190 protein-coding genes, 4 tRNA genes and 1 pseudogene are annotated in these 230,686 nt (G+C 36.0%); 103 read left to right on the forward strand and 92 right to left on the reverse strand.

The features are described 5' to 3' along the window. The 11 genes from KEM10_RS08945 to katG all read left to right on the forward strand — a co-directional run. On the forward strand, positions 1-474 hold a 474-nt coding region (locus tag KEM10_RS08945), incomplete at its 5' end, for a T9SS type A sorting domain-containing protein (RefSeq protein ID WP_212215650.1). A 559-nt stretch (positions 475-1,033) separates the two neighbouring features. Next, positions 1,034-1,681 (forward strand): DUF6985 domain-containing protein, encoded by a 648-nt coding sequence (locus KEM10_RS08950; RefSeq protein ID WP_212215651.1) that lies wholly within the window; start codon positions 1,034-1,036, stop codon positions 1,679-1,681. Positions 1,682-1,920: 239 nt separating this feature from the next. After that, the gene (locus KEM10_RS08955) at positions 1,921-2,988 is read left to right on the forward strand and encodes a DUF4238 domain-containing protein (protein ID WP_212215652.1); all 1,068 of its coding nucleotides are present in this window, start codon (positions 1,921-1,923) and stop codon (positions 2,986-2,988) included. Between the two features lie 485 nt (positions 2,989-3,473). Beyond that, a complete protein-coding gene (locus tag KEM10_RS08960) occupies positions 3,474-3,959 on the forward strand; it encodes a hypothetical protein (RefSeq protein ID WP_212215653.1) in 486 nt (161 codons plus the stop codon). Positions 3,960-4,063: 104 nt separating this feature from the next. Continuing rightward, a complete protein-coding gene (locus tag KEM10_RS08965) occupies positions 4,064-4,420 on the forward strand; it encodes a VOC family protein (RefSeq protein WP_212215654.1) in 357 nt (118 codons plus the stop codon). A 60-nt stretch (positions 4,421-4,480) separates the two neighbouring features. Next, on the forward strand, positions 4,481-5,290 hold the full coding sequence (locus KEM10_RS08970) for an AraC family transcriptional regulator (RefSeq protein ID WP_212215655.1): 810 nt from the start codon (positions 4,481-4,483) through the stop codon (positions 5,288-5,290). 948 nt (positions 5,291-6,238) lie between these two features. Then, entirely contained in the window at positions 6,239-8,284 is a 2,046-nt protein-coding gene (locus tag KEM10_RS08975) for a beta-propeller fold lactonase family protein (protein WP_212215656.1), read from the forward strand. A gap of 485 nt (positions 8,285-8,769) precedes the next feature. Further along, positions 8,770-9,156, forward strand: a complete 387-nt coding sequence (locus KEM10_RS08980) for a hypothetical protein (RefSeq protein WP_212215657.1) — start codon at positions 8,770-8,772, stop codon at positions 9,154-9,156. A gap of 71 nt (positions 9,157-9,227) precedes the next feature. Beyond that, positions 9,228-10,442 carry a POT-type proton-dependent oligopeptide transporter gene (locus KEM10_RS08985; RefSeq protein WP_212215658.1) on the forward strand — a complete coding sequence of 405 codons (1,215 nt, stop codon included), beginning with the start codon at positions 9,228-9,230 and terminating at the stop codon, positions 10,440-10,442. A gap of 227 nt (positions 10,443-10,669) precedes the next feature. After that, positions 10,670-12,613, forward strand: coding sequence for a CocE/NonD family hydrolase (locus tag KEM10_RS08990; RefSeq protein WP_244825685.1), 1,944 nt, complete (start codon positions 10,670-10,672; stop codon positions 12,611-12,613). 241 nt (positions 12,614-12,854) lie between these two features. Then, positions 12,855-15,023 carry a catalase/peroxidase HPI gene (gene katG, locus KEM10_RS08995; protein ID WP_244825687.1) on the forward strand — a complete coding sequence of 723 codons (2,169 nt, stop codon included), beginning with the start codon at positions 12,855-12,857 and terminating at the stop codon, positions 15,021-15,023. A gap of 72 nt (positions 15,024-15,095) precedes the next feature. Here the strand turns inward: katG and KEM10_RS09000 are convergent, their stop codons facing one another. The 3 genes from KEM10_RS09000 to KEM10_RS09010 all read right to left on the reverse strand — a co-directional run bounded on the left by KEM10_RS09000 (position 15,096) and on the right by KEM10_RS09010 (position 21,830). Next, entirely contained in the window at positions 15,096-16,379 is a 1,284-nt protein-coding gene (locus KEM10_RS09000; protein WP_212215660.1) for a pectinesterase family protein, read from the reverse strand. 5 nt (positions 16,380-16,384) lie between these two features. Next, a complete protein-coding gene (locus tag KEM10_RS09005; RefSeq protein ID WP_244825689.1) occupies positions 16,385-17,161 on the reverse strand; it encodes a rhamnogalacturonan acetylesterase in 777 nt (258 codons plus the stop codon). A 283-nt stretch (positions 17,162-17,444) separates the two neighbouring features. Beyond that, complete coding sequence (locus tag KEM10_RS09010; protein ID WP_212215661.1) at positions 17,445-21,830, reverse strand: hybrid sensor histidine kinase/response regulator transcription factor; 4,386 nt, start codon at positions 21,828-21,830, stop codon at positions 17,445-17,447. Between the two features lie 260 nt (positions 21,831-22,090). On the opposite strand from KEM10_RS09010, the gene KEM10_RS09015 reads away from it, so the two are divergent. The 11 genes from KEM10_RS09015 (at position 22,091) to KEM10_RS09065 (ending at position 40,554) form a co-directional block, all read left to right on the forward strand. After that, entirely contained in the window at positions 22,091-23,662 is a 1,572-nt protein-coding gene (locus KEM10_RS09015) for a glycoside hydrolase family 28 protein (protein WP_212215662.1), read from the forward strand. A gap of 24 nt (positions 23,663-23,686) precedes the next feature. Then, positions 23,687-24,880, forward strand: coding sequence for a glycoside hydrolase family 88/105 protein (locus tag KEM10_RS09020; RefSeq protein ID WP_244825691.1), 1,194 nt, complete (start codon positions 23,687-23,689; stop codon positions 24,878-24,880). A gap of 15 nt (positions 24,881-24,895) precedes the next feature. Continuing rightward, positions 24,896-26,236 carry a pectate lyase gene (locus KEM10_RS09025; RefSeq protein WP_212215664.1) on the forward strand — a complete coding sequence of 447 codons (1,341 nt, stop codon included), beginning with the start codon at positions 24,896-24,898 and terminating at the stop codon, positions 26,234-26,236. Continuing rightward, complete coding sequence (locus tag KEM10_RS09030; protein WP_212215665.1) at positions 26,233-29,445, forward strand: SusC/RagA family TonB-linked outer membrane protein; 3,213 nt, start codon at positions 26,233-26,235, stop codon at positions 29,443-29,445. The genes KEM10_RS09025 and KEM10_RS09030 overlap by 4 nt, the downstream gene beginning before the upstream one ends. 18 nt (positions 29,446-29,463) lie before the next feature. After that, positions 29,464-31,263 carry a RagB/SusD family nutrient uptake outer membrane protein gene (locus KEM10_RS09035; protein WP_212215666.1) on the forward strand — a complete coding sequence of 600 codons (1,800 nt, stop codon included), beginning with the start codon at positions 29,464-29,466 and terminating at the stop codon, positions 31,261-31,263. A gap of 34 nt (positions 31,264-31,297) precedes the next feature. Beyond that, complete coding sequence (locus KEM10_RS09040) at positions 31,298-32,881, forward strand: DUF5123 domain-containing protein (RefSeq protein WP_212215667.1); 1,584 nt, start codon at positions 31,298-31,300, stop codon at positions 32,879-32,881. A gap of 85 nt (positions 32,882-32,966) precedes the next feature. Then, on the forward strand, positions 32,967-34,697 hold the full coding sequence (locus KEM10_RS09045) for a pectate lyase family protein (protein WP_212215668.1): 1,731 nt from the start codon (positions 32,967-32,969) through the stop codon (positions 34,695-34,697). A gap of 187 nt (positions 34,698-34,884) precedes the next feature. Continuing rightward, the gene (locus KEM10_RS09050) at positions 34,885-36,321 is read left to right on the forward strand and encodes a tagaturonate reductase (RefSeq protein WP_212215669.1); all 1,437 of its coding nucleotides are present in this window, start codon (positions 34,885-34,887) and stop codon (positions 36,319-36,321) included. 3 nt (positions 36,322-36,324) lie between these two features. Beyond that, positions 36,325-37,812 carry a UxaA family hydrolase gene (locus KEM10_RS09055; protein ID WP_212215670.1) on the forward strand — a complete coding sequence of 496 codons (1,488 nt, stop codon included), beginning with the start codon at positions 36,325-36,327 and terminating at the stop codon, positions 37,810-37,812. A 46-nt stretch (positions 37,813-37,858) separates the two neighbouring features. Further along, positions 37,859-39,376 (forward strand): right-handed parallel beta-helix repeat-containing protein, encoded by a 1,518-nt coding sequence (locus KEM10_RS09060; RefSeq protein WP_212215671.1) that lies wholly within the window; start codon positions 37,859-37,861, stop codon positions 39,374-39,376. 464 nt (positions 39,377-39,840) lie between these two features. Then, positions 39,841-40,554, forward strand: a complete 714-nt coding sequence (locus KEM10_RS09065; protein WP_212215672.1) for a hypothetical protein — start codon at positions 39,841-39,843, stop codon at positions 40,552-40,554. A gap of 113 nt (positions 40,555-40,667) precedes the next feature. Here KEM10_RS09065 and KEM10_RS09070 read toward each other — a convergent pair whose 3' ends face one another. The 10 genes from KEM10_RS09070 to uxaC all read right to left on the reverse strand — a co-directional run bounded on the left by KEM10_RS09070 (position 40,668) and on the right by uxaC (position 52,814). After that, positions 40,668-41,921 (reverse strand): tagaturonate epimerase family protein, encoded by a 1,254-nt coding sequence (locus KEM10_RS09070; RefSeq protein ID WP_212215673.1) that lies wholly within the window; start codon positions 41,919-41,921, stop codon positions 40,668-40,670. 100 nt (positions 41,922-42,021) lie between these two features. Further along, a complete protein-coding gene (locus tag KEM10_RS09075; protein WP_212215674.1) occupies positions 42,022-43,074 on the reverse strand; it encodes a LacI family DNA-binding transcriptional regulator in 1,053 nt (350 codons plus the stop codon). Positions 43,075-43,144: 70 nt separating this feature from the next. Next, complete coding sequence (locus KEM10_RS09080; protein WP_212215675.1) at positions 43,145-44,668, reverse strand: MFS transporter; 1,524 nt, start codon at positions 44,666-44,668, stop codon at positions 43,145-43,147. 17 nt (positions 44,669-44,685) lie between these two features. Further along, complete coding sequence (gene gnd / locus KEM10_RS09085) at positions 44,686-46,140, reverse strand: decarboxylating NADP(+)-dependent phosphogluconate dehydrogenase (RefSeq protein ID WP_212215676.1); 1,455 nt, start codon at positions 46,138-46,140, stop codon at positions 44,686-44,688. Between the two features lie 21 nt (positions 46,141-46,161). After that, positions 46,162-47,436: a lactate racemase domain-containing protein gene (locus KEM10_RS09090; RefSeq protein ID WP_212215677.1), complete on the reverse strand. Its 1,275-nt coding sequence runs from the start codon at positions 47,434-47,436 to the stop codon at positions 46,162-46,164. A 21-nt stretch (positions 47,437-47,457) separates the two neighbouring features. Further along, positions 47,458-48,537 carry a sugar kinase gene (locus KEM10_RS09095; protein ID WP_212215678.1) on the reverse strand — a complete coding sequence of 360 codons (1,080 nt, stop codon included), beginning with the start codon at positions 48,535-48,537 and terminating at the stop codon, positions 47,458-47,460. Positions 48,538-48,634: 97 nt separating this feature from the next. Next, positions 48,635-49,474, reverse strand: a complete 840-nt coding sequence (locus KEM10_RS09100) for an SDR family oxidoreductase (RefSeq protein WP_212215679.1) — start codon at positions 49,472-49,474, stop codon at positions 48,635-48,637. Positions 49,475-49,477: 3 nt separating this feature from the next. Continuing rightward, complete coding sequence (locus KEM10_RS09105) at positions 49,478-50,149, reverse strand: bifunctional 4-hydroxy-2-oxoglutarate aldolase/2-dehydro-3-deoxy-phosphogluconate aldolase (protein WP_212215680.1); 672 nt, start codon at positions 50,147-50,149, stop codon at positions 49,478-49,480. Between the two features lie 222 nt (positions 50,150-50,371). Beyond that, positions 50,372-51,409, reverse strand: a complete 1,038-nt coding sequence (locus KEM10_RS09110; RefSeq protein ID WP_212215681.1) for a sugar kinase — start codon at positions 51,407-51,409, stop codon at positions 50,372-50,374. Positions 51,410-51,413: 4 nt separating this feature from the next. Beyond that, positions 51,414-52,814, reverse strand: coding sequence for a glucuronate isomerase (gene uxaC / locus KEM10_RS09115; RefSeq protein WP_212215682.1), 1,401 nt, complete (start codon positions 52,812-52,814; stop codon positions 51,414-51,416). A gap of 310 nt (positions 52,815-53,124) precedes the next feature. Between uxaC and KEM10_RS09120 the strand changes: the two genes are divergently transcribed. The 9 genes from KEM10_RS09120 (at position 53,125) to xylE (ending at position 62,873) form a co-directional block, all read left to right on the forward strand. After that, on the forward strand, positions 53,125-54,135 hold the full coding sequence (locus tag KEM10_RS09120; protein WP_212215683.1) for a LacI family DNA-binding transcriptional regulator: 1,011 nt from the start codon (positions 53,125-53,127) through the stop codon (positions 54,133-54,135). A gap of 16 nt (positions 54,136-54,151) precedes the next feature. Further along, a complete protein-coding gene (gene kduI / locus KEM10_RS09125) occupies positions 54,152-54,988 on the forward strand; it encodes a 5-dehydro-4-deoxy-D-glucuronate isomerase (protein WP_212215684.1) in 837 nt (278 codons plus the stop codon). Positions 54,989-54,997: 9 nt separating this feature from the next. Next, on the forward strand, positions 54,998-55,336 hold the full coding sequence (locus KEM10_RS09130) for a cupin domain-containing protein (RefSeq protein ID WP_212215685.1): 339 nt from the start codon (positions 54,998-55,000) through the stop codon (positions 55,334-55,336). Between the two features lie 15 nt (positions 55,337-55,351). Next, positions 55,352-56,152, forward strand: coding sequence for a gluconate 5-dehydrogenase (locus KEM10_RS09135; RefSeq protein WP_212215686.1), 801 nt, complete (start codon positions 55,352-55,354; stop codon positions 56,150-56,152). A gap of 1 nt (position 56,153) precedes the next feature. Then, positions 56,154-57,314: a DUF4861 family protein gene (locus KEM10_RS09140; RefSeq protein WP_212215687.1), complete on the forward strand. Its 1,161-nt coding sequence runs from the start codon at positions 56,154-56,156 to the stop codon at positions 57,312-57,314. 169 nt (positions 57,315-57,483) lie between these two features. Beyond that, entirely contained in the window at positions 57,484-58,473 is a 990-nt protein-coding gene (locus KEM10_RS09145; protein WP_212215688.1) for a GntR family transcriptional regulator, read from the forward strand. A gap of 65 nt (positions 58,474-58,538) precedes the next feature. Further along, complete coding sequence (locus tag KEM10_RS09150; RefSeq protein ID WP_244825694.1) at positions 58,539-60,011, forward strand: xylulokinase; 1,473 nt, start codon at positions 58,539-58,541, stop codon at positions 60,009-60,011. 25 nt (positions 60,012-60,036) lie between these two features. After that, the gene (gene xylA, locus KEM10_RS09155; RefSeq protein ID WP_212215689.1) at positions 60,037-61,350 is read left to right on the forward strand and encodes a xylose isomerase; all 1,314 of its coding nucleotides are present in this window, start codon (positions 60,037-60,039) and stop codon (positions 61,348-61,350) included. Positions 61,351-61,484: 134 nt separating this feature from the next. Next, positions 61,485-62,873 carry a D-xylose transporter XylE gene (gene xylE / locus KEM10_RS09160; protein ID WP_212215690.1) on the forward strand — a complete coding sequence of 463 codons (1,389 nt, stop codon included), beginning with the start codon at positions 61,485-61,487 and terminating at the stop codon, positions 62,871-62,873. Between the two features lie 28 nt (positions 62,874-62,901). Here xylE and KEM10_RS09165 read toward each other — a convergent pair whose 3' ends face one another. The 4 genes from KEM10_RS09165 to KEM10_RS09180 form a co-directional block, all read right to left on the reverse strand. Further along, positions 62,902-66,249 carry a two-component regulator propeller domain-containing protein gene (locus KEM10_RS09165; RefSeq protein WP_212215691.1) on the reverse strand — a complete coding sequence of 1,116 codons (3,348 nt, stop codon included), beginning with the start codon at positions 66,247-66,249 and terminating at the stop codon, positions 62,902-62,904. A 132-nt stretch (positions 66,250-66,381) separates the two neighbouring features. After that, positions 66,382-67,095 (reverse strand): LytR/AlgR family response regulator transcription factor, encoded by a 714-nt coding sequence (locus KEM10_RS09170; RefSeq protein WP_212215692.1) that lies wholly within the window; start codon positions 67,093-67,095, stop codon positions 66,382-66,384. A 70-nt stretch (positions 67,096-67,165) separates the two neighbouring features. Beyond that, positions 67,166-67,846 (reverse strand): TrmH family RNA methyltransferase, encoded by a 681-nt coding sequence (locus tag KEM10_RS09175; protein ID WP_212215693.1) that lies wholly within the window; start codon positions 67,844-67,846, stop codon positions 67,166-67,168. Positions 67,847-67,933: 87 nt separating this feature from the next. Beyond that, positions 67,934-68,206 carry an HU family DNA-binding protein gene (locus tag KEM10_RS09180; RefSeq protein ID WP_212215694.1) on the reverse strand — a complete coding sequence of 91 codons (273 nt, stop codon included), beginning with the start codon at positions 68,204-68,206 and terminating at the stop codon, positions 67,934-67,936. 367 nt (positions 68,207-68,573) lie between these two features. On the opposite strand from KEM10_RS09180, the gene KEM10_RS09185 reads away from it, so the two are divergent. Together KEM10_RS09185 and KEM10_RS09190 are read left to right on the forward strand one after the other, a co-directional pair. Continuing rightward, positions 68,574-69,101, forward strand: coding sequence for a dihydrofolate reductase family protein (locus tag KEM10_RS09185; protein WP_212215695.1), 528 nt, complete (start codon positions 68,574-68,576; stop codon positions 69,099-69,101). Between the two features lie 8 nt (positions 69,102-69,109). Further along, the gene (locus KEM10_RS09190; RefSeq protein WP_212215696.1) at positions 69,110-69,661 is read left to right on the forward strand and encodes a WcaF family extracellular polysaccharide biosynthesis acetyltransferase; all 552 of its coding nucleotides are present in this window, start codon (positions 69,110-69,112) and stop codon (positions 69,659-69,661) included. 3 nt (positions 69,662-69,664) lie between these two features. Here the strand turns inward: KEM10_RS09190 and KEM10_RS09195 are convergent, their stop codons facing one another. Continuing rightward, complete coding sequence (locus tag KEM10_RS09195; RefSeq protein ID WP_212215697.1) at positions 69,665-70,279, reverse strand: IMPACT family protein; 615 nt, start codon at positions 70,277-70,279, stop codon at positions 69,665-69,667. Positions 70,280-70,595: 316 nt separating this feature from the next. On the opposite strand from KEM10_RS09195, the gene KEM10_RS09200 reads away from it, so the two are divergent. The 6 genes from KEM10_RS09200 to KEM10_RS09225 all read left to right on the forward strand — a co-directional run bounded on the left by KEM10_RS09200 (position 70,596) and on the right by KEM10_RS09225 (position 78,681). Then, positions 70,596-71,111 carry a KdsC family phosphatase gene (locus KEM10_RS09200; RefSeq protein ID WP_212215698.1) on the forward strand — a complete coding sequence of 172 codons (516 nt, stop codon included), beginning with the start codon at positions 70,596-70,598 and terminating at the stop codon, positions 71,109-71,111. Positions 71,112-71,155: 44 nt separating this feature from the next. Further along, positions 71,156-72,097 (forward strand): geranylgeranylglycerol-phosphate geranylgeranyltransferase, encoded by a 942-nt coding sequence (locus KEM10_RS09205; protein ID WP_212215699.1) that lies wholly within the window; start codon positions 71,156-71,158, stop codon positions 72,095-72,097. Between the two features lie 89 nt (positions 72,098-72,186). Further along, entirely contained in the window at positions 72,187-72,774 is a 588-nt protein-coding gene (locus tag KEM10_RS09210) for a Maf-like protein (RefSeq protein ID WP_212215700.1), read from the forward strand. 14 nt (positions 72,775-72,788) lie between these two features. Next, on the forward strand, positions 72,789-74,966 hold the full coding sequence (locus tag KEM10_RS09215) for a S46 family peptidase (protein WP_212215701.1): 2,178 nt from the start codon (positions 72,789-72,791) through the stop codon (positions 74,964-74,966). A 232-nt stretch (positions 74,967-75,198) separates the two neighbouring features. Continuing rightward, on the forward strand, positions 75,199-77,979 hold the full coding sequence (locus KEM10_RS09220; protein ID WP_212215702.1) for an RICIN domain-containing protein: 2,781 nt from the start codon (positions 75,199-75,201) through the stop codon (positions 77,977-77,979). Between the two features lie 159 nt (positions 77,980-78,138). Continuing rightward, positions 78,139-78,681, forward strand: a complete 543-nt coding sequence (locus tag KEM10_RS09225) for a DUF1697 domain-containing protein (RefSeq protein WP_212215703.1) — start codon at positions 78,139-78,141, stop codon at positions 78,679-78,681. Here KEM10_RS09225 and KEM10_RS09230 read toward each other — a convergent pair. Further along, positions 78,678-79,034 (reverse strand): DUF2116 family Zn-ribbon domain-containing protein, encoded by a 357-nt coding sequence (locus KEM10_RS09230; protein ID WP_212215704.1) that lies wholly within the window; start codon positions 79,032-79,034, stop codon positions 78,678-78,680. The genes KEM10_RS09225 and KEM10_RS09230 overlap by 4 nt on opposite strands. Positions 79,035-79,203: 169 nt before the next feature. Between KEM10_RS09230 and KEM10_RS09235 the strand changes: the two genes are divergently transcribed. Next, positions 79,204-79,545, forward strand: a complete 342-nt coding sequence (locus KEM10_RS09235; protein WP_212215705.1) for a single-stranded DNA-binding protein — start codon at positions 79,204-79,206, stop codon at positions 79,543-79,545. A 223-nt stretch (positions 79,546-79,768) separates the two neighbouring features. Further along, positions 79,769-81,304, forward strand: coding sequence for a SulP family inorganic anion transporter (locus KEM10_RS09240; RefSeq protein WP_212215706.1), 1,536 nt, complete (start codon positions 79,769-79,771; stop codon positions 81,302-81,304). Between the two features lie 123 nt (positions 81,305-81,427). On the opposite strand, the gene KEM10_RS09245 is transcribed toward KEM10_RS09240, so the two are convergent. From KEM10_RS09245 to purB, 3 genes are all read right to left on the reverse strand, one after another. Then, positions 81,428-82,069 (reverse strand): hypothetical protein, encoded by a 642-nt coding sequence (locus tag KEM10_RS09245; protein WP_212215707.1) that lies wholly within the window; start codon positions 82,067-82,069, stop codon positions 81,428-81,430. 93 nt (positions 82,070-82,162) lie between these two features. Then, complete coding sequence (locus KEM10_RS09250; RefSeq protein WP_212215708.1) at positions 82,163-83,986, reverse strand: ABC transporter ATP-binding protein; 1,824 nt, start codon at positions 83,984-83,986, stop codon at positions 82,163-82,165. Between the two features lie 208 nt (positions 83,987-84,194). Then, positions 84,195-85,550 (reverse strand): adenylosuccinate lyase, encoded by a 1,356-nt coding sequence (gene purB / locus KEM10_RS09255; RefSeq protein ID WP_212215709.1) that lies wholly within the window; start codon positions 85,548-85,550, stop codon positions 84,195-84,197. A gap of 96 nt (positions 85,551-85,646) precedes the next feature. On the opposite strand from purB, the gene KEM10_RS09260 reads away from it, so the two are divergent. Further along, on the forward strand, positions 85,647-86,435 hold the full coding sequence (locus tag KEM10_RS09260) for an EI24 domain-containing protein (protein WP_212215710.1): 789 nt from the start codon (positions 85,647-85,649) through the stop codon (positions 86,433-86,435). Here KEM10_RS09260 and KEM10_RS09265 read toward each other — a convergent pair. Further along, positions 86,420-90,391 (reverse strand): hybrid sensor histidine kinase/response regulator, encoded by a 3,972-nt coding sequence (locus KEM10_RS09265; protein ID WP_212215711.1) that lies wholly within the window; start codon positions 90,389-90,391, stop codon positions 86,420-86,422. The two genes, KEM10_RS09260 and KEM10_RS09265, sit on opposite strands and share 16 nt — an antisense overlap. A 368-nt stretch (positions 90,392-90,759) precedes the next feature. Between KEM10_RS09265 and KEM10_RS09270 the strand changes: the two genes are divergently transcribed. The 12 genes from KEM10_RS09270 to KEM10_RS09325 all read left to right on the forward strand — a co-directional run bounded on the left by KEM10_RS09270 (position 90,760) and on the right by KEM10_RS09325 (position 108,539). Beyond that, the gene (locus KEM10_RS09270) at positions 90,760-91,959 is read left to right on the forward strand and encodes a glycoside hydrolase family 53 protein (protein WP_212215712.1); all 1,200 of its coding nucleotides are present in this window, start codon (positions 90,760-90,762) and stop codon (positions 91,957-91,959) included. Between the two features lie 25 nt (positions 91,960-91,984). After that, positions 91,985-94,369, forward strand: coding sequence for a glycoside hydrolase family 2 TIM barrel-domain containing protein (locus KEM10_RS09275; RefSeq protein WP_212215713.1), 2,385 nt, complete (start codon positions 91,985-91,987; stop codon positions 94,367-94,369). Between the two features lie 236 nt (positions 94,370-94,605). Next, complete coding sequence (locus KEM10_RS09280; RefSeq protein WP_212215714.1) at positions 94,606-97,545, forward strand: SusC/RagA family TonB-linked outer membrane protein; 2,940 nt, start codon at positions 94,606-94,608, stop codon at positions 97,543-97,545. A gap of 49 nt (positions 97,546-97,594) precedes the next feature. Further along, positions 97,595-99,184 carry a RagB/SusD family nutrient uptake outer membrane protein gene (locus KEM10_RS09285; RefSeq protein ID WP_212215715.1) on the forward strand — a complete coding sequence of 530 codons (1,590 nt, stop codon included), beginning with the start codon at positions 97,595-97,597 and terminating at the stop codon, positions 99,182-99,184. A gap of 12 nt (positions 99,185-99,196) precedes the next feature. Beyond that, positions 99,197-101,161, forward strand: coding sequence for a DUF5114 domain-containing protein (locus KEM10_RS09290; protein ID WP_212215716.1), 1,965 nt, complete (start codon positions 99,197-99,199; stop codon positions 101,159-101,161). Positions 101,162-101,221: 60 nt separating this feature from the next. Further along, positions 101,222-102,259, forward strand: coding sequence for a glycoside hydrolase family 53 protein (locus KEM10_RS09295; RefSeq protein WP_212215717.1), 1,038 nt, complete (start codon positions 101,222-101,224; stop codon positions 102,257-102,259). 99 nt (positions 102,260-102,358) lie between these two features. Then, positions 102,359-102,733: a diacylglycerol kinase family protein gene (locus KEM10_RS09300; RefSeq protein ID WP_212215718.1), complete on the forward strand. Its 375-nt coding sequence runs from the start codon at positions 102,359-102,361 to the stop codon at positions 102,731-102,733. Between the two features lie 415 nt (positions 102,734-103,148). After that, complete coding sequence (locus tag KEM10_RS09305) at positions 103,149-104,705, forward strand: acyl-CoA carboxylase subunit beta (RefSeq protein ID WP_212215719.1); 1,557 nt, start codon at positions 103,149-103,151, stop codon at positions 104,703-104,705. Between the two features lie 12 nt (positions 104,706-104,717). Then, a complete protein-coding gene (locus KEM10_RS09310; protein WP_212215720.1) occupies positions 104,718-104,906 on the forward strand; it encodes a hypothetical protein in 189 nt (62 codons plus the stop codon). A 39-nt stretch (positions 104,907-104,945) separates the two neighbouring features. Next, positions 104,946-106,859, forward strand: a complete 1,914-nt coding sequence (locus KEM10_RS09315; protein ID WP_212215721.1) for a pyruvate carboxylase subunit B — start codon at positions 104,946-104,948, stop codon at positions 106,857-106,859. A 186-nt stretch (positions 106,860-107,045) separates the two neighbouring features. Next, positions 107,046-107,846 carry a metallophosphoesterase family protein gene (locus KEM10_RS09320; protein WP_212215722.1) on the forward strand — a complete coding sequence of 267 codons (801 nt, stop codon included), beginning with the start codon at positions 107,046-107,048 and terminating at the stop codon, positions 107,844-107,846. A 3-nt stretch (positions 107,847-107,849) separates the two neighbouring features. After that, entirely contained in the window at positions 107,850-108,539 is a 690-nt protein-coding gene (locus KEM10_RS09325; RefSeq protein ID WP_244825703.1) for a hypothetical protein, read from the forward strand. 30 nt (positions 108,540-108,569) lie between these two features. Here KEM10_RS09325 and KEM10_RS09330 read toward each other — a convergent pair whose 3' ends face one another. Then, positions 108,570-109,589 (reverse strand): glycoside hydrolase family 43 protein, encoded by a 1,020-nt coding sequence (locus KEM10_RS09330; protein WP_244825705.1) that lies wholly within the window; start codon positions 109,587-109,589, stop codon positions 108,570-108,572. A 249-nt stretch (positions 109,590-109,838) separates the two neighbouring features. Here KEM10_RS09330 and KEM10_RS09335 point away from each other — a divergent pair, with 249 nt between their 5' ends. Further along, complete coding sequence (locus KEM10_RS09335) at positions 109,839-111,251, forward strand: NfeD family protein (protein WP_212215723.1); 1,413 nt, start codon at positions 109,839-109,841, stop codon at positions 111,249-111,251. A gap of 136 nt (positions 111,252-111,387) precedes the next feature. Continuing rightward, the gene (locus KEM10_RS09340; RefSeq protein ID WP_212215724.1) at positions 111,388-111,957 is read left to right on the forward strand and encodes a DNA-3-methyladenine glycosylase I; all 570 of its coding nucleotides are present in this window, start codon (positions 111,388-111,390) and stop codon (positions 111,955-111,957) included. Positions 111,958-112,245: 288 nt separating this feature from the next. Here the strand turns inward: KEM10_RS09340 and KEM10_RS09345 are convergent. From KEM10_RS09345 to KEM10_RS09355, 3 genes and pseudogenes are all read right to left on the reverse strand, one after another. Then, positions 112,246-112,863, reverse strand: a pseudogene (locus tag KEM10_RS09345) (fumarylacetoacetate hydrolase family protein); the annotation flags it as partial. An 11-nt stretch (positions 112,864-112,874) separates the two neighbouring features. Continuing rightward, positions 112,875-113,645 carry a 3'-5' exonuclease gene (locus KEM10_RS09350; RefSeq protein ID WP_212215726.1) on the reverse strand — a complete coding sequence of 257 codons (771 nt, stop codon included), beginning with the start codon at positions 113,643-113,645 and terminating at the stop codon, positions 112,875-112,877. Between the two features lie 92 nt (positions 113,646-113,737). Beyond that, entirely contained in the window at positions 113,738-115,279 is a 1,542-nt protein-coding gene (locus KEM10_RS09355) for a tetratricopeptide repeat protein (protein ID WP_212215727.1), read from the reverse strand. A 207-nt stretch (positions 115,280-115,486) separates the two neighbouring features. On the opposite strand from KEM10_RS09355, the gene KEM10_RS09360 reads away from it, so the two are divergent. The 5 genes from KEM10_RS09360 to KEM10_RS09380 all read left to right on the forward strand — a co-directional run bounded on the left by KEM10_RS09360 (position 115,487) and on the right by KEM10_RS09380 (position 121,244). Beyond that, complete coding sequence (locus tag KEM10_RS09360) at positions 115,487-116,227, forward strand: superoxide dismutase (protein ID WP_212215728.1); 741 nt, start codon at positions 115,487-115,489, stop codon at positions 116,225-116,227. 86 nt (positions 116,228-116,313) lie between these two features. Continuing rightward, a complete protein-coding gene (gene kefF / locus KEM10_RS09365) occupies positions 116,314-116,904 on the forward strand; it encodes a glutathione-regulated potassium-efflux system oxidoreductase KefF (protein WP_212215729.1) in 591 nt (196 codons plus the stop codon). Between the two features lie 3 nt (positions 116,905-116,907). Continuing rightward, positions 116,908-118,794 (forward strand): monovalent cation:proton antiporter-2 (CPA2) family protein, encoded by a 1,887-nt coding sequence (locus KEM10_RS09370; protein ID WP_212215730.1) that lies wholly within the window; start codon positions 116,908-116,910, stop codon positions 118,792-118,794. 245 nt (positions 118,795-119,039) lie between these two features. Next, on the forward strand, positions 119,040-120,389 hold the full coding sequence (locus tag KEM10_RS09375; protein ID WP_212215731.1) for a sigma-54-dependent transcriptional regulator: 1,350 nt from the start codon (positions 119,040-119,042) through the stop codon (positions 120,387-120,389). A gap of 93 nt (positions 120,390-120,482) precedes the next feature. Next, positions 120,483-121,244 (forward strand): Rossmann-like and DUF2520 domain-containing protein, encoded by a 762-nt coding sequence (locus tag KEM10_RS09380; RefSeq protein WP_212215732.1) that lies wholly within the window; start codon positions 120,483-120,485, stop codon positions 121,242-121,244. Here KEM10_RS09380 and KEM10_RS09385 read toward each other — a convergent pair. Together KEM10_RS09385 and KEM10_RS09390 are read right to left on the reverse strand one after the other, a co-directional pair. Beyond that, complete coding sequence (locus tag KEM10_RS09385; RefSeq protein ID WP_212215733.1) at positions 121,237-121,746, reverse strand: GNAT family N-acetyltransferase; 510 nt, start codon at positions 121,744-121,746, stop codon at positions 121,237-121,239. The genes KEM10_RS09380 and KEM10_RS09385 overlap by 8 nt on opposite strands. A gap of 14 nt (positions 121,747-121,760) precedes the next feature. Next, entirely contained in the window at positions 121,761-122,471 is a 711-nt protein-coding gene (locus KEM10_RS09390) for a (Fe-S)-binding protein (RefSeq protein WP_244825708.1), read from the reverse strand. Between the two features lie 194 nt (positions 122,472-122,665). On the opposite strand from KEM10_RS09390, the gene KEM10_RS09395 reads away from it, so the two are divergent. Continuing rightward, a complete protein-coding gene (locus tag KEM10_RS09395) occupies positions 122,666-123,130 on the forward strand; it encodes a hypothetical protein (RefSeq protein WP_212215734.1) in 465 nt (154 codons plus the stop codon). Between the two features lie 17 nt (positions 123,131-123,147). Here KEM10_RS09395 and KEM10_RS09400 read toward each other — a convergent pair whose 3' ends face one another. Together KEM10_RS09400 and KEM10_RS09405 are read right to left on the reverse strand one after the other, a co-directional pair. Continuing rightward, a complete protein-coding gene (locus KEM10_RS09400; RefSeq protein WP_212215735.1) occupies positions 123,148-123,555 on the reverse strand; it encodes a tellurite resistance TerB family protein in 408 nt (135 codons plus the stop codon). A 72-nt stretch (positions 123,556-123,627) separates the two neighbouring features. Continuing rightward, the gene (locus tag KEM10_RS09405) at positions 123,628-124,083 is read right to left on the reverse strand and encodes a methionine-R-sulfoxide reductase (protein ID WP_244825710.1); all 456 of its coding nucleotides are present in this window, start codon (positions 124,081-124,083) and stop codon (positions 123,628-123,630) included. A 324-nt stretch (positions 124,084-124,407) separates the two neighbouring features. Here KEM10_RS09405 and KEM10_RS09410 point away from each other — a divergent pair, with 324 nt between their 5' ends. The 4 genes from KEM10_RS09410 (at position 124,408) to KEM10_RS09425 (ending at position 130,208) form a co-directional block, all read left to right on the forward strand. Beyond that, positions 124,408-125,280: an electron transfer flavoprotein subunit beta/FixA family protein gene (locus KEM10_RS09410; protein ID WP_212215736.1), complete on the forward strand. Its 873-nt coding sequence runs from the start codon at positions 124,408-124,410 to the stop codon at positions 125,278-125,280. Between the two features lie 21 nt (positions 125,281-125,301). Continuing rightward, the gene (locus KEM10_RS09415) at positions 125,302-126,321 is read left to right on the forward strand and encodes an electron transfer flavoprotein subunit alpha/FixB family protein (RefSeq protein ID WP_212215737.1); all 1,020 of its coding nucleotides are present in this window, start codon (positions 125,302-125,304) and stop codon (positions 126,319-126,321) included. 139 nt (positions 126,322-126,460) lie between these two features. Beyond that, positions 126,461-128,161: an acyl-CoA dehydrogenase family protein gene (locus KEM10_RS09420; RefSeq protein ID WP_212215738.1), complete on the forward strand. Its 1,701-nt coding sequence runs from the start codon at positions 126,461-126,463 to the stop codon at positions 128,159-128,161. Positions 128,162-128,915: 754 nt separating this feature from the next. Next, positions 128,916-130,208: a cysteate synthase gene (locus tag KEM10_RS09425; protein ID WP_212215739.1), complete on the forward strand. Its 1,293-nt coding sequence runs from the start codon at positions 128,916-128,918 to the stop codon at positions 130,206-130,208. Between the two features lie 303 nt (positions 130,209-130,511). Here KEM10_RS09425 and KEM10_RS09430 read toward each other — a convergent pair whose 3' ends face one another. Beyond that, complete coding sequence (locus tag KEM10_RS09430; RefSeq protein WP_212215740.1) at positions 130,512-130,703, reverse strand: hypothetical protein; 192 nt, start codon at positions 130,701-130,703, stop codon at positions 130,512-130,514. A gap of 510 nt (positions 130,704-131,213) precedes the next feature. Between KEM10_RS09430 and KEM10_RS09435 the strand changes: the two genes are divergently transcribed. Further along, the gene (locus KEM10_RS09435; RefSeq protein ID WP_212215741.1) at positions 131,214-131,783 is read left to right on the forward strand and encodes a PhnA domain-containing protein; all 570 of its coding nucleotides are present in this window, start codon (positions 131,214-131,216) and stop codon (positions 131,781-131,783) included. Between the two features lie 28 nt (positions 131,784-131,811). Further along, positions 131,812-132,294 carry an arsinothricin resistance N-acetyltransferase ArsN1 family B gene (locus tag KEM10_RS09440; protein ID WP_212215742.1) on the forward strand — a complete coding sequence of 161 codons (483 nt, stop codon included), beginning with the start codon at positions 131,812-131,814 and terminating at the stop codon, positions 132,292-132,294. An 81-nt stretch (positions 132,295-132,375) separates the two neighbouring features. Here KEM10_RS09440 and KEM10_RS09445 read toward each other — a convergent pair whose 3' ends face one another. Beyond that, positions 132,376-133,203 carry a CvfB family protein gene (locus KEM10_RS09445; protein ID WP_212215743.1) on the reverse strand — a complete coding sequence of 276 codons (828 nt, stop codon included), beginning with the start codon at positions 133,201-133,203 and terminating at the stop codon, positions 132,376-132,378. A 126-nt stretch (positions 133,204-133,329) separates the two neighbouring features. On the opposite strand from KEM10_RS09445, the gene KEM10_RS09450 reads away from it, so the two are divergent. From KEM10_RS09450 to KEM10_RS09475, 6 genes are all read left to right on the forward strand, one after another. Next, positions 133,330-134,088 carry an SOS response-associated peptidase gene (locus tag KEM10_RS09450; RefSeq protein WP_212215744.1) on the forward strand — a complete coding sequence of 253 codons (759 nt, stop codon included), beginning with the start codon at positions 133,330-133,332 and terminating at the stop codon, positions 134,086-134,088. Positions 134,089-134,206: 118 nt separating this feature from the next. Continuing rightward, positions 134,207-134,782 carry a DUF4136 domain-containing protein gene (locus KEM10_RS09455; protein WP_212215745.1) on the forward strand — a complete coding sequence of 192 codons (576 nt, stop codon included), beginning with the start codon at positions 134,207-134,209 and terminating at the stop codon, positions 134,780-134,782. A gap of 33 nt (positions 134,783-134,815) precedes the next feature. Further along, entirely contained in the window at positions 134,816-135,349 is a 534-nt protein-coding gene (locus KEM10_RS09460; RefSeq protein ID WP_212215746.1) for an outer membrane beta-barrel protein, read from the forward strand. A gap of 135 nt (positions 135,350-135,484) precedes the next feature. Next, positions 135,485-136,123 carry a PAQR family membrane homeostasis protein TrhA gene (gene trhA, locus KEM10_RS09465; RefSeq protein ID WP_212215747.1) on the forward strand — a complete coding sequence of 213 codons (639 nt, stop codon included), beginning with the start codon at positions 135,485-135,487 and terminating at the stop codon, positions 136,121-136,123. Positions 136,124-136,155: 32 nt separating this feature from the next. Beyond that, positions 136,156-137,046 (forward strand): patatin-like phospholipase family protein, encoded by an 891-nt coding sequence (locus tag KEM10_RS09470; protein ID WP_212215748.1) that lies wholly within the window; start codon positions 136,156-136,158, stop codon positions 137,044-137,046. 52 nt (positions 137,047-137,098) lie between these two features. Continuing rightward, entirely contained in the window at positions 137,099-137,497 is a 399-nt protein-coding gene (locus KEM10_RS09475; protein WP_212215749.1) for a VOC family protein, read from the forward strand. 10 nt (positions 137,498-137,507) lie between these two features. On the opposite strand, the gene KEM10_RS09480 is transcribed toward KEM10_RS09475, so the two are convergent. Both KEM10_RS09480 and KEM10_RS09485 read right to left on the reverse strand, forming a co-directional pair. After that, positions 137,508-138,794, reverse strand: coding sequence for a metallophosphoesterase (locus tag KEM10_RS09480; protein ID WP_212215750.1), 1,287 nt, complete (start codon positions 138,792-138,794; stop codon positions 137,508-137,510). A 127-nt stretch (positions 138,795-138,921) separates the two neighbouring features. Then, on the reverse strand, positions 138,922-141,903 hold the full coding sequence (locus tag KEM10_RS09485; protein WP_212215751.1) for a TolB family protein: 2,982 nt from the start codon (positions 141,901-141,903) through the stop codon (positions 138,922-138,924). A gap of 148 nt (positions 141,904-142,051) precedes the next feature. Here KEM10_RS09485 and KEM10_RS09490 point away from each other — a divergent pair, with 148 nt between their 5' ends. The 4 genes from KEM10_RS09490 to KEM10_RS09505 all read left to right on the forward strand — a co-directional run bounded on the left by KEM10_RS09490 (position 142,052) and on the right by KEM10_RS09505 (position 146,444). After that, complete coding sequence (locus KEM10_RS09490; protein ID WP_212215752.1) at positions 142,052-143,731, forward strand: alpha-amylase family protein; 1,680 nt, start codon at positions 142,052-142,054, stop codon at positions 143,729-143,731. A gap of 145 nt (positions 143,732-143,876) precedes the next feature. Beyond that, the gene (locus KEM10_RS09495) at positions 143,877-144,203 is read left to right on the forward strand and encodes a hypothetical protein (RefSeq protein WP_212215753.1); all 327 of its coding nucleotides are present in this window, start codon (positions 143,877-143,879) and stop codon (positions 144,201-144,203) included. A 205-nt stretch (positions 144,204-144,408) separates the two neighbouring features. After that, entirely contained in the window at positions 144,409-145,458 is a 1,050-nt protein-coding gene (locus KEM10_RS09500) for a nucleoid-associated protein (RefSeq protein ID WP_212215754.1), read from the forward strand. Positions 145,459-145,526: 68 nt separating this feature from the next. After that, a complete protein-coding gene (locus KEM10_RS09505) occupies positions 145,527-146,444 on the forward strand; it encodes an endonuclease/exonuclease/phosphatase family protein (protein WP_212215755.1) in 918 nt (305 codons plus the stop codon). Here the strand turns inward: KEM10_RS09505 and KEM10_RS09510 are convergent, their stop codons facing one another. From KEM10_RS09510 to KEM10_RS09520, 3 genes are all read right to left on the reverse strand, one after another. Then, positions 146,445-147,212, reverse strand: a complete 768-nt coding sequence (locus KEM10_RS09510; RefSeq protein WP_212215756.1) for a creatininase family protein — start codon at positions 147,210-147,212, stop codon at positions 146,445-146,447. It lies immediately after the preceding gene. 47 nt (positions 147,213-147,259) lie between these two features. Continuing rightward, positions 147,260-149,683: a S9 family peptidase gene (locus KEM10_RS09515; protein WP_212215757.1), complete on the reverse strand. Its 2,424-nt coding sequence runs from the start codon at positions 149,681-149,683 to the stop codon at positions 147,260-147,262. Between the two features lie 177 nt (positions 149,684-149,860). Then, positions 149,861-152,653, reverse strand: coding sequence for a SprB repeat-containing protein (locus KEM10_RS09520; RefSeq protein ID WP_212215758.1), 2,793 nt, complete (start codon positions 152,651-152,653; stop codon positions 149,861-149,863). 195 nt (positions 152,654-152,848) lie between these two features. Here KEM10_RS09520 and KEM10_RS09525 point away from each other — a divergent pair, with 195 nt between their 5' ends. The 3 genes from KEM10_RS09525 to menB are packed head-to-tail and all read left to right on the forward strand — an operon-like array spanning position 152,849 to position 156,463. After that, positions 152,849-153,961, forward strand: coding sequence for an isochorismate synthase (locus KEM10_RS09525; RefSeq protein ID WP_212215759.1), 1,113 nt, complete (start codon positions 152,849-152,851; stop codon positions 153,959-153,961). Then, the gene (gene menD, locus KEM10_RS09530; protein ID WP_212215760.1) at positions 153,954-155,645 is read left to right on the forward strand and encodes a 2-succinyl-5-enolpyruvyl-6-hydroxy-3-cyclohexene-1-carboxylic-acid synthase; all 1,692 of its coding nucleotides are present in this window, start codon (positions 153,954-153,956) and stop codon (positions 155,643-155,645) included. Before KEM10_RS09525 ends, menD begins: the two co-directional genes overlap by 8 nt. After that, positions 155,642-156,463, forward strand: coding sequence for a 1,4-dihydroxy-2-naphthoyl-CoA synthase (menB, locus tag KEM10_RS09535; protein ID WP_212215761.1), 822 nt, complete (start codon positions 155,642-155,644; stop codon positions 156,461-156,463). Before menD ends, menB begins: the two co-directional genes overlap by 4 nt. A 180-nt stretch (positions 156,464-156,643) precedes the next feature. Here menB and KEM10_RS09540 read toward each other — a convergent pair whose 3' ends face one another. After that, positions 156,644-157,327, reverse strand: a complete 684-nt coding sequence (locus KEM10_RS09540) for a DUF4377 domain-containing protein (protein WP_212215762.1) — start codon at positions 157,325-157,327, stop codon at positions 156,644-156,646. Between the two features lie 288 nt (positions 157,328-157,615). On the opposite strand from KEM10_RS09540, the gene KEM10_RS09545 reads away from it, so the two are divergent. Together KEM10_RS09545 and KEM10_RS09550 are read left to right on the forward strand one after the other, a co-directional pair. Continuing rightward, positions 157,616-158,011, forward strand: a complete 396-nt coding sequence (locus tag KEM10_RS09545; RefSeq protein WP_212215763.1) for a transposase — start codon at positions 157,616-157,618, stop codon at positions 158,009-158,011. Then, on the forward strand, positions 158,011-158,163 hold the full coding sequence (locus KEM10_RS09550) for a hypothetical protein (protein WP_212215764.1): 153 nt from the start codon (positions 158,011-158,013) through the stop codon (positions 158,161-158,163). Before KEM10_RS09545 ends, KEM10_RS09550 begins: the two co-directional genes overlap by 1 nt. Positions 158,164-158,301: 138 nt before the next feature. Here the strand turns inward: KEM10_RS09550 and KEM10_RS09555 are convergent, their stop codons facing one another. Next, positions 158,302-160,689 carry a GumC family protein gene (locus KEM10_RS09555; protein WP_317196653.1) on the reverse strand — a complete coding sequence of 796 codons (2,388 nt, stop codon included), beginning with the start codon at positions 160,687-160,689 and terminating at the stop codon, positions 158,302-158,304. A gap of 7 nt (positions 160,690-160,696) precedes the next feature. Beyond that, a complete protein-coding gene (locus KEM10_RS09560; RefSeq protein WP_244825712.1) occupies positions 160,697-161,503 on the reverse strand; it encodes a polysaccharide biosynthesis/export family protein in 807 nt (268 codons plus the stop codon). 168 nt (positions 161,504-161,671) lie between these two features. Between KEM10_RS09560 and KEM10_RS09565 the strand changes: the two genes are divergently transcribed. Next, positions 161,672-161,884 (forward strand): hypothetical protein, encoded by a 213-nt coding sequence (locus tag KEM10_RS09565; RefSeq protein ID WP_212215765.1) that lies wholly within the window; start codon positions 161,672-161,674, stop codon positions 161,882-161,884. Positions 161,885-162,346: 462 nt separating this feature from the next. Continuing rightward, the gene (locus KEM10_RS09570) at positions 162,347-163,471 is read left to right on the forward strand and encodes a glycosyltransferase family 4 protein (protein ID WP_212215766.1); all 1,125 of its coding nucleotides are present in this window, start codon (positions 162,347-162,349) and stop codon (positions 163,469-163,471) included. Between the two features lie 81 nt (positions 163,472-163,552). Here KEM10_RS09570 and KEM10_RS09575 read toward each other — a convergent pair whose 3' ends face one another. Continuing rightward, positions 163,553-164,647, reverse strand: a complete 1,095-nt coding sequence (locus KEM10_RS09575; protein ID WP_212215767.1) for a nucleotidyltransferase family protein — start codon at positions 164,645-164,647, stop codon at positions 163,553-163,555. Positions 164,648-164,812: 165 nt separating this feature from the next. Continuing rightward, positions 164,813-165,115 carry a GIY-YIG nuclease family protein gene (locus KEM10_RS09580; RefSeq protein ID WP_212215768.1) on the reverse strand — a complete coding sequence of 101 codons (303 nt, stop codon included), beginning with the start codon at positions 165,113-165,115 and terminating at the stop codon, positions 164,813-164,815. Positions 165,116-165,396: 281 nt separating this feature from the next. Between KEM10_RS09580 and KEM10_RS09585 the strand changes: the two genes are divergently transcribed. Continuing rightward, positions 165,397-166,608, forward strand: a complete 1,212-nt coding sequence (locus KEM10_RS09585; protein ID WP_212215769.1) for a glycosyltransferase — start codon at positions 165,397-165,399, stop codon at positions 166,606-166,608. Here the strand turns inward: KEM10_RS09585 and asnB are convergent. The 32 genes from asnB to KEM10_RS09745 form a co-directional block, all read right to left on the reverse strand. Then, positions 166,603-168,459: an asparagine synthase (glutamine-hydrolyzing) gene (asnB, locus tag KEM10_RS09590; protein WP_212215770.1), complete on the reverse strand. Its 1,857-nt coding sequence runs from the start codon at positions 168,457-168,459 to the stop codon at positions 166,603-166,605. The two genes, KEM10_RS09585 and asnB, sit on opposite strands and share 6 nt — an antisense overlap. 34 nt (positions 168,460-168,493) lie before the next feature. Continuing rightward, positions 168,494-169,489: a glycosyltransferase family 4 protein gene (locus KEM10_RS09595; protein WP_212215771.1), complete on the reverse strand. Its 996-nt coding sequence runs from the start codon at positions 169,487-169,489 to the stop codon at positions 168,494-168,496. A gap of 8 nt (positions 169,490-169,497) precedes the next feature. After that, the gene (locus tag KEM10_RS09600; RefSeq protein WP_212215772.1) at positions 169,498-170,937 is read right to left on the reverse strand and encodes a hypothetical protein; all 1,440 of its coding nucleotides are present in this window, start codon (positions 170,935-170,937) and stop codon (positions 169,498-169,500) included. Beyond that, complete coding sequence (locus KEM10_RS09605) at positions 170,910-172,055, reverse strand: glycosyltransferase family 4 protein (RefSeq protein WP_212215773.1); 1,146 nt, start codon at positions 172,053-172,055, stop codon at positions 170,910-170,912. Before KEM10_RS09605 ends, KEM10_RS09600 begins: the two co-directional genes overlap by 28 nt. Continuing rightward, positions 172,048-173,277: a glycosyltransferase family 4 protein gene (locus KEM10_RS09610; RefSeq protein ID WP_212215774.1), complete on the reverse strand. Its 1,230-nt coding sequence runs from the start codon at positions 173,275-173,277 to the stop codon at positions 172,048-172,050. The genes KEM10_RS09605 and KEM10_RS09610 overlap by 8 nt, the downstream gene beginning before the upstream one ends. After that, positions 173,274-174,548: a glycosyltransferase gene (locus KEM10_RS09615; protein WP_212215775.1), complete on the reverse strand. Its 1,275-nt coding sequence runs from the start codon at positions 174,546-174,548 to the stop codon at positions 173,274-173,276. Before KEM10_RS09615 ends, KEM10_RS09610 begins: the two co-directional genes overlap by 4 nt. Before the next feature lie 4 nt (positions 174,549-174,552). Then, positions 174,553-175,869 carry a glycosyltransferase family protein gene (locus tag KEM10_RS09620; protein WP_212215776.1) on the reverse strand — a complete coding sequence of 439 codons (1,317 nt, stop codon included), beginning with the start codon at positions 175,867-175,869 and terminating at the stop codon, positions 174,553-174,555. Beyond that, on the reverse strand, positions 175,869-176,843 hold the full coding sequence (locus KEM10_RS09625; RefSeq protein ID WP_212215777.1) for a glycosyltransferase family 2 protein: 975 nt from the start codon (positions 176,841-176,843) through the stop codon (positions 175,869-175,871). Before KEM10_RS09625 ends, KEM10_RS09620 begins: the two co-directional genes overlap by 1 nt. Continuing rightward, positions 176,830-177,519: a CatB-related O-acetyltransferase gene (locus KEM10_RS09630; protein ID WP_212215778.1), complete on the reverse strand. Its 690-nt coding sequence runs from the start codon at positions 177,517-177,519 to the stop codon at positions 176,830-176,832. The genes KEM10_RS09625 and KEM10_RS09630 overlap by 14 nt, the downstream gene beginning before the upstream one ends. After that, a complete protein-coding gene (locus KEM10_RS09635) occupies positions 177,503-178,276 on the reverse strand; it encodes an acyltransferase (protein ID WP_212215779.1) in 774 nt (257 codons plus the stop codon). The genes KEM10_RS09630 and KEM10_RS09635 overlap by 17 nt, the downstream gene beginning before the upstream one ends. After that, positions 178,260-179,132 carry a glycosyltransferase family 2 protein gene (locus KEM10_RS09640; protein ID WP_212215780.1) on the reverse strand — a complete coding sequence of 291 codons (873 nt, stop codon included), beginning with the start codon at positions 179,130-179,132 and terminating at the stop codon, positions 178,260-178,262. The genes KEM10_RS09635 and KEM10_RS09640 overlap by 17 nt, the downstream gene beginning before the upstream one ends. Positions 179,133-179,231: 99 nt before the next feature. Continuing rightward, positions 179,232-180,113, reverse strand: a complete 882-nt coding sequence (locus tag KEM10_RS09645) for a glycosyltransferase family 2 protein (RefSeq protein ID WP_212215781.1) — start codon at positions 180,111-180,113, stop codon at positions 179,232-179,234. Position 180,114: 1 nt separating this feature from the next. Continuing rightward, positions 180,115-181,263 (reverse strand): glycosyltransferase, encoded by a 1,149-nt coding sequence (locus KEM10_RS09650; RefSeq protein WP_212215782.1) that lies wholly within the window; start codon positions 181,261-181,263, stop codon positions 180,115-180,117. Beyond that, on the reverse strand, positions 181,242-182,138 hold the full coding sequence (locus KEM10_RS09655) for an NAD-dependent epimerase/dehydratase family protein (RefSeq protein ID WP_212215783.1): 897 nt from the start codon (positions 182,136-182,138) through the stop codon (positions 181,242-181,244). The genes KEM10_RS09650 and KEM10_RS09655 overlap by 22 nt, the downstream gene beginning before the upstream one ends. A gap of 6 nt (positions 182,139-182,144) precedes the next feature. Beyond that, positions 182,145-182,711 carry an acyltransferase gene (locus KEM10_RS24735; protein ID WP_212215784.1) on the reverse strand — a complete coding sequence of 189 codons (567 nt, stop codon included), beginning with the start codon at positions 182,709-182,711 and terminating at the stop codon, positions 182,145-182,147. A 68-nt stretch (positions 182,712-182,779) separates the two neighbouring features. Beyond that, a complete protein-coding gene (locus KEM10_RS09665) occupies positions 182,780-183,538 on the reverse strand; it encodes a sulfotransferase domain-containing protein (protein ID WP_212215785.1) in 759 nt (252 codons plus the stop codon). Further along, the gene (locus KEM10_RS09670; protein ID WP_212215786.1) at positions 183,495-184,376 is read right to left on the reverse strand and encodes a glycosyltransferase family protein; all 882 of its coding nucleotides are present in this window, start codon (positions 184,374-184,376) and stop codon (positions 183,495-183,497) included. The genes KEM10_RS09665 and KEM10_RS09670 overlap by 44 nt, the downstream gene beginning before the upstream one ends. Further along, positions 184,377-185,306 carry a glycosyltransferase family 2 protein gene (locus KEM10_RS09675; protein ID WP_212215787.1) on the reverse strand — a complete coding sequence of 310 codons (930 nt, stop codon included), beginning with the start codon at positions 185,304-185,306 and terminating at the stop codon, positions 184,377-184,379. It lies immediately after the preceding gene. Between the two features lie 7 nt (positions 185,307-185,313). Then, a complete protein-coding gene (locus KEM10_RS09680) occupies positions 185,314-186,273 on the reverse strand; it encodes a class I SAM-dependent methyltransferase (RefSeq protein WP_212215788.1) in 960 nt (319 codons plus the stop codon). A 2-nt stretch (positions 186,274-186,275) separates the two neighbouring features. After that, positions 186,276-187,472 (reverse strand): ABC transporter ATP-binding protein, encoded by a 1,197-nt coding sequence (locus KEM10_RS09685; protein ID WP_244825714.1) that lies wholly within the window; start codon positions 187,470-187,472, stop codon positions 186,276-186,278. A 197-nt stretch (positions 187,473-187,669) separates the two neighbouring features. Further along, positions 187,670-187,798: a GxxExxY protein gene (locus KEM10_RS24975; protein WP_212215790.1), complete on the reverse strand. Its 129-nt coding sequence runs from the start codon at positions 187,796-187,798 to the stop codon at positions 187,670-187,672. A 35-nt stretch (positions 187,799-187,833) separates the two neighbouring features. After that, entirely contained in the window at positions 187,834-188,052 is a 219-nt protein-coding gene (locus KEM10_RS09695; protein WP_212215791.1) for a GIY-YIG nuclease family protein, read from the reverse strand. Between the two features lie 13 nt (positions 188,053-188,065). Beyond that, complete coding sequence (locus KEM10_RS09700) at positions 188,066-188,377, reverse strand: GxxExxY protein (protein ID WP_212215792.1); 312 nt, start codon at positions 188,375-188,377, stop codon at positions 188,066-188,068. Positions 188,378-188,421: 44 nt separating this feature from the next. Then, a complete protein-coding gene (locus KEM10_RS09705; RefSeq protein WP_244825716.1) occupies positions 188,422-189,267 on the reverse strand; it encodes an ABC transporter permease in 846 nt (281 codons plus the stop codon). Positions 189,268-189,717: 450 nt separating this feature from the next. Then, on the reverse strand, positions 189,718-190,518 hold the full coding sequence (locus KEM10_RS09710; RefSeq protein WP_212215793.1) for a hypothetical protein: 801 nt from the start codon (positions 190,516-190,518) through the stop codon (positions 189,718-189,720). A 96-nt stretch (positions 190,519-190,614) separates the two neighbouring features. Further along, positions 190,615-190,962: a four helix bundle protein gene (locus KEM10_RS09715; protein ID WP_212215794.1), complete on the reverse strand. Its 348-nt coding sequence runs from the start codon at positions 190,960-190,962 to the stop codon at positions 190,615-190,617. Positions 190,963-191,092: 130 nt separating this feature from the next. Further along, on the reverse strand, positions 191,093-191,683 hold the full coding sequence (cysC, locus tag KEM10_RS09720; protein WP_244825718.1) for an adenylyl-sulfate kinase: 591 nt from the start codon (positions 191,681-191,683) through the stop codon (positions 191,093-191,095). A gap of 41 nt (positions 191,684-191,724) precedes the next feature. Then, positions 191,725-192,084, reverse strand: a complete 360-nt coding sequence (locus KEM10_RS09725) for a four helix bundle protein (RefSeq protein WP_212215795.1) — start codon at positions 192,082-192,084, stop codon at positions 191,725-191,727. A gap of 100 nt (positions 192,085-192,184) precedes the next feature. Further along, positions 192,185-193,165, reverse strand: a complete 981-nt coding sequence (locus tag KEM10_RS09730) for an NAD-dependent epimerase/dehydratase family protein (protein WP_212215796.1) — start codon at positions 193,163-193,165, stop codon at positions 192,185-192,187. A 34-nt stretch (positions 193,166-193,199) separates the two neighbouring features. After that, a complete protein-coding gene (locus KEM10_RS09735) occupies positions 193,200-193,559 on the reverse strand; it encodes a four helix bundle protein (protein ID WP_244825720.1) in 360 nt (119 codons plus the stop codon). 402 nt (positions 193,560-193,961) lie between these two features. After that, positions 193,962-195,932: a DUF3857 domain-containing protein gene (locus KEM10_RS09740; RefSeq protein ID WP_212215797.1), complete on the reverse strand. Its 1,971-nt coding sequence runs from the start codon at positions 195,930-195,932 to the stop codon at positions 193,962-193,964. 23 nt (positions 195,933-195,955) lie between these two features. After that, positions 195,956-197,746 (reverse strand): transglutaminase-like domain-containing protein, encoded by a 1,791-nt coding sequence (locus tag KEM10_RS09745; protein ID WP_212215798.1) that lies wholly within the window; start codon positions 197,744-197,746, stop codon positions 195,956-195,958. A gap of 235 nt (positions 197,747-197,981) precedes the next feature. On the opposite strand from KEM10_RS09745, the gene KEM10_RS09750 reads away from it, so the two are divergent. Beyond that, positions 197,982-198,749 (forward strand): DUF4382 domain-containing protein, encoded by a 768-nt coding sequence (locus tag KEM10_RS09750; protein WP_212215799.1) that lies wholly within the window; start codon positions 197,982-197,984, stop codon positions 198,747-198,749. A gap of 224 nt (positions 198,750-198,973) precedes the next feature. On the opposite strand, the gene KEM10_RS09755 is transcribed toward KEM10_RS09750, so the two are convergent. Next, positions 198,974-199,666, reverse strand: a complete 693-nt coding sequence (locus KEM10_RS09755) for a head GIN domain-containing protein (RefSeq protein WP_212215800.1) — start codon at positions 199,664-199,666, stop codon at positions 198,974-198,976. Between the two features lie 97 nt (positions 199,667-199,763). Beyond that, complete coding sequence (locus KEM10_RS09760; protein ID WP_212215801.1) at positions 199,764-201,125, reverse strand: alanine/glycine:cation symporter family protein; 1,362 nt, start codon at positions 201,123-201,125, stop codon at positions 199,764-199,766. Positions 201,126-201,244: 119 nt separating this feature from the next. Between KEM10_RS09760 and KEM10_RS09765 the strand changes: the two genes are divergently transcribed. After that, positions 201,245-202,849: a fumarate hydratase gene (locus KEM10_RS09765; RefSeq protein WP_212215802.1), complete on the forward strand. Its 1,605-nt coding sequence runs from the start codon at positions 201,245-201,247 to the stop codon at positions 202,847-202,849. A gap of 111 nt (positions 202,850-202,960) precedes the next feature. On the opposite strand, the gene KEM10_RS09770 is transcribed toward KEM10_RS09765, so the two are convergent. Next, positions 202,961-203,482 carry an outer membrane beta-barrel protein gene (locus tag KEM10_RS09770; RefSeq protein WP_212215803.1) on the reverse strand — a complete coding sequence of 174 codons (522 nt, stop codon included), beginning with the start codon at positions 203,480-203,482 and terminating at the stop codon, positions 202,961-202,963. A 335-nt stretch (positions 203,483-203,817) separates the two neighbouring features. On the opposite strand from KEM10_RS09770, the gene KEM10_RS09775 reads away from it, so the two are divergent. Next, positions 203,818-205,353, forward strand: a complete 1,536-nt coding sequence (locus KEM10_RS09775; protein WP_212215804.1) for a family 20 glycosylhydrolase — start codon at positions 203,818-203,820, stop codon at positions 205,351-205,353. A gap of 34 nt (positions 205,354-205,387) precedes the next feature. Here KEM10_RS09775 and KEM10_RS09780 read toward each other — a convergent pair whose 3' ends face one another. Then, the gene (locus tag KEM10_RS09780; RefSeq protein WP_212215805.1) at positions 205,388-205,864 is read right to left on the reverse strand and encodes a YhcH/YjgK/YiaL family protein; all 477 of its coding nucleotides are present in this window, start codon (positions 205,862-205,864) and stop codon (positions 205,388-205,390) included. Positions 205,865-206,225: 361 nt separating this feature from the next. Here KEM10_RS09780 and KEM10_RS09785 point away from each other — a divergent pair, with 361 nt between their 5' ends. The 7 genes from KEM10_RS09785 to KEM10_RS09815 all read left to right on the forward strand — a co-directional run bounded on the left by KEM10_RS09785 (position 206,226) and on the right by KEM10_RS09815 (position 215,452). Continuing rightward, positions 206,226-208,361: a 2-hydroxyacyl-CoA dehydratase gene (locus KEM10_RS09785; RefSeq protein ID WP_212215806.1), complete on the forward strand. Its 2,136-nt coding sequence runs from the start codon at positions 206,226-206,228 to the stop codon at positions 208,359-208,361. Between the two features lie 5 nt (positions 208,362-208,366). Continuing rightward, positions 208,367-209,494 (forward strand): methyl-accepting chemotaxis protein, encoded by a 1,128-nt coding sequence (locus KEM10_RS09790; protein WP_212215807.1) that lies wholly within the window; start codon positions 208,367-208,369, stop codon positions 209,492-209,494. Between the two features lie 251 nt (positions 209,495-209,745). Continuing rightward, positions 209,746-210,915 carry an adenylate kinase gene (locus tag KEM10_RS09795; protein WP_212215808.1) on the forward strand — a complete coding sequence of 390 codons (1,170 nt, stop codon included), beginning with the start codon at positions 209,746-209,748 and terminating at the stop codon, positions 210,913-210,915. Between the two features lie 61 nt (positions 210,916-210,976). Next, on the forward strand, positions 210,977-212,764 hold the full coding sequence (locus KEM10_RS09800; protein WP_212215809.1) for an ABC transporter ATP-binding protein: 1,788 nt from the start codon (positions 210,977-210,979) through the stop codon (positions 212,762-212,764). Between the two features lie 159 nt (positions 212,765-212,923). Further along, positions 212,924-213,772, forward strand: a complete 849-nt coding sequence (gene folP / locus KEM10_RS09805) for a dihydropteroate synthase (protein ID WP_244825723.1) — start codon at positions 212,924-212,926, stop codon at positions 213,770-213,772. A gap of 6 nt (positions 213,773-213,778) precedes the next feature. Further along, positions 213,779-214,546, forward strand: a complete 768-nt coding sequence (gene cdaA, locus KEM10_RS09810) for a diadenylate cyclase CdaA (RefSeq protein ID WP_212215810.1) — start codon at positions 213,779-213,781, stop codon at positions 214,544-214,546. A 39-nt stretch (positions 214,547-214,585) separates the two neighbouring features. After that, the gene (locus KEM10_RS09815) at positions 214,586-215,452 is read left to right on the forward strand and encodes a TIGR01777 family oxidoreductase (RefSeq protein ID WP_212215811.1); all 867 of its coding nucleotides are present in this window, start codon (positions 214,586-214,588) and stop codon (positions 215,450-215,452) included. 49 nt (positions 215,453-215,501) lie between these two features. On the opposite strand, the gene xerD is transcribed toward KEM10_RS09815, so the two are convergent. Then, a complete protein-coding gene (gene xerD, locus KEM10_RS09820; RefSeq protein ID WP_212215812.1) occupies positions 215,502-216,401 on the reverse strand; it encodes a site-specific tyrosine recombinase XerD in 900 nt (299 codons plus the stop codon). Between the two features lie 188 nt (positions 216,402-216,589). Between xerD and aroQ the strand changes: the two genes are divergently transcribed. From aroQ to KEM10_RS09850, 6 genes are all read left to right on the forward strand, one after another. After that, the gene (gene aroQ / locus KEM10_RS09825; RefSeq protein ID WP_212215813.1) at positions 216,590-217,021 is read left to right on the forward strand and encodes a type II 3-dehydroquinate dehydratase; all 432 of its coding nucleotides are present in this window, start codon (positions 216,590-216,592) and stop codon (positions 217,019-217,021) included. Positions 217,022-217,111: 90 nt separating this feature from the next. Further along, entirely contained in the window at positions 217,112-218,536 is a 1,425-nt protein-coding gene (gene pyk, locus KEM10_RS09830; RefSeq protein ID WP_212215814.1) for a pyruvate kinase, read from the forward strand. Positions 218,537-218,837: 301 nt separating this feature from the next. Beyond that, positions 218,838-218,911, forward strand: a tRNA-Asp gene (locus tag KEM10_RS09835). Between the two features lie 41 nt (positions 218,912-218,952). After that, positions 218,953-219,026, forward strand: a tRNA-Asp gene (locus tag KEM10_RS09840). Positions 219,027-219,050: 24 nt separating this feature from the next. Next, positions 219,051-219,124 (forward strand) — tRNA-Asp (locus tag KEM10_RS09845). A 22-nt stretch (positions 219,125-219,146) separates the two neighbouring features. Beyond that, a tRNA-Asp gene (locus KEM10_RS09850) sits at positions 219,147-219,220 on the forward strand. 54 nt (positions 219,221-219,274) lie between these two features. Here the strand turns inward: KEM10_RS09850 and KEM10_RS09855 are convergent. The 6 genes from KEM10_RS09855 to KEM10_RS09880 all read right to left on the reverse strand — a co-directional run bounded on the left by KEM10_RS09855 (position 219,275) and on the right by KEM10_RS09880 (position 222,473). Then, positions 219,275-219,691 carry an acyl-CoA thioesterase gene (locus KEM10_RS09855; RefSeq protein ID WP_212215815.1) on the reverse strand — a complete coding sequence of 139 codons (417 nt, stop codon included), beginning with the start codon at positions 219,689-219,691 and terminating at the stop codon, positions 219,275-219,277. Continuing rightward, a complete protein-coding gene (locus KEM10_RS09860; protein ID WP_212215816.1) occupies positions 219,679-220,056 on the reverse strand; it encodes a NifB/NifX family molybdenum-iron cluster-binding protein in 378 nt (125 codons plus the stop codon). The genes KEM10_RS09855 and KEM10_RS09860 overlap by 13 nt, the downstream gene beginning before the upstream one ends. Positions 220,057-220,072: 16 nt before the next feature. After that, positions 220,073-220,360 (reverse strand): DUF134 domain-containing protein, encoded by a 288-nt coding sequence (locus KEM10_RS09865; RefSeq protein ID WP_212215817.1) that lies wholly within the window; start codon positions 220,358-220,360, stop codon positions 220,073-220,075. 94 nt (positions 220,361-220,454) lie between these two features. Continuing rightward, a complete protein-coding gene (gene rsmD, locus KEM10_RS09870; protein WP_212215818.1) occupies positions 220,455-220,994 on the reverse strand; it encodes a 16S rRNA (guanine(966)-N(2))-methyltransferase RsmD in 540 nt (179 codons plus the stop codon). Continuing rightward, positions 220,985-221,839, reverse strand: a complete 855-nt coding sequence (locus KEM10_RS09875; RefSeq protein ID WP_212215819.1) for a DUF3822 family protein — start codon at positions 221,837-221,839, stop codon at positions 220,985-220,987. The genes rsmD and KEM10_RS09875 overlap by 10 nt, the downstream gene beginning before the upstream one ends. Positions 221,840-221,843: 4 nt before the next feature. Next, positions 221,844-222,473, reverse strand: coding sequence for a hypothetical protein (locus KEM10_RS09880; RefSeq protein WP_212215820.1), 630 nt, complete (start codon positions 222,471-222,473; stop codon positions 221,844-221,846). Positions 222,474-222,562: 89 nt separating this feature from the next. Here KEM10_RS09880 and KEM10_RS09885 point away from each other — a divergent pair, with 89 nt between their 5' ends. Next, positions 222,563-223,987 (forward strand): ATP-dependent DNA helicase, encoded by a 1,425-nt coding sequence (locus tag KEM10_RS09885; RefSeq protein WP_212215821.1) that lies wholly within the window; start codon positions 222,563-222,565, stop codon positions 223,985-223,987. Positions 223,988-224,041: 54 nt separating this feature from the next. Here KEM10_RS09885 and KEM10_RS09890 read toward each other — a convergent pair whose 3' ends face one another. The 6 genes from KEM10_RS09890 to KEM10_RS09915 all read right to left on the reverse strand — a co-directional run bounded on the left by KEM10_RS09890 (position 224,042) and on the right by KEM10_RS09915 (position 230,586). Continuing rightward, positions 224,042-225,787 (reverse strand): phospho-sugar mutase, encoded by a 1,746-nt coding sequence (locus KEM10_RS09890; protein ID WP_212215822.1) that lies wholly within the window; start codon positions 225,785-225,787, stop codon positions 224,042-224,044. 24 nt (positions 225,788-225,811) lie between these two features. Next, the gene (gene rfbD / locus KEM10_RS09895; RefSeq protein ID WP_212215823.1) at positions 225,812-226,684 is read right to left on the reverse strand and encodes a dTDP-4-dehydrorhamnose reductase; all 873 of its coding nucleotides are present in this window, start codon (positions 226,682-226,684) and stop codon (positions 225,812-225,814) included. Positions 226,685-226,687: 3 nt separating this feature from the next. Beyond that, positions 226,688-227,239, reverse strand: a complete 552-nt coding sequence (gene rfbC, locus KEM10_RS09900; protein ID WP_212215824.1) for a dTDP-4-dehydrorhamnose 3,5-epimerase — start codon at positions 227,237-227,239, stop codon at positions 226,688-226,690. A 69-nt stretch (positions 227,240-227,308) separates the two neighbouring features. Then, the gene (gene rfbA, locus KEM10_RS09905) at positions 227,309-228,181 is read right to left on the reverse strand and encodes a glucose-1-phosphate thymidylyltransferase RfbA (protein ID WP_212215825.1); all 873 of its coding nucleotides are present in this window, start codon (positions 228,179-228,181) and stop codon (positions 227,309-227,311) included. 23 nt (positions 228,182-228,204) lie between these two features. Continuing rightward, positions 228,205-229,164 carry a UDP-glucuronic acid decarboxylase family protein gene (locus tag KEM10_RS09910; RefSeq protein WP_212215826.1) on the reverse strand — a complete coding sequence of 320 codons (960 nt, stop codon included), beginning with the start codon at positions 229,162-229,164 and terminating at the stop codon, positions 228,205-228,207. 111 nt (positions 229,165-229,275) lie between these two features. Beyond that, complete coding sequence (locus KEM10_RS09915) at positions 229,276-230,586, reverse strand: UDP-glucose dehydrogenase family protein (RefSeq protein WP_212215827.1); 1,311 nt, start codon at positions 230,584-230,586, stop codon at positions 229,276-229,278. Positions 230,587-230,686: the final 100 nt, after the last annotated feature.

Below are 230,686 nucleotides of genomic sequence, written 5' to 3' on the forward strand. Positions count from 1 at the left end.
GCCTTTGATAATGTCACAACAGCGTTAACTGTAACAGCTCAGTATACCATCAATAGCTATGAAGTTAGTTTTGTAGATTGGGACGGAGAGGTGTTGAAGACAGAAAATGTTGATTATGGAAGTTCAGCCACAGCCCCATTAGATCCAACACGCACAGGTTATAGCTTTACAGGTTGGGATGTCTCATATGATAATGTAACCAGTGATTTGACTGTGACAGCACAATATGATGTTGTTAATAGTGTGGTTGATGTACAGAAGAAAACGATAAAAATTTATCCTAATCCTGCCATTACTCAGTTTATACTAGAGGGAGCAGAAGGGGCTGATGTAAGTATTTATGATGCTGCCGGTAAATTAGTTAGGCGAATGTCGGATATTGTTAATAAACAATTAGTGTTGGTTAACGATTTACCTAAGGGAATATATTTCCTGAAAATTGGAACTGAAGTACATAGAGTAATTGTTCAATAAAAACTAAAAAGAGGTAATAGAACCTAGTGACTTGAGTAAAGTCTTTAAATATAGAGTTGGCAAGGGTATTGTATTTACGATACCCTTGACTTTTTCTAGAGGTCAGTCATAAGTTAGAACCCAGCAGATTATATCAAGACGATTAAGCGCCATGTAAATCGCCAACAGCTATTGGCTAATAGCTAACAGCTTTTTATCTTCTGTTTTACTTCGTTCAACTAAAAGTGCAGTGGTTTATTAGCATAATACGCGTATTCTGCTATTTTTGTAAACGCTAATTATTTAACCAGACACAATGAACCTATATTTCTTACCTATATGCTTTTACTTCCAAAAAAGTGCGTCAATTCCTTAATCGTTTATAAACGTATTTTCTTAAATAAACGACTATAAGTAATTAAAACGCTTTTATAACAGCCAAACCGGTATTTACAAAAGATTAGGTAGAGATGGCGTGTATATAGTAGTTGTAAACCATTTGGGCACAGACCTTCGAGCAATACCTAACTGGAAAAATGAGAAAAATAATTATAAAAGAATAGAACTAATGGACACTAATATGATACCAGGACTTATAAAAGCTGAATTTGGTTATGAGGGGACAATTAAACTAGATTCATGGGCTGGATTTCAAAGTAGAAATGGAGGTTATGGCTCAATTAGTTCGTCAGAAGACTTTGATGGCAGTTGTAGACTTGCAACCGGAGGAGATATGGCAGATAATAATCCAGAAATTAAGGATTTTCATATAAAAGCCTATGAATTTACAATTAAAAATCAGGAATTGATTAAAAACATGATTCTAGAATATCTGCAAAAGGAATATAAAGGCTTGCAAGAAGAGTATGGATATGATGATGAGGAAAAGGAACAATACATGCCCGATGTTTTGGACATAAGCGGGTTTAGGAAACTGATTGGATTATCTAATGTTCACTTGTTAAATGTGGAGAAAGAAGGTATTGGATATGTCGGTTATGAGTTCGGGTGCACGTGGGATAATGAACATGGATTCGGAGTGATGACACACAAAGATAGGATAGTTAGTTTTGGTGGTGCAGATTCTTCTTTTTTAACTTGGATTGCAAGAAAAGATATTGAACCGATTGAAAAAGAAACGGATGATTCTAAATCAGAGGAAACTGACACCCAAAATAAAACAGAGATTATAGATAACAGAAAACCTTGGTGGAAATTCTGGAAGTAAAAAACGGTTTACAACAATGTATAAAAAACATAAGTGGTTCAGTAGGTTACGAAGCTTTCGTACATTTAATCAGCTCCGCCAAATCTGCGATTTGACGGGTTGTTTTAAGAATATTAATTTGTGTCAAAACGCAAATTTGGCTCTGTGCAACTTGACAAGTAAGAGCTTCAAAATCACTTACGTTTCTTATACTTAACGTTGGCGGCAAGCAAGGTACATACTATAAATAAAAACTAAAATTGAGAAAGAAAAAGCATCATTTCATTCCAAAATTCATTTTAAGAAATTTTTCAGTTGACAATGGAATATTTCAATATAGGCATGATAGTGGAAAAATATTTAAAAGTTCAATTGAAGATGCTTTTGCTAAGAAAGACTTAAATACAATTGTAGATAATAATAAAGAGGAACATACAAATTTAATTGAGGATACTTACGATAAATATTTTGAACACCCTGCTAGTTTGTCAATTCAAAAAATATTAAATGATATAGAAAAGATTCCTCCATCAGGAAAAGATTTCTCTGCTGATGATTTCTTAACTTTATTACGGTTCACTATTCTTAGTAATTTAAGAACACCATACACAATGGCTGCGACACATCATGCAACCAGAGTCAGTGCTTATGGAATAGTTTTACTAAAATATTTTATGGATTTTGGAACGGTAAATTTTCCAGAGGAAATGGATATTGATAAAGGGATGTTGTTTGGTCATTTGGAGGATTTTGACGAATCAACAAGATTACTAGCTGATTTGAAATTAACACTTTATTATCATCGCTTACCTGATTGTTATTTTATTATACCTGATCAATTTGCAGTTATTTCATCTCCTAATAATTGCAAATTTTCTGATCCAGATTTGAAAATATATTTACCTATGTCAAGTAATGTTGTTGTATGCTTTGAAAGAATAGAAAGAGCTTTCTCAAAAGGAACGTGCGAGATTGACAAAAACTTTATAGAAAAGATAAACCTCTATTTCTTGAACAACTCATACGATTCTGTAGGCTGTCAGAATAAAGCATATCTAACTGAATTTATAAGACGTTATAAGAACAAATTTACACCGCTTACAAAGTTTAATCCATATAAGGGTTTTTCAAAAATCAAACAACAAATTCAATTTGAAATTATATCTAAACTTGCATTAAATAATTCAAACATAGATATAGAAAAGGGATTTTATACACACCTTAACAATAAACATGAATTTAAAATCCTTAATGAATCTGAATTTCAAGCTGAAGTTCACAAATTGAAAAGTACCATTAATATTAATAAAAGGATAACTCTATTATAAATGCCAGCCGCTAACACGCTAGTATAAAGCATATGGCGGTGGTGGTTTATAAGAAGTTGAGTGAGGTAATCGAACACCGCCAAATCTTTGATTTGGCTTTAGAAATGAAAAGGTAAAAACAAATAAAAGATTTGGCTCAGTGGAGTTTTGGAAGGTATGATTCGTTAAATAGCCATACGCTTCATCTAGCCAACGTTATGCGGCAGCTAAAACATCACAATACCCAAATATTAAAATTGAATAAGACATTTTATTATATAACGTTAATAATATCAGTATTAGGTATACCTTTCTTCGGGTTCGGAATAATTAATACAATGGTAAGCTTAAAATATGAGACTGAGAATCCAACTGACTGTATATCTTCTATCACAGGACAAGATTTATGTTTGACAATTCAAGTACTAAAAATTCTTATCGTAGCTTGTGTTGTGACAATAGTCTTGTTGTTAGCATTTAGGAACCGTATTTTAAAGATTAAATAGATGACAAGTAAGAACTTAAATTCAAAAGACAAACAGGCAGAACTTGAGAAGTTTCGGGACTTGATTTTGGCGACGCTTGACTATTATATCGAAAATGAGGTAATGCAAATGAATATTGCTGACTTTGACTCAAATGAATATTACAAAAATCTTAAAATCCAAACCGAAGAAAACTATCAAAAAGGACGACTGACAAAACTCAAGCAATGGTTTCGTGATTTTACAGAAATGCAGGTAGAAACAAGAGACTTGAAATTTAACAAGTATCTGCAAGAGAAAACCAAGTATGATATTGACATTTTTAAAGACTATTTCCAGCGAGTTGACAAAATAATTGAGAAAGGAAAAATTACAACAGACAACCAATTTTATGACATAAGTATAATGGTTGACCAACTTTGCCATATTGAACCAATTGACAATGTGAAAATTGAAAAGTTTAATGGGCTTCTAAGAGATTATGAAGAAAGAAAATCAAGAAAATAAAAAGCCGACCGCATTTAAAGAAATGTCGCAATATTACAATTACAAGAAATGGCTCCAATATAATTTTGTATCGTTAAATTCTTACAAACTAAAATTTTAAAACGATGAGAAAAATAATTTCTTGGGTAGAAATACCTGCAACGGACATTGAAAGAGCTGCAAAATTTTATAGTAAAGTGTTGAATCTAGAAATCCAAGTGATGGATTTTGGAAAGGAAAAAATGGCATGTTTCCCCAATGGAGAGGGTGCAATCTCTCAAGCCCCGGATTTTAATCCGGCACCGAATGGTGTTTTAGTGAGTTTTGACACAGAAAAAGGGTTGAGTGCTGCGTTGGATATTGTAGTGGAAAATGGAGGAGAAATAGTTCAATCTAAAACGAAAATTGAAGCAGAAGGCAGAGGGTATTTTGCTTTAATTATTGATACTGAAGGAAACAAAATTGGACTATACGAAGATTAATACTTAAAAAAAATAGAGACTTAATAACTTTGAGTCTCTGTTCTTTCTAAATGAGTTAAAATGGAATATAATATTTCTAAACCTTCAATGTTCTTATCTCAATACATTAAATACTATTGGAGTATAGAAAATTGTATGCCTGCAGGCAAAGAGCACATCCAAAGAATTGTTCCAAATGGATTATTTGAAATGATTTTTTATTTTGGAAATAAGCCAAAAACTACAGACCCAAATAAAGCAATTAATGATAATATCATCCTTACCGGTCAGTTGAAAAACTATCATGATTTAAAAGTTACCGGTAACCTTTCACTATTTGCAATATATTTTCTTCCTAATGGCATATCAATGTTTCTTGACTTACCAATTAAAGAAACATTTAATTATAGTATTCCTCTCCGGTTGCTAATTAAGGATAAAGTAAACCAACTTGAAGATGATTTATCACTTGCAGAAACTTTTGAACAAAGAATTGCGATTTCAGAAAATTTCCTGATTACCCAAATTCAGAAGAATGAAAAAAAATATAAATACGATAGAATTAGAAACGTTATTAATCATATAAACCAAGCCAAAGGCATCATAGATATAGAGGATTTAGCATCGAAAACCTTTTTGAGCAGAAAACAATTTGAACGCACATTCTCTGATTTTATTGGTACTTCACCGAAACAGTTTTTAAAGGTTGTTCGATTTCAGAATGCAATTTATGAGAAGTCAAAAAACACAGAATTAAATTTAACAGAAATTGCTCACAAGTGCGGTTATTTCGATCAATCACATATGATTAATGAATTTAAAGCATTATCGGGAAGAACACCCACAGATTATTTTGAAAATGGAGATTATTTTTCTGACTATTTTGGGTAAAAAAATGAAAGAAAAACAAATAAAAGCTTTGGCTCACTTGCGTTTTGAAAAGTTGGTTGGTTCAATCTCCATACACTTCATCCAGCAACCGCTAACCCCTGAATATATATACCTTAAAAAAGATGATTATCCTGTCACAATAATTAGCTCCCCACTCACTAAAGCAGTAAAACGGTTCTGCTTTAAAGTATGTAGGTGGAGTTAATGTGCTTAAATCATAATTATATTATCTGCATCCAGGTGTTTGTAAATAGTTAGAATAAGAAAATCAAAAGAGCACTAAAAGTTTTGTCAGATAATTGTTTCAATCAGGCAATTCTTAAAAGTTAACCTGCCCCTTTTAATGGCGAATACTATACAGAGCTACTTTTTAGAGGTGTTACAGATTGCCAATACTTAGTTGATTACTTCAAAGTATTTCATCGGAACGAAATTTAAGATAGATCATAATATTATTTAACGAAAAACGTTATGTTTATCAAATTTGATTCGGAATAAAAGCATGTAAAGGCGAAAAACCGAAATGTAACATGGAAAAATCCAATTTCAAGTTGATAATGACCTTTTTAATATTCAAGAGGGCTCAATTATTAGGGTTGCTCCTAATGGAAAAAGAACATGGCGAAACAATTCTGATGACATAATGATACTAATGGTAATTCAGTCAAAAGTAGGAAAATTAGAGAATTATAATGTTCTTGATGGCTTTGGAGTAAGTGGAGAAATTTTAAAATGAATGCAAAGAAGTAAACAAATAACTTTTATCAATAGGCTGTATAGATAGTGTGATTATGTTCGTGTTGTACTTGGTATTTACATGGATACAAGATTATATATAATTGACTTTCTGATTGAAGAAGGAGGTAAGGATGAGGTGTTTTTATTCTTAATGTATCATATTTTATAAATTTTATAATTATATTAGTTGAACAATATAAAAAATGAAATATGAAAAACTTTATACTATTTCTCTTCTTCATAATGGTAAATAAGATGAGTTTTGGTCAAGTCAAGTACTCAAATTCATTTATTGATGTAAATATCGAAGCCTCATTGGAGCTCTTTGGTACTGGTGATATTTTTATCCCACAAAACGGAAAATACCTTTATGCATTTTCTGATTATAAAATTCTTAAATATAATATTGATAGCAATACAGGTTTAGCTACGTCGGTAACCACCTTTCCAGATAAGTTAGGGGATCCAGATTCCTCTATGGGAACAGCTAAAGTAATTGCCTATACCAGTGATGATAAATATCTATTCATAGCTGATAAGGTTAATAATATGATGAACGTATTTGCCATTGATGATAATACAGGAGGCTGTGTTTACATTGAGACGATTTCTAATAGTGGAGAGATAAGTATTAATAGTCCGGAAAGTTTAACCATCAGTAAGGATAATAAATACCTGTATTTAATGTCAAATGATGATGATCAAATTACCATTTTTGAAATAAGTGATACCGGTAATCTTGTGCATGTAGGAAATAACAACCACCATTTATTATCAGATGTTTCAAGAATTGATGTCACACCAGATAATAAATATATCTATGCAACATCAGCTTTTGGTGACAAAATTTATGTTTATTCATTAAATAACACTAATGGTGACTTGAATTATTATAGTCAAATTGCAAGAGATGAAGAATCTGGAATATTAATAGATGGAATCAGAGATATTGCTTTTGATAAAAAAGGATATGTATATATAATTACAAGTAATGATGGAACTCTTGTGACCTTTAAATCTAATACAGATTATGGCGACTTAATCCATTATAAAACATTTATAAATGGAGTTAATAATGTCATTGGATTAGAGCAACCGATGTCGATTACAATAGATTCAAATCAAGGGGATATTTATGTCAGCTCAGCAAATAATTCACCATATATTAACAGGTTTTATTGGGATAAAGTAGATAACCTTGTTTATTCAAGACAATATTCTGAGGATGTGTCTGAATATTACATTTCTGATATTAAAATATCAAATGATTCAAGGTTTTTATATGGAGGAATGTATAGTAATACAATATGCTCTTTTTTTGAACTCGGAGCCTTTTTAAATGTGGGTGAAGATATAGGGGCTTGCGATGGAGATACAGTTCGGGTTTCGCCTGATCTTATTTTTGACAATTATCACTGGTCTGATGGAAGCAAAGATTCTTCATTGCTTGTAACTGAATCAACTCAAGTATATCTTGATGTTACAGACGAATTTGGTAGAATGGGAACAGATACTATTACTGTAACCTTTCATGAAATACCAGAAATAGAACTTGGTAACGATACTATTCTTTATTATTCCGATACATTAAGCATAGAAATTGACGATATATATACTTCGTATTTGTGGAATACAAATGAAACGAGTTATCAAACAGATATTGCGGCTGACTTAACTAAAGAAGATACTATTGTTTCGGTGATTGTTACGAATGAATATGGTTGTTGGGCAAGTGATTCAATTAATATAGATTTTACTTATCCTGAAATTAATTTAGGCAGTGATACAACCATTTATGTGGGTGATACTATTGTTCTTAGTATTGAAGATATTTATGAAAGTTATTTATGGAGTACGGGAGAAACATCCAATCAAATATCAATTGTGGCTGACTCAATCCACACAGATACAACTGTATTTGTAAGTGTAGAAGGTGTGTTTAACTGGTATTCTACTGATACCATTGTTATTCAATACAATATTGATGACGCAATAAATACACTTTCGGAATTCAATAATATTGTATTGTTCCCAAATCCTTTTACCAGCATTCTTAATCTTAGAAATATTGATAATGCCAAGATAAGTAGAGTAATGCTGGTTGATGTTACTGGTAAAATCGTATATGTAGATAATAAAGAGATGCGTTCAGATGTGGAATATAACTTTTCCAATTTAGAGAAAGGTCTCTATTTTATGATAATACATTTACCAAATAAAGTATTGACGTATAGTGTGCTTAAAAAGAGTCAATAATTTTTATCTAACATATAATATTGATTGAGATATGACTGGTTTTACTAATTAGTAATTGCAATTTCTTTCATTCCACCACCTGAGACAATGGATTAATTAATTCTTAGCTGTGATTTTAATAATGGTTACAATACCAATTATTTATTCATTTAGATTGCATAAAAAAATCTTCAAGAAAATAAATTGATTGAGGTTCTACATCAATTTCAAACTTACATTATTTAAGAACTTCAATATACAAAACTAAAATATGTGTTAATACGCATAAGTTTTTTATATTTATATCCGTATTGCTATTATTCTCAATTCTTTTATTGCATTAAGTGCTTCAATATTATTACATATTCATAGTTGGTTTTTTAATTGCCACTTATTACCAGAATTGATTAGATATAATTGTAATTGTTTATGGATTAGTAACATAAACGCTATTTAAATAGCCATTAATTTTATCAGAAAACATTATAAATCTTTTAAAAAATCTAATGAATACAAATCAATCTTTTAACCTGAGTGCCGACATATTTGGAAGTTTACCAGCCATTTTTATGAAATTGGTTTTCGTTATTATAACTGTGTATGTTATTATGATGATTTTAAATTTTCTGCGCGACAAGTTTATACATAAAGAATCAACAAAAAAAGAAGATCATATCGATAACCTTTTAATTCTTCTCAGTAAGATATTTTTAATATCTGGCTTTGGGTTTATAATAGCTAATACAGTTAAATTATTTTTACAACAGGCAACCACCAGAGGAAATATTCAAAAAGGGGAGTGGAATGACCTGACCTTTGGTATTATTATAATTTTTATAAGTATTGCTCTTAATGCTGGTCGTAAAGTGTTGGTAAGGAAAAGGACGGAGTAAATGGTATTATTTCTTTCAAATAATAAACAATAATATTCATGCTTAAAAGGATTCAACCAACAGAATAACAAATGAGAAAGATAAGTCACCAAAAACACAACAAAGAAACTTTTTATTTCAGTATGTCAAGGATGCTTGAAAGAGTATCATTCTATGGCTTAAGAGCGCTGATAGTTTTGTACATGACTGGAGAAATTCTACGAATGGATAGCAACGAATCTACGGGGATTTATAGTTGGTTTATTGGTTCAATATTAATAAGTCAGGTTGTAGGTGCTTTATTAGGAGATTTATTGATAGGAAATAAGAAAGCCATTTATATAGGTGGAGTAATACAAGCCATAGGAGCACTTAGTTTATGCATTCCTTCAATAATCGGATTGTATCTTGGGTTATTTTTGATTGTTGTTGGAGGCGGATTATATACACCTAATATAATATCCAACTTTGGAAAGTCATATTTGAATAAACCCAAGTTGTTAGATGCCGGTTTTACACTCTTTTATTTAGTAGTGAATTTTGGCTCTATGCTGGGTTTAGCACTCATTCCATTAGTGGTAGGACAATGGGGCTATCAGATTGGGTTTGCACTTACAGGTATTTTAATGTTGTTATCATTAGTTCCTATACGCTATACCAATAAATATGATGTCAAAGATTTTCAAAGATCGATTTCTCCAATAGGGAGAAGAATTTTAAACATTGTTATTGCCTTACTGGCTGTTGGCTTGTTTTGGGGAACTTTTGAAATTTCCAATATAAGAATCTATCAGATACAAATACATTTAAGCGAAATACCAACCCTAAATATAACTAATCTTTGGTGGCAAACTATTAATTCAATGTCTGTTACGGTGTTTGCATTGATTGCCATTGTTTTATGGACTTATGTCTATAATTGTCAACTTTTTAAATTGGCCATAGGATTTATTTTAGGTTCCATAGCATTTGCCATTTTACTTCTTATTCCTGAAGTACCTACACAACAACATGCAATCATTTATTTAATATCTTTGTTATTATTAAGTGCCTCTGAAATTCATATAGCACCAATTATTCATTCAATTCTTACAAAATATTCCAATCCAAAATATTTAGCCACTTTTATTAGTTTGGCATTTTTACCAACAAAACTGTTTGCTATTCTTTTCGGTATGTTCAATCACAAATTTGTGGATCAATCCATATTGGGTTTAAAAATAGGAATGGGAGTTATGATTGGAATAGGTTTTGGATTAATTGTCTATTTGATCTATACCAGAAGAATAAATAGCAGTGAAGAATAGCTAAGGCTGAAACTAAATTACAAGGAATGAATTAAAGCCTCAGTTGCTTTAGTAATTATAAAATTTCGCCGTAAATAGTAATTTCTACATCTTTGGAAACAATACCAAGGTATGCTGTGTTTCTGTTATTTGTTTGATAACTACCGGTTACGTAATCGCGTAATCAAATTATAATAAAACAACAGACATACCTGTGTCTTTAACCCATTTAGAAAAAGATTATTACAATGACAAAAGTACTTAAGTTACTCATTAGTCTGTTACATTCAATTAAAACAACCCTGATGGGAAGTGTTAATCGTGTATCAACAAGATCAATAGTATTGGTAGGGTTGATTATATTGAGCTCATTAGCTAACGGAGCCAATCACGATACTGAATATTTGCTAGCAAATTACACCAAAACAGAAGTGGAAATTCCCATGCGCGATGGAGTAAAGCTGTTTGCTGTTATTTATGCTCCCAAAGACCAATCGGTTAGCTATCCTATTTTGTATAATAGAACACCGTACAATGTGGCCCCTTATGGTGATGAATATGGTTTTAACTTTCGAAGAGGCTTATTTCCGGAGTTTCTGCGCGAAGGATTTATATTCGTATTTCAGGATGTACGTGGTCGTTTTATGTCAGAAGGCAAATACCAGCACATGACTCCTTTTGTAGCCAATAAAACAAAAAGTACCGATGTAGATGAAAGTTCCGATGCTTATGATACGGTTGACTGGCTGATTAAGAATGTTGATAATAACAATGGACGAGTGGGAATGTGGGGTATTTCCTATCCGGGCTATTATACCTCATGCGCAGCTATTGATGCTCATCCTGCACTAAAATGTGTTTCTCCACAGGCTCCTATTTCCGATTGGTTTTATGATGATCCGCATCATCATGGTGCCTTTTTTCTATTAAATATGGGATTTTTTGGAGCTATGGATGTTCCAAGGAAACACCCTTACCAAGATTGGATTAAACCATACGACTGGAAAAATCCTGATTCTTATGATTTCTTTATGAAGTTGGGGCCTTTATCCAACGTAAAAAACAACTATTTTGGTGATAGTATTACTTTCTGGAATAAACTGGCAGAGCACCCTAATTACGACCAGTTCTGGCAAGACAGGAATATTCTTCCTCACCTGAAAAATATTAAACCGGCTGTTCTGGTTGTGGGTGGTTGGTATGATGCAGAAGATTTGTATGGAACTTTCAATACCTATGAAGCCATTCAAAAGAATTCACCCAAAGGTGATAAGCGAATAGTGATTGGCCCCTGGATTCATGGGGGATGGGCTCGTACCGATGGTGATTATCTGGGCAATGTATCGTTTGATCAGAAGACATCACTTTATTACCGTCACCAAATTGAATTGCCTTTTTTTAGATATTATCTGAAGGATCAGGGGACTATGGATCTGGCTCAGGCAACCCTGTTTATGACCGGCAAAAACGAATGGAGAAAGTTTGAGCAATGGCCACCCAAAGAACTGGAAGAAACAAAATTGTATTTGCACGACCAGAGTAAGCTGTCATTTGATGCTTTGTCTGGAGCTGAACAACCTTTTGATGAATTTGTAAGTGATCCGTCTAAACCCGTTCCTTACACCGAAGAGACAGCATTTGACATGACCAAAGAATATATGACCGACGATCAGCGTTTTGCAGGCCGTCGTCCTGATGTGTTGGTCTTCGAAACCGAAGTGTTGGAAGATGAAGTGATATTGGCCGGTCCGCTAATGGCTCATTTAAAGGTTTCAACCACCGGAACGGATGCTGATTGGGTTGTTAAATTAATTGATGTTTATCCATCGGATGCTGAAGATAATCCACATACCCGCGAAGGTTTAAAAATGGCAGGTTATCAGCAAATGGTGCGGAGCGAAGTCATACGCGGCCGTTTCCGTAATAGCTATGAATTTCCCGAACCTTTTACACCTGGTAAAGTGGAAGATGTCAATCTTGAACTTCAGGATGTATTGCACTGCTTTAAAAAAGGACATAAGATTATGATTCAAATACAAAGCACCTGGTTTCCCTTGGTTGACCGTAATCCTCAAAAATATGTGGATAATATTTTTGATGCCGGGCCTGAAGACTTTATTAAAGCTACACATAGGGTTTATCATTCAAAGAAAAATCAATCTTTTATAGAAGTTAGTCTGTTGAAGGAATAGCAATGTTGAAAAGTTATAGGTTAGGCAGAATAATGACTTCGTATGATTAATATTTGCATTATTTATATATTATTTTGGATCTGATTTTAATAATGTCGTAAATAAAATACAGTGTTAATCCTTGTTTCAGGATATCATAAATTTGAGTGATGTAAGTATCGATATTTTCTATTTTCTAAATGTATCGTCGTTCCGTATCTTTATTTAAAAGATTGAATATTAATTAATAAAACGAATGGTTATGCATAAAGAACACTCAAGTGGAGGAAAATGTCCGGTAATGCACGGAAGTAATACAGCTGCAGGTTCAACTGTAATGGATTGGTGGCCCAATGCCCTTAATCTGGATATTTTACATCAGCACGATACAAAGACTAACCCGCTCGGGAAGGATTTTAACTACAGAGAAGAATTAAAGAAACTAGATGTAGAGGCTTTGAAGAAAGATTTACATCAATTAATGACCGATAGTCAGGAGTGGTGGCCTGCCGATTGGGGCCATTATGGAGGTTTAATGATTCGAATGGCCTGGCATGCGGCCGGTTCGTACCGAATAGCAGATGGTAGAGGTGGAGGAGGTACCGGTAATCAGCGCTTCGCTCCCTTAAATTCATGGCCCGATAATGTTAGTCTGGATAAAGCAAGACGTTTGCTATGGCCCGTTAAGCAGAAATATGGTAACAAAGTAAGTTGGGCCGATTTGATTATACTGGCCGGTAACATCGCTTACGAAAGCATGGGGTTAAAAACCTTTGGTTTTGCTTTTGGTCGCGAAGATATCTGGCATCCTGAGAAAGATACTTATTGGGGAGCTGAGAAAGAATGGCTGGCTCCAAGTGATGAGCGCTATGATAGCGTAGATAAACCCGAGACCATGGAGAATCCTTTGGCGGCTGTTCAAATGGGATTAATCTATGTAAATCCGGAAGGAGTCAATGGTAAATCTGACCCGTTAAAGACAGCAAAGCAAATGCGAGAAACATTCCGCCGTATGGCAATGAATGACGAGGAAACTGTTGCTCTTACCGCCGGAGGACATACGGTTGGGAAAACACATGGAAATGGAGATGCTGATAAGTTAGGACCCGATCCTGAATCTGCAGGTGTAGAGGAGCAAGGTCTGGGCTGGTCTAATCCTCATAAATCAGGTAAAGGACGTTATACAGTTACCAGTGGTTTAGAAGGTGCCTGGACAACAAACCCAACTAAATGGGATAACGGTTTCTTTGAAATGTTATTTAAACATGATTGGGAGCTTCGCAAGAGTCCTGCCGGTGCTACACAATGGGAGCCTGTTAGTATAGCTGAGGAGGATAAACCTGCTGATGTAGAGGATTTCTCCATTAAAAATAATCCTATGATGACGGATGCCGATATGGCATTAAAAATAGATCCGGAATACCGGAAGATATCAGAGAAGTTTATGAATGACTTTGATGCTTTCTCTGATGCTTTTGCCCGAGCATGGTTCAAATTAACTCATCGCGATATGGGACCGAAAGCTCGATATTTTGGACCTGATGTACCCGAAGAAGATTTAATTTGGCAAGATCCTGTTCCGGTAGGGAAAAAGGAATATGACGTGGAGGCTGTAAAAGCTAAAATAGCATCATCAGGGTTAAGTAATTCCGATATGATATCAACAGCCTGGGATAGTGCACGTACGTTCCGTGGCTCCGATATGCGAGGAGGGGCTAATGGGGCCCGAATTCGATTAGCACCGCAAAAAGACTGGGAAGGTAATGAGCCGGAACGTTTGTCAAAAGTACTTTCGGTGTTGGAACCTATTGCCGCTGAATTTAAGATTAGCGTAGCCGATGTAATTGTGCTGGCAGGTAATGTAGGTTTAGAGAAAGCCGCTGAAAAAGCCGGATATTCAATCAGTGTTCCTTTTGCTCCGGGTAGAGGAGATGCAAACGATGAAATGACCGACGCTGATTCTTTTGCTCCTTTGGAACCGGTAGCTGATGGTTATAGAAACTGGATGAAGAAAGATTATGTGGTAAGTCCGGAAGAATTATTGCTCGACAGAACACAGTTGATGGGACTGACAGCCGTTGAAATGACCGTTTTATTGGGAGGCATGCGTGTGATGGATACTAATTATGGAGGAACCAAATTCGGTGTTTTAACTGACCAGGCTGGCGCCTTAAGCAATGACTTTTTTGTCAATCTTACCGATATGAGTTACTACTGGAAACCACTTTCGAATGGAACTTATGAAATATGCAGTCGACAAACTGGAAAGGCTCGCTGGACGGCAACCCGTGTTGATTTGGTATTTGGTTCCAATTCGGTACTACGTTCCTATGCTGAATTCTATGCCCAGGAAGATAACAAAGAAAGATTTCTGCAGGATTTTGTAAAAGCCTGGACTAAGGTTATGAATGCTGATAGATTTGATATATAAAACTTACATCAGAAGAAAAGCCCGGTTTTTTTCCGGGCTTTTGTTGTTTTATAGAGAATAAAGTTATGGCTTTTATTTCATTTTTACGATTTCCATGTATTTACTATTAGAAATCGAAATAGAGTCACTTTTACTATAGACCCTTTCGTTGGCGCTCGCAATATTTCCCCAAATTCTACCATTTACCAAAGTAAATGATTCTTTAAAGTCGTCTTTACTAAGAGCTTGATCAGATTTAAGCTCCAGTATATCTCTTCCTTTTCCTTGAATCAATGATAATGTTTTACCAGTAGCAGTTGCTATTTTAAGATCGGAGTTTACTCCAACTGATTCTTTGAAATAAATTAAGACGGTATGAAAATCTTCTTTTAATGTTATTTCTCTTATTTGTGGCAATTCCTTCATTTCAGGATCCCATTGTTCATTAAAAGTCCATCTGGCAGTCATATCATTAGCCGTAACTTTAAATATTCCAAATTGAAAATTATCATTAAACCAGTTATATTGAAAGCCATCTCCTTTGCAACCAGAGAAGTAATATCGGTCTTTCCAGAAATAGGGACGAGTTTTCTCAGGTCTGTCAGGGTAACTTACAAAATAGATAGGTTTCTTAGACATCCCTTTGCCAAAGGTGCAGTCAATTAAAAAAAAGGCTGCTTCGTAATGATGCCGTCCTAGTTGCCACCCCTCAACGCCGGTAAAGGAGCAATTCTTTAACACAAACTTTTTATTCTTATCATCTACTCCGGCATGCCATAGTGTAGCCGTTTTCTTTAACTGATGAAACTCAGAATTTTTGATGTAGCACCACCCTCGCGGACAAACAAAATCGACGCAACCCTCAAAATAACAGTTGGAATGATAATACTTTCCGTGCTTGTAATTCCATAACGAAACAGTATCTCCTCCTTTGCTTATAACATTGCAATTGGTAATAATGGTGCGTGTTCCTGTTCCCAGAATGGCAAAGGCATGAGGTCCCACCTCTGGTTGAGTGTTTCTAATAGTCAGATTGTCGAGAATGATATCATCGGCTTCGATATTAATAACAGCCGGACCAATAATATCAGGGTTTTCAATCCAATGTTCGCGCAGTTGCGCATATTCAATAATGGTACTATCGCGGCTTTCTCCCTGTATGGTAATATAATCCTGTTCAAGACGAATTTTCTCTGTGTAAACACCATTCTTTACAAATATTACCACGCGTTGATAGCTGTAATAGGGCAGTTGTTTGATGGCTTCAGTTAGAGTGGTATAATCTCCACTACCATCTGTAGCAACCACTATGTCCTTTTTTTTAGCCCAAAGTTGGATACTTAAGAGTGTTAAGAGGATGGTTAAAAGAAGTTTCATGTTTCTTACTTTTCAATAGTAATATCTTTTCGTATTGCTAAGTCAGACTCTTTAATGGCATATGCTGCCAGGCGTGCCATTTCAGTAGCTCCCTTATCATTAAAATGGGTGTTGTCATCCCTTCCGTTCGGGTAATTCTCCCAAACGCCCGGCTCGGCAATTAAGAACAGTTCTTTTGACTTTTCTTCACCGTATTCAATAATTAGCTCTTCCGATAATTGGTGCATATCAATTAATGTAGCTTCTTTGTCGCTCGCTGCTTTTCTTGTCATTTCAGGGTATTGTCCATGCGTATCGTAAAATTGTCCGTTTTCATCAAAGCGGCGGCGCATTACCGGAGTAAGTAAAACCGGAGTTGCTTCTTTAGAGCGGACATCATCAACAAAACCACACAGGTTCGTATAGAAGTCTTCAGGTGAAGAATATCGGTCTTCTCGTTTCACTTTTTCATCATTATGGCCAAACTGAATAAAAACATAATCACCCGGTTGTAATAGGCCCATTATCGAATCCCAGCGACCTTCTGTTACAAAGGATTTAGAGCTTCTTCCGTTTTTTGCATGATTGGCAACCGTAACTTTTTCAGAAAGAAAATCCTTTAGGTGTTCGCCCCATCCTGTCTCAGGTCGTTTATCCGCTTTTTTTTCAGCCATTGTTGAATCGCCGGCAAGATAGATAGTATAAGGCTTGCTTTGGGTGCAACTGAAAACTGTTGTTAATAGAATAAATGCAATAAAATAAAATAGTTTGTTAATGTTAGTTTGATTTGTGAATGGTATCATAGTATTTTGATTTATCGTTATTGAGAATTGCTAAAATAAATAATGTATGTTGGTTTATTAATTATTCTGGTGAATAAAATTGATTTTCAATAGTCAGTAATACAACGTATTGAGGATGCTTCGCCTTAATTATAACGATATATACCCTATTTAAATAAAGGTATTTATCAGTCTGATTTAATATTATAGTTTACCATCTGGAAGCAATATGAGCTTAACGAACTGTTTGATTTTGCGTATTAAGAATTAAAGTGCAGTTCTGTGTTTTGTCACATTTTGTCTCTTATTTATCTACTGGTTTTGGTGTTTTACTTGGTGGATAACCATATTGTTTTTTAAATAGTTTTGAGAAGTACTTGATGTCGTTATAACCCACTTTAAAGGCAACTTCCGAAACTGAGTATCCTTTTACCAATAACTGATTTGCAATTTTGAGTTTAATTTGTCGTACAAACTCCAATGGACTTAATCCGGTAAGGCCTTTTACTTTATTATAAAGCACTGTTCGGCTTACACAACAATGACTTGACAATACTTCAACACTCAAATCGCTGGAATAATTTTCTTCAATATATTCAACCAGTTTTTTTAGGAATTCTTCATCTTTAAAATTGATTTTTAATGTTTTGGGATCAATGGTTTTATTATTTCTGAATTTAGCAATAATCAACTGGCGTTGTTGGCTAAAGGTGTTAATAACAGCCTTCAGATATTTAATGTTTAAAGGCTTTGTAATATATGCTTCGGCGCCTGTTTCAATTCCTGTTATTTGATCCTGAACATCAGTTTTGGCAGTCATCATCACTATGGGAACATGGCAAGTTGAAAAATCTTCTTTCAGGAGCTTAGTCATTTCCAAACCATCCATTTGAGGCATCATAATATCCGTGACAATTACATCCGGATTTTCTTGTTTTGCCAGCCTTATACCTTCCACTCCATTAGCAGCTACCAAACAATTGAAAGTGCTATGTAATGATGATTTCAGGTAGTTGGCTATTTCAAGATTATCTTCAACAATCAATACCGTAGAGTTAGGCTGTGGATGGTTGTCACTGCCATTATTTTTATCTTCAATAATATCAAATTCCAGATGATGGTCAATCTGAGAATCGTTTGAATTAAGCTGCTTTTTTTGAACATGTAACAGGTTTAGTATTTTATCGGAATCGAGCGGTATGCTCACCCAAAATGAACTTCCCTGATTAACTACAGATGAAAGTTCAATGTTTCCTCCGTGCAGTTTAGCTAGTTCGTAAGCAAGTGATAAACCAATACCTGTTCCTGCCTGGTTATTACCACTTAAAATGGTATATCTCGAAAAAATATCTGATAAATCCTTATCTCGTATGCCGGGCCCTTGATCAATAACTTTGATTTGAGCCATGGAACTGGATGAATCAACAGATACGGTTACTACCACTTTTTTACCTTCAGGGGTAAATTTAATGGCATTGGAAATTAGGTTATATATTATGGAATCAAGTTTTGTTTTATCTGCCCAGATATCAATAGGTGTATCGTGCGACTTAAAAGTATAGAAGATGCCCTTGTGATTAGCCAAAGGAATAAAACTCTCATATATTCCCTGGGTAAAAGAGTTGAGTTCTATTGGCTCCACCTTTAAGGTCATCTTATTGTTTTGTACTTTTCTAAAGTCTAGCAATTGGTTTACCAACTGGAGCATTCGGTTGGCATTTTTTCTGATTATTTTTAGTTGTCGACTAACCTCATTATCCTGAATATCCTGATGTAATAGATCATCAATGGGGCCCAGTATAAGAGTCAGTGGTGTTCTGATCTCGTGTGAGATATTGGTGAAAAATTTAAGTTTAAGTGAGTTTACCGTTTTTTCTAAATCCAGTTCCTTGCGATATCGGTTAATGCGCCATACAATCTGTCGAATAACTAGGTAGGTTAAAACGGCTAAGATGATGTAACCAATTAAAGCCAAACGTGTCTGCCACCATGGTGGAGTAATGGTAATGGCTAAATTGCGTCCTGTTTCATACCACTTACCTGTACTACTGGTACATTTAACTTTAAATGTATAATCGCCCGGTTTAAGGTTGGTGTAGGTGGCTTTGGTTTGATGATTTACTAGTACCCAGTCTGGATCAAATCCCTCCAGCATATAGGCATATTGAATTTTATTGGGGTCGCGGAAGTCGAGAGCTGAGTATTCAATGCTAAAACTCGATTGGTGATGTAATAGTTTTATTTCGTTGGTATACGAGATATTCTTTTGTAGCGGTGATTTATTGGCTCCAACAATAACATCTTTGTTAAAGAGCTGAAAATTGGTTAATTCAATATTGTTCTGGTATTTAGGTGGTTGAATGAGTTGAGGGCTAATAACTTCAACCCCTTGGTAACCACCAAAGAATAGCTGTCCATTACTTAGTTTGATGGAGGTGCTTTCCGAAAAGTTATTGAATGATAAACCATTATATTCATTAAAAACTTCAATTGAATTCTGTATAGTGTTATATCGGCTTAAACCATTTTCTGATCCAAACCATATCATCCCTTCATTATCTTCTTCGATACTAAATACAACGTCGTTAGATAATCCTTGTCTTGATGATACGGTTTTAAATTGCAAAGTGTCAGATAGTGGTAACTGAAGGTAATTTACACCTCCACCAAAAGTACCAAACCATATTCGGTCTTTAGAATCTTCTCTGATTATAACAATGTCATTATAACTAATGCTGGATTTATCATTAGGACTGTGATAGTATGTGTTGAAGTTAATTCGATTGTTTTTCAGACTGTCGGCATGCAATAGATTTAAACCAAAAGAAGTGGCTACCCAAAGGTTGGAGTCATTATCAACCATCATATAACGCACCAAATCGTTGGATAAGTTGGTGTTAGTGGTATTGTAATTAGTAAACGACAGTTTATCAATATCATTAACGGTTACTTTTGATATCCCGTTTTCAAAGGTTCCAATCCATAGTGTATTGGCTGCACCTTTTGCAATGGAGTAAATTTTATTACTGCAAAGAGATGTGCTATCGTCATCTTGATTTTTGTATTGTTTAAAACGAAGGTTTTTATACTGATTAGGAGAATTGGGTAGTGGAGTGGTACTAACCAATAAACCTTCTCCTTTTGATCCTAGCCAGATGTGTTGATTTTCATCAATGTAGATGCTGTAAATGTTTATGTTGCCCGGATTATCTATTTTACCTTTAAAAGATTTGAAAGTATGAACGGCTGAATGATCTTTATTAATTACATGTAATTCACCACTTTTGGTGCCCATCCAAATGCAACCATTACGGTCCTGTGCTAATGATCTAACTACATTATCATTAATTTGCATCGGATTTTTCTGAACAGTTAAGTGTTTAAAAGCAGGATTGTATTTAATTACTTTTTCCATTCCTCCTTTGAACTGCCCGGTTCCCAGCCATAAAATTCCTGAAGCATCTTCAATAATGCTATGAACAATGTTACTTGATAGTGAATTAGGGTCTTCAATATTATTGGTATACCCGGTAAATTCATCTTTTATATGATTGTAAAGACGTAGTCCACTACCATGTAAACCAATCCATAAATTATCATCTTTGTCTTCGTAAAATACGTGACGTTCAAGGTCTGTAATTGATTGGTATGATTTTTCAGTAAGGTTATAAAAGTGTGATGAAAAGTCTTCCAGATCCAAACGTGTTAAGCCAAGTTCTTTAGCAGTAATCCAGGCATTGTTGTGTCTGTCAAAATAAACATCTAAAATACTGTTTCCATGTGTTTTAATAGTCTGCCATTTTTGGTTTTTAGGATTATAAACGAGTACACCTTCATTTTGTAAAGTAACAATTACGAGTCCATTATTAGAAAGATAGAGGTGATGAATCTCATTCTGAGGAAGTGATGGAATATTGGTTGTATCTAAAACAGTAAACGTACCTGATAATTTATTGTACTCTAAAATTCCGTAGTCACTACCAAACCAGAGGCGGTCTTTCAACTCAATAGCAGAATTAAAGGAAAGGTTAATGAAAAAATGTTGAAAATGGTAAGTTTTAGCTTTGATATCTTCCTTTGAGAGGAGGTTTAACCCTTTGTCGGTTCCAACCCAAACGGTTGAATCTGCAGAGGTATAAATAAATCTTACTTTTTGGTTTGAGATACTATATGGTCCTTTATCTGAGAAATGTTGCTGATCATAACCATCGACTTCGTCATCGTATTCTAAACGATAAATACCTCCGTTGGAAGTTCCTACCCATATAATATCATTATTAGCCTGTTGAAAACAAGTTGCATGATTATATTTACTATTGATATGAGCAGAATATTCGGGAAGTGTTTTGAATTGTTCTGTTCTGGGATTTAAATAATGATAATAGTTATCATAAGTTTGAAGCCATATAAATTCTTTTTTATCTTGCCAAAGTGATAAAATACGGTTATTAGTTAGTAGCGGATTGTCAATATTGTTTTTGTAAACTTTAAAATTGTAGCCATCATAACGGTTTAATCCATTCATGGTACCAATCCACAAATATCCTTTGTTGTCGCTTAGTAAACTGGTTACTGTATTTTGCGAAAGGCCGTTTGTAGAGTTGTAATGTTCAAATCGAAAAATATTCTGGCCCCACATAACGGAACAGAAACAGAGTATTGGTAAAACTAAAAATATGGATTTTCTCATATGATTTATATGTAATGCAAATATAACATTTAGTGTTGGTTTTTAACATTTGTTGGGTGTTAATTTAGCAGAGGGAGGTATTTGTGTAATATTCAGGTAAACAGTTGTTAAGTGTATGGTTGACGGTTGGTTTGTGATGATTCACCCCCTTTATTTCGAATAATTATAACCTACTTACAGGCAAAGGCATTAAGTATATTGCAGTTGTAATTTTTAACAAATTTGTACAGTTTAATCTGATCGCCAAAAAAGATCGTTTTATGTTGAAAAAATCTGAAAGGGTAGCACTAATAATTATAATGTTTTTGATGCCATTGATCGATGCATCTTCACAAATAGGTATTATTAACATACGGGAAGAAGGGGCAGATCATACCGGAAAAAAAGTATGTACCCATATAATTGAAGAAGCAATAACTAATTTGTCTAATCAAGGTGGTGGGGAAGTTTATTTTCCGGCTGGTCAATATCTGACGGGACCAATAGAGCTTAAAAGTAATATAACACTAAATGTAGGTGCCGGAGCTGTTTTGAAGTTTACTGACAACTTTGATGATTATTTACCTATGATAGATTCCCGCTGGGAAGGTGTAAGAGTTAAAACCTTTAAATCTAATATTTATGCTCACAATGCTACTAATATAACTTTAAAAGGTAGAGGTCTAATTGATGGTAGCGGCAAAAAGTGGTGGGATTTATGGTGGAGAATAAAAGGTGGTGAGCAAACGAATACTAAATGGGAGCAGATTTTTGCGGAAGAGAATGATAGCTTACTACAACATAACGAGTATATAAAAAAAATGGGGCGTTTCTTACGACCTACATTGTTTATGCCTTATGAGTGTTATAATGTAAGGGTTGAAGGATTAACTTTTCAAAATCCACCATTCTGGACATTGATGCCTGTGTTTTCAGAGAATATTACTATCGACGGAATAACCATACTTAATCCTGATAATTCTCCCAATACCGATGGAATTGATCCATCATCATGCAGAAACGTACGGATTAACAACTGTCATATTAGTGTAGGCGATGACTGTATTGTTATTAAGTCCGGACGCGATGAAGACGGAAGATCGGCTGCTCGTCCAACAGAAAATATTACCATTACTAATTGTACGATGTTGGATGGACATGGTGGAGTGGTTATCGGTAGTGAAATGTCAGGTAGTGTGCGCCGGGTTACCATTTCTAACTGTGTGTTCCAGGGAACAGATAGAGGTATTCGGATGAAGACAATGAGAGGAAGAGGAGGTGTAGTTGAAGATATTCGTATTTCAAATATTGTGATGTACGATATTGTAAAGGATGGTGTTATGATTAATATGCATTATCATGAAACTCCCGAAGAACCCGTTTCAGAACGAACTCCCGCCATTAAAAATGTTTTTATATCCAATATTAGAATTAAAAAAGCAAAACAGGCTGTGGCTATTTATGGGTTAAAGGAGAGAGATGCTAGTAATATTACTTTTAATGATGTATTTGTGAGTGCTGAAAAAGGAGTGTACGGAAATTATGCGAGCAACATTCAGTTTAATACTTTTCAAATTGAATCTAAAAAAACAGAGCCTTTCAAGTTTGAGAACTCAAATAATATTCAGTTCCGCAATGTAACCATTCTAAATCCTGATATAGATAGGTTTGGTTTTGCATTTACTAACTGTTCTGGTTTGTTAATCAAAGATTGTTTTCAGGTTGAGTCAATGAGTAATTATATCAAAGCAGAAAATACTGAATCCATATATATCCTGAATAATGCATTACCAGGTGTTAAAAACCTTATAGAGCATAAAAATTCAAAGGTGATTAGTCAGGATAATTATTAAAACAAAAGCATGAAAACCTATACTATGAAAGTAATCACAATACTATCACTATCTGTAATTTTATTGTTTAGTGGTTGTCAAACAAAGACAAAAACGGATAGTACAAATGTAGAATCAAGTGCTGAAAAATGGTCGCTTAAAATGGCTGATGCAGTTATGCGTGACAACGACAGCTTGGTTTATTACCTTAATCCTAAGAAAGTGAAATGGGAGTATGATTTTGCTTTTCTGGGACAAGCCATTGATCGTTTGGGTAATATCGACCCAAAGTACTCAAAGTACATGTCTGATTACATCGATTATTTTGTACAAGAAGACGGTTCGGTAAAAACATATAAGAAATCAATTTATAATATTGATCGCATTAATCCTGGAAAGAATGTAATAACGCTTTATAAGCGTACCGGTGAAGAAAAATATAAGAAAGTAATTGATCAACTGGTACAGCAAATGAAAGAACATCCGAAAACAAACTCGGGTGGATTCTGGCATAAAAAAGTGTATCCCTACCAAATGTGGTTAGATGGTATTTATATGGCATCTCCTTTTTTGGCACAATATGCAAAAGAGTTTAATGAGCCTGAATGGTTTGATGTAGTTACTTTTCAAATAAAATTAATCTACAATAAAACAAAGGACGAAGAAACAGGACTAATGTATCATGCCTGGGATGAGAGTAAAGAACAGAGTTGGTCCAATCCTGAAACAGGACAGTCCCCTCATTTTTGGAGTCGTGCAATGGGATGGTATACAATGGCCATTGTTGATGTGTTGGATTATTTGCCGGAAAACCATGCTGATAGAGATACTTTAATTCAAATACTCAATAACACGTGCGAAGCTCTATTGAAAGTAAGAGACAAAGAAACAGGCCTTTGGTACCAGGTTTTGGATCAGGGAAATAGAGAAGGGAATTATCTGGAAGGGTCTGGCTCGTCCATGTTTGCTTATGTTTTTGCTAAAGGTGCGAACAAAGGATATTTAGATAGTAAGTATCGAACTTATGCCGAAGAAACATTTGATGGAATTATAAACCATCTTATTACCGAATATCCTGATGGTAGAATTGAAATGAAAGATATATGCGGAGGTTGTGGTTTAGGAGGCAATCCATATCGCGATGGATCTTTTGAGTATTACATCACCGAAAAGAAAGTGATAAACGATACCAAAGGAGTGGCACCATTTATTCTTACAGCTTTAGAATTAGATCGATAATCTGAAATCATCAGAATGAAAAAATATTTTGTCATATCAACAGTTTTAATCGCCGTAGTGGGGTTGATGTCTTTTAACCTTATACAGGAAGAAAGAGTGCCAGCTTTTCCTGGTGCAGAAGGAGCTGGAAAATATACTACCGGTGGGAGAGGTGGATATGTTTATACGGTAACTAATCTGAATGATGAAGGGCCCGGAAGTCTGCGAAAAGGAATCAGAAAAAAAGGAGCCCGTACCATTGTGTTTGCCGTTAGTGGTTATATCGATTTACAATCGAGGTTGGATATAAATAACGGTGATCTTACAATTGCCGGACAAACTGCTCCGGGTGCAGGAATCTGCTTGCGTGGTGAAGGGTTGCGTATTAATGCTGATAATGTAATTATCCGGTACTTAAGAGTTAGGCCGGGTGACACAATGCAAAAAGAGTTAGATGCGATCACGGCTATTAGTCAAAAGGACATTATTGTAGATCATTGTAGTTTCAGTTGGGCTACGGATGAGGTTTGTTCTTTGTATGATATCGAAAACCTCACACTGCAATATTGCATCATCAGCGAAAGTCTTAATAATAGCTACCATCATAAAGGGTCACATGGTTATGGTGGAATATGGGGAGGTCAAAAAGCTACTTTTCATCATAATCTTTTAGCTCATCATAAAAGCCGCAATCCTCGTTTACAAGGAAGCAGGAAACATAAAGATCCGGATAGCGAGAAAGTTGAGATTGTTAATAACGTAGTGTATAACTGGAAATCGAAATGTATCTACGCTGGCGAAGAAGGGAACTACTCAATTCTGGCGAATTATTTTAAACCAGGACCAGCAACTGGCGATAAGGCCAGTAAGCAAATACTGGAACCCTATGCACCTTATAGTTATTTTAATTTCTGCAATAACGTAGTCGATCAGAATAATACAATCACTAAAAATAATCTGAAGGGCTTGCTTATGCCAGCTGATTCTGTTTCAAAATATTTTGTCTCTGAGCGCTTATTTAACTCAGGAATAAAGGTAGAAAAGGCTGCCAAAGCTTATGAAAAGGTCTTGGCAAATGCAGGTGCCAACCTATATCGCGATTTGGTTGACGAGAAAATTATTGCCGATGTTAAAAAAGGTTCTGCTGAAGGTGAATTCAATGGTATTATTAACTCACAGGAAGAAGTAGGTGGTTGGCCTGAAATAATATCAGAAGAAGCTCCGGTTGATACTGATGGTGATGGAATTCCCGATGAATGGGAAATCAAACACGAACTAAATCCCAATGATAAAGAAGATGGATCCCAATATAAATTAGAAAAGTATTACACAAATCTAGAAATGTATTTAAATAGTTTACTAAAGCAAGTCTTATGAAAAAAGAAAATCTTCAACTCAACAAGTTCTTGTTGCTGGGGCTTTTAATGCTCTTTTTATGCAGCAATACTAGTTGGGCGCAACAAGTAAGCGGTAAAATTACCGATACAAAAAACGAGCCTTTACCAGGAGTAACTGTATTAGTTAAAGGTACCTCAGACAAAGGTACAATCACTGATATGGAGGGTAAATACTCTTTGGAAATAAATGATGCCCAAACAGATGTGCTAGTAGTAACATTTATTGGTATGGTCACGCAAGAAATAGCTGTGCAAGGACGATCTACCATTGATGTTGTTATGGAAGATGAGTTTACCCAATTAGATGAGGTAGTTGCAGTAGGTTATGGTACTGTAAAAAAACGAGACATTACTGGTTCTGTAGCCTCAGTTAAAGGTAAAGATTTGGAAGCCATTCCGGTAACATCAGCTGTTGAAGCAATGACAGGTCAAATGGCCGGGGTTCAAGTAATCACAACTGAAGGTTCTCCTGATGCTGATGTTAACATCCGTATTCGTGGAGGAGGATCTATTACACAGGATAACTCACCAATGTATATTGTAGATGGCTTTCCGGTTAGCACAATAAACGATATACCAGCTTCAGAAATTCAATCTATTGACATCTTAAAAGATGCTTCATCAACAGCAATTTATGGTGCTCGTGGTGCTAATGGTGTTGTGATAATAACAACTAAAAGTGGTCAAGAAGGCAAAGTGTCGGTTAGCTATAATGCTTATACTGGTATAAAATCAGTTGCTAATACTTTAGATCGTTTAAGTGTTGAGGATTTTGTGCACTGGCAGTATGAGTTATCGTTACTAAAAGATGATTTAGAATCATATACAAGATATTTTGGAGAATATCAGGATATTGATTTGTACAATGGTCAACCCGGAAATGATTGGTTCGATCAGGTATATGGTCGTACGGGTACAACTTTTAACCATGATGTGAGTGTGCGTGGTGGATCAGAAAAGTTTGCCTATAACTTTAGCTATGCTCATATCAATAATAAGGAGATCATGTTGGGATCTGATTTTAAGCGTCATAATCTGGCTTTAAAACTTGATCATAGACCAACAGATAAGATTACTCTTTCATACTCAATGAGGTATTCAGATACAGATATTAATGGTGGTGGCGCTATTGAGCAAACAACGGCTACTCCAACTGACTCGAGAGTAAAGCATGCCATGATTTATTCACCTATTCCATTAAATGGATTGGATGATTATGAAGATGAGGAAATATCAAGTTATATGATTCCTCCTTTGACAGCCGTGGATGACAATGATTCAAAACAGAGAAGAACAACTTTAAATATGGGAGCCAGTTTCTCATGGGAGATTGTTAATAATCTGGAACTAAAGACTGAAGTGGGATTACAAACCTATAAGTATAAAAAAGATCAGTTTTATGGTACTTCTACTTATTATGTGCAAAATAATGTTGAAGCCTCTTATCAAGGATTACCAGCAGCACGTATGCGAGTAACCGATCGCGAAACCTTCAGAAATACAAACTCAATAAACTACGATTTTAAGAGTTTGATAGGTAATGCTGATCACTCAGTAAAATTATTACTTGGTCAGGAGTCAATCGTACGCGAGTCAAGTGAAAAAACTGATATTATTCAGGGATATCCTTCGTTCTTTTCTTCAAATGAAGTATTTCGTTTAACATCGCAGGGTACACCTTTAAGTGTAGATAATAAAATTAGTGCGGATGATAAGTTAATGTCGTTTTTCGGTCGTGCTAACTACGATTATAAAGGTAAGTATTTAGCTTCAGCAACATTTAGGGCTGATGGTTCAAGTAAATTTGCCGAAGGTAACCGATGGGGATATTTCCCTTCAGCTGCAGTTGCCTGGAGAATTTCTGAAGAAGGATTTATGGACGGTATATCTAATACTTTAAGTAATTTAAAACTGAGATTGAGTTACGGTACAGCAGGTAACAATAATATTCCTGCCGGACAATTGGTTCAGGCGTTTGAAACCGGTATTACTCCATATATCAATAATGTTACCTCCTACTGGGCGGTCGCTGATGAAATGGCTAACCCTGATTTAGTATGGGAAACCACTGTAACTCGTAATATTGGGTTGGATTACGGGTTCTTCAATAATAAATTGAACGGTTCTATTGAAGCTTATTTGAATACAACTACCGATTTGTTAATTAAATTCCCGGTGTCAGGTACAGGCTATACCTATCAATACCGAAATATGGGTGAGACCGAAAATAAAGGTCTAGAGATGTCAATTAACTGGGCAGCTGTTAATAAACCTAACTTCGGACTTAATCTAGGTTTCAATATTGCTATGAATCGTAATAATGTAAATTCATTAGGTATCATGAATGATTTCGGCGAAGCTTCAGGTTGGGCATCAACAGAAATAGGTACTGATTATTGGATTGCAGTTGGTTCACCTGTTGGACAGATTCGTGGTTATAAATCAGATGGACGTTATGAAGTGTCGGATTTTGAGAGGTATGACGAAACTTCAGGAGAATGGATATTAAAAGAAGGAGTTGCAGATAATTCTGGTATTATCGGTACGATAAGACCAGGATCAATGAAATTAAAGAATGTTGATGGCGATGAAGAAAATATTGTTGATGAAAATGATATTGATATTATTGGAGATGTTAACCCATTAAGTACTGGTGGTTTCACTATCAGTTCACGTTTTTATGGTTTTGATCTTTCTGCCGTTTTTAGTTATAGCTATGGTAACGATGTTTATAATGCTAACAAAATAGAGTATACATCTACAAGTAGATATCCATATCGTAATATGATTGATATGATGGCTGAAGGAAAGAGATGGAACAATATTGACGAGAATGGTCAATTGGTAAATGATCCGGCTACTCTTGCTGCTATGAATGAAAATACCACCATGTGGTCGCCATATATGAGCAGATATGTTCTTTCAGACTGGGCTATCGAAGACGGTTCTTTCCTTCGTTTGAACACATTAACGCTTGGTTATACATTACCAAAATCATTGATACAACAGGTAAATCTTCAAAATGTAAGGTTTTATGCAACTTGTAATAATGTATTTATCTTAACTAATTACAGTGGATTTGATCCTGAGGTTTCTACACGTAGAAAATCTCCATTGACACCTGGCGTAGATTACTCGCCTTACCCAAAGAGTCGTCAATTTATTTTTGGTTTAAATCTTAGTTTTTAATCGTAGCATTAGATGAACATGAAAAATATAACATATATATTAATTTTATTATTCGCCGGGGTGCTAGTATCCTGCGAAGATTATCTGGATGCTCCTACTCAATCGACTATGGATGAGTCGATCATATTCTCAAAGTATGAATTGGCAAAAGGAGCAGTTGATGGAATAAAAGAAGTGATGGGACAAACGAATTCTTACAGAGGACGTTTTCTGACTCATTACGGAACCAATACTGATATTGAATGGGTACATACAACAAGTTCAAGTGCTCGTTCTGATCTGTCGCGATACATAAATTCTGCTACTAATACAGATATGAACAGAACCAATGTGTATTGGGCAATGCTTTATACCGGAATTGAACGTGCCAATACTTGTATCAGAGGTTTAAGAGCCTATGGAGAGCCAGAACCGGGTACTGAAATGGGGCAATTATTAGGTGAAGCAATTACTTTGCGTGCTATTTACTATTCCGATTTATTAAAAGCTCACGGTGATATTGTTGCTCGTTTCGAACCTATAACATCTGAAACAATATATCTTCCTAAAAGTGATCGTGATGTTATTTACAAACAATTGATTGCTGATTTGGAAGAAGCGGCAATATTGGTGGCATGGCCAGGAGCATCGGAACTGACAGCCACTACCGAGCAGGTGAATAAAGCCTTTGTAAAAGCCTTACGTGCACGTCTTTGTTTATGGGCTTCCGGCTATTCGCAAAGAGGAGACATTGTTCGTCGTAGTAACGATCCTGAATTAGCAAGAGATGTTTTGTACCCAATTGCTTTGCAAGAATGTAATGATATAATTGCTCATGAAGGTAGTTTTGTTAATCTCGAATCTAGTTTTGAAACGGTTTGGAGAAAGAACTGTGAAGAAGTAATTACTGCCGGAAATGAATCGCTATGGGAAGTTCCTTTTGCTGAAGGACGTGGTCGTCATTTATTTACCTATGGAGTGCCTCATCAGGTAGCTGATCAATATACTGCACAGCCTAGAGGAGGAACTTACGGTCCATTACCTAATGTTTATTACGATTTTGATTCAAAAGATACTCGTCGTGATATTACTTGTGTACCTTATACATGGAGTCAGTCTAATCCTGCTTATCAGGAGTTGGAAGGTGTGGATACTTGGTATTTTGGTAAATGGCGCTATGAATGGATGACACGTCGAGTAACTTCAACAAACGATGATGGATTAAACAAAATTTATATGCGTTACGCCGAAGTGTTATTGATGGCTGCCGAAACTGAAAATTATCTGAATGGTCCGGCTGCGGCAGCTCCACATTTGAAAAAAATTCGTCGTCGTGCTTTTGAAGAAGCTGATTGGGCAGAGAAAGTTGATACTTATGTTGATGCTATTGGTTCAGAGGAAGATATGTTTGATGCCATAGTTGAAGAGCATGCTTTTGAGTTCTGTGGAGAGATGGAAAGAAAAATGGCTCTTATTCGTTGGGGTATGTTGAAATCAAAAATGGATGAAGCAAAAGGTAAAATGGATCAACTTCGTAATCAGGTTGGTGATTATGCAGATGTTCCTTCAATTCTTTACTATAGTTACCTGGATGATGGAGAAACACTTGATATTTATGGTTTAGAAAGAGGAGAGACTGATGATAAGTCAGGTGATTATACATATCAATTTAACACAGAGGATGATGGAGATGGATTATGGTTATCGCCAAGTAAAATAAACGATGAAAAAATCGAATTGCTTTATACCAATAATCCTGATCAGAATCAATTCTGGCCAATTTGGCAAGTGTTTATTGACTCAAGTAACGGAATGTTAACGAATGATCCTTTGGAATAAGATTGTTTTATTAGGAATTTAAAAAACGAAACAAATGAATAAATCATTTAAATATATAGGATTGCTAATAGGCATTGTTTCATTATTAGTATTTAATGCCTGCGATGATAATATTGATCCTGTGATTGAGGAGTTGGAATTTGATCGGGTGTTTACACCTCTGGAATTATCAACTCAAATTAGTAATCAAACTACAGTATCAATAAGTTGGGGATTCAATAAAGGAATTGATTCTTATGACCTAGAGATTAGCGATGATAGTTTGCAATACAACAATATTATTCATACGGCGAATGTGTCACCAGATGAAATACCATATGTGTATGAGTTACCTGCAGGAGATAGTCAATACTCTGTAAGAGTGAAAGGAATAAGTAGCACTGCCAATGAGTCTAAATGGGCAACTCTTGCATTCCGATCACTTCCGGAGAATTTGTTCAGTAATTATGATATTATTATGTCAGCTTTAGGTGAAATAACCATTAGCTGGACTCCGGGTAAGATGGTAACAAAGATGAAATTCATCTCAGAATCAGGCGAACTAACTGAGGATATTTCGGAAGATGAAATGGCTGCCGGAACTAAAACTTTTACTGATTTGCCTAATGACTTTTATACAATTCACTTATTAAATGGTGAAAAAGTAAGAGGATTTCAGGATTATGCCATGGAAGGCGACGTATTATTAAGTTCAGGTGCTGATATAACTGCTGCTATTACGGCTGCTGCACCAGGAGATGTAATAGTATTAGAAGCGGGTGGTGATTATCCTTTTATTGGCGAATATGAAATTGCAAAAAGTATAAAAGTTAAGGCCTTAGACGGAGAGAAACCAACTTTGTACCTAACTGAGGGTAACAGAATGTTTGTTATCGGTTCAGGCTTAACGCCAGCTGACTCAATTGTTCTAGAAAAACTACATTTTGACGGATATTACAACTTAGATGAAAATACAGGCCAGATACGCGGAATATTTGATCAGGAGGGAGAAAGTTGTAATATAGGTAAGATTAAATTCCAGAGCTGTCAAATGTATAATCTGGGTCGACAAGTTATACGTTTACGTGGTGGTGATGATCAAACCATTGGAGAATTTAGTATTGACGATTGTATTATAAATAATTTAGGAGGAAGTAGCGGTAGTTATGGAGTGTTCTGTGCAACAGAAACAAATACAAATGCAACAATTGTTAAAATTACTAATACAACACTTAGTGAGTTTGCCTGTCACTTTATTCGCTACGATGATGCCATTGCTTGTGAAAGTATTATTGTTGAAAACTGTACATTTAATAAAGTACCATATGCTTCAGGGCGATATCTAATGGATATACGAAATGCTGTAATAACAGAAGGTGTTGAGGTTACTAATTGTATTTTTGGTAATACTACATATGGTGACGATCCTTCAATAAGTGGTATCAGAGTTGCTGATGATGTAACATTGGCTATTTCTAATACTTATGTCACAACAGACTTTTTCAATTCCGGATATTCAATTGTAGAATTATGTATTGATCTGGGAGCAAGTTCAACTCAATTGTGGACAGATCCTGAAAACAATAATTACACATTCCTAATGGAAGGAATAGAAGCTGGTGATCCCCGCTGGTATTAAAATTAACCCATTTATTTTTGGGCACATTCTTTACGGAATGTGCCCAAATTTTTAGTATTGTGTAATACCATTTATCTTATTTGTTATGAAAAACAACCTGTTATTTTTGTTAATCTGTTTTCTTCCTTTTTATAGTTGTTCTGATAAAAGTAATGATACAGAAGAGCCATCAACCATTGAAATTACTTTTGATAATCCCAATCCACTCAGTGTTGATATAGCAACTTATAAACCTATCGTTTCGGGGCAGGTTACATCAGACAATATTTTAACCAACATCAAAGCCTATAGAGTTAACGGTAGCACTGAAACCGTAATTGAAGAAATATCCATTGCTGATGGAAGCTTTGTTTACGATTTCAGTTTTGCCGTTTCATATCAAACAGCAACCACAGGAGTTCGAATAGAAGCTATTGATGAATTGGGGCAACAAAAATCAGAGACATTAAGTGTCACAGTTGAGCGTTCAACTGCTGTTGATCCAGAGCCAATAGGAGATGTTGATGCTTTTCCGGGAGCAGAAGGGTATGGAAGATATACTACAGGTGGTCGAGGAGGTAGAATTTTCTTTGTTGATAATTTGCTTGATGACAGCCAACCAGGATGCTTGAGATATGCCCTTAGTCAGACAGGAGCAAGAACCATAATTTTTCGAGTCTCAGGAACCATTGAATTAAATTCACCTTTAGTTATCAGTCAGAACCATTTAACAATTGCAGGTCAGTCTGCACCTGGTGATGGAATATGCATAGCAGGAAATTATATGCAGATTAAAGACGGATTGGAAAATGTAATTATCCGCTACGTTCGTTTCAGAGCAGCTAAAGGGTATGGAGAATATGATGCTGCATGGGGACGTAATTGTAAAAATATCATTTTTGATCATTGTACTTTTAGTTGGGGGAATGATGAAGTTGCCAGTTTTTATGATAATACAAATTTTACAATGCAATGGTGCCTGATTAGTGAAAGTTTTTATCGATCTACTCATCCTAAAGGAGATCATAGTTATGGAGGTATATGGGGAGGTATGGGAGCTACTTTTCATCATAATTTATTAGTACATCATACCAGTCGTAATCCACGTTTTTGTGGAGCACGTTTCCATTGGAGTACACGTGAAACTGAATTAGTTGATTTTCGAAATAACGTATTGTATAACTGGGGTGATAATAGTGCTTATGGTGGCGAAGGTGGAAAAATCAACATGGTTAATAATTATTATAAGCCTGGACCGGCAACTGCCAGCAATAAAACGCATCGTATAGTTGAAATATATGGTGGCAGAAATGACTCTGATTACCCGGAAGACGGGCAATGGTTTATTGATGGGAATTACGTATTTAATAACAGCGAAGTAACTAGTAATAATTATCTCGGAATAGACATTAAAAATACCATTGGAAGTAAAGATGATCAACTGGTTTCTACCCCATTTGAAATAGGAGAAATACAAACAGAAACAGCTGAAGATGCTTATGAGTCTGTTTTGGCAGATGTAGGTTCCAGTATAAAACGCGATGTAGTTGATACGCGTATTATTCAGGAAGTGAAGGAAGGAACTGCTCTGTTTGGAGGAGCTTACGGTGCAGGAACAGGAATCATCGATTCTGAAAATGATACAGAAGGATATCCGATTTTGGAACAATACAACGAAATTAAAGATTTTGATAATGATGGTATGGATGATGATTGGGAATTAGCCAATGGATTGGATCCAACAGACTCATCTGATCACAAAGAAAAAATACTAGACAGCAACTTTACAAATTTGGAAGTTTATTTGAATTATTTACTAGATCAAGGCATAAATTAGATTTGTAATTGAGTAAATTTACCACGGATTTTTCAGTTACTTTATTCAAGGGGAAATAGCCACACACATAATAAAAGCATATGCGGCAGAATACAAATTATTCTGTACGCAATTCCATATTTTTTATCTGAAAAGGATTTTTATTTGCACACGGAAAATACACTAGTGAATAATAAACAAACTAGATATGCAGAATTTAAATAGCAAAACATTAAATCGTGAAGAGTATCCCGTAAAAATTTTACAATTCGGGGAGGGTAATTTTTTAAGAGCTTTTGTTGATTGGATGATCAATAAAGCAAACAAAGAGATTGATTTTAATAAAGGAGTAGTCATTGTTCAACCACTTGAGAATGGTTTAGTACCAATGTTGAAGGAGCAGGATTGTCTGTATCATGTGAAGTTGGAAGGAGTAAAAGATGGTAATCCCATTACTTCAACTGAAGTAATTGACTGTGTTCAGGACGCTATCAATCCTTACAGCGAATACGAAAAGTATCAACAGTATTTTTTAAGTCCTGATTTGGAACTGGTTGTGTCAAATACAACAGAAGCAGGTATTTCTCGCGTTGAGAATGAAGATATTTATGCCAAGCCACCAAAATCATTTCCTGGTAAAGTTTGTCAGTTACTGTATCAGCGATACGAACATTTTAACGGTGCTGCCGATAAAGGAGTAACTTTTTTCTGCTGCGAGCTAATTGAAAAAAATGCAGATGCATTAAAAGAGATTGTGTTTGAATTGGCTGAGCAAAATAACTTAGGCGAAGGATTTACTTCATGGTTGAACGAGAATTGTCATTTCTGCAGTACTTTGGTAGATCGTATCGTAACCGGATTTCCGAAAGATAACATCAAAGAAATTCAGTCAGAGCTAGGATATGAAGATAACCTGGTCGTTGTGGGTGAATATTTCCATTTGTGGGCCATTGAAGCACCTCAGGTGGTAAGAGAAAAATTTCCTTTTGATAAAGCCGGATTACATGTAGTATGGTTGGACGATATGACTCAGTTTCGTGATAAGAAAGTGCGAATCTTAAATGGTTCACACTCTGCCATGACACCTGTTGGATTGTTAAGCGGTCATCAAACCGTTATGGAATCATTTAACGATAAGCTGATTTCAGATTTTATTCAAAACATGGTGAGCGAAGAAGTAAGTCCTAACATTGCAGGTGATCCTGAAGCTTTAAAGCAATTTGCTGATGAAATTTTAGAAAGATTCTATAATCCTTACATCAAGCATTATTTGAAAGATATTTCATTGAATTCAACTTCAAAGTGGATTACCAGAGATCTTCCTTCTGTTATCGATTCGTTAAAAAGAACAGGAGAATTACCAAAGCGATTAACTTTTTCGATGGCTGCTTTATTGGTTTTTTATAAGGGAGAATACAATGGCTTAACTTTTAGTGTTACCGATACACCTGAGTATGTAGAGTTTATTCAAAATGAATGGCAAAGCGATAAAAGTACTGATGCCAAAGTGGAGGCCATTTTAAGTAACCAGCAAGTATGGGGTGTTGACTTAAAAGCGGTTGATGGGTTTGTTGAAAAAGTAACTGAATATGTGAATGCCATTTTAAATGATGGTATTAAAACAGTATTGGAAAAAGTAGCATAGTAAATGAAAAGTTGTATAAAAATTCATCCTGAGGATAGTGTTGTGGTTGCCCTGGAACCAATTAGTAAAGGGGATAAGATTGTGGCTGACGGATTTGAGATTAATGTGAATGATGATGTGCCTCAGGGACACAAAATTGCAATAAAACCAATTAAAAAAGGCGAGCATATTTTAAAGTATGCCGCCTCTATTGGTATTGCTCAAGCCGATGTTAATGTGGGAGATCATATTCATGTTCAAAACCTGCGCACTGGCTTGGGAGATAATTTATCGTATTGTTACAATCCTAACGGAAAGGCTATTGACTTGCCTGATGAAGGTTTAACTTTTGATGGATATCTAAGAACTAATGGTGAGGTTGGAATCCGAAATGAGCTTTGGATTGTGCCTACTGTTGGTTGCGTAAATGGACAGGCTCGTCTTATTGCTAATCAGTTGAAGCAAGAAGCCGATTTGTCGAATATAGATGATGTGGTTGTTATGGGGCATCAGTATGGATGTTCGCAATTAGGAGACGACCATAACAATACACAAAGGGCGCTTGCTCAGTTAATCAAGCATCCGAATGCTGGTGGAGTATTGGTTTTAGGCCTGGGTTGTGAAAATAACCAAATATCATCATTAAAAGAGGTGATGGGCGATTACGATCAGAATCGAATTCAGTTTTTGGTATCTCAGGATGTGGAAGATGAAGTGGAAGTTGGACTTGAGATAGTTAAAGAGCTTGCAAAAGTGATGAAACAAGATAAACGATCAGCTCAACCAGTATCAAAACTTCGCATTGGTTTAAAATGTGGTGGTAGCGATGGTTTCTCTGGTATTACGGCTAATCCTTTATTAGGTCGTTTCTCCGATTGGTTAGTAGGACAGGGCGGAACAACTGTGCTTACCGAAGTGCCAGAAATGTTTGGTGCAGAAACCTTATTGATGGATAGAGCTGATACGGAAAAGGTATTTGATAAAACAGTTTCGATGATAAACGGATTTAAGGATTATTTCCGTAGTCATGATCAACCTATTTACGAAAATCCTTCTCCGGGCAATAAAAACGGCGGCATTACCACTTTAGAAGAAAAATCATTAGGATGTGTGCAAAAAGGTGGTACAGCAATCGTTAATGATGTATTGAACTATGCCGATCCGATTGTCAAAAATGGATTGAACTTGTTATGGTCTCCTGGTAACGATTTAGTAGCTGCTTCAGCTTTAGGTTTCTCAGGTTGTCAAATGGTATTATTTACAACAGGTAGAGGTACACCTTTCGGAAGCTTTGTGCCAACAGTAAAGGTAGCAACTAATACGCAACTGTTCAGACATAAATCGAAGTGGATGGACTTTAATGCTGGTGTTTTGGTAGAAGGAGCCGACATGGATGAGGTACGTAAGAAGTTCACCCAATATCTGATTGATGTGGCCAGTGGTAAACGACTACATCACGAAATGACAGATTTTAAAGAGATTGCCATTTTTAAAAGTGGTGTCACACTATAATTCATTACAAATCCCTGCTTAAATTAAAAACTAAATCCTGTATTTTATGAAAAAGAATTACCTGATTATAATGTTGCTGATGATAGCCGCAATTTCGGCACATGCAACAGACTATTACGTGGCAACAACGGGAAGTGATTCCAATACCGGAACATCGTTGGATGAGCCGTTTGCTAAGGTAACTACCGCTATTAGTAAGGCGGTTGCCGGAGATGTTATTTATATTCGTGAAGGTGAGTATAAATATGCTGCTAAAATTAGTTTAAGCCGCAATGGAACAGCGGAAAGTCCTATTCAAATGATGGCTTATCAAAAAGAAAAGGTCATTATCGATTTCTCTGATATGGCATTAAGCAGCAGTAACCGTGGTTTTAGCTTAAGTGGCGATTATTGGATAATCAAGGATTTGGTAGTTCGCAGGGCCGGAGATAATGGTATGTTTATATCGGGTAGTTTCAATACCGTCGAAAATTGTATTTTTTACGAAAATCAGGACACCGGTTTGCAATTAGGAAACGGAGCTGCCGAAAACAATATTATTAATTGCGATAGTTATGGTAATGCTGATCCAACCGATTATGGCGATGCAGATGGTTTTGCCTGTAAGATGAATGTAGGAAATAACAATTATTTCTACGGATGCCGTTCATGGTTGAACGTTGACGATGGCTGGGACGGTTATTTAAGAGATACCGATGATGTTAGTACTGTATTAGAAAATTGCTGGACCTGGATGAATGGCTATTTCCTTGACGGATCTGATGGTGGTGCAAGTGCAAATGGTAACGGATTTAAAGTGGGTGGAAGTGATGATAAAACGCTTATGCACAACTTTACCCTTATTAATTGTGTGGCCTTTGATAATAAAGCCAAAGGATTTGATCAGAATAATAATAAAGGGGATATGTTCTTCTATAATAGTACATCATATCGAAACAAAGGATATAATTATTCTATACCCTATGCTGTAAACAGCGGAAAAGAAGCAGAGGTTATCAATTCAATTTCGGTGGATGGAAGTAGTAAGGTCAAATTAAATTATGCACTTCAACAAACCAACAGCTGGAGTAGTGGTTTTACCTGTACTGAAAATGATTTTGTTAGCCTTGATACAACTGGTGTTTCTGGGCCACGCAAGGCAGATGGTAGTTTGCCCGATCTGGATGTTTTTAAACTGGCTGAAGGAAGCGATTTGATTGATGGTGGTACCGATTTGGGATACGATTACTTTGGTGAGGCACCGGATTTAGGGGCTTTTGAAACAAATTATAATGGAACAGGTATTTTTAATCCAGAAACGGATGAAGATATTTACCAACCGGTTTTGCACGGTAACCCTGTTGCTTCAAAACTCCGTTTTAGTTACGAAGCTGGCGAATTACCATTAAAAGTTACAGTTACCATAGTTTCTGTAAACGGTACAGTTATGGATCAAAAAGAGTTGCCAGCCAAGGCATCCAGGTGCTATGGTGAAATGAATATAGCAGATTATTCCAAAGGGGTGTATGTACTGCAATTGAGCTCTTCAAAAGGAAATCAGGGGGTATTGTTTATAAAGCAATAGAATGCTTAATTCATAGAATCACAAGCCTGTAGTATACGTTTCTGCGGGCTTTTTTTATCTTTAAAAGCGTTGCCCGAACACCTCAAAGTACATTTCAACGGCATAAAAGTAACTTACTTGGGGGGGGAGCGCTTCTCTGGTCCTTAAAAGTGACTTACCAATGGGCATAAGTGGCTTCTTGCCCTGTAATTCCCTAAAATAGCTTGACAGATTTTACATTAATAGAGGGTGTTCAAATAACTGTATCAATAACAACTTTGAAAAGTGCTTTTCAGATTTATGTCTTTATAGAAATGAGTTTCGTATTTATAAATCATCTGTTTACTCGTATAATGAATACAATAACCTTAAAATAATCATTTGACCCCCTTGTTCTGATAGATTGTCACTCACTAAAAGCCCGGGTAATAGGTACATTGCAAAGAGTACAAACTTTTTTATTAATAACTAAAATCAGAATGATTATGAAAAAAATTTACGTAACCTTACTATGTGCTTTTTGCGCAATTTATTCTTATGGACAAGAGTGGAACTTTAGTGATGCCGAGTTTACAGGTTTAATTGCTGAAGGTTCAACAAGTGTTGATATAGTAGAAAATCAAACTATATCAGGACTTACTTTTCATTGTACTGCAGAAAAAGACATTACACTTCAGGAGAATAGCAAATCAATTGATGGATATGAATTTACTCATCGCCTTAAGTTTAATGGTTCAGGCACATGGGATGATGATAATGTAACTACTGTTGGACGTATATTATCTTTTAGTGTAGATGGACCTAAATTAATAACTGTTTATGGTATGACATCATCTTCATCTTCAGAACGCAATCTTTTGTTTACAGTTGATGGTAAACAAACAGAGATTGGTCGTTTTACTCATGTTGGTGGTGACATAGGTAAATACGAATTTAATTATACTGGTGAGGCTAACACTATCTATGTATTTTCAGAAAGTAGTGGTTTTAATATTTATGCTTTAAAAGTTGCAACTGCAACAGCCATTGATGATGTTAAGGTGCTTAAAGAAGTAATTAAAACGCAATATTATAGTATTAATGGAGTATTGGTTTCAACCAGCTATGATGTATTACCAAAAGGTATTTATATCAAACAGGATCTTTTCGAAGATGGAACCAGTAAAACAACCAAAGTAAGTAAAACAAGTGCTTGGTAAACTCTCATAGGATTTTTATCGGGGCGCTCCGAAGGGAGCGCCTTTTTTCATGCATAAAAAACGAGGCAGCTAGTTAGCTGCCTCGTTTTTATTGTATAATTATAAACTACTTCTTAATTAAGATTGAATAGACGTTTTAAATGGCGATCGTATATATTTTCAAATACACAATTACCAATAATGTCAGAATGTTTCTTTAACAAAGGTAGGTACACATCTGATTGCTGCGCTGCAAGTTTATAAGCAACATGTACTAACTGACGCATATTAGAATTGTACTGCGGATGATCTGGAATATGGCGAATGGCATTGGCCATGTCATCAGCGCTCCAGTCGGCAATGGTATCTTTATCGGGTAATTGATCTGTTTTAATATCTATTACATCGGCATAAGGAGCGCATAATTCGTCAATCTTATCCAGTGCTTTTCCATACAAATCCTTTATGAATTGAAGTGCTTCACCACCTGCCATTGATAAGCCAATTACTTCCTCAAGCCACGTTGTACCAGCTGTTTTAACATGTATTCCTTTATCCAGCTTTTTAATAATATTTCCAATATGGGGATAGATAGAGAATTTATCAGATCCGGAGTGAACGCTTAATTTAATTTCTGCAGGTAGCCCGAATTCAGCAACACATTGATCCAGTACCATCAAATCCTGTTCAAATTCCTTGGCAAAATCCAATGGATTACCCGTATAATCTACACCTTTATTAAAACGACCCGAGAACTTTGGTGCAATGGTTTGAACCGGTATGTTTTCGGCTGCTAACATCTTTAAGATGAAAAATAGCTCTATTGGAGTTTGAGGTTTGGGTACTTCGTCCATTGAAACCTCAGTTATAAAGTTTCCTTTACCTTTGTCGTTTTCAATGATTTTATATATCTCGCCAGCCTTTTTTGCAGCAAATAAATACTGTCTGGCTATTTTTTTTATGTCCTCACGAGAAACCTCAAAGGGTTCGGCAATACCATTAATGGTTACTTTGCCAATATAAATAGAACAGCTGTCAACAAATGCTTCCAGATCCGATTCATCAGATGGCTCGCCTATATATCCGGCTACATCAATGGTGAAAAAATCGGCTGATGGTAAAAAGCGATCTACGGTTTCCAGGTTAATATGGTCGGCATCTACAAAATATAGATTATCCCAACCTTGAGCTTTAACACTGGCATCAGCCTCTACTCTTACGTCATCAGGATGCGTACCAATGGTAATATGTTCGCGGTTAGATTTATTCCAAACCGGGCAAATGTCGTAACCCAGTTCATGTACCTTCATAACAGCTTTTAACTGTGCTTCGCCTTGATGGCCAAAACGGTCGCCAACGCCAAATGAGTACTTTGATAATTTTTTCATAACTGTTGATTTATTTAGTTTCACTAATATGCCTGTGGCATTAGGTTTTATTTTAGTTTGTTATAACCTTGTCTGGGGGTTATATCAATTACCCTTTTCCCTAAAATAATCCCATATTTTCAGCATTGATAATATCAATGGGCTGAAATTCCTTTTTTTCAGGAATTGTGTTAAATGTCAGATAATCAAACAGCTTTTTAAAAGCTTTTTCAGCTTGTTCAACCGGACGTTGACCAATTAAAAATTGAATCACTCGTCGTTGCAGGTAGGTTACATTTTTACCAAATAATTCATATCCTACCAAAAATATTTCTCTTAAACCTTTTTGATTAAGGTATTCGGCAACAGCATAGGTTCTGGAACTTGAAACCAAAATGGCACCTATATTGTTTGATTGGTTAAAAATTGGATCCAGTACATTACTAACAACATCAGCTTGTGCCGTAGGTATTTCAATACTTATTTTCTTTCCTATATTTATTCCAGCATCCATAAAATAGCTTAAGAAACCTTGGTTTCGACTATTCAAGTGTTCGGTATTTTCTAAATTTTTAGCCGTGTTAACAATTAAAATGTCTTTATCTCGACTAATGCCCATATCAATCAGACTTGCCGCTACTCTGCCGCTCTGAAAGGCATCTTCTCCTAAAAAGGCGAGACAATTGGTATTATTGATAAATGTATCAATAAATACGTATGGAATATTTGCATCATCGAGCTGATGGCAGAAGGTGTCTGATTCTTTTTTCATGATGGGGGCAAAAATCACACCTCTGGGATTCCATTCCCTAATTTCGTTTGTTTTTGCTTCAAAATCAGATGTGTTATACATCTCGTAACGATAAAAGCGTGTTTGTACAGTATAGGGTTGAACTGCTTCAACGGCTTTTTGTATTCCTACCGGGTGTTGATCCCAAAAAAGGTTATCACCATAACTTTGTGGTATTAGAATGGCAATCCGATAGGCAGTGGGTGATTTAAGAGCTTGTGCAGCAATATTGGGTTGATAATTCAGTTCTCTGGCAATTTTTAAGATGCGTTGTTTAGTGTCTGCTTTAACTTCGCCTCTGTTGTGTAAAACCCTGTCAACCGTACCAATGGAAACTCCCGCTTTTTCTGCTATATCCTTAATTCGGATTCTTCTGCCGTTCATAGATCTTTTATGGGAAACCGGGAGCTATAAGCTCCCGGTACATTATTTAATTTTTAGTTAGAATAATAAATTATTCTACAACAATTGGTTTGTATTGTGGTACTAAGCTCTTCATGATTACCCAACCTATTAAATAAGCTACAGCACAAATTGAGAAGATAATGAAATAACCAGAAGGTTTTCCTTCAAAACCCAAGAAATTCATTGGTTCTCTTACAAATTGAGCACCTTTCTCTAATAGTTCAGTAGTCATAGGAACCTCAATATTATCTACCAATGTAGATCCGGCTGAGTAGTCAAATAAAAGACCTGATCCTTTATTGATGAATGCTGAACCAATACCTCCAGCCATACCACCAATTCCTGTGATAGTTGCAATAGATGACTTTGGGAACATATCACCAATAGTTGAGAAGATATTAGCTGACCATGCCTGGTGAGCCGCTCCTGCAATACCAATTATAATGATAGGGAACCAGTACGAATAAGCACCCAATGGCTGAGCTAATAAAGCCAACAGTGGGAAGAAAGCAAAAATCAACATTGATTTCATACGTCCTGCATAAGGATTCATACCTTTCTTATCAACAAAGTAGGTTGGTAACCATCCTCCAATAATAGATAGCAATGTAATTGCATATAATACAAATAATAAAATTTGTGCCATTCCGGTATCCGATGTTAATCCGTAAACATCACTGATATAGGCAGGAGTCCAGAACAAATAGAACCACCAAACACCGTCGGTCATGAATTTACCAACAACGAATGCCCAGGTTTGCTTGTATTTGAAGCTGTCCCAGAAACCAATTTTACCTTCTGCTTTTTCTGTTTTTACATCAGAGCTTTTTACTTCAGCTTCATCCTGGTTAATGTATTCTAATTCTGCAGAATTTACCTTTGGGTGTTCATGAGGTTTTTTATACATAAAAACCCAGAATCCCATCCAGATGAATCCTAAAGCTCCAATTAGAATAAATGCCATTTCCCATCCGTAATAGTGAGCAATAACAGGAATTACTAATGGTGATGCTAAAGCTCCAACTGTTGCACCTGCGTTAAAGATACTGGTTGCATAAGCACGGTCTTTCTTTGGAAAGTATTCAGCGGTTGTTTTAATGGCAGCAGGGAAGTTACCTGCCTCACCAATTGCTAAAACAAAGCGTGCAAAAATGAACAAGGTTACACTAACGCTAACAATGAGTCCAACATCTTTTACTTTCTCAATTGCATGAAGGGCGCCTTCAAATCCAACAAACCATTCTCCTGCTACGATACCTGATGTAGCAATTCCGCAGAATGCATGTAGTATAGCACCTACAGACCATACTCCAATAGCCCAAAGAAATCCTTTCTTGGTATCCATCCAGTCAACGAATCGACCAGCTACTAATAGTCCAATAGCATAAAATATGGAAAACAAGGCTGTAATATTACCATAGTCCGAGTCGGTCCAATGAAATTCAGGAGCAATAAAATCCTTCCAGGTTAAAGACAGTACCTGCCTGTCCAGGTAATTAATTGTTGTTGCAAAGAACAGAAGTGAACAGATTGCCCATCTGTAGTTCGTCATTTTGTTTTGGTTACTAGCCATTTAGTCAGTATTTAAGTTTATACATTATAAGTCGTGGATGCGGTATCTCCTCCTCGTCCTGTCCAGTTGGTGTGGAAAAATTCCCCACGAGGTTTGTCAATACGTTCATATGTATGAGCTCCGAAATAATCGCGTTGAGCCTGTAGTAAATTGGCAGGCAAACGATCACAACGATATCCATCAAAATAATTTAAGGCAGTTGTCATTGCAGGAGCTGGAATTCCATTGGTTAAAGCTGCGGCAGCCACTCTTCTCCATCCGGCCTGAGCTTTTTCAACTTTATCTTTAAAATAAGGATCAAGTAATAAGTTGGCTAAACTATTATTGGCATCAAAAGCTTCTTTAATTTTACCTAAGAAAGCAGAGCGAATAATACAGCCGCCTCTCCACATTAAAGCTATTCCACCATAATTTAAATCCCAATTGTATTCCTTGGCAGCTTCTCGCATAAGAGCATAACCTTGTGCATACGATACAATTTTTGAAGCAAACAATGCATCGCGTAAATCATCAATTAATTGCTTTTTATCGCCAGTGAAAGTAGGGGTAGGGCCGCTTAATATTTTAGAGGCTTCAACACGTTCTTCTTTAACTGCCGATAGACAACGAGAGAAAACAGCTTCGCCAATTAGTGTTAAAGGAATACCTAAATCAAGAGCTGCTACTCCAGTCCATTTTCCGGTTCCTTTTTGTCCCGCTGTGTCTAAAATTTTATCAACCAGTGGTTCTCCGTCTTCATCTTTAAAGGCCAGGATGTCACGGGTAATTTCTATTAGGTAACTATCTAAGTCACCTGTATTCCATTCCTTGAATACTTCATGCATTTCGTCAGCCGACATGCCTAGCAGATCTTTCATAATCTGGTACGCTTCGGTAATCAATTGCATATCACCATATTCAATACCATTGTGTACCATTTTAACAAAATGACCGGCTCCGTCTTCACCAACCCAATCGCAGCAAGGCGATCCGTCTTCTACTTTGGCGGCAATTGATTGGAAAATTGGTTTTACCAATGGCCATGCTTCTTTTGATCCTCCCGGCATAATAGATGGACCTAATAAGGCTCCTTCTTCACCGCCGGAAACACCAGTTCCGATGTATAAAATTCCTTTTTCCTGTAAATATTTTGTACGTCGGTTAGTATCCGGGAAATGCGTATTACCACCATCAATTAAAACATCTCCTTTTTCAAGATAAGGAAGGATGGATTCAATGGTAGCATCAACTGCTGGTCCGGCTTTAATCATCAACATTATTTTGCGCGGACGTTCTAATGAAGCTACAAATTCTTCGAGATTATGTGCGCCTCTTATATTTTTATCTTTACCACGATTGGCTAAGAATTTATCTACTTTTTCGGTTGAGCGGTTAAAAACACTAACCGTAAAACCTTTGCTTTCCATATTAAGTACAAGGTTTTCGCCCATTACAGCCAAACCAACTAATCCTATGTCTGATAATGCTTTCATACTTCTTGAAGGTTATTTTTATTAATCTTTAAATCGATCGGGATGTGCCCAAAGACCCATTGCCGGATTGGAAATATAATAAATTTCTTCGCCATCGGGCAGTTTATTGTATCCATCAACTAATTTGTCAGGGTTATACCGATCCATCATCTCATTCAACGGAGCATACCTGAAGTTCACAGATTCAATTTCGTCTTTGGTTAAGTGGCCCGGACAATAAGTGATGGAGAAACGTCCTTCACTACTTCCATGCATCAGGTGAGCAGCAGCACCCAGATTGTTTTTTAGATCATCGTTTTCTTCAATGGCTTTAAGGGTTGCAGGTGTACCACAATAGCCATATTTTCGAATTAACTGATCGATGGTTGCATCTTCACCAAACTCTTTTAAAGCTGGAGCTAACACTATTAACTCAGCATTATCGGCCAGGGCCATTCGAGTTCGATAAATACTTTTATTTCCCAACCAGGTACTTTTAAACTCTGAAGGATCGAGATAAACAACTACTTTTTTTAGTGGTTTTTCAACCATCTTAAAATTAACTTTTAATGATAAAGCAGCTGCTTGTTCAAAAACTTCAACATCGTCGCCAACAAAAAGTCCGCGAGTTACTGATTGACCACTTTCGTCTTTTCCAATAACAGTAAGAACATACAAAATGGGCAAATGGTTTGTAAAATTATCGGATGCATAATTTAAAAGCTGACGCACAGGTGACTGTGTCCGGCCCATTATACGTTCCATACCATAAGCAGCGCCTACAAAATGACTTTTATTGATGCCCTCTGATCCGCCGGTACCCACAAAAATGTTTTTGTTGTAGTTGGCCATTCCAATTACTTCATGCGGTACTACCTGGCCAATGGACAAAATCAGATCGTGACCTCCGTTGAGAAGCATTTTGTTTACCTGAGCAGGCCAGGTGTAATTCACCAATCCTTCAGTTGCTTCAGAAACATAATCTGCAGGAATTTCGCCAACGGTAACCACATCATTTCGCCAGTCGTGAACTCTGAAAAGTGAAGAAGGTACACCTTTAAACATATGGTCAATCTCTTCAGCGGTCATTGCAGCATGTGTTCCTAATGCAGGAAGGACATCTGTGAGTCGTTCTTTGAAATACTCGTACGTAAAAGTGGTTAATTCACCGGCTTTTGAATGATAACGCGTATAATCGGGCGGTATAGCTAAAACTTTTTCTTTGGTTCCAATTTTATCAAGAGCTTCAAATAATCCCGATTGTAAATCAGCATCACTTAAAACCGTAGTTTCCGATCCTTTTTGATAATAAATCATTGCTGTTGTTTTACTTGATAATTATCGTTGAACACGCGCATTACCTTCCCAAATACTCCAAACCATTGCCTCGTCGGCAGGTTGAGCATAGTCAGTAAGAAATGTGGTTGCCAAAGCTCCGGATGCCCATCCAAATTGCATGGCTTTTTCTGATGGCATTTCTTTAAGAACACCATAGAGCAGTCCTCCAACAAATCCGTCGCCGCCTCCAATGCGATCTAATACGTTGATTTGGCGAGGTTCAATTACATGCCAGTTTGTATCTTCAAGCATAATAGCACCCCATAGGTGTTGGTTGGTATTAATTACTTCGCGTAATGTAGTTGCAAAAATTGATGCTCCCGGATAAGTTGCCTTTACACGGGTAATCATCTCTTTAAAACTATTTATTTTTGATTGCAGTCCTTCACCACCGGCTTCAGGACCTTCAATGCCCAGGCAAAGTTGGAAGTCTTCTTCATTTCCAACCAATATGTCAGAAACAGATGCAATCTCTGAGAAGATCTCTGCTAATTCTTTTTCGCGCCCCTTCCAGAAGGTAGCTCTGTAATTCAAGTCAAACGCTATTCGCGTTCCGTGTTTCTTTGCAGCTCTGGCTAGCTCTAGACAAAACTGACTGGTTTCTGGTGAAAGAGCAGCTATTAATCCTGAAAGATGAACAATCTGAACGCCTTCTTCACCAAATAGTTTCTCCAGATCAAAATCTTTGATGCTTAATGTGCGACCTACCTCACCGGCTCGATCGTTTTGAACACGGGGACCTCTTGATCCATATCCACTATCAGCAATATTAAACTGATGACGATATCCCCATGGACCGCCCTGTGGTACTTCCGGACCTTCGAAGTCCATATGACGGGCTTTAAGATTACTTTTGATGAACTCAGCAACCGGACTAGCCTGAACAAATTTGGTTAATACCTTAACGGGTAATCCCAGATATGAAGAAATGCTGGCCACATTGGTTTCGGCACTGGTTGCATACATGGTAAACTGATCGCTGCTATGTACTGGCTGACCATTGGGCGGAGTAATACGTACACCCATGCTGGTGGGGACTACTAAAGCGTATTTGCAATTGTTTTTTAATTGAATACTCATTGTTTTTTGATCTAAGGGTTTACTATTGTCCGGGAAGGTAGCAGCAAAAGGATTTAACCTAATGCTGCTATGGGTTCATGTTTAAATATGCATTTATTTATACGCCACTAAAGGCGCTAAAACCTCCATCAACAGGTACTACTACTCCGGTAACGAATTTTGACCAGTCGGAAACCAGATATAATAAAGTTCCCGCTAGTTCGTCGGCATCGCCATAACGTCCCATTGGAGTGTTGTTAATGATTTTCTGACCACGTGGAGTTGGTGCTTCTGTTTTTTCATCCACCAATAAAAAACGGTTTTGATTGGTTAAGAAGAAACCAGGTGCAATTGCATTCACTCTAATGCCTGTTTGAGCAAAGTGAACCGCCATCCATTGTGTGAAATTGTTAATAGCCGCTTTAGCTGCCGAATAAGCAGGTATTTTAGTAAGCGGGGTATAACTATTCATGGATGAGATATTAATTACCACCCCACTTTTTTTATCCAACATATCTTTTGTAAAAATCAAAGAGGGTAGGAGCGTACCTTTGAAATTCAGGTCGAAAACATTATCGAATCCTTCCATCTGCAAACCATAAAAGGTTTTTTCCAAATCAGAAATATTCTCATCTGTAATCATTTCAGCCTGGGTTGTTGCAGAGGCTGCATTACCTCCAGCTCCATTAATCAGAAAGTCTATCGTACCTAATTCCTGATGTATGATATCAAGAGCTTTTTCAAGAGACTCTTTGTTTAATACATCAGCCGATATACCAACTGATTTAGCTCCAAATGTACTTTCAATATCATTAGCAACTTTATCAGCTGACTCCTGATTACGATTTAAAATGGCCGTTTTAACACCTTTTGATGCTAAACCTCTGGCCATGGCAGAACAGAGTATTCCTGATCCACCGGTAATTACCGCTACTTTGTTTTTTACATTTAATTCCATGGATTACTTCTTTACTTCTTGGATATTAGCTATTAATTCTTTTGCCTTTTCAGCAAGTGCAGAATAGTTTTTAGCTTCCATAATATCCTTAGGGAAAAGATTAGATCCCATACCAACGCAAGTTACACCTGCATCAAACCATTTTTTCAGGTTTTCTTTTTCAGTGGTTACACCTCCGGTTGGCATAATGTCGGTCCAAGGCATTGGAGCTTTAACAGCCTTAACAAATGAAGGACCTCCGATTTCAGACGCTGGAAATACTTTTACTACTTCTGCACCCAACTCCTGGGCTTTATTTATTTCTGAGATTGTACCACATCCTGGAGACCACATTATTTTTCTGCGGTTACAGATGCGAGCCATATTTTCATTCAATAATGGAGCAACAATAAAATTGGCACCAGCCTGAATATACAAAGCAGTAGTTGCTTCTTCAACAATTGACCCTGCACCTAGTATCATGCCAGGTAATTCTTTTAAAGCATACTTGTTTAATTCGCTGAATAACTCATGAGCAAAATCGCCACGATTAACAAATTCAAATACACGAATGCCGCCTTCGTAACAGGCTTTCAATACATTTTTACAAACATCAATGTCAGCATTGAAAAATACAGGAACAACACCTGTTTCTTTCATTGCTGTAAATACTTCTATTCTTGAATATTTTGCCATTTTTCTGTGAAATAAAACAAGCCGGAGAAAGTATATGTTAACATGCTCCTCCAAGAAATGACTTAGCTCCGGCTTGTTATTATAAATTTATTGTTTCAGTCCGAAGTCCTATGTATCCATCCGCCATAAATGTCAAACTAAAGTTATAAATGAAAGTCTTGATACTTATGTCTTACATCTTGATACTAAGAAAATACTTCTACCTTAAAACTTCTGCTTTATTTATCGTGATACCCTACCAGAGGCGTCGCCACCCATTAATTTTTCAACTTCTTCAACAGTTACCTGGTTGAAATCACCGTGAATGGTGTGTTTCAAACAAGATGCAGCAGTTGCGAAATTAATGGCGCTTTGATCATCCCCTTCGTAAGCAATTAAACCATAGATTAATCCACCCATAAATGAATCACCACCGCCTACACGGTCAACAATGTGAGTGATTTGGTAAGTTGGTGCCTGGAAAAGGTTTTTACCATCGTAAATTACACCCGACCAGCTGTTGTGGTTGGCACTAACTGAACCACGAAGTGTAGTAATCACTTTGTTAACGCGTGGATATTGTTTCATGATTTGTTGAGATACACTTCTGTATGCCTCAGCTTCTACATGTCCACCTGTTACATCAACACCTTCTGGTTTAATGCCTAATACCATCTCGGCATCTTCTTCGTTACCCAAAACAATGTCGCAACCAGCTACTAATTCTGGCATCACTTCAGCCGCTGTTTTACCATATTTCCAAAGATTCTTGCGATAGTTTAAGTCACAAGTAACGGTAACGCCCATTTTGTTGGCAGTTTGAATAGCTTCTAAACAAACATCGGCAGCACCTTGCGAAATAGCAGGAGTAATTCCAGTCCAGTGGAAAAAGTCTGCATCCTTTAAGATCTCTTCCCAATTAAACATTCCTTTGGTTACCTCAGAAATGGCTGAGTTAGCACGGTCGTATACAACTTTACTGGCACGAGCTACAGCTCCAGTTTCCAGGAAATAAATTCCTAAACGATCTCCACCTTGAAGTATTTTATCGGTTTTAACACCATACTTCTGAAGCTCCATTTGACAAGCTCTGCCAATATCATTTTTAGGAAGACGTGTAACAAAAGAAGAATCAATGCCATAGTTGGCCAATGAAACGGCTACATTTGCTTCGCCACCACCGTAGGTAGCTTCAAATGATGTAGCTTGATTAAAACGCTCGTAACGTGGTGTGGCCAAGCGCAACATGATTTCTCCGAAAGAGACTACTTTCTTTGACATTTTATTAAAAATTAAAATATGATTTTGCGTTTTTGTAAGAAACCCCTTCTACCATTTGTTTTAGAATGGTTTCGTCATTTGGAATTAATCCTTTTTCTACTTCTTTACCAAGGTGGTTACACACAATACGGCGGAAATATTCGTGACGAGGATAGGATAAGAAACTACGGCTATCAGTTACCATTCCAACAAAACGGCTTAATAAACCTAATGCAGAAAGATCCTGAAGGTGTTTTTCCATACCTGTTTTTTGATCAAGGAACCACCAGGCTGCTCCGTATTGTACTTTGCCCACTGTTGATCCGTCGTTGAAGTTACCACACATGGTTACCATCATCTCATTATCTGCCGGATTCAGGTTATAAAGAATAGTTTTAGATAACTGATCAGTTGTATCTAATAAATTCAGGAACTGAGACATTTTTAATGCATTCTGAGAGTTGTTAATTGAATCCCAACCTGTATCAGCACCCATTATATTGAATTTGCGAGTATTATTATTACGTAGTGCACCCACATGGAATTGTTGTGTCCATCCACGTTTGTGGTTCAATTTGGCTAACTCGGCCATCACACAGCATCTGTATTTTTCAGTTTCTTCTTCGTCAATTGTATTTCCTGCCATCAACTTTAAGAAGATTTTATTTACTTCATCTTCGGTGTATGGTGCAAAAAAGAATCGATCTGGTCCACTGTCTGAAGCACGGCCTCCTAATTCATGAAAATAAGCATGACGACGATCTAAAGCTTCTATTAATTCAGTTAATGATGAAATAGCAATATCAGCTACCTCGCCTAATTTTTCGATATAAGCTTTAAATTGTACAGGGTCTTCGGTTTTAATTACATTATCAGCTCTGTAAGTAGGAACTACCTTAATGTGATATCCTTCGTCTTTTAGTTTTTTATGAAATTGAAGGTCGTCAGCAGGATCATCTGTAGTACCCACTACTTCAACATTCATCATCTCTAATAGCTTTCTTGTACTATAATCCGGAGATTGAATCATTTCCTTAGTTGATTCAAATATTTTCTCAGCAGTAGCCGGAGAAAGCAGCTCTGTTACATTAAAGTGGCGTGCTAATTCAAGGTGAGTCCAATGATAAAGAGGATTACCAGCAGTAAAAGGAACTGTTTCGGCATACTTCATAAATTTTTCCTTGTCTGAAGCTTTACCGTTACAATAATGTTCGTCAATTCCGTTAATTCTCATGGCACGCCATTTATAATGGTCGCCTTCTAACCAAATTTGCCCCAAATTGTCGAATTGTCTGTCTTCAGCAATAAACTGAGGATTTAAGTGACAATGGAAGTCAATGATTGGTTGATTCTCTGAATATTCGTGGTATAATTTCTTTGCTGTTTCTGTTTCCAGAATGAAATCTTTGTGTATAAATGATTGCATCTTTAAATGATTTGAATTGTCATTAGCCGTTAACGAACACGAAGATGCAACGCAAAAACATTTTTTGCAACATTTTCTCGATTAATTTTTTCTTATAAAATTATTAAAGTGCAATGAAACAAGAAAATAAGGTTGTTATTTATATTTAATATTTTTTAAAATATTTTTATTGAATAAAATTGTCAATTATTCGAATTGAAAAAAATATTGCAATAAAACTTGCATTGTGTGCAAACGATTGTATTTTTGTATATCATTAATGAAAATAACCATCATTTGATAAAAAATGATGATTGATTAATGCCAGGTAATGAAAAAAGTAACCATTAGCGATATAGCTAACAAATTAAATATGACCCCCTCAACCGTTTCAAGGGCTTTGGCTAATAACAAACGTATTAGTGAAAGTACTCGAAAAAAGGTTCAGGATACTTCCAAAGAAATGGGATATCAACCCAATGTTATGGCAGCATCGTTGCGTAAAGGTACCAGCGATACGATTGGTATGATAGTACCTCGTATTAATCGTCATTTTTTTAGTAATGTTATAAGTGGGGTTGAAGAAATTTTAAATCCAGCTGGTTTTAATTTGGTGGTTATTCAGAGTGGAGAGTTGTTAAGTCGGGAGGTGAAAGCTGTTGAGTCGTTATTGCAAAACCGGGTAGGAGGGATTATTCTTTCCTTATCGCTTCAGACAAATACATTTGAACATCTGCAAGATGTGGTGAAGCATAATACTCCGTTGGTGCAGTTTGATAGGGTGACCAAAAGTTTACCCGGATCGAAAATTACTAATGATAATTACACCGGAGGGTATTTAGCAACACGTCATTTAATCAAATGTGGTTTTAAGCATGTTGCGCATTTTAGTGGAAGTTATAAATTACGCGCTTATCGTGAGAGAAAGGCTGGTTATATAGCTGCTTTGGAAGAAGCAGGCATGAGGGTTGATGAAAAGCTTATAGTGGATGATGTTATTACCCGTGAGGCTGGATATTCACAAATACATAAGTTGGTGATGCGTACCAATGCTGATGCTGTTTTTTGTGCAGGAGATTACAGTGCTTTAGGTGCTATGGAAGGCTTAAAATCGTTGGGTTATCATATTCCTGATCAGTTTGGTATTGTTGGTTTTGCCAATGAGCCATTTTCAGAATTGATGGATCCATCATTGTCATCTGTTGAGCAAAATGCTTTGGAAATGGGAAATAAAGTTGCAGCTGCAATGATAAAAGCAATACAAAAAGAAGAAGTTCCTGAAGAGGAAGTAATTCCTGTTCGTTTTATTGGTAGAAGTTCTTCTTGGAAAGATTATAAATAACTGAAAATTTAATATTATGAGTTTAGAAGTTCGCTACGCAGTGCATCCAGAAGATGCAAAAAGTTATGGAACGGATCGTATCCGTAAAGAATTTTTGATTGAAAAAGTAATGGTTCCGGGTGAAATTAATCTGGTTTACTCAATGTACGATCGTTACATTGTGGGTGGAGTGGTTCCAACGGATAAACCTATTGAGTTAGGAACTTATGATGAGTTGAAAGCTGAATTTTTCTTGAATCGTCGTGAGATGGGAATCATCAATGTTGGAGGTGCAGGTACTGTAACTGCCGACGGAACAGAGTATAAGTTAGATTATAAAGAGGCTTTATACTTAGGAAGTGGTATTAAAGAAGTAACTTTTGCTTCGGCTGATGCTTCAAAGCCAGCTCACTTCTATGTTAACTCTGCACCAGCACATAAATCATTGCCAAGTAAGCATGTTACTTTAAAAGATGCGAATGTTTTACAATTAGGTTCGTTACAGACTTCAAACGAACGTCAGATTAACCAGTTGTTGGTAAAAGAAGTGGTTGAAACATGTCAATTGCAAATGGGAATGACTGAGCTGAAACCAGGTAGTGTTTGGAATACCATGCCAGCGCATACTCACAGTCGTCGTATGGAGGCTTATTTCTATTTTGAGGTTCCTGAAAATCAAGCTGTATGTCACTTTATGGGACAACCAGATGAAACACGTCATATCTGGATGCAGAATGAGCAAGCTGTTTTATCACCATCATGGAGTATTCATAGTGCAGCAGGTACATCAAACTATATCTTTATTTGGGGTATGGCTGGCGAAAACTTGGATTATGGTGATATGGATATTCGTCAACCAAACGAATTAAGATAATATTGAATTATGAAATATGTGGGTAAATACGATGAATTAAAGGTAACCAAAGTTGCTGAAGGTATTCAACGTCGTATTGTAAAAACAGATAACCTGATGATGGTGAATGTGGAATTTACTGATGGGCCAACAACAGAGCCGGATCCGTTTCATTCTCATCCACACGAGCAGGTGTCTTACATGATAGAAGGTGAGGTATATCTTTTTGTTGGTGATGAAGAGAAGGTTCATTTGAAGCCGGGCGATCATTTTGCCATCCCGTCAGATGTGCCTCATACCATTCAGCGATTAACGCCGGTTGTGAAACTGATTGATTGTTTTACCCCATTACGTGAAGATTTTTTATAAAACTTATTGAATAAAATGATACAAGAATTATTTGACTTATCAGGAAAAGTAGCCCTTGTTACTGGTGGTACCCATGGTATCGGTATGGCTATTGGTAAAGCACTTGGAAAAGCAGGTGCTAAAATTTGTGTGAATGATCTTTCGGCAGAAAAACTGGAAGAGTGTAAAGCTGAATATGCTAAAGATGGCATTGATGTATATACTTTGGTTTTCAATGTAACTAAAGAAGAAGAGGTTGATAAAGGAATCTCTCAAATCGAAAATGAAGTAGGTCCGGTTGATATTTTGGTAAACAATGCCGGTATCATCAAGCGTATTCCTATTTTAGACATGCCAATTGCTGATTTTCAACAAGTAATTGATGTTGACTTGGTGGCGCCTTTAATTGTTGCTAAACGCGTTGCTCCAGGTATGATCGAAAGAAGAGCAGGTAAAATCATCAATATGTGCTCAATGATGAGTGTTTATGGACGTAACTCTGTTTCTGCATATGCTGCTGCTAAAGGTGGTTTGAAATTGTTAACTGCTAATATGTGTTGTGAGTGGGCTAAGCATGGTTTGCAAATCAATGGAATTGGTCCTGGTTATATCGCTACTTCGCAAACAGCACCAATCCGCGAAAATGGTCACCCATTTAACGACTTAGTAATGACACGTACACCTGCCGCTCGCTGGGGTGAGCCTGAAGATGTAGGTAATGCTGCATTGTTCCTGGCTTCAAAGGCAAGTGAATTTGTAAATGGTCATGTGCTTTATGTTGATGGTGGTATCTTGGCCAACTTCGGATATGTTAAAGGTGAAAATGATCTTGACTAATATGAAGAATATTATTTCAATATTAACGGTTGCTGTAGTATTGGTGTTTACTCAATGTAGTGCACCAGCTACAATCGTAACTGTTACCAATCCGGCTGATTTTGATCGTTTGATTGAAACGGTTGAAGTGAAATTAGCTGATGCTAATATTGCTGGCAACAAAGCTATTGTTTTTGATCAGACTACTGGCAAGGAAGTATTAAGTCAGTTGATTGATAAAGATGGTGATGGCGCATCTGATATAATTTTATTTCAGGTGGAATTAAAGGCAAATGAATCTAAGACTTTTGCTATTAAAGAGGGTGAATCAACTATTGAGCCTTCAGAAGTAAAAACCTTTGCTCGTTTTGTGCCTGAGCGTACCGATGATTATACATGGGAAAACGACCGGGTGTCATTTAGAACATACGGACCAGAAGCTCAGCGTATGGTGGAAGAGAATATCCCGGGAGGAACACTTTCAAGTGGTATTGATTGCTGGTTAAAGAAAGTGGATTATTCAATCATTGATAAATGGTATGAGGGATATAAAAAAGATCCGATGTATTACCATAGTGATCATGGTGAAGGATTAGATAATTACCATGTGGGTCCAAGTCGTGGTTGTGGTGGAACAGGCGTTTTTATCGATGACGTATTGTATACCTCTAAAAACTTTGTTGCTCACAAAACTTTCTTTAATGGACCAATCTCAACAGAGTTTGAATTGGATTATGCACCATATAAGGCGGGTGATGCTTCGGTTAAAGAGCGTAAAGTAATCTCAATTGATTTGGGTAGTAACATGACTAAGTATGTTATTTACGTTGATGGAACTGATCAGCTTTCAGCCGGTGTTACCCTGCATGATAGAAAAGGAACCCTTTCCACTAATGATGAAAACGGTTGGATTAACTGGTATGCTCCTCATTTTGGTGAGGAAATAAGTACTAGTGTTGTAGCTGATCCTAAATACTATGCTGGTAATTTTAAAATTGAAACAGAAGTACCAGATCGTAGCAATGCCATTGTTCATTTAAATGTAATTGATGGAAAAGTTGAATTCTATTCAGGATTTTTCTGGACTGGCAGCAAGCAATTTGAAAGTAATGCAAAGTGGGAAGAGTATCTGAATACCTTTTCTCAATGTTTGAAAAAGCCATTGCAAGTTGAAGTGAAATAATTCAAAATTGAAATAGCTCAAAAAAAGCTCGGTTCTGTTAGTCAGAATCGGGCTTTTTGCTTTAGTTGAGGATTTATTGCAATTAGTTTTTCGTTAAGAGATGCAACTTTAAATCAGAAATACTATCTTTGACCCTACCGGAACAGAATACAATAGAAAGATTGATTGAATGATAGAGTTTACTATTAACCCCGCAAGTGATATTCCAAAATTTCAGCAATTAATTGATCAGGTAGTTAATGCGTTAGCCGAAAATAAATTGTTTGAAGGAGATCAATTACCTTCGGTTAATCAAATCTGCCAAAGCTACAAGTTATCAAGGGATACGGTTTTTAAGGCATATGGAATTTTAAAGGAGCAAGGTGTAATAGAGTCGGTTCCAAATAAAGGCTATTTTGTGGCCAAGGAAGGACGCAAAGTGTTCTTGTTTCTAGATACACTTAAGGCATACAAAGAAGTATTGTATGGCGAGTTTGTGAAAAAGCTTGATAAAGATACCATTGCAGATGTCCACTTTCATCATTATAATATTGAGGTGTTTAAAAAGTTGATTACTGAAAGTAGAGGGCGTTATAGTAAATATATCATCATGCCCTTTGCGCATGAAGGGGTTGAAGAAGTAATTGCTATGCTTTCCCCAGAAAAGACCTTGATTATTGATTGGGATACCAATATTAAGAAAATTACCAATAAGCTTTATCAGGATTTTGGTCAGGCTGTGATTGATGCGTTGTCTGAAGCTGAACATCTTTTAAGAAGATATAAGACTTTAATTATGGTTTATCCTGAGTTTACCAATCATCCCAGAATAACTGTAGATTGTTTTGAGGAATATTGTAAAGATCAGGGGTTTAATTATTCAATATTGGAGGATTCTAATCTTTTAAATGTTAAAGCTGGTGAAATGTATTTTAGTGTGAGTGATAGGATGTTGGGTGAAATTTTGGAGCAGTGCAGAGAGAAAAAATTGGAGCCAGGGGTAGATGTTGGAATTCTATCGTACAACGAAACACCCATGAAAAAATTTATTTATAAAGGTATCTCTGTTATTTCAACTGATTTTAAATTAATGGGACAGAAGGCAGCAGCCTTTGCTTCAGAGGATATCAAAATGGATTTTTGCGTGCCAACTAAAATATTTTTTAGAGAATCGTTGTAGTGATGATTCTTTTTTATAATTTTGAACCATACCACAACAGAACGGAACACTAATAAAAGCGTATTATGTATTCACTAGGTTTTGATATAGGAAGTTCATCAGTAAAAGTGGCTTTGCTTGATGTTAAAACAGGTAAGGCGATAGACTCAGCTTTCTATCCGAAAGAAGAAATGGCTATTTCTTCTCCACAGCCCGATTGGGCAGAGCAGCATCCAAAAGATTGGTGGGCTAATTTAAAATTAGCTTTAAAAGATGTACTAACCGATTCAAAAGTTGATGTTACTCAAATTAAGTCGATAGGTATTTCGTATCAAATGCATGGTTTAGTGGTGGTGGATAAAGAGGGTGAAGTGTTGCGACCAGCAATTATTTGGTGCGATAGTCGTGCAATTCCATATGGAAACGCAGCTTTTGAGAAGCTGGGAGAGGAGCATTGCTTATCTCATATGTTGAATTCACCCGGTAACTTCACTGCATCTAAATTAAAGTGGATTAAAGAAAACGAACCAGAGGTTTTTAATCAGGTTGATAAAATTATGCTTCCGGGCGATTATATAGCTTATCGCCTTACTGGTGATATGGTTACCACAAAAAGTGGTTTGTCAGAAGGAATCTTTTGGGATTTTCAAACCCAGAGTGTTTCAAAAGAGCTACTCGATTATTACGGTTTTAACGAGAGTGTGATACCTGCCATCAAAGATACATTTGAAATACAAGGAAGATTAACTGAAGAGGTTGCTAAAGAACTTAATCTTACAGCCGGGGTTGCAGTGTCGTATCGTGCAGGTGACCAACCTAATAATGCTTTAAGTTTAAATGTTCTGAATCCGGGTGAAGTTGCCGCTACGGCTGGAACTTCTGGTGTTGTATATGGAGTGAGCGATCAGTTAAAATACGATCCTAAAGGACGCGTAAATACTTTTGCCCATGTTAATCACAGTAATACAGATCCACGCTTGGGTGTGTTATTGTGTATCAACGGAACCGGTATTTTAAATTCCTGGTTGCGTAAAAATGTAGCAGCTGAGCTCGACTATGTTCAAATGAATGAAGAAGCTTCAGTGGTTGCACCCGGAAGTAATGGGCTTTTGTTCTTCCCTTTTGGAAACGGAGCAGAACGAGTTTTGCAAAACGAAAATCCAGGTTCAAGCTTAGTTAATCTGAATTTTAATCATCATACCAGAGCGCATGTAATTCGTGCGGCGCAAGAAGGTATTGCTTTTAGTTTTAAATTCGGTATGGATGTGATGGAGTTAACGGGTATCGAAACCAAAGTCATCAAGGCTGGAAAAGCAAATATGTTTTTAAGCCCGATTTTCCGTCAGACATTGGCTGATGTTACCGGATCGACCATTGAATTGTACGAAACAGATGGAGCTTTGGGAGCTGCTCGTGGAGCTGCTTATGGTGCAGGATTATATTCTTCATTAAGCGAGGCTTTTGATTCGCTAACCAAAGTTGGAGTTATCGAACCTAATAAAGAAAATGAGGCTACTTTAAAATCCACTTACGAAGAGTGGAAATCAAAATTGAAATAAACAAACAATCTAAATAGTTACAGTTATGGCAACAAACGAATATTTTTCAGGTATTGGAAAAATAGCTTACGAAGGAAGAGATTCAAAAAATCCATTAGCGTTTAAATGGTACAATCCAGAGCAAGTAATTGCTGGAAAAACAATGAAAGAGCACATGCGTTTCGCAGTGGCTTACTGGCACTCTTTCTGCGCAAAAGGAAGCGATCCTTTTGGTGGAGATACTATGACTTTCCCTTGGGATAAAGGTGCAAATGCATTGGATCAGGCTAAATACAAAATGGAAGCTGCTTTTGAATTTTTTACAAAAATTGGTGCACCTTTTTATTGCTTTCACGATACTGACGTTGTAGGTGACGGAACAGCATTTGAAATTGAAGAGCGTTTACAAAAGATTATTCCTATTGCTCAGCAATATCAAAAAGAAACGGGTGTAAACCTATTATGGGGTACTGCTAATGTATTTTCAAATCCTCGTTATATGAATGGTGCTTCAACCAACCCTGATTTTGGTGCTTTAACTCATGCTGCTACTCAGGTTAAAAATGCCATTGATACTACCATAGCTTTAGGCGGACAAAACTACGTGTTCTGGGGTGGTCGCGAAGGTTACATGTCATTATTAAATACTGATATGAAACGCGAAAAAGAGCATTTAGCTCAGTTCTTAACAATGGCTCGCGATTATGCTCGTAAGAATGGATTTAAAGGTAACTTCTTTATTGAGCCTAAGCCAATGGAACCAACTAAACATCAGTATGATGTAGATGCTGAAACGGTAATTGGATTCTTGCGTCACCATGGTTTGGATAAAGATTTCAAATTAAATATTGAAGTAAATCACGCTACTTTAGCTCAGCACACATTCGAACATGAATTACAATGTGCTGCTGATGCTGGTATGTTAGGTAGTATTGATGCCAACAAAGGTGATTATCAAAACGGATGGGATACAGATGAATTCCCAACTAATATTTATGAAACAGTAGAAGCAATGTTGGTTATTCTTCAGGCTGGTGGATTCCAGGGTGGAGGTATTAACTTCGATGCTAAAATTCGCCGTAACTCAACTGATGCTGAAGATTTATTTATCGCTCACGTTTCTGGTATGGATGTTTTTGCACGTGCATTGGTTATTGCTGACGATATCCTTAAAAATAGCGACTTCCTGAAGCAAAGAGCAGATCGTTATGCTTCATTCGATTCAGGAAAAGGTGCTGAATTTGAAGCTGGTAAATTAACCCTTGAAGATCTTCGTGCGATTGCTAAAGAAGCTGGTGAGCCAGCTCAAATTAGCGGTAAACAAGAGCGCTATGAGCAATTGATTAATATGTATATCTAAATCATACATTTCCCGAAAGATGTAAAGACTGTATTATCGCTGTGCTGATTTATCAGTGCAGCGAATTTAACAAGAAACAATAGTTGGTCGTCTTCAAACCCGGCATCTTTCGGGATTTTATTAAATCCTGTTTTATGAATAAAGAACAAAATATTGGCTATATCATTCTGTTAACATTGGTGGCAACCTTAGGAGGGTTGCTTTTTGGTTATGATACAGCTGTTATTTCAGGTGCTGAAAAATCCATTCAGGCCTTTTTAATTGATGGGCTCAATCTTAGCTCTTTTGCCCACGGAGCTACCGTTTCAAGTGCCTTAATCGGATGTATTATCGGAGGAGCTATTTCTGGTTATTTGTCATCACGTTTAGGACGGAAAAAATCATTAATGGTGGCGGCTATCTTATTCTTCATTTCTGCTATTGGATCGGGCCGACCTGAAATGTTATTCTTTGAAGAAGGTAGAGCTACCATGGGCTTACTTTATATGTTCAATTTCTATCGTGTAATAGGTGGTATAGGTGTAGGATTAGCTTCTGCTGTTAGTCCGATGTATATCAGCGAAATTGCCCCTGCTCATATCCGCGGACGACTAATCTCTTTTAACCAATTTGCTATCATATTTGGTATGTTGGTAGTGTACTTTGTAAACTGGTCGATTGCCAAGGGACAAACTATTGAATGGATTAATGCAACAGGATGGCGTTATATGTTTCTTTCAGAGGCAATACCGGCAGGACTGTTTGGTGTTTTATTGCTTTTTGTTCCTGAGACGCCTCGTTACCTATCAATGCAAAATGAGAATGATAAAGCACTCACTATACTTGAAAGAATCAATGGGGTTGAGGCTGCCAAAAAGATATTAAATGAAATTAAAGGAACCGTTGATAAAACATCGGCCAAGTTATCTACTTATGGCTCAAAAATTATAGTAATTGGAATTTTATTGTCTGTCTTTCAGCAATTTGTAGGGATAAATGTTGCCTTGTATTATGCACCTCGTATTTTTGAAAGTGTGGGTGCAGCCAAAGATGCTTCCATGTTACAAACCATTGTAATGGGATTGGTAAATGTTGTTTTTACTGTTGTTGCGATTGCTACTGTTGATCACTGGGGGCGTAAACCATTGTTAATTACCGGATCTATTGGTATGGCCATAGGTATGATTGCCATTGGTATGTTATCGTTTTTTAAGGTAATTGGAATTAGTACCCTAGTGTTTATTATTATATATACAGCTTCTTTTATGATGAGTTGGGGACCTATCTGTTGGGTGTTAATTGGTGAAATATTTCCTAATAAAATCAGGGGTAAAGCTATTGCTATTGCGGTTGCGGCACAATGGGCAGCCAATTATTTTATCTCATCTACCTATCCGGCTATGATGGAGTTTAGTGGTGGGGCTACTTATATGTTCTACGGAATTATGAGTATTCTATCAGCCCTTTTTGTGTGGAAGATGGTTCCAGAAACAAAAGGAAAGTCATTAGAAGAAATGGAAGATGTAATTAAGGATTTGAAGTAGAGATTAATAATAGAGATGTAAAAGGATGTTATCTGAATGATGACATCCTTTTTTTTGTGTATTCCAGTAGTTCGCTTTTAGGAATGAATAAAGAAAATTTTGAGCCTTTATTAATCTCTGAACTTACCTTTATTTCGTAACCCATTAATGCAGATAGTTGTTTGCTAATAGCCAATCCCAGTCCTACACCACGTTTTAGATTCTTTTCGTCCTTAGGGAGCTTGAAAAATGGGATGAAGATCATATCTTTTTCTTTCTTACTTAAACCAGGCCCGGTATCTTTAACCGAAATAATTAAGTTTTCATCATTTGTTTCTAATGATATAGTGATAATACCTTTTTCGGTAAATTTAATAGCATTGTTAAGAAAGTTGGCAATGATTTGATTAATGCGATACTGGTCAGCTTTAATAAATATTTCATTATGGTTGAGTGAGTTTTGAAGGATTAGTTGAATGTTTGGATTTTTTATTTGTACCAGAAATGTATTGAAAAGTGTTTCCAGACTTTCGTAGATGTTGTATTCACTTTTAGATATAGGAAGTTGGTTGGCTTCAATTTTAGAGATATCCAGTATGTCTTCAATTAAAACAAGTAGCGAATCGGTATTAGTCTTTATTAAGTCTGAGTAGGCCTTTCTCTCATTACTCGTCAAATCATTTTCAGAAATTAAGTCGGAGAAACCAACAATGGCATTCATTGGAGTTCTTATTTCGTGAGACATATTGGCTAGAAAAGCACTTTTCAATCGATTTCCTTCTTCAGCTTTTTCTTTGGCTAATTTTAATTCTTCAGTTCTTGTTTCAACTATCGTTTCCAGATTTTGTCTGTGAATCATAAGCTCTTCGTTCTGTGCAAGAAGTTCTTCCTTTTGATCCTCAATTATTTTGGTTCGAAGATTTACAGCTTCCCGTAGTTCTTTTCGATCTTTCATAAGCCTTCTTTCCCTTAAGAAGATATACAATCGAAAAAATGCAATTATAACTGCTATAATAATAGCGATAAACCATAGCCGTTGCCAAAAAGGTGGCTTAATAGAAATTTTTAGTGTGTTAATGTTTGTTGACCATATGCCGTCACTATTGGTTGAAAGTATTTCAAAGGTATACTCACCCGGATGTAAATTGGTAAACGTAGCAGTTCTGTTTCTTGCTGTTGTTTCTGTCCAGTTTGAACTAAATCCTTTTAGTCTGTATTTATATTTACACTTCTCAGGAGAATTAAATGTTATAGCATTAAATTTTAGATTCAGTATAGAGTGATTGAAAGGTAATTCCAAATGTTTGCAATACCTTGGATGTGTTTCTATTTCAGAATTCTGACCTTTAAAGGTTAAGAGTTCGTTATCAACCAGAATTGAATTAATTATTACGCGAGGGTTTTCTTTGTTTATTTTAATTTGTGATGGATTAAAAAAAGTAAAGCCATCTGTTCCTCCCAGATAGATTGTTCCATCAGATGATTGAAAAGTTGATTGTAAAAAAAACTGATTGCCTTGTAATCCATCAGGTTTGAAATATGACAGTAGTATGTTTTCGTTACCGTCATAACAATAAAGGCCATTTAAAGTAGCTATCCATATGTTTGTATCATTATTACTTATAATGCCTGATATACTATTGTCAAGAAGTTTGTTGTTGGTGTTAAAGTGTTTAATTTCTTCTAATTGCGAATTGAAAACCTTTACTCCATCATTGGATGTTCCCACCCAATACCTTTCAAAAGCATCGATTGCTAAAGTGGTTACTCCTTCAAGAATAATAAAATCGTCAATTTTTTTATTGGTCTGGTTAATTTTGTAAATACCACTACTATTTGATGTTAATACCTCACCTTTCTTAAATTCATAAAAATAAGGTAGGTCCATAACTTCTTTCGGATGGGTAAAGGTGAACTTATGCAGCGTTTTTGAATCAATATCATACCTTAATATTCTACCATCTTCAAAACTCATCCATAGATTATTTTTACTGTCGATAAAAAGAGACCAAATATTCTGAGGTATTTCATTTAGTAGTGAATCTTTTTTATTGGGCCAGGGAATGAATTTCTGTAATTTGTTATTGTATTTGCTAATTCCTGATTTCCAGGTGCCCAGCCAAATATGATCTTGCGAGTCGGAAACAATACTTCTAATTACATTCGAAGGAAGATAATTGTCATCTTCATTTCTGTTTCTAATATTTAAAAATTTATCGTTCTTAGGGTTGAAGATGCTTATCCCTTTACCATCTGTACCAATCCAAATTTTGCCAAGATTATCTTCATGAAAGCAGCCGATAATATTACCTGCCAGGTTATTAAAAGCTGGTTGGTTGGTAGCATGTTGAAAACGACTTTTTTTGTAGGAATGAAAAATGGGTGCATTGGGGTTATAATAAAAAACTCCTCCTCTGGATGTTCCTACCCATAATATTCCATTATTATCTTTATGAAAACTGTATATACCATTTGACGTAAGACCATTTTTCTGATCTTCAAGATATTTAAATGTGATAGTTTGCTGATCAAGTTTATTGATTCCGCCTTGATCAACAGCAAAGTATAGATTGTTTGAATCATCTTCATAAACATCCATAATTCTACTTCCATTTGTTCCCTTGCCATCATCTGAAATTGGTATATCAACAAAAGTTTGGGTGTCAGGGTTAAAGTAGCTTAAACCATTGAGGCGACTCAATATCCAAAGAAGATTGTTTTTGTCTAAGTGTAGGGTTTTAATTTCTTTTATATTACTTACATCACGATGCGGATAGTATTGTGTTGCGTGAGTATTTTTGTTGAAAATAAAAAGTCCGGAGATATAGGTTGAAATGAATAGCTTATCGTTATCAGCCTCTTCTATTGAAGTAATACCTTGACTTAATGAATTACCATGTTGCATTTTATAATGCGTGAATGTTTTTGATGATTCATTATAGCGTCTTAATCCATCGTCTGCTCCAATCCACAAGTTTTTTTCGCTATCCTCAAAAATACAGTTCACAGAAAAGGGATCATTGGAATTATTTTGGATGTTGTTGAATAAATATCTGGTAAATGATTCATTGCTTGGGTGGTATAAATTTAGGCCATTGTGGGTACAAATCCATAATCGGTTTTTAGAGTCAACAAATAACTGAAATATTTTATTGCTACTAATGGATGTGCTATCGTCAGGATTATTTAAAAAGCGTTCGATATTGTAGCCATCGTATCGCATTAAACCAGGTCCGTCATTTCCAATCCACAAAAAACCTTCACTATCTTTTGTGATTGATTTTATTAACGACATACCTTCTCCTGAATCAAGATGTTTAAAGGTCCAGGTTGAATCCGCCTTAGTAGATTGAGTTAAGTGGCATAAAAGTAAAATGACTAATAAACGATATTGCATTTTTTAGCACGGTTAATGCCTAAAAATTATAAAAAAAAATGCAAATAGCCAATCAATAAATTGAATATGGTTGATGATTGGAAATAGGGAAGGGTATTGCACAAAAAAAGCCGTCTGTCAGACGGCTTTAATTTATTTTGTTATTAGATTAATATCATCCATTAATTTGTCTTTATAAGACTTTCCAATCGGAATTATTTTAGATCCTCCTTCATGAAGGATGATAACTGAGTTATCTTCAATAACTTTTATCTTTGTGATGTTTACAATAAAAGAACGGTGAACGCGAACAAAACGATCGGTTGGCATTTTCTCCGATATTGCTTTCATTGTAAAGTGAATGGTGTACTTATCCTTAAAAGTGTTAAGGACAACATAATTTTCAAGTGCTTCAATCCACAATATATCATCATACTTTACTCTAACCAAAGAGCTGTTGTTTTTAATGAAGATTTCACTGCTTTCTCTAGATACCATGTCACTTTCCTCATAGCGTTCTTTGGCACGTGTAACAGCTTTAATGAAACGTCCGTATTGAACAGGTTTCAATAAATAATCAGTCACATCATATTCGTATGATTCAATAGCATATTTTTCTTGAGAAGAGTATACAATAACTTGTGGTAATTTGCTTAAAGATTTAAGAAAATCAATACCACTCATCTCAGGCATTTCAATATCAAGAAAAATAAGATCTATAGGATCAGCGTCTGGTTTAGATAGAAAATTAATTGCAGTCACAGCACTATCAAAGCTTCCAGCATGAGTTAGACCATCTGTTTTTTCGATGAACTCTTTAATGATTTTTGTTGAAAGCTTATCATCATCAATAATAATGCAATTCATAGATTCTGTTTTTTGTCAAATTTAAAAAAATATCACCACTATCAAACCGTACGTGTTAAAAAATGTTTGATTATTTCTTTTCACCAACGCGTTCATAAAACTCCTGAATTAACAAATCACTTTTCTTAATTGATTTTTTCATCCAGTCGATATATAAGTCATCACTTTCATTTTTCGGCAGTTGCCACTTTATATCACTTTTTCTGAGTTTATGAGTGAGATGATGTATTGTAACAGCTGCCGCTACCGATATGTTCAAGCTTTCGGCGAATCCATACATTGGTATTTTTAAAAAATCATCGGCTTCCTCTTTTACAACTTCAGATATGCCGGTTAATTCGGTACCAAAAACAAGAGCTGTTTTTCCTGCATTTAAATCCAGATCATCCAGGTTTACATCATTGTCATGAGGCGAGGTGGCCACAATTCTATATCCTTGTTTTTTCAAATGCTTAAGAGCGTCACGTGTGTTGTTTTCTTTTTCGTTGTATCTGTGTAAGTTAAGCCACTTAGTTGTTCCTACTACAACTTTAGGATTAATGTTAAATGTATTTCTGTTTTCGATAATATGAACATCCTGCACCCCAAATCCATCACAGGAACGTAAAACAGCACTGGCATTTTGTGTTTGAAATATGTCCTCCAAAACAACGGTTAGGTATCGGGTTCTTTGATGTAAAATATTAAGCATTAAATCTTTTCGATCTTCAGTCATAACATCTTGTAAAAACTCAATAAGCGCTTGCTTCATCAGGCAATTCTCCTTTTATATTAATATTTAGCAAAAAAAAGAGAGCACATTTGTGCTCTCTCAATATCTTTTGGTTGCCTTTCTAAATTAGTTGATAGAGTCGCTAAGCTCACTACCAGCTTTGAATTTAACAACTTTTTTAGCAGGGATTTCGATTTCTTTTCCTGTTTGAGGGTTTCTACCTGTGCGAGCACTTCTTTCAGAAACACCAAATGAACCAAATCCTACTAGTGCAACACGACCACCAGCTTTCAATGAATCACTAGTTACTTTAATAAAAGCATCTAAAGCTTTTTTAGCATCTGCCTTTGTAATTTCCGCTTCACCAGCGATTGCATCGATTAATTGAGCCTTGTTCATAATACTCCTTAATTATAGGGTTAAATACTAAATAATTCTTAAACTTTCCTCTACAAATATAGAGTATTTCCAGTGTTTACCAAATCTGTAGAAAAAAAATGCAAAAAAATGTATTAAAAAAGCATTTTCTGTTAATGTTTGAGTGTTTAGATTTTAATAAATATAAAGAACAGATAATCAGTAGTTAGTGATGGTTGGTTTAAATGTTTGATAAAAATTAACCAGATAGGCATAATTTTTTTAATAAAACAACTAAGTTTAGTTATTGCAAAATAATATTTTACGGTTTTATAGATGTTGAATTTATGTTTTTAATACTCTACAAAACTCTTAATGCAATTATGGTCTGATCCTTAAATAAGTTAATATGGGTAAAATAATACTGTACTCAGCCGTTTCATTAGATGGATTTATAGCTAAAAAGAATGGTAATGTTGACTGGCTAAAAGGATATGAAGATGAGGGAACCGATTATGGGTATTCTGAATTTTATAAATCTATCGAAAGCATTTTAATGGGTAAACATACATATGAGCAGATCCTGTCATTTGATATACCCTTTCCATATGGAAACAAAAGAAACTATGTTTTTAGTAAAACTTTAGAATCAGCATCATCGCCAAATACAAAAATAATAAAGGACAAACCGTTGGATTTCATAAATGAATTGAAGAAGGTATCAACTAAAAATATTTGGTTAGTAGGAGGAGGACAACTAAATGGATTGCTGTTAAAGAAAAAGTTAATTGATGAATTAATCTTATCTGTAATACCGGTTATTTTAGGAGAAGGCATACCTTTGTTTAAGAATGTGCAAGAGCTTATTCATTTTAACCTGAATAAAGTTGAAACGTACGAATCAGGTATTGTTCAGCAGTGCTATTCTTTAAAATAAATTTAAGAATGAAAGAAACAGATTTATCCCGATATAATAATTCATGGTTTGATGAAGGTGCCGGTATTATTAAACGTACGATTTGGTTTTTTATCAATGCATTGTTCTTTATTAATCCAATGAATCCATTTTCAGGATTAAAAGTTCGATTGCTTCGAATGTTTGGAGCTAAAGTCGGGAAAAAGGTAATGATAAAACCCTCTGTTAATATTAAATACCCCTGGAATCTGGAGATTGGTGATTATACCTGGATTGGAGAAAAGGTATGGATTGATAATTTGGATAAGACTGTTATTGGTAAAAATTGCTGTTTGTCGCAAGGGGCTATGTTATTAATTGGTAATCATGATTATAAAAGTGTAACGTTTGATTTGATGGTAGCGCCAATAACACTGGAAGATGGCGTTTGGATCGGAGCCAATAGTATTGTTATTGGTGGAGTTACTTGCAAAAGCCATTCGGTATTGTCGGTAAATAGCGTATCTTCAAGTAACTTGGAGCCATATAGTATTTACAGAGGCAATCCGGCAGTAAAAGTAAAAGACAGATATATTCACTAATAATCAGGCAGTATACAGGTATTCTATTTTTACGGATTCAACTTTACTAAATCGTGATTTAATTTTTTCAACTTCAGATTGACGAGTACTCCACTCAATAGAGCATCGAAGGTTAAAATCTTGTTTGGTTATATTAGGATTCTCTTCTTTTATGATTCGCATTACATCATTCATAACACCGTAGTCAAAATTTATCCTGTAAAAATCATTAACCGTACGTTCTACGATAGTGCCATTGTTGATGGCATCAATAGTAGCTTCTTTGTATGCATGTATCAAACCACTTGTTCCAAGTTTAGTGCCTCCAAAGTATCGAATTACCACAACCAGTAGGTTGGTTAATTCATTTGATCTGATTTGTCCCAGTATAGGCTTACCGGCAGTACCTGATGGTTCACCATCATCGTTGGCTCTAAATCGGTTACCATCTGTACCTAATTGCCAGGCAAAGCAATGATGACGAGCATCGTAATACTTCTTTTTTAATTCGTCAACAAGGGGTTTAATTACTTCCTCTGTTGAAATAGGATAGGCATAAGTAATGAACTTACTGCCCTTATCTTTAAAAATACCTTCTGATGGTTCGCGAAGTGTTTTATATTGATCTGTATCTGGCATGAAACTATTAGTCTTGAGGCTTCGAAATTACTAAAATGCCTTGTAGAGGCAAATAAAATAGAATCATTTAAGATTAATGCCTCAAGTCAAAAGGGTAGATTAAACCAAATATTAAAATGAAAGTTCTTTTATAAAAAAGTCAATTTAAGGATACTATTTGATGATGATAACAGGTACATTTTTAACTGAATGGTTACTTAATTATTACAACCTTGTACTATTGATTAATAAAAGCTGAATTTTATAATATTTATAGAAAGGCTCTCATGACGAGGATGCATTTTTGTTTATCTTCGCCTGTAAATAAATAATAGGAATGAGTAATTTTAAAGAGGACTTAATGAAGGTGAAAGCCTTTGTTTTCGATATTGATGGAGTATTGTCATTACAAACCATATCAATGCATGTAAGTGGCGAACCTATGCGAACAGCTAATATTAAGGATGGATTTGCTATTCAGTTAGCTGTGAAACTGGGATATCCTGTTGCCATTATAAGTGGAGGAAATACCGAGGCTGTCCGAAAAAGATATAATGGATTGGGTGTTGAGGATGTGTTTTTAGGAGTGTCGGAGAAATGGCCGGTTTTTGAAAAATGGATTGAGAATAAGGGCTTAAGTGCTGATGAAGTACTGTATATGGGTGACGATTTACCAGATTATCCGGTGATGAAAAGAGTTGGAGTTCCTACCTGTCCGGCAGATGCAGTTGAAGAAATAAAGTCTCTTTGTAAGTATATATCTGATCGCAAAGGAGGTGAGGCTGCCGGTCGAGATGTTATTGAACAAGTATTGCGTGCACACGGAAAATGGGCTTTGGATTATATTTGGTAAATTAGTCAAGAATAATAATTCAGATCGTGAGATAAAAGAATTCTATGGCATTTCTTAAACTAATACGTTATAAAAACCTAATCATTATTGCCTTATTACAGGTGCTGATAAGATATGGATTAATATTACCTATTTTACAATCGTTTGAATTACAGCCAGTACTAAGCCATTTTAGGTTTGCTTTAGTGGTATTGTCAACTGTTCTGCTAGCTGCTTCAGGCTACATTATTAACGATTATTTTGATATTCGAATCGATCGTATTAACCGACCAGAATCGGTTGTGGTGGGTAGGAAAATCGCACGTCGAACAACACTGTTTTTACATGTTGTACTAACCATTACAGGCATGATGATAGGTCTGTATCTGGCCTATGTAACCCGAAAAGAAAATTATGCGCTGTTTTTTATTGGTATTCCGGTTGTGCTTTGGTATTACAGTACCACATTCAAACGCCATATTCTAATTGGTAACCTTATCATTGCCATGTTTACGGCTATTGTTGCATTGCTGGTTGTTTCAGTTGAATTTGCAATGTTGTCTCGTATGCATGGTCCCGATATTTTAGAGTCAGAAGCATGTTCTACGGCCTGGTTTTGGACAGGAGGTTTCGCTTTTTTTGCTTTTATCACTAATCTTATTCGCGAAATTATTAAAGATGCAGAAGATGTAAAAGGTGATAAAGCTGTAGGGTGTAAAACACTTCCTATTGCTATGGGAATGAAGTTGACTAAGCTTTTTGTATTGTTATTAGAGATTACCTCTTTAACAGTGCTTTGGCTGATATACATTTTTATTCCGGAAATAAGCAGGATTCCTTACGTTACAGTTTACTTTATAGTAGGATTTACAATTCCGCATCTGATATTAATCTATATTTGGATGAAAGCCAATAATAAAACACATTTTCATGGAGTAAGCACCATGGGTAAATTAATAATGTTGGCCGGAATCTTATTTATTGTTCTGGCAGGGCAGGCCTTTTAAGATTCGGTTTGGTTTTCTTGCTTTCATCAGGATAGATATCATGTTCTGATTCTATTTATTACACTATTTTTGAATCTCATTGAGTTATTATGCTTCAAAGTAAATTGCAAAAATACAAGCTGGTGTTGGCATCACAGTCGCCTCGTCGTCAAGAGTTATTAAAACATCTTGATATATCTTTTGAGGTGATTGTAAAAGAGGATGTTGAAGAAATATTTCCTGATGATCTTTCACCTTTGGAAGTTCCGGAATATCTGTCAAGGTTAAAGGCTGAACCCTATAAAGAAGAATTAGAGCAGTATCCTTGGATTGTGATAACAGCTGATACCATAGTTCTTTGTGATGGTGAAATATTGGGCAAACCAAAAGACAGAGATGATGCTATTCGGATGCTACAGTTACTTTCAGGTAAGTCGCATGAAGTAGTAACGGGTGTTTGCTTATCTTCAGGCAGTCATCAACATTGTTTTTCAGTATCAACAAAGGTGTTTTTTAAACAGTTATCTGATGACGAAATCAATTATTATATCGATAAATATAAGCCTTTTGATAAGGCAGGAGCTTATGGTATTCAGGAGTGGATTGGAATGGTGGGCATTGAAAAAATAGAAGGATCGTATTTTAATGTTGTAGGTCTTCCGGTTCAGGCACTATATACCGAATTAATGAAATTTTAAACCATACATATACAATGAAAAGAATTCTTTTAGGATTGATAGGTATTGCTCTATTGATTCCTCAGGTGAAGGCCGATGAGGGAATGTGGATACCAATGCTATTAAAAAAATACAATATTGAGCAAATGCAGGAGATGGGTTTTAAACTCACCGCCGAAGATATTTATAGTGTTAACGAAGCTTGTTTAAAAGATGCTGTTGTCATATTTGGCAGGGGATGTACTGGTGAACTGATATCTGATCAAGGATTGATGATTACTAATCATCATTGCGGATACGGGCAAATTCAATATCACAGTACGGTTGATAATGATTACCTAACCAATGGTTTTTGGGCTATGTCAAAGGAGGAAGAATTGGTGAATCCAGATTTGACTGTTACTTTCTTAAAACGTATGGAAGATGTGACAGAGCAAGTACTTGAAGGAGTTACTGATGAAATGAATAATGATGCTCAGTCCAGACAGATTCAGAAAAATATTATTGCTATTAAAAAAGAGGCAGTAAAAGATACACATTATAAAGCTGTGCTGAAGCCATTCTTTAATGGTAATCAATATTTTTTGTTCATCAACGAAGTGTTTAAGGATGTTCGTTTAGTTGGGGCTCCTCCATCGGCCATTGGTAAGTTTGGAGGTGATACCGATAATTGGATGTGGCCCAGACATACTGGTGATTTCTCTGTTTTTCGGATTTATGGCGATAAAGACAACCAACCAGCTGAATACTCAAAAGACAATGTACCTTATCGACCTAAAAAACACTTTTCAGTTTCAATGAAGGGTGTTGAAGAAGGTGATTTTACAATGGTTTTCGGATACCCAGGAAGTACCTACGAGTATGTACCATCGTATCACCTTAAAATGCTGACCGAAACCGTTAATCCAAAATTGATTGATGTAAGAACGGAGAAACTGAATATATTAAATCGTCATCAGGCAGCTGATCCCAAAGTTCGAATTCAGTATGCGGCTAAAAATGCACGTATATCTAATAGTTGGAAACGTTGGATTGGCGAAAATAGAGGGTTGGTGATTTTGGATGCTATCAACAAGAAGCAGCAGTATGAAAATCAGTTTACCCAATGGGCCATGGCTAATGAAGTACGCGCGGAAAAGTATGGTAACCTACTTTCTGAATATGAAGAGCTGTATGAAAAATATACTCCTTACCGTTTGGCAAAAGATTACATTCAAGAAGTGGTGTATCGTAATGGTATTGAAATAATATCAATGGCCTCTAAACTTAAAAGGTTGGCTTCTCCTTATCATTTAGCTGATCAAACTGGGACCGAAGTTAATATGAAGATAGTTGAAAAACAGCGGACAAAAGTAAAAGCAGATGCAGAATTATTCTTTAAAAATTATTATAAACCTATTGACAAAGAGCTATGTGTAAAACTGCTTCAGATGTATCAGAATGATATACCAGATCAGTTTAAGATAGATATTGAGAATCTCAATAAAAAGTTTAAAGGTGATGTAGCGAAATATGTTGATTACTTATTTAAGAAATCTATCTGTGATGATGAGGCGGAAGTGATGAGCTTTATTGATTCTTTTTCCGAAAAATCATTGAAGAGACTTGAAAAAGATCCAGCTAATCAGTTGTTTAATAGTATCATGAGAGTCTATTCAAAAAAGGTTCTCCAAATGGAACAACACCTTAAGGAACAGCTTGATCAATTGAATAAAACCTACATGGCAGCTCAGATGGAGTTTGAATCGGATAAGGTTTTTTATCCCGATGCTAATTTTACTTTGCGAGTAGCGTATGGTAAGGTTGCCGGATATACAGCACGCGATGCTGTTGAATATGAATATTATACCACTTTAGATGGAATTATTGAAAAAGATAATCCGGATATCTATGATTACAGGGTACCACAAAAATTGAAGGATTTATATGCCCAAAAAGATTATGGCAGATATGAGGTAGATGGAACTGTACCTGTTTGTTTTATTGCAACCAACCATACTACTGGAGGAAACTCTGGCAGTCCGGTGTTAAATGCGGATGGGCATTTAATTGGAGTTAATTTCGATAGAGCATGGGAAGGTGTTATGAGTGATTTAATGTTTAATCCTGATCAGTGTCGGAATATAACCCTGGATATTCGATATGTATTATTTTTAATCGACAAATTTGCAGGAGCAGGTTACCTTTTAGATGAAATGACAATTGTTGAATAAATACAAAATATATGCTTAGAAAGCGGTTTCGAAAGAAGCCGCTTTTTTTATGCCGTTAATACTAGTGATATATACTGTATTGGTTTAAAAGTTTCAATTCACTTTATTGCAGATTTTCTGTATGTATTCGACTGATTTGTGACAATCTTATAGAATATGAAATAGTACATTTGCTTCAATTAAAATCAGGTTTTATATCGTGATAGTAAATATTCAAGAAAAGAAAAAATCTATGAGAAAAGGGATACTCTTATTAATGATCCTATTGTCTGGAAGTAGTATAAATGAATTAAGTGCTCAAACAACAGAAAATGTTGCCAGTTCAAGTGACTTTATTGTGCCTGTTATAGGTGGAGATAGAAAGGTTGTTTACGACTTATCAGATCCAGGAGTTGAAATGCCTATTATATGGGGACTTGATTTGGCATGGTTAGATGGTAATAATATTATCCGAGGCAGCCGGTTTATGGGGAAAGAGAATGTACATGTTGTGCGTTCATCATTTATGCCAACAGACCCAATTGTTAATGGCGCATTAACTGGTGATGCTCTCACTAATACCAATTTAAGAATTAATATTATTAATGATAATCTACTGCCTGAGACTAAAGTGGTTTTAAATTCCGATCATCCTTCTATTGGAGATGACTTTGATCCTTCAAATCCTGATAGGACAGCCAATTGGATGGAATTGATTGATATAACTCGTCAAATGCACGTTGATGCAGGAAGGGAAGTAATAACAGTCTCGCCTTTTAATGAGCCTGATTATTCAGCAACAGGTCAGGGTACTATTGATGATTTTTTAGCTTTAGCTGCTGCACTAAAAGGTAATGCAAACTTTAATGGTGTTCGTATATCAGGAGGTAATACTCTAAATTGTGATGAAGCATTACCATGGTTTAATTATTTAAAGGCAAATTTAGACGAAGGTAATACACACCAGTTGGCTGGTATCTTTAATAATTACGCAGCCTTTTATGAAGCTGTGAGAACAAGTGGTCAGCATGCTACCAATGATGAATTACATAATGTGATGGAAGCAATGGTAGGTGTTGAATATGGAATGCAAACAGGTATTTGGTGGGGATGGGCCGAATATGCCCGGGGCGAATTTTGTAAAGCAAGCGATGGTGTTCGGTTAGGTTATGCCGAGCACAGAGATAACTGGACGGCAGCTTCAGTATATCGTGCTCCGGATGGTAAAATTCAGGCTTTTGGAGGAACCTCAGAACGTCAGGCTGTGAACACGAGTTATCGCTTTGTATCAGAAGACAGAGATGTATATTATAATGGTCACGGACCACAAAGAGAATATATAATGGATCTTCCGGGAGGAACTGGTTATCAGCAAGGTCAGACCAATGCCGAGACGGTTGTAAATATTACCTATGGTGATGATATTCAACCGGTAATTAATGGCAGATATGTTTTTGTTAATCGCAATAGTGGCAAGGTTATGGAAGTGGCTGGAGGATCAACCACAGCCGGTGCTAATGTACAACAAGGTACCTATTCTGGAGCCAGTTATCAGCAATGGAATGTTACTCCGGTGGATACTCGTATTGGTGGTGATTTTAGTTATTTTACTATTACAGCAGTCCATAGTGGTAAATCACCTGATATACAAAATTGGTCCTTAAACAATGGAGGAAATATTATTGCCTGGGATGATACTAAAAGCGGTAATCAACAGTGGTATTTGGATTATGCTGGTGATGGATGGTTTTATATCAGAAGTAGACATAGTTCATATTGCCTTGATGTGTATAATTCTGCTACCTACAATGGAGCTAATATAGATCAATGGGAAAAGAATGGAGGTGCCAACCAGCAATGGAGACTTTTACCTGTTGATGCAACCATTGAATTTAACGCCCCTGCAGCCCCAACAGAAGTGACAGCTACGGCTAATGCTGCATCTATTCGTTTGGATTGGACAGCCAGTGCAGATGAAGATGTTGTGGGGTATACCATTTATCGTTCGCAGATTTCAGGAGAAGACTATAATACTATAGCCCGTAATGTTACTACCAATGCTTTTGTCGATAATACTACGGAAGAAGGTGTTACCTATTACTATACAATAAGAGCTAATGATTATAGCTTAAACCGTTCTGAATATTCGACAGAGGTTAATGCAGTCGTTTCTGGTCAGAATGATTTAGTTGCTCAGTTATTATTTGATGATGAAACAAAAGATAATACCATCCATTTAAATCATGGAGTCTCGTACAATCAAGCAAGTTATGTAGAGGGTAAAAACGGAAATGCAATTTCACTTAATGGACAAGATGATTTTCTACAATTGTCATCAAACATTGCCAGTCATAATGAAATAACCATTGCAACATGGGTTTATTGGAATGGTGGAGCGCGTTGGCAACCTATTGTTGAGTTTGGCCTGAATGATACACAATATTTGACCTTATCACCTCGATTGCGTTTTGCTATTGCTAACGGAGGATCGGAGCAGCGAATGGAAGCTTCTGTTATTCCTCAGGCTGAATGGGTTCATTTGGCGGTAACCTTAAGTGATAATGGAGCTGTAATGTACATGAATGGAGAAGTTGTTGCTGAATCAACGGATTTAACTATCCGACCTTCAGATTTTAACCCGGCTTTCAATTATATTGGAAGAAGTCAGAATTCGATTACTCTATTTAATGGTTATGTAGATGATTTCAGAGTCTATAATTATTCATTGTCGGCTACTGAAATTGCAGATATTATTGATCAGGCTACAGATATTCAAACACCTGATAAAGGTGGAGATGCTGCGATTACAGTATGGCCTAATCCGGTTAGTGATGTTTTATCTATTAATTATTCGCAGGATTCCAAACACCTTGTTCAAGGAATTTCTTTATATAGCATTAATGGTTCGTTAATTAAAAAGTATGACATCACAAGTAATCAGATAAATGTTGCGGATGTTCCTAACGGGATTTACATGCTTAAAATAAAAACAGAATCAGATACATTAATTAAAAAAATTATCATACAACATTAGTTTGTGATACTTCAAGCAAGAAGCGATCTTTTACGGGGTCGCTTTTTTTGTTTATAGTAATGCATTACATTTTATCCGGTTTCTAAAATACTCTTTTGTAAAAACAGAGTTGTTTATAACATTTAGCTAGATCTATTGTTGAACTATGAAAATGATTGTATGGAAACAAAAATTGCATTACTACGAGGTATAAATGTAGGGGGGAAGAGAAAGATTTTGATGGCTGATTTAAAAGCGATGTTTTTAAAAATAGGCTTTCAAAAAGTAGAAACATATATTCAGAGTGGTAATATAATTTTTCAATCTGCCTTTAATAATTCAGATATTGAGAAAATGTTGGAGAAAGAAATCAGTACTGAGTTTGGTTATGAAGTGCCTGTTATTGTTCGATCAGCAATTGATATAAAGAATCTGGTTAAAAATAATCCCTATTATTCTTCAGAAGAAGGTATTAATAATTTACATCTTACCTTTCTGAAAGTAGATCCGAATCCGGAGCTTGTTGATGCTATTTCATCTCTTTCATTCAAACCGGATTTATTTACGATAGAAAAAAAAGAAATTTATATTTTTTGCGATGGAAAATATCATCAGTCAAAACTGACCAATGACTTTTTTGAGAAAAAACTTAAAGTGCAAACAACTACCCGCAACTGGAAAACAGTCTTGAAGCTACTTGAGTTAGCAGAAACTTTACACTAATCTTTCCATTGAATCAATAAATAAGTTTCGTCGCTAAGAGTAAGATATCCCTGATCGTAGCATAAATGATAGGTTGAACCTTTTTGAGTTGTGTAAGTGCTGGTGAAGTAATTAAAATCAAAACCTTCCTGTAGTAACTTTGATCTTTTTACCTTGGTTTTCCCATCTTTGTTTAGTTGCTTCAATATGTGATAGTTCTTTTTTAGTAGCCGATTCACCTTCTGAATCATTACATTTTCATTACTATAACGATGATTGTTAAAGCTATTTCTGCATTGATCAGAGCAAAATTTTTTATCCACTCTGCCTGTAATTAGATCACCACACACCGGACATAAACGATTTTCTTCCATAGAGATAGTTTTGTAAGTTTCAGATTACTAAAGATAAAAACGTTTTTAAGCATTTACAAGTGGTTTTAAACGAATCTTAAATGACTCTAATTACTTAATTACCGACTATTGCTATGAACTACCCACAACTTTGTTCTGTCAATTTATTATTAACTAAAAATTACGCGAGATGACAACATTAAGGAACAGAGTACAGTTAGTAGGAAATTTAGGTATGGATCCTGAAATTAAAGCTTTTGACAATGGACGTAAATTAGCAAAATTTACAGTGGCAACCAACGAAACCTATAACGGAGGAAATGGAAAGGAACGAACAGAAACACAATGGCATAATGTTGTTGCCTGGGGGAAACAAGCTGAAATAGCATCGCAAAACCTAAATAAAGGAAGTGAAGTTGCTTTAGAAGGTCGAATTACCTATCGTCAGTATGAAGACAAAAATAAACAAACACGTTACATAACCGAAATAGTTCTTAGCAGTTATCTGGTTTATCCAGCTGGTAAAAAGTAGTTTACATTCTTTATTCTAAAGCCGCCTTCTTGGTTTATTTAACCATAGAGGCGGTTTTTTTATGAAGTTTTATAATATGTGGAAATGCAATTTTACAATTGGGCTATATTACTTACCTTTGCAGCTGCTAATAATCCTAGTTGTAGCCCGCAACAAAATCCCCTTAAAATAGCAATTAACACAGTAATGTGTGTGTATCGTAATCTAATTAAAAGAGTCATATATGATTTTTATCGACAAATTACGTCAAGGTTCCAACCTTAAAAATGAAATTTTATCCGGTTTGACGGTTGCGCTGGCTTTAGTTCCTGAAGCAGTAGCTTTTTCGTTAATGGCACAGGTAAGTCCATTAATAGGATTGTATTCCGCATTTATTATTGGTTTAATCACAGCCGTATTAGGAGGGCGTCCAGGGATGATTTCAGGAGCTACTGGAGCTATCGCAGTTGTTATTGTTAGTCTTGTGGTGCGCCATGGTGTTGAATTTCTGTTTGCAGCTGTTGTGCTGATGGGAATTATTCAAATACTGGTAGGAGTATTAAAGCTAGGTAAATTTATCCGCTTAGTTCCACATCCGGTAATGTTTGGATTTGTAAATGGGCTGGCAATTGTCATTTTTATGGCTCAGTTAGATCAGTTTAAAATAGTTGATGCCTTAGGTAATAAAGAATGGATGGGAGGAGCTCCTCTATTGATTATGCTTGGCTTTGTGGGATTAACCATGTTGATTATTCATTTTTTACCTAAACTTACAAAAGCCATTCCGGCTGCTCTTACTGCTATAGTTGTGGTTTCAGCAATTATTTTAGGCTTTGGTATTGAAACAAAAACAGTAGGTGATATTGCTTCTATTTCGGGAGGACTACCAGAATTTCATATTCCCATGATAGATTTCACCTGGGAGAATTTCATGATTATCTTGCCTTATTCATTAATAATGGCAGCCGTTGGATTGATTGAGAGTTTGTTGACTCTTACCGTAATTGATGAGATGACAGAAACCCGTGGGCGTGGTAATAAGGAGTGTATAGCTCAGGGAACAGCTAACTTGGTTTGCGGTTTTTTTAGCGGAATGGGCGGATGTGCCATGATAGGACAAAGTGTAATTAATGTTAGTTCGGGTGGTCGTAAACGATTATCAGGGATTATTGCTGCTGTAGGATTATTGGTGATTGTTTTATTTGGTTCATCATTAATTGAAAAAGTACCCATGGCTGCTTTAGTAGGTTTAATGTTTATGGTGGCAATAGGAACCTTTGAGTGGGCTAGTTTAAAAATATTTAAAAAAGTACCTCTAACAGATGTTTTGGTTATGATAGTGGTTGCTGGTGTAACCGTAATATTCCATAACCTTGCGGTAGCAGTTGGTATAGGTGTGATTATTTCGGCACTTGCTTATTCATGGCAAAATGCTAAACGAATTTCAGCACGAAATCATATACATGAAGATGGATCAAAACACTACGAGATTGTTGGTCCCTTGTTTTTTGGTTCGGTTACCAATTTCTCCGAATTATTCGATATCATGAATGATCCTAATGATGTAATTATCGACTTCAAGGAATCACGTGTGGCTGATCATTCAGCTATTGAGGCTTTGAATAAAATTACCGAGCGTTATGCCAAGCAAGGTAAAAAAGTGCATTTACACTATTTAAGTAAAGACTGTGAGCAGTTACTGGAAAATGCGTCGGATCTGATTGACGTTAACTTATACAAAGATTCGTACTACAGGGTTGCTGATGATAAATTAGGATAGACCCCAAAAAGAAATACAAACAAAAAAATCCGCTTCCTACAGGAATTGTACCAGTAAGAAGCGGATTTCTTTTTAAGCAATAAGTCAAAATTCAATCTCTATCTAATACTTCTGAATTATTCGTTAGAATGTTTGCTCCATTTGATTCAAGATGGTAACCGGTTTCATGTAAACTTCAGCCTTAAAAGCTTTATAGTCTTCACATGCATCAGAATCGTGCAAAACATAGGATGCCCAATGGTAAAGATTCTGACCAAATCCGGCAGCAATCGTTAGACTATCTGTATAGTGTTCAACTTTTATTTTCCCATTATGTGATAGGTATTGATATCCTCTTTCTACTATTCCTGTTATTTTTCGGCTCTCGTAATCACGAATATGCATTAATTCATGTGCAAAAAGTCCAATACGTGCCTCCGAAGGTACATCTTGTAACTTAACACCATTAAACTTCAAATCATCATTTACAACTATTACATACCTTCTGTTTTTCTTGCCCAGTAAAACAGAAAAAAAGTTGGGGCGAGCAGCCATAGTAGTTTTAAGCTTCTTATTTTTGATTTTGATTCTACAATTCTGTAAATCTTTAAATTCACTAAAAGGAACCATAAAATCTTGCAGGTACGCAGCCTGAAAGCTGGTATCAATCTTTAAGTTGCCTATTTTTCTGTATTTCTTGATTTTTGTGTCTGCAATATCTTGAGCAGCCATTGCAGTGGTTGATAACAAACCAAACAGTAAAATTATAATCTCTTTCCACACCATAATCAATCCCTTTTGATCTTCTATTATGGAAAAATTGCATTAAAGGTTACAGAATGAGTGTTAAAAAGCCTTAACTGGCTTTTGAGGCTGACGTTAACTCATTTGCATCGAGTGCAGTTTATTGTATATACCATTTAATGCAATTAGTTCGTCGTGTGTACCTGTTTCCACTATTTTACCCTCGTTAAAAACACATATCATATCTGCATTGCGCACTGTTGAAAGGCGGTGAGCAATAACTAGCGAAGTACGGTTTTTCATCAGATTTTCTAATGCATCCTGCACCAACCTTTCTGATTCGGTATCCAATGCCGAAGTAGCTTCGTCCAAAATAAGAATTGGTGGGTTCTTTAAGATAGCACGTGCGATACTTAAACGTTGACGCTGGCCACCCGATAATTTACTACCTCTATCTCCAATTTTGGTATGATAACCATCTTCGGTAGCAGTAATAAAATCGTGCGCATTGGCTACTTTAGCCGCTTGTATTACTTCTTCCTCTGTGGCATGTTCAACACCAAAAGTGATGTTATTGTAAATGGTATCATTAAATAATATTGCCTCCTGATTAACATTACCCATCAGTTCGCGTAAATCAAATAGCTTGATGTCTTTTATGTTATGACCATCGATAAAAATACCTCCGCTTTGTACATCGTAAAAGCGTGGCAGTAAATCCACAAAGGTAGTTTTACCACTACCAGACTGACCAACCAATGCAATGGTCTTTCCTTGTGGAATAGTGAGACTAACATTCTTCAGGACATCAACTTCGTTATTATATGAGAAAGTAATATTGCGATATTCGATTTTATCTGTATAGTTACTGATTGACTCAGCATTTTTCTTTTCTGTTATTTTATTGTCAGCCAATAATATTTTATCTATACGTTCCATGGCAGCCAATCCTTTTTGGATATTAAAATAGGCTGTTGAGAATTGTTTTGCCGGATTTATTATTTGATAAAAAATACCAATATAAGCTATAAAAGAGGCACCTGAAAGGGAAGATTCTTCGTTTCCGATAATGTATGCACCAAACCAAACTAAAACAACTATTACAATTGTACCAAGAAATTCGCTCATAGGGTGGGCAAGAGCATAGCGTCTCTGCAACTTATTCATGATTCGACGATATGATTCTGCTTCAAAACCAAAACGATCTTTCATCTTTGTTTCAGCATTAAAGGCTTTTATAATTCGTAAACCACCAAGTGATTCTTCAATAATACCCAACATTACACCCATTTTCTGCTGGCCTTCTCTTGATTTATGTTTTAATGCCTTACCTGTTTTACCAATAATCCAACCGGCAATAGGTAGCATTATGAAAACAAAAATGGTTAGCTGGTAACTTAAAATCAACATAAAAGCCACAGAGGTAATTATTAATATCGGATTTTTGAAAAACATGTCTATGGATGACATAATAGATGATTCAACCTCATTCACATCACCTGTTGCACGAGATATAACGTCTCCTTTTCTTTCTTCAGAATAAAATGACAACGGAAGATTTATTAGCTTATTGTATATTTTTTTTCTGATATCACGCACCACACCGTTTCTGATTATAATCATTTGTGTAGATGCCAAGTAAGCAAAGCCAACTTTAAACATAGTTGCAATCAGTAATAACCCACCAATAAACGGCATTACAACAGTTACGCCATATTTTAATTTAATGAGTGTAACATAGTAGTATAAGTTATTTTGAATAATTGATTTTGATAATTCCCAAGGAAGTAGGTGATGTACTTCTTTGGTGGTTTCGAATAATACTTCAAGAACAGGTATGGCAAATAACATTGCTATACCTGAAAAAATAGCATGTAATATGTTATAAAATATACTTGAAGCAAGGTTGTATTTATAGGGTGGAACAAAACGTTTAAATACTAGGAAAAAATCTTTCATTACTATAATTTACAATTGGCGCAAATATAACAAATAATTAGGCAGGCATTCTAATGAATAATGTACGGATTGGACTTTTTAGTTGTTGAATAGTGGTAATGAGTTATTCAATAGATATTTTGTTGCGTATTTTGATATCAGCAGGAGAGAGGCTTTTTAAACAAAAAAGCTGCCCGAAGACAGCTTTTTAACTTATTATTGTAGGCAATTATATTTTATATACCCCGGTGTAAGATTGAGGCGATATAGTTCTCATTTCTTCTTTTACTTCTTCAGAAACATCCAGTCCTTCGATAAATTTAGCCATTGTTTTGGCATTTATTTGCTCGTTGGTACGTGTTAATTCTTTTAATGCTTCGTAAGGATTTGGATAGTTTTCGCGACGAAGAATTGTTTGGATTGCTTCAGCTACCACAGCCCAGTTGTTTTCCAAATCTCGTTGGATCGCATTTTCATTTAAAAGTAATTTACCTAATCCTTTTGAAATGGAGCGAATGGCAATGATTGAGTGAGCAATTGGTACACCAATATTACGCAAAACAGTTGAATCTGTTAAGTCGCGCTGTAGGCGTGAAACAGGTAATTTCTCTGCCAGATGAGAAAATACTGCATTAGAAATACCTAGGTTACCTTCAGCATTTTCAAAATCGATTGGATTTACTTTATGAGGCATGGCACTTGAACCAACTTCGCCCTTTTTAATCTTCTGCTTGAAGTACTCCATCATAATGTACGTCCAGAAGTCGCGCGATAAATCCAACATGATAACGTTGATGCGTTTCAGGTTATCAAAGATAGCCGCCATGTTATCGTAGTTCGAGATTTGTGTAGTTAGCTGCTCGCGATCTAATTTAAGGGTGTTGTTCACAAATTTATTACCAAACTCAATCCAGTCGATGTTAGGATAGGCTACTGTATGTGCATTAAAGTTACCGGTAGCACCACCAAATTTAGCTGAGCAAGGTACACCTTTTAATAAAGCTAATTGTTTGTTTAAGCGCTCAACAAATACTTTCATCTCCTTACCCAAACGAGTAGGAGAGGCTGGCTGACCGTGAGTTTTAGCCAACATTGGAATGTCTTTCCATTCGGTAGCCAAATCATCTAACTGCTGAATTAACTCTTCTAACAAAGGATAGTACATTTCGTGCACTGCATCGCGCAACGAATAAGGTACAGCAGTGTTGTTAATATCTTGTGATGTTAATCCAAAATGGATAAACTCTTTGTATTTTTCTAATTTAAGTGCGTCGAATTTTTCTTTGATAAAGTACTCAACGGCTTTAACATCGTGGTTGGTTACTGATTCAATTTCCTTAATGCGGTCGGCATCTTCTAATTGGAAATCTTTGTAAATTTTACGCAATTCATCATAAAGACCTTTGTCGAAATCAGCCAACTGAGGAAGAGGCTCTTCACATAGAGCAATAAAATACTCTATTTCTACTAATACTCTGTAACGAATCAGGGCGTATTCCGAAAAATACAATGCCAATCCGTCAACCTTGTTACGGTACCTCCCGTCGATTGGAGAAATTGCAGTCAGTAATTGAATATCCATCATTTCTATTGTTTGAATTTTTGGCTGTGCAAAAGTAGTAAATTTTACGCTAAAACATTAGTTTTGGAGCATTGTGATTAACCTAACATTGTGTTTATAATGAATTATTCTCAAGGCTTTCGACTAGGATTGAAGTCATATAGTGAAGCTTTTCGTTTTATCAGGCAAAATAATTTGGGCTGGTTCTTCATCTTTCCTTTGGTGTTAAATGTGCTATTGTTTGCACTGGGTTTCTATTCTGTATCCAGCCTTGGTAGTGAATTGATAGAATATTTAAATGAATGGTTAGGTATCGAATCATGGGATTTTTGGGGAGCTTCTTTTTTGGCGGGCACCATTAAATGGTTGATTTGGATTGTGCTTAGGTTGTTGTTTTTTGTGGTGTATGCATATGTAGGCGGCTATATTATTTTAATTGCTTTGTCGCCGGCTTTTGCTTTCTTGTCGGAACGCACAGAGAAAATATTAACTGGCAGTGATCTACCTTTTAATTTTAGTCAGTTTTTAAAAGATATATGGAGGGGAGTGGTACTGGCTTTGCGAAACCTGGCGGTAGAAATGCTTTTTACTCTTTTATTGTTCATCATCAGTTTTATTCCGGTGGTGGGATGGTTTACTGCAGTAGTTTTGTTTTTAATATCAGCTTATTTCTACGGTTTTTCGTTTATGGATTATACTTTTGAACGAAGGAAATTTAATGTAAAAACAAGTATCAGATATATGCGAAGCAACAAGGGGTTGGCCATTGGAAATGGATTAATCTTTGCTTTGGTTTTACTCATCCCTTTTATTGGTGTAACATTGGCAGGCTTCTTTTCTATTGTATCAGTGGTAGGTGCTACCATTGCTGCAAATAAAGCTATAGAAACAGATCAATCAGGCTTTTGATTTTTGTATTCACTGGGATTACACCCAAACATGTTTTTAAAGCTTTTTGAGAAGCTTGACAGACTGCTGAAACCAACGTTATACATTATCTCGGTAACATTGCCTTCGTTGTTTTGTATCATTTGGGCAGCTAAATTCAGGCGGTAATTTTTTATTACATCTTTGGTGCTCTGATTAGTTATAGCTTTTATTTTACGATACAGATGAGTAGTGCTCAATCCAATTTCGGCGCTGATCATTTCCACCGATAATTCTGGATTACTTACATTATCAGAAATTATTTTCATTACTTTTTTAATAAACTGTTCATTCTGATTGTTGTCGCTTGATCGTTGTGGTCTAGGATTGATTATCAGCTCCTTTTTTATGTATTCATAAATAGCAGTTTCGGTACTAAGCAGGTTATTTATACACGCTTTTAAATAAGCAATGTCAAAGGGTTTGGTAATGTACATATTGGCACCGCTTTCTATCCCTTCAGTCTTTTGAGCGTCCAGTGATTTAGCTGTAAGGAGGATAACAGGAATGCGTTGTGTGTTGGGATTTGCTTTTACTTTTTTACAAAATTCAATTCCATCCAAAACAGGCATCATAATATCAGACACAATGATGTCTGGCATATTTTTTTCAATCATTTGGTAAGCCAGCTGGCCGTTTTCTGCTCTTAAGATTTGATATTCATTTACCATATTCATTTCTATGTAATCGAGTATATCCTGATTATCATCAACAATAAGTAGTTTTTTTAAATGCGGCGAATGAACTATTGATGGTTTGTTAACAGGCTGATGTATTTGAAGGGGAGCAACGGCTATACCATCAGCTTTTTCAAATGGTATAACAAGCGTGAAAGTGCTTCCTTTGCCCGTAGTACTTTCTACATGTATTTTTCCTTTGTGTAAAGTGGCGTATTCGCGGGCCATGGCTAATCCTATTCCAGTTCCTTGTTTCTGATGACGATGAATATTAGCCTGATAAAAATGATCAAATATTTTGTTCAGTTCTTCTTCAGGAATACCGGAACCTGTATCAGATATGGTAATTTCTATTTCGTTTTTAGTTCCCAACGATATGTTCAATGCTAGTCGTATGGCACCTTCAACAGGGGTGTGCTTAAACGCATTGGCCAATATGTTAAATAAAATCGCTTCAATTTTTTCCTTATCAAAGGAGGTTATGCATGCTTCTTTATTGGTATTGAACTCATATTTGATCTCGTGACGAGCAGCCAGGTCATTAAACGATTCAAATATATCTTTACAAAACTGAACGAGTTCAATATTTGATTTTATGAGTGGAATGGATTCTGTTTCCAACTTTCTGAAATCCAGTATTTGATTAACCAGAGTAAGCAATCGCTTAGAATTTTTTTCTGCCAACTGAAGCATAGCAAGGTTTTTACCATTCACTGTTCCTGAATTGATAACCTGCCTGATGGGAGGCATAATCAAACTAAGAGGTGTACGGAATTCGTGTGAAATATTGGTGAAAAACTGTTGTTTGGTTTTCAGTATTTCTTTTGAGTGTTGTTTCTCAAGATTAGCCAGTCGAAGCTCATTATTGATGCGCTGACGTGCGGCAAAAACTTTAAAAGTAAGATATATTAAGCCGATTATTAATAAAATATAAAGAGCAAGAAAAGGTTTACTTAGCCATAGGGGCGGTAATATGGTGATAGTGAGTTTTTTTGTTTCAGCACTTTTAATGCCGGCATAGTTGTATGATTGTAAAAGTAGCGTATACTTACCCGGTTTGAGATTTGAATAGGTAGCAAAATTAGTACTTGACGAATTATTCCAATCACTATCAAAACCTTCCAGTTTATATCTGAATTGGCTTCTGTTTGCTTGCCAGTAATTAAGCGTAGAAAAATAAAAACTTAAGGAATTACTCGAATGATCAAGAGATATCTCATTCAGATAAGAAATGTCTTGTGGTAATAGTTCATTATTAATAAGTGTGTTGGTGTATTTGTTGTTGATGCTTATTCCTGATATAATGGCCTGAGGTGATTGAATCGTCATCTTCTTTTCAAAAGAATTAGATTCGATATAGCCATTGTCTCCACCAAAATAAATGGTTCCATCAGCAGAAAGGGTTCCACAGTTGGGATAGAAACTTTTAAAAGGGAAAGATGAATTTAAAGGCATTGAGACAATCTGTCCCGTTTGGTAATTGTATTTAATAACAGAACTAATAGAAGCCATCCAAATGTTATTGTTATTACCTTTTTCAATACTAATAGGTTGGTTAATAACAGGATTGTTGTAGGTGTATGATTCAATTTTATCCTCCCCTGGTATATATCTAATTAATCGCTTATTAGTAGCCAACCATAAATGTTTGTCTTCAAAAGTATTCATACAAAGAATATTTTCATTCTTCAATTCGTCGTTAAAGGGTTGGACAACGGTTTTTGAGAGGTTCTTACTATCTACCATCCATATTTGATTGGCACTTATGTAGTAAATGTTGTTGTTGCAAGCATATATTTTATCGGTGGCCGAATTATCGACCTTAATAAAGCGCAGGTTTTCCAAGGTTTTGGTATTCCCGGTTATTTTAAAAATACCTCCTTCCCAGGCATTAACCCATGTGGCTCCATCAGCTGTTATGGCAAAACTACTTATGTAATTTGATGTTAAACCATTACTATTATCCGAGTTGATAGCATGCATTTTTTTTGTGGAGCTATCCCAAATATTTATGCCTCCTGCAGTACCAATCCATATTCTGCCTTCCGGATCTTGCTCCAGAGCAAAGGCATTATTAAGAAGTAATTTTTTATTAGGATTACTATTGGCCGTAAAGAAGGTTTTTTGACCATTTGGTTTTTTAGCAATAATTCCATGAATAGTGGCTAAATAAGTTGTTTGGTTGGTAACCAAAATATCACGAATTTGATTTCCGGCCTGTTGGTTGTTAACCGAGTAGAATTCTTCGTGAATGCTAAAAACCGGATTCTCATTGTTTAATAAGCTGATACCATTGGAAGTAAGCAGCCAGAGGGTATTGTTTCTATCCTTATATATTTTCCAAATTACATTGTTGGCTATGCTATAGTTAAGTACAGGATTATGATAGTATGTATTAATGTTTTGATAATTCGAATCTAATACCATCAATCCAAAATCAGTACCAATCCACAATTCATTCTCTTCGTGGTGTATGCATTTAATCACCTCATTGCTCATTGAAGAGGTGGTGCTGTTATATAATTTTACTTCTTTAGTGAATCTGTTCATGCTGGCTAAACCTGTTTCGGTTCCCACTAGTAATATTGAATCGTTAGTGGCTGAGACAGGTTTGATGTCAAGAATTAAATTGTTTTTTAAGAAGGGTTTATAATTTCCTTTTAAGTCATATGATGTAATTATACCTTTCTTAAAACAATTGAGTTTATTATAGGTGCCTATCCACATGGTACTGTCCTGTGTTTCGTATAGGCACCGTATGGTTGAATGACTGAGGTTACTATTTGTTGAACTAAAATATTCGTATTTGTTCAACGATTTATCGTATATAATTAAGCCGTTTGAAGTTCCAATCCAAATTCTGTTATCCTGCGATTTGTACAGACTCCTTACCGAAGCATTCTCACCCAGATTTACAGGTGTTATAGTAAATGTTTTAGTATCAATAGTACAAAGTCCTTTCCAGGTTCCCACCCATAGAATTTGGTCATCTAAAAGTAATGATCTTACATTGTTATTAGGGAGCGACCCTGGTTTGTTACTTTGTTTAAATATGGTGGTCTGATATCCATCGTAGCGACATAAACCGTTATCGGTGCCAATCCACATAAAACCTTGTTCATCTTCTTCTACCACATTAATCATGCTCGAAGGCAAGCCATCTTCCTGACGGAGATTGGTGAAATAAGGTGAGTTCTGATAAGAGATATGCTGAGCCGAACCTGTTTGATAGGACAATGCCATCAAAACCACTAAAAACATTTTTTCAATAAATGCCTTTATTGAGATGGTAGAATAAATTTTAACCGATTGTTTACAGCCCAAAACGAAAAGATGCTATGTTTTAAATAATTGTTCATACTTTTTTAACAAGTATGAACCAATGTGTAAATGTAAAGAAAAAACAAATGAAGTTCTAAGTATGTAAGATATGAACAAATGTGTGTAATAAATGAATTTACCGGTTGGATGTCAGGTTCTTGTTTTTGTAAGGAGTCATGGTTTGAATGATTTTAATTTGTAAGATTTTAACAAATATCAGTAAGTTTTAAGTTACAACACCAAGGTAGGTTTGTTTACTTTTGATAACATTAGTTAACACAATCAGCAGGTTGAAAAAATAAACAGTAATGATTAAATCAAAGTGGTTATTCGCATTTGTCATTTTATTTGTGCATGTTCTCATAAGTTCATGTCAGGGAGGTGATAAGGAAAGTGAAGAAGTTGAAAATAGCCTGAAAGACAAATTTATGATGGGTGTGGATCTGTCATATATCAATCAGGTTGAAGATCATGGAGGAATTTATAAGGATAACGGTGTTGAAGTAGATCCTTTTGAGCTCTTTAATAAGAAAGGAGCAAATGTAGTAAGACTGCGAATTTGGAATAATCCGGACTGGATAAAAGAAGTATATAATAAAGACACACCTCTATATAGTGGTTTTGAGGATGTAAAAAAATCTATCAGGAGAGCGAAAGATAATGGAATGGCTGTAAACCTCGATTTTCATTATTCAGATGTGTGGGCCGATCCTCAACATCAAAAGGTACCTCAGGCCTGGAAAGCAATAAACGATATAAATGTATTGTGCGACTCTGTTTATCACTTTACCTATTCAACTTTAGATGCTTTGCTTCAGGATGGTTTATTGCCTGAAATGGTGCAGATTGGAAATGAAACCAACTGCGGTTTTATGCTGCATGAAGCTAATGATACTTTTCCCAACCTTTCTATTTGTGATGATAAGTGGGTTTCTTTTGGTAAAGTATTAAATGCAGGAATAAATGCCGTAAGAGATATAGATACCAAAGCCAAAACAAATACTATTATAGCTCTGCATGTAGCTGATCCTAAAAATCTGGAGTGGTTTTTTAAAGGGGTGATCGAAAAGGGAGGGGTGAACGATTTTGATGTGGCTGGTTTCTCTTATTATCCTCACTGGCATACCGAAGTTTCATTTACCGAACTTCCCCGATTGGTATCCAAACTAAAAAAAGAACTGAATAAAGAACTGGTAGTATTGGAAACAGCCTATCCATATACTTTGGTAGAAGGTGATGAGTATGGAAATATCTTCGGCGAAAACAGTGCGATAGATGGATATCCAATTTCGATAGAAGGTCAGCGATCTTTTATGATTGATCTCGTGAATAATATAAAGCAGGCTGGCGGTATGGGAGTGATGTACTGGGAACCAGCCTGGATTAGTTCCGATATGAAGGATCTTTGGGGGCACGGATCGGCATGGGATAATGCCACTCTATTCGACCAGCAAGGCAATGTAACCAAAGCCTTCGATTATTTATCAATTCAAGATAAACTACAATAGCTCGCAGAGAATAAGATCTGTAATGATGAAAAAACAATTAACGCTTCTGTCAATGTTATTTTTAATGTTGAGCTTACTGTCATGCAATCATTTCTCTGATGAGAAACTAACGGATGGTAAGAATCTTTTTAATAAGCATTGGCAGTTTGTAAAGCAAAATAACGGAATTACAATTGAAAAGGTAATTGGAGAGGATAAGGTAATTCATTGGGAAGACATATCATTTCCTCACTCTGCTAATATTGAACCTTTGGTTATAAAAGGAGATCAATGGCAAGGAACTTGTTTTTATAAAAAGCAGTTTTTTGTACCTAAAAAATATAGCCATAAACATTTGGCTTTGTATTTCGAAGGGGCAATGCAAGTGGCAACTGTGTATTTGAATGGATCAGAAATTCATCAGAATAAAGGTGGGTATTTGCCTTTCTATATAGATATTTCCAAACATGTAATAGCCGGTGAAAGAAACTCAATTGTTGTTCAGCTGAATAATGAAGATAATCCACAAGTGCCTCCGGGGAAGGCATTAAAAGACCTTGATTTTAATATTTACGGGGGAATTTATCGCAATGTGTGGTTGATTGTGAAAGAGCCAGTACATATTACCAATCCTTTGGAAGTAGATCATGTGGCCGGAGGTGGAGTGTTTGTAAGCTATCAAAATGTATCAAAGTCATCGGCAGAAGTAAATGTTAAGACTGATATTATCAATGAGTCTTTATCGGGCAAGCATGTTTATGTAATGGCAGAATTACATGATGGTGATACAGTTGTCAGTAAAAACTCATCTGAGGTGATTCAAACCGAAACTCATACAACACAAATTTTAAATACAAACCTACAGGTTAATGCACCTAAATTATGGTCTCCCAGTTCACCTTACTTGTATACTCTTAGGGTAAAATTATTTGCCGATGATGAAGAAGTTGACAGCGAAAGTTATCAAGTTGGGATCAGGTCAATTGACATTACCTCAGAAGAAGGGTTTAAACTGAATGGAGAATATCTGCAATTACGTGGAACCAATCGTCACCAGGAGTATCCTTACATCGGTTATGCTTTATCAGATAATGCCAATTATCGCGATGCTTATAAAATTAAAAAGGCAGGGTTTAATATGGTGCGTCTTTCGCATTATCCCCAAAGTCAGTCCTTTTTAAATGCCTGTGACGAACTGGGGATTTTGGTAATGAATGCAATTCCTGGCTGGCAATATTTTGGTGATAGTCTTTTTCAGGAGAATGCCTATAAAGATATTCGGAAGATGATACGTGTTGATCGCAATCATCCATCAGTAATTCTTTGGGAGGCTTCATTGAACGAATCACCTATGACCCATGAGTTCATGGAAAAGGCACACTCGATTGTTCATGATGAATATCCATACAATAAAGTATTTTCCTGTGGCTGGATAAATTATGCATACGATGTGTTTATTCCGGCACGACAGCATGCAAAACCACCTTTTTACTGGAATAATTACAAAGGTGAAAAGCCTTTGTTTATTGCTGAATATGGCGATTGGGAATATTATGCTCAGAATGCTGGTTTCAATCAAAAGGCTTTTAAGGATTTAACAGATGATGAACGTAATTCGCGTCAACAAAGAGGTGATGGTCAAAAGCGTCTGGCTCAACAAGCCTTGAACTATCAAGAGGCTCACAATAGTAACTTGCAGGGAGATGCCTTTGGAGATGCCAATTGGTTGATGTATGACTATAATAGAGGCTATGCGCCAGATATTGAAACATCTGGTATTATGGATATTTTTCGTTTACCTAAATTCTCTTACTATTTCTATCAGAGTCAGGCTGATATTGATTCTACAAGTGAAAGTGAATTTTCTCAACCAATGGTTTTTATTTCAAACTACTATAACGATCCATCGTTTTTGAAGGTGAAGGTATACAGTAATTGCGATGAAATAGAATTGAAGGTTAACGGAAATAGTTTTGCTAGACAAAAGCCCGATAATGATAGAAACAGTACTCATTTAGAGCATCCTCCATATACCTTTCTATTGCCTGCCTTTACACCCGGTAAGCTTGAAGCTATCGGATATGTAAAAGGTAAGATCGCGGCCAAAGATATCAGACAAACTCCAGAACAGGCTTATGGTCTAAAGCTTTGGATTGATGAAAGTGGTAAACCGCTTCAAAGGGGCAATGATGATATTGTATTTGCCTATGCTGCTGTGGTTGATACTAGTGGTACTATTTTGCCACTGGCCGAAAATAGTATACGCTTTTCAGTCGGTGGAGATGCTCAAATAATAGGAGCGAATCCAACAAATGCAGAAGCTGGTATTGCTACTGTTTTGTTAAAGGTCGAATCCACAGCTGAAATGATTCACTTAAAAGCTCTGTCTGATGGATTAACTGAAAATGAATTACTAATTAATCTTGAATAAAGGATCCGTTATAAACTCAAAATCTAAAACAACTTAAAACAGCTACTATGAAAAAGAATTGTAATTCAAATGTTTTTCGGTCGAAAAACATCAAGTGTAAGAGTAGAATAAACTCTTAATTAAAATTTTTCTCAGTTCATAATGGCTTCAATCAACCTATTTTATTGATGAAGGAGTGTGTACTGAATCAGATTCGAATATTTCATTATTAAATCAATTTAAATTTAAGTAATAATATGAATGGTTTAAAAAAGCGTTTGATTTCAACTATTCTGTTATTGAGTGTTGGTATAGGCCTTTGGGCGCAACAATCTCATGTAAACGGAAGTGTTACAGATGCAAAAACAAGCGAAGCTATTCCAGGAGTAACTGTTTTTGTAAAGGGAACTCAAAGGGGTAGTATTACTTTACCCGATGGTACTTATTCTATTAAGGTTGATAAGGGTGAGGTGCTGGTATTTTCTTTTATTGGTTATCAAAATCAGGAAGTGGTTGTTGGCCCCGATGCTAATTATAACATTTTGCTTCAACAAGATTATATTAATGTTGATGAGGTTGTGGTAGTTGGTTACGGTGAAACCAAGAAAGGAGATCTAACAGGGGCAGTATCTAATGTCTCGGCTAAAGATTTTAACCAAGGTGTTGTAACCTCACCGGCACAATTAATAAACGGAAAAGTATCCGGTGTTCAGGTATTGTCAGGTACGGGATCTCCAACTTCGGGTAGCTCATTCCGAATCAGGGGAGGTGCGTCCTTAAATGCAAGCAACGATCCTTTAATTGTACTGGATGGAGTACCTCTTGAAGCTGGTGGTATAAGTGGTAACAGCAATAATTTCTTAAGTTTGATTAATCCAAATGATATTGAAAGTATGACCGTGTTAAAAGATGCTTCGTCAACAGCTATTTACGGATCACGTGCTTCCAATGGAGTTATTATCATTACAACTAAAAAAGGATCGAAGGGGAATATTAGTGTTAATGCTAATTCTACCAATCTGATTCAGGTAAAAACCAAATTACCAGAGATGTTATCAATTGGTGAATTTCGAAATGTGGTTGAAACAGATGGTAGTGATGCTCAACGTGCTCTTTTGGGCAATAGTAATACAAACTGGAATGACGAAATTTTTAAAATGGCCTTTGGTACTGATAATAATGTAAGTATCTCAGGAATGATAGGAAATACACCGGTTCGTCTTTCTGCTGGATACTATAATCAGGATGGTATTTTAAAAACCGATAATGCCGAACGTTTTACTGGTAGTGTTAATGTTTCTCCTTCATTATTAGACGATCATTTGAAGTTTAACCTTGGGGTTAAAGGAGCTCTTAATAGAAATACCTTTGCTAATACTAGTGCTATTTGGGGTGGATCAACCATGAACCCGACCATACCGGTTTATTCTGGTTTATCATCGTTTGGAGGATATACCGAAGCAATTGATTCTGACGAAATCCCTGTTACTGGCGCAGTATTAAATCCATTGGGTTTATTAAATCAATATTCATCAACCAGTGATGTAAACAGGATAATATCAAATGTTGATATGGATTATAAATTTCATTTCTTGCCAGATCTTAGATTTCATGCTACTTTGGGATATGATTATGCTGAAGGACAAGGAAATATTTATGTGCCTGAAGAAGCTGCTCAGTATTATCAAACTTTTGGTAGAGATTATACTTATGGACCACAGAAAAATGAGAATAAGTTACTTACCACGTATCTGAATTATAAGAAAGAATTGTCAGATATTAATAGTAATGTTGATGTTACTCTGGGTTATGATTATCAGTTTTGGAAAAGTTCGACACCAGCTTATGATGTGTTAAATGTATACGGTGATGTACAAAGTTCAACTGCTGCCTACGACCAACGGCATGCTTTGATATCCTATTATGGAAGATTGAATTATAACTTCATGTCGAAATACATGTTAACAGCAACTATACGTCAGGATGGTACATCGCGATTCAGCGAAGATAACCGTTGGGGTACTTTTCCATCTTTGGCATTGGCCTGGCGTCTTTCAGAAGAAGGTTTTTTAGCTGATTTTGAGGCTTTATCAAACCTGAAGTTAAGAGCTAGTTATGGTATTACGGGGCAGCAGGAAGGAATAGGTAATTATAACTATCTACCTGTTTATACCATTAGTCAGGATGGGGCGCAATATATTTTTGGTAATTCAATTGTGAATACTTGGAGACCAGAAGCTTATGTTTCTAATTTAAAATGGGAAACAACTAAATCATTCAACTACGGTATTGACTTTGGATTTATAAATAATCGTATTTCAGGTACAGTTGAATATTACACTCGTGTTACAGAAGACCTGTTGGCGACTGTGCCCTCTGCGGCCGGAACCAATTTCGATAAACAAATTCTGACTAATGTAGGTAATGTTGATAGTGAAGGAGTGGAGGTAACCATTAATTCTACACCGATTGATAACGAAAATTGGACGTGGGATTTCAGCTTTAATGCAACCTGGCAAAAACAAACCATTAAAAACTTATCATTAAATCCTGAGGCAGAGGTTTCAAATACACCTGTTGGACCAACTATCGATAGTTATTATTTCCAAACTTTTACTGAAGGATATTCTCCATATATGTTTTATGTGTATCATCAATTGTATGATGAATCGGGTAAGCCTATTGAAGGAGCCTATGCAGATTTAAATGGTGATGGGGAAATTAATTCTGATGATTTATACCATTATCAAAATCCTATGCCGGATTATGTATTAGGTTTTAGTACATCTGTTCGTTACAAAGACTGGAGCCTAAGTACAAGTCTTCGTTCATATCTTAATAACTATGTGTATAATGGAATGTCGATGAATACAGGTGCATTGGGAACCATGTCATACAATGCATTTCAATTGAATAATCTGCACAAAAGTTATCTTGAAACCGGTTTCCAAAGCAGACAATACCTTTCTGATTATTACATCGAAAATGCCTCTTTCTTAAGAATGGATAATCTTTCGTTGAACTATAATTTTGGTAGGATCTATGATTTGTTCAATTTAAATCTTACTGCTTTGGTTCAGAATGTGTTTGTTATTACCAATTATTCCGGTGTCGATCCAGAAATATCAAATGGGGTAGATGTGTCATTTTATCCTCGACCACGCATTTATTCTTTAAGTATTGGAATTGATTTTTAAAGAATAATCAGAGTATAATATTTTGAATGTTGACACAAAAAAAGTGAATATGAAAAAGTTAATTTATATATCTACAGTTATTGTTGTTTTTGTATTGTCGGCTTGTACCGATGACTTAAACCAATATCCGCATGTAAGAGATACTTCTCAATCAGTTTTTTCTAAACCTGAAAACTATGTTTCTGCATTGGCTAAGTGTTATGCTTCCTTTGTAACAGCTGGTCAGGAAAGAGGTGGCGGAGATGCAGATTTAAGCAGTAATAACGGGTACGATTACATGCGTTGTTATTTTAATGTTCAGGAAGCCGGAACGGATGAAATTGGTTCAACCTGGATAGAAGGGGATAATATAGGTGACCTTACTTACCTTTCATGGGATGCTAACGATCCATGGGTAGCTGATATGTACTATCGTTGTTATTATTCCATCTCATTGTGTAATGAGTTTTTAAAGAATGCCACCGATGAGAAGATTGCTGGCTTTACAGATGAACAGCAAGCCGAAATCAGAACCTTTCGCCAGGAAGCAAGATTTTTAAGAGCATTATCCTATTATCATGCAATGGATCTTTTTCATGATATAGCCTTTGCTGATGAATCTCATATTGGTAGTTCAATTCTTCCTGAGAGAATTGAATCTCAGGATATGTTTAACTTTCTTACCACAGAATTAAAAAGTTGTAGCCAAGGAATGTTGGATATTGATCAATGTGAGTATGGGCGTGCTCCTCGCGCTGCAGCCTGGATGTTATTGGCTCGTATGTATTTGAATGCTGAGGTGTATGAAGCCGGAGCTAAATATGACTCGTGTATGATTTACACCCAAAAAGTAATGGATGAAGGATATGCATTAGAAGGTGAATATGCAAAGCTATTTAATGCTTCAAATGATACCCGGGTTGGCCGAGGCAATGAAATTATTTATCCTTTGGTGGTTGATGGTACGAGTGTGGTTTCTTGGGGAGCTACAACCTATTTAGTATGTGGTCAGGCAGATCAGGATTATGGATATGATCCTGAAGAAGTTGGATGTGCCGGTGCATGGGGAATGTTCCGTGTAAGAGGAGAAATTCCGGCTTTGTTTGATTTGGATAATGATGATAGAGCTATGTTTTATATAGGTGATCAAACCCAATACATGGATAATGGAGTAGATGATCGAACAGGTGGTTATTTCGTTCGCAAATGGAGCAATTTAACTGATGACGGAGAGGTGGCAAGTAATACAGCAAGCGATGGAGTTGATACCGATTTTCCAATGTTCCGATTGGCTGATGCTTATTTAATGTATGCCGAGAGTGCAGTGAGATCAGGTGCTAATATGTCAACAGCATTGAGTTTAGTTAATGAGCTACGAAGTGTTCGAAATGCAGCATCTGTCTCTGAAAGTGAATTATTAGCAACGTCGGATGGTATACCATTTAAGTTCTTTCTCGACGAGAGAGGTAGAGAGTTGTATTGGGAGTGTGTGCGACGCACCGATTTGGTTCGTTTCAATTGTTTTGCAGGCGATAATTATGTATGGCAATGGAAAGGTGGTGTTAAAGACGGAAGATCTGTAGCTTCTAAATTTAATATTTACCCAATTCCAGCGGCCGAGATATCAGCAAATCCAAATTTATATAATGCTGACTATTAAAAATCAGAAATTATGAAAAAGTTATTGTTATATACTGCTCTGGCTTTTGTTACCTTATTTGCTTCTTGTGAGAAAGAAGGAGAGAAGTTAATACTATCAGGCTTGGGCTCATCTGACTTAGTAAATAGTGAGTCTGATGTTGTGTTAACTCAGGATAATAAGGATGCTATCATGCTTAGTTTTACCTGGGATGAGAGTGAGCTTTCGTTAAGTGATCAAAAATATGGTATTCCTGATAATGTGCCTCAAATGATACTTGAGATATCTGATTCGGAATCTTTTGATAGTTATGAAACCAGAGAGCCTCAGGATAATATGTTAGCGTTAACTGGTGGCGAATTAAATACTTTAGCTAAAAACTTCAGCTTTGAAGCAGGTAAGAGTACTCCAATGTATTTTAGAGTGAATGCTGCTTATGGTAATAATACGCAATCGTATTATAGTAATCTTGTTACAGTAAATATAACCAGTTATGAAATCGACATGTCCAGAGGTTTCATTCTGGATGCAGATCAGGTGGAAACTGGTTTTATTCTATATTCTCCGAATAGCAATGGTAATTATTCTGGTTTTACTGGGGCCACAGCATGGTATAACTGGTATTTAAAAGAAGGAGACGGAAGCATCTGGGGTAACGATGGAGTTGCCGGAACCGAATTCCTATTATCTAATTTAGAGTCAAAATGGAATTTCTGGTACCCTGGCTTAGGGGGTTGTTATTATACAACTTTGAGTACATCAACTAAAGAATGGACTGCCACTTATATTCCTAATCTTAATGTAACAGGGGATGTATCGGGCGATATGACTTTTGTTCGATCAGAAGTTAAATGGTATATCTCTGTAGTAACTACTACTGATAATGCAACCGTTCAAATAAGCACAACCGATGCCAAATTATACAATCTTTCTACCGGTACTTCAGATGATAATGCTATTACAAAAGAAATAGGTTTTGTAACTGATGGAGCAAATGGTCTTGATTTTGAAATGTCGGCAGCTGATGCTAGCGATATAACTTTTGGTGTGGCTGGAGAATATACATTAACTTTATATCTCGATGACCCAACAAATTGGTATTATGAGATTACAGAAGGTAGCACTGAGGTGGAGGATCCATTAAGTGAGTTCTTGTACTTACCAGGTATTGATGACGGAATTTCCGGAGAATGGACTTTTGATAATTACCTGCGTTTACTGAGCGAAGATGATTCGACCTTTGCCGGTGTTGTAGATGTAAATTCTTTATGGGGATATCAAATGTCATTAGAAAAAGATAATTGGACTGATGTTTATACCATGGGTGATACAGAAGGAACTCTTGCTTTTCAGGGGGAAGGTAATATTCCTGCTCCCGAGACTGGTTTAAATCTAATTCAGGCAGATTTGAATAATCTTACCTACAGTCATATGGTTGTTTCCGGGTTGAGCTATAGCGGATTTAACGATGACTGGACCATGGTTTCAATGACTGAGACAGCTAAAACAGGAACATATGCAGCAAGTATAACCATAAACGGAGCTTCAGAGTGGGGCGGTCAGTTGTATTTAAATGGCGATTGGGACTACTCTTTCGGTGGAACGGATGGAACCTTGTATTACAGTGGAGCAGGTATTGCTGATGATGCTGTGATTGATGCAGGTAGCTATGATTTGATTGCCAATGTTATTGATCAGTCATATGTGTTGTTGGGCGATGAGGTTTATATTGCAGGTCTTAACGATGTGTGGGATTTTACTTCGGTAATTTTAACAAAGCAATCGACAGGAGTTTATACTGGTTCTGCTACTGTTACCAATGGAGCTCCTTGGGGTATTGCCATTCATCTCGATCAGTCGTGGAATAGATATTTTGGAGGTTCGGCTGAATCGATGACTTATTTAGGCGATAATATGGATATGAGTTCTTTAGCAAATGGAACATATAATATAACAGTTGATTTTATTAATAATACATGTAGCTTTCAGGCTCAATAAATTTTAAGCAGAGACGCTCTTTGTGTCTCTGCATATTAATAATTGATTAAGTTGAAAAAAATGAAAATATTCAAATACCTTCTGTATTTACTGTTTGTTTTGCTCATAGGAGCATGTGATGATGATGATGAGAAAAAACCAGAGCCTGAAATTCCTCCGGTGGAAGATATGAGTGGATATGCTAAAGGAGCTGATGTTAGTTGGTTAACCGAAATGGAGGCTGCCGGTATTTTGTTTTACGATACTGCAGGCACTCAAATCGAATGTATGACTCTATTAAAGAGCATGGGCATGAATTCAATCCGACTTAGAGTATGGGTTAATCCGGTTACGGGATGGTGTAATAAGTCAGATTTATTAGTGAAGGCGAAACGAGCCAATGATTTGGGTATGCGATTGCTAATCGACTTTCATTATAGCGATGTTTGGGCTGATCCGGGGACTCAAACAAAACCGGTTGAATGGCAGGAGCTATCTTTCGATGATCTTTGTCTTGCAGTAGCAGATCATACAACCGATATTCTTACATCTTTAAAAGATTGGGAAATCACGCCTGAATGGATTCAGGTTGGAAACGAAACAGGTAATGGCATGCTTTGGGAGGAAGGAAGAGCAAGTGATAATATGGCTCAATATGCTACCCTTAATAATTGTGGGTATGATGCTGCAAAAGCTATTTTTCCTGAAGTAAAAGTCATTGTTCATCTTCAGGAAGGAAATGAAAACGGAATGTATCGTTGGATGTTTGATGGTCTTAAAAATAATGGAGGCAAGTGGGATGTGATTGGAATGTCACTATATCCTGAAGTTGATAATTGGCAGTCGTTGAATAACGACTTGATAAGCAATGTGGATGACATGATTAATCGGTATGATTGCGAAGTGATGATTTGTGAAGTGGGTATGGATTGGTCAGAAGAGGATGCTTGTTATGAGTTTTTGAGTGACTTGATTAATAGGACGAAGGATAATGAGAGTTGTTTGGGTATTTTCTATTGGGAGCCTCAAGCTTATGGTAGTTGGAAGGCTTATTCAAAAGGAGCTTTTAATTCAGAAGGAAAGCCAACAAAAGCATTAAATGCTTTTAGTGCAGAATAATTACACCCTTTTTATAATTAATGATTGGGCGCGGATTTAATTCGCGCCCTTTTTGTGCTGTTATAATTCATTTATCTTTGAATAGATAATTGTTGAAGAATGAATTACTTTACATCGAGGGGTAAAAGCTTTTTATATGCATTTAAAGGCATAAAACATCTCATGCTTGGTGAGCCTAATGCCTTAATCCATTTAATTGCTGCTATCACTGCAGTTTTATTTGGCATATATTTTCAAATATCAACCAATGAATGGCTCTGGATTTGTTTAGCCATTGTTTTGGTCTTCATTTGCGAAATTATAAATACTGCTATTGAGAATCTCGGCGATGTTATCACCAAAGATTATAACAAGTCAATTGAAAAAGCTAAAGATTTAGGAGCTGCTGCAACTTTTTTGGCTGCTTTGTTTTCAATTGTTGTTGCTTTAATAATTTTTCTGCCTAAAATTAAAGCCTTCTTTTATACAATTTGAAACTTTATTTTCAGAGTCAATCAACAATTAAGAGTGTTATCAAAATCATGCATTGACTTCCGATAAATTGTACTTTAAATTTATGGGAATGAAATAGGTTTTAGGATGGTCTCTTTTTTCACTCACGTCTTATAAAAAATCTGATAATTCAAGTTCTGATGAGGGTGTTATATGTTTTATAACTATGTTGTATAACATGTTTTTGTGGCTTGAAAGTCCTAATTTCCAGTTAGTCAGATTTAGAATGAATTTAAAATAGAGAAAAATTTCTATAATTTTGGAAATTTTAAGATATTGCGCCGCCATCTTATTAATTTTTAACATTTGTATTGAGTAAATATCAATCGCTCTATCTAATTTTGGTGGCGAATTCGAATTAAAGAAATTTTGGTGTAATTATAAATTATCTGTATTTATGAAAGTGTCTGAAAAAATTGAGCTACTCAAAAAAAAGAGAGAGGAAGCCAAACAAATGGGAGGAGAGGCTCGAGTTGCTAAGCAGCACGAGAAAGGAAAACTTTCAGCCCGTGAAAGACTTGACGTTCTTTTTGATGAGGGATCATTCAGAGAAGTGGACATGTTTGTGGAGCACCGCTCTGTTAATTTTGGAATGGAAAAAGTTGATGTTCCTTCCGACGGAGTTATTGTGGGGCACGGTTTAGTTCATGGACGTCCTGTTTTCGCTTTTTCACAGGATTTTACCTCTCGTGGAGGTTCTTTAGGAGAAATGCATGCTGCTAAAATCTGTAAAATTATGGATTTAGCTGTTAAGGCAGGTGCTCCGGTAGTAGGTTTGAACGATTCAGGAGGTGCCCGTGTTGAAGAGGGGGTTGATGCCCTTAAAGCATATGGCGAAATTTTTATGCGTAACTCACGTACTTCTGGTGTTGTTCCTCAAATTTCTGCCATTATGGGGCCTTGTGCCGGTGGAGCTGTATACTCTCCAATCATGACTGACTTTGTTTTTATGGTTAAAAAGAAAAGTCACATGTTTATTACAAGTCCATATGTAATTAAAACAGTTACCGGTGAGGAAACTACTTTCGAAGAGTTAGGTGGAGCAATGGTTCACAACTCAAAAAGTGGTAATGCTCATTTTGCCTACGATAGCGATGAGGAAACAATTGAAGGAATCAAGGAATTATTAGAGTATTTACCAAATAACAACTTGGAAGAAGCTCCTCAGGTTCCAATGGGTGATGATCCTCAACGCGAATGCGAAGAGTTGAATACTATTATTCCTGACTCATCAAACATGCCTTACGACATGAAGACAATCATCGAATCAGTTCTTGATAACGGTGAGTTCATGGAAGTACACGAGCATTATGCAGAAAATGCAATTGTTGGTTTCGGACACTTAAATAACAGATCAGTTGGTATTATTGCTAACCAGCCATTAATTCAGGCAGGTTGTTTAGATATCGATGCTTCAGATAAAATTAGTCGCTTTGTTCGTACTTGCGATGCTTTTAATATTCCAATGATCACTTTCGTTGATGTTCCTGGTTACCTTCCTGGAGTACAACAAGAGTGGGACGGTATCATTCGCCACGGAGCTAAGTTGCTTTGGAGTTATGCCGAGGCTACTGTACCTAAGTTTACAGTAATTACTCGTAAAGACTACGGTGGAGCTTATTTGGCTATGTGTTCTAAGCCATTGGGTGCCGATATGGTATTTGCATGGCCAAGTGCCGAGATTGCTGTAATGGGTGCCAAAGGTGCTGTTGAAGTAATTTCAACTTACCGTAAGCAAATTGCAGAAGCAGAAGACAAGGCTGCTATGACAGAGGAGAAAATCAAAGAATACGAAGACGCTTTCAGTGTGCCTTATTTGGCTGCTAAGCGTGGTTATATCGATGATGTTATCATCCCTAGTGAAACCCGTCAACGTTTGGTAGACGCACTTGAAATTATGTCGACAAAAACAGAGGTGTTACCTCCTAAAAAACATGGTAACATTCCATTGTAAAACATCAGTATCATGACAGACAGAGAAAAGAAAAGAAAAGCAGCAATGATTGCTGTAGCCTATTATCTGGAGCAGGAGAAAGCTGCAGCAGCTGAGGTTGTAAAACCAAATAACGCTTGGGCTGCCATGGGTAAAGGAATGATTATGAATAACCGTACCAATGTGCAACGCAGAGGTAGGTTGCTGATGAAAGCTGTTTAATTGTCACCATTGACGTAAACCATTAAAAAAAGATTAAAAATGAAATTCGATAAACACGGGGTCTTAGAAATGACCCAAGTACAATATAACGCGGATCGTCCAAAGGCGGAAAATCCAATTAAAATTAATGATGTCAGCCTTCGCGACGGACATCAATCATTGTTTGCTACTCGCGGACGTACAGAAGATATGTTGCCGGTTGCTGAAATGATTGATAACGCAGGTTACAACGCTGTTGAAACTTGGGGGGGAGCTACTTTTGATACGATGCACCGTTACTTAGGTGAAGATCCATGGGAAAGATTGCGTACACTTAAAAAAGTGATGCCAAAAACTCCTTTCTCGATGTTGCTTCGCGGTCAGAACGTAGTAGGTTACCGTAACTATGCTGATGATGTTGTACAAGCATTTGTTCAGCGTGCTATCGATAACGGAATGGATATTTTCCGTTGTTTCGATGCTTTGAACGATTACCGTAACTTCGAAACAGCTGCTAAAGTTATTAAAGACAATGGTAAGCACTTCCAGGGAGTAGTATGTTATACTTTAACTGAGCCTCGTTTAGGTGGTGAAGTATATAACATGGATTACTACCTAAACAAAGTTAAGGAATTGGTTGAGTTTGGTGTTGACTCTATCTGTATCAAAGATATGGCTGGTTTGATTGCTCCTTACGATATCTATAACCTTGTTCGCGAGATCAAAACATTTACTGATATTCCATTGAACCTACATACTCACTTTACTTCAGGTATGGGTGATTTGGCTATCTTCAAAGCTATTGAAGCGGGTATCGATATTGTTGATACTTGTATCGGGCCTTATGCTTATCGTACTTCTCATGCTGCTGTTGAGCCAATTATTATGTCGTTGTTAGGTACTAACCGCGATTCAGGAATGGATATCAATAAAATCACTGCTATTGCTGACGAAATGGAGAAATACGTTCCTAAATATCGTCACTTAGATAACAGCCCTAAGTATTCAACAACTGATATCAACGTATTGCTTCACCAAACACCAGGTGGAATGTTGTCTAACCTGGTTAACCAGTTGAAGGCAATGGATGCTTTGGATAAATTACCTGAAGTATTCCGTTTATTACCAAAAGTTCGTAAAGACCTGGGTAGTATTCCATTGGTAACTCCAACTTCACAGATTGTAGGTGTTCAAACAGTAAACAACGTGTTGTTCGACTCTTACGAAGGAGAATATGCACAAATTACTAAAGAGGTAAAAGACCTTTGCTACGGATTGTACGGTAAGACAACTAAGCCAATCAATCCTGAAGTAATGAAAAAAGCATTGAAGGATTACCCAAGAGGAGAGGAGCCTATTACAGCTCGTCCGGGAAGTATCTTAGAGCCAGAAATGGAAGGTGTTAAGTCTGAATTCGCAGAATTGGCAAAAGATATTGATGATGAGGTATTGGTTGCTTTATATCCTGTTACCGGTAAGCGCTTCCTAAAATGGAAATACTCTGGTGAAGAATTGCCTGCAGAGTGGAAAGGCAAAACCATGGAAGAAGTGAAGAAGGAAGAAGAATTGGTTAAGAAAGCTCTTTCTGGTGAATTGACTTCTAAAGGTAGCGCCAATGGTTCAACTCGCGAGTTGGAAGTAAAAGTAGATGGTGAAGTATTTACTGTTGAAATTAACGATCCAAATGCTGCAGCTGCACCTGGAGGTCGTGTACGCCGTAAGAAAGAAGACAAAGCCAAGGAAGTAGAAGCGAGTGGAAGTTTACATGCTCCAATCCCAGGTATGGTGGTTGAATTCAAGAAAAAGGTTGGTGATGAAGTGGCTGCTGGTGAAACAGTAGTTGTTTTGGAAGCTATGAAAATGATGAATAACCTTGATTCAACAGTTGATGGTGTTGTTACTGAGATTAAATTCGAATCAGGTGATTCAGTTTCTAAAGGTGATGTTCTAATGGTAATTGATCCTAAAGAATAGCAAGCTCTATAAATACAGAATATATACTTCTAAGAGGGTAAGTCGGATGGCTTACCCTTTTTTATTTCATGATCCTAAATCTACACTTGATAATCTATTTTTAAGACCTCGTGATCTTTTTCTGCCTAAAATCTGCTGTTCACGCTAATTTTGCTGGTGTAATTACAAAATAAGATTGGGAAAATAATGAGGAAAGAGAATGTTTATTTTCTGTTGGGACTTCTTTTGATGATGTCATCATGTGACGAATGGATTGAATTTAGCCCCTATGAAAACAGAGTGAAGGAAATAGAACGAAATCAAAACCTGGTAAGTTATAATCGTCTTATTGATGATGTAGATAAACCGTATGAGCCGTTTAAAGTGGGCTTAATTGCCGACACACATACCTACTACGATGAGTTTGAAAAGCAGGTAGCATTTATAAATACGTTAAACGATTTAGATTTTATCATTCATCTGGGAGACATTACATTGAGTTCCAATATACGCGAATTTAGATGGTACAGCGATATTGTGAATCAAATAAACATACCGGTATTTACCATTATTGGAAACCACGATTGTTTGGGCAATGGTTTTGATATCTACACCGAGATGTTTGGAGATAATAATTTCTTCTTTACTCATAAAGGGGTGAAGTTTGTAATGTTTGATGATGTGTTTTGGGAGAAGCAGATCAAAGATCCGGACTTTGAGTGGTTTTATCATGCTTTGGAAAATACCGATGAAAATAAGTATGTGATACCATTTGCCCATATTGGGCCTTGGAGTTCACAATTTCCAATAGGTAATAAGTATCTCTATAACGAAATGATGGAGTTCTATAATATTCCTTTATCAGTTCATGGGCACGATCATCGATATGATTTGAAAAATCCTTACGGTGAGGTCAACTATTTAACTGTGCCATCGTGTAATAGAGATGAGTTGATTGTATTGGATTTTAAAGCCGATACATTAGAGGTTGAACGAATTCTGTATTAAGGTATGAAGTGTATAAATAGAAAAATTCATACCACACTATGGATGGTGTTTACTGTGGTGTTTTTGGTAATGACTAATAAAAGTTTTGGGCAGGAGGTGGCTGACAATAGTCAAGAATTACCCAAGGTGCTACAAAATATGTATAAAGAGCGTACTAAAGTAATTAATAACGATACAATTACTTATCGTCACAGATGGTTTTTGCCCGATCAATATAAATTGCAATTTGCAGGAAGTATAGGTTTTATGTCGGTTGGATTTGGTTATGAAATCGGACAGATTTATCAACCGGCTTTATTTATAGGTTATGTTGGCCCTTATTGGGGCGGTAGTTTAAACAGGGTTGTAACTGTTTCGATGAAGAACACCTTTCGATTTACTCGTCAGCCTGTTTGTAACTATTTTATGCCATATGGAGGCTTGTCAATTAACTGGGGTAATACCAACAATACATTTAAAACCTTACCCGATTACTATCCCGATAAATATTATTTTCAGAATATGGTACACTTTGCACCTTTTATTGGTGGTGAGGTAAAGTTTAAGCTGAAAGGCACTTATTTTAAGGGAATGGGAGTATATGCTGAACTGTCGGCCTTTGATGCCTATTTGCTGGAGGCGATCAGAACAAAGTATGTAAAGCCGCATATGGCTTTGTCTTTAGCAGTTGGCGTAACTTTATATCTAAAATAAAAAAGGAGGTTCCGAAGAACCTCCTTTTTATTATTTAACAGCCTCAACGCCTTCCGATGTCATTACAATTTTTTTGATTGTTCCATCCGGATTGTAGTATAAATAATCGATACAAACCGATCGGCGGAAGCTACCACCATCTGTAGGTATACTTCCATTGTGATATACAAAGTAATCTTTGCCTTTGTATTCTAAAATGGCTTGGTGGTTGGTATTGCAGTTACCGGCCACTTCGTTAATAATTCCTTTAAACTCCCATGGACCTGTTATGCTTTTACTCATAGCATAAGCTGTCTTTTCAGGGAATTTATATGAGTAGGTAAGGTAATACCAATCACCTTTTTTATGAACCCATGGAGCTTCAACAAAATGAGGCAATTTCAGGTATTGAATATCACCATCTAACTCAATCATATTATCTTTTAGTTTTGCCCACTTCAGTGAGGTATTACCCCAAAAAATATACGATTGTCCATCATCATCAGTAAAAACGGTTGGATCTATATCATCCCAATTGATTGATACATCTGTTGTCATATCATTGGTTACCAAAGGTGCACCAATAGCATCTTTAAACGGACCAGTAGGACTGTCGGACACAGCAACTCCCATACCAAAGCCTTTGGTAGGTTCATGGTAGGCAGTAACATACCAGTAAAATTTACCGTTTTTCTCAACCGTTTGAGCTGCCCAGGCACTCCCTGCTGCCCATTCAAATTCTTCAACACGGAAAGGAACCGGATGCTCTTCCCAGTTTTTAAGGTCGGTGGACTTAAAAATCAACCATTCGTTTAATACATAACCGTTATGTCTGGCAGGTGCTTCATCATGACCCGCATATAAATATACCGTGTCGTTATAAACCAATGTTGCCGGGTCAGCTGTGTATTTGTGTGTAATAATTGGATTGCCTGGGTTATCAGCCATTTCTTCCAACTCAGCTGAACTTAATGCAGGTGCCGATTCTGTTTGTTTCTGAGGTTGAGAGCAGGCTATGGCCCCTAAAGCCAATGCACAACTATAACCTAAAATTCGTCTGTTAATTTTCATATATGTTGTATTTAATTATTTCAAATTTTATTTATCAAATATACATTCTAACATTTAATCGTTAGGAGGATTTATGGTCAAAATGGGAGTACATATAATCAAATATCGTGTAATGTTATATGATCGAAATCAGACAAACAATTTTTAAGTACTTGTTATCAGTTAACACTCAATGCAAAATATAGTAATCAAGAAAGATTATCATTTGCATCAAAAATATTTCTATTTTTATAAATAAAACAACTCACCATGTATAGAAAAATAGGAATACTTATTGCTTTAATTATCTCAACACTTATAGTGGCTCAGGATATTGAGGTTAGAAATGATTCAGTTAAAAAAGTATATACATTTAAAATATTCCGTGAAATAGGCAGTACATCATGGATTCATACACAAGAAGCTTTTGCTGAAGCAGAAGAAATGAATGCTGATGTAATTTTATTACACATGAATACCTATGGAGGTCAGGTTGTTTTTGCCGATTCTATTCGTACTAAAATTTTAAATAGTAATATTCCGGTTCATGTTTTTATTGATAATAATGCAGCCTCGGCTGGCGCACTAATTTCCATAGCATGCGACAGTATTTATATGCGTCCGGGTGCTAATATTGGTGCTGCTACAGTTGTTAATCAAAGTGGTGAAAAGATGCCTGATAAGTATCAGTCGTATATGCGATCAACCATACGAGCTACAGCCGAAGCTCATGGGAAAGATACTGTTGTGGCCAATGGCGATACAACATATGTGTGGCGTCGTGATCCTCATATTGCAGAGGCTATGGTTGACGAGAGTATTTATATTGAAGGGGTGATTGATACCGGTAAAATATTAACTTTTACAACCCTTGAGGCCATTGAAAATGGTTTTTGTGAAGGACAGGCTAATAATATAAAGGAAGTATTGACTCAATTAGATATTAATGAATACGAGATGACCACTTTTCGACCTTCATTTTATGATGGACTGAAAGGCTTTTTAACCAGTCCTATTTTACAGGGAATCTTAATTCTGGTTATAATGGGAGGTATCTATTTTGAATTACAAACACCCGGAGTTGGTTTTCCTTTGGCTGCTGCAGCTTTGGCAGCTATATTATATTTTGCACCCTTATATATTGATGGATTAGCGGCAAACTGGGAAATTATTCTGTTCATTGTTGGATTGGTGCTTATTGCACTCGAAGTATTTGTGATTCCCGGCTTTGGAGTAGCAGGTGTGTCGGGTATTACCTTGGTGGTATTGGGATTAACCTTTAGTATGCTCGATAATGATTTGTTTGATTTTGAACCTGTAGGTTTTAATAAGCTGCTCGAAGCTCTTGGAATTGTCCTTTCAGGTTTATTTGGTTCATTGTTAGCCATAATCTATATCAGTAAAAAAATATTAGCTACAGATAGCGCCTTGGGTGCCAGAATTGCCTTAAATACACAAGAGGATGTTGAATTGGGATATATTGGAGTGGAAGCCTCAATGAAAGAATTAGTTGGCGAAAGTGGAGTTGCCAATACCACTCTTCGTCCATCGGGTAAAGTAGAAATAAATGATGAAATCTATGATGCAGTTGCCGAATCGGGCTACATCGAAAAAGGCACTGCCATTAAGGTATCGCGATTCTCACACGGTCAGTTGTATGTGGTGATTTCAAGAGAAAAGTAAAAGCTTGAAAACATAGGACGGAAGACAGAATATTAAAAGGATAGAATACTGTTTAATTGTTAAGTTGATAATTTGTTGAGTTGATCAATGATTAGCAATTAAACAGTTCTACAAATAACAATTCAACATCTTAAGAATGAAAAAAAGATGCAGTTGGTGCGAAGGCTCGAAGTTGTATAAACAATACCACGATGTAGAGTGGGGGGTACCTCTTCATGATGATCAGAAGTTGTTTGAGTTTTTGGTGTTGGAAACATTTCAGGCCGGCTTAAGCTGGTCAACTATATTAAACAAGCGCGAAGCATTCAGGCTTGCTTTTGACGATTTTGATGCCCAAACAATTGTTGGTTATTCCCAAAATAAAATAGAAGAGCTGCTGGGCAATGCAGGAATTATCAGAAATAAATTAAAAATTAACGCCACCATTAATAATGCCAAGAAGTTTCTGGAAATTCAAAAAGAATTGGGATCGTTTGATCAATATATCTGGCAGTTTACCAATTATGATGTTATAACCAATGCCTGGAAAACAGAAAGCCAAATACCACCAACCTCACCAGTTTCTGATGCCATGAGCAAAAAAATGAAAAAGGATGGTTTTAAGTTTGTGGGAACCACCATTTGCTATGCCTACCTTCAGGCTATTGGTGCCATCAACGACCATGTGATCGATTGCTACAGGTATAATGAGGTTAATAAGCTGTAAAAGATTACGCTATTTATACTACTTAAGAATTTGTAAAGCATCAGGATCCTTGCCGACGGCTATAAACGGGCTTCTGAATCATCAGAATTGTATAATCTTAAGAAAGAAGTTCTATAATTTGATACAATGAAAAAGATCGCATCGTTTAACTATCAAAAGTTGTGAGATGCGATCCTTCTATATTTTACCGGACTTTACAGTGTTTATTAGTAGATTTTAGTCAGTGTTCAAATCACTATACATAATGCACTTTTTCGGACTTTTCGCTCCGGACTTCGGACTAAGAAACTACTTTATTAAAAAGTCGAACATCATTTTGTCTCCCAAATATCCCTGCAGTCTGTCGTTTATTTTTACAGGTCCCACACCTGCAGGCGTACCTGTATAAATTAAATCGCCAATTTTAAGGGTGAAATACTGCGATACATGAGCTATAATTTCATCAACTGAGTTAATCATTAGAGATGTATTTCCTTGCTGACGTGTTTCTCCGTTTACATCCAGTTTAAAGTCGATGTCTTGTATGTTTTTGAATTCATCCTTTGATACAAATTCAGAAAGAACAGCTGAACCATCAAAGGCTTTGGCTTTTTCCCAAGGTAAACCTTTTTCTTTCAATTTCGATTGTAAATCGCGGGCTGTAAAATCAATGCCCAGGCCTATCTCTTCATAATAACGGTTGGCAAACTGAGGTGCAATATTTTTACCAATTCGATTGATCTTTACCACCATTTCCACTTCATGATGAAACTCCTGAGCAAAATCGGGGATAAAAAAAGGTCGGTTCTTCAGTAATAATGCAGAGTCGGGTTTTGCAAAAATCACCGGCTCAGTAGGCATTTGGTTGTTTAGTTCTTTAATATGATCGACGTAATTGCGGCCAATGCATAAAATCTTCATAACACTGAATTTTAATACTACTTCTTATTAAATCCTCTCAGCTTAATGTTAGTCAATACTTTTTTTGTGAATAGAGGGAAATCTCCCTTCATCATCCAGCCATAGTACGAAGGATCTTTCTCCAATACTGCTTCAACAGGTTGACCTTTGTATTTTCCAAAGTTGAAAACTTCCTGTCCCTTATCGTTAAAAATAATGCGGCCAATGAAATCAGCATTTTTATTAAACGATGAAAAATCATTCAGGAATTCCACATCGTTTTCAAGGTCAGGATATCGATCCAGCTGTGATAGCAATACTTCATATGTTGCACGTGTATCAGCTGCAGCCGAGTGAGCATCTTCAAGATTTTTATCGCAGTAAAATTTATAGGCGGCGGTAAGTGTACGTTTCTCCATCTTATGGAAGATGGTTTGAACGTCAACAAACTTACGTTTCTTCATATCAAAATCCACTTCAGCTCTGATAAATTCTTCGGCTAGTAAAGGCACATCAAACTTATTAGAGTTAAACCCGGCAATATCACATCCTTCCATTATTTTGGCTATTTCTTTTCCAAGCTTTTTAAATGTTGGAGCATCTTTCACATCTTTATCTGAAATACCATGTATGGCCGTTGTTTCAGGTGGAATAGGCATTTCGGGGTTTACCTTGTAGCAAAACGATTCTTCTTTGCCGTCAATATTAACTTTTAAAATGGCTATTTCTACAATGCGGTCTTTAGCAATATTAATACCTGTGGTTTCCAAATCGAAAAACACAATTGGGTTCTTAAGCTGGAGTTTCATTCTTATTTTTTAAAGTGAATGACAAAAATAGGGGAATTAGGTTTTTTACCACTAATATTCCAGCAGAAATTCTCTGCTATTCTGTTTTTAGATTAATCCTTTTCATCTTTTCGTATCACAAATAAGAATTTATCAGCCTGATTGTCATACCATTTTTCTGGCACCTCTAATGGCTGAGTAAAAGAAGGCAGGTCTTCAGCTTCTATATTAATAAGATAAGATCCCGGTGTTAATGCCATAATAAACTGGGCTGAATCAGCAGATGCTTTGTATTGCCCCACAAGATTACCCAAGGTGTCGGTAACAGTAACCGAAGGGCGAGATGTAGGTATGATCAGGTTTTTGTCTTTTTCAAGCCTGATGTCTCCTCTTAAAATATAGTTGTATGGATCCTTTTCGTTAAAAACTACTTTATAGATGTCGCGGGCCCCGAATCCCTCTGGGCGTATGGCAGAAATGTAGGCATGTCTCTTTCCATAAACCCACGATATGCTGTAATTGTCGTAGGTGTCGTTGATAGGATAACCCATGTTTATAGGTTCTTCCCATTCCCGGGTTTCAGTATTGAAGTCGGAATAAAAAAGATCGTATCCTCCCATCGATTTATCATTGTCGGAAGAGAAGTATAATCGAGTACCGTCCTCCGATAAAACGGGGAAGTTCTCGTTGAATCGGGTGTTTACTTTACCTGGTAGTTCGCGGGCCATACCCCAGTTGCCATTGGGTAGTTTAATAGAATAGTACAGGTCGGTATCGCCAGAGCCAGAATCGCCTGAAAAAAGGATGGTGTCTCCACTGTTCGAGAACCAAACTCCAAATTCCGATCCTTTCCCGTCTAAAGGATCCCCAAAGTCTTCCAATAAATCAAACCTATATCTACCGTTGTAGTTAGCATAAGCCATCTTGTCTTCTTTCTGACGGTTATGATATACCATTAATACTTTTCCATTGGGTTCAATTCCGGCAACCATTTCATCGAAAATGCTATTCACTTTTGAACCGATCACTTTCCCTTTCTGATGGATATTCTTATCCATTTCCGATACGTAAACATTGAAGTAATAAATACCTGCGTAACTATTGTATTTTTTATCAGAAGAATAAAAAAGTGTTTGCTCATCAACCGTTACAAACGGATTTATTTCGTTTCGGGCAGTATTAATGTCTTCGCCCAAATTAATAAAGGTAACGTCTATTGGGTTTTGCATTAGTGCTTTGGCATTCTGTATGTATTGAAGCAATAAGTTGCTTTTTTTACTGTATTCCGAATCTGAGTCAAAAAGAGACTTGTTTTGCAATACAACATTTTCAGCTTTCTCAAAATCATGAGCATGGTACAAGGCCTGGGCAAAATTATAGTTGCCTTCAATATCGTTGGGTTTAATCTCCAGTAATCGTTCCAAATAAGGAATAGCTTCTTCGCGTTGCGTATTGTCTTTAACAATGCAATTACAAATGAGCGAGAGTAATTCAGAGTTGTCCTTGTCTTTCCGGTAAAGTCTTTTGTAATCTTTTAGTGCTCGTTGGTAATTATAGTATTTATAATATCTGTCAGCACGTTTTTTATAATCGGTCTGACCCAACAGGTGTAGGCTCAATAATGAGATGAAAAGTATTGTTACAATGCGCTTCATGGTTGATAATTGGTTAGCACTTGTTTAAATAAAATAATAACAATTGAAATTTTAAAACCATCTGTGATGAAGCTAAACAAAAATAAGGTAAGCCTGTTTAATTAAAATGAGCTATACATGAACTGTTTATAGCTTTGTTACAGTAAAATACTAGTATTGACAGAATAATCAAATATTTTGATAAACCGCAATAAACCGAATTAACTTATGGAAAGAAGACATTTTATTAGCATATTGGGTTTGGGAGCAGTTGGGGCCTGCACCACAGCCGGAAGTAAAAAACAAAATTCAACACAAAGTAGTGAGCCCAAAAGCAGTCCTATATCAGGGCACTTTTTCCCGGCATTACCGTATCAGTATAATGCTTTGGAACCATATATCGATGCTACTACCATGGAGTTGCACTACGATAAACATCACAGGGGTTATTTTAAGAAGTTTACTGCTGCCATAGAAGATACCTCATTGGAAACCATGGCTATGAGAGATGTATTTGCACAGGTATCAAAACACGATGCAGGAATTAGAAATAACGGGGGTGGATATTATAACCATATGTTATTTTGGGAAAGCATGACACCCGATGAAACGGAACCATCGGCACGTTTATTAAGCCATATTGTTAAGGAATTTAAGTCGTTCGATGCTTTTAAGGAAGTATTTTCCAAAGCTGCCAAAACTCGATTTGGTAGTGGATGGGCATGGTTAATTCTTACCGAAGAAAGAAAGCTAAAAGTTGTTTCAACTCCCAATCAGGACAATCCGTTAATGGACATTGCCGAAACAAAAGGTATTCCATTACTTACCTTAGATGTGTGGGAGCATGCTTATTACCTCAACTATCAGAATAAGAGAGGTGATTATATTTCAGCATTCTGGAATGTGGTTAATTGGAAAACAGTAAGTAAACGTTTTGAAAAAGCCTTGAAAGGTGAGTGGTTAGGGTAAAAAATATAAATATGCTCTTATAAAGTTTGTAAAGCTCTTCCAAAAGAAGGGCTTTTCTTGTATTTTCAAGGCAAAGATTAAAATTAATGAGGAAGATTCTGATAGTTTTTGCTCATCCCTTGGTTTCAAAGTCGAGAGTAAATAGTAAGTTGATTCAGGCAGTTAATAAAATGAATGGGGTTACTGTACGTGATTTATATGAGGAGTATCCCGATTTTTTTATTGATGTAAAAAAAGAGCAGGATCTTTTACTTAGTCATGATATAATTATATGGCAACATCCTTTTTATTGGTATAGTGCACCGGCCATTTTAAAGGAATGGTTTGATCTGGTTCTGGAGCATGGTTTTGCTTATGGACGAACAGGAAGTGCATTAAAGGGAAAGTATACCATGTCGGTTATAACTACCGGAGGACGAAAAGAAACTTATAGTGATGAAGGGCATAATAAATATCCAATCAGGCAGTTTTTATTGCCATATGAGCAAGCTTCGCGTTTGTGTAATATGCAATATCTACCACCGCTGGTTTTTCATGGTACACATTTGATGAAAGAGAGAGACTTAGATATTGCCCAAATGGACTATGTAAAGTTATTGACACTTTTACGAGATGAAAAGCAACCTTTGAGTGAAATAAAAAACAGCATGTTTGCAAACGAATATAATAACGAATAAGCCATGCATTTAGATTCAGTTTTTTTTGATATGATGGTATATCTGCTGGCTGCAGTGGTATCTGTACCAATAGCCAAAAAGATTGGTTTAGGTTCGGTGTTGGGTTATTTAATTGCAGGTATTGTTATTGGTCCGTTTGCATTGGGTTTGGTAGGTGTTGAAGATGCAGATGTAATGCATTTTGCCGAGTTTGGTGTGGTTATCATGCTTTTTCTCATAGGTTTGGAATTACATCCTAACATGCTGTGGCGTATGAAACGCCTGATTTTTGGATTGGGCGGACTACAAATAGGAATAACTGCAGGCATAATAGTACTAATTTCATCGTTATTTTGGCTCAATCTGGCTCAAGCCATTACAACAGGCCTAATATTAGCTCTTTCCTCAACTGCAATTGTTTTGCAAACTTTAACCGAAAAAGGATTACTGCAAACCCGAGGGGGAAGACATAGCTTCTCAGTTTTATTAATGCAGGATATAGCTGTTGTACCTATTTTTGCCATACTTGCTTTATTAGCTAATCAGGTAGTAACTGATGCCGGAACCGAAACCGTTGAATTAGCCGGTGAAGGTTGGATGAATCTTCTGTTGATTATTGGAGCAGTGGGTGTTATTGTTATCGGAGGAAGATATGTCGCTCATTATATTTTCAGGTATATTGCAGAAACCGGATTGCGTGAGTTATTCACGGCTACAGCTCTTTTAATGGTAATAGGGATTGCTGTAGCTATGGATGCCGTAGGGCTTTCGCCTGCTTTGGGTACCTTTTTAGCTGGGGTGGTACTGGCCAATAGCGAATACAGATATGAACTGGAGAATAATCTGGAACCTTCAAAAGGACTTCTACTTGGACTATTCTTTATTTCAGTAGGGGCAAGTATCAATTTTACTTTATTAATGGATCATGCGGTTTTGATTTTTGGAATACTTATACTCTTGATCATTATTAAGTTTACGGTATTAATCGTACTAGGCCGAATATTTAAACTCAAAACATCCCAAAACCTATTGTTCACTTTTAGTTTATCTCAAGCTGGTGAATTTGGTTTTGTCTTAGTCGCGTTTGCTTCTCAAAATGCCATATACGATGAGTTTACATCGGGTGTATTGCTGATTGTAATAGCCTTATCGATGTTGATTACACCATTGCTTTTTATTATTAATGAGAAAATTATCTTGCCTCGAATAAGTAAAAAAGAAGCCAAAGAAATAGAGCAGGAGTCGATTGAGGATGAGGGTAATCCTGTAATAATTGCCGGATTTGGAAGGTTTGGTATGGTGTTGGGACGATTTCTGAATGCCAATGGTGTAAAGTCAACCATTATTGATATCAATCCTCATAATATAGAGTACCTCAAAAAGTTTGGATACAAAATTTATTATGGCGATATCACCAGGGCAGATATGCTTGAAGCTGCCGGAGCAAAAAAGGCCAAAGTACTGGTAATAGTAATGGGCGACAGACAACAAATTGATAAGCTTATTGAAGTGGCATCTAAGAATTTTCCACATTTAAAATTGGTCGTTCGTGCTGTAGATGTAGCGCATAGTCTGGAGTTAGCTAACAAGAAGGTAGATTATTATCAGCAAGAAACCTTTGATTCGGCTGTATCACTGGGAGCTGATGCTTTAAGAGGACTTGGACAAAGTAATTATAGTGTGCATCGGGCAGCTACTACCTTTAAGCACCTCGATAGAAAATTTATGGATAATCTGCGTAAGCGCTACGGTATGGATGATCCCCATTTTGTGATGGAAACCAAAAAGTTTTCTGAGCATATCGAAAACATCCTGTTACTGCAACAAAAGCATCCTTATAATGAAATGGATTGTGCGTGGGATACTTCATCAATGATTGAGGAGGAGCAAAAGAAGAACAGAAATAAGTAATCATCTTTTTTGTGAATAAAAATCCTTTAACTGTAAACGACCATTTTAACACTCGCATCAATAATTCAATTAACATATAGGATGTTGGCCCTGTTTTATGTTAATGTGTTGCGCATTAACTTATGAATTGAAAAGATTAAAGCCTTGTAATGTAGGGTGTAGTGTAATTGTTTGTAATGTTTTACACTAATACACTTGCTAAATGAGATAAGTAGCTCTTTATTTATATCATATAGCAAATTGTTATGGGTAAATCGGGAAATGTATTGGTTGTTGAAAAGGATAAGAATGTCTTGAAGTGGATTGTTGGAATGCTGGAGGATCATGTAAAAAAGGTGATAACAGCAGAAACACCCTGTCAAATTCCCAAGATGCTTAAGCAGACTACTATTGATGTAGTGGTTCTTCCTTTTTCGTGTAAAGGTGATTGTATAGAAATAGAAGCCGGAATTAAGGTGTTGCATTTTTTATTAAGGGCAAATCCTGAAGCAAAAGTGGTTTTTATGGTCTCACCTGATGATTTAAGTTCGGCTGTAAAGTTGATGAAAGAAGGAGCCGTTGATGTTATAAGTAATCGATTTGAACATAAGGAATTAGTTAATCGCGTTTTGTCGTGTTTAGATGATGTGAATCCTCAAAACAATGGTGGTCAACCATTGATATTTAAGCCTCCTGAAAAAAAGTTTGTGTATCATTCCAACAAGATGAAGGAGGTGGTTCGTACCATTGAAAAAGTTGCCCCTTCAGAGGCCAATGTTCTGATTCTTGGTGAAAATGGTACAGGTAAAGAGCTGGTAGCGAATTCTATTCATCGTAAGTCAAAACGGTCTGACAATGTTTTTATGTCGGTTGATGTGGGAGCATTTAATGAAAGCTTGTTTGAAAATGAATTATTCGGACATAAAAAAGGCGCTTACACTGATGCAAGTAATGATAAAGCAGGTAGGTTCGAACTTGCAGATGGAGGTACGCTATTTTTAGACGAGATAGGTAATCTGAATATTTCGGTTCAGGCGAAGTTATTAACCGTTTTAGAGAAACGAGAAGTGACACGAATTGGAGATAATCACCCAATAGCAGTAGATATTAGATTGGTTTCGGCAACCAATAAATCGCTCGGACAATTAGTTGAGGCCGGTGAGTTTAGAACCGATTTGTTGTATCGATTAAACACCGTTGAATTAGTACTTCCACCACTCCGCGAAAGACAAGAAGATATTCCTATTTTGGTTTCTTATTTTCTTTCCATGTATTGTGCTTTGTACAGGAAGCCTCTTTTGAAAATAGATAAGTCTGCAGTAAAATGCATGCAAAATTACGATTGGCCTGGTAATGTTCGTGAATTACAACATGTAATAGAGAAGTCGGTAATTTTAGCTGAAGGAAATAAGTTGACCAAAGAAGAACTTTGTCAACGTACATTGTTGGAAGATAGTAAGGATATTAGTTTTAGTAGTTACAATTTAGAGGATGTAGAACGAGAAGTTATTAATAAAGTACTGCGGCTAAAATCGGGAAACCTTACTCACACTGCAGATGTTTTAGGCTTAACAAGAGCCTCTCTCTACCGGCGACTGCGTAAATATCAACTCTAACCATCAGATTATCTTTTAGTAAAAAAGTATTGAAAATTGCAACTCTGATCATTCGTTTTTCATTTATATCTTCGCAGTGTAAAAACTATTGTTATGCGAATTGTATTGATTGGTTCAGGTAACGTTGCAACTCACTTAGGAAATGCTTTATATGAAGCAGGACATAAAATTGTGCAGGTATATAGCCGTAGCAAAGAGAATGCAATCAATTTATCAGCAGGAATTGAATCAACCGGAATTACAGAATTGAGTAAGATTGTGACTGATGCTGAGGTTTATATTATCTCGGTAAAAGACGATGCTTTGCAAGAAGTAGTTGAGAAAATGCCTAAAGTAAATGGTGTAGTTGTTCATACAGCAGGCAGTGTAGGCGTTGAGGTTCTGAATCGATTCGATGATTATGGCGTGTTTTATCCATTTCAAACCTTTACAAAAGCCAGTAAAGTAGTTTTTCATAACATACCTGTACTGGTTGAGGGTAATAACGATCAAACAACAGAAACATTACTGAATTTGGGGCATGCATTGAGTAAAAATGTGCTCAAGGCTGATTCTGAGCAAAGAGCCAAATTGCATATAGCAGCTGTTTATTCGTGCAATTTTGTAAATCTAATGTATCGTTTAGCTGATGAGGTATTGCAAGATAGTGAGTTGCCTTTTTCGTTGTTACAACCACTAATTGCTGAAACCGCCAATAAGGTGCAAAGCTTAAATCCAACAGAAACGCAAACGGGGCCCGCCTCACGAGATGATCAACAAACCATATTAAAGCATAAAGAAGTATTGCAAGGAAATACAGAATTAACTGAGATTTACGAACTTCTTACTTCAAGTATTTTAAAACGAACTAAATAAAAGGTGAGTCAAGTCTATATTCATAGGCTTGATTGCCCTTTTTATCATAGAAAGTAGAAAACCTGTTCATTCCACATTTTTCTGATAATTTAACAGAGGCTGTATTTTGCGCATACATTCGTGCAATAATGGTTTTAAATCCATGATTAAATCCTTGTTTGATTAACAGATTGCATATTTCGGTGCCATATCCCATATTCCAAAATGCTTCATCAATTATGTAACCAAGTTCAACTTCATTTTTGTTATTGAACGAGTCGAACCATCCGGCTTCTCCAATAACCTGATTGTTACCTTTTAATAAGATTGCAAATATACCGTATCCCTCCGTCTGTTTTAAACTCTTATATTTGACCTTCAATTTCTCCAGCGTCCATTGTTTATGACCATTGGGAATAAGGCTCATGTTGTTCTTATTATTATAAATCATTAATAAGGTGGCAAGGTGTTGCTCAGAAACAGGTTTAAGAAGAAGTCGTTCAGAAGAAAGAATAGGGTTCATAGATTGTGCTTTAATTACTGCTTATGCATTAGTAAATCGGCAATGTGGATTGTTTTAATAGTAAGTTTTTGAGCATTAATATAGCTTTGGATATTGAGCAGACAAGACGCCTCGGTTGATACAATGTAGCTCGCACCTGTTGAGAGAGCATCTTCCACCTTTTGCTCAGTCATAGCTGTTGAAATAGCAGAATGTTTAACCATAAATGTTCCTCCAAATCCACAGCACTCGGTGTTTTTGCTAAGTTCTGTTAATTCTAGTCCAATTACTTTACTTAACAATTGTCGTGGTTCATCAAAAATGCCATATTCTCTTAATGCCGAGCAGGCATCGTGATAAGTAACTTTATGAGGAAAGTTTGCTTTGAAATCATCAAAATGTAAATGATTAACCAGAAAGTCGGTTAATTCAAATGTATTGTTTTTGAGTCGTTCAGCTTCATCAGATTTAACTAGAGAGGAATAGTGCTTGCGAATATATGATGCGCAGGAGGCTGATGGAGTAATAATGGGACGATTATTTGGAAAATCTTTCACAAATTTTTCGGCCAGTTTAGATGCATATTTAGTATCGCCACTATTAAATAATGCTTGACCACAGCATGTTTGTTGGGGGTTGTAATGTACATGGCATCCGGCTTCTTCTAACAGACTTATGGTGTTAAAGGCTGTTTGAGGAAACATCTGATCAATAAAACAGGGCACAAACAAATCAATATTCATCATATGGTTTTTTAAATACTACAAAGATAGAAACACTATAAAAAGGATGTTAATTAAATTCAATTAAATGTAATGATAGCCTTTTTGGCATATATAATGATATGCTCATCAATATAAATAAATTAAGATATCCAACTTTGTAACAACCTGAATTATTTTACGTTCAAGGGCAACAAAGGAGGAACAACGCAATGTGGATGAAAAGATATGTGGAGCAGTTGGTTGAGGATTTAGAAGTTACTCTGGAAAATGCCGGTAATAAATTATCTTTATTTTTCGATACTTCGGATAGTACAGATTATTTCCCAATAACAGACGAAGATGAAGGCGGAATACTGATTTCTGATCTTATTGGGATGGAGAAATTTGTTTTTCCAAAAGTTGATTACCTGAATGATATTGAAGCTTATGAATTAAGTAACATGATGGTTAAGGTATTTAACGCATATGGTTTAAATCCAATTTTCTGGAATGAGGTATCTGACAAAATACGATATGGTCAGTTAAGAGATTATATTGACCATGTAGTTTATCCTGAAAAAGGCGCTTTAGTTGATTTGGAAATGTGTGACTATTTACCTGATCATTGCCCTTTTGCTTCTATCTGCCCAATATTAAGTAAAAGAAGTACTTGTTGTGGAAGCAGAAGAAAAAGGGCGTAAGATACGCCCTTGATTATTTATTTTAGTAAAGATTCAACATCTTCGAACTGAATCAATTCCTTTTCTTTACTTTTTACGAAGCTCAATACCTGGTCAACCTTTTCTCGATTAATATTTAGTCGTGAACCAAGATTACGGCACATCTCCAATTCTTTCTCATCTATATTTAAATCAACTTTCATAAGCTGAATAACTCTGAAGAACAGGAAGAATCTATCTTTTTCAGTGCTCGGTAGTTGAAAATTGAACTTGTCAATATTGGTTTTTATTTCGTCCAGTTCTGATGGTTTTACTCCCATGCTAACCGTAACAAATCCCAACCACATATTTTCAGCAGCTGTTAACTTATCATCCGCATTAGCCATTTTTATTAGGGTGGCAACGTAGCATTTCTTTTCATCAAAATAGTCAGAGAATTGTAACATTTTATCAAGTTTAGATTAGAATTACGATTTAAATATACCATATTATCCAATCTATTTAATAAAATATTTCCATTATTCTCCATCCGGAATAAATAGTAATGAAATAGAATTAACACAATGTCGGGTGTTTTTTTGAGTAAATCCTTCACCCAAAAACACATGCCCCAAATGACCTTTGCATGTCGAACATATTATCTCAGTTCTTCTGCCATCGGCATCAGGTAATCGTGTAACTGCTCCTTCTATTTCATCATCAAAACTGGGCCATCCACAATGCGAATCAAATTTATCACTCGATTTATATAAGGGCGCATTACATTGTTTACATACATAGGTTCCTTTTTCTTTATTATCAGTGTATTCACCGGTGTATGGTAACTCTGTTCCTTTATGCAGAATTACTCGTTGTTCTTCCAGAGTTAAAGGATTGAATTTAATTTTGCTTGAATCTTGTTGAGCCATAACTGTGTTCGCTAACATTAGAGTTACTAGAAACGATATAATATAAATGTATATTGTCTTCATCATAGCATCTTACTTAGTTAAAAAACAACCATTTCTTTCGTTTACTTAAACTAATTATAAATAAAGCAAAACAGCTTAGATTTTGTTCAATGCTTTTAGATACTAAAAGTATTGTTGATGCCTAATTGTATTTGCGCTTGTAAAAGTCAGTAATACAATATAATGAATAATGTGAGGAATTGATATTAGATTAAAAGTTAAGAATTGATAAAAGATAGATATGTTGTTTAAGTAATAGAAAATCAAGTGGTAAAGCGTCGTATTGTTAATTCGCTTATTTTAATATATTTGTCAACTGTTAATAATTCTTTACCAAAAATTGAAACGATGGGATTAAATGTAATTGTTCTTGCCAAGCAAGTGCCGGACACCCGAAATGTGGGCAAAGATGCCATGAAAGCAGACGGGACAGTCAACCGTGCAGCCTTGCCGGCAATTTTCAATCCTGAGGATTTGAATGCACTTGAGCAAGCCCTAAGATTGAAAGATAAGTACCCTGGTACTACAATCACTATTTTAACTATGGGGCCGGGACGTGCTGCCGATATTATCAGAGAAGGTTTATATCGGGGAGCTGACAATGGTTACCTGCTAACCGACCGCGCTTTTGCCGGTTCTGATACTTTGGCAACTTCTTACGCATTATCTTGTGCCCTTAAGAAAATGAGTAAGATTGACCTTATTATCGCAGGTCGTCAGGCCATTGATGGTGATACAGCACAAGTAGGACCACAGGTAGCTGAGAAATTAGGATTACCACAAGTAACATATGCCGAGGAAGTATTATCGGCCGAAACAGGTAAGATTACTATTAGAAGAAGACTGGAAAGAGGTGTTGAAACTGTTGAAATGCCTTTACCGGGTGTTATAACAGTTAATGCCAGTGCCCCCGAATGTCGTCCGCGAAATGCCAAGCTACTAATGAAATTTAAACATGCCCGCACTATTACCGAGCGTCAGAATGAAGCGGAAGATTATATTGATTTAACGGCTGATCGTCCGTATCTGAATATTGAAGAGTGGAGTGTTAATGATATCGAAACCGATATGAACTGGTTAGGTTTATCCGGTTCACCAACCAAGGTGAAAAAGATTGAAAATGTCGTATTTCAGGCTAAGGAAGCAAAACGCTTAACTCCGGCCGACGAGGAAATGGACGAATTAATGAAAGAACTTATTGCTAACCATACAATCGGCTAATCGATTTAGAAATCATTAAACATGAACAACGTATTTGTTATTTGCGAAGTAGATGAGGGAAAGATTGCCGATGTTAGCCTGGAGCTAATGACCAAAGGCCGTTCCCTTGCCAACCAGCTAAAATGTAAGTTAGAAGCATTAGTGCTGGGTCATAATTTAAAAGGAATAGAAAAAGAGTTATATCCATACGGAGCCGATGTGGTTCATATTGGCGATGACGAAAGACTGGATCCATATACTACTCTTCCACATACATCTGTTATTGTTGATTTATTTAAAAAGGAAGAGCCACAAATAGCTTTGTTAGGTGCTTCCACATTTGGTCGCGATTTAGGTCCGCGAGTGTCATCGGCTCTTCAGAGTGGTTTAACAGCCGATTGTACTTCATTGGAAATTGGACCTCATGAAGATAAAAAAGCCGGTAAAACATACGAAGATCTTTTGTATCAGATTCGTCCTGCATTTGGTGGTAATATTGTTGCTACCATTATCAACCCTGATTGTCGCCCTCAGATGGCAACGGTTAGAGAGGGTGTGATGAAGAAAGAAATCTATGATGCTACGTATAAAGGAAAGGTGAGTAAAATAGAGGTTGACAAAATTCTTAAACCTGAAGATTTGGTGGTGAACGTGATTGAACGTCACATGGAAAAATCAAAGGTGAACATTAAAAACTCATCCATCATTGTTTCCGGTGGATATGGAGTGGGTTCAAAAGAGAATTTTAATATGCTTTACGAGCTGGCAGAAGTGCTGGGGGCCGAAGTGGGAGCTTCGCGTGCGGCTGTGGATGCAGGTTATGCAGAACACGAACGTCAGATTGGACAAACAGGTGTTACGGTTCGCCCTAAGTTATATATTGCCTGTGGTATATCAGGACAAATCCAGCATACGGCTGGTATGGAAGAGTCATCTATGATCATTGCCATCAATAATGATCCGAACGCACCCATCAATAAAATTGCTGACTATGCCATTACCGGCGATGTTGGCGAGGTGGTGCCGAAGCTGATTAAGTTCTATAAGCAGAACACGAAATAGACGGTTAGAAAGTAGACGATTAGACAGATAGAGCGAAAAATCTGTTATCTAATAGTCTATAGTCTCCAAGTCTATTCATCTATTAAAAAAATGTTGGATCATGAAACCCCGTTTGGGGAATCAATAATACAAAAACAAAATGGCAAATTTTTTCACAGATAATCAGGACTTAAAATTCCACCTGACGCATCCGTTGATGAAGAAGATTGTAGCCCTGAAAGAGCGCAATTTTGCTGACAAAGATAAATTCGATTATGCACCCATGGACTTTGAAGATGCCATGGATAGCTACGAACAAGTATTGGAAATAGTAGGGGAGATCTGTGGCGACATAGTGGCTCCTAATGCTGAGAGTGTGGATCAAGAAGGTCCTAAAATTGTAAACAATGAAGTGGTGTATGCCAGAGGAACTCAGGAAAACCTGGATGCTTTGGTAAAAGCCGGTTTGATGGGTATTACATTGCCACGTAAATACGAAGGATTAAATTTCCCGATTGTACCCTATATTATGGCTGCCGATATTGTGTCGCGCGCCGACGCAGGATTCGTAAATATTTGGGGACTGCAGGATTGTGCTGAAACCATTAATGAGTTTGCAGACGATGATCAGAAAGAACGATTTTTAACTCGTGCTTCCCGTGGAGAGACAATGGCAATGGATTTGACTGAACCGGATGCAGGGTCGGACTTGCAGGCGGTGGAGTTAAAAGCTACCGAAAAAGACGGGAAGTGGTACTTGAACGGAGTGAAGCGATTTATTACCAATGGAGATGGAAATATTGCATTGGTATTGGCACGCTCTGAAGAAGGAACGCACGATGGACGTGGTTTATCAATGTTTATCTACGACCGCGATCATAAAGCAGTAATTGTTCGTCGTTTAGAGAATAAGATGGGTATTAAAGGATCGCCTACCTGTGAGTTGGTGTTTAAAGATGCTCCGGCTGAATTGGTTGGATCGCGTAAGATGGGATTAATCAAATACGTGATGGCGTTGATGAACGGTGCTCGTTTGGGAATTGGCGCTCAGTCGGTAGGAGTATCGGAATCGGCTTACCGCGAAGCTTTGGCTTACGCCGAGGAGCGTGAGCAGTTTGGAAAGCCTATTATTCAATTTCCTGCCGTATACGAAATGCTGGCTGTAATGAAAGCTAAGCTCGATGCTTCGCGCACCTTGTTGTACGAAACATCGCGATATGTGGATGTTTATAAAACGTACATGCACATTTCCGAAGAACGTAAGCTGGAGCCCGATGAACGCAAAGAAATGAAGCGTTATCAGAAACTGGCTGATTACTTTACACCATTGTTAAAAGGAATCACCAGTGAGTATAGTAATCAATTGGCTTACGATGCAGTGCAAATTCACGGTGGATCAGGTTTTATGAAGGATTATCCGGTGGAGCGTATCTATCGTGATGCTCGTATCACTTCTATTTATGAGGGAACCACTCAGTTGCAGGTGGTGGCAGCCATACGTGGTGTAACAACCGGCGGTTATCTCGATCGTATTCGCGAATATGAAATGATGGAATTAAAGCCTGAATTACATAGCTATCGTCGTACCTTAATTGGCATGACTGATGAGTACGAACGTGCTGTAAAAGCTGTAACGGATGTGAAAGATAATGAGTATGTCGATTTTCATGCCCGTCGACTGGTGGAGATGGCTGGTAATATCGTAATGGGGTATTTGCTGGTGCTGGATACTCAGCGTGATGATAAATTCCGTATTTCAGCAGATATTATTATTAAGAGAGGTAAGGCTGATAACCATGCCAAGGCTGGTTTTATCTTTAACTCATCCATCGATGATTTAGGTTTCTATAAGCAAAACTAAATAGTTAAAACAGAAACATATTGTATGAGGCCCCGCAGAGATGCGGGGTTTTTGTTTTTTGAAGATGGAAGAAAGCTGACCGAAGACGGGGGACGGAAGGAGGAAATGTGTGCATAGGGGCGTTGCTTCGGGTTTCTAACCTCTAAAACCTATCTACTAACTGCACAGACGTCCCTCCGGGACTTGCTTCTCAAATTTGCTCATCACAGCACTCACGTACTGTGTTTTTATAGACAGGGCTCCGCCCTTTGCTAACAGACCTAAGACAGATGACGGAAGGCGGAAGGCCGAAGCAGTGAACTTGTGTTTTATCATCTTCTAATCGCTAACCTCTAGTCTCTAATCCCTAAAACCTAACCCCTAAAGCCTAATCTCTAACAAGGTACTCTGAGGTAAAAACAGTTTCCACGGGTGTGGATCTCAAACCTGATAGCAAATTTTTATGACACGTTGGTGGAGTTGAAACTGAATCATCCGGTTCTTATTCCACGGTTGTGGAATGGATTCTGAACCATATAATAATAGTTCCACAATCGTGGGAGCCAAATCTGGCAGTCAAGTTTGTACACCACGTTGGTGGAATGAAAAAAAGGACAATAAATTCATGCATCGGCCATGATTAATCAAAGACCGGGCGCTTATCAATACTCAAAAACAAAATAAAATCAACACATTTTTAGTAGGTTTTGTTTGATTCTTTTCTCATAAATCCTCAAAAAAACTACCTTTGCCACCCAATAATCGAAGAATAATCATGGTTAAAGAGATTAAACCTACACTTTACAAGTTAGAGTCTGTAGCCAGTGGCAAGCAATTCGAAGATGAAGGATGGACTCTGGATGCCCCCAATGAAGTCTCATTAGTTAGGGCAGTTTACGAGAAGAAACAAATTGAAGTAAAAGACCCGTCGTACGGAGTATTTCGTTTTGCCGACTGGTTACCTATACATAAAATGTTAGAAGGTTCATCGGCCCCTGTTACTTATAAAAGTGAGGGGTTAGCTAAGCATTTAGGCTTGTCTGACTTGTATATAACTTTTAGCGGATACTGGCCCGAGAAAGGTGCCAATTTTCGTACCTGCTCCTTTAAAGAAACAGAAGCATTTTCGGTAGGAGGAAGATTAAAAACTGATGGTGAAACCATTTTGGTGGTGGCATCAGCAGGAAATACCGCGCGTGCATTTGCCCGTGTATGCTCTGATAATAATATTCCGTTATTGCTTTGTGTGCCTGAAGATAATATTGATGCACTATGGTTTGATGAACCTATCAAAGATAATGTGAAGCTGGTAGTTACTAAGTCGGGGTCGGATTATTTTGATGCCATTCATCTTTCAAATCTGGCATGCGAATTAGATGGATTTATTGCCGAAGGAGGTGCTAAGAATGTTGCTCGTCGCGATGGTATGGGAACAACAGCCTTATCAGCCATAACAGAAATTGGTCGTATACCTGATTATTACTTTCAGGCCGTAGGTAGCGGTACGGGTGCAATAGCAGCGTGGGAAGCCAATAAACGATTGATTGAAGATGGACGTTTTGGTTCTAACTTTATGAAATTAATGGTATCGCAAAATCATCCTTTCTTACCAATTCATGATGCATGGAAAGCTGATTCGAGAGCTATGTTGCCATTGGATGATGACGTGGCACGAAAACAAGTTGAGGAAATTGATGCCAAGGTTCTTTCTAATCGTAAACCTCCCTATTCTGTTGTTGGTGGTTTGTACGATGCAATGAAAGAAGCAGGAGGAGATGTGTTAACAGCTACTAATGCCGAAGCTGCCAAAGCGGCTCGTATTTTTGAAGAGTTGGAAGGCAATGATATTCATCCGGCTGCCTCAGTGGCAACTGCAACTTTAATCAATGCCGTTAAAAATGGTACAGTGCAAAAAGATGATTGTATCATGTTAAATATTACAGGTGGTGGCGAGAAGAAATTCAAACAAGATAAAGAGGTTGTATACCTTAAGCCATCGTTTGTATTTGATATTAACCCTCCTTTAGAAAAAGTGGAGGAAGTTATGAATGATCTTTTTAAAAAATAGATATTTCTATTAAACATTGAATATAAAAAATGCCTTGTTGTTTTCAACGAGGCATTTTTTTATACCAAACTCCGGACATATTACTATGTCCGGATATGCTGATTCTTAACCAGCACAAAACAAAGCAATCATGAATTGAATTGTTAATATCGTTATTCACGATTGAAAATTGGTATAAAATGAAATAAGGGACAATAGGCCTTATTATCCCTTAATAACCATTAAATTGTAATTTACATTTCAATACCAGAAAAGTTTAAGAATTGAAAGGAGTATAATATGGTATTGAAACTTATTTTTTTATTATGCTTCTGGATTAGGTCCACCTGGTGTTGGACGTTGAGGAGCATATTCAGTATCCGGATCGTTTGGAATTGGACGATCAACTACATCATCTGAAGGAGTGTAATTGTCAGTGTCGCTTGAACATGATACTAAGCTTACGCCTGCCATTAGTACTAAACCTAATGCTAAATTTTTAAATAATGATTTCATGATTTCTAAGTTTTAAAAATAAATAATTGCTTTTAGCTACTCTTATCGAATTAGCATGGTACAAAAATGCAGGCTTTTAGGTATAAATGCTTATCCAATACGGTCAACCATATATCCAAAAAGGTCAAACTGAAGATTGTAATTAAATAATTGTAAGAAGGTGTTGTTGAAAAGATACCTGACCGGCAATTGTTAAAATACTGTTTTTAGAAATAGGCGAATTCATTAATGGTAAAACACACTTGTTACACCTTTTCTCAAATAAAAATAAAATTGAATGCGAGAGTTTGTTGTCAGTTGCCTTAATCAGCACACTCAAATATTTTAACAACCCTAATTTATAATTGTATGTCAATCTGATATAGCCTCATGAAAATTAATGATTTATATTATTAAGGATTATACAGATCATTGCTACAAGCACAACTAGTTTTAATTAGTACTAATTAGCTTGCGAATAGGAGTTTTAAATTGATAACTTTGTCGCACTTAAAAAATAAACAGATTAAAATGAGTGTTCAAAAAGCTTTAATGGAGCGTAGTGGTGGTAAATGTGAGTTGTGTGCGTCAGAAGAAAATCTGTCGGTATACGAAGTACCACCGGTAGAAGATGGAGGCGCTGAAAAGTCAGTATTGGTTTGTTCTACTTGTCTTTCGCAAATTAATGATGCCGATTCAATGGATCCTAACCATTGGAGATGTTTAAATGATAGTATGTGGAGTACCGAACCTGCAGTTCAGGTGATGGCATATCGCTTGTTAAGCAGAATGGCTAATGAAGGATGGCCTCAGGATTTGCTTGATATGCTTTATTTAGATGAGGAAACATTAGCTTGGGCTAAAGCCGATAGTGCAGGAGATGATGCTCTTAAATATATTGATAGCAATGGTGCTGAGTTAAAAGCAGGCGATAGTGTTGTACTTATTAAAGACTTAAATGTAAAAGGTGGTGGTTTTACCGCAAAAAGAGGAACTCCTGTTCGCAACATTGGTTTGGCTGCCGACGATCCGGAGCACATTGTTGGAAAGGTAAATGGCCAGACTATTTATATACTTACTAAATTCGTTAAGAAAAACTAATATATTAACATCGTACTAATTCCATTTCATGATACGACCTGTTAAGCCTGCTGATGTGCAAGCTATTTGCGACATTTATAATTATTATATCGAAAATACCTTCATTACATTTGAGGAACAAAAGGTGACTGCAGAGCAAATGCAGGAGCGTATTGATAATGTGCTGCAAAAATTTGGTTGGTTTGTGTATGAGAAGGAAGGCGAAGTTATTGGGTATTGTTACGCTACGGGCTGGAGAGCCCGGTCAGCGTATCGATTCTCAGTAGAAACAACCGTGTATCTCAAAAATGGTTTTGAAGGAAATGGTGTGGGCACTGCCTTGTATCGTCACCTGATAGAAGATTTGATTAGAAAAGATATTCATTCTTTTATTGGAGGAATATCATTACCTAACGATAGTAGTGTTGCTCTTCATGAAAAAATGGGATTCCAAAAAATAGCCCATTTCCGCGAAGTAGGTCAGAAATTCAATAAATGGATTGATGTTGGCTATTGGCAGCTTGTATTGTAAGGCAAAAGTTAAAAGTTGAAGTTGTCCACATCTGTCTTCCGTCATCGATCTTCAAACTTTTGAATTTTGCCTTTTACCTTTTTACCTGGTAAGTTTAATTCCTTCCTTTTCAATTACAATCAATCGTTGTTTATACAAAGTTCCAATGGCTTTTTTAAAGCTCTTCTTACTCATTTTAAAAACTTTGTAAATAAGATCAGCAGGACTTTTATCCGAAACAGCTAAAAAACCACCTTTTTCTTTGAGTAAATTTAATATCTCGGCAGCTTGTCCTTCGACAGCCTCGTATCCGGGTTTTTGAAGCGATATGTCTATTTTATCATCTTCACGTACTTTCTGTACAAATCCTTTCAGTCTATCACCCAATTTTATAGGTTGAAACAGTTGACTATGGTATATCATACCCGAATGAAGATTATTTACAACCACTTTATAGCCTATCTCGGCTTTGTCGTAAACAAATAAATCAACTTCTTGTCCGGGCTCGTATTCGGGCAACAGGTTATTTAAAACCGTGTACATTTTTGAGGTGGCAACAATACGGTTACTCTCTTCATCAAGGTAAACGTATACAGGGTAATATTTACCCTCTTCCATCTTTTCTTCCTGTTCTCTAAAGGGAACCATCAGATCTTTCATCAATCCCCAATCTAAAAAGGCTCCAACCTTATTCACCGATTTAACCTGTAAAAAGGCAAATTCTCCCACAGTGGCAAATGGTTTTTCGGTAGTAGCAATCACACGGTCTTCCGAATCAAGATAAATGAATACTTCCAGTTCATCGTCAACATTGGTGTTTTTCGGCACATAGCGTGTGGGTAAAAGAATTTCACCGTTTTCTGCACCATCTAAATAAATACCAAAATCAACTTCTTTTATTACTCTGAGTGTATTGTATTTACCTATCATTTCTGTTGTTTTAGCTTGCAAAGATAGGTAAAAGCAATGGCTGATTTGTTTCGAAAACGTAAAAAACAGAAAATACTTTCCTTTTGTTGCTTTAAGCCATTAAATTAGTTGATTAAAGAAAGCAATATGTGTTATGATATTAAAACCAAGCTTGAAACACAGCTGAAGAGAGCCAAACATTATAATAATCAAAAATGGATAGAAGAATTGGAGCTTAAGCTGAAGCCTTTCTTGGATAAGGATATAAATCATGCTTCGGGCTTTATGCATCCAACGGTTTTAATTTATACTTCAGATAAACCAACAGAGCCACAACCTTATCAATGGGGATTAGTGCCGTCTTGGGTGAAGGACGAAGTTCAAAAAAATAATTTCTGGAATAAAACTATTAATGCCAGAGGTGAGACAATCTTTGAGAAGCCATCATTTAAAGCTGCTGCTAAATCAAAGCATTGCATTATTTACGTAGATGGTTTTTTCGAACATCATCATTATAAAGGAAAGACATATCCGTTTTATATTTATAGAATGAATAAAGAACCTTTGCCATTGGCAGGATTGTATGACGAATGGATTAATAAAGATTCGGGAGAGGTGGTTAATACCTTTACCATTGTTACCACCAAAGCAAATAGTTTAATGACCAAAATTCATAATAATCCTAAACTGACAGAGCCTCGAATGCCTGTTATTTTAAAAGATTCAACAGAGGATAGGTGGCTCGAAGAATTTGATAGCAAATGCCTGACAGAAGTTTTAGAGCCATATCCAAAACAGGAATTAAGCGCTCATACAGTAGCTCCATTGCGTGGGAAAATGGCTTTGGGCAATATTGCGAAAGCAAGTGAGCCGTTTATATATGATGAATTAAAATGGGCTATTTAGGTTTGTTGTGTATGATATTTAACAGCAAATAAACAATTGTTTAATGTAAAGTTTTGATATTTAAACTTTATATGCGTAAATATGTAATAGTAAATTACAAAACTTTAACCTTTATAAAATGAAATTCAATTTATTAGTTGCATTATTTATAATTGCTTTAACAAGCTGTGATGGCATTAAAGTGATGAGTGATTATGATAAAAGTGTTGATTTTGAAAAGTATGAGACTATTCAGTTTTACGGTTGGGAGGAAAATAGTGATCAGATACTAAGTAAGTTTGATAAAGAAAGAATTGAAAATGCCGTTAGTTTAGAATTCAGAAACAGAGGACACCAGATTGTAGAATCAAATGCTGAATTAGTTGTTTCGTTATTCATCATTACTAAAACAGAAACACGTGAGACGGCCACTACAGAATATTATGGTGGATATGGACCCTATTTCGGATATGGACCACAATGGGGGTGGGGTCCTGGTTATGGCTACGGTTATGCCTCCACCACTATTGATAAACAGGACTTCCAGGTTGGAACCTTGGTTATATCAGTTTATGACAGATCTAAAAAAGAATTAATATGGGAAGGTGTTGGTCAGGGGTCTGTCGGTGAGAATACATCAAATCGCGAAGCACGTTTGAACCATGCCATAGGTAAGATAATGTATAAATACCCGGTTAAACCTTTAAGAAAGTAGAATTATCAATTTTTAAACCCAAATTATATAATTATGAAAAATCTAAGATTTGTTATTGTATTAATGGCAGCCATATTATTTGCCATGCCTTCATTAAAAGCTCAGGATAGTAGTTTAGGAGTGCGTGCCGGTTGGCAATCAGCATTACTATCGTATGATGGAGAAACTACAGATGCCTTAAGTTCTTTTTATGTAGGAGTTTTTAAAGAAAGAAAGATCGTTCCATTATTGCATTATGGATATGGATTGGAATTTGCTCAGATGGGAGGGAAAGATAAGGATATGGATTTGGAGTATAAGCTGGGGTATATTGGTATTCCTGTTTATGCTAAGGCTAAAGTTGGTCCTGTTTATGGATTATTGGGATCAGGAATTAATGTTAAGATATCAGAAACTGATGATATTTATCAAGATAAAGCAAAAGGTATTGATGTACCTGTTTATGCTGGCGTAGGCTTAAACTTTTTGATGTTGTCGATTGAGGCTCGTTACCATTGGGGATTAATGGAGATACAGGATCAAACAAAAAATCAGTATTTACAAATTGGTTTAGGACTAAGCTTCTAAAAGCAATTAATAACAAAATACAAAGGTCTGTTCCTTATTGGTGCAGACCTTTTTTTATGCTCAATAGTTAGAATATTAAAATAGATTTACTCATTATTCGAAGATTCATTATTTATAAAACTATCTTTGCATACTATGAAAAACACCGTTAAATACTACTCAAAAAACGAAGAACAACTAAATGTGATTTCACATTTTATTGGATTTTTAGGAGGTTTAATTGCCTTTGCTTTTTTAGTAGTTAAATCAATACAAATGCAGAGTTATATTCATTTTGGTGTTTATGTTATTTATTCGCTTTGTATTATTACCCTTTTTGCTGCCTCTACCTTATATCATAATTCAAAACAGGATGATGTTAGAGCCCGGTTAAAAGTTTTTGACCACTGCGCCATTTATCTTTTGATAGCTGGGAGTTATGTGCCATTTATTGTTTTAGGTGTTAATAACACCTGGGGCTATTCTATATTAGCTTTAGTTTGGTTGCTGGCCATTGCAGGTATCATCTTAAAATTATTTTTTACCGGCAGGTTTAAGCTATTATCCACCATCAGTTATGTATTGCTGGGGTGGATTGTAGTAATTGCTGCTAAATCGTTAATAGAGAGTCTTTCAACAGAAGCTTTATGGGGATTGGCTATAGGTGGAGCTTTTTATACGGTTGGTGCTGTGTTATATATGATAAAGCAACTGCCATTTAATCATGCTATCTTTCATATTTTTGTCTTAGCAGGAGCTTTTTCACATTTCTGGGCAGTTTATAATTATCTTTGATGGTTGAAACCTAATTTAGATTAATCCTGAGAATGAAATCGATGAATGAAAGTACAGCCTTAGTATTAGAGGGTGGAGGATTTAGAGGAATGTTCACTTCCGGAGTTTTAGACGCCTTTCTTACTAATGAAATCTATTTTCCTTATTGTATTGGAGTATCGGCCGGTGCAGCTTATGGAATTTCATATATGTCGAAGCAATATGAACGAAACCGTAAGGTAAACCTTCAATATACTGCAGATCCCAGGTATATGAGCTGGGGTAATTTAATAAAAAAAGGAAATTTATTTGACTGGGATTTTGTGTATGACGAGATTCCGAATAAGCATATCCTTTTGGATTACGATGCAATACTGCATTCCAACGATATATTTAAAATAGGTATTACCAATGCACAAACCGGAAAAGCGGAATTTATACAAGCTAATGAAGTCAGCAAAAAAGAATTAATTCAGTTGTGTATAGCCTCGTCTAGTCTACCGTTTGTTTCCAAACTAGCTGATTTTAGAAATCAGATTTATATGGACGGAGGACTAAGTGATTCAATTCCTGTTGAGCAGGCCTTAAAAGATGGAAATGAAAAAGTGGTTGTGGTACTTACGCGCAATAAGGAATACAGAAAAAAAGCTCCCAAACTTAAGATGCCGGTAAATTGGTATTACCATAAATATCCCAAATTGGCTGAAGTGATTCTAACCCGTTATGAAAGGTATAATTCCACCTTGGATTTAATCGATCAATTAGAAGCTGAAGGAAAAGTATATGTTATCAGACCCGAAGAGCCTATGGATGTATCTCGTATAGAAAATAATCCACAAAAGCTCGATCAATTATATCTTCAGGGATTGCAACAAATGCAGTCAAAAATTACTGACTTGCAGGAATGGTTATCGGTTAAAGAAATGACAGTAAAAGAAATGTAAAACTATCACTCAGGCTGCTTGTTCTTGTTATAGAATTATAAAATGAAAGATAATGAGAAAGAAAGTAACTGGTATAGGAGGGGTATTCTTTAAAACTTCAGATCCCCAAACGATTAAGGATTGGTATAGAAAGAATCTGGGTATGAACTGTGATGATCATGGAGTTCTTTTTGAGTCATTAGATATTGAAAAACCGCATACAAAAACATATTTACAGTGGAGTCCTTTTCCTGCTCAGACCGAATATTTTCAACCTTCAGACAAGGAGTTTATGATCAATTATCGGGTTGAGAATATTGAATTATTGGTGGAGGAATTAAAAGAATCCGGAGTGACCGTTTTGGATGATATAGCAACTTATTCGTACGGTAAATTTGTCCATATTCTTGATCCGGATAATAATAAAATTGAATTGTGGGAAGCTCCTCAGAATGCTTTTGAAGAGGAATAACAATTTAATCTTACATTGGATCATTACTGATTGGACCTCTGGTCAGTTCAATAATGGTAATCTCGGGAGGCATTCCAACACGGGCCGGCATTCCTAAATACCCTAAACCACGATTCACGTATAAGAATTGTTTATCTGCCTGATATAATCCGGCCCAACGCTTAAATTTATATTTGGCCGGACTCCATTGAAAACCTTTAAATTCCAGTCCAAATTGCATACCGTGAGTGTGACCGGCTAATGTTAAGTCATAGTTTGTTTGTGGCACTACTTCTGCATCCCAGTGATCCGGATCATGCGACATAAGTATCTTAAACGGTATGTTTTCTATTCCTTCAGAAGCCTGTTCCAGGTTACCGTAGCGAGGGAAAGGAGGATGGCCCCAGTTTTCAACCCCAGCCATAGCTATTGTATCGCCATTGTACTCAATTACAGATGATGCATTATTTAATAACTTAAACCCCAATCGTTGATGAGCATCTTTGATATTCTGAAGGTTTTCAGCTTTCTCTTTAGGTGAGGGCCACTTGGAATAATCGCCATAGTCGTGATTACCCATAATTGAATATTTGCCCACGCGAGCTTTTAGTTGGGTGAATACCTTTTCCCAGCCAATGGTTTCTTCATAAAAATTATTAACCAAATCACCGGTAAAACAAATAATATCCGGGTTTTCGGCATTGATAAGTTTCACTACCTCTTCCATTTCCTGGTAATTGGAATTTAAACTTCCTAAATGCAAATCAGAAATCTGAACAATCTTAAGTCCGTCAAATGAATTTGGAAGATTAGGAAATGATAGCTTGGTATATTTTTTACTAAAGTTAAATCTTCCTTTCATCACTCCAAACAGGAGCGAAATAAATGGTAAAGATGCTGTGATAATTCCTACCTGACTTAAAAATTTCTTACGCGAAATCTTCGGGTACTTACCATCGTTCATTCTTTTAATCTTTCCATTATCGTCAAATTTAGTTTTGACTTTATGGAATTTCCCAAGGATTTTATCACCCACATAATAGAAAGTTTTTGGAATATATATTAGCATGTAAGCCATCATAAACCATTGAAAATAAACATAGGTTGCAGATGAGTGAGTGACGGTAATACGCGAGTAAAAAATAGCAAATGCAAAGATGAAAAAGGTGGCAATGCTGTAATGCCAGAATGCTCCATAAGGGAACTGAAAGTGTGATGGATGTTCGTCACTATTTTTTAATATTAAACGATATAGCAGAAAATCTATTAATACTGTATATAGTACCAATCCCACAAAAGCCCACAAGGTAAATTTCATAACTATACTTGGTTTTTAGCCATTCCAAATCGGAACATCACTACTCAATACGTAAGAGTAACACAAATGTTGTAAATATGTTAGTTATGAGGGGTGTATTTAAGATTTTTTAGCTTTTATATTTTTTTTAGTTACCAAGCGAAAAGCCAGAAAAGCTCATGCCTAAAAGGAATTCATTGTAATGATATTTCTCATTTGGGATATAGGCATATCGATACCCAATGCTGATTGGAAAAATAAATCGGAAAGGATGTAATTCGGCTCTTAATTCAGCGCCTATTGATTGGTCATTTTTTTTGTACTTGAACCATTCATTAGTTTTTACATCTTGTATTTGATTGGTTGAATATGAAAAATCGTAGAATAGATTTGTTGTTATTCTTTTGAGGTACATTACTCCCGGAATGTTTAAGTCTGGTGATACTAATGGAAAAATGTAGTCTCCTTTAAACGAATAGAGTTGATTATTACTATGCCCGTTAGTTCCTCTGGGGAAACGAATGAAGTCGGTGAAATAGTAAAAATAATTTCTGGTCTCAGAGGAATTATAAATTTCTCCGCGTTGCTTTTTGTGATAGCCATTATCTATGCGTATAGAATGATGTTTCATTAAACCCGGTAAATATAAACGCGTATGAACGCCAAAAATGGAACCCAGATTATTACCCGAAAAAGGGGTATGTCTGTATCTGAGTTCGATGATCTGTCCACAGCGACTGGTTACATCTCGTGCTGATCGTCTGTGGATATTATAAGCATACAATCCATAGTTTATAGGGTTGGCATGAAAAGCTTCTTCAGTTACAGTTTCGGTATTTTTATATTGCCATTGCTGACCTAATAGACTAACATAAGTTATATCGTAAGAATATTCCGAGGCATACTGGTAGCTGGTGCTTATTGAAGGTTGGATATGACGTTGCCATTTTCCACGGGTTTGTGTAAGCGGGATGTTCATTTCCAGATGTGCATATATATGCTGTTGTTTGGCATCCAGATTAACTGCAAACGTATCAGTTGCATTGGCGAATAAACCGTCTTCAAAGTGTTTTTCATCTCCAGCTTTAACTTCCAATTCTATTACCGGTAACCAAGCCCGGTATTGAAAATTAAAATAGTATTTTTCTCTGCTTTCTTGTTTATTAGCATTGTAACCTATCGTGGTAAACGCAGTGCTCAAAAGGTTTTGAGACATTAGAGAAATACCTTGAGTTAAAGTTGCATCATTCACATTCAGGTTGACAGGAGCCCAGCTATGAAAGTTGAAGATGTTCCATTTTGAGTAAGGCTCACTTTCATAATTTGCTTTATCAGCATGGTTGAAGTCAGGCATACCTTTTTCATCTTTTTTCAGATCTTCAATAAAAGATTCTATTGGTAGCTCATTTGTTGCATAGTTGGTAATTTCCAATGAATCAAGATTTGCCTGAGCAATTAAATAACCATCAGAAGTGTAATCCTGGTATAAGATGTGATGTTCAGAGGTGCCAGCTGACACTTGTGTTGCTCCAAACCTCGATTCCGTTACTTTTTGAAGCCCTGAACCGTCTGTATTTATTCTATAAATATTATCAATTCCACTAAAGGAAGCCGAAAAATATATTTGCTCATTAATGATTTGCGGAGAAACAACTTCCATGAAAGTTGGTTGCGTGACGGGATGCCATTTTTGTTTGGATGTGTTAAGTGTAGTTAGGTATTTTCCATTTTCTGATAACAGTACCATTACAAGTGTTTTACCAGTCTCATCCCAGGCAGGGGTTAGGGGTAGTTGGTTATCTGGTGATTTTATTTTTTTGAGAACAACTCCATCAAACGTATCAATTATATGAACTTCTCTTTGATTATCTGTAGTAATGTGTATGGCTGCCACACGTTTCCCATCAGGTGATAATGCAGGGGCAAAATAGCGACTTTTAAAAGTAAGTTTCTTTTGTTGGAGGGTATTGATATCGGCTATTCTGATAATGGAGAAATATTGATTCTCCCATCGGGGATTGACCTCTAATTCAGTCCAGCATATTTTATTGTTGGCAAAAGAAAAAGGTTCTGTGTTGCGCAAACCCGTTGTTATCAGTTTTTCTTCTGAACCCTTCAATACATTTATTTTTACAAAGTGATTTACTTCACCTGGACCATTTGCCTCAGCTATAACATGTTTATCATCTATTGCAAATGGGTATTGATAATTCTTGTATGCTTCATCTCTGTTTGAAATTAAGTTTGTTTTAGAAACCTTGAGGTTACTTTCTTGTTCGCTCCATTTTCTCTTCCAATCATTAAAAATTTCATTGTATAAAGGAACCTTATCTTTACCTGTTACCTCTTTAATGCCTTTATTGAAAGGGGTTAAAGACCAGCTGTTTTTTCCAGTTTCATTAAGAGCATAATCCCATACTTCAGCTCCATATTTATGTCGGGCACCTGCTGTAAATAAATATCCCATTCGGTAATGATTGGGGATGTAATTCTTGTAGGAGCCAAAATATGCTTTTTCGTAATCGTATAATTTTTTTTCAAGAACCAGTGCTCTTATCTCCTGTTCAAAAGAAGGAACTCTACCTCGTCCACTTTTCGATAGAGTAGTCTCTGTTAAAACAGCATCACCTTCTAGAAACCACAGTGGTACGTATAAACCTAGTATGCCGCCCACTATCTGCTCACCAAATGGATAGCTAAGAATGTGGGTGAATCCTTGATTAATTTTATCAATCTGTACCACATGCCTGAATTCATGAATGGCTAATTGTTGCAGGTAATCTTGAGAAAAAATACTTTGGTTCGAAGTGGGGTATAGCTCCATCCGTTTAGGCGCCCAGGTAACCAGTCCATTTGAATAGGCCGAGTGTGAATGAATCACCACAGGAATAGGCTTGGGTGTATGATTCAGACTATATCCTCCATATAGGTACAATGAATCGAGCATAGAAACTAAGCGATTTGCTTCTGATTCGAAATCTTCGGGGTAAATAACTTTAAAAAAAGGACTTTTTATCTGGCGCCATTTTATGTATGCAGGATCTGAGCCAGTGCTATAATATTGTCCAAATAATTGGGTGCATATGACTAAAAGAATTACTGACAGAAGAATACTTCTCAGATATTTCATTATAGGCTTTGTTTAATATGCTAAAAATACACTTTTATCTATTAACCTAATCATTTAGGCATATTGCATTTTACTTGTATAATATTTATACCTATCTTTTCGATGTTTCATCAGCTAAGAGATCCAGAGCAATATTAAACCTTAATTTATGGGTAAAGCAATTATTTATCAGGTACTACCAAGGTTATTTGGCAATTTAAGATCAGATAATATTAAGAGGGGAAATATACAGGAAAATGGTTCCGGAAAACTTAATGGTTTTGATGATAGGATTTTACAGCATTTTAAAGATATGGGAATCACTCATATGTGGTATACAGGAGTAATTGAACATGCTACTGCAACTGATTATACTGAATACAACATTGTGAATGATAATTCTCAGGTGGTTAAAGGTGAGGCAGGAAGCCCGTATGCTATCAAAGACTATTATGATATTGATCCGGATTTGGCTGAAAATGTTGACAAGCGTATGCTTGAATTTGAGGCTTTGGTTGAAAGAACTCATTCTGCAGGCATGAAAGTGTTGATTGATTTTATACCCAATCATCTTGCTCGTAATTATCATTCGGATAACAAACCGGAAGGAGTAAAAGATTTTGGTGAGAATGATGATGTATCAAAGTCATTTCATCCCAATAATAATTTTTATTACCTCAAAGGACAGTCTTTTAATGCACCTCTTCATTCTGATGATCCGTGGCAGGAGGAGCCCGCTAAAGCAACAGGTAACGATTGTTTTTCTCCAACACCATCGGTAAATGACTGGTATGAAACTGTTAAACTGAATTATGGAGTTGATGTCGAAGGTGGAAATCACAATTATTTTGACCCCATACCTGATATCTGGTTGAAAATGAAGGAGGTTTTGCTTTACTGGTGCTCAAAAGGGGTGGATGGTTTTCGTTGTGATATGGCGGAGATGGTGCCAGTTGAATTTTGGCATTGGTGTATAAAAATGGTTAAAGAGCAATATCCCAAAACCGTTTTTGTTGCCGAGGTATATCAGCCGTCATTATATAATTCTTTTCTGATGGAAGGAGGATTCGATTGCTTGTATGATAAAGTTGGTTTTTATGATAGTGTAATTGGAGTTATTAAACACAACCAATCTCTGAAGTCAATAATAGAATCGTGGCAGGCAATAGATCAATTCTCGGATAATATGTTGTTCTTTCTTGAGAATCATGATGAACAACGGCTGGCTTCTGATTTCATTATTGGTGAAGGTAAAAAAGCTTGGCCAGCCTGGGTGATAACAGCAGCATATGCTACTAATCCAATAATGATTTACAGTGGGCAAGAATTGGGTGAGAAAGGAATGGAAGAAGAAGGATTTAGCGGTATTAATGGTAGAACAACTATTTTTGATTACTGGTCTGTTGACAGCCTACGACGATATTATCTGAGTATAAAAGGAAATGATGGATTAAAAGAAGAAGAGCAATGGTTATTAGAAAGATATAAACGCTTAAACAACCTGTTGAATAGTCATATGCCTTTAAAGGAAGGTGGAGTTTATGATTTAATGTGGTGTAATAATTCGCCGGGTGGCTTAACTGATCAAAGGGTATATGCCTGGTTGCGTTTTTATAAGCATCAGTGGATGTTATTGGTTGCTAATCTTTCAGATAAAACTCAAAATTGTAGAATTATTATACCCGAGCATGCTTTTAAAATGGAGGGTGCTGATCATCTACAATATTTCAAAGGTCGTGAGATACTGGAAGAGAGTCGTTCTATTCAATTTCCCAAAGAGGTGGCTATCACTAATGGGGTAGGTGTTAAAGTAGAAGCATATCAGGCTTTAATCTATTTATTTGGTTGAAATTTAACAGTTTTAAGTAGGTTTGTTAAAGAAAACTTTCTTTATTTAGAATATGGATAAATAACGAAATATATCTCTAATACTCTTCCTTTTGAATTGATTTTTTAGTATTTTAAAACACAGTCAAACTTAAAATCAAGGTGTTATGTCAAAGGAAAATCTATCATTGCATGTAGTATTAGAAAGTCATGAATATATTCAGGTATCCAATCATGTGTATACTACAAAAGCATCTTTATTAAATGAAGAAACCAAAATTCATTTGATTGACAGATGTTGTCTCTCAATCCTGCAAGAGTTTGAAGGTAAATTAAGTCAGGAAATTGTTGAAGAATGGCTGTTGTTATCAAAAGCATTGGACCAATCATGTAATTATGAAAATCGTTGGGATGACAGAAAAATGCTGAAGGAATTAATTGAAGGAAAATCACACCCAGTATCATGGTATGCATCTAATTGCAAGGTTGGTTAGTTAGGCTGTTGTAGTTTTTGGTGGCAGTTGTTGAAATATTTTTCGGTAACTGCTTTTTTGTGTCTTTTACTAAAGAAAAATGCTGTATGGAAGTAGTGTTATCACGCTTTAGGTAATGAATAGGTTGTAAAATTTAAATGGAACTCAGCTTAAAACATGGGCTAATGCCAATTTTGAATTATATTTGTTTGCTAAAATTTTTAAAATGATTGATTTCACTCAAACCGAGATAGAGAAGATTGTTGTACATCATATTGGCTGCAGGGCTGAAGGTGAAGAAATTAGATTTTCGAATAGTGAAGCCCGTTTGCAGGATGAAGAAATGGTATCTGATGTTTTGAAACAGTATTTTTTCAAACCATTTAAAACCGAAATGTATTTTAACTTCGATCATGAGGATGGATTTGAAAATAATCTGCTATTTAATTTGAGTGATAAGGTGTTTAACGACTCATCTTCTTTTCATGACGTGTCTGTTGCGGTTGCTAATCACCTTTTCGAACAATCTAACCATCCAAAAATCAGAGGTGGTGAGTTTTACATGGTGCTGTTTAACAATGTTGTGGTTGATGGAGAAGTGGCTGATGCTTTAGGAATATTTAAATCAGAAAATAAAGATACATTCTTAAAAGTAATGTTGCATAATCAGGGCTTTGAATTGGATGCACAGCAAGGTATTAATATTAAAAAACTGGATAAAGGTTGTTTAATTTTTAATACAGAAAAGGAATTGGGTTTTAAAGTTTGCTCTGTTGATAACATCAATAAAGGGAACGAGGCGCATTTTTGGCAAAGCGATTTTTTGGGTTTAAAACCACGCGAAGACAATTACTACTTTACCAATAATTACCTGCAAATGTGTAAAGGTTTTGTTGGCGAAGTCTTTAACGAAGACAATGAAGTATCGCGACCTGATCAGGTAGATCTTCTCAATCGCTCCATTGAATATTTTGGCAAACACTCTAATTTTGATGAAAAAGAATTTGAGCGTGAAGTGATCCGTCAACCAGAAGTGGTAGATGCATTTCAGGATTATAAGAACTTCTGTGAGAGCGAAAAAAACATGCCTTTACAGGATAGCTTTGACATATCAAAAGATGCTGTAAAGTCAGAAAAGAAACACTTTAAATCGGTACTTAAGCTCGATAAGAATTTCCATGTTTATGTTCATGGTAAACGCCAGTATATCGAAAAAGGCTTTGATAGTGAGCGAGGATTAAAATTCTATAAGCTTTTCTTTGAGTCGGAAGAATAAATCAACAGCTGGTTGTAAATGTCGGTAAATAATTGAATCTTTGCGACCACTTGGTCTAATGATTTATTATGAGAAATCGATTTTACATTACTGTTATTTCATTTGTATTTATATTGGGATGGACTTCCTGTAAGAAGGATGATCCAGAAACGTCATGGACAGTCGATTTTAGCGATTGCATTGAAACTACCAGTTCGCAATCATTAGAAGTAGTTACTTTTAATATTGAGCATTTTCGCTTGAGTAGTAGTCACGATTATAACATCACAATTCGAATTCCGTATATAGCCAGTATTATTGGTCAGTTAGATGCTGATGTGGTGGCTCTGCAGGAGATAGGAAGTGAATACGTAACACTTCGTTTAGCTGATGAATTACCTGGTTGGGAAGGTGTTTTTACTACCAGTGCGTCAGGAAATCAGTCCTTGGCCTATCTTTATAAAACATCAGAGGTAGAATTGTATGAAGAAGAAACTGAAGCTATTGCATTTGGTGATGAAGATTGGTTTGCCTTTCCGCGACTCCCATTTAAAATAAAGATTCATCATGCCGGAACGGGTATGGATGTGTATCTTATCAATAATCATTTAAAATGTTGTGGTGGTAATGATAATAAGATCCGAAGAAGAGAAGCGTCTGAAAAGTTACAGGATTATATTGATAATCAATTAGCAGATCAACCGGTAATTGTTTTAGGTGATTACAATGATTATATCAGCGAAGAGTATTATAGTGATAATGTATTTTGGAATTTTGTAGAGGATTCGGATAATTACCGTTTTGCTGATATGGAGATAGCCATGGGAGATGATGAATATTGGTCATATCCAGGCGATAGATATACCAGTCATCTCGATCATATATTAATCACAAATGAATTATTTGATGTTCATCAATCCACGTCAACCATACGCCCTTCTTATTGTTATTCCGATTACCTCTCTATGGTTAGCGATCATAGACCAGTGATGGCTGTTTTCAGGTAATTAGTAGCTATAGAAGTCAGAGTTAGGGGTTATAGCTAGTTGATAGATAAATTTTGAAAGCACTGAACAAACATCCAGAAAATACTTTTCACCTTTTTCTGCAGAAGAATATTGAGGATCGCCAATACCAGTATCGTTAGTTACTTGTGTCCACTTGCGTTCAGCCCAGGCCCACTTTTCATTCAAACCATCAACCCTGAATTTTTTATGTTGTCCGTTGCCAGCCTCTTCCAACGGAAGTACCAATTCTGGATATAAATACATCATCAGACTGGTTTCCAGCTCATCGGCATGCTCACCCGGGTGTGTAAAATATTTACTGTGCTGAAGTACCTGATACCAGTTGCAACTACAAAGTATATTGTCAGGGAATTGTGTTCCTGTTTCCCTGATAATGGATTTGAAATCGTTGCCACCGTGACCATTAAATATTAATAGTTTGTCGATGTTACTGCCAAACACTGATTGAGCAATATCTTTAATAATGGCAGCTTGTGTTGTTGGCATCATATTAATGATGTAAGGAAGGTCTGTTTGACCAGTGTTCACACCATAAGGAATCAGTGGTAGAATAAGAACAGAAGCACCTTTATTACTTGCCAGATCAACCGACTGTTTAACTATAACTTCGCTTTCCAGATTATCCGTTCCATAAGGTAGATGGTAGTTATGCGCTTCGGTAGCTCCCCATGGAAGAATGGCTAAATCATAATGCCTGTCTTTTACCTGTTTGTAGGTCAATTCTCTTAGGTGTGATGTTTCTTTCATTGCTTAGCTATTAGAATAGCAGGACCGGACATGCCGGTCCTTACACTTTATTCTTTATTTTTTACATATTTCTCGAGCCATTGGTCTTGTTCCCATAATACATGAAGAACAGATTCGCGTGCTCGGTAACCATGACTTTCAGAAGGTAAGAGAACCAAACGTACAGTTGCTCCCAAACCTTTTAAAGCATTAAAATATCTTTCACTCTGCATGGTGTAAGTGCCTGAATTATTATCTTCCTTACCATGAATAAGCAATAATGGATGTTTCATCTTGTCAGCATGCATAAATGGAGACATTTCGTAATAGATATTAGGCGCCTCCCAATAATTTCTTTCTTCGCTCTGAAAACCAAAGGGTGTAAGAGTTCGGTTATAGGCTCCGCTGCGGGCAATTCCAGCGGCAAATAAAACAGAATGGCTGAGTAGGTTGGCTGTCATAAATGCACCATAAGAATGGCCACCCACAGCAACCCGATTACGATCGATATATCCGTGTTCATCCAGGTAGTCGATGGCAGCTTTGGCATTACTTACCAATTGAGGGATAAATGAGTCATTGGGTTCTGTTTCTCCTTCACCAACTATAGGAAAGGAGGCGTCATCCAGAACAGCATAACCTTTCATTACCCAAAATATTGGTGATCCGTACCATGGGTAAATAAATTCATTAGGCGAAGTAGTAACTTGCGCTGCACTACTTTTATCTTTAAATTCGTCGGGATACGCCCACATTACCATAGGTAATCGTTCTTTATTATTAAAATCATAATCAGCCGGCAGATACAATGTGCCTGATAATGGAAGGCTGTCTTCTCTTTGATAATGGATGATTTCTTTATTTACTCCGGCCAGACTTTTGAAAGGGTTTTCGAAATGGGTAATGGGCATCGGAGATTTTCTGTTTTTAATATTTCGGAGGTAATAATTGGGATAATCGGTTGGAGACTGAACTCTGGTTAATATGAGTCCCTTACGAATGTCAATAATTTTTGAGATGGTTTCTAAGTTATCTTTATTTTGAGCCTGAAATAGTCTGTTTTTCTTTTTGGTTTTCAGGTTCATTTTATCAATAAAGGGTTTTTGACCTTCATCTGAAAAACCATCGCCTTCGAGGTAAACGTAGCCTTTGTCGTATAGAAGAATATTCCGTTTGAATTCATTTTTTACCGTAATAAATGAACCCGGATCATTGTATCTGTCTTGATAATTACGATCAAATAATATTTCAGGCCTCTGCTCAGCATTAGAAGGGTTGAAAATGTAGGTCTTAGTATTTCGGTTATTCCACCAAAAGTCACGAGCAACGGCAATTTCATCGTTGCCCCAGGTGATACCCCAAAATCGATTCTTTACTTTTAATATTGATTTAGGTTCTTTATCAAAGGGTGCTTCCAATGTAAATACTTCATCGCGGTATTCAACTTCCTTTTCCGGATCTCCTTCATCCAATACTTCCGCCCAATAAATAGTAGATGGTTTATCGTTTCTCCATCCAAAGTCTCTCTTACCTTTTCTTTCTGCCATAAATCCTTGGGGAAGGTCTTCAATCAAAGGTACCTCTTCCAAGGTCTTTATTTTTTCTCCTTCTATTGTGTATAGCATGTAATCAGTGCTAAATCGATAATAAGGAACCAGATACGAGAATGGTTTTTTGATGACTGAGATAAGTACGTATTTTCCATTAGGCGACAGACTGATATTATTATAGATTGCGCTAGGGGCCCATACTTCAGAGGATCCGTCTAATCCTATAATATTTAGTTCCGATTGGGCTAAGGTAATAAAGTTTTGTTCGTCCGTTTTATCTTTCAATAAGTCCTGATAAGTTCGGTTTTGTGCTTTCTTACCATCATTGACAGATACTACTGGTCCGGTTGGTATAGCTGAACTCTTATCTATTAAATCCGGTCTGTTCTCGGGTAATGTTTTAGCCAGTAATCCTGAATTGTCTTTCAACCAGGTGAAAGGTGTTGTTCTTAAATTGCCATTGATGATTTCTTCCGTCAAACGTTTTGCCTTCAGAGTATTTAAATCCAGATACCACAATTCGGTTCCCGATTGAGTAGTATTCGCAAATGCAAATTTAGTTTGATCGGGCGACCAACTGAAGTTTGATAACCTGGCATTATCGGGTAATCCGGTAACTTTCTGTGCATCTTTCGATCCTTTTTTAATCACTTCTAAATTATTGTAAAAAGTAATTCTTGATGACATATTAGTAACAAGATTGGTTCTGATACCAGCCAGTTTTAATTCTTCTTCTGATAGTTCGGCAATGCTTTTATATTGATTTCTATATATCAATATTACAATAGAAGCATCATCATTAGAGGTAGTTGATGGTGGTAAGGGAACATCTGCCAATTGTAATATTTCTTCTGATGGTTGTTGGTATTTGATATCAATCTGTGCAGTTGTTAGTATAAAGCCGCAAAAAACAAATAATGTTAATAGAAAAGTAATTCGCATATAGTGAAGTTTATTTGGTTATTCACCTCAATTTAATTGAATTAAATGAGAATTTCAATAAATAAATGCATGATGTATTTAAAGTAAGGAGAGAGTGAGTGCGTTGTAAGAATGGTTCTTATAAAACAAAAGAGGTCGCCTTTCGACAACCTCTTTTTGAATCGGGAATTGTAATACTTATCTAATTTTCATAAGCTTTCCTTGTAGAATTTCATCTCCACTAACCAATCGGTAAAAGAAGATGCTTTCCTGACTGTTTGATGGATGGAACTCAAAGTTGTAATAGGTGTTTTCTTCTACCGGACCTTCATACAGGCATTCAACCAGATTTCCATAAATATCGTATATGCACAATGTAGCAAATGAGGCTTTTTTAGATATAAATTCTATTTGTGCAGCATCAGTAAAAGGATTAGGGTAGGAGCTACCAGTTATTGAGGAACCGTTTAAATAATCCTTAAATGAAACCTGATCGGTAGCAACGCATTGGGCCGACTTATAAGCTAATGTAAAGTCTCGCTGATAATCACCATCAGAACAGATTATATACACCAGGTTAAACTGATCGGGACTATTTCCAAAGTTGCTTATATCATCAACTTTAAATCCATAAATTCCAGTTGTTGGATCGGTTGAATTAGCTTCTACTTTCCAACCTTTTGAATTGTAAACCGATTTTACATATCCTTCCTTGACTTCAACTGTAAGATGTGAAAGATCAAAACTGCATGATCCGTCTGTTTTAATAGTTAATGAATATTGATAGCAATTATCATCTATTTTTTTAATGTCGGTAGGTATAATTTCATAACATAAATCACAGTTCTTATCACCGCCGCCATCAGGTATACTATCTGTTGGTGTTGAATCATCTATACTTTGACATGAGATTTGAACCGAATCAACTGCAGTACAATTATCTGCGCTTGTGACTGAGAGTTTAATCCAGGTGCTACCTTCACCTGCTGAATAAGTGATTTCATCAGCTGTTTCTGAGTTGATTACCCATCCTTCATCAGAGAATGTCCATTCAAAGGAAGCCGCGTTATTGGTGAAAGCATATAGTAGATTTCCGGTAGATGAACAATCAGGCATAACATCAGGAGCAAGAATCTCAGCTGAGGCAAATTCAATTGATGTAATAGAAACAGTATGATGGGCAGAACAACCTATATCATCTGTTATCATTACTTCATAGTCTCCTTCTGTCAGATCATTTCTGTTCATTGCCTCAGATCCATCGGACCAGACAACGGTATAGGGTGCAACCCCATTGACTATACTTATTACAGCAGATCCGTAGTTGTTGCTCTTACAGTTAGGTTGAGTAACTGTTATATTTGAACTAAGGTTAGCCTCTGGGCGTGTGACTAGGATACTATCCGTTTTATCACATCCATTGGCATCTACAACAGTAAACTCGTAATAGCCCGTTTGATCAACTGTATAGGAACCATCTACCTCTGCTTCATCTTTATAGTAGACATAAGGAGGAGTGCCTCCATTAGCTTTTAAATCAATTATTATGCTTGAATCATTTTCGGTACAGCTGGCTCTCGAGAAAGAAGCATTTAGATTAATCTCGGCAGGCTCAGATATATTTATATATTTACGAACTGTACACCCATTGGCATCTGAGATATCAGCCCAATACCAACCACCTTCTAAATCATCAATAGATAATTCCGTTGATCCGTCATTCCATTTGATTTCATAAGGGCCAGTTCCGTTATTAATAGTTAGTGTGGCACTTCCGGTTGCTTCACCATTGCATTCAGGGTTTAGGATAGAAGCAGAAGCTTCCAGTTTATTGATTATTACATAGGATGACTTCTCGATTGAACAACCAACGGCATCGGTAATAATAACTTTATGCATTCCACTGGTAAGGTTAATTGCAGTAGCGGTTGTATCGCCATTATCCCATAGATATGTGTAGGGTTCTTCACCTCCTGAAGGTGTAACTGTAAGGCTTCCTTCACCTTCCTGATGACATTCCAGTACATCGCTGGTTATGCTGGCACTCAGTGAGGTAATGCTTTGAACGTTATAATTAAACGTTTTAGCACAACCATTAGCATCGGAAACTATGAGTGAATATTGACCACTTTCCAGTTGATCCACTGAAGATGTGGAGGCACCATTACTCCATTCATAGCTATAAGGTTCAACTCCACCTGTTACTGTTACACTGATGGCGCCATCATTGAAGCCGCAATTAGCATTAATAATGCTTGCTTTAGCTGATATGCCTTCCGGTTGATTAATCTGTGCTGATAAGGTTACGCTTTCCCCTGTAGCATCTGTAATGGTAACATCATATGAACCTGCAACAACACCTTGTAAATCTTTTGTGGTTGCACCATTATTCCAAATATAAGTATAAGGTTCTGTTCCTTCGGTAATGGTTGTAATTACCTGACCGTCTTCTGCACCGTTACATAAGATGTCGGTAGTTGTTAAAAATGCATCCAATGAAGAAGTTTCCGGTTCAATTTCTTCTGAAAATATACAAGTAGATGCTTTATAAACAACATCAAAGCCTGATTCAATAATACTTCTACATTCCTGATCAGTGTAGCAAACAGTATATTCTAGTGTGAATTTCCCTTCTGCTCCATCTTCGCCAAAGTCTTGGATGTCGTCAATTTTTATTCCCCAGATGCCTGTAGTTGGATCTTCAGAGTTGATTTCCATTGGCCATCCTTTTGAATTGCTTGCTGCACTAACTGTACCACAAGGAATTTCAATTGTAAGATGAGATAAAGCATGAATGCAATCATAAGCCGATACTTCTAGCTGTATAGTGGTACATGCATCTTCATTTGTGATGGAGATCAGTTCTGTAGAAAAACAATTAATACATTCTTTTGTTAGATCTTCTGCACTGGCAGAGGTTGTCCAAAGCAATGAAAGAATTGCAATAGACCAGGTTAGTTTGGTTATTACGTTTAGGTAATAATGTGTCATAAATAACGAGTTTGAGTGTATGCCGTTATACTCAAAAAAAAATGATTGGTTTCATTAATGTAAAGAATAGAGTTATTAACCGATTGTAAATTGTTGTTGGTCATAATTATTAGAGGTTTAAAAAAAGTAATATAAAAGCCTATCTATTCTGCCATGCATGTTAATTTATTATCTTTGTTTTCTAGTTTTTTTATAGTGAATACAGCACAATTAATAGATAAATTAAAGAGCTTTAATAAGGAAGGTGGAGACTCGGTTATATTGTACCGTTTACCTTTTACAGATAAGAAAGTACTTCAGCTTGGTAATGCTATGTCTATTACTAAGTTTGATAATAAAGTGCTTTCGAACGATGGTTTTATTATTCATCCATTTAATTCATCCTTCTATTCCTCTATTCGAGTGGATCAACTGGTTCATTATACTTATCAGGGAACATTATCCGGACATGTATCAGAGCTGATTTTGCCAATTTTCGATATGAATTTAAAAGATGATAAGTGTATCAGTACCAGTTTTGAGGAATATCAGCAGCAATTTGAAAAGATGTTTCACGCTTTGTCTGAAGAAGGCCTGAACAAGATAATATTGTCGAGGCTAAAAGCAACAGACTCTTTTGAAGTAAACAATGTTATAGATTTCTTTGATGAACTGTGTACTCTTTATGCTCATGCATTTGTTTATGCTATAGTAACTCCTCAAACAGGTGTTTGGATAGGAGCCGGACCAGAACTTCTATTGGGAAAAACTGCAGATCAATTACAAACAGTTTCTTTAGCCGGTACATTGCCTAATATGCCGGAATCGGAATGGAGTAAGAAAGAGTTAGTTGAGCAGAAAATGGTAACTGATTATATGAAGGAAGTACTTGAAGCTTCGGGTATAGATGGATACAAAACTAAAGGGCCTTATACGGTTGAAGCCGGTCAGGTGAAACATTTACGAACCGATTTTAGCTTTACAGCAGATAAGGTAAAGGGTGAGATATCCGATTTACTAATGAAATTGCATCCAACACCAGCTGTTTGCGGATTGCCAAAACAACAGGCTTTGGAGGTTATTGCTGAAGTAGAAAGTAATCGTCGTGAGTATTATGCAGGATTTTTAGGTCCAGTAAATAATAGTGATTTTTCGTTTTTTGTTAATATCAGATGTTTGAAACTCACTCAGTCTCATGCAGCTTTGTATTTGGGTGGAGGATTAACCCGAGGCAGCGAGCTAAAGAAAGAGTGGGAAGAAACAGAGCTGAAAGGGCAAACCCTTTTGTCTGTATTGAAAAATGTAGCAAATTTGCAGGGATATGAGTAAACCTGTTTCCGAGAAGAAAGTTGTAAAGACTTTAGTAGATATATGTTTGGCAGAAGGATTAAAAGAAGTGGTTATTTCACCGGGGTCGAGAAATGCTCCCTTAACCATTACTTTTGCTGCCCATCCTGAATTTAATTGTTATAGTGTGGTTGATGAACGTAGTGCAGGTTTTTTTGCATTAGGTATTGCTCAACAAACTCAAAAACCTGTTGCTTTGGTTTGTACCAGTGGCTCGGCTTTATTGAATTATGCTCCGGCACTTTCAGAAGCTTACTATCAGAATATTCCTCTTGTGGTTATTAGTGCTGACAGACCAATGGAATGGATTGATCAAGGCGATGGTCAAACAATCCGTCAGGTAGGGGCGCTTGATAATGTGGTTAAATATTCTTGTAATATACCTACCTACCTAGAGCAGAATGATTGGTATGTTAAGCGATTGGTAAGTGAGGCTTTTTATCATTGCATGAACAGAAAGGCAGGACCGGTACATATTAATATGCCTTTGCGAGAGCCTTTATATGGTAAAACTGTGCATCCCGAGGATGAGATCAGAATAATTCAGCAATATAAAGCTGATTACCGATTGTCGGCCCCTCAGATTGATGAGCTCAAGACTGTTTGGAATCATTCAGATGGTATTTTGATAGTGGTTGGTTCACAAACGCCCAATGAAGCTTTTCAGGGAATAGTGGATCAATTTTCTGATTTTGAACAGGTGGTGGTATTAACTGAAGTCGGTTCAAACACAAAAGGAGAGCATATTGTTGGTGGAATCGATAAGGTAGTTTCAACCATCACAGAAGAAGAGGTGTATTTTTTTAAACCTAATCTTCTGATAACGATGGATGGAGCCGTGGTTTCTAAGATGGTGAAGAAATTTCTTCGTAGGTATCCGGCTAAGCATCATTGGCATCTTAGCTCTGTAAACCGACACTTAGATACCTATAAGCAATTATCTGCGTCTATTGAGTTAGAGCCATTAGATTTTTTTCAGCAGTTACTACCACATATTGAATCAGTAAAAAGTCGTTATAAAACAACCTGGATTAACAGGAGAGAACGTTCAGAGAATCATCATAAAGAATACCTGGAAAAGGTGCCATGGAGTGATTTGAAAGTGTTTGAGAAGTTGCAGGAGATTCTGCCAGATGATTATTCAGTTCAATGGGGAAATAGCTCAACCATACGATATGCACAACTATTTGATGGTTTTCAGAAATATGAATCGTATTGCAACCGTGGTACAAGTGGTATAGATGGATGTACCAGTACGGCTGTTGGTGCTTCTTTTATTACTGATAAACCTACTTTACTGGTGAGCGGTGATCTGTCATTTTTATATGATAGTAATGGATTATGGAATCAATACCTCAAACCAAACCTGCGAATATTGGTTGTTAACAATGGAGGAGGTGGAATCTTTCGCTTTATTCCAGGGCCGTCAGATACGGAGGAGCTGGAAACTTTTTTCGAAGCTAAACATGAAATCAATGTAAAGCCATTGGCAGAAATGTATGGTTTGAATTACCTTTTTGCTGATGATGAAGAAAGTTTGGTTAATGGATTGCAAGAGCTATTTAAAGAGAGTGATAAGGTTATTATTTTAGAAGTAAAAACACCTAACAAAGAAAGTGCCGGGGTGTTAAAATCATATTTTAAACGCTTAAAAGAAGAATTATGAGTGCATTAAACTGGACTTCAGTTAAGGAGTTTGAAGATATAATATTTGAATTTGCCGATGGAATTGCAAAAATTACCATCAATCGACCAAAGGTATATAATGCCTTTCGTCCTAAGACTGTCAATGAGCTAATTGAGGCTTTTGATATTTGTCGAGAACGTCAGGATGTGGGAGTAGTAGTTTTAACCGGAACAGGAGATAAGGCCTTTTGTTCGGGTGGAGATCAAAACGTAAAAGGGTACGGTGGTTATATTGATGATGATGGTGTGCCCAGATTAAATGTTCTGGATCTCCACAAAAGAATTCGTTCAATGCCTAAACCGGTGGTTGCTATGGTGAATGGTTATGCTATCGGTGGTGGTCACGTATTACACGTGGTATGTGATTTAACCATTGCTTCTGATAATGCTATTTTTGGTCAAAGTGGGCCTAAAGTAGGTAGTTTTGACGGTGGTTTCGGATCATCTTATCTGGCTCGTCATGTTGGTCAGAAGAAAGCTCGTGAAATCTGGTTTCTTTGCAAACAATATTCAGCTCAGGAAGCTGAAGATATGGGCCTAGTGAACCGTGTAGTGCCATTGGATGAATTAGAGGAAGCCACTATTGAATGGTGTAAAATAATGCTTCAACGTAGCCCTATGGCATTACGTATGATTAAGCGCGGTTTAAATGCCGAGTTAGACGGTCAGACTGGTATTATGGAAATGGCGGGTGATGCAACCTTAATGTTTTACCTGATGGAAGAAGCTCAGGAAGGACGTAAAGCTTTTCTGGAGAAAAGAGATCCTGAATTTCAGAAATTCCCTAAGTTCCCTTGATAGAGTATTATTATTGAATTAAGAAATTCATAACCAATTACTCCTCGATAGGAATCGAGGAGTAGACTGTCCTTCGTTTTCTAACAATGGGGAAGGGAATTGTCAATTTATATTGATGATTGTTTTGTTGAATAAGAAATTAATGAATTTTGATCCCTCGATTCCTGTCGAGGGATAGTTTCAATCTATTCTTCTGGCTTCAATTACAACTTCTTTATCCTTAAACAGTAGTAAGCTGTTGTTGAATTTGTAATACGATGTTGCAGATTGCAATGCTTTAAGATATGCATCTTCAGTTTTTTGATTTTTGCAATACATCTCTGTACTAATTATTTGACTAAAAGTAATTCCATTCCAGTCATTCGTTTTCTTTAGTTTCCCATTGTAATAATTGCAGGCTGCCTGACCCATAAAGGTCATTTTTGTTGTGTTAAGTTCTAATGTTTGAGGTGTATTTTTGGTAAGTGTATTATTCACTTTTATAATTCCGTAAATATCATATAGCATATTAAAGTCCTGCTCCACTTGTCTTTGTTCCAATATTTCTACTAACTCATAATTCAGGGAAGAACTGTCTGCTGGCGGATTGTCAATTTTCGTCTCTTTTACTTTAATTATATATGTCTGTCCCCATAAGTGTTCAAAGCCTTTAATGGACTGATAGAAATATTGCCAGGGATTTTCCATTTTAGTCTTTACTAAAAGGCAAGTCATTGGGCCAACTCCTTCACAAGGTACTTTAACCGGAGCAATGTAGTAGGTTTTTATAATAGTTGAAGAAAGGTCATTAATGTTGCTTTTCCTTTTTGATGTCTGGCATGAAGGTAGAATGGCTATCAATAAGATGACTAAGTAATTTTTCATAGTTAAGAGTTTTTATAAAGATAACCTAGCATGTTAATCTTTGCAAAAAGAATGAAGGAAATGAAATGTAGTTTAATGAATTAAGAAATTCATAAGCAATTCCTCCTCGATAGGAATCGAGGAGGAGACTGCCCTTCGTTTCCTAACGAAGGGTAAATGGTTGGTCAATTCTTATTGATGTTTAATTATTAAATAGAAATAAGCTTGTTTGGTGGCTAAATTGTAGATGAGTAGTATGATAAGTGTGTGTAGTTGCTAAAGTAAGTTATAAATATTATTTTCACTTCTATGAGTTCCGAGAATTACTATATAGGCGACCAACATGCAACTTATTTCTTAACATTTACTGTTGTTAATTGGATTGATGTTTTTACACGACCTGAGTATAAGGATGTAGTTGTAGATTCATTAAGATTCTGTCAGGAAAATAAAAAGCTTAGGATTTTTGCGTGGGTATTAATGACAAACCATCTTCATATGATTTGTAAAACGGATTATCCTCAACAACTCAGTAACCTTATAAGAGACTTTAAGCAATTTACTGCGAAGAACCTTTTAAAGATGATTGAAGAAGGTAATGAAAGTAGAAAAGAATGGATGTTATATCGTTTTCAATATGCCGGCAAGTATGATAATAGAATAAAAGATACAGGTTTTGGCAAGATAAAAGTCATCCAGTGCTAATGGATTCTAACAGTAAGCTCGACCAACGAATAAACTATATTCATAATAATCCAGTAAAGGCAGAATGGGTTGCTAATGCGGAGGATTATCTCTACGGTAGTGCAATAAACTACTCTGGAGGTAAAGGATTATTGGATGTTGTATGTATTTGAATTAAGAAATTCAGAACCAAAAACTCCTCGATTCCTATCGAAGGGATAATTGTAGTATCAACTCGTATCGATAAAAACGTATTGAATTCGGAAATTTAATGCAATAAACTCCTCGATAGGAATCGAGGAATAGGTTCTTTAATTTTCGTAATATCCATGACCATAGGTATAGCGGTAGCCATAGTTATATCGGTAATTATAACCGTATCCATATCCTTTTTTCATGTTAAGGTCATTCATCAGTATACCAACGTTCTTAATTCCTTCATCAGAAATATTCTTTAGTGTTTGCTCGGTAATCTTTTTAATAGAGTGATTTTGTCTCACTAAAAAGATCAAAGAATCAGCATGGCGAGCTAGTAAAAATGGATCGGAAACGATACCCATAGGAGGCGTATCCATAATAATGATATCAAATTCCTTTTTCAACTCATCCATTAGTGTTTGAGTTTTTTCAGAACTGATTAATTCTGATGGATTGGGAGGTATGTCTCCTGAAGGTATGATGGTTAAATTTTCCTGTTGATGAGGTATTTTTATTTCATCATAACTGGCTTTACCAATTAAGTAGTGTGATAAGCCCGTTTTTCCTTTAGTATCCACTAGCTTATTCAGACCTGGTTTTCTCAGGTCAAAACCCAGAATAGCTGTTTTTTTGCCACTGATAGCCAATGCTGCTGCAATATTAAGCGCACAAAAGGTCTTGCCTTCTCCCGGAATGGAAGAACTAACACTTACCACCGGGCATGGTATATCCTGCGTTAAATAATCCAGACGAGTACGTACTCTTCGGAAGCTTTCTGTAATAACCGATTTTGGATGGTGCTGAATTACATTACTTTCTTCCTTTGTGTTGTGTAATACTTGACCTATAACAGGTATGTCGGTTATTTTATTAATGTCTTCTTCGGCAAGAATTTTATTATTTAAAAGTTGACGTAAGCCAACAAAAGCCAATGGTAGTATCAGACCTAATAGAAAGGCATTTTTTCTGTTGCTGCTGATGTTAGGTGCGATGATGCCATTGCCTTGTGCAGCCTCCAATATTTGATGATCAGGTGTGTTAGAAGCTTTTTGTATTTGCGATTCAGATCGTTTGCGTAATAAGAAGGTGTATACTTCGTTACTTAACTCAAATTTACGTTCTATACCCAATAGCTTTCTTTCGGTCTCAGGCAGGGTGTATAACTCCTGTTCGTTTTTACTCTTGGTAGCCTGTAAACGAGCAATGGTTTCGTTTAAAACATCAAGCTGACTATTAATGGTTTTGATTAATGTTTGGGTGGCTATATTAATTTGAGTTTCAATATCCCTATTGAAAAGGTTTTGATCTTCACTATACGTTAAACGTAATCTTTGAGAGTTAAGCTCCATTATCTGTCGGATCTGTTCTGCCAGTAAATTGTTTTCAATATCATACTGGGCAGGAGCAATTACATCATTACCGGTGATGTTATCTGAAAAATAATTCTTCAGATAGTTATAATAGCGTTTTGTTATTTCATGTTGGGCCAGTTGTTGTTCAATATCTTGCAAACCATTGAATAAATATTCTGCTTTAGCTGAAACACTCTGAATTCTGTTATCAGTGCGGAATTGACTTAATTGTGAACCTGTAAGAAAAAGTGAATCTGAAATTACCCCTAATTGCTCTTCAATAAAGGCGATAGTATTGGTGGCTATCTGGTTTTTCTGTTCCAGGTTATTGGCAATAAAAACTTTCGCTAACTGATTCAGGAATGTGATGTTTTTCTGATTGTTCTTTCCGGTTACGGATACTCTTATAATAGATGATGATTCATTTGCTCTATAGGTACGGAGTCTTGACTTGTAATGGGCAGCAATATTATTAGGGTGGTTAAAAACAAAGTACATCTCCTGATTGGATGCAGTTGTTCCTTTGGTGTTTTCAATCTTAAAACGTCCCCAATTTGCATCAACCACTTCCCCAAATCGGTAAGTTTGTTCAATATTAATTGAGCTTAAGTTGATTCCAGAGGTGTTTAATCGATAGTTGTAAGTGGAAGCACTTTCTGTGTTCAACTTTAATCTATATTGATCCTGATTGATAATTTCAATGTGGATAGGAGTATTAAGAATTTGGTTGTGTAGGGAATCGAAAACTACTTTAAATGGTTCTCCACTTCCATACATCTCGGTATGCTTCACTCTGCCACTGATAAAATAACTCAAATGAAAATCCAGTTGATCAACTGTTTCTTTTACCACATCCCAGGATGTTAAGATAGCCATTTGGTTTTCCATATTCTGTTGTCCGGGAGTAAGCCCGAAACCTTCCATCATATTACCTGTAGGCATCTTTTCACCTCTCTCTTCAATCAATAAGGATATGGAAGCACGATAGGTTGGTAAGGTCCATCGATGAATCAGAAAAACGGTTGCTAAAGCTATTGGAATGGTAATGGCAAATAGCCACCAAAAATGCAGCAAATCAAATAGAAAGCGTTTGGTATCGAAATTGAAACCTGATGATTGAGAGGTAGTGTGGATGGATTTATTTTGCACCTTTGTATTATTTTATTAATGAATCGAGCGTTATATACAATGCAAGTAAACCTGTGATAATTCCCAGTGAGAAAGATTCACCAATTCCAAATTGCTTGGCTCGCATTGGACGTACGTATAACATATCATTGGGGTAGATAAAATAATATTCTGAATTAACGATATTCTTATCCGTCAGATCAACAGTATAGGTAACCGGTCCATCAGGTAGCTGACGAAGTAATTGTAATTTTTTTTGCTTTCCATAAGGGGTAACTCCTCCGGCAAGAGCAACCGCTTCAAAAATGGTAATTTGTTCTTTGGTCATATTGTGCACTCCCTGACTACGGAACTCGCCCAGTGCAGTAAATGTATTGGTAGCCAGTTTAAAGGTCAGGTTATATTCTTTTAAGAATGGTTTGAGAGCATCCTTTACACGTTCTTTACCATTAACTACATTGCATCCTTTAAGATTTATATTTCCAACATAGGGAAAATCAATATTCATGCTGTCATCTATCTGATAATAGAAGAAATTTTGATTTTGTTGACCACCTCCCATGTTATTTGATCTTCTCTGATTAAAAAACTCAGAAATCTTTTCATCTGGCGTAGATACATTAATGAAGAGGTAATCGTTGGGTTGTAGAATATATTGATCCGTAATGCTTTTCATTTCACTATACGGATTGCTATAGTTTTTATCAGAACTGTGATCCTGCAATAAGACTATTTCTTTTTGAGGTATACAACTAAATAGAGAGGATACTAATACCATTGCAGATAGAAATAGTTGTGTGTTTCTGCCTTTTAAACGTGAAGAGAATAGATGCATTTAAGTAATGTCAGTTCGTTTTTGGTTTTATTAGCTATCAAAAATAAGGTTTTCTTAAGAATTTACCCTACCTCACTACCTTTTTATATATTCTATTGTATATAGTCTTTAACATGACAATATAAACTATACCTTGAATATTATTGTTTTAGTAGAAAATATTAACGAATGAATAAGATTACAAAAGAGATTAATATTGAAAATCTAATTGATCTGGTTCCGGGTGCAGTGAGATATCTCAGTGAAAAAGGAATTACCTGCATTGCTTGTGGCGAACCTGTATGGGGAAGTCTTGAAGAAGTGGCTATGAATAAGGGATTCTCAAAGGAGGAGATTGATCAGTTTGTAAGTGCTTTAAACAAGATGGTAGATAATGGTTAATTATGAATGCGAATCAACAGTTGAACCCACTTTGGGGTTCCTTTCTAATACGTTCATATTCCACGGGTTCCACCCGTGGCTATTCATATTAAATCCTTTCAGGATTTGAAAATGTCCGAAGGACATTAAAAATATTAGCCTCGTGCGGAGCGCGAGGTGACTATTAGACTAATGATGCAACCCCGAAAGTGGGTTGAACTTTACTATAAAACAATTTGAACTATTGATTCGCATTATGAATGATAAAATGTGAATGGTGAATTTTGTTAAAGAATACATTTGATGCCCCAAAAAATAAATATTAAAAGTGATGAGTTAACAGACTGAACTTTTTAGATATAATGCTTTTTATTGGCAGAGATCACAATAAAATCACAACAAAGAAGGCTTTTCTGCGTATATTTTAGTGTTAAACAGAAAATGCTTGCTATTTTTGCAAAGACTTTGGACACAAACTATTTTATGAACGAATTAACTATTCAGCTTTTAATACCTTTTGCTGCCTTTTTATCTTTTATTGTAGTATTTCTTTCTATTCCCACTATACTAAGAGTGGCTAAGATGAAGAATCTTTTCGATGAGCCAAATAAAAGAACTGTGCACAGGGTAAAGATTCCAACATTGGGAGGGATGGCTATTTTTATTGGCTTTATATTTACTTACTCTTTGTTTGTTGATTGGTTTGAATTTCCTCATATTCCGTTTCTTACAGCGTCATTGGTTGTTATTTTTGCCATTGGTATTAAGGATGATATTTTGGCAACAGCTCCTATGGTTAAGTTAGGCGGACAAATTTTAGCTGCTTTAATTATCGTTGGGTTAGGACAGGTTGTGCTGACTGATTTTCATGGTTTTTTTGGTATCCAGCCTAATCCATTCTGGGGGACTGTTTTTACTATTTTCACCATTATTTTTTTGGTAAATGGCTTTAACCTTATTGACGGAATAGATGGTCTGGCTGCCATTACGGGGATCATAACTTTATTATCCTTTTCTATCTGGTTCTTTATCAACGGCGAATACCATATTCCTGTTTTATCTGCAGCTCTGATTGGAGGATTGTTGGCTTTTGCCTATTATAATATCTTTTCGAAACGGCAGAAGATATTTATGGGTGATACAGGTTCTCTGGTGTTGGGATTCCTTGTTTCAGTGGTTGCCATTCGTTTCAGTGAATTAAATACAACGGCTCATCGTCCTTTGTTGGAATATCAGATGAATAGTGCACCGGCTGTTGCTATGGCCATTTTAATTGTTCCCTTTATTGATACAGTTCGAGTATTCTTCTTACGGGTTGCACAAGGTAATTCGCCTTTTACTGCAGATAAAAATCATATTCATCATCGAATGCTGGCTTTAGGATTTACTCATTTGCAGGTTTCATTGATTATTGGAGCTGTGAATATTGCATTCGTAATATTGGGTTATAGCCTGCGAAATCTTGGAATGTTAAAACTGACTATATTAATATTCGTTTTTGGTATGACTGTTGCATATATCCCTTCATGGGTATTGTATTATAAAAAACGTCATCTGATTCGACGTTTAAAACAGATAAAGAATAAAGGAAAAATGTTTATTTTTTAACTTCCCTTTGGGACGTAATTATTTATAAAATTAACTGCTGCGGATGGTATAGTTACTTTAAACATCAAAAAAGCACAAGAATCATTTATTCTTTTTTAGTTTATTCAAGCCAAATTGAAGTAATCTGGTAAATACGATAAAAAGTCTTTTTATTGCGTTTGAAGAATGACCTGTACTATTTGAAAGTACACTCTTAATGAAATTTAATTTGTTCGTTATTCCATTCGTATTTCTAAATCTCTCCAAAGCTAATTCATAACTGTATTTATTGTTTTGCTGATCGGATTGATGTATTAATTTTATTAAAGTCTTTTTCTCTAAGGGAGATAAGTTCAATCTAAATTTTTGAGGTGTAAAATTAAACTTATATTGAAAGATGAATTCAGTTTTAGCAATAATTTCCCTGATGGGTTTCTCAATATTTAAATCTTTTATAATCTCAAAAAAATAAGATTTATTAATAGTATGTTTTTGTGATAATAAGATAAGGTCAAAAAACCAACTTAAACGGATACCGCCTCTTCTCATGGTATGATAAGCATGTAAGGCAAGATAGGCGAAGTTTAATTCCGGAATTATTTCTGATTGATCAGTATTTAAGTGTTTTATCAGGTGTTGGTTTGGAATGATATAATTTAAATCCGTGTCAAACAAAGTGCGATGGATTTCTATCAGAATATCCTTATACATGATACCGGGTAATTGATGCCCCGTGCGTTTATCATGCTCCTTTTCAATAGAATTGCAGAGACCTCCATATGATAAAAGTAATTGACGTGCTTTTTCTGCATCATCATTTAAGAATAGCATATCGATGTCGCTCATCGGTCTTATAGCCGGATCAGGATATATAGAGGTAGCCAAAGTACATCCTTTTAATAAAACAGGTCTTAGCTTATTGGCTATGAATAGCTCGGTTAATTCATCACGTATGGATAGTATTTTTATATTCCGTAATAGGGAAGCGAAATAAGCTTTTTTCAGTTGCAGGGTTAAGTAATCAGGCAGTTGGACTTGTTTTTTTGTAGCGAGATAATACAGATAGGGAGAAAAACCGTTTTTATTGGTAAAGTGGACTAAAAAGTCTTGATCGAATGATTTCTTAAAAGGGAGTGGTGTACTCATAAGAGCACTTAGAACCCAATGTTCTTCTTGTTTAAGTTGGTATTTATCCATTGCCTTTTTCACGGGTTCACAAGATACTTCTTTTTAAAAGAAGCCGGGCAATTGGAAGGTGAATTAGATTGGAGAGTTGTAATATTAGGTTATTTCGATATTTCGACTGGCTCAATGCCCGAGGCTCAATAACCAAAGGGCAATGAAAGTGGTAACTTAACCTTATTAGGTGGTAACCTGAGCTTGTCGAAGGGTACTCTTTGATAGTTCCGGTAACTCATCATGGCGCCCCTCAATTAAAGCCAACTTCTTTTTTCTGCTCCAGCCCTTTATTTGCTTTTCACGATAAAAGGCATCTGCAATATTATCGTATTCTTCATAATAAACTAGTTTAACAGGTAAATGCTTCTTTGTGAAATTGGCTCCTGTACCTGCCTGATGTTGAGAGATTCTTTTATCGAGGTATTTAGTGCTGCCTGTATAGAATTTACCGTTGCTGCATTCAAGTATGTACATGAAACCTTTCATAGGAATAAGGTAGGGAGAATTCGTTATTTCGACAAGCTCAATAACCAATTTCGACAAGTTTCGACAGGCTCAACTATTGCTCAGTGTGCAATTTCGGCATTTCGACATTTCGACAGGCTCAATGCTCAATCCCCAGTGCTCGATGATTTAGGAAGATAAACCTAAAAATCGGTTGAAGTATATATTCTATAATCTTATTGGACAGAATTATAGCTTGAGGCTATTGTTCTTTTCCATTCACTACTGACTACTGACTACTCACAAATTACTATCTTCGTATTATGAGTGAACAACTATTAAAGAAGAAAATATTAATTTTTATAGATTGGTTTTTACCCGGATATAAGGCTGGTGGTCCAGTGAGGTCTATGGCTAATATGGTAGATTACCTAAAGGAGGAGTATGATTTTTTTGTTTATACCTCAAATAAAGACTATGATGGAGAAATTCTAGATGTACAAAATGATCAATGGCTCGTATTTAATGAAGGTAGTGCAAAAGTGTATTACTCCTCTAAGCCAGGGCTAGCAGAAGTGAAGAACATCATTAAAGATATTTCACCAGATACAATCTACTTGAACAGTGTTTTTTCTTTAAAATACACGATTTACCCCTTATTCATTAATACTTTTCTAAGTAACATTAGGATACCCAAAGTAGTATTTGCTCCAAGAGGTATGTTTCAAAAGGGTGCGTTACGATTGAAGGGAGGTAAGAAAAGACTTTTTCTAATGCTGGTCAAGCCATTATTATTCAAGGCCAGAAATATTATCTGGCATGCAACAGATAAGCAGGAAAAGGAAGATGTAAAAGATGAGGTGGGAAAGAGTGCTCCAGTCAAAGAAGTAAGTAATATTCCAACAACACAGGTTATAGATTATGGAATACAACTGCCTGAGGATGAAATACGTTTTGTAACTATCTCACTGGTGGCTGAAAAGAAAAACCATATTTTCTTTTTAAAGCTTTTACAAACTCTAAAATTACCGGAAGGTAGGCGAATAGTATATGATATTTACGGCCCTGTAAAAGATTATGCCTATTGGCAAAGATGTCAGGAGTTGATCACGGAAATGCCTAATGGAGTCACAGTCAGCTATAAGGGAAGTGTCATACCAACAATGGTTAATAAGACCTTACAGGCCTATCAATTTTTTGTTCTCCCCACTTTAGGTGAAAATTTCGGACATGCTATATTTGAAGCATTGGTGAATGGTGTACCGGTGTTAATTAGTGAGTTGACACCGTGGAGACGGTTGGCGAATATGAAGGGGGGATGGGACTTAAAATTAGAGATGAGAGGTGAGAAAAAGGAGCTGAGTAGTGAGAGGGGAGATGTGAGTGGTGAGAAGATTGAATGGCGTACTAAACTTAATGACATAATTGCTATGACACCCGAGGAGCATCAACACTGGCAGGAGGGAGCGAAAGCGGTTGCAAGGACTTATATTGCTGAGCAGGATTACAGACGTTCATACAAAGAGCTACTATAAGATTTCATTACGTTCCATCCAATGGTTAAGAACAACCAATGGCCATATGCGAGAATAGGTAACAGACGGATTGTTTTTATTGAATGCTGACCATAGTTTTTGTACTTCAGCTTGATTAAAATAGGGTCTTTTTGATAGTTCCTGAATATGGTGATCTGCTAATTCATACAAATCTTTCTGTAACCATCGGCTCCATGGAAAAACAAATCCCATTTTAGGACGGTTAACAATGTAATCTGGTAATAACTCAGGAAATGAATCAACCAATAGTTTTTTAGGGCTATGAGGATATTTAAGCCTATCGGAAACTGATAGGATAAATTGAACCAATTCATGATCGAGAAAGGGTACTCTTACTTCCAATGCATGCGCCATGCTCATTTGGTCACTGTCACGTAGAAGCACATTTTGCATGTAGGTGTTAATTTCAGAAATAGAAACTTTGGTTAATATTTCTTTCTTGTTAAGATTGAGTTTATTTATGACTTGGATGGACAGATGCTCATCAGGTAACTCATAATTCAATAGGTCATTGACTTTAGAATCAAGCAACACCTGTCTTGAAATGGCATATTGCGAAAAATAGTCATATTCTCTTAAATTCAACAGGGCACTTAGTTTGTCGGACGACACACCTGGTTTCAATTTTTGAAGAGCATTGCCAGCAAACTGGCGCAAAGGGACAGGTATTTTCCAAATGTATTTATGTTGATCCAGTCGAGCCATTCGAGCAAAAATAGCATAGCCAGCAAATAGTTCATCACCTCCTAAGCCTGACAGAGCCATTGTTATACCTGCCTCTTTGGTTGCTTTGGATACCATCCAGGTGTTGGGGCCGTCGCCTGATGGGTGGTCTATAGCATTAAGCGCATGAGGTAGCTCTTTTAAGAAATCAATTGGTGATAAGTTAATCTCGGTATGATCAGTCTGATGCATGTGGGCAATATATTCGGCGTATTTTGCTTCGCTATATTGCTTTTCAGCAAAAGAGATATTAAAGGTTTTAACTTGCCGGTTGGATACTTTTGACATGGCACCAACTACAGCACTTGAATCAATACCCCCGGAAAGAAATGCACCAAAAGGTACATCAGCCACCAAGCGTCTTTTAACAGAGTTGTAAAAAAGCTCACGCACATGCTCGTGTACTTCTGTGATATTGTCTGGCACAACTATATCACATCGATCGATGGACCACCATTGTTGCTTTTGCAGTTTAAAGTCTTCTAATGATATTTGCAGGCAGGAACCGGGTTCCAGCATGTAAATACCTTTTAAAATGGTATTGGGTGCCTGAACGGTTTGATACCGTAAATAATCACTTAATCCGGAAGGGTCTATCTCTTTATTCATCAGGCTACTGGCGGTTAATGCTCTTAGCTCAGAAGAAAAGACAAGATTTTGAGCATCAAAATAATAATAGAGGGGTTTTATACCCAGTCGGTCACGAATAATAGTGAGTTGTTTTTTTCGTTTGTCCCAAAGGGAAAAAGCAAACATGCCATTGAACCTGTTTACACAACTAATTCCCCATTGATTCCAGGCCGCTATAATAACCTCTGTATCCGTGTCAGATCGAAATGAATAATTAAGCTCTTGTCTTATTTCTTTAAAATTATAGATTTCGCCATTAAAAACAAGGGTTAAATTATTATCAGATGAATGCATGGGTTGATGCCCTGCCTTTGATAAATCAATAATAGAAAGACGTTGGTGCCCCAAAGTGATGTGTTCGGATGACCAAATTCCCTTATCGTCGGGTCCCCGATGGTGCATAGCTTTATTCATGTGACTCACATGCGTTCTATGATCGATGTTTTTTAGGGAGAATATGCCGTTAATTCCACACATGATTTATGAATTGATATAGAGTTGGGATTGTAGATTAGATCTTACTATAGATCTCATAATAAAGATTTATGTATTGATTGGTTACTTCACCTAGAGAGAAGCGTTTTATATTTATTAGTCCTCTTTCAATGATTAATTGTCTGTAATGTTCATTATTTATAATATTTTTAATGCCTGACTCAATAGACCTGATATCATATGGATCTACTAGGCAAGCTCCTTTACCAGCTACTTCAGGCATTGAAGATAGGTTTGAAGTAAGCACAGGGCGGCCTGTAGCCTGTGCTTCGAGAATTGGTAATCCAAAGCCTTCCAATAACGATACAAAGGAAAGCAAATCACATTTTTGATATTGGTTTAATAATTCTTCATCGGAAATGCCGGATAATATTTCGTGCGAGATATTATAGCTTAGGATACTTTCCTTCTGTTCTAGAGTTGGAAAACCAATAATTACAAGATGACATTTAATGTTCTTAACAGCTTCAATTAAGCGATCCAAATTCTTATTGTAAGCACTTCCAATATGCAATATTCTTGGCTTCTCAGAGTTGAACTTCTTCGGATTGTATTTAAATGAATCTGGTATAAAATTACCTATTACTTTAACCTTATCTGCATTTATCTTAATCATAGATAATAACTCAGTTTTTGTAGTATCTGAGACAACCGTAATAGCATTCGCATATTTTACAGGGAGAGTGATCCAAAAGGTTTTTAGTATCCATCTCAATAGTGGATTTTTAGTATTATTGAGTATTCCTAAGTCATGAATTGTTAGAATCGTTTTTTGCTTCTTCAGGCCTATGGCAATGAAATTTATATCTCCAGTAATATGGTTAATGTCTCCCTGAAATTTTCTTGCTGCAAAAATCATTCTAATTCTGGGTCTTAAACCTTTGCTAAAATAGGGTGAAACCCAAACATTTGATTCAATACCTTCCGGAAGTTTAGCGCGAACATTATCAAAGATTTGTTCAAGGCTGTAATGGATATCTAACGGACGTCGTTGATAATAAGTAATCTTCAATGCTTTACTTAGTTTGAATTAATAAATACTCTGATTCTTGGAATGATGTATTTTGCCAGAAAATAAAAAACAATCCAATACCAAATTAAATTACCTAAAAATTTAATTTGTGATGTTTCAAATTTATATAGTACATCAAATGAACCGGTAATTAATGCTGCACCCCATAGCGGATTATCTACTGTGTTAAATATATTTCGTAGAACAAAACCTATTAATGAACCAAAGAAAAAGATAGGGATAAACATCAGGATAGCTCCAAAATCAATATAAAAATCACCTACATATCCCAAACTAAAGGAAACTCCTTGTTTAGAATTTGCAAAGTTCAATCCGGTATATTTGTTCAAATGATTTGAATCATCAATGATTGGTTTGTTAGGGTTAATAATCCTTGGGATTAATATGTGATTAATTGACTTTTTTAAAATCACCCCATTTTCATGAGGCAATTCTGAAGGCACGTAATTCATGCAGGCCGATATGAAATCAATATATGACATGCGGTCAATAAAGTCTTTTTGTACCCGGTTATCGTCAGGAATGTTAAACTGAAATATTTTCTCGCTAAGAAAGTTTAATGCTTCATCCTTTTGAACTAATACACGTTGAGTGCGTGTGCCTTGGTTTAGGAAATCACGATAATCGCCTTTTACTGCTGTCCAAAAGATGGCCAGCATATATACCCCAAAACCTGCAGAAATGGCTATTACGAGTTTTTTATAGTTAAAACTAGAAATTGATAAATAGGCAATAAGAACAAAAAAGACTATAGATTTAAAACTTGCAAAAAAGGAGAAAAAGCTACCAATAAATTCATAAGCGACAATACCCCAAAAAACACCGATTAATTGTTTTTTTTTGTGGACAATTACAAAAAGAATGAAAAATAATGACCATTTAAAATTTGTTAACAGACTAATTGCTTGATATGCACCTGGAAGGACGTGTCTAAGGGCATGTAAGAGATTTAAGAATAACCCAAAACTTAAGTAAAATACAATGCATCTTATCACATTAATATTTTCAATTTCATTATTAAAACTATCAATGCTAAAGCATATTTTTTTTAATGATTGATATATGCCCAGTGACAGGGCAAATAAGCCAATTGCACCCGTATAAAAGGCACTATCAAAGTGTTGAGGGTACACAGTTAAAGATTCAAAAGGGAGGTTATTAAAAAAACCATAAAAGACCTTTATGGAAACCTGAAACCATTGATACAATAATGCTAAAAAGATTACGACCGTGAAGCCTTGTGCATAAAATAAGCGGACAATAGTGTATAAGAGCGCAAAACTAACAGCCAGTTTAACGCCGTATCCGGTAGTTAAACCAAATAGGGTGAGAATGACTCCAACTGATAGGATGCCGTTTAGTAATAAACTGGGCTTGTTCAGGCTATGAAATGGCTGCATTAGTCTATCTGGTATACTTCTTTCCATTTTTGAGTGAATATTTCATCAGTTAGACCCAGATTTTGCATTGAGTCGTATGCATTTTTGCCTTGACTACTGACCTCTTCCGGATTATTATAATAATACTCAATAGCCTCGATTAAGCAATATTTATTGCTTTCTTTACAAACATATCCATCTTTTTGATGGCTGACTAACTCAGCCAAACCTCCATTATCAAAAACGATTGATAACTTCTTATTTAGTTTTGCTTCACCTACCACATTAGATAAGGCTTCTTCAACAACAGAAGGCGCAACATGTATATCTCCGTTTTGATAAACTAAGTCTATGTTTTGAACTTTATTAAGAAATACAAAGTTTTGTTTATGTTCCTTGTAAAAGTCGTCATTTTGTATCGCTTTGTATAGTTCACTATACATTGTCTGACCTGCCAGTATAAAGCGAATACTATTATGTCTTGTAATTAATTCCTTTGCGGCCTCAAAAAGGATATCCACGCCTTTAATTCTATCAATCTGCCCTACAAAAGTAACAGTAAACCAGTCTTTATCATAAACCGGGATGTTTTCTTCAAGTATGATTTTCCGCGTAGGAGGAATATTATAGATAATTGTATAATTATTTAGGTTGGGTTTAATAAGCTTTAGTTGCCGGGCAATAAAATTAGAAATGCATACGAAATGGTGAACTTTTTTAACAATCACTTTTTTCCAAATCATCTTTTCATAAAAATACCGCATTACAGGCTTATCGCCCAAGCGATAAATTAATGGACATTTTATAAAAAGTAAAACCGGGCTGAGCGTTAGGAAATAAAAGTCGTTTGCTATGTGAATATAATCTGGTTTGTACTGTCTGTATGATATTAAGAATTGAACGTTATACATCCAAATATCTCTGAGATAATTCCATAGTAATTTTGGATTCAGGCTTTTTCTGAAATTCCAAGGGTACCTGATCTTTTTGTACGCTAAGCCATGTGCTTCTACTTCCGGTTGAATGTGCCATTGAAAACCCCTGTCGTTCACCAACAACAATAAGTCAACATTTTGCTTTTTTAGCGTATCAAACACTTTTATATTCGACCGCTCCTGACCAAAAAGGACCACATTACCGAAAACGGCTAAAACCTTTTTATTCATTAATTGCGGCATTAATTGTTTTTGTTATGTTTTTAAATGACCAGTCACTAACGAATTGTACAATTTTTGTACTCGAAAACTCATTTATGTGTTGTTGAATAGAAACAATTATTTCCATTAAATCGGATAGCCTATCGGATTCAAATAGGTACCCCGTATCTTCATTAATTAAATCTTTGGCACATCCCACTTTATTACTTACAACTACAGGTTTGCCACAAGCCATGGCCTCATTAACTGCCAGGCCCCATGTTTCACCCGGACCTTTTGAGGGCAGACAGTACATATCTCCCAATCGATAAATGACTGGCATTTGGCTTTGATTTTGAAAAGGCAGGAATATGATGTTTTTGTCATCAGCAGCCAATTGCTTTAACTCCTTCTCCAAGATTCCGTTACCAATCAAGATTAATTTAATAGCTTGAATGCCTGCTCTGGCATTGATATTCTGAACAGCTTTTAGAAGCAAAAGTGGGTTTTTCTTTGATTCAAATTTACCGCTAAAAACAATGGTGAAATCAGTTGTTTTGAGCTTTAGTTTTTTTCTCCAAGTCTGTGCTTCTAGGGCAAAGGTATTGGCATCACTATCTTTAAATCTATTGTTATCAATAGCATGAGGGGCATGTCTTAATTGAATAGGCGATACACCATGTGCTAAATAATAGTCTTTATTGTTTTTACCAACATAAAAAGCCAAATCGATGTGTTTATAGATGTAGGTCAGAAAAACTTTTCGAATTTTAAATTTGATGTAAGACTTGAGATTTGAGATTTGAGATTTGGTTTTTTTGTCTTTAATTATATCCTGAACGGTTTTAATATCATAATCTAATAAGGTACTGTCGCCTCTGAACCATACCGGTATTTTTCCTTTGAAATATCTTAAAGCTTTAAGGTGAGCGTGGTAATTCCAGCCAAAAACCAAAACATGGGTTGCTTGCCATTTTTTGATCTCCGAAATGAGTGTTGGACATTTGATACCCATGAAGTGGTTTGCTCCTGGTTTCTTTGAAGTATTTCTTATAAAAGAATAGCTATACCCTTCTAATAGTGGAATGTCCCATTTGATTTTTTGCTTAAAATCCGGATCGTAATAGTCAAGCTTTGATTGACTCCAGGTATAGAATACTTTTACATCAATATCAGGCTTATTAGCAAGTAAGGCGAACCAGGGGGCATAATACTGTATTGGATGTGTTGTGATTATTGCCAGCCTTTTCATGATTGTTTTAAAATAGTTTTAAAGAAGCTAATTTGTTTGTTGGCCATGGTTTCATCTGAGAATTCTGAATAAAACTCCCAATTAACATCGGTCTTAAATTTACCTTTTGCAATCAGGCTTGATATGGCCTCTTCAACCGCTCCCTGACGTGCTTGTAATTCATCTTTGTCGTTAAAGGTAATCACTGGACCTGCATTACAGTCCTTTAAGATAGCAGATACACTGCTTTTAACATGTGTTAGAGCAATAATAGGTTTTTCGGATAGAATATATGGATAAATTTTAGAAGCGGTGTATCCAGCTTCCATTGAGCCTGGGAGTATTAAAAAATCGGCATCTTTCATTACTTTCATGGCCTCGAAATAGCCTACTCGATCTGGAATTTCGGTTACACAATTTTCAACGCTCACTTCTTCAGCAATTGGTAAAGCAATTGATTTAGCATTTGGAGCATATGACGAACCTACAAAATAAATATGTATGTTTTGTTCAGGATTGTGCTCCATAACGCTTTTAAAAGCTTTAAGCATTGTTTTTAAAGGTAAGGGCATACCGGGTGTAACGGCACCGGTATATACCACTTGAATTTGATCAACGTCTTTCTTAAAAACAGGATTCTGAATGTTTAATTGCTTAACAATTTCAAAATCCAAACGGCTGGATGCAAACGGTATTACAGAAAATGGTTTATTGATATTGTATCGTTTGTTTAAGGTCGATGGATATGCTTCTGAAACGGAAATAAGTCCGTCACAATGGGGCACAGTATATTTTTCAAGTATAGAGTCAAAATAATAGGCAATTTTAAATTTTGGTGGGCGATTAGTTTTTGGCTGCGTTAAATAATAATCATTTCGCCATGGATCTTGCATGTCAAGGATAAATGGGATGTCAAATTTACGCTTCCATACCCGACCTAAGGTCATGGCCGGAAATACAGTAGTGCTAAAATATACCAGATCAAATTGCTTTGCATTTAGCAATCTATTGCCGGCACGTTTTAATTGCCACCACGCCCGATAGCCAAGATTGCCTAATCCAATTCGTCTGGTAATACCGCTGGAAATGGCTTTAACCCGAATGACTTTACATGGATCCTCTAGTTGAGACAAAACCGGATCTACCGGGGCTTCAATGTATTGAGGTTCCACGGCTAAAACAGTACATTCCCATCCTGCCTTTTGAAACCATGGGATACTGAGGCGTATACGATGTTGATCGGGTGTATTAACCGGCTGAAATGTAGGACAAACAATAAGTAGTTTAGGCATTTTGTTAAATAAAATTATTCCATAAGTTAACAATCTTAACTTTTTCTATTTCCCACGACAAACTCTTTCCAATGTTTAATCTATTTCTTCTGTTGTGTTGAATATCTGATAAAATATGAGTTAGATGTTTAATAAGCATTGCTATTTCATCCGTTGATTGCCCGCAAAGAAGCCCCAGTTCTTTTTGATGGCTTAAAAATTGAGATTGCGCCAGGGTATCAGTGGCTAAAATAAAATGGCCCGCCTGTGCATAAGCCATTATTTTATTTGTGAGGCAGAGTTGTCGATTCAAATCTGTTGTGTCAAATTCAAGCGCCAAACCAATATCATGCTTAGTCAGTTCGGTGTGAAGATCGGGTTGAGACATTGGATGTTGGATGTTAAGATTTATGATGTGCGATTTGCGATTTGCGATTTGCGATTCATCCTTCTTCACTAAAACTATGGAGGACAGGAAGGGTTGGATAATTTGTTGATCAAATTGGGGATCGAGGTTACCAATGAGGGTAAGCTGGATGTTTGAATGTTCGATGTTCCAATTTCGATCTGCTTCTTTAGAAAGAAGAAGAATGGCTTCAAAGAATTGTTCGAGACCACGGCCGAACGAAATGTTTTGCGAGAACCACACCAACTTGAGAGTTGAGAGTTGAGAGTTGAGAGTTGAGTTTTTAGGTTCTACAAATTCTTTTTGTGGGAAGCTGTTGAGTATGACTTGGTGGTTGGGATGCCCTCCAATCAGTTTTAAGGTATAATCGCCAATGAGAGGGCTGGCACTGGTAAGTGCCTTTGCTTTTGGTGCACATTTTTTCAGCAGATATTCCGTGCAGGATTTATAATGCTTACCTGCTTCCGGAACATGTATCCCCGGGTCATAGTCCTCAATATCATAAATAAACGGTATGTTTGTGCTCAGGCTTAATTGATAAATGGGGTATAAAGTTCCAAGGTTATGGCCGATTAATAAATCACAATGCTTAATTTTTCTTAGCGTGTACCACAACTGAACAGATCGCCTGGTGTGAACCAGCGCATTCACAAATAAGCAGCGCTTAAAAAGCGGGTAAAGAAAACGTCCTAACTTTTCCATAAGCGCCCAAAACAACCAGGAGAAAGCTTGAGAACGCGTGGCACTCAGTTGAATAAAATTCACCGAAGGCCTTTTGTTCATTTCTTTTTGATTAAGTGCTTCACTCCAGTTTCCCAAATTGAATAGCACAACACTTACTATATGTTCCTTTAGTGCTAAATCAACTTCCTTTAAAAGCCTTGGATTAGTTGGAAGGTTACTGGTTGTAAGAAAAAGGAGGTTCTTTTTTTTCATCAGATGAGCTTATGAAGGTAAAATGACAGGCTTTTGGCTGTTTTCCAACCAAAGCTTTTTTTTACAGTTTCAATAATTCTACCGCCTAATACCGGAACATATGTACTCCCGCCCAGTTCACTACATTTGCCTAAAGCTTTATGAGATATGTCTTTAAAGTTAGGCCAAGCTTCAATGGCAACATGTTTGTATTGTGTCGCGGCGGCATATTGTGCTTCTGCTGAATCATCCCTGTCCAGCAAATAGCTCGCTTTCAGTTCTGTAGCTTTGAAATTACTTTCAATGTGTTTTCTTTTCTTTTGTGATGAAATATTGCTGCTATTTAGGTGTTTACGGTAAAAGCATTTTACCTGCGGAACATAAATTATGCCTTCGCTGGCCAACAAAACGCGGGCAAAAAATTCACCATCCTGATCCTTATCTAACTCTTCGTTCCAGGCACCTGCCTTTTGAATTAGTTCCCTAGGTGTTAAGTAGGCATGTACAGCCACATAGTGCATGCTATTATGTAAGCCCCAAAGCTTGGCTAAAAAATAACTTGGTTTTGAACTGGTAAAGATAAAGTCTCTATCTGTATTATAGGCTTCGGATAAATCATTAAAGAAGAGGTAAGTATTGCAAACAGCTACTTGATTGTGATTAGTCTCTAAAACTTCTATCTGTTTCTGCAACTTATCTTTACTCAATAAATCATCTGCATCCAGAAATTGGATGTAGTCGCCGGAACATTTAATAATACCCAAATTACGTGCAGCACAAGCGCCTTTTTTATTGTTCCTGAAAACCTTAATACAATCGTATTCCTCACTAAGTTTTTTTGCAATTGACAATGATTGATCAATTGAAGCATCATCAACAATAATTACTTCAATGGACGAATGCGTTTGATTAAGAACGCTATTAACCGTCTGCTCAAGATATTGTTCAGCATTATAACATGGAATAATTATAGAAACTTTTTTACTTGAGTTCATTCAATTGGTTAGCCTTTGAAATATGATCCTTAAATAAGTCTTTATGCTTTCTTAACTTGTCTAAACTCCACTGCCACCACTCTAATTCATTTATCTGTTCTATGATATGATTATCGAAACGGTATTTAATTATTCGCGCGGGAGAACCTGCAACAATGGCAAAGGGTGGAACGTCCTTATTAACAACACTATTGGCTGCTATAATTGCACCATTGCCAACATTAACATTTCCCAGGATGACAGTATGACTACCTATCCATACATCATGGCCTATATTAATAATTCCTCTTTTTAATATTTCGCTTGTATTTTCCTCCTGAAATACATTTTTAAAAATAAGGTATGTTGTTAACTTTTGGGAGTTATGACTTTCAACCTGGAAGGAAACGTTTCTGGCGATTGAGCAGAAGTTACCAATATTGACGCTTCCATTACCAGCATATATATCTAAATTAGGACCGTTTAGTGAACAGAATTTTCCGATATTAATTGTTCCGTGTAACTCACTTCTTAAAAGCTGTGAGTTGTCACCTATATTAATATTTCCATCAAAATAGTTTCCATAGCACTTGCATCCTTCTCCCAAAGTAAGTTTTGTAGAAGGCGAATGGTAATTTTGGCTGAGCAACGCACTTTTAAGCTTGTTAAATAGCCATTTTTTAATAAAATGCATCATTTTTTTCTACTAAAGACTTTATTTGCCTGGCCGGAACACCTGCCCAGACCGTATTATCAGGAATACTTTTAGTCACTACCGAATTTGCAGCAACAACAACATGTTTACCAATGGATACATTGGGTAATACAGTAACGTTGGAGCCAATCCAAGATTTGTTACCGATTTCTATTTTGCCTGTTGTTTTTTTTCCGTTCCAGGCAGGCAAATTTAAATCATCATACTCATGATCATGGGTATAAAAGGTGCAACCGGGGCCAATGGCAACATCTTTACCAATGATAACGTCATCAGCCACATCAATGATGCAATTATCAGCAATGTAGGAGTTGTCGCTCATAATAAGGCGCCCAAATAAGCCTGCTTCACGAGAGAAAATAGAACAATAAGTTGCAATGTTTGCATTGTTTCCGAATTCCCAATGATTATTGATATATATTCGGCTATTGTTTCCAATTGAGCAGTTTTCTTTGCCTGTAAGAGAGGCGCCGCTATCAATGCGTATATCGGCATTCTGACCAATATGGGTATTCGATTCGAATGAAAGAGCACTGTTCAGTGTAACTTTAAGGCTTGCCCGCTTGTCAATAACAGAAGATGGTCCAAATGCAATTTGACCTTTCCCCTCGATGCAAACCGGAAAATTAACTTTAAGCTTTTTAATACCTTTTACAGCTGATAATCGGTATAGCCAGTATAAATGCCTTATGAAAAACTTGAAATAAGCGCTTATTAATTTCTTAAAAACTACGAACATGCTTTTTGTATAATAGGTACTTAATATCTTTATAGTACTTGCTTAAGTATTTAAGGTTTGAAAGCTGTAATTTAATGATTGTTCTTAAAATATACCGGATGAATTGTCCCTTTAAATTGCCAATGGCAATTTCCTTTTCCGGCTGGGAGAGAGGACAGGAGTCGGTGTTTAATAATCGTGGAACATGGAATCTGAATTGTTCTAATCGTTGCAAGACACTGTCGTTACTGGAAATCTGCTCGTGTCCTTGCCGGTAATAAACAAGCCCATGCGGCAATAAGGCGGTTTCAGAAATGGCTCCAATTTTAAATAAGAGCCAGCTATCCGCATTTATACCCATATCTGTTTCAAAGCCCCCAACCTGATTAAAAGCTTCTTTTTTAAAGATGACGCTGTTGGGTGCATTTGTAAATAAAGGCGTATTAAAAAAATGAGACTGAAAAGCCGTTTTAGGATTAAAGGCTTCAGGAAAAACAATATCAGGTGAGTAGTGCCTGCACAAACCCTGGCCGGCTTGAGGGTATGCCAACATGGCCCAGATCATTACCTGAATACAATGCGGATAAATCAGATCGTCAGAATCAAGGTACTTTATATAAGCCCCCTTGACATATTCTACAATCTTATTTCGGTTTGGAAACTGCCCTATGTTTTCGGCGTTTCTATAGGCAAAAATATGATCGTATTTTTCAGCGTAATCCTTTGCAATTTCATGACTTCTATCTGTTGAACAATCATCTAAGATGATGATTTCTATATTTCTATAAGTTTGGTTAATGGCACTTTCAATAGCTTGTGCTATATATTTTTCTCTGTTATACGAGGTAATTAAGATACTGACTAAAGGGTTTTGCATCTGCTTAGATTTATATTTCAATGGTTACATGGAGCGATAGCTATCGCTCCTTGCCAACATGCTATTTCTCTTGAGCGAAATGTATTCTGATGGCTTGTATCATATGGATTTTTTCATAATTGTTTTAAACAAAAATGAGAATGATTTTCTATCCCAGCTTGTTTGTGGATAATATAAGAAAAACTTCACTATTTCTGGCCAATTTATTCTTAATGCCCCCTTATTTGAAATCTTAGATCTAATGCGATCCCATTCCTGATCCAGCATTCTGTTCTTTATATGCTTCGATAAACCTGAATAAATAGGATTGTTCATAAACCTATCTAAATCTTCATTAAATGCTTCTTTTTGTGAAACACTTTTGGAGGTTTCATGTAAGCGAAAAGCAATGGTTGATGTATCGGAGTACTTTATTTTGGGGAATATACTGAAATAATGAGCCAGATAAATAAGATCAAATGAGTGATTAAAATTTACAGGAAGTTGACCACATCTTTTCACAAGATCATTTCGTAACCATATTCCTGGTTGGTGAAATGAAATATTATTTCGCCAGCGCAGTAGATTCTTTGCACTTAGGTTTTTATTATCAGTGATGTGAAGAAAGTGGCCTTCTGCATCTACGTTTTGCACGCTTGAAGCAAACGCATGATACTTCTCGAACTTAAAATTCTCGGCTATGAAACTTAAACTACCTGGAAGTAGAAAGTCATCGCTGTTGATCCAGTTAATGATTAGCCCGCTGCACCGATTAAAACCTTTATTTATGGCATCACTCTGACCCTTATCCGGTTCACTTGACCAATAGGTCAAATGTTTAGTGTATTTTTTTATAATCTCAACGGAATTATCTGTACTGCCACCATCAATAATAAGGTATTCAAGATTAGGATAGTTTTGACTGAGAATTGAATCAATGGTTTGTTCAATAAATTGCCCTTGGTTGTAACTTGGTGTTACGATGGATATTTTTGGATGCATTCTATTTAAATAACTCCATTATTTTATTTGCAAATGCCTTCTGACATGCAGTGTAATCGTATTTATTAATACTTATATCATTGGCCCATATGCTCTTTAGGGTATCTGTAATAGAATCAAGATCTTTTGCCTTAAAGAATGATTTATTTGGATAGTCTGCCAATTGTTCTTTATGAATATTAATATCTGATGCAAGAATGTACTTGTTTTCAAATTTAGCTTCCTCAAGCACAGTGCTCCAACCTTCAAATAAAGATGGTTGAATGATGCCATGCGAGTATTGTATTAATGTCTGAAGATCATTTCTGCTAACAAAACCCAGAAACTGGATGTTCTGCATTAAAACATTATCTTTTACATAGCTCTTCAGTTTATCAATGTGTCCGGGATTTCTGTTATCCATTTCATTACCCGAGAAATATACCTTTATGTCAATGCCTTCATTAACAAGATTTTTAACAGCATTTATAAGCAACATGTGGTTTTTATGTTGCCAAAACTGGTTGGGGCAATAGAAATAACGATCAGATAAATTGTATTTAGATTTTACCTGTTCAAATTGGTTTTTGCTATCGTTAGTTTTAGTAAAAAAAACACTAAACGGAATAATATGAACAGATCCTTTATAATTGGGGTAGAATTGTTTGAAATCATTAAATGCATCGCGGCTGCTTAATACAATATTGGTTTTTTGCGAAATGATATGATTTTGTTTTCTCCTGCTTGCAATTTCTTCATCTGAAAATAATCCGCCTAAATATTCTTCCTGGAAATCGGGAATCCAATAAATTAGTTGGTTTTCAGATATATTTTCGAAATCATATCCCGGATTGGGAAATATTTTATGGTCAACGGCTTTTATTCTTTTATCAACCAGGTTTTTACCTAGGATAAATTGACTTATTTTGTTTATTATTTTTTCGGTAAATGAATAATGAGCAGTAGTATTTGAAAAAACAAGTTTTTGATAGTCTGTGTTTCTTTTTAACTCATTAAAATTCTCTTGTGAATTAGTATAAATAACTACTTCAGCTTGCTCCTCAACAGGTAAGGTGTTTAAAGCATGAATATAATTATATATGTAGTTGTTTCCACCAGTCCATCCTTTAAAGTTCATGAAATAAAAACCTATCCTAAACGTTTTGCCCATTCAATATATTTTATGATTCCATCTTCTAAGCTCACTGTCTGCCGATATCCTAACGTTTGTATTAAATTAATGTCAGCTTCCCAATTAATTGGATCACCGGCCCGATTTGAACCTGAAAATACATATTTACCCCTGTAATTAAGCTTGTGTGTAAATACGTGTACAAGTTCTTTAATTGATACCTGATATCCATTGGCCACATTAACCACACCGGCCTTAAAAACAGCATCGCTGTTCATAATTACCTCAATGGCCTGAATAACATCGTCGATATAAATAAAGTCGCGTGTTTCATTACCTGTACCGAAGAGTTCAAAGCTATCTGTGGTGCATTTTTGAAACAAATCCCATAATAATTGCTTTTTGAGTCCAGGCCCATAAGCAGAAAATATGCGTAAGTTACATGTAGGCAGTGAGAAAAAATAATAAAACTCACTACATATGTCTTCGGCCATTTTTTTGTGCTCGCCATAAGGTGAAACTGGCTTAATTAAAGCGTTTTCACCAATTGGTATTGTTTTAGGATTACCATATACTGCAGCACTTGACAAGTTTATAAATTTACAAGCAGGGTTAAGTTCTTTAATTGCACTTAATAGCTTAAAAACATTTGCTGTATTTAATTGGTAATCACGCAGGGGATATTTAATTGACAATGGTACACTGGCGGCACCCGAGCAATTGATACAAAACTCATAGTTTTTTTTCTGAAAAGGGGCCTGAAAATCGGGTTGGCTGGCATCAATTTGGTAGTACTTATCATCCGTATAATCCACTACCACATCACAGCCATAAACGTCATCGTATTTTTTTCGGAAATATGCTAAAGTATGTGCACCAATAAATCCTTTTGAACCTATTACTAAAATGTTCATTTACTTCTATTTATTTTCAGGAGTTAGTTGTTTGACTACCCTTGCCGGGTTACCAGCAACAACTGTCCAGGCAGGCACATCCTTAGTAACAACGCTTTTAGCTCCAATTACAGCACCTTCGCCAATAGTTACTCCCTTAAGAATTGTTACTCCCAAACCAATCCAGACTTTATCTTGAATAGTAATTGGAGCTGATTTAACATGCGACCAATCTTTATTTACAATGTTATTACCATTGTATTTTATATAGTCATGGAAACATTGATGATTGTCATTTTTTCGATGTTCCCAGTGGATACTGTGAGAATTATGATCATATATGGTGATGTCCCATGCCATAGTTACATCGTTACCAACACTGATGGAATTCCTTGAAATAAAATTGGCACCACCTATATGGACATTATTGCCAATTTTTACTCTACCTTCTGAAGACTCAAAAATAAAAGCCCCTTTTATTAATCCTTCTTCACCAATGTTCAGATATATTTTATCCTTAATTGGCTTTACATCTAATCTTAAGTTAACACCTTGAGGAAAAATACTGGTATCTCCAATGCAACAATATTGCATTAAGTTGGACTTTTTCGCTTTTCTATTTGTTAGAATTGCGAATATTTTTTTGAGTATAAATTTCATATTTAAAGGATTGAATCGAAATCTGTAGAGGGGTAATGATTTAAAAAGCCTTGAATTCTATCATTTTGGTTATTATCTAGTGTCATTTTTTTTATATCACCTCTAAATCGTGAATTCAACTTAATCTTGTCGTAACAATCAATGTTTTTGTTTTTGTCGATAACGTGATTATTAATTTTATAATATGAAATAATTTGCTCCAATGTTGATTCAATATTTTCCTTTTTAATTGCTGAATAATCTAACCATAATATACTATTATTGTTTTTTTCATATTCCTTCCAAGAAACATAGAAGTTTAGATACCAAGGAGTGAACATGTCAATGATGAAATCAAGTTTCTCTTGCTCTGACTTTTGATAATAATCTTGGCCAATAAACGCCATTGGCCACCATGTGTTTTCTGGCTCTATTTCCATATGTGTATACAAACTTGTAATACATGAATGAATACTTCGAGTTAAAACAATGGGTTTTATATTGAAGAAATTAAGAGTGTTTATATTTGATTTCGTCGCTCTACAATGTTGGTACGTTACGGTATTTTTTTTAATACTACTAATTAGATTAGGCAGGTAGATGTCCTGTTCAGTTTGATCAAAGCTTTTAATATAAAATGACTCTTGAAATCCAGTAACTTCTTTTAAATAATTATGCAAAAAGGTTGAACCACTTTTGGGAAATGATGAAATAAATATATGCTTTCGATTATAAAGCTTATTTAAATAATTTCCGTATTTTCTTAAATATGTTTCTATCATTCTTTTCAGCTTTCTCAAAATATCTCAATAAAATAGAGTAGAATTCTAAATTTATTGAATCATTGAATTTTATATCTATTTCTGATGCTAATTCTCTATCGTCTTTCGATTCTGAGCAGTTAACACCGGTGCCATCAAGGCCAATATTTCTTACTAAGGTTTTACTTGGATATACTGATAGTCCATTTCTTTTAAAAAGATTATAATACCATTTAATACCCCAGACATTTCTATCATCAATATCAAATTGGCTTGAATAGCTGTAATCCGCAAGGTTAAATCGATGATTTAAATATATTGATTGTTTTATATGGTCTTTGTCAGGGGTTTTCCAGTCGCAAGTGTTCCACTTATCTTTCCATGTTGCCCATCCCCAAGTAGCAATATAAGGTAATAATACTGTTTCAGATAGATTAGTTTTAATTGGAAACATATTTGCTGAAACACTATAGATATTACATCTTTTCTCAAAAGTTTTCAAGCAAGTGTTTAAATACTTTAAAAAGAATGTTGAAGTAATTAAGTCATCTTCAAGAACAATGATTTTTCCGTATTGGTTTACAATTTTTGTAACTCCATTTAAAATGGAATCAGCCAGTCCGTAATTACGCTCCTTTTCTTCAATAATTACCTCTTTACACCATTGCTTTTGACGAATCAGGTCCCGTACCTCTTTAATCTTTTGTAGGTCTTCATCTGTAGCATTTTCTTTGGGGCCATCGGCCATAATAAATAAGGAGGACTGATTGGCCCATTCATTTTTCGATAGTGCTTCGAGTGTTTGCTGAGTATGCCAGGGTCTGTTATAAACAAATAAAACTATTGGTGCTAATTCCATTTACAGGTAAATTCCTTTATGAGTAATGTAATTATTTTGAATTTCGGCATATTTTTTACGCGTAGTAATAACAGCTTTACCATACCAAAACCAATATATCAGTTTGGTTTTATTAAACCATACTAAATTGCGAAAAAGGTTTTGAATGCTAATGCGCAGATATTTCAAATACTTCTTTCTGAAAGTCTTATGTTGGTTAACATCCAAGGCATCGAATTTATAGGTTTCCATAAACTCAAAGTAAAAGGTCCGTTGCAAAGAGGTTTTTCTTTCTTTGTTTTCCAGGTCCCGTGCATGAGTAATAAATGCATCTGGAATTAAGACGGCTTTAAAATTATGGAATTTTATTCGTTGAAAAAAGTTGACATCTTCGCCATAATGGAAGAACTCGGGTTCAAAGCCACCTACTGTTTTTAAACATTCAACGCTTAGCATGATGGCCGCAGCATTTACAAAATCAATAGTATAGTGATTCTTTTTTTTATTCAGAAATAAATCGTTTAAAAGCTTGTGATTTTTACTTATATAGTTTAAAAAGCCTTTTTCAATATTGTCCTTGCTGTCTAAATGAACAGGACTTAATAAACCTATGGATTGATCGTTTAATGACTGGTAAGCAGAGACCATTTTTTCAAATGTATTGGCTTGTATCCAGGCATCCTGATTTAAAAGAAAAACAAACTCAGCATTGTGGTCAATGGCATACTTTATACCAAGGTTATTGGCTTGTCCAAATCCCAGGTTTTTCTTGTTTTCAATAAGAATAACTTCGGGGTAGTTTTCTTTGATTATTGATACGGTATTGTCAGTCGAATTATTATCCACTACAATAATCTGAGATAGCATGGTGGAGCTGGCAAAGCTTCCCAGGCACTTGTCAATCCACTTTTCGAAATTATAGCTAACTATAATGGTAAATAAACTGTTCATCAGATTTTCAAGCTTCTTTTCTAATAATGTAGGTTACAGCGTCGCCAATTTCTTTTTTATTCCATTGCTCGGCAGTTCTTTTGAAACCATCAAGATCGTTCTTACTAAAATAGTTATGAATCGATTCCTTATTATTTTCAAATTGATGAAGGGATATGTCCCATTTGTATAATTCACTGCCCCATAACTGAAAGTCGCTTGATTCAAACCTGTAATCAAGTACTTTTAAATTACATTCCTTTTCAATGAAGAGTAAAAACGATTGATGGGTATACAGATACAAATGCCTTGGAACATCCAGCTGAACCCAATATTTTCCATATATCTCATAGGCTTTCTCACGTATAGGAATTGATATAGCAAGTAAACCGTTATCGTTTAAAAGATCAGCCAGTTTCTTTATATTTTCAGATTGGTTGGGCAAGTGTTCTAAAACATGTCTTAGAATGATGAAATCATATTTGTCATTTAGATTCTGAAAATCTCCATTTAGTATTCTGAAATTTCTATTATAATTTACTTCTTTCTCATTGTATTTATCAATACCCAATAAATTATTATATCCTAATCTGTAGAGGTTATAAAGCTTAAGTCCTGAACCACATCCAACATCCAAAACTTTGCTTGTAGCCTTTATTTTATCAAAGTAGAAAGGTATGTTACTCTTTAGATAGTTGATTCTCGATGAAAAAAGCTTTTTAGTGATTTTCCTTTCTTTATTATTAATGATAATTGCTTTTACCCATCGTAGCAGAAAGTTTTCCTTTTTAAAATAGGGTTTTTTAAAGCTATAATAGTCTTTTGGGTAATAGCTCGCTAAATTAGATGGAGTATCCTGTATTCTCAAAGTTTTACAATGTTCACATTCTAAATAAAGAAATTCATCTTTCGTACCGTACATCATTTCCTCATAAATATGGGAACTGAATTTCTCATTTTTGCAGACATGGCAAATTATTTTATCCATATTTAGCTATTTACATTCCATTTAAGCTTGGGGCGAAATTTTCCTGGGAATGGGCCGCCATAGCCACATCTTATATCATTTAGTGTAATGTTTAAATCTTCTTCGATTTGAAATCCCAAAACCTCTTTATGGCTAAAGTCAACATTAAAAGGATTTAGATAAGTTAGTGCAATGCCAATAGTGTAAAATCCTTCATTTAGTAAATTCCCAGGTATAATGCACTCTACTTGGTATTTTTCTTCACCTCTTTTATAATCTAAATCACTAAAATTTGAAATGAATAATAACTCATCATTGGAATCCTTCAAATGCAAATTCAGATAAGGCTTTGTTTTTTCATTAAAATCAGTTGTAAACGTAACTAGCACTTTAAAATCTTCATGACTTTTAAAAACTGTATCAATTTCATTATCGCTATGACATGTTTTAATTTCAATCAGATTTGATCTTACTTCTTGTATTGTATTTGAATTATACCATACACCTGTCTTTTTGTTTTTAACAAAATTAGTCAAGTAATTTTCAACTGTTTTATCTGTTTTACCAATTTGATTTATAGCACCGTTCTCTAAAATAAGGGCAGTATCACATATTGATTTCACGGAGTTCATATTATGACTCACAAACAGCACTGTCCGACCCTGGTTTTGACTTACATCCTGCATTTTGCCAATGGCTTTTTTTTGGAATTCGGCATCGCCCACGGCCAGTACTTCGTCTACCACTAAAATTTCGGGCTCTAAATGCGCGGCAATGGCAAAACCCAGGCGTACGGTCATACCGCTACTGTAGCGTTTGGTGGGGGTGTCGAGGTATTTGGCCACGCCGGCAAACTCCACTATCTCATCGAGCTTGCGGTCGATCTCCCACTTGCGCATGCCCATAATGGTGCCGTTCATATAGATATTTTCACGGCCCGTCATCTCAGGGTGAAAGCCTGTACCTACCTCCAATAAGGAAGCCAGTCGGCCTTTAACCTTTATGCTGCCGGTGGTGGGGGAGGTCACGCGGGAGAGGAGCTTTAGCAGGGTGCTCTTTCCGGCGCCGTTTTTGCCGATGATACCCAGCACTTCGCCTTCCTTAACTTCGAGGTTGATATCGCGTAGGGCGGCCACCAGTTCGCCTTTCTCGGCTTTGGCGGTGCGGTCGTTCACGTGGCCCACCTTGGCGTAGGGGTCATCTTGCCCCAATATATTCATTCTGACAAACCTGTTTAAATCGTGCGATAAGGTGCCAGTACCTACTTCGCCTAACCTATAGATCTTTGAGAGATTTTCTATTTTAATTACTGTCTTCGACATACGATTCTGTCAACTAATTTTTTAATATTAGGTTACTACTTCGTAGTTATTTTGTCCACAGATTAAGCCGATTAAACGGATTTAAATTAGCTTAACTAATGGTCTATATTCACAAAAGGAGAAATAAGCCGTTTGTATTTGAGACTTTTTTCGCCAAAATTAATTAATAATCCTACTTTGAGATTTGTCGCTTTTAAATAATTCACCCTGTGTAATAGGTTCACTTTTTATCTAGATATTCTTTCAATCTATTTTTAATTTACCTTTTCCCATAGGTTGTTTTCAAATACTTCTCTCTATGAGTGGCGTCTTGTTGATTAAGACAGGCTCCATAATATACTAGTTTTAATGGCCGTCTGTTCTTTGTTGAATCTACTTCGCCATTGTTATGGGCATTCACTCTTTGTTTTATATCAGCTGTGTATCCTGTATAAAACATTTCATCTTTCAGGCTAATTAATACATACGTATAATACATTTTCAATTTATTATTACACAGGGTAAACTTGAGATTCATGCTCACCTGTTAATTCAGATAGTGCTTTAAGTTCAATAATTACACTATCAAAGCATATAAAGTCTGCATAATAATGTTTTGTATGTGTCAAGTCTTTATATTGAATTTCTAATTTCTCTTCTCTATGATAAGTGATGCCCTTAATTTTTAATTCATGTTCAAAAGCTTCCTGGTATACATTCTCCAAGAAGCCACAGCCAAGTTCTTTGTGAACTTCCATTGCAGCACCTATAATTGCATAAGTTTCTTGTTTTAGAGGAAAGTCATTATTTAATAGGTTTGGCATTTGTAATTATGTTAATCTGATAAATCTGCTTAATCTGTGGATTATCACACCGTGTCAATAAAGTTACGCTCTGTTTTGTGGAAGATGATAATTCCTAAGAATAAGATAACAGTAGCAACAGCTGCACTATATCCCAAACTTATCCAACTGAAATGTCCGGCTCCTAAAAAGGCATATTTAAAACCTTCGAGGATAGGAGTGAAAGGATTTAGTAATATTAAGTCTTTCATTAGGCCTGGTTCAATGGTGCTTACCGGATAAATAACCGGAGAGGCATACATTAAAAGTTGTACTCCAAAGGTTAACAAAAAGGTTAAGTCACGATACTTGGTAGTCCAGCTAGTGAAAATTATACCTGCACCTAAGCCAAACATAGCCATTAAAAGCAAGTATACTGGCAGCAGTGCTATAGTCCAGTTGGGCTGTACTGCGCCTTCTTGTGTGAAAAGGAAGTACGAATACACTACCATAAAGAAAGTAAATTGTATTGCGAACTTAATTAGTCCACTGGTAACTTTGGCAAAAGGCATAATTAATCTTGGGAAATATACTTTGCCAAATATATTGGCGTTTTCGGTAAATGTTTTGGCGGTAGTGTTAAAACTTTCCGAGAAATAGTTCCAGATGGTTATACCAGCCAGGTAGAATAAAGCCTGAGGTGTGCCGTCCGTACTGATTTGTGCAATGTTACCAAAAACAACCATGTATATTAAAGTAGTCATAATGGGTTGCACCACAAACCAGATTGGACCAAGTATTGTTTGTTTATATACGGTTATGATGTCGCGCTTTACAAACATTTTTAGTAAGTCGCGATAGGCCCATATTTCTTTAAAGTTAATGTCGAACGCGTGGCGTTTGGGGCGTATTATTAAATCGTAATCTTTCAATGTTGAAATGTTTATTTGTTGAGTCGTTGAATTGTAATTAACAGTTTAGTGTTTTTTTATCCACGAATTACGCGAATGATCGCGAATTTTAATTTAACTGTTTAATAGTCTAACTGTTTAAATATTGATTTGTTAAACTGTTTAATTGTTATTTGAGTGCATAGTAATAAGTGCGTAGTGCTTTGCCTATCTTCTTTCACTCTCTACTAAAATAAGCTGACAGCTATTAGCTTTTTAAAACCACAGATTATTGGGATTAAAGGGATTAAGATAGTTGTATTTGCTTTTTTGTTTAATTGTCAAATTGTTCACTTCCTTCTACTTCCCTTTTGGGGTACCTTTAAGGCGGGGTAGGGGGGTAATGTTAAGATGTGATATTTATGATGTTAAGATGTCGAATTGTTTAATGGTTGAATTGCTAATTGTATTTCGATCTTTAACCTTTCTACTTTAACCTTCTTCATTCAACTCTGGTGCATATTTTTCAATACAGTAATCCAGTATATGCAAGTCAAAAAGTATGGTTTTCTGATTGATTACCTCTTCGGCTTCGGGATATACCTGCATAGAGGTAAACAAAAAAGAATCCGTCATTAAAAGGTGATCTTTTTGTGCGACGAATTCAAATAGGGCTGCATGAGCAATGTATAGTTCCAGCGGATGAATGCTCTGTCGTCCTTTCATCAGTTGACTTAAGGTTGAATGTCCAAAGGTGGAATCATTAAGCAACATAGGTTTCTTATCCTGTATGATCAGGTATTGATCCTGCATCAGTTCCAACAACCTGTTCTCAGGGTATACTGAACAAGCCTCTTTTATTTTACGCAATATCTTCGCCGGTTCTTTTCCCTGAAGTTCCATGTCGATTATACTCATTAATGTATAGAAAGGTATTTCAGGATGCTGATCTGCCAGTTTGTTTAACTTAAACGGTTTTAGATCGTCTCCAAATTCCAGGGAGTTTATGATTTCGTCTATACGATCCAAATGTTCCTGGTCTGCTGTTCCACTTAATTCAACAGGAATCTCTGCATCATTGGTTTCAATATCCCAGAAATCAAAAAAACGATTACGCGTATCGATAATTTCTTGCTCTGCAAAATCATTCAGAAATAAACGATTGCTGACATCCAATAAAGATAAATCTTCATCCTCAGAGCGATTTTCTATTAAAGCTAATCGTTTTAATTCTTCAATGTCAGCGTGGCGTTGTTTTAAAGGTTCAGTATATAGAATTTGATTTTGGATCATGTTTAGATGTTGGGATGTATGATTTTTAGATGAATGATGTAAGGAGGTTTGATATATGATATACGATGTTTGATGTATAAGATTATTAGATGTATTTTACTTTTTTAGCATTAATGATTTGCGGGTGACAATAAATATTGATGCTAGTTCGTGTGCTTCCTGTTTTATAGATTTTATATCTGGTAATAGATTGTTTTCTTCTATTAGCTCAAGCCAGAACTCTGTTTCGTCCGCTTCTTCAATAACAATACTTAATTTTGCAATGTACGATGCTCTTGATTGTGCCAGACATGCAGCTCTATAATTTGCTGCTACAGATGTAGCAGAACGGATGATTTGCTTTTTGATATGTTGGGCTAGATAAGAATCAGGCAATTTAGATGCGAGTTTTATAATACTAACTGCAAATTGCTTAGTTCTTTTCTTTAGCTCTTCTTTGTTCATATTCTGATGTTTGATGTACGATTTTTAGATTTATGATGTTAGGATATATGATATAGTTTATTCTTTATATTTCTGCCCGTCTTCACATCTAACATCTCTACGTCTTCACATCCCAACATCTAACATCGTGTCACCATCTCACAGCTGCTCTTACATATTCATAGGCTAATTCAACGCCTTCTTCAATACTTAGTTTATTGGTGTCGACCACTAATTCCGGATTATCAGGACGATCAAAAGGTGCATCTAAACCGGTGAAGTTTTTGATTTCTCCCGCCAAGGCTTTTTTGTATAAGCCTTTAGGATCACGCTCTGTACATGTCTCAAAGCTGGCATCCACAAAAATCTCAATAAAATCATCTGTGCCAATAATCTCACGAGCCATGGCGCGTACGTCATTGGTAGGAGAGATAAAGGCATTGATAGTGATGACTCCGCAGTTTAAAAAGAGCTTATTTATTTCTGCAATACGCCTGATATTTTCATTTCGGTCTTCTTCTGTAAAACCCAGGTTATTATTAATGCCCGTACGAATATTATCACCATCCAACACTTGTGTCAGATAGCCTCTTTGTGCCAGTTTGCGCTCCAACCCATGAGCCAAAGTACTTTTACCAGATCCACTTAATCCGGTTATCCAGATAACTTTTCCGTTTTGTTTCAGATACTGTTCTTTATCTTCTCTGTTGAGATAGATGTTCGTGGGGTGTATGTTGTTCATATGAATGTTTAATTGTCGAGTTGCTTATTTGTTTAATTGAATTACCCAATTAAGTTTTTGTGGAATGAGTTAAGCTTATTTGATAATTCATTTATCTGAATTCGAAATTTAGAAAGAACATTCTCTGTTATAAAATCCAAATCATTAGACAGAATCAATTGGTTTAAAACTTCTAAGAGACTTGAATATGCTATTTCAATAAACCGAGCTTTATCTTTTTTACTATTCCTTCCATTACCTTCAGCGATGTTAGATGAGATTGATACAGCTGCTCTTCTTAACTGATTTGTTAATCCAAATTTTTCAGACTCAGGAAATTTAGAAGTAACGGAATATATTTCTTTTACTAATTTTCTGGATAACTGCCAGATTTCCAATTTTTCAAAACTGTAGGTATACATAGTTTACTGATTATTTGAGTTAAAATTTGAAAGATATAAGAACTAATTTAGACTTAAATCCTCAACAAATCAACGACTCAACAAATCAACAGTTAAACTATCAAACCTTATAATACCCTTTATACCACTCCACAAACTTACCTAAGCCCTCATCAATAGAAGTCTGTGGTTTGAAGTTGATTCTGGTTTCCAGATCAGTAATGTCAGCATAGGTGCGGTAAACATCCCCTTTTTGCATTGGAAGGAATTCTTTAGGAGCTTCTTTTCCAATATGCTTTTCGAGAGTTGATACAAAATCCATCAGTCTTACCGGTTTGTTATTACCAATGTTAAAGAGTCGATAGGGTTTGTCTTTTTCTTCAGCTGTGTCAAAAGGAAGATCGACTAATTTCTCAATAGCGTTGGTGATATCATCCACATAGGTGAAGTCGCGTTCCATATCACCATGATTATAAATTTGAATGCTATCTCCTTTTACAATTTTATTGGAGAATGAGAAATAGGCCATATCAGGTCGTCCCCATGGACCATAAACCGTAAAGAAGCGTAAACCTGTCATGGGTATTTTATATAAAGACGCATAACTATGCGCCATCATCTCGTTTGCTTTTTTAGTAGCTGCATATAATGATACCGGTTCATCCGTTCGATTCTCTACACTAAAGGGAACTTCTTTAGTATTGCCATATACCGAGCTGGAAGAAGCGTAAATTAAATGCTTCACCGGGTTATTACGACAAGCTTCCAGAATATTGATAAAACCAATCAAGTTACTATCGATATATTTATAGGGTTTGTCAATACTATAACGAACACCAGCTTGTGCTGCCAAATTGATGACTATATCAAATTTTTGTTCTTGAAACAGTTCATCCAAAGCATCTTTATCGCAAATGTTAACACTTCGAAATGTGAAGTTAGGGGTGTCTTTAAGAATTTTAAGGCGATCGAATTTTAACTGAACATCGTAATACTCATTTAAAGAATCTATTCCAATTACTGTGGTGCCATTCTTAGCTAATAATTGAGATAAATGAAACCCGATAAATCCGGCTGCACCGGTGATTAGTATTTTATGCATAGTTTTTTTAGGATAAAGGAGTATTGATTAATGATTATGGATTGTTTCGTTGATACTTATATAATCCGCTTAGTTTTTTGGAAATCAATTCTATTAGTTTCTTTTTTTTTGATAAAGTATCTTCGTTTATGTAGTTGAGATCTGTTGCAATAATTAATTGATTCGCAACTTCCATTAGACTGGTATATGCAATTTCTGTAAAATGACTCTTGTCCTTATGAGAAAACCTGGAATTACCTTCTGCAATGTTTGAACTTATTGAAACAGCTGCTCTTCTTAATTGGCTTGTCAAGCCAAATTTTTCTTCATCAGGAAATGAGGATGTAATAAGATAAATTTCTTTGACAAGTTTTCTGGAATCTTGCCATACTTCTAATTTTTCAAAATTGAACATGATTATATGATTGGTTTATTGAATTTTTAGCTTATTAATCTATAATCATTAATCCTTCCTCTATTAATCTGTTTATACAGCTTCGCCTCCTCAGTCACAAAAGTGTGAGTATCGTAGGTTGGTACGATGATAGAGATGAATGGTTGCAGCTTTGGAAGGAATAATTATATCACTCTTGAAAATTCATAATTTACCCATTAAACCGATATGATATCCGGTTTTTAGATGGTTTTTCTTATAACATGTTGCAATATAATAGATACCGTCCTTTTATGCACTTCTTAAAAAATCATACTCTGATTCAAAAATTGAAACAAAAGTATTAAAAAAATATAAATTCCTATGTTTTAAAAGTCACATTTGGTGTACTATTAAAGCCGATTCTGACTGTTGTCGTGTAAACTAATTCATTGTCAATTGTTCATCTTTAATCAACACTATTTTTGAATTTAGAATCTGTGTTACTTTCGTCATAAATTGTTTTAATTCGTCATAGCTTTTAGCAGGGTAAGTCGACTTGTTAAAGTTATAAGACGCATAGATTCTGATTTTATTGTTATCCATTTTCTGTGATAAAAAAGTCAACATTAAATCTTCTTTCTGAATGGTTTGTTTTTCTGGCAGAACATCAATAGTATAACCCAATGGTATATCAATTAAGGCTGAGTATCTATATGCCTTTTTATTGACCATGTCAACCGGCAACATTCTTTTTTCCTGCTTAAATGGATTTTCTTTAATCGGGAAGTGGGCAAAAGGATGGAGAATGATTTGGTCATCTATTACATCTATGTTCTGATTAAATGTAAAACTAAATTCAAAAGGTTTTTCTTCATCCATCAGATTGTCTACTGTAATGTCGTCATCTTCACTTAGGCCTAAAGATTCATATTTCTTTTTAAATTTATCCTGGTTGGAATAATAGCTTCTTCGTTGATCGATAGCGATATAGCCGGTTGATGTTTTGTTGCATTGTCCTTCTATGGTAAAATTATCGAGGTTGATACTATATTGCAGGTTGGTTTTCTCCAAGGATGGAGCATTGTTATCGATGGTTATCCAGTTTTCACTATCCTCAGATACAACAAAGCCTTGTCCATTAATGCATTCCTCAGGAATTAATTGATTAGGACAGAAGCCTTGTGTAGCGTCTAAAAGTTGATACGAATTATCAACCTTTGCCAGTATCAAAACATAATTAAAAAAGTCGGAATAGGGGAAATCTGTGTTAACCTTACCATGATCGCGGGTGCTAATAATTACCGGTTCAGCCTCAATGTTATTGGCTCTTAAAATGCCTATGGTAAGTAAATTAATGTTGGCGATATTGCCACTTAATTCATTTTGAAAATCCTTAAAACTTTTTTGGGCAAACTTACCTTCGTATCGATTCCATTTGTAATTACTTTTTACCATGTTAAGAATGGCATTTGATCTTTCGGATTCGGGCAAAGAAGAGAATTGACTAGCATTTTTGGCTGCCCACTTGGTTGATTTTTTTATGTATCTGCCAAAGTCATCCATGTCCAGTAAATCATTAGCCAATTTAGGCCACGTATCCATAAATTTTTGTTTATAACCGCCAGGGTGATTGATCTCGACAAGCTGAAAATCCAATTTTTTGATATAATCAGTTCTGGATGATATAAAGCTCTCATCCTGAAATGAAGGGATGTTTTTTAGTCCAAATTCATATACATAATCACGAAAAATAATTCCACCAAAATGTCTGTCAATTCCTTTCTGCTCAAACTGATTGAAGTGATCTAAATTGCCTACTCCTTGTATGCGATAACGATAGGAGTAAAAAGGAATCATAGCAGCAGAATATTGACTATACATGGTAGGTATGTCATTCTGAAACTCCCAATCGCGAAAGTGCACATGGTAAGGCGAGTCGATGGTGTAAGTAAATTCGATAATAGAGCCATCAGTCACTTTGGGCATGGCGAACTTCTTTAAATAAACATATTGGCTAATTTTTTCTTCATAAACCTGTTCAATATTCAAAGGAGTTTTTTCCATTTTAGCATCTTTGAAGTTATAAGTGAAGCCCTTAATATCGCGAACTTTTTCCCTATTGTGTTCAGAAATGTACAAGGGTATAACTATTTCTCCTTCGTCATATCCTCCTTCATTAAATATTTTAATGCGGGTATGTCTTTTAAAATTAACAATAAAACCAGATCCTTCTTCTTGAATAAATTGTGATACACCATAATCGAAAAGAATAACTGCAGGTGCCTCTTTTTCAAAAGGACATTCTTTTAATCTTAAATCATCGGGATTTAATACGCCAAATTTCTCCGATCTGTTTTGGGCATTGCTAAAAAAGTAAATAATAATAAATAGGGAAGTTGCGAATATTTTCATGATTCTTTTAAATAGGTATTTAGCTAATAAGTTATTAGTATCTTTTGGTTTTCAAATTGATTAATTTTCTTAATGAAAGAATAAAACTCGTTATAGTTTTCATTCGGGTATGTACCGGCATATATGACGATATCTCTTATCACAGCAATTGTTTTGTCATATGTTTGTACTTTTTTTCGATAGCCTCCAAAAGGCGTAGTCAGGTCGGAATCGTTTAAACCTTTTAACGATTTTATTGGTTGGTCGCATTGATACAAAATAGTGTCGGATCGCACTATGGGCATATTAATTACGACCGGTTGAGTTCTTTTCTCCGGTTTCTCCATTTTAAAAGAATACGAATTGATGGGTCGGATCAGTATTTTATTACCCATTTCCTCAGCCAGGTTCGGAATTTGTGCTGTAAAACTTAGTTTGGCAATACTCATATCTCTGTTAGGGATAGAATGGTGGATTTCAGTAAAATCAACTCCTTTTATCAGGTTTATTCTGTCCAGTAAATCGGGTTGTTGACTTTTAGGGATATTGTTGCCCATTTGTTTAAAGAATTCGTAGTTTCTGCCTTTTAATACTGCGTTCGAATTAATTATGGATGCTTTCTTTGTGTTAACGATTACCGTAGTTGAGAAATTGTTTCTGCATTGTTCAGTTGTCATAATGGGGGTATGCACCAGTTTGCTATTGTTATTATCAATCACTAGTGCTTTTCTGTTTTGCGTAAAACTACCCAGATAATTAAAAGGAGCGGTGGAGTCGGTGCATTCCAGCCAAACCGTATCGTTGGGTTGAGGAACGCAAAGTATTACATGGTTGAATTGGTTAGATGGAAATTCCTCCTTTATTCTCACCGGATTGGTATCGGCATACACTATGGTGTAATTCGATTTTATGCCGGCTTCTTTCAACAATGCTTTCATATAATTCGTAAGGGCTTTACAATCGCCATATTTATTGTTACAAACATATTCTGCCGGATAAGTTTGCAGTCCGCCAAGTTCAAGAGATACATTAATATACCTGGTGTTATCTTGCATGTAATGGTAAAGTACTTTTATTTTATCTCTCGTATTGCTTATGGTATCAGTAAGTTGGTGGACTCGAATCTGTTCTTCAACTGTTAACCGGTCTAGTTTATAATTTAACTGATATAACCAATTGCCGAATGATTGCCAGCTTTCTGTGCTGCCATCCAATCCATAATGAAACTTCTCGGGGATTATTTCAACTCTTGGAGCTAAGGAATATTGAGATGGAGAAAATCTTTCTTTTGTGGGATGTTGTGGATTAAATACTTTCCAGTAGTATGTTATTTCTGTGTTTGCTTCGTTGAGAGTTGTATAAGTTGTGTCTATTTTGTTTTCAATGGTTTTAAATGAGTAGTCGATAGGTAGAGTTGCAATTAATGTTGCCTCTTCTATGTTATCATCAAATTTATAAGTAGGAAGCCAGTTGTAAAGATGTATATAATTCTTAATTTCAAAGGAGTACGTGTATTTTAATACATAAGGATATTGATTATATAGTAATGAGAAAGATGTGTATATACCATCATTGTGGAAGGTGGAATTGGAATATGCATTTGAGTATTTAAGATCTTTCTTCTTCAGTTTTCTAATTTCGTAACCAAATAAATCTACTAAACTGGCTTGAATATCTTTTAACTTATCTTCAGAATAGATGTCAACTTCAGCATAATTAGTGCCTTTGGGTGAGTTGATTAATATTTCAACTTCGGTGCTGACAATTACCTTGTTGTTATTGAAGTTTATATGAGTGTCGTATTTTTTTACTAAAGCATGTTGACTTTGTGCCAAACAATAAATATTAAAAAAGAAGGTTATAAAAAAAAGAAAGAGGTGCTTAGGCATATTTTTTGATTTTGAATATATTATTTTTTAAAATATTAACAGAATATTTTCCACTATTTCATATATGATCTTTAGGAATGACACCTTATTAAGAATGGGTGTAAATTATGATGGGAAATATTTTGGTTAAAAAAATATGACAGTAAATTTGTCATGGGAAAACACACAAACAAAATAAAGTATGAAAAAATTATTGATTTTAATGATGGCAGTGGCACTTTTCGCTTGTGAAGAGTCAAGGAAAGATGCCAAATTACAATTATTTCTAACCGATGCGCCTTCGCCTTACGAAGAAGTGCTGATCGACATTCAGGATGTTAAAATTAATGTTTCATCAGAAGATGATGAAGGTGGGTGGCGTTCTTTGGATGATATCAATACAGGTGTTTATAACCTGCTTGATTTCACCAATGGGTTAGACACTTTACTGGGTGAATATATTATGCCTGCGGGACGAATTTCACAGATCAGACTGGTTTTAGGTGAGGATAATCAGGTTAAGATTGATGGTGACTACTACGATTTAGATACCCCATCGGCACAGCAGTCAGGTTTAAAACTGAATGTACAAGTTGTATTGAATGAAGGTATAACTTACAAAATGTGGTTAGATTTTGATGCGGGGCGTTCCATTGTAGAAAAAGGAAATGGTGGATATGCTCTAAAACCAGTTATCAGAACTTTTACAGAAGCTACTAGTGGAGCCATAAAAGGCGTTGTAAAACCTGTAGAAGCAAAACCTTATATAATGGCTATATCTGCTGTTGAAGATACATTTGGAACATATGCCGATACTATTACTGGTAATTTCCTGGTAAGAGGTTTGGAAGCAGGAAGCTATAAGGTCGTTATTAATCCGGCTAATGAAGATTACGAAAAAATAACTGTTGAAGATATAGCAGTTGAACTAGGTTTAGTTACCGAGTTGGATACCGTTAAATTTGAATAGAGTATTGTTCTAATAATAAAAAAAAAGAGAGGATATCTAAAAACTAAACATCAAAACAACGTTTGTTTTAATTTGTAATAATATCACTCTATGTTACCCCTAAATCCCCTGAAGGGGACTTAAGCCTCCCTTTTAGGGGAGGTTTGGTGGGGTATAATGTAAGTAAAGTTACAAATTGAAAGATTCCGTGTTTGCAAAATTACTTTTTGGACACCCTGTCTTTTTTATCGTTGAGTAATATCTCCTCCTCCTGATTCACTTATGTTTTTTACCACCGGGTTGCCAAAATAATCTATATCACTTCCTCCTGAAGCCTTAGCTGTTAATTCTTTCTCGGCCCAAACCTTGGCATCAGCACCGCCGGAAGTACTTACTTTAACTTTTTGAGCTTTTAATTCTCCGGCATCTATATCAGAACCTCCACTTGCGGAAGCAGAAAGTATTTCTGTACTACCTTTAATTTTAATATCGGAACCACCAGATGTGGTTAAGATAATTTCATCAGCAATAACTTCAAGGTAAGCATCAGCACCACCAGAGGTTGAAACTTTTATTTTAGTAGAATTGAATGTATTCTGACCGTAAACATCGGCACCACCACCGGCAATTATTTCGTTTATTTGTTTGATAGTCAAATACACTTTTGGAGCCTGTCTGACGCCCCACATGTAATTGCGCTTGTTGTATATTTTAAGAGTGTTGTTGCTGACTTCAGTAATGATCTTATGCATTTCACTTTTGTCGGCTTCAACACTTAATTCTATTTCATCACCTTGTGTTAGGTAAAGGTTGATACCGGAAGAAACTTCAATTTTTGTAAAATAAGAAACTTTACGTTGCTCTTTTTCCTGGGCATTAGAAATTAATGTCGCTAGCAGAAATAGAGCAGAGGCTAAAAATGCAGATTTATATTTCATATTTATGATGTGTTATTTTTTATACGACGCCTTCAGTGGTATAAAAGTTACAAACTCATGATAATTAGATCAATTAATACAAGTTATGAAATTCTATTTAATCGAGAGATTTAATTTTAGAAAAGTATTTAACTGTTGCTTTCTTAACATGAGGGGCTAAAATAATGGCTGCAATCATGTTTGGAAAAGCCATTAAAGCATATGCAGAATCAATAAAGGCAACCACTACGTTAATTGAAACAATAGCTGCTATTACAGCACTTACAACACTAAAACCGTTGTAAATATTTTTAGATTTTGAGCCAAAAAGATAGACAGAACATTTATTGCCATAATAAGGAAAAGTAAATAGAGTAGATAAGGCAAAAAAGATAACGCATAGAATTAATAAATATGGACCGTAGGTAGGAATGGCCTTATTAAAAGCCATGGCTGTAAGGGTTATTCCGTTGGCTTCGGTTGTATGCCATACATCAGTCACTAATATGGCCAGAGCAGTCATAGTACAAACAATTAAAGTATCAACAATGGGGCCAAGCATTGCAACTAATCCTTCACGAACAGGCTCATTGGTTTTAGCTGCTCCATGAGCCAAGGGTGCTGTTCCTATACCAGCTTCATTTGAAAAGGCAGCTCTTTTAACTCCGGTTATAATTATGGTACCCAGTGCTCCACCTAAAACAGCATCGGCTGTAAATGCATCTGTAAATATTAACGCAATCGCATGCCAAAGCCTGTCGGGATGAGAAAAAATGATGAATAGTACGATGGCTATATAAATGACTACCATTAATGGAACCATTCGTGAAGTAACACGCCCAATTCGTTTGATTCCTCCGAAAATTACTATCGACATAAAAAGAGCAATGATCAGACCTGTAATCAAATCGGATAAAAAACCTACTTTAATGCCATTAGGTTGTAATACCACATCGCGAAATACCTGAGTTAACTGGTTACTCTGAAAAACCGGAAATACAGCAAACATAGCTGTAACAGCAAAGAAAACAGCCAGTGGCTTCCATTTCCTACCTAATCCTTCAATGATTATATACATAGGACCACCTTGTATTTCACCTTTGTCGTCTTTACCACGAAACATTACAGCAAGTGTATTAGTGAAATATTTAGTTGATATTCCAAAGATGGCGCTAATCCACATCCAGAAAATAGCACCGGGACCGCCTTGAGAGATGGCAACTGCCACACCACTAATATTTCCCATTCCAACGGTAGCAGCCAGAGCTGTTGATAATGCCTGAAAATGGTTGATTTGGCCAGCCTCGTTTGGATCATCGTATTTACCTCGTAAAATATCTATTGCATGACCGATATGACGAAAAGGAATTAATTTACTGTACAGGGTGAAGAAAAATCCGCCTCCAATTAGAAGAATTAATAAAGGAGTTCCCCAAATGAAATCACTGAATTGGATAATGGTTTGTTCAAAAGCTTTCATTTTTGCAAGGTAATTATTCCTATTTGTTCTGCAAATATTTCAATTAAGAAGGCAATTATCTTAGTTTTGCATGTAAGTTAATGAACAAACAACTTTTGCTTTAAAAATACATTTAAATTATGGGTGATTTTAAATATCAAAAACCATTTCCTATTCAAAAGGATACTACGCCCTATAAATTGTTGACAAAAGATTACGTGTCAACAATTGAAGTCGATGGACGTAAAATATTGAAAGTTGATCCGAAAGGATTGGAACTACTTTCAAAAGAAGCATTCTCAGATGTATCATTCTATCTTCGTCCAACACACCTTCAAAAATTAGCAGATATCTTGCAAGATGAAGAATCTTCAGATAACGATCGTTTTGTGGCGCATACTATGTTGATGAACCAGGTGGTTACTTCAGAAGGAGAATTACCAACCTGTCAGGATACAGGTACTGCTATTGTAGTTGCAAAAAAAGGTGAGGATGTATACACCGGTGCCAATGATGCTGAGCATCTGTCAAGAGGAGTTTACGAAACGTATCGCGATCGTAATCTGCGCTTTTCACAAGTGGTGCCTTACTCAATGTTCGAAGAAAAGAATACAGGAACCAATTTGCCTGCTCAAATAGATATTTATGCTGAGCAAGGAAATAAATATGAATTTCTGTTCCTGACAAAAGGTGGTGGTTCAGGTAATAAAACCTTTTTATATCAACAGACTAAAGCTTTGTTGACTGAAGAAAATCTTACTGCTTTTGTAAAAGAAAAGATTAAGGATTTGGGTACTTCAGCTTGTCCTCCCTATCACTTAGCTATTGTTATTGGAGGTACTTCAGCTGAAGCAACTTTAGCGGCTGTTAAAAAAGCATCAACCGGATATTTCGATCATCTTCCAACAGAAGGAAATGATGGTGGTCAGGCTTTCCGCGATTTAGAATGGGAAGCTAAGGTGCAAAAGATTTGTCAGGAGAGTACTATTGGTGCTCAGTTTGGCGGAAAGTATTTTGTACATGATGTAAAGGTTATTCGTATGCCACGTCATGCAGCTTCTTGTCCTGTGGGAATGGGAGTAAGTTGTAGTGCAGACCGTAACATCAAAGCAAAAATTACAGAAGAAGGAATTTTCTTAGAAGAATTAGAGAAAAATCCATCACGCTTTGTACCTAAAGAAGCTCCACATATGGCTCCTGCTGTAGACATTGATTTGGATCAGCCAATGGAAGATGTATTGAAGGAGTTAACTAAATATCCAATCAAAACTCGTTTAAACTTGTCAGGAACTTTAATTGTGGCTCGCGATATTGCACATGCCCGCATCAAACAAATGTTGGATGAAGGTAAGCCAATGCCTGAGTACATGAAAAAGCATCCTGTATACTATGCAGGTCCTGCTAAAACACCAAAAGGAATGGCTTCAGGTAGTTTTGGTCCAACAACGGCTGGCCGTATGGATCCTTATGTCGATTTATTCCAAAAGCATGGTGGTTCAATGATAATGGTGGCTAAAGGAAACCGTTATAAGTCGGTAACCGATGCATGTAAAGAAAATGGTGGCTTCTACCTTGGTTCTATAGGTGGACCAGCAGCTATTTTGGCTAAGAATTCAATCAAGTCGGTTGAAGTGGTTGATTTCGAAGAATTGGGAATGGAGGCTGTTCGTAAAATACGTGTGGAAAACTTCCCCGCATTTATTATTGTAGATGATAAGGGTAACGATTTCTTTGAGAAAATGTAGAAATACAATTCTATAAATTATAAACCCGTTTGCATTGGTGAACGGGTTTTTTATGCTACAAAAAAGGGCTGACTCATAAGCCAACCCCCGTAACTATTTGTATTTGATTATTTAGAATCGTAATCCTAAACCAACCTGAAAACTATTGTTGTGAATTCCTTGATTAACATCAGTTAATCCCCACATGTATCTTGTGTCTATTGTCATAAATAACAATTTAAATCCTGCTCCAACAAAAGCATTGGTATCATACCATGATGATGAACTTTCGAAAGGGTTATTCTTCTCATTTAGTTTTACATTAAATGAAGCACCACCTAATGCATAAATTGGGCCCACTTTAACTTTCATAGCTAAAGGTGCACCTAAATAATTTATTTTGTAATCGTGCGACTCAATTGTTGACTCAGATTGTGAATACTGAAGTCCTGAATGAAAGAATAAGAAGGGTAAAAGCTTGTTATCTCTATAAGCATTTACATAGAAAGAGTTACCTGAGCTACCAACTTTGCTGTTGTCAACCATCATGTATGAGCTTTGGTAGCCAATTCGCAATCCCATGCTTTTGTCTTGTGCTTGAGTACTAATAAATAAAGTTAAAACTACGGCTAATGTTAGAATTCTTTTGATCATGTGTAATAAGTTAAAATTTACAATCAGCCATAATCAACAATAGTGCCACGTGTGAAAGGTTATCACTTGTACTGCCTTATATAATGGGGGATTGGGTTAAAGGTATTTGAATAGTAGTTGGTTAAAACAGTAGTTAAGAATTCTTAAATGAAAAAATCAATATTACTGGTTAATTGAATGCAAGAATTGAAATGAATCAGCATTTACAATATTTTTGATGATATTACTATTAATTGCAAAACCATTCAAAACTTTCTATGTAAGGTTTCGTTATGCTTCGAAAATAATTATATTTGAAAGGTTATATAATGATTTTCAAGAAATATATTTTTAATATGAAGAACCTTTTGTTACTAATCGCAGTTGCAGGATTTAGTTTGTTTATGACTTCCTGCAATAAAACTATACCTGCCGATCTATCATCTGTTGCTTTTATTCCTCACCCGGTAAAAGTACAGGCTAGTGGAGTATCATTTCAATTGGAAAGAAATAATGTAATAGAGATTTCTGATGCAGACAAACTTAAACCGTTAGCCGAATTTCTAAAATCTAAGCTGAATTCATTCACCGGGCTTGAATATGAAATTAAAGTTGTGACCATGGCAAGCGGAAAGAATATTTATTTAGGTCTGGATTCGAATACTTTAAATAATGATGGATACCAGCTTGAGATTACAAAAGTGGGTGTTACAATGATTGCCAAAGAAGAACAAGGGATTTTTTATGGCATTCAGACTTTATTGCAGAGCATAACCTTTAACGATGAATATTTAGAATGGATTATTCCGGGAGGTACCATTTTAGATTATTCAAAATATGCATACCGAGGAGTGATGTTAGATGTAGCTCGTCATTTTTTTAGTGTTGATGATGTTAAACAGCTGATTGATCTGATGGCAGCATACAAGTTAAATAACTTACATTTACATTTGAGTGATGATCAGGGATGGAGAATCGAAATTAAGTCGTGGCCTAAATTAACCGAGATTGGTTCTACAACGGCAGTTAATGGTGATAAAGGAGGTTATTATACCCAAGAGCAATACAAAGAAATTGTTCGGTATGCCAAAGAGCATTTTATTACTATCATTCCTGAAATAGATATGCCTGGTCATACCAATGCAGCTTTGGCTTCGTATGCTGAATTAAATTGTGATAATAAAGCCCGCGATTTATATACTGGCATTGAAGTAGGTTTTAGTACTCTTTGTACCAATAAAGAAGTAACCTATCAGTTTGTGGAAGATGTTATACGTGAGTTAGCAGAAATAACCGAAGGTCCTTATATTCATATTGGTGGTGATGAGTCGCTGGTGACAGAGAAGGATGATTATATATATTTTATGAATAGGGTTAGGGAAATAACCAAGAAGTACGATAAAAAGGTAATGGGATGGGACGAGATAGCCCACGCCGACATTGATAAAAATGATGTGGTTCAATATTGGTCAGTTGATGAAAATGCAACATTGGCTGTTTCAAAAGGAGCAAAAGTTTTGATGTCACCTTCTAAAAAAGCATATCTTGATATGCAATACGATTCAACTACTCATTTAGGATTACACTGGGCTGCGTATATTGAGCTGGACAGTGCGTATATGTGGAAACCAGAGGAAATGATAGAAGGAGTAGGTAAAGATCAGATTTTGGGAGTGGAGTCACCATTGTGGACCGAGACTATTACTAACTTATCTGAAATGCAATATATGATGTTTCCGCGATTAGTTGGTCATGCTGAAATAGGTTGGTCACCAAATGAACATCTAAATTGGGAGGAATATAAAATGCGTTTGGCTAAACATTCGGCCTATCTTGAAAAGTTAAATATTAACTATTATAAGTCGCCACAAATAGATTGGCCAATAGAATAATAACTAAAAGCAGCTGAAAACTCAGCTGCTTTTTTTATTTTACTGCAACTTTAAATACTATTTTCTCAACTTTTGCCGGAGCGTCAATGCGAATACCGGGAGCGTGCAAATCTTCCGGATACAAAATACATCCGTTTCCGGCGTTCATTCTAAAGGTTGAATAGTCAGCTACCATAGGAAAATAAACATCTCTGGTTTCATCATAGGTATCGTCTTTGATCATCCTTTCTTTGGGAGTCACCAATATTTGCTCTGATCCATTGTGCAAGTATTGAATATCAATGTACTTTTTATGACCTTCCATTTTTGCATCTTCAAAGGGTTTAGTCTCGTAAGTTTGAAAAATGGCAAATACATCTTTTCCATCAATCTCTATTTCAATAGGGTTTCCAATAGTTACATCTTTAAAGACCTTATCTATATCAGTTTTTTGCAGGAAGTTCAATGCCTTTTCAAATAAAGATTGATCGGCCTGTTTTAAAAGTGTCTCAAGTGTGCCAATAATAGCCATAATTTATTTCTCTAATATTAAAACATAAAGATACTAAAAATACTGCCATACCTTTCATTCATGTTTATGTTGGAAATAATTAATGGGATCATAAAAGATATTTAATACAGCCGTTAGGTAATTATTAATTACTATGAGATGATAACCGTTAGTTTTAAAAGTTTGCGGGGTCTTAAGTTGCATAATTACAATTGTATAGCAAGTTTTAAGAAAAAAACTTTCAAAAAAGGTGTTACGATTTATCTTGTTTGGGTATTAACTAGTGTCTTAAGCTGGATATCTTTTCAATTTTGAGGAGTGAAAGGGATCATGGATGGCATTCGGCTAGCAATCAATTATATAATTGTTAAACTAGCTTTTGATGAAGAAAAAAATGAATGAAGAAAAGTCTTACTTGAGAAGTAAGTCTTTTGAAGCGTTTCGTAGTTTCTATAAAGATTCTGCCCAAAGTGGAGAAACTTTAAGTTCGGCGTCGCCCATTAAATTACGATCAACCCGTAGTTTAATCACGCGACGTACCACACTTTTACGCGAATCTTTTAAGCCGGAAGTAAATGTGATGGCTACCTCTTTATTGGTGCCATCCGAACTGTCGTGGGCATTAAATTGTGTGCCTTTAAATCTTGAAATGTTTAGTAGTTTATTGGCTTCTCATTCAAAAATTATTGATCTGTCGAATAAAGGTAGCTTAACGGCACCTCGATGTAGTTTTATTAATTCGGTGAAAGGTGCGTTGGTAGAAAACCTGATTCCAAAACCAGATATCTTGGTGAGTTCTTCTGCTTATTGCGAAGGTGTTAGCTATGTGTTTGAAGATTTTCGTCAGGAGTTTGGTAGTGAACATTTTCATATCGATCTGCCTGTTTATGCTGATAAAGAATCAGTTCCGGAATTAGCTTCTCAATTAAAGGTTTTATTTCTGAAAATGGCCGATTCTTTAGGATTGACTCATGCCGAAGCGTTAAGTAATTTCAGAAATGTGATGTATAATAGCACAGTGGCTCGAAAGGAGTTTCTGGACCTTTGGCAATTTAGGCATGAAAACGGACCTATTGATATTGGTTTAGAGCCGTTGCACTGGCATATGCAATTTCTGCCTATGTGGGGCGATGAAAAAGCAGCTGGAATATGTAAGCGTTTAAAAGAAGAGTTTATTGAGTATGCTGGTCATTATGTGCCGGATGAGGAAGCTGTGCCTATTGGATTTTTTGGGTTGATACCTTATGGCCGAACAGAAATGTGGAGCATATTGAAAGAGAATAAGGCTTATATGGCTTTTGAAGGAGTTAATTTTCTTGGGGATTATGTATTGCCGGATATTGAGCAATTTGATAAGCTGACAATAGATGACTTATTTCAAAATCTTGCTCAGAATCTTATCAATGTACCAATGAGAGGAGGAAATATCATTGAGAAATCTAATTTCTTCATGAAAGAAGCTCATCAGATGGGTGCTAAAGGAATGATGATTATATCACATGAACATTGTCAGCTATTAGCTCCACGTTTACATGAACTGGAAAATGAGGCCACAAAGAATAATCTTAAAGTTGTTTCTCTAGGAGGAGACTGTATATTGGGAATGCCTAAGGGGCCAACTAATTTTAGGTTACGTACTTTCTTATCATCTATTACCAATGTTAAAATAAAAGAACCTGATTTTGCAGGTTTAAAACCAGTTAATCAGGATCAAATTGCTGGATATAGATTAGGTGTTGATTTTGGTAGTGGGTTTAGTAAGTATATGTTACTGGATGAAAAGCTGGATGTTAAGTCAAGCGGTGTCATTTCTTCCGGTATTGATTACCCTGGTTTGTTACACGATATTACTCGAAAACTGGCTATTGATGGTCCGGTTCGGCTGGGTGTTGCCGGTATTGGTAGTGATAATCCAATATTTAAAGATTTAGTCCATAGTCAAACAACAGAGATCAATGCACTCATTGGATCATGTCGTCAGTTATTTAAGCAACGAGATAATCTATTAGTGATTGATATAGGTACTCAGGATGTTAAGATATTAAATTTTAATAATATGGATGAGGCACCATGGATTAATACCAATAAAAGTTGTGGCGCGGGAACAGGTATGGTATTAGTTCAAATATTAGAACGGTGGCGTCAGACCATGCCAGATGTAACATTTGATACTTTGGATAAGTGGGCTATGGAAGCGACGGAAAGTGAAGTTATCAATACAACTTGTGGAATTTTTGCTGTTACCAATGTAGTTTCTGCCTTGGTTCAGGCTTCAGAAGAAAGAAGAAAATCAATATTACGAGGTTTATATGATTATGTAGCAACTCAGGCAATTAAATTATTGCCATCTCATTTACAGAGAGGGTACGAGGTTTATTTGACGGGAGGAGTTGCTAGTCATGAGACACTTAAAGAAGTGTTTCGACAACGAGGTTTTACATTAATTAACCCCGAAATGGACATTCATCCACAATTTTTAGTGGCTTTTGGAACGGCCCTTTCGGTTCCTAATTATTAAATATTATGAGCATTTTCACTCTTGGTGTAGTATTAATTGTTTTAGCTGGGGTACTTTGTTGGTTTATTGTCTATTGGGCATTTCGTAAATCTTTTGTACTTCTCATCGGGTCATTGTTTCTTGCAGTAATTGATGCAGTGGCTTGTTTTGCTTTTGTTGTGGGAAATCAAGGATTAGTTCATTTGGCATGGGCAGTTCCTGTATCAATTGTTCTCATTGTTTCATCCTATTTTGTTTTATCTAAAAAGGTGAAGGATCCAATTCAACACCTGACGATCATTCTTCAAAAAATGAGCGAGAAAAACTTAAAAGATGATGTAAATGAAAAATTTCTGCATGAGCGATATGAAATAGGAGAGGTTACTGCTGCTGTAATTAAGTTGATGGATTCGAACAGACAAATGGTGAAATTAATGGATGATAGTTCTTCTGTTTTAGTTGGCTCCAGTTCTAATATTACTTCCAGTTCTTCAAGTATTAGTTCCGGAGCATCGGAACAAGCTAGTGGTATAGAAGAAATATCAACATCAATAGAGCAAATGACAGCTAATATTGCTACCAATGCTGATAATGCTAAAAAATCACAGAACTTATCTGCAGAGGCACAGAGTCAACTTGAGTTATCATTTAAAAAAGTAAAGGATAATGTTGAGTTGATGAAACTGATTGATGAACAAACCGCTTTTGTGAGACAAATAGCTGAGCAAACCAATATTTTGGCTTTAAATGCATCTATTGAAGCTGTGAAAGCAGGAGAAGCTGGTAAAGGTTTTTCAGTTGTGGCGAAAGAGGTAAGAACTCTCGCAGAGCAGGCTAACATCGCTTCCAACAAAATTGTTGCAATGGTAAAAGATGGAGTAAATCAGGTAAATGAAGTAATGGATGAAATAACTTTGCTTGTAACTCAAACCGGTGAATCGCTACGTTTGGTTCAGGAGGTAGCTGCAGCCAGTGAAGAGATGAACATCGGTGCTAACCAGATTAACTCTGCAATTCAGGAATTAAATAGTGTAGTTCAGGAGAATGCAGCTTCTGCAGAGGAATTAAGCGCATCATCAACACAATTGTTAGATGAAGCAAAAGGAATGAAAGGTATTGTTAATACCTATCAGTATAAAGTGATGGCAAATTAAAGTTCACATTTATAAAATTCATTAAAATCTAATTCAACTTCGAAGGGTGTCGTTACAGGCACCCTTTCTTTGTTTATAGAATAATAGTATTGAAAATGAGTTAGGTTATAAGATGTTTTGTTTGGTTGTAATCAAATTTTTTGATATTTTTCTAGTGGCTCAGGTTAGAGGAAAGAGCATTGTGTGTGAATAGAGCCAGCTATTCAAAGGCCTTTGATTAACCTTTTATTGCTAATATAAATCCTATAACTATGTTAAACATTGCTCTTTTTGGCCCTCCTGGTGCCGGTAAAGGTACCCAATCAGAATTTCTACTCAAGCAATACAATTTGTTTTACATTTCAACCGGTGATATTCTCAGAAAGGAACTAGCTGAAGAAACTAAGCTTGGTTTAGAAGCTAAAAGCATAATTGCGAAGGGAGGTTTGGTATCTGATGAAATCATTGTTCAGATAATAGAGAAAACGATCAAAAACAATCCGGATGCGAATGGCTTTTTATTTGATGGTTTCCCCCGAACCTTTGTTCAAGCATATATATTGGAAGGTTTGATGATTAAGTTGGGTACTGCCCTTGATTTATTGATTAGTGTAGAGGTGCCTCAGGAAGAATCTGTAAAAAGACTTTTGCTAAGAGGTGAGACATCCGGACGTATGGATGATAATGAAGAAGTAATTCGGAACAGGTTGCGCGAATATGATGAAAAGACCTTGCCTGTTTTGAACTTTTATAAAGAACGAGGAAACTATGTTTCAGTCAATGGTCTTCAGTCGATTAAAAAAGTTACCACCGATATAAAAAAACGCATTAATGAAGTACTGCGGGGTAAATATTTGAATATTGTTTTATTTGGATATCCCGGTTCTGGAAGAGGGTCATTAGGAAGAGCCATTGCAGAAAAATACAAGTTGGAATTTATTTCTACTGGTACGATGCTGGATGAAGAGATAGAAAAAGGTAGCGAAACGGGTAAGAAAGTGAAAGAGTTATATGAAAATGGCCGTTTAGTACCCGATGAGATAGTGATTCGTTTGATAGAGAAGAAAATAGAGCAATCAAAAAATGCGAAGGGTTTTATTTTTAAAGGATATCCACGCACATTGGTTCAGTCTTATATTTTAGATGGAATATTGAAAAAACATAATTCCTTCATCAATAAAATTATTGAAATTGATGTTGATACTTTAGAATTAATCAGACGGTTAGATCAAAGAAGTAAAACGGCTCAACGAATGCCTTACGATTCAAGTACTGAAAAAATAGTAAAAAGGCTTCAGGAGCATAAAGATAAAACACTGCCGGTAATCAATAAATACAAAGAGGTTCACGATGTTGCGGTAATTGATGGCATGGCTTCCTTCGATGAGGTTTTTAATCGTATCTCAAAAGTGATTGAGAGTGGATTCAAAACTTTAGATTAAACTTACTATTTGATTAAAACATTTTTCGTTGCATTTGTTACTATAGCAGTAAATATTTGCAATGACAGAAATAAAAAAGAAAAAAATAACACGCAGTGGCCTCAAGGAGGCTTTTCAGCTATATAAATTCATTAAACCTTATCGTGTAGAATATTTCATTGGGATATTTTTCTTGTTAGGTTCGAGTTTGGCTTCTCTGGCCTTTCCTAAGCTTTTAGGAGATCTGGTAAGTGCTGGCAGTAGTGGCTTATTAGCTGAAAAAATCAATAGCCTGGCAATATTAATCGGTTTTGTTTTGATTGCACAAGCAGTGTTCTCATATTTCAGAACCTACTTATTTGTGCGTGTAACAGAAAAAACACTTTCTGATGTTCGACAGTACACCTATAATCATTTAATCAGGTTACCACTGGCATTTTTTGAAAAAAGAAGAGTAGGGGAATTAAACAGTCGTTTGTCGTCAGATATATCATTATTGCAGGAATCATTGACTACCACATTAGCTGAGTTTGTGAGGCAAATAATTACTATTTTGGGAGGCATTGCAGTAATGGTATACATCTTGCCTAAGTTGACTGTTTTTATGTTGGCTGTTATCCCGGCTGTAGTTCTATTGGCTGTTGTTTTTGGACGTTTTATCAGAAGGTACTCTAAAAAGTCACAAGCTGAGGTGGCTGATTCAAATACCATTGTAGAAGAAACATTACAAGGTATACAAAGTGTAAAATCCTATACCAATGAGTTCTGGGAGATGGCTCGTTATAAGAAGAAAACCAACGAGATTGCTTCTGTGGGTATAAAAGGGGGTGTTTACAGAGGAGCCTTTGGTTCGTTTATGGTATTTGGTTTATTTGGAGCATTGGTAGCTATAATCTGGAGAGGAGCATCTTTAATAGCTACAGGTGAGATGGATGCCGGTGAATTATTCTCATTTGTATTGTACTCAGGATTTATTGCCGGATCTATAGGGGGATTAGCCAGTTTGTTTGCTAAAATTCAACGTTTTCTCGGAGCAACGGAAGATTTATTTGAAATAACAAATGAGAAAGAGGAAGAGATAATTGAAATTAAAGATGTGCGTCCTGCTGATAAGTTGAAGGGAAGAGTTGAATTTAAGAACTTATCATTTGCTTATCCGGTGCGGCCCGATACGAATGTGTTAAAAAATGTGAGTTTTGTTATTGAACCTGAGCAAATGGTAGCTCTTGTTGGAGCTAGTGGAGCGGGTAAAACAACGATTACATCTTTGCTATTTCAACTGCATAAAACAGATGAAGGCATGCTTTGGTTTGATAATAAAGAAGCTTCTGAAATACCTTTGTCTGTGCTAAGATCACAATTAGCATTGGTTCCGCAAGATATTTTCCTTTTTGGAGGATCGATAAGGGAGAATATAGCTTACGGAAAACCTACAGCATCAGAAGAGGAGATTATTAGCGCAGCTAAAAATGCAAATGCATGGGAATTTATTGAGGATTTTGAAGAAGGGTTAGATACTATTGTTGGTGAACGTGGAACGCAGCTTTCAGGAGGTCAGCGTCAGAGAATTGCAATTGCCAGGGCACTATTACGTAACCCAAGAATTCTCATTTTGGACGAAGCTACTTCAGCACTGGACTCTCATTCTGAAAAATTAGTGCAAGATGCATTACATACTCTAATGCATGGACGAACTACTATTGTTATTGCACACCGATTATCAACCATTAAAAATGCAGATCAGATAATAGTATTGGATAAGGGACAACTCATTGAAAAAGGTACTCATGAAGAGCTGTTAGAAATGTCGGATGGTGTTTATAAGAAGTTATCTAGTTTACAGGGAATTGAACAACAGGTAGTGTCCTAGCTGATAACCATTCTTTGTATAGGTGTTTTATAAATATTTATATAAAGTAAGAAAACAATAAAAAGTAAATGTGTTAGCTTTAGGTGAATTCTTTACAAAATGGTTTATTTTGTGATATAATAGCATAAGATAAGCAATCAAGAGTCATTTACAGGTAACATGAATTATCTTTCGGAGAAAACAATTAACCTAAGAGGTAAATTACATAGCTGGGAGCATCCCATGGTGATGGGGATACTAAATATCACTCCCGATTCATTTTTTGATGGTGGCCAATATCAACTTCAAGCGGATATTTTAAAACGTTGTGAATCTATTCTTCTGGAAGGAGTAGAAATAATTGATATCGGAGCTTACTCTTCAAGGCCAGGTGCTGAGAATGTTTCGGGGGAGGAGGAGTTAAAGAGACTTTCGACTGCATTGACTTGGATTAGAAAGGAATATCCGAATACCATCATTTCAGTGGACACCTTTCGAGCTTCTGTTGCTGAAGAGGTCGTAAAAAATTTTGAGGTTGATATAATCAATGATATAGCTGCAGGAGAATTAGACAATAAAATGTTTGAGACAGTAGCTCGTTTAAATGTTCCCTATGTAATGATGCATATGAAAGGAACTCCTCAAAGTATGCAGCAAAATCCAAAATACAACAATCTTATTCAAGAAATTAGTAATTATTTTGCGAAGAAGGTGGAGCAATTATCATACCTGGGAGTAAATGATATTATTATTGATCCGGGTTTTGGTTTTGGAAAAACACTAGAGCATAATTACCAACTTCTGAAAGAATTAACTCAATTACATCTTTTTCAATTGCCAATTTTGGTGGGGGTGTCTCGTAAATCAATGATATATAAGTTACTTGAAGTTGAACCAAAAGATGCCTTAAATGGAACATCGGTGTTAAATACGGTTGCATTATTAAATGGAGCCAATATTTTAAGGGTACATGATGTAAAAGAAGCGGTGGAATGTGTTAAATTAGTGCAACAACTTCAAAATGCATAAGAGCTAATGACTTTTTTAGAGATACGCTTAATAGATCTTATCGATATTGTATTGGTTGCATACCTCATGTACAGAGTGTATAAGCTGATAAAAGGTACCGTTGCACTAAATATTCTTATAGGCATTTTTGCTTTTGTATTGTTGTGGTTGCTGATTAAGGCGTTTAACATGGAATTGTCTGCCAGTATTATGGATAATTTTGTGAACGTTGGAGTATTAGCTTTTATAGTTGTTTTTCAGCAAGAAATCAGACGTTTCCTTATTTTATTAGGATCACGATACAATCTTACTTCAAAGTTTTCTCTGGATAAAGTTTTTATGAATGAATCGAAAGGAATGATGGATATTTACAATATACCCTTGGTTCGGGCATGTGAAAACTTGGCAAAGACAAAAACCGGAGCATTGGTTGTTATTTCAAAAGAATCGGAGTTGGTAGATTATGTGCAGACTGGTGAATTAATAAACGGAGTGATATCTAGTCAGTTGATTGAGAATATATTCTTTAAAAATAGTCCGTTACATGATGGTGCTGTTATTATTACCCGAAATAAAATTAAAGCGGCAGGTTGTATTTTACCTGTTTCTCAAAACAGAACTCTACCTAAAAAAGTTGGGTTGAGGCATAGAGCTGCTATGGGTATTACGGAGGCTACAGATGCAATGGCCATTGTTGTTTCTGAAGAAACCGGTCGAATATCGTTTTTTAGTAAAGGTCAGATGGAAATGGGAGTGAGTTCTGATGAGTTAAAAGAACTTTTATCTAAGAATTAGCGTAAATTTTAAAAGTCAGATTAAAAATATAATGTTTTAATGGAAGGAAAAGAAAAAATAGCAATAAGTGGAGCAACAGGTTTCATAGGAAAAAAGCTGGTTGATTTTCTTGAACAGAACGGATACCAGGTTTTAAAGCTAAACAGAGCTATTCTTCATAATCCGGCAGAATTAACAAAAGCAATTAATGGTAGCGATGCAGTAATTAATCTGGCAGGGCATAGCATTGCTAAGAAATGGAATGAAAAGACTAAGCGAAAAATTTTATATAGCAGATTAAATGTTACAAGACGAATTGTTGATGCAGTGGAAGCAGCAGTTGATAAACCTGATGTAGTTATCTCTGCATCTGCAGTTGGTATTTACGATGCTTTTGAAGTACATGATGAATTTTCTACCAGTTATGCAGATGATTTCTTAGGCGAAGTATGTCAAAAGTGGGAAGCCGAAGCTCTTCGAATTAGTAATGTTAAGAATGTTCGACTTTGTTTAATCCGATTGGGTGCTGTATTAGGCAAAGAAGGAGGTGCTTTTCCTAAATTAATAAAACCTTTTAAGTTTGGCTTTGGATCAACGCTAGGAGATGGCCATCAGGTTTTTCCATTTATTCATATTAAAGATGTTTTAAGTGGGATATGGTATTTGCTAAAACGCGAAGCTTCCGGTGGTATTTATAATTTTGTGGCACCTGAAATGATCTCGAATTTAGAATTTAGTATTGCATTAGCCGAAAAACTAAACCGTCCACTTTGGTTAAAAGTGCCTGAATTTGCCTTACGAATGATTTTAGGTGAAGGAGCAAACTTTCTATTAGTTGGCCAAAAGGTAGTGCCTAAAAGAATGCTGAAAGATGATTTCCATTTCTCTTACCCGACATTAGAATCGATCTTAAACGACCTTTGTTGAATAAAAAAAGGCTGTCTTAAAAAGACAGCCCTTAATATTTTAGAATATACTACGATCTTGGGTGAAACTGAATTAAAGTATTTTTTAAATACTCTTTATCAAGATGTGTGTAAATCTCTGTTGTAATAATGGATTCGTGTCCTAACATTTCCTGAACTGCTCTCAAGTTCGCACCACCATCAATCAAATGAGTTGCAAAAGAATGACGGAAAGTATGTGGACTAATGTTTTTCTCGAAACCAAGTTTCTTAGTTAAATTTTTAATGATGGTAAAAATCATTACTCTGGATAATTTTTTACCTCGTCTGTTAAGGAAAAGAATATCTTCATCGTCTGGATTAATCTTAAGATTACGACGATATTCACTTAAGTAAAGATTAATCTCCTTAATAGCTTTAGTACTAATAGGCACTAATCTTTCTTTATTTCCTTTTCCTTCGATTTTAATAAAACCTGATTCGAAGAACAAGTTAGAAATTTTAAGATCAATTAGTTCTGAAACGCGAAGACCACAACTATAAAGTGTTTCTAATATAGCTTTGTTACGTTGTCCTTCTGGTTTTTTAGTGTCAACAGCACTAATAATAGAATCAATCTCCTGAACAGAAAGAATATCAGGTAATTTCCTACCAATTTTTGGTGATTCTAATAAGGCTGTAGGGTCTTTTTCTACTTTTTCTTCAATTAAAAGAAATTTATAGAACGACTTAATGCCGCTAATAACCCTGGCTTGAGTTCGTGGACTGATCCCCCGGTGTCCAATCCATTCCATCATCTCTTTAAGGTCAGCGAGAATAATGTCTTCAGGTCCTTTCTTAAGCTTATTCTCCTCTAAAAACGCTACAAGCTTCGTAAGGTCTGTTACGTAAGCGTGTATTGAGTTTTCTGATAACCCCTTTTCAATTTTGAGGTAGTTTCGAAACTCATTAATTTCTGATTCCCAATTCATAATTTTTAAGTTTATTACAGTTTCCCGATTGCAAGTATAACCAAAAATAAATATTACAGTAATAAAGATCAAATATTTTACTAAAAAATACTATTATAAATATTAAAAACTGTTATTCATAACCCTTTTAAGTTTTATTTTCCAATAAACAATCGTAATTTTGCGCTCACGATATCAACAGATATTATATGAGTATACTTATAATTAATGGTCCTAACCTGAATTTGTTAGGAAAAAGAGAACCTACTATATATGGATCTGACACTTTTGAAGATTATTTTCAAAAAATTCAAGAAGAGTTCGGTCAAATTGATTTAGAGTATTTTCAATCAAATCATGAAGGTGAAATTATAGATAAACTTCATGAAAAAGGTTTTAACATTGATGGTATTGTGCTAAATGCAGGTGCGTACACGCATACTTCATTGGCCATTGCAGATGCAATAGCTGCCATTAAGAGTCCGGTAGTTGAAGTACATATAAGTAATGTTTTTAAAAGGGAACAATTCAGGCATCATTCATTTATAAGTTCGGTATGTGTAGGAAGCATATCAGGTTTTGGGCTCGATTCTTATCGATTGGGTATTGAGGCCTTAATAAGAGTGAATAAAAAAATATAAACTAGAATTTTATTAATTTTTTGGATCGAGCAGGGGAAGGGCTGGATTCAATATGTTTAAATAGTTGCATACCTCCAGAAAAATTTAATTATGAAGAAGTTTACGAAAATTGTTGCTACAATTTCAGATCGTGATTGCGAAGTTGACTTTTTAAAAAAGTTGTACAAGTCAGGAATGAACGTTGTTCGTTTGAACACTGCTCACCAGGACTTTGAAGGTGTTAAGAAAGTAGTTGATAATGTTAGAGCTGTATCTGACAAGATTGCTATTTTAATTGATACAAAAGGACCTGAAATCAGAACATCAAAATGTGATGGAAACCTTCAATTCAAAACAGGTGATGTTGTAAAGGTTAAAGGCGGTATTGAAAATGAATCGTCTAAAGAATGTATCTATGTAAGTTACGAAAGCTTCGTTCAGGATGTGCCGGTAGGTGGTGACATTTTGATCGATGATGGTGAAGTTGCACTTGTGGTTGATGCTAAAGAAGGAGATCATTTAGTATGTACTGTTACCAATGATGGTGAAGTAGGAAGCCGTAAGAGTGTTAACGTTCCAGGTGTGAGAATCAATCTTCCTTCTGTTACAGAAAAAGACAGAAACTTCATTAAGTATGCAGCTGAAATCGGAATTGATTTTGTAGCTCACTCTTTTGTTCGTAACAAAGAAGATGTATTAGAAGTACAGTCTATCCTTGATGAGAAAAATAGCCCGATGAAAATCGTTGCTAAAATTGAGAACCAAGAAGGTGTTGAGAATCTTGAAGAGATTTTAGAGCATGTTCACGGTATTATGGTAGCTCGTGGTGACTTAGGTATTGAAGTTCCTCAGGAAAAAATTCCTGGAATTCAGCGTCAAATGATTCGCGCTTGTGTGGAAGCTAAGAAACCTGTTATTGTAGCAACTCAAATGTTGCATACAATGATTAAAAACCCTCGTCCTACACGTGCTGAGGTAACAGACGTTGCAAACGCAATCTATCACCGTACAGATGCTATCATGTTAAGTGGTGAAACTGCTTATGGTAGTTACCCTGTTGAAGCTGTTAGAACAATGTCGAAAATTGCTAAGGAGGTTGAAGCTGCTAAAGATTCACGTAACGACATTCCTGTACCTAAGAATGAGGCAGAAGTAACTGCATATTTAGCAGATACAGCTGTGAATGCAAGTAAAACATTAGATGTTAAAGCTGTATTGACAGAGGCTTTAACTGGAAAAACAGCTCGTTATATTGCTGCTTTCCGTGCTACTGTGCCTGTTTATGCATTAAGTCATTCTGCTGAAGTTGGTCGTCAATTAGCTCTTTCTTATGGTGTTTATCCACGTGTAATGGAAGATGGAACCGACGCTAAGGATATCCTTAAGAAGACGCTTAAAAAACTTATGAAAAAAGAAGTTTTAGAGGGTAGCGATTTAGTTGCTTATTTAGGCGGTAGCTTAGGACTTGGTGGTGGAACCACTTATTTGGAAATTATCACTGCTGATGCATTGTTAAAGAAAATAGAGAACGCTTAATAGGGTTCTCAAAATAGTTCAAAAAGGCGCTATCCACTTGGGTAGCGCCTTTTTTTTGATTTTTTTTCTTTGGTAAAATATTGATAAGCAATAGCTGAACAAATATGAACAAAGAAAATATTAACTGATTTGAAAAATAGTATTGCATATAAAAAAAGAAGAGTTACCTTTGCATCGCTTTCAGAAAGAGATATACCTGATAAGCTTAATGAAAAGCTTGCCAAGTAAGGAGTTCAGAAGAAAGTAAAGAATCTCAAATGTGTGATTCTATTAACAAGAGATGTTGAAAGATATCTAAACTGGTCTGGTAGTTCAGTTGGTTAGAATGCCGGCCTGTCACGCCGGAGGTCGCGGGTTCGAGTCCCGTCCAGACCGCTAGTTTAGAAAAAAGATTTTTGATAATATTCAAAGAAATTGGTCTGGTAGTTCAGTTGGTTAGAATGCCGGCCTGTCACGCCGGAGGTCGCGGGTTCGAGTCCCGTCCAGACCGCAATCTTTTTGAAATTATCTTTTAGGTCTGGTAGTTCAGCTGGTTAGAATGCCGGCCTGTCACGCCGGAGGTCGCGGGTTCGAGTCCCGTCCAGACCGCAATCTTTTTGAAACATCTTTTGGTCTGGTAGTTCAGTTGGTTAGAATGCCGGCCTGTCACGCCGGAGGTCGCGGGTTCGAGTCCCGTCCAGACCGCATAAAAAAAGGGAGCAAAATTGCTCCCTTTTTTGTTTTATAAGCATTTTGAATTTATTGATTTTGCAACGCATTTTTTATGAATTCAGGGGTGCGAGTCGGCTTGCCTGAATTACTATGCATAAAGGCAAGTGTCACCGTGGCGGTATTAATAGTCTCACCGTTTTTTATGGTAGCGTATTTGAAGCTTATTTTTACATTTGTAAGATTTTCAATGCTCACTTCAATTTGAAGATTATCGTCGTAAAAAGCCGGCTTAATAAAATGAAAATCCATATTAATCACAGGCATCATTATACCTAGTTCTTCAATTTTAGAATATGATATATTTAGTGATCTAAAGTATTCCCATCGTGCATTTTCATATATACGTGCGTAGTTTGAGTGATGTAAAAACTGCATTTTATCAGTTTCTGCATAGCTAACCCGATGTTCATATATAAAGATGTCGTTGTTGCTTAATGACTGCATTGGTGCCCTTCTTTAGCGCTGTTATCTGAATGTTGCTCACATACAATTTTAGAATCGATTGTTTCGCCTTTTAAGTATGCCTTTATTACATCTTCAATTTCACCTGAGCAGCCTCTGATTACCTGAATATTAGATTGGTTAATTTTATTCACTGCACCTTGTCCCATGTTTCCGGCAAGCATTACGGAAACCCCTTTGTTCTTTAATGTACCAACTATGTCAGTCTTGCATCCACATCCATTAGGAGAAGGGATTTCTTCTATTTCTACAATCTCATTATTGCTAATTGTAGCTACACTAAAAAATTGGCAATGACCAAAGTGATCATCAACCATTTTGTCTTTTGTTGGAATTGCTATTTTCATTATTTAAAATATTAAATTATTCGTCTGGTTTATCTTTAATTGCAATGGCATTACCATTAATTAATGCTTGCGCAATTTTTTGATGTGCTGAACTGATAATTCTACCGAATGTCTGGCGACTGATGTTCATTAATTTTGCAGCTTCCTCCTGATAGAGACCCTCGTAATCAGCTAATCTAATACTTTCGTATTCGTCAAGTGTTAATTCGGTTTCTGTTATATCTCGCAAAGGAACACCTGCAGGTTTGAAATAGGTAATCGACGGTTTGCCACAGATGTGTCTGTATGTCTTTTTTCTTGGCATATGCTAATTATAATGTTGCAAATATAAGCATATGCTCATTATAAACAAGGGGCATGAGACCTTATTTGTTATAATGAAAGTTGAGAGTTTTTAATTATAAGTTGGTAAAAAAAGAGAAATGTACTTTACCATACTTCTTTAATTCGCTAAAATTTGGATGATTTTCGAATGATTTTTTGTCGGAATGTTCAAGTATAAATAATCCGTTTTCATTCAATAATTCTTGTTGAAAGAAAAGATCCGGAATCGTATCAAATTGTTTCAAATCAAAGGGAGGATCAGCGAAAATAAGATCAAATTTCTCACTGCTTTTCTGCATATATTTAAAAGCATCCGCTTTAATTGGTCTGATATATTTATCTAATTCCAGTTCTTGAGTTGTTTTTTTTATAAACGAAAAGTGATTATAATTAAATTCCACTGTAGTTATATTTTCACAACCTCTGGAAGCAAATTCGTATGAAATACTTCCTGTACCGGCAAAAAGATCTAAAACTTTTAAATCTTCAAAATCTAAACGATTCATTAGAATATTAAACAAGCTTTCGCGTGCAATGTCTGTTGTAGGGCGAGCCTTAAAACTTTTTGGTGGGGAAAAACGTCGTCCTTTTAAGTATCCACTAATTATACGCATATTGCCAAATTAAATAGATTGTGATGCTCTTGTTTATATTGATCTTTTATTTTTAGTGTATCGCTAAAATTAAAATGATAAGATGGTGTGACAATTTTGGTTTGTCGTAAGTAGTTTTTTAATGCCAGATAATAAGGATTCTGGCGATCGTATACTCCGTGAAGATGAATACGTGTGTTCTCTGTTGACATTTTTAGCTGTTCAAATGTAAACAGGACAAAATAAATAAAATCGTTAGGGGTCGTAAACTTGAACGAGTTGCAAAGCTTCAGAGCTCTTGATTCCATCACTACAATATCAAAGAAGTGATCATGTAAGTCGATGTGGATACTGTTTTCGTCCTTTTTGTTTTGCGCTGACAATAAACAGCCTTCAACAAAAGGAGAGTGTTGTTGATAAAATGAAACAGAATCAAACTGATTTTTTATCAGATGATATAAGAATTTAGGAATCGCAAAGATATTCCATGCGTCAGCCATTTTAATTTTATGCTCCTGTAATTCACAATCAACAGAATTGATGCTGTGGTTCAGATTAAATAGTTCCTGTTTTTTTGCGGGATCGTATAAGGCGGTTGGTACCAATGTTGCGTTAGGCGTTTCGATCATAAACAATACCTTTTTATAAGGTAAATTCAGGAGTTTTTCAGTAATTAATAATTCCTGTGTTTTGATATGATCAGCACTAGAATCCTTAAATGGAATATTGGCATACGCAATATATGTGTTTGTAACAGGGTCTAAAACACAAAAAGAAAGTCCATCCGAAGCAGATCGGATGGACAAAAAATATGAAGTTGTAATGCTTTCGTCAAACGAAGAGGATACAACGTATGTTTTGGTCATTGTACTATTCCCAGTTACCAGCATTATTATTTGCTTCCTCCAATGAACCAACTTTAAGACCAGGATATCTCTCCAATTTTTGAGTCTTATCATTTAAATTAATGATTTCCTGAGCCTCAAGACCATCTAAGTACACGTTGTTATGCACTTTAGCCTCAAATACCTGCACTTTAACTCCTGAACCTGTTTCTACAACTCCGGCGCCCATTTCAAATTTTTCGCCTTCAACAAAAGGAATAAATGGTAATGAATCTACCGAATAACCTTCCGGGAACAAAGAGTCTTTAACACTAACACGAATAGTGTCCCTTTTAATAATACCTAAAGCTAAAGCTTTTACTTCAGTCATACCGGCTTCCAACATACTGTCAGTCAAACTACCTTCTTTTCTAATTAATGGTAGAGAGTCGTTTTTGATAAAACTGATCAAAGTGTCGAAACTTCCTGTATATTTGTTGTAAACAGACTTGTATGCAACCTGCGCATCACGAGTAAGCATCAATTTTTCCACATTCGCATCTTTTCTCATTTCATGAGCTTCCTGAAAGCGGATTGGTTTTTGAATACTCTCAACACACAAATAGCCTAAAGCAATAATAGCAACTGTAAGGACAATCTGAATCACTGTTTTCATTATCTTCGGATTTTTGTTTTAGTTTGAATGCCCAAAGTTAAAAAAAAAATCAAATTACGATTTTTTCCGGGGCTTTATCTACATTAAAAATGCTAAATAAACATATAAGTAACTTAATTCTTGAAGGGTTTAACTTTGAACCAACACCTTCTCAACAAAAATTAATTGGGGGATTAGGTGATTTTGTCATGTCTGAAGAACAAGAAAGTGTCTGTTTAATAAAAGGATATGCAGGTACAGGTAAGACCAGCTTGATGAAGGCGTTCACAGATGTGTTGGAAAAGCTTGAAATACCGTTTCAGCAAATGGCACCTACCGGAAGAGCTGCAAAAGTTTTAAGTAGCTATACCGGAAAGCCTGCCTATACCATTCATAAACAAATTTACCGTCGCGAATCCTCAAATGATGATTTTAGTAATTTTCATTTAAACTTCAATAAGTCGAAAGATGCCATCTTTATAATTGATGAAGCATCAATGATATCAAACAGCAGTTTAGAATATACCACTTTTGGATCGGGAAGGCTTTTAGAAGATGTGTTGAATTTTGTATTTGGGAAAGGAAATTGTAAACTAATTCTCATAGGTGATGTGGCACAGTTGCCTCCTGTGGGCTTTGAAGATAGTCCGGCCTTAGATAAAGATAACCTAAGAAGCTTGGGCTTGCATGTTCAGGATTACTTTTTAAGTGAAGTGGTGAGGCAAGAAGAGAATAGTGGTATACTTTATAATGCTACTAAATTACGCTTAGCTTTAAATGAATCTTTTTTTGAACCTACATTCCCAGAATTAGAAGCTAAGAATTTTGCAGATTTTAAGAGAATATCCGGAGAAGAGTTGATTGATGAACTGAATTGGTGTCAGGAAAATTATGGTTTAGATGAAACTCTGGTTGTGTGCCGATCTAATAAAAGAGCAAATCTGTTTAATCAGGGAATACGAAATTCAATTTTGTATCGTGAGGAGGAATTGACTGTTACGGATCATTTATTGATAGTTAAAAATAATTATCATTGGCTAAAAGATAGTAAAGAGGCTGATTTTATTGCCAACGGTGATATTGCAGAGGTGATACGTATTAACGGGTATGAGGAATTGTATGATAGAAGGTTTGCTAATGTTACGGTTCGGTTATCAGATTACAAACTACTTGAGATTGATGCCAAAATTGTATTAGACGCTCTTCATTCCGATACCGCTGGCTTCTCTCGCGAAGAGCAGGAAGCTTTTTTTAAAACTGTAATGGAAGATTATCAATTTGAAAGATCAAAGCGAAAACAATATGAAGAACTGAAGAAAAACCCTTATTATAATGCCTTGCAAGTTAAGTATGCCTATGCTATGACCTGTCATAAATCGCAGGGTGGACAGTGGAAAGCGGTTTTTATTGATCAAGGTTATGTGCCGGAAGAACAAATGGGAAAAGGATATTTTCGGTGGTTATATACAGCTATCACCCGTGCTACAGAAAGAGTGTATTTGGTTAATTTCAAAGATGAATTCTTTGCAAAATAGAAACAAAAAAAAACTCCGCTATTGCGGAGTTTTTAGTAGTATGTTTAATGAAAATTAAATTCCAAGGTCTTTAGCAATATTGCCAATAATCTCATCAGCTTTTTCATTTGCTGCGTAATATTCATCTTTACTGTTCATAGGAACCTGAACTTCGAAGTAAAACTTGATTTTAGGTTCGGTACCTGAAGGACGAACAGATACTTTGTATCCTTTTTCGGTAAAGAATTGAAGCACGTTTGAAGTTCCTGGTAAATCAATAGCTTCATCTTTTCCTTCTAAGACGTACTGAGCATTAAGTTTAGAATAGTCTTTGATGATACTTACTTTATCACCACCTAAAGTTTGTGGAGGTGTAGATCTAAAGTCTTGCATGATTTGCTTGATTTCATCAGCGCCACTCTTACCTTCACGAACAATGTAAATCATTTTTTCTTTTGAGAATCCGTATTCCATGTAAATGTCTTGCAATACGTCAAATAATGATTTACCATTGTCTTTAGCCCAGGCAGCAATTTCAGCGGTAATTGTAATTGCGGCAACAGCATCTTTATCGCGTACATAATCACCAGGTAAGAAACCGTATGATTCTTCACCTCCGCATATATATTTTTTCTTGCCTTCCAAATCGCGAATTACTTTTGCAATCCATTTGAATCCGGTATAGACATCAAAATATTCAACTTCATTTTTAACAGCAATCTCTTTGATAAGCTCAGAAGTAACAATTGTTTTTACAATGTACTCTTTACCGGTTAAGCGACCTTGCTCTTTCCATTTTTTTAAGATATACCATGTCAGAAGGGTAGCAGTTTGGTTACCATTAACCAAAACAAATTCTCCTTTTTCATTTCTAACAGCAATACCCAATCGATCACTGTCTGGATCTGATGCCATTACCAGATCAGCATCCGTTTCGTTGGCTTTATTCAAGGCCATTTCAAGTGCTGCTGGTTCTTCAGGGTTTGGAGAAACTACTGTTGGAAAATCTCCACTAACCACATCTTGCTCCGGTACATTAATAACGTTTTCAAAACCACAACGACGTAATGCCGCAGGAATCATCTTAACTCCAGTACCATGGATTGGCGAATAAACAATTTTAAGATCTTTGTTGCGATCAATAACTTCCTGATCAAGCACTAATGATTGAACCTGATCAAGGAATTGGTTATCCATATCTTCACCCAATATCTCAATCAACTCTTTATTACCATCAAATTTGATGTCGTTAACAGAAGTAATATCGTTTACTTCATCAATTACATTAGTATCGTGTGGCGCTGTTAATTGTGCACCATCATTCCAATAAGCCTTGTAGCCATTGTATGCTTTAGGGTTGTGTGAAGCTGTGATAATAACACCACTCTGACATCCTAACTGACGGATAGCATATGAAATTTCAGGAGTAGGACGTAAATCTTCAAATAAGTAAGCCTTAATTCCGTTGGCACTGAAAATATCAGCAACCACTTCGGCAAAAAGTCTGCTGTTATTACGACAATCATAGCCAATAACAACGCTTTTCTCACTTGCATCAGCAAATTCTTTATTAATGTAATTGGCTAATCCTTGAGTGGCTGCTCCAACGGTATAACGATTCATGCGGTTTGAGCCAGGGCCCATGATTCCACGTAAGCCACCTGTTCCGAACTCTAAATCCTTATAAAATGAGTCGATAAGAGATGTTTTATCCTCATTGTCCATCATTTGTTTGATGGCACTTTTTGTTTCTTCATCATAAGCACCATCCAACCATGATTGTGCTTTTTCTAATACTGAGTTTAATACTTCCTTTTGCATCTTTCTTAAAATACAGTTGTTAGATTACTGATTAATTAGTGCTATACATTCCTTTAAACTGTCTTTCCAGTATGGAATGTCAACATTATAGATTGTTTTGATTTTGGTCTTGTTTAAAACACTGTAATGCGGCCTAGGTGCAGCAGTCGGATAATCTTTGCTTTCTATTGGCTTTACATTGCAGTTTATATTTGCAATTTCGTGAATGGTCTTGGTAAAATCAAACCATGAACAAACACCTTCGTTGCTATAGTGATATATGCCACTCTGAAAAGGAATGGCTAAGTTAATGTCTTTTTCAATAATATAAAGAATAACTTTAGCTAAGTCGCGAGCATAAGTTGGGGTGCCAACCTGATCGAAAATTACATTCAGCTCATCTCTTTCATTTCCCAGCTTCATCATGGTTTTAACAAAGTTATTTCCAAACGAAGAATACAACCAGGACGTTCTAAGAACGATAGATTCCGAATTTTCTTTTAACAGGGCCAATTCACCATCAAGTTTCGTTTTTCCATAAACAGAATTAGGAGATGTTTGATCTTCCTCAGAGTATGGTTTGAAGTTACTACCATCAAATACATAATCAGTTGAAACATGTATCACTTTAGCATTTATCTCTGAAGAACTTTTTCCAATAGTTTTAATAGCTTGATTGTTAATTATATCGGCTAAATCCTTATCCGTCTCAGCTTTATCAACAGCAGTATAAGCAGTACAATTAATAATATAATCAAAGGAGTCTGAAGTAATTTTATTTTTCAAAGCTACTTGATTGGTAACATCCAATGATTCTATAGTTGTGAATGTAAATTTGGCTTCACGGAATTGGTGATACAATTCTTTTATTTCATTGCCTAATTGTCCTTCAGAACCAATAACCAAAATCTTCTTCATAATTTAAACAAAATTATATTCAGCTTCTCTTAGAGTAGGTAAAATACCATCTTTCTGAGAAATGATGATTTTATCTTGCGGAATTTTCCAGTCGATATTCAACTGAGTATCGTTATAGGCCAAGCCTCTTTCTGCTTCTCGATTATAGTAATTATCACATTTGTACATAAAAATGGCTGTTTCGCTTAAAACTGAAAAACCATGGGCAAAACCTTGAGGAATAAAAAACTGTGTTTTATTTTTAGCTGATAATTCTATTGAAAAGCTTTGACCAAAAGTTGGTGACTTTATTCTTAGGTCAACTGCAACATCTAACACTTTACCTTCAATAACCTGTACTAATTTAGATTGAGCAAAAGGAGCTAATTGGTAATGTAATCCTCTTACTGTACCGTAGCACGATTTAGATATGTTATCCTGAACAAAGTGGGGGAGTACTTCATTTTCAAAATATCTGTTTTCGTTATATGATTCCATAAAGAAACCACGGTCGTCAGCGAATACTTGGGGTTGAATAATTACTAAACCAGGAATATGTGTTTTTTCAATTTTCATTTAATATTTCTTGAGCTGCAAAAATAACAATGCATTATTAAAATCGAGTAATTAATAAACGATTCGTTGTTATTTTGCCAAACGAATTAGGTATTGACCGTATTCGTTTTTCTTTAGCGGTTCAGCTAACTTTAGTAATTGGTCTCGGTTGATATACCCTTTAGTGAATGCAATTTCTTCTATACAAGCAACTTTTAATCCCTGACGATTTTCAATGGTTGATATAAAATTACTTGCCTGAAGTAAACTATCGTGCGTTCCGGTATCTAACCAGGCAGTTCCTCTACCTAATTGACTTAGTTGAAGTCTCTTTTCGTTTAAATAAAGCATATTAAGGTCTGTAATCTCCAGTTCACCACGTTTGGAAGGCTTTAAACTTTTGGCTTTCTCAACTACATCGTTAGGATAAAAGTACAATCCTGTTACTGCATAATTTGATTTTGGCTTTTCAGGTTTTTCTTCAATTGAAGTTACCATTCCTGAAGAATCAAAGTCAGCAACTCCATATCTTTCCGGATCGGTAACATAGTACCCAAAAACAACCGCTGCATCTTCAGTTTTAGTTACTTTCGATAAGGTTTCACTAAAACCATAGCTGTAGAAGATATTATCACCTAGTACCATGGCAACGTCACTATCGCCAATAAATTCTTCGCCAATAATAAAAGCTTGAGCCAATCCATCTGGTGATGGTTGTTCTGCATAGCTAATTTTAAGTCCTAAATCAGATCCGTCTCCAAAAAGGTTTTCATATAATGGCAGGTCATGTGGTGTGCTAATTATTAGTATTTCACGAATATTAGCAAGCATTAAAACCGATAAAGGATAATAAATCATTGGTTTGTCATATACCGGGATGATTTGCTTTGAAATGCTTTTTGTTGCCGGGTATAATCTAGTACCCGAGCCACCTGCTAATATTATTCCTTTTCTTTGCTTCATTGGATTTACATTTAATTAAGGATTTATTTTCTCGTCCAGCCACTTTTTAAAAGACCATCGAAATATTCAATTGTTTTGGTTAAACCTTCACGAAGCTGTACTTTGGGCTCCCAGTCATTTAACTCTTTTTTAGCCAATGATATGTCTGGCTGGCGTTGAGTAGGGTCATCTGCTGGTAAAGGTTGGTTTGTTAACTTAGATTTCGAATTCGTTAGATCAATGATTTCATTAGCCAGTTCAATCATTGTAAATTCATTTGGGTTTCCAATATTAACGGGCCCGTTAAATTCTTTTCTGCTTCCCATCATTCGAATCATTCCTTCCACTAAATCATCAACGTATTGGAAACTTCTGGTTTGTTTGCCATCCCCAAAAATAGTTATGTCTTCTCCTAATAAAGCCTGAACTATAAAGTTAGATACAACTCTTCCATCTTCAGGATTCATTCTTGGACCATAGGTGTTGAATATTCGTATAATTTTAATATCAACATCATTTTGCTCGTGATAATTAACAAAAAGACTCTCTGCACAACGTTTTCCTTCGTCATAACATGATCTGATACCAATTGGATTTACATTTCCCCAATAAGTTTCTGGTTGAGGATGAATCAGAGGGTCTCCATAAACCTCGCTGGTAGAAGCTTGTAATATGCGTGCTTTAATTCGCTTAGCTAAGCCCAGCATATTAATGGCTCCCATAACGGAAGTTTTAATGGTTTTGATTGAATTATATTGATAATGAACTGGTGATGCCGGACATGCCAGATTATAAATCTCATCCACCTCAATAAAATAAGGATGGGTCACATCATGGCGAATCAATTCAAAGTAAGGATTGTCAAGCAGGTGCACTATATTATCTTTTGCGCCAGTAAAGTAATTGTCCATACAAATTACTTCATTCCCTTCATTCAGCAATCTTTCGCATAAATGAGATCCTATAAATCCAGCTCCACCAGTAATTAAAATTCTTTTCTTCATGGATGATTAGATAAAATGTCTATGATATTGATTAATGCAATATTAGGAAAATAAAAATAAAAAAGTCTGGAATCAAAAATCCAGACTTAATTGTATTGTAATGAATAATATTTATCGTCCTATACCATAATAGGTAAAGCCGTTTTCTTTTAATTCAACCGGATCATAAATGTTTCGACCGTCAAAAATTACTTTTTCATTCATTAGTTTTTCCATCACTTTATAGTTAGGAATTCTAAACTCCGGCCACTCAGTTATTAATATTAGGGCATCAGTATCAATTAGTGCATCGTACTGGTCTTTGCCATATTCAATTGTGTCACCTAAAATCTTATGGGCTTCTTCAGCAGCAACAGGATCATATGCCTTAACTTTTGCACCTTCCTTAATAAGGGCATTGGCAATAACAACTGATGGAGCTTCTCTCATGTCATCAGTCTGTGGCTTAAATGATAAACCCCACATTCCAAACGTTTTTCCTTTTACGTTGCCAAAATGCTTTAATATTTTACTAACAATCACCATTTTCTGATCGTTATTCACATCTTCAACAGATTCTAATAAACGTAAACGATAATTGTATTGCTGAGCTGTTTTAATAATGGCTTTTACATCTTTAGGAAAGCATGAACCACCGTATCCGGCACCTGCATATATAAATTTATTTCCAATTCTGGTATCAGAACCAATACCACGACGAACATTAGAAACATCAGCACCAACAATTTCACATAGGTTAGCAATGTCATTCATAAAGCTAATTTTAGTTGCTAACATCGCATTGGCAGCGTATTTGGTCATTTCTGCTGATGGTATATCCATGAATAAGATAGGATGCCCGTTGAGAGTGAAAGGCTTGTATAGCTTTTGCATAATCTTTTCAGCCTTTTCCGATTCTATACCTACAACAATTCTGTCAGGCTTAAGAAAGTCTTCAACGGCATTACCCTCTTTCAAAAATTCAGGATTAGATGCAACATCAAAATCAATTTCTACGCCTCTTTTCTCTAATTCATCCTGAACAGCAGCTTTTACTTTTTTAGCTGTGCCAATCGGCACTGTACTTTTTGTGACAACTACAATATGTTGCGTAATGTGTTTACCTATTTCGCGAGCAACAGCTAACACGTGGCTTAAATCAGCACTTCCATCTTCACCTGGAGGTGTTCCAACTGCAATGAAGACTGCCTCTGCTTGTTCAAGACTTTCTTTTAAGCTTGTTGTAAATTGTAATCTTTCTTTTTCAACGTTAGCAAGAACCATTCTGTCCAGGCCAGGTTCGTATATAGGAATAATCCCATTTTTAAGATTTTCTATTTTTTTTTCGTCAATATCAACACATGTTACATTCACACCTGTATCAGAGAAACATGTTCCTGTTACTAAGCCAACATAACCTGTACCTATAATTGAAATTTTCATGGCGTATAATTTAATCTATTAAAGATTGTTGAATAGATGAGTTTTTTTTCGAACATCAAAAATAGAAAATATTATATGATTTAAATAATGATAAATCTTA

This window comes from Carboxylicivirga linearis (assembly GCF_018271995.1).
Lineage (GTDB): Bacteria > Bacteroidota > Bacteroidia > Bacteroidales > Marinilabiliaceae > Carboxylicivirga > Carboxylicivirga linearis.

What these genes read in the sequence shown, in the direction of transcription:
- KEM10_RS08950 (WP_212215651.1), top strand. Translation starts at nt 1,034, where the DNA reads ATGATACCAGGACTTATAAAAGCTGAATTTGGTTATGAGGGGACAATT.
- KEM10_RS08960 (WP_212215653.1), top strand. Translation starts at nt 3,474, where the DNA reads ATGACAAGTAAGAACTTAAATTCAAAAGACAAACAGGCAGAACTTGAG.
- KEM10_RS08965 (WP_212215654.1), top strand. Translation starts at nt 4,064, where the DNA reads ATGAGAAAAATAATTTCTTGGGTAGAAATACCTGCAACGGACATTGAA.
- KEM10_RS08970 (WP_212215655.1), top strand. Translation starts at nt 4,481, where the DNA reads ATGGAATATAATATTTCTAAACCTTCAATGTTCTTATCTCAATACATT.
- KEM10_RS08975 (WP_212215656.1), top strand. Translation starts at nt 6,239, where the DNA reads ATGAAAAACTTTATACTATTTCTCTTCTTCATAATGGTAAATAAGATG.
- KEM10_RS08980 (WP_212215657.1), top strand. Translation starts at nt 8,770, where the DNA reads ATGAATACAAATCAATCTTTTAACCTGAGTGCCGACATATTTGGAAGT.
- KEM10_RS08985 (WP_212215658.1), top strand. Translation starts at nt 9,228, where the DNA reads ATGAGAAAGATAAGTCACCAAAAACACAACAAAGAAACTTTTTATTTC.
- KEM10_RS08990 (WP_244825685.1), top strand. Translation starts at nt 10,670, where the DNA reads ATGACAAAAGTACTTAAGTTACTCATTAGTCTGTTACATTCAATTAAA.
- katG (WP_244825687.1), top strand. Translation starts at nt 12,855, where the DNA reads ATGCATAAAGAACACTCAAGTGGAGGAAAATGTCCGGTAATGCACGGA.
- KEM10_RS09000 (WP_212215660.1), bottom strand. Translation starts at nt 16,379, where the DNA reads ATGAAACTTCTTTTAACCATCCTCTTAACACTCTTAAGTATCCAACTT.
- KEM10_RS09005 (WP_244825689.1), bottom strand. Translation starts at nt 17,161, where the DNA reads ATGATACCATTCACAAATCAAACTAACATTAACAAACTATTTTATTTT.
- KEM10_RS09010 (WP_212215661.1), bottom strand. Translation starts at nt 21,830, where the DNA reads ATGAGAAAATCCATATTTTTAGTTTTACCAATACTCTGTTTCTGTTCC.
- KEM10_RS09015 (WP_212215662.1), top strand. Translation starts at nt 22,091, where the DNA reads ATGTTGAAAAAATCTGAAAGGGTAGCACTAATAATTATAATGTTTTTG.
- KEM10_RS09020 (WP_244825691.1), top strand. Translation starts at nt 23,687, where the DNA reads ATGAAAGTAATCACAATACTATCACTATCTGTAATTTTATTGTTTAGT.
- KEM10_RS09025 (WP_212215664.1), top strand. Translation starts at nt 24,896, where the DNA reads ATGAAAAAATATTTTGTCATATCAACAGTTTTAATCGCCGTAGTGGGG.
- KEM10_RS09030 (WP_212215665.1), top strand. Translation starts at nt 26,233, where the DNA reads ATGAAAAAAGAAAATCTTCAACTCAACAAGTTCTTGTTGCTGGGGCTT.
- KEM10_RS09035 (WP_212215666.1), top strand. Translation starts at nt 29,464, where the DNA reads ATGAAAAATATAACATATATATTAATTTTATTATTCGCCGGGGTGCTA.
- KEM10_RS09040 (WP_212215667.1), top strand. Translation starts at nt 31,298, where the DNA reads ATGAATAAATCATTTAAATATATAGGATTGCTAATAGGCATTGTTTCA.
- KEM10_RS09045 (WP_212215668.1), top strand. Translation starts at nt 32,967, where the DNA reads ATGAAAAACAACCTGTTATTTTTGTTAATCTGTTTTCTTCCTTTTTAT.
- KEM10_RS09050 (WP_212215669.1), top strand. Translation starts at nt 34,885, where the DNA reads ATGCAGAATTTAAATAGCAAAACATTAAATCGTGAAGAGTATCCCGTA.
- KEM10_RS09055 (WP_212215670.1), top strand. Translation starts at nt 36,325, where the DNA reads ATGAAAAGTTGTATAAAAATTCATCCTGAGGATAGTGTTGTGGTTGCC.
- KEM10_RS09060 (WP_212215671.1), top strand. Translation starts at nt 37,859, where the DNA reads ATGAAAAAGAATTACCTGATTATAATGTTGCTGATGATAGCCGCAATT.
- KEM10_RS09065 (WP_212215672.1), top strand. Translation starts at nt 39,841, where the DNA reads ATGAAAAAAATTTACGTAACCTTACTATGTGCTTTTTGCGCAATTTAT.
- KEM10_RS09070 (WP_212215673.1), bottom strand. Translation starts at nt 41,921, where the DNA reads ATGAAAAAATTATCAAAGTACTCATTTGGCGTTGGCGACCGTTTTGGC.
- KEM10_RS09075 (WP_212215674.1), bottom strand. Translation starts at nt 43,074, where the DNA reads ATGAACGGCAGAAGAATCCGAATTAAGGATATAGCAGAAAAAGCGGGA.
- KEM10_RS09080 (WP_212215675.1), bottom strand. Translation starts at nt 44,668, where the DNA reads ATGGCTAGTAACCAAAACAAAATGACGAACTACAGATGGGCAATCTGT.
- gnd (WP_212215676.1), bottom strand. Translation starts at nt 46,140, where the DNA reads ATGAAAGCATTATCAGACATAGGATTAGTTGGTTTGGCTGTAATGGGC.
- KEM10_RS09090 (WP_212215677.1), bottom strand. Translation starts at nt 47,436, where the DNA reads ATGATTTATTATCAAAAAGGATCGGAAACTACGGTTTTAAGTGATGCT.
- KEM10_RS09095 (WP_212215678.1), bottom strand. Translation starts at nt 48,537, where the DNA reads ATGAGTATTCAATTAAAAAACAATTGCAAATACGCTTTAGTAGTCCCC.
- KEM10_RS09100 (WP_212215679.1), bottom strand. Translation starts at nt 49,474, where the DNA reads ATGGAATTAAATGTAAAAAACAAAGTAGCGGTAATTACCGGTGGATCA.
- KEM10_RS09105 (WP_212215680.1), bottom strand. Translation starts at nt 50,149, where the DNA reads ATGGCAAAATATTCAAGAATAGAAGTATTTACAGCAATGAAAGAAACA.
- KEM10_RS09110 (WP_212215681.1), bottom strand. Translation starts at nt 51,409, where the DNA reads ATGTCAAAGAAAGTAGTCTCTTTCGGAGAAATCATGTTGCGCTTGGCC.
- uxaC (WP_212215682.1), bottom strand. Translation starts at nt 52,814, where the DNA reads ATGCAATCATTTATACACAAAGATTTCATTCTGGAAACAGAAACAGCA.
- KEM10_RS09120 (WP_212215683.1), top strand. Translation starts at nt 53,125, where the DNA reads ATGAAAAAAGTAACCATTAGCGATATAGCTAACAAATTAAATATGACC.
- kduI (WP_212215684.1), top strand. Translation starts at nt 54,152, where the DNA reads ATGAGTTTAGAAGTTCGCTACGCAGTGCATCCAGAAGATGCAAAAAGT.
- KEM10_RS09130 (WP_212215685.1), top strand. Translation starts at nt 54,998, where the DNA reads ATGAAATATGTGGGTAAATACGATGAATTAAAGGTAACCAAAGTTGCT.
- KEM10_RS09135 (WP_212215686.1), top strand. Translation starts at nt 55,352, where the DNA reads ATGATACAAGAATTATTTGACTTATCAGGAAAAGTAGCCCTTGTTACT.
- KEM10_RS09140 (WP_212215687.1), top strand. Translation starts at nt 56,154, where the DNA reads ATGAAGAATATTATTTCAATATTAACGGTTGCTGTAGTATTGGTGTTT.
- KEM10_RS09145 (WP_212215688.1), top strand. Translation starts at nt 57,484, where the DNA reads ATGATAGAGTTTACTATTAACCCCGCAAGTGATATTCCAAAATTTCAG.
- KEM10_RS09150 (WP_244825694.1), top strand. Translation starts at nt 58,539, where the DNA reads ATGTATTCACTAGGTTTTGATATAGGAAGTTCATCAGTAAAAGTGGCT.
- xylA (WP_212215689.1), top strand. Translation starts at nt 60,037, where the DNA reads ATGGCAACAAACGAATATTTTTCAGGTATTGGAAAAATAGCTTACGAA.
- xylE (WP_212215690.1), top strand. Translation starts at nt 61,485, where the DNA reads ATGAATAAAGAACAAAATATTGGCTATATCATTCTGTTAACATTGGTG.
- KEM10_RS09165 (WP_212215691.1), bottom strand. Translation starts at nt 66,249, where the DNA reads ATGCAATATCGTTTATTAGTCATTTTACTTTTATGCCACTTAACTCAA.
- KEM10_RS09170 (WP_212215692.1), bottom strand. Translation starts at nt 67,095, where the DNA reads ATGAATTGCATTATTATTGATGATGATAAGCTTTCAACAAAAATCATT.
- KEM10_RS09175 (WP_212215693.1), bottom strand. Translation starts at nt 67,846, where the DNA reads ATGAAGCAAGCGCTTATTGAGTTTTTACAAGATGTTATGACTGAAGAT.
- KEM10_RS09180 (WP_212215694.1), bottom strand. Translation starts at nt 68,206, where the DNA reads ATGAACAAGGCTCAATTAATCGATGCAATCGCTGGTGAAGCGGAAATT.
- KEM10_RS09185 (WP_212215695.1), top strand. Translation starts at nt 68,574, where the DNA reads ATGGGTAAAATAATACTGTACTCAGCCGTTTCATTAGATGGATTTATA.
- KEM10_RS09190 (WP_212215696.1), top strand. Translation starts at nt 69,110, where the DNA reads ATGAAAGAAACAGATTTATCCCGATATAATAATTCATGGTTTGATGAA.
- KEM10_RS09195 (WP_212215697.1), bottom strand. Translation starts at nt 70,279, where the DNA reads ATGCCAGATACAGATCAATATAAAACACTTCGCGAACCATCAGAAGGT.
- KEM10_RS09200 (WP_212215698.1), top strand. Translation starts at nt 70,596, where the DNA reads ATGAGTAATTTTAAAGAGGACTTAATGAAGGTGAAAGCCTTTGTTTTC.
- KEM10_RS09205 (WP_212215699.1), top strand. Translation starts at nt 71,156, where the DNA reads ATGGCATTTCTTAAACTAATACGTTATAAAAACCTAATCATTATTGCC.
- KEM10_RS09210 (WP_212215700.1), top strand. Translation starts at nt 72,187, where the DNA reads ATGCTTCAAAGTAAATTGCAAAAATACAAGCTGGTGTTGGCATCACAG.
- KEM10_RS09215 (WP_212215701.1), top strand. Translation starts at nt 72,789, where the DNA reads ATGAAAAGAATTCTTTTAGGATTGATAGGTATTGCTCTATTGATTCCT.
- KEM10_RS09220 (WP_212215702.1), top strand. Translation starts at nt 75,199, where the DNA reads ATGAGAAAAGGGATACTCTTATTAATGATCCTATTGTCTGGAAGTAGT.
- KEM10_RS09225 (WP_212215703.1), top strand. Translation starts at nt 78,139, where the DNA reads ATGGAAACAAAAATTGCATTACTACGAGGTATAAATGTAGGGGGGAAG.
- KEM10_RS09230 (WP_212215704.1), bottom strand. Translation starts at nt 79,034, where the DNA reads ATGGAAGAAAATCGTTTATGTCCGGTGTGTGGTGATCTAATTACAGGC.
- KEM10_RS09235 (WP_212215705.1), top strand. Translation starts at nt 79,204, where the DNA reads ATGACAACATTAAGGAACAGAGTACAGTTAGTAGGAAATTTAGGTATG.
- KEM10_RS09240 (WP_212215706.1), top strand. Translation starts at nt 79,769, where the DNA reads ATGATTTTTATCGACAAATTACGTCAAGGTTCCAACCTTAAAAATGAA.
- KEM10_RS09245 (WP_212215707.1), bottom strand. Translation starts at nt 82,069, where the DNA reads ATGGTGTGGAAAGAGATTATAATTTTACTGTTTGGTTTGTTATCAACC.
- KEM10_RS09250 (WP_212215708.1), bottom strand. Translation starts at nt 83,986, where the DNA reads ATGAAAGATTTTTTCCTAGTATTTAAACGTTTTGTTCCACCCTATAAA.
- purB (WP_212215709.1), bottom strand. Translation starts at nt 85,550, where the DNA reads ATGATGGATATTCAATTACTGACTGCAATTTCTCCAATCGACGGGAGG.
- KEM10_RS09260 (WP_212215710.1), top strand. Translation starts at nt 85,647, where the DNA reads ATGAATTATTCTCAAGGCTTTCGACTAGGATTGAAGTCATATAGTGAA.
- KEM10_RS09265 (WP_212215711.1), bottom strand. Translation starts at nt 90,391, where the DNA reads ATGTTTTTAGTGGTTTTGATGGCATTGTCCTATCAAACAGGTTCGGCT.
- KEM10_RS09270 (WP_212215712.1), top strand. Translation starts at nt 90,760, where the DNA reads ATGATTAAATCAAAGTGGTTATTCGCATTTGTCATTTTATTTGTGCAT.
- KEM10_RS09275 (WP_212215713.1), top strand. Translation starts at nt 91,985, where the DNA reads ATGAAAAAACAATTAACGCTTCTGTCAATGTTATTTTTAATGTTGAGC.
- KEM10_RS09280 (WP_212215714.1), top strand. Translation starts at nt 94,606, where the DNA reads ATGAATGGTTTAAAAAAGCGTTTGATTTCAACTATTCTGTTATTGAGT.
- KEM10_RS09285 (WP_212215715.1), top strand. Translation starts at nt 97,595, where the DNA reads ATGAAAAAGTTAATTTATATATCTACAGTTATTGTTGTTTTTGTATTG.
- KEM10_RS09290 (WP_212215716.1), top strand. Translation starts at nt 99,197, where the DNA reads ATGAAAAAGTTATTGTTATATACTGCTCTGGCTTTTGTTACCTTATTT.
- KEM10_RS09295 (WP_212215717.1), top strand. Translation starts at nt 101,222, where the DNA reads ATGAAAATATTCAAATACCTTCTGTATTTACTGTTTGTTTTGCTCATA.
- KEM10_RS09300 (WP_212215718.1), top strand. Translation starts at nt 102,359, where the DNA reads ATGAATTACTTTACATCGAGGGGTAAAAGCTTTTTATATGCATTTAAA.
- KEM10_RS09305 (WP_212215719.1), top strand. Translation starts at nt 103,149, where the DNA reads ATGAAAGTGTCTGAAAAAATTGAGCTACTCAAAAAAAAGAGAGAGGAA.
- KEM10_RS09310 (WP_212215720.1), top strand. Translation starts at nt 104,718, where the DNA reads ATGACAGACAGAGAAAAGAAAAGAAAAGCAGCAATGATTGCTGTAGCC.
- KEM10_RS09315 (WP_212215721.1), top strand. Translation starts at nt 104,946, where the DNA reads ATGAAATTCGATAAACACGGGGTCTTAGAAATGACCCAAGTACAATAT.
- KEM10_RS09320 (WP_212215722.1), top strand. Translation starts at nt 107,046, where the DNA reads ATGAGGAAAGAGAATGTTTATTTTCTGTTGGGACTTCTTTTGATGATG.
- KEM10_RS09325 (WP_244825703.1), top strand. Translation starts at nt 107,850, where the DNA reads ATGAAGTGTATAAATAGAAAAATTCATACCACACTATGGATGGTGTTT.
- KEM10_RS09330 (WP_244825705.1), bottom strand. Translation starts at nt 109,589, where the DNA reads ATGAAAATTAACAGACGAATTTTAGGTTATAGTTGTGCATTGGCTTTA.
- KEM10_RS09335 (WP_212215723.1), top strand. Translation starts at nt 109,839, where the DNA reads ATGTATAGAAAAATAGGAATACTTATTGCTTTAATTATCTCAACACTT.
- KEM10_RS09340 (WP_212215724.1), top strand. Translation starts at nt 111,388, where the DNA reads ATGAAAAAAAGATGCAGTTGGTGCGAAGGCTCGAAGTTGTATAAACAA.
- KEM10_RS09350 (WP_212215726.1), bottom strand. Translation starts at nt 113,645, where the DNA reads ATGAAACTCCAGCTTAAGAACCCAATTGTGTTTTTCGATTTGGAAACC.
- KEM10_RS09355 (WP_212215727.1), bottom strand. Translation starts at nt 115,279, where the DNA reads ATGAAGCGCATTGTAACAATACTTTTCATCTCATTATTGAGCCTACAC.
- KEM10_RS09360 (WP_212215728.1), top strand. Translation starts at nt 115,487, where the DNA reads ATGGAAAGAAGACATTTTATTAGCATATTGGGTTTGGGAGCAGTTGGG.
- kefF (WP_212215729.1), top strand. Translation starts at nt 116,314, where the DNA reads ATGAGGAAGATTCTGATAGTTTTTGCTCATCCCTTGGTTTCAAAGTCG.
- KEM10_RS09370 (WP_212215730.1), top strand. Translation starts at nt 116,908, where the DNA reads ATGCATTTAGATTCAGTTTTTTTTGATATGATGGTATATCTGCTGGCT.
- KEM10_RS09375 (WP_212215731.1), top strand. Translation starts at nt 119,040, where the DNA reads ATGGGTAAATCGGGAAATGTATTGGTTGTTGAAAAGGATAAGAATGTC.
- KEM10_RS09380 (WP_212215732.1), top strand. Translation starts at nt 120,483, where the DNA reads ATGCGAATTGTATTGATTGGTTCAGGTAACGTTGCAACTCACTTAGGA.
- KEM10_RS09385 (WP_212215733.1), bottom strand. Translation starts at nt 121,746, where the DNA reads ATGAACCCTATTCTTTCTTCTGAACGACTTCTTCTTAAACCTGTTTCT.
- KEM10_RS09390 (WP_244825708.1), bottom strand. Translation starts at nt 122,471, where the DNA reads ATGATGAATATTGATTTGTTTGTGCCCTGTTTTATTGATCAGATGTTT.
- KEM10_RS09395 (WP_212215734.1), top strand. Translation starts at nt 122,666, where the DNA reads ATGAAAAGATATGTGGAGCAGTTGGTTGAGGATTTAGAAGTTACTCTG.
- KEM10_RS09400 (WP_212215735.1), bottom strand. Translation starts at nt 123,555, where the DNA reads ATGTTACAATTCTCTGACTATTTTGATGAAAAGAAATGCTACGTTGCC.
- KEM10_RS09405 (WP_244825710.1), bottom strand. Translation starts at nt 124,083, where the DNA reads ATGATGAAGACAATATACATTTATATTATATCGTTTCTAGTAACTCTA.
- KEM10_RS09410 (WP_212215736.1), top strand. Translation starts at nt 124,408, where the DNA reads ATGGGATTAAATGTAATTGTTCTTGCCAAGCAAGTGCCGGACACCCGA.
- KEM10_RS09415 (WP_212215737.1), top strand. Translation starts at nt 125,302, where the DNA reads ATGAACAACGTATTTGTTATTTGCGAAGTAGATGAGGGAAAGATTGCC.
- KEM10_RS09420 (WP_212215738.1), top strand. Translation starts at nt 126,461, where the DNA reads ATGGCAAATTTTTTCACAGATAATCAGGACTTAAAATTCCACCTGACG.
- KEM10_RS09425 (WP_212215739.1), top strand. Translation starts at nt 128,916, where the DNA reads ATGGTTAAAGAGATTAAACCTACACTTTACAAGTTAGAGTCTGTAGCC.
- KEM10_RS09430 (WP_212215740.1), bottom strand. Translation starts at nt 130,703, where the DNA reads ATGAAATCATTATTTAAAAATTTAGCATTAGGTTTAGTACTAATGGCA.
- KEM10_RS09435 (WP_212215741.1), top strand. Translation starts at nt 131,214, where the DNA reads ATGAGTGTTCAAAAAGCTTTAATGGAGCGTAGTGGTGGTAAATGTGAG.
- KEM10_RS09440 (WP_212215742.1), top strand. Translation starts at nt 131,812, where the DNA reads ATGATACGACCTGTTAAGCCTGCTGATGTGCAAGCTATTTGCGACATT.
- KEM10_RS09445 (WP_212215743.1), bottom strand. Translation starts at nt 133,203, where the DNA reads ATGATAGGTAAATACAATACACTCAGAGTAATAAAAGAAGTTGATTTT.
- KEM10_RS09450 (WP_212215744.1), top strand. Translation starts at nt 133,330, where the DNA reads ATGTGTTATGATATTAAAACCAAGCTTGAAACACAGCTGAAGAGAGCC.
- KEM10_RS09455 (WP_212215745.1), top strand. Translation starts at nt 134,207, where the DNA reads ATGAAATTCAATTTATTAGTTGCATTATTTATAATTGCTTTAACAAGC.
- KEM10_RS09460 (WP_212215746.1), top strand. Translation starts at nt 134,816, where the DNA reads ATGAAAAATCTAAGATTTGTTATTGTATTAATGGCAGCCATATTATTT.
- trhA (WP_212215747.1), top strand. Translation starts at nt 135,485, where the DNA reads ATGAAAAACACCGTTAAATACTACTCAAAAAACGAAGAACAACTAAAT.
- KEM10_RS09470 (WP_212215748.1), top strand. Translation starts at nt 136,156, where the DNA reads ATGAAATCGATGAATGAAAGTACAGCCTTAGTATTAGAGGGTGGAGGA.
- KEM10_RS09475 (WP_212215749.1), top strand. Translation starts at nt 137,099, where the DNA reads ATGAGAAAGAAAGTAACTGGTATAGGAGGGGTATTCTTTAAAACTTCA.
- KEM10_RS09480 (WP_212215750.1), bottom strand. Translation starts at nt 138,794, where the DNA reads ATGAAATTTACCTTGTGGGCTTTTGTGGGATTGGTACTATATACAGTA.
- KEM10_RS09485 (WP_212215751.1), bottom strand. Translation starts at nt 141,903, where the DNA reads ATGAAATATCTGAGAAGTATTCTTCTGTCAGTAATTCTTTTAGTCATA.
- KEM10_RS09490 (WP_212215752.1), top strand. Translation starts at nt 142,052, where the DNA reads ATGGGTAAAGCAATTATTTATCAGGTACTACCAAGGTTATTTGGCAAT.
- KEM10_RS09495 (WP_212215753.1), top strand. Translation starts at nt 143,877, where the DNA reads ATGTCAAAGGAAAATCTATCATTGCATGTAGTATTAGAAAGTCATGAA.
- KEM10_RS09500 (WP_212215754.1), top strand. Translation starts at nt 144,409, where the DNA reads ATGATTGATTTCACTCAAACCGAGATAGAGAAGATTGTTGTACATCAT.
- KEM10_RS09505 (WP_212215755.1), top strand. Translation starts at nt 145,527, where the DNA reads ATGAGAAATCGATTTTACATTACTGTTATTTCATTTGTATTTATATTG.
- KEM10_RS09510 (WP_212215756.1), bottom strand. Translation starts at nt 147,212, where the DNA reads ATGAAAGAAACATCACACCTAAGAGAATTGACCTACAAACAGGTAAAA.
- KEM10_RS09515 (WP_212215757.1), bottom strand. Translation starts at nt 149,683, where the DNA reads ATGCGAATTACTTTTCTATTAACATTATTTGTTTTTTGCGGCTTTATA.
- KEM10_RS09520 (WP_212215758.1), bottom strand. Translation starts at nt 152,653, where the DNA reads ATGACACATTATTACCTAAACGTAATAACCAAACTAACCTGGTCTATT.
- menD (WP_212215760.1), top strand. Translation starts at nt 153,954, where the DNA reads ATGAGTAAACCTGTTTCCGAGAAGAAAGTTGTAAAGACTTTAGTAGAT.
- menB (WP_212215761.1), top strand. Translation starts at nt 155,642, where the DNA reads ATGAGTGCATTAAACTGGACTTCAGTTAAGGAGTTTGAAGATATAATA.
- KEM10_RS09540 (WP_212215762.1), bottom strand. Translation starts at nt 157,327, where the DNA reads ATGAAAAATTACTTAGTCATCTTATTGATAGCCATTCTACCTTCATGC.
- KEM10_RS09545 (WP_212215763.1), top strand. Translation starts at nt 157,616, where the DNA reads ATGAGTTCCGAGAATTACTATATAGGCGACCAACATGCAACTTATTTC.
- KEM10_RS09550 (WP_212215764.1), top strand. Translation starts at nt 158,011, where the DNA reads ATGGATTCTAACAGTAAGCTCGACCAACGAATAAACTATATTCATAAT.
- KEM10_RS09560 (WP_244825712.1), bottom strand. Translation starts at nt 161,503, where the DNA reads ATGCATCTATTCTCTTCACGTTTAAAAGGCAGAAACACACAACTATTT.
- KEM10_RS09565 (WP_212215765.1), top strand. Translation starts at nt 161,672, where the DNA reads ATGAATAAGATTACAAAAGAGATTAATATTGAAAATCTAATTGATCTG.
- KEM10_RS09570 (WP_212215766.1), top strand. Translation starts at nt 162,347, where the DNA reads ATGAACGAATTAACTATTCAGCTTTTAATACCTTTTGCTGCCTTTTTA.
- KEM10_RS09575 (WP_212215767.1), bottom strand. Translation starts at nt 164,647, where the DNA reads ATGGATAAATACCAACTTAAACAAGAAGAACATTGGGTTCTAAGTGCT.
- KEM10_RS09580 (WP_212215768.1), bottom strand. Translation starts at nt 165,115, where the DNA reads ATGAAAGGTTTCATGTACATACTTGAATGCAGCAACGGTAAATTCTAT.
- KEM10_RS09585 (WP_212215769.1), top strand. Translation starts at nt 165,397, where the DNA reads ATGAGTGAACAACTATTAAAGAAGAAAATATTAATTTTTATAGATTGG.
- asnB (WP_212215770.1), bottom strand. Translation starts at nt 168,459, where the DNA reads ATGTGTGGAATTAACGGCATATTCTCCCTAAAAAACATCGATCATAGA.
- KEM10_RS09600 (WP_212215772.1), bottom strand. Translation starts at nt 170,937, where the DNA reads ATGGAAAGAAGTATACCAGATAGACTAATGCAGCCATTTCATAGCCTG.
- KEM10_RS09605 (WP_212215773.1), bottom strand. Translation starts at nt 172,055, where the DNA reads ATGAATAAAAAGGTTTTAGCCGTTTTCGGTAATGTGGTCCTTTTTGGT.
- KEM10_RS09610 (WP_212215774.1), bottom strand. Translation starts at nt 173,277, where the DNA reads ATGAAAAGGCTGGCAATAATCACAACACATCCAATACAGTATTATGCC.
- KEM10_RS09615 (WP_212215775.1), bottom strand. Translation starts at nt 174,548, where the DNA reads ATGCCTAAACTACTTATTGTTTGTCCTACATTTCAGCCGGTTAATACA.
- KEM10_RS09620 (WP_212215776.1), bottom strand. Translation starts at nt 175,869, where the DNA reads ATGAAAAAAAAGAACCTCCTTTTTCTTACAACCAGTAACCTTCCAACT.
- KEM10_RS09625 (WP_212215777.1), bottom strand. Translation starts at nt 176,843, where the DNA reads ATGAACTCAAGTAAAAAAGTTTCTATAATTATTCCATGTTATAATGCT.
- KEM10_RS09630 (WP_212215778.1), bottom strand. Translation starts at nt 177,519, where the DNA reads ATGATGCATTTTATTAAAAAATGGCTATTTAACAAGCTTAAAAGTGCG.
- KEM10_RS09635 (WP_212215779.1), bottom strand. Translation starts at nt 178,276, where the DNA reads ATGTTCGTAGTTTTTAAGAAATTAATAAGCGCTTATTTCAAGTTTTTC.
- KEM10_RS09640 (WP_212215780.1), bottom strand. Translation starts at nt 179,132, where the DNA reads ATGCAAAACCCTTTAGTCAGTATCTTAATTACCTCGTATAACAGAGAA.
- KEM10_RS09645 (WP_212215781.1), bottom strand. Translation starts at nt 180,113, where the DNA reads ATGCATCCAAAAATATCCATCGTAACACCAAGTTACAACCAAGGGCAA.
- KEM10_RS09650 (WP_212215782.1), bottom strand. Translation starts at nt 181,263, where the DNA reads ATGGGCAAAACGTTTAGGATAGGTTTTTATTTCATGAACTTTAAAGGA.
- KEM10_RS09655 (WP_212215783.1), bottom strand. Translation starts at nt 182,138, where the DNA reads ATGAACATTTTAGTAATAGGTTCAAAAGGATTTATTGGTGCACATACT.
- KEM10_RS24735 (WP_212215784.1), bottom strand. Translation starts at nt 182,711, where the DNA reads ATGCAATATTGTTGCATTGGAGATACCAGTATTTTTCCTCAAGGTGTT.
- KEM10_RS09665 (WP_212215785.1), bottom strand. Translation starts at nt 183,538, where the DNA reads ATGATAGAAACATATTTAAGAAAATACGGAAATTATTTAAATAAGCTT.
- KEM10_RS09670 (WP_212215786.1), bottom strand. Translation starts at nt 184,376, where the DNA reads ATGGAATTAGCACCAATAGTTTTATTTGTTTATAACAGACCCTGGCAT.
- KEM10_RS09675 (WP_212215787.1), bottom strand. Translation starts at nt 185,306, where the DNA reads ATGAACAGTTTATTTACCATTATAGTTAGCTATAATTTCGAAAAGTGG.
- KEM10_RS09680 (WP_212215788.1), bottom strand. Translation starts at nt 186,273, where the DNA reads ATGGATAAAATAATTTGCCATGTCTGCAAAAATGAGAAATTCAGTTCC.
- KEM10_RS09685 (WP_244825714.1), bottom strand. Translation starts at nt 187,472, where the DNA reads ATGAATATATTGGGGCAAGATGACCCCTACGCCAAGGTGGGCCACGTG.
- KEM10_RS09695 (WP_212215791.1), bottom strand. Translation starts at nt 188,052, where the DNA reads ATGTATTATACGTATGTATTAATTAGCCTGAAAGATGAAATGTTTTAT.
- KEM10_RS09700 (WP_212215792.1), bottom strand. Translation starts at nt 188,377, where the DNA reads ATGCCAAACCTATTAAATAATGACTTTCCTCTAAAACAAGAAACTTAT.
- KEM10_RS09710 (WP_212215793.1), bottom strand. Translation starts at nt 190,518, where the DNA reads ATGATCCAAAATCAAATTCTATATACTGAACCTTTAAAACAACGCCAC.
- KEM10_RS09715 (WP_212215794.1), bottom strand. Translation starts at nt 190,962, where the DNA reads ATGAACAAAGAAGAGCTAAAGAAAAGAACTAAGCAATTTGCAGTTAGT.
- cysC (WP_244825718.1), bottom strand. Translation starts at nt 191,683, where the DNA reads ATGAACAACATACACCCCACGAACATCTATCTCAACAGAGAAGATAAA.
- KEM10_RS09725 (WP_212215795.1), bottom strand. Translation starts at nt 192,084, where the DNA reads ATGTATACCTACAGTTTTGAAAAATTGGAAATCTGGCAGTTATCCAGA.
- KEM10_RS09730 (WP_212215796.1), bottom strand. Translation starts at nt 193,165, where the DNA reads ATGCATAAAATACTAATCACCGGTGCAGCCGGATTTATCGGGTTTCAT.
- KEM10_RS09735 (WP_244825720.1), bottom strand. Translation starts at nt 193,559, where the DNA reads ATGTTCAATTTTGAAAAATTAGAAGTATGGCAAGATTCCAGAAAACTT.
- KEM10_RS09740 (WP_212215797.1), bottom strand. Translation starts at nt 195,932, where the DNA reads ATGAAAATATTCGCAACTTCCCTATTTATTATTATTTACTTTTTTAGC.
- KEM10_RS09750 (WP_212215799.1), top strand. Translation starts at nt 197,982, where the DNA reads ATGAAAAAATTATTGATTTTAATGATGGCAGTGGCACTTTTCGCTTGT.
- KEM10_RS09755 (WP_212215800.1), bottom strand. Translation starts at nt 199,666, where the DNA reads ATGAAATATAAATCTGCATTTTTAGCCTCTGCTCTATTTCTGCTAGCG.
- KEM10_RS09760 (WP_212215801.1), bottom strand. Translation starts at nt 201,125, where the DNA reads ATGAAAGCTTTTGAACAAACCATTATCCAATTCAGTGATTTCATTTGG.
- KEM10_RS09765 (WP_212215802.1), top strand. Translation starts at nt 201,245, where the DNA reads ATGGGTGATTTTAAATATCAAAAACCATTTCCTATTCAAAAGGATACT.
- KEM10_RS09770 (WP_212215803.1), bottom strand. Translation starts at nt 203,482, where the DNA reads ATGATCAAAAGAATTCTAACATTAGCCGTAGTTTTAACTTTATTTATT.
- KEM10_RS09775 (WP_212215804.1), top strand. Translation starts at nt 203,818, where the DNA reads ATGAAGAACCTTTTGTTACTAATCGCAGTTGCAGGATTTAGTTTGTTT.
- KEM10_RS09780 (WP_212215805.1), bottom strand. Translation starts at nt 205,864, where the DNA reads ATGGCTATTATTGGCACACTTGAGACACTTTTAAAACAGGCCGATCAA.
- KEM10_RS09785 (WP_212215806.1), top strand. Translation starts at nt 206,226, where the DNA reads ATGAAGAAAAAAATGAATGAAGAAAAGTCTTACTTGAGAAGTAAGTCT.
- KEM10_RS09790 (WP_212215807.1), top strand. Translation starts at nt 208,367, where the DNA reads ATGAGCATTTTCACTCTTGGTGTAGTATTAATTGTTTTAGCTGGGGTA.
- KEM10_RS09795 (WP_212215808.1), top strand. Translation starts at nt 209,746, where the DNA reads ATGTTAAACATTGCTCTTTTTGGCCCTCCTGGTGCCGGTAAAGGTACC.
- KEM10_RS09800 (WP_212215809.1), top strand. Translation starts at nt 210,977, where the DNA reads ATGACAGAAATAAAAAAGAAAAAAATAACACGCAGTGGCCTCAAGGAG.
- folP (WP_244825723.1), top strand. Translation starts at nt 212,924, where the DNA reads ATGAATTATCTTTCGGAGAAAACAATTAACCTAAGAGGTAAATTACAT.
- cdaA (WP_212215810.1), top strand. Translation starts at nt 213,779, where the DNA reads ATGACTTTTTTAGAGATACGCTTAATAGATCTTATCGATATTGTATTG.
- KEM10_RS09815 (WP_212215811.1), top strand. Translation starts at nt 214,586, where the DNA reads ATGGAAGGAAAAGAAAAAATAGCAATAAGTGGAGCAACAGGTTTCATA.
- xerD (WP_212215812.1), bottom strand. Translation starts at nt 216,401, where the DNA reads ATGAATTGGGAATCAGAAATTAATGAGTTTCGAAACTACCTCAAAATT.
- aroQ (WP_212215813.1), top strand. Translation starts at nt 216,590, where the DNA reads ATGAGTATACTTATAATTAATGGTCCTAACCTGAATTTGTTAGGAAAA.
- pyk (WP_212215814.1), top strand. Translation starts at nt 217,112, where the DNA reads ATGAAGAAGTTTACGAAAATTGTTGCTACAATTTCAGATCGTGATTGC.
- KEM10_RS09855 (WP_212215815.1), bottom strand. Translation starts at nt 219,691, where the DNA reads ATGCAGTCATTAAGCAACAACGACATCTTTATATATGAACATCGGGTT.
- KEM10_RS09860 (WP_212215816.1), bottom strand. Translation starts at nt 220,056, where the DNA reads ATGAAAATAGCAATTCCAACAAAAGACAAAATGGTTGATGATCACTTT.
- KEM10_RS09865 (WP_212215817.1), bottom strand. Translation starts at nt 220,360, where the DNA reads ATGCCAAGAAAAAAGACATACAGACACATCTGTGGCAAACCGTCGATT.
- rsmD (WP_212215818.1), bottom strand. Translation starts at nt 220,994, where the DNA reads ATGCGTATAATTAGTGGATACTTAAAAGGACGACGTTTTTCCCCACCA.
- KEM10_RS09875 (WP_212215819.1), bottom strand. Translation starts at nt 221,839, where the DNA reads ATGACCAAAACATACGTTGTATCCTCTTCGTTTGACGAAAGCATTACA.
- KEM10_RS09880 (WP_212215820.1), bottom strand. Translation starts at nt 222,473, where the DNA reads ATGAAAACAGTGATTCAGATTGTCCTTACAGTTGCTATTATTGCTTTA.
- KEM10_RS09885 (WP_212215821.1), top strand. Translation starts at nt 222,563, where the DNA reads ATGCTAAATAAACATATAAGTAACTTAATTCTTGAAGGGTTTAACTTT.
- KEM10_RS09890 (WP_212215822.1), bottom strand. Translation starts at nt 225,787, where the DNA reads ATGCAAAAGGAAGTATTAAACTCAGTATTAGAAAAAGCACAATCATGG.
- rfbD (WP_212215823.1), bottom strand. Translation starts at nt 226,684, where the DNA reads ATGAAGAAGATTTTGGTTATTGGTTCTGAAGGACAATTAGGCAATGAA.
- rfbC (WP_212215824.1), bottom strand. Translation starts at nt 227,239, where the DNA reads ATGAAAATTGAAAAAACACATATTCCTGGTTTAGTAATTATTCAACCC.
- rfbA (WP_212215825.1), bottom strand. Translation starts at nt 228,181, where the DNA reads ATGAAGCAAAGAAAAGGAATAATATTAGCAGGTGGCTCGGGTACTAGA.
- KEM10_RS09910 (WP_212215826.1), bottom strand. Translation starts at nt 229,164, where the DNA reads ATGAAGAAAAGAATTTTAATTACTGGTGGAGCTGGATTTATAGGATCT.
- KEM10_RS09915 (WP_212215827.1), bottom strand. Translation starts at nt 230,586, where the DNA reads ATGAAAATTTCAATTATAGGTACAGGTTATGTTGGCTTAGTAACAGGA.